The organism is Chitinophaga sp. HK235 (assembly GCF_018255755.1).
In the GTDB taxonomy this organism is placed as follows: domain Bacteria; phylum Bacteroidota; class Bacteroidia; order Chitinophagales; family Chitinophagaceae; genus Chitinophaga.
Genome location: NZ_CP073766.1, coordinates 288,358 through 519,043 on the forward strand (window position 1 = coordinate 288,358; position 230,686 = coordinate 519,043).

Sequence of the window (230,686 nt, forward strand, 5' to 3'; positions counted from 1 at the left end):
TGGGAACCAACATAGGTGTGGCAGCTGTATTCACGGGCAGGACTATCCGAAAACTGGCCGCTGTCAGCGGAGTCTCCGACAGCGTGAAGATTACAGTACCCGTCGTTACTGCTCCGGAAGAACAGTTGTTATCTTTTGCACAGGAACGCTTATGGTTTATAGAGAACTATGAAGGAGGCAGCAATGCCTACAATGTGCCACTGGTGCTGAAGTTGCAGCAACAGGTGAATATAGAAAATCTGTTGCAGGCATTGTATGCAGTAGTGCACCGCCATGAAGTGCTGAGGAGCAGGATCAGGACTACGGAAGCGGGACAGAGTTACCAGGAGATACAGGACGATACAATATATCCACTTGAAATAAACAGAAGAGAGCTGTCTTCTGAAGCTGCACTGGATGCGGAATTAGCGGCACAGTCCAATCGTATCTTTAAGTTAGAGGAAGAACTTCCGGTCAGTATAACGCTCTATACACTCAATCATACACAGCACTACCTGAGCATTGTACTGCACCATATTGCATTTGACGGATGGTCTACAGAGATTCTGCTGCGCGACTTATTGAATTACTATCACTACTACGAATACCTTGCAGCCGGCGATATTGCAGAGGCGGAAAAATATCTGCCTGCACCATTGCCTATACAGTATAAGGATTTTGCGTTGTGGCAGCGCCATTACCTGAAAGGGGCTGTGCTGGACAAACAACTGACATACTGGAAAGATAAGTTGTCCGGTTATGAAACCCTGCATCTGCCAGCAGATAAACCACGACCGGCGCAGATCAGCTATGAGGGCGCTGATGTATCCTTTGTGATAGACAAGGCCGCCAGTGAAGGTTTACGGGCTGTTTCCCGCGAGCTGGAGGTGAGCCTGTACAGCGTGTTGCTGAGTGGTTATTACCTGTTGCTGAGTGCATACAGCAACCAGCAGGATATTGTGGTTGGTAGCCCTGTTGCCAATCGACATTATGGAGAGATAGCAGACCTGATCGGTTTCTTTGTGAATACCCTGGCGCTGCGCGAAGAAATAGATCCGGAACAAGGGATAACAGACTTTATTCGCCAGGTGGGCGCCGCTGTGATGGATGCCCAGCTGCACCAGGATCTTCCCTTCGAGAAGCTGGTGGATGAACTGAATGTGGAACCGGACCTATCACGGCATCCGGTATTCCAGACGACTTTCAGCATGCAGGCGTTTGGTAGTCAGGAAGGAGCTGAACAGCTGTTCCAGCCGTATGAGCAACCAGGCCAGTACAACATCGCCAAATATGACCTGACTGTATTACTCAATGATAGTGGAGAAGAGATTTACGGCGTCTTTAACTATGCAACGGCGTTGTTTGAAGGAGCAACTATAACAGGCTTTATTACTACTTATACAACTATTCTGTCGCAGCTGTTGTCAGGAAAAGGTAGTCAGCTGAAAAAGCTGCATTACCTGGATGAATCGGGGCTTGCCACCATGCTGCGCCACAGCAGGGGAGTCGAACAGCCATTTGCTGCTGATAAGACCATCCATCAATTGTTTGAGGAGCAGGTACGCAGTACGCCTCATGCTCCTGCCGTCGTATATGAAGAAACACGGCTTACCTATGCCGAACTAAATGAAAAAGCCAACCGGCTGGCGGCGTATCTGCGTGAACGTTACGACATTCAGCCAGATGACCTGATCGCACTCGTCCTTGATCGTACAGCGGATATGCTGACGGCCATCCTTGCCGTGCTAAAGGCCGGGGCAGCCTATGTGCCGGTATCACCGGATTATCCGGACGAGCGTATCCACTACATCCTGACGGATACCCGTACCAAAGTAGTGCTGACGAACGAAGTTTATAAAGAAAGATTACAGACTGCAGCCAGTATTGAAGTAGTAGATACTGCTGTTTTATGGGAAGAAAAACTGAAAAATTATAAAACTGACAACCTTGCTCCGCTGGCGGCTTCAACAAATCTGGCCTACGTGATCTACACCAGTGGTACCACCGGTGCAGCCAAAGGTGTAATGATACAGCATCGCAGCGTGATCAACCTGATTACTGCTCTGGTACCGGCGCATACACTGGATCAGCATGAACGGGTAGGCTGTTATTCCAACTATGTATTTGATGCCTTTGTGTATGAGGCATTCCCTGCATTGGCAAACGGTAATACCTTATACCTGTACCCGGACAATATCAGAACGGCCCCGGATGCATTGCGCAGCTATATCGATAAAGAACGTATAACCGTTACATTTATTCCGCCGGTGCTGTTGCGTGAGTTCCTGTCTGCGCCTACCGGCTTATCGTTGATATTTACTGGTGGTGAACAGCTGCCGGACCTGAGTGATATACCTTTCAATGGTACTCTACTCAATGAATACGGTCCTACAGAAGCCACGGTATGTGCTACGATGCATCCTTACCATCCGGGAGACAGCACTGCCAATATCGGCCGTCCGCTGGTCAATACCACAGTGTATGTGCTGGACCAGACAGGCAGACCTGTACCGGTAGGGGCTATCGGAGAACTGTATATCGGCGGCGCTGGTGTGGCGCGTGGTTATCTGAACCAGCCATCGCTGACGGCTACACGCTTTGTTGCAGATCCGTTTGCCGGTGGTGACGCACGGCTGTACAAAACCGGTGACCTGGTAAGGCAGTTGCCCAATGGGGATCTGGAATACATCGGTCGTGCCGACTTCCAGGTGAAGATCAGAGGTTATCGTATAGAGCTGGGTGAGATAGAACACCGCATAGCCAGCTATGCTGGTGTAAAACAAGCCGTGGTGCTGGTGAAGGAACTGGCCAATGGCAACAAATACCTCGCCGGCTACTATGTGGCTGATGAGGTTTTGAATCATGCATCCATCCTGGACTACCTGGGCTCTTATCTGCCGGAATATATGCTGCCAGCGGCCCTGGTACATCTGCAGCAATTACCGTTGACCATCAACGGTAAGCTGGACCGCCGTGCCTTGCCGGAGCCTGTATTTACCGACAGTGATCATTACCGCGCCCCGCAGAATGATACAGAAGCCACGATGTGCGCCATCTATGGGCAGGTACTGGGAATATCCGCTGATAAGATAGGCGTGGATGATGACTTCTTCCGGCTGGGCGGAGATTCCATCGTGAGTATCCAGCTGGTAAGCCGTCTGCGGCAGCAGGCGGGTATTCACATCACCGTAAAAGATATCTTCCGTTATCGCACCATTGCCTCCCTGTATACGAATGTAATTGCTGCGGGTGCTATATCTGCGATACAACTGGAAACAGAACAGGGCATCCTGTCCGGGGAAGTACCGTTGCTACCAATACAGCGCTGGTTCTTTACCAATGTCTCCAATGGTCTGCTACCGAAGTACCATCACTGGAACCAGTCTTTCCTGATCAGTGTGCCAGTACTGGATCTAACAGTGCTGGAACGTACACTGACAGTATTGCTCAATTATCATGACGGACTGCGTTTACGCTATCGTCCTGACGGTACGCAATACTACAGTGAAGAAGCTACCAGCATAGACATCCACCGTCTGGATATCCGCACCCTGGATACACCTGAGGAACTACATACTTTGCTCACCTCCTGGCAGTCAGATTTTGATATCTATGGAGACCGGTTATTACAGGCCGGTTACCTGGAAGGCTACGCAGATGGGCGTGCGCGCCTCTTCCTGGCTATACATCACCTGCTGATAGACACGGTGAGCTGGCGTATGCTGGTGGCGGATATGGAGCGTATTTACAATCATCTGTCCACTGTAACCACAACGGATACACGTTCACTGACAGAATTATTAGGACCCAAAGGCAGCAGCTACCGTCAGTGGACCACGCTGGTTTCCGGCTATGAGTTATCTGTAGCAGAAAAGGAATACTGGTCAGATCTGTTACCGGGAATAAAAGCAGGTAATGCCCTGCTGGAAAGCCTGTCTACACCGGTTGTTAGCTATGCATCCCTGTTGTTGGATACAGCATGTACTGAGCGCTTGCTGCGTGAAAGTCATCATGTTTATAATACACAGATCAACGATGTTTTATTAGGCGCTTTGGGTATTGCCCTGTCTCGTATTACAGGAGAAACAAGTCATTACGTATTGCTGGAAAGCCACGGCCGTGAGGCGCTTTCAGCATCGATTGATATTACGCATACCAGTGGCTGGTTTACTACCATGTACCCTGTAGAGATCATCAGCGAAGGCAATGACTATGGTGCACAACTGGTAGCAGCCAAAGAGAGCTTACGTGCGGTGCCGGCTAACGGTATCGGCTATGGGATACTCACAGGCTACCGCCCTGAAGGTTTGCCCCGTATCAGCTTTAACTACCTCGGCCAGTTCGACGGCCAGGAAAGTATCACCAGTAATGGATGGCAGCTGACAGGAGAGGGTAGCGGCCTTCAGATAGACGCCTCCAACGGCGACCATCATCTGATCAACATCAATGGGCTGGTGATGGGCGGCCGTCTTCAGTTCAATATCTCCGGCAGCATCACTGCAGATCTGCTGACTACCCTGGCAGCACAATATCAGCAGGTATTAGAAGAGATGATTGAATGGCTGGGCCATGCATCGCGTACCTGGCTGACGGCTAGTGATACAGATAATATCGTCTCCAACGCCTGGTTATCAGCGTTACAGCTGCAACAGGAAGTGTCCGGTGTTTACCTGGCGGGCAGCCTGCAGGAAGGCTTTATCTATCATGCATTACATCAGGGAGAGGTAGATGATGCCTATCGTGTGCAGCTGTCATGGGACTATTATAACGTTATCAACCCCGCCCTGCTGCAACAGGCCTGGCAATATGCGCAGCAACGCTATAGCGTGTTGCGCCTGCGCTTTGCCTGGGAACATGAGCTGGTGCAGATCATAGACCGTCATGGACATACTGACTGGCGCTATCTGGATATCAGTGATCAGGACAAAACTTCACAGGAGGCTTACCTGAAAGAACTGATGGCAAAGGATCGTGCCTTGCCCTTTGACCTGTCTGCCGGCAACCTGTTCCGTGTCTATCTGGTGAAACGCGGAGAGCAGGAGTGGAGCAGCCTTTTCAGCAATCACCACGCTATACTGGATGGCTGGAGCATGCCATTGCTGCTCAATTATGTACATGAAGTGTATCTGAAACTGTTGCAGGGCATACCAGTAGTGGCGCGGGAAGACCAGAGTTATGCAGAGGCGCAGCGTTACCTGCAGCAACACCGTCAGGATAATGAAGCCTACTGGACTGCTGCGGTTGGTCAACTGGAAGAGCAGGAAGACCTGAGCAGCCTGCTGCCTGCGGCCCAGCGCCATATCCGGCTGTCGGCTTATCGTCATATTCTGCAGCCGGCGGAAAAGGAACTGGTCATCAGCGGTACCCGCTATGACGCGCTGAAACGCCTGTGTGCTGCCAATGGTGTAACCCTCAATGCCGTGCTGCAATATTGCTGGCACCGGCAGTTGAGCCTTTACGGTAATAGTAATACTACCGTAGTAGGCATGACCGTTTCCGGCCGTAACCTGCCCATTAACGATATAGAACAATCCGTAGGTTTATATATCAACACACTTCCGGTAATCATGGAACATGGCCCTGGCAGTGTATTATCAGCCATTAAACATTTACAGGCCCATATCGGAGAGGTGAACAGTCGCAGCGATGTGAACCTGGGCCGGCTGCAACCCGGCGCAGAACGCCTGTTCAGCAGCCTGTTTGTGTTTGAGAACTATCCTTTGCCTGCCGGAACAGATGGAGAAGAGGGCCTGTTGTCTATACAGTTCAGGAGCAGTATGGAGAAACTGGATTATCCGCTGGCAGTAGTGGCAGCAGAACGTGGTCAGGTTATTAGTCTGCAACTCAAATATGCAGCTGAACTGTTTGATGATGCTATCATTGCACAATTGCTCTCCGGTGTGGAACTGCTCCTGGAGCAACTAATCACACATCCGGATATCGCAGCATCATCGCTGGTACATCTGCGCGGAGCGCAATACCAGCAAATGATCTCCGACTGGAACAACACCGTTCGTGATTATCCTGCTGACAAAACCATCCACCAGCTATTTGAAGAACAGGTGGCGGCCACTCCTGATGCTATAGCGCTGGTATATGGAGATGTACGCCTGTCTTATGCCACACTGAATGCAAAAGCCAACCAGCTGGCTGCGTATATGCGTACCCATTATGAGCTGAAACCCGACGATCTGGTAGGTCTGTATCTGGACCGCTCAGAACAGATGGTGATAGCAATACTGGCGGTACTGAAAGCCGGCGCGGCCTATGTACCGATAGATACCGCTTATCCGGATGATAGAATAAGTTATATTTTATCGGATACAGCAACCCAGGTAGTGCTGACTAACGATGCATATCAGGAGAAACTAGCCCGGCTTACCACGGCATCCATCGCGGCAATAGATAACCATGAATGGCTGCAAATGCTGAATGGCCTTTCTACGGATAATCTGTCATCTATTAATACATCTGCCGATCTGATCTATGTGATGTATACCAGTGGTACTACCGGTATGCCCAAAGGAGTAATGGTCACCCACAACAATGTGGCCCGTCTGGTGAAAAATACAGACTATGTTCGTATTGATACCACAGACCGGATCATGGGAATATCCAATTACGCCTTTGATGGTTCTACCTTTGATATCTTCGGTGCCTTGCTCAACGGTGCATCGCTTATCCTTTCTGATAAAGATCTTTTACAGGATATCAGCAGGTTTGACAACCTGCTTCAGACAGAACAGGTTACCATCTTCTTCATCACCACGGCTTTATTTAATCTTCTTGTAGAAGAATCGCTCCCGGGATTAAAAAATCTGAGGTATATCCTGTTTGGTGGGGAACATGTTTCGTTTAAACATGTAGCCAGCTTCCTGGAAAACTACCCTTCGGTCACATTGCTGCATGTGTATGGTCCTACAGAGACCACCACTTTCGCCACTTCCTTCCGTTGCAATAACCAGGTGAAGGAAGCAGACGGTATTGTGCCCATTGGCCACCCGTTATCAAATACATCTACTTATGTACTGGACGGGAATCTCCGTCCGGTGCCAGCCGGCGCCATCGGAGAGCTATACATAGGAGGCGACGGCGTGGCGAGAGGATATCTCAACCAGCCGGCGCTTACGCAGGAACGCTTTATTAATAGTCCTTTCAGCGGACCGGAGGAAAACAGCCGTCTCTATAAAACCGGAGACCTGGTAAGATACCTGCCTGATGGCAATATCGAATACATTGGCCGTACCGATTTCCAGGTGAAGCTGCGCGGTTACCGTATGGAGTTGGGTGAGATAGAACACCGCATGACCAGCTACCCTGGTATTAAACAGGCAGTAGTGTTGTTGAAGGAGCCGGATGGTGGGAATAAATATCTGGCGGGTTATTATGTCACGGAGATAGATATCGACCATACACTTTTATTAAATTATCTGGAAGCACAGCTGCCGGAATATATGGTACCAACAGTATTGGTGCCACTGGAACAATTGCCATTAACCATTAATGGTAAACTGGACCGTCGGGCTTTACCGGATGCTGTATTTACAGATGAACGTTACTACCGTGCCCCGGAAAATGATATAGAAGCAGTATTGTGTGGTGTCTATGGTGAGGTGCTGGGCATAGCGTCAGACAAAATCGGGACAGAAGATGACTTCTTCCGTTTGGGTGGTAATAGTATCATGGCTATCCATCTGATGAACCGGATTCATACGGTAATAGATATACGAATAAATGTATCAGCGGTTTTCACTTGCCGGACTATCCGCAAACTCGCTGCTCACCTGCAAGGCAGCGGTAATGAACATGTAAGCATCACCACACCGGTCATCACTTCTGTGGAACAGCAGTTATTGTCCTTTGCCCAGGAGCGTTTATGGTTTATCGAAAATTATGAAGGCGGTAGCGGTGCCTACAATATTCCGCTGGTATTGCGATTGCAACCTGATGTGGATAAAACATGCCTGGAGCAGGCGTTACGGGCTGTTGTGCATCGTCACGAAGTGCTAAGAAGTGTAATCCGGGTAGGTAAAGACGGACAAAGTTATCAGGAGGTGATGGATGATACCGTTTACCCATTGCAGATTACAGAAAAAATATTGCATACTGAACAGGAACTGGATACTGCCCTGGCGGAGAATGCGAGTCATGTGTTCAGACTGGAAGAAGAATATCCGGTGAAGGCAGCTGTATACAATTGTCAGAATGACAGTTATCTGAGCCTGGTATTGCACCATATTGCATTTGATGGCTGGTCGGCAGATATTTTACTGCGGGAGCTATTGCAGTATTATCATTATTATACAGCACTACATGCTAATGATACTGTTAAAGCGACCGCTTTTGCAATACAGCCCTTGCCGTTACAGTATAAGGATTTTGCCTTGTGGCAGCGGCAGTACCTGAGTGGCGCTACCTTGAACAAACAGTTGTCTTACTGGAAAAATAAGCTTTCAGGTTATGAAACGCTGCAGCTTCCTACGGATGCACCCCGTCCGCCTAAAGTGAGTTATGCAGGGGCGGATATGGTGTTTAGTCTGGACAAGGCCACCAGCGATCATCTGAGGGCAGTCTCCCGGGACCTGGAAGTGAGTATGTATAGCCTGTTATTGAGTGGCTATTATCTATTGCTGGGCAGTTACAGTAGCCAGCGTGATATTGTTATAGGTAGCCCTGTAGCCAATCGTCATTACAGTGAATTGGCGGATGTTATCGGTTTCTTCGTGAATACGCTGGTATTGCGGGAAGAGATAGATCCGGAGCAAAGATTGACAGATTTTATCCGTCAGGTAGGATCTTCAGTGGTTACCGCCCAGCTGCATCAGGACCTTCCGTTTGAAAAACTGGTGGAAGAGCTGAAAGTAGCACCGGACGCTTCCCGTCATCCTATTATACAGGTAATATTTGACGGACATAACTTTAATGGACGGAATATACCCGAAGATAATCAGCTCATCTTGCCATATAGCAGGCAATCTGAGTATAGAACAGCAAAATTTGATCTTGCTGTGATGATCAGTGATAACGAGGAAGAGATCCATGGCGCATTTAACTACGCCACGAGCCTGTTTGAAGAACGAACGATAGCCGGTTATATTGATACTTATAAGGAAATTTTAAGTCAGCTGTCTACCCTTGTGAAAACCAGTGATCAACAAATAAAATCATTGCGTTACGTAGAAGCGGCGGCGTATGATAAAATCAAACATCAGCAAAACAACACAGCTAGCCTATATCCCACTACAGCTACCATCCATGGACTGTTTGAATCTCAGGCGGCGCTGATACCAGACCAGCCTGCCATCGTATGTGGTGACAACAAACTGACCTATCGTGAACTGAATGAACAGGCCAACCAGCTGGCAGCCTACCTGAAGAAAAATTTTGATGTTCAGCCGGATGATCTGATCGTACTGTGTATGGAGCGTTCAGCAGATATGCTGATAGCGGTGCTGGCTATCCTCAAGGCAGGAGCTGCCTATGTGCCGGTGGATGTTTCTCATCCTGATGACAGATTACATTATATTATCAGCGACACCCGTACCAAAGTGGTACTGAGCAACGAACAACATACGGAACGTATCAAATCACTGACTGAGGGACTCTCCTTAAAGGTACTCAATACAGGAGATATTTATTTCCAGACCGGGCTGTCAGTAAGGTATAGTGGAGAAAATGCCGGTATTGCAGTTGATCCTTCGCAGCTGGCCTATGTAATCTATACCAGTGGTACAACAGGCCGTTCCAAAGGCGTGATGGTAGAACACCGGAATGTGGTCAATTATCTGTTCAACGTACAGGATGTCTTACCGGAAGATCTAACCCGTGTTGATTTTTCCGGGAATTTATCTTTTGATCTATCGGTAACGACTACCCTGTATCCATTGTGTTTTGGTAAATGCCTGTATATTTTTGAAGGTAGTATAACCGATGTGGCAGCCTATGAGCAACACTTGATCACTCACGGTATTGAGCTGGTGAAGAGTACACCCGCGTACCTGTCGCTGCTGAATAACCCCGAAGTGCAGGTGAAGACGGCAATAGTAGGAGGTGAGAAGTTGTTGCGTCACCAGATCAGCAGAATACTTTCCAGCTTTACGACTATCATTGACGAATACGGTCCAACAGAAACCACAGTAGGAGCTACTTATTATCGTATAGACGATACTGTTACAACGTTTTCTATCGGCAAAGCTTACCATCATTACAGTATTTATGTGCTGGACGATCAGCTGAGGCCAGTACCAGCCGGGGCTATCGGAGAGCTTTACATAGGCGGAGCCGGAGTGTCGCGTGGGTATCTGAATCAGCCTGAATTGACCCGTGAACGTTTTATCGGAAATCCCTTTGGCAGTGGTTATCTGTATAAGACCGGCGATGCGGTAAGATACCTCCCTGATGGTAATCTGGAATACATTGGTCGTACGGACTTCCAGGTGAAAGTTCGTGGTTACCGTATAGAACCGGGTGAGATAGAACACCGGTTGACAGCCTATCCTGGCATTACGGATGCAGTGGTGCTGGCAAGGGAGCAGGCAGCGGGCGTTCATTACCTGGCTGGTTATTATGCATCGGCAACAATACCGGATGAACAGGCATTACGTGACTATCTGGCCAGTTATCTGCCTGAATATATGATTCCGTCTGTGCTGATGCGGCTGGATGCCTTGCCGCTGACGGCTAATGGGAAGCTGGACCGCCGTGCCTTACCAGATCCTGCGTTTGCAGGGCAGGGTGGTTATGAAGCACCGGCCAATGCGATGGAGAAACAATTGTGTGCTGTATTTGGCGAAGTCCTGGAAATGGACGCAGGCAGCATAAGCGTGACCGATGACTTCTTCCGTTTGGGCGGTAACAGTATTCTTGCCATCCGTCTGGTCAACCGGCTGAATGCCCTGTTGGGCACAAAAACAGGCGTGGCAGCAGTGTTTAACAGCCGCACCATCCGCAAACTTTCAGCAGCATTGCAGGAGGGTACCGGTGATCATGTGAAGATTACCGTCCCGGTTATTACTTCTCCCGAAGAACAATTGTTGTCTTTTGCCCAGGAGCGTTTATGGTTTATTGAGAATTATGAAGGCGGCAGCAATGCCTATAACATACCGCTGGCACTGAAGTTACAGCCACAGGTGAACACAGACAACCTGTTACAGGCGCTACGGGCAGTCATTCATCGTCATGCGGTACTAAGAAGCCTGATCAAAATGAATGCTGATGGAGAAAGTTATCAGATAACACCTGACGAAAGTCTGTATCCCGTAGAGATAGAAATGTATGCATTAAGTGATCAGGATTCACTGGATGAAATAATAAGCATCAATGCCCGCCACATTTTCAGGCTGGATGAAGAATACCCTGTAAAAATAGGATTATATGTACTCGGCACAGAAGAACGTTGCCTGAACATCGTCTTGCATCATATTGCATTTGATGGCTGGTCTACGGAAATCCTCTTGCGTGACTTATTGAATTATTATAACTATTACGAAACACTTGCGGCCGGAGAAGCTGTAGCGACAGAAAAATATCTGCCTGCACCATTGCCTTTGCAGTATAAGGATTTTGCTTTATGGCAGCGGCATTATCTGAAAGATGCAGTACTGGAGAAACAATTGTCATACTGGAGGGATAAATTATCCGGCTATGAAACGCTGCATCTGCCGACAGACAAACCCCGTCCTGCCTACATCAATTATACCGGGGCGGATATTTCCTTTACGCTGGATAAAGCCACCAGCGATGGATTACGGGTCCTCTCCCGGAACCAGGAAGTAAGTATGTACAGTGTACTGCTGAGTGGCTATTACCTGTTGCTGGGCGCTTACAGCAATCAAAGGGATATCGTATTGGGCAGCCCTGTGGCCAACCGCCACTACAGCGAAATTGCGGATGTTATCGGTTTCTTTGTCAATACACTTGCCCTGAGAGAAGAAATAGATCCTGAACAACGGATAACAGACTTCATCCGTCAGGTGAGTGAATCCGTGATAGGAGCCCAGCTGCATCAGGACCTGCCGTTTGAGAAGCTGGTGGACGAATTGCAGGTAGAGCCTGATATGTCGCGTCATCCTGTATTCCAGACAACTTTCAGTATTCAGCATTTTGGTGGTAATGGCCCTGATACGTCGGGCCTGTTTGCTCCCTACGGAGCCAGTGGCTATTATAAAGTCGCTAAATATGATCTGAGCGTTATACTGGATGATAGCAGTGAAATGATCACGGGTGCTTTTAACTACGCCCTGAGCCTTTTTGAAGCCACTACGATTGAAGGATATATTAGCACCTATAAGGAAATTTTACGTCAACTGGCGCTTGCCGGAAAAGAACTGCAGATAAAATCACTGCGTTATCAGCCGGCAACAGAACGTACGGCGATGTTGGCTGAATGGAATAACCCATTACAAACGTTCCCGGTAGACAAGCCCGTTCACCGGCTGTTTGAAGAGCAGGCTGCTGCTCATCCTGAGCGGACTGCTGTTGTTTTTGAAGATGTACAATTGTCTTATGGAGAGTTAAATACCCGTGCTGATGAACTGGCAGCATATATACGTTACCGTTATCAGCTGAAACCGGATGATCTGGTAGGTATCTGCCTGGACCGCTCCGAGCATATGCTGATAGCCATCCTCGCGGTGCTCAAGGCCGGCGCTGCCTACGTGCCCATGGACCCTGCTTATCCTGAAGAAAGAATCACCTATATCCTGTCAGATACGGGAACGAAAGTGGTGTTAACCAATGAAAAACAGGTGTCGCGGCTCTCAGCTCTGTCGGCGGAAATTACCGCTGAAGCTATTGACCATCGGCACTTTGTGTCCGAACAGCCTGTATTGCCTCCTGTGGTAACCGCACCAGAACATCTGGCTTACGTGATTTATACCAGCGGTACTACCGGTCAGCCCAAAGGTGCGATGATTGGGCATCGCAATGTTGCCCGCCTGTTCCATGCCACAGCGGCCTGGTATCATTTTGATACTACTGATGTCTGGACTTTGTTCCACTCCGTAGTATTCGACTTCAGCGTATGGGAGATATGGGGAGCTTTGTGTTACGGTGGTAAGCTGGTGGTTCCGTCAACGGAACAAACTAAAGATCCTTCCCTGTTCTACGACTTGTGTGAGCGGGAAGGCGTGACGGTGCTGAACCAGACACCGGGTGCTTTTTATCAGTTCATCGCAGCGGCACAACAGAAAGCTAGTCGCTTGACACAACTGCGATATGTGATCTTTGGTGGTGATGCACTGAACCTGGCACAGCTGAAACCCTGGTACAACCTGTATGCCGATGATGCCCCACAGCTGATCAATATGTATGGCATCACGGAAACAACGGTCCATGTGACCTGGAAGGCGCTCAGCGCAGCTGAACTGGACAAGGGCTCTCTGATCGGCCGTGTGATCCCTGATCTGCAGGCATACGTGCTGAATGAATACCTGGAGCCGCTTCCACAGGGAGCGGTAGGAGAGCTGTATGTAGGAGGTGCCGGCGTATGCCGTGGTTATTTAAACCTGCCATCGCTGACGGCTACACGCTTTATCAAGGATCCGTTTACCGGTGGTAATGCAAGGCTTTATAAAACCGGCGACCTGGTAAGGCAACTGTCTAATGGCGAACTGGAATATATCGGCCGTGCTGATTTTCAGGTGAAGATCAGAGGTTATCGTATAGAACTGGGCGAGATAGAACACCGCCTGGCCAGCTATCCCGGCGTAAAACAAGCCGTGGTGCTGGTGAAAGAACAGGTGGGCAACAAATACCTCGCCGGCTACTATGTAGCTGATGAGGCTTTGGATCATGAATCCATGCTGGAATATCTGGGTTCTTATCTGCCTGAATATATGTTGCCGGCGGCTCTGGTGCATCTGCAACAATTACCGTTGACCATCAACGGGAAGCTGGACCGTCGCGCTTTACCGGAGCCGGTATTTACCGATAGCAATCATTACCGTGCCCCGGAGAATGATACAGAAGCCACGATGTGCGCCATCTATGGCCAGGTGCTGGGTATAGCCGGAGATAAGATAGGCGTAGATGATGACTTCTTCCGGCTGGGTGGTGACTCCATTGTGAGTATCCAGCTGGTGAGCCGTCTGCGTCAACAGGCCGGTATTCATATCACCGTAAAAGACATCTTCCGTTACCGTACCATTGCCTCGCTTTATACGAATGTGATTGTCGCAGGTACTGCATCTGCAGTACAATTGGAAACAGAACAAGGCATCCTGTCCGGGGAAGTGCCACTGCTGCCAATACAGCGCTGGTTCTTTACCAATGTCTCCAGTGGCCTGCTGCCGAAGTTTCAGCACTGGAACCAGTCTTTCCTGATCAATGTACCGGTACTGGATAGGACACTGCTGGAACGCACACTGACAGTATTGCTCAATTATCATGACGGGCTGCGTTTACGCTATCGCCCTGACGGTACGCAATACTACAGTGAAGAAGCTACCAGCATAGACATCCGCCGCCTGGATATCAGTACCCTGGAGACACCTGAGGAACTGCATACTATACTGAGCTCCTGGCAGGCAGACTTTGACATCTACGGAGACCGGTTATTACAGGCCGGTTACCTGGAAGGCTACGCAGATGGGCGTGCCCGTCTTTTCCTGGCCATACATCACCTGCTGATAGACACCGTAAGCTGGCGTATGCTGATGGCAGATATGGAACGTATTTACAATCATCTGTCAACAGTAACTACAACGGATACACGTTCACTGATAGAATGGTTGGGCCCCAAAGGTAGTAGCTACCGTCAGTGGGCAACGCTGATCTCCGGCTATGAGTTGTCTGTAACAGAACAGGAATACTGGTCTGATCTGTTGCCTGGAATAAAGGCAGGTAATGCCCTGCTGGAAAGCTTGTCTACACCCAATGTAAATGCTGCGTCCCTGTTGTTGGATACAGCATATACCGGCCGTTTGCTGCGTGAAAGTCACCATGTCTACAATACACAGATTAACGATATTCTGTTAAGTGCTCTGGGTGTCGCACTCTCGCGCATTACGGGAGAAAAAAGTCATTATATATTGCTGGAAAGCCACGGCCGTGAGGCACTTTCGGCATCGATTGATATTACGCATACCAGTGGCTGGTTTACTACCATGTACCCTGTAGAAATCACCAGCGAAAGCGATGACTATGGTGCACAACTGGTAACAGCTAAAGAAACCTTGCGTGCAATACCGGCTAACGGTATCGGCTATGGGATATTGACAAACTATGATCCTGAAGGATTACCTCGCATCAGTTTCAACTACCTCGGCCAGTTCGATGGACAGGAAAGTGCCGCTGGCAGCGGATGGCAGCTGACAGGGGAAAGCAGTGGCCGCACTATAGATGCCTCCAACGGCGATCATCACCTGATCAACATCAACGGATTGGTGATAGGGGGCCGTCTTCAGTTTAATATCTCCGGCAGCATAACAGCTGATCTGCTGACTACCCTGGCAGCACAGTATCAGCAGGTATTGGAAGACGTGATTGAATGGCTGGGCCTTGCATCGCGTACCTGGCTGACGGCCAGCGATACAGATAATATCGTCTCCAACGCCTGGTTATCGGTGTTGCAATCACAGCAGGAAGTGTCCGGCGTTTACCTGGCGGGCAGCCTGCAGGAAGGCTTTATCTATCATGCGTTGCATCAGGGAGAGGTGGATGATGCCTATCGTGTGCAACTGTCATGGGACTACCATAACGCCATCAACCCGGCCTTGCTACAACAGGCCTGGCAGTACGCACAACAGCGCTACAGTGCCCTGCGTCTGCGTTTTGCCTGGGAGCATGAGCTGGTGCAGATCATAGACCGCCATGGACATACTGACTGGCGTTACCTCGATATTAGCAATCAGGACAAAACCTCACAGGAGGCTTACCTGAAAGAACTGATGGTACAGGACCGTACGTTGCCTTTCGACCTGTCAGCAGGTAACCTGTTCCGGATATACCTGGTGAAACGTGGAGAGCGTGAGTGGAGCAGTCTTTTCAGTAATCATCACGCCATACTGGATGGCTGGAGTATGCCATTGCTGCTCAACTACGTACATGTAGTATATCTGCAGTTGTTGAAAGGAGTACCAGTAGTGGTGCAGGAAGATCATAGTTATGCTGAAGCGCAGCGTTACCTACAGGAACACCGTCAGGATAATGAAGCCTACTGGACTGCTGCGGTTGGTCAACTGGAAGAGCAGGAAGACCTGAGCAACCTGCTGCGTGCAGATCAGCGCCATATCCGCTTATCGGATTATCGTCATATTCTGCAACCGGCGGAAAAGACATTGGTCATCAGCGGTGCCCGTTATGAGGCGCTGAAACGCCTGTGTGCTGCCAGTGGTATTACCCTCAATGCCGTGCTGCAATACTGCTGGCATCGTCAGCTGAGTCTTTACGGCAATACCCGTACAACTGTAGTGGGGATGACCGTCTCCGGCCGTAACCTGCCCATTAACGATATAGAACAATCCGTAGGTCTATATATCAACACACTGCCGGTAATTATGGAACACGGCGCTGGTAGCGTATTGTCGGCTATCAAACATTTACAGGCCCATATTGGTGAGGTGAACAGCCGCAGCGATGTGAACCTGGGCAGGCTGCAACCTGGCGGTGAACGCCTGTTCAGCAGTCTGTTTGTATTTGAGAACTATCCGGTACCCACAGGAACGGAGGACGACGGAAGTGGGCTGTCCATTCAGCTGACTGGCAGTGTAGAAAAACTGGACTATCCGCTGGCCGTGGTGGCTGCAGAACGTGGCCAGGTAATCAGCCTGGAACTCAAATATGCAGCAGAGCTGTTTGATGAGGCTACCATAGCACAATTGCTTTCCGGCATGGAATTGGTCCTGGAACAACTAACAGCACATCCCGATATCGCGGCATCATCGCTGGTACATCTGCGCGAAGCGCAATACCAGCAAATGATCTTCGACTGGAACAATACTGCTCATGATTATCCTGCTGACAAAACCATTCATCAGCTGTTTGAAGAACACGTGGCGTCCACTCCTGATGCCATTGCGCTGGTGTATGAAGATGTCCGTCTGTCTTATGCCGTACTGAATGCAAAAGTTAATCAGCTGGCTACGTATATGCGTACCCATTATGAGTTGAAGCCAGATGATCTGGTAGGACTATACCTCGACCGTTCGGAACAGATGGTGATAGCAATATTGGCAGTACTGAAATCCGGCGCTGCATATGTACCGATAGATATCGCTTACCCGGATGATAGAATTAGCTATGTTTTATCGGATACAGCAGCCCAACTGGTGCTGACCAATGAGGTATATCAGCATAAACTAACACAGTTTACCACGGCAGCTGTTGTAGCAATAGATAACAACCTGTTTGTGCAAACGCTGGCCACGTTTCCTGTCGACAATCTGTATCATATCAATACTGCAACCGACCTCGCTTATGTAATATACACCAGTGGTACCACAGGTATGCCCAAAGGCGTGATGATAGAGCACCATAGCGTGAACCGCCTGGTGAGGAATGTAGGTTATGTTGATTTTACAACGGAGGATCATGTTCTCACCATTGCCAATTACGCTTTTGATGGTTCTGTACTTGAGATCTTCGGTGCACTGCTCAACGGTTGTCAGCTTGTGATCGCGCCTCAGGGGGCAGCACTGGATCTGCAACAACTGGAAAAACTGATGGTGCGGAACCAGATCACCATCAGCGTTTTCACTACTTCGTTGCTTCACCGCCTGATGGATGAAAAACTATCCTCCCTGTATCAGTTGAAATATATTATTGCCGGTGGTGAACAGTTGTCCTACATCCATGCTGCGGAATTCCTGGAACAGGCCAACACTGTAAAACTGGTTAACGCTTACGGACCTACGGAAAGTACTACCATTGGAACAACCTATTTATCTAATAATTATCAGACATTATCTGCTACCATCCTGCCCATGGGTCGCCCTATGGAAAATACTGTAGCATATATACTGGATAATGAGCTGCGGCCCGTGCCTGTTGGCGTGGCGGGAGAACTGTATCTGGGTGGAGCCGGTATTGCCCGCGGTTATCTGAAACGACCTGAGCTGACAACAGAACGGTTTATCGCCAATCCTTTCTCTACAGAAAGCGAAAAACGGAAGGGAATAAATCAAAGGTTATATAAGACAGGAGACCTGGTAAAATTCCTGCCCGACGGCAATATCGAATATATTGGTCGTACGGATTTCCAGGTGAAGCTGCGCGGTTATCGTATAGAGTTGGGCGAGATAGAACATCGTATCACAGGCTATCCTGGTATTAAACAGGCCGTCGTGTTGTTGAAGGAACAGGCCGGTGGCAATAAATACCTGGTTGGTTATTATGTGGCGGAAACAAACATCGATCATACGCTTTTGTTAAGCCATCTGGAAGCACAGCTGCCGGAATATATGGTGCCCACAGTATTGATCCCGCTGGAACATTTACCATTAACCGTTAATGGAAAATTGGACCGGCGCGCTTTACCGGATGCTATATTTACAAATGAACATCACTACCGTGCCCCTGAAAATGATATAGAAGCTGCATTGTGTGGTATCTATGGCGAGGTATTGGGAATAGCGTCAGATAAAATCGGGACTGAAGATGACTTCTTCCGGCTGGGTGGTAACAGTATCATGGCCATTCGCCTGATGAACCGGCTGAATACGGAATTGAATGCACAGATAAGTATATCCGGGATATTTACCTGCCGGACTATCCGTAAGCTTGCAGGTTACATACAGCATAGTGATGCTGAGCATGTAAGCATAACCATTCCGGTTGTTACTGATGAGGAGCAGCAATTGCTGTCTTTTGCACAGGAGCGTTTATGGTTTATTGAAAATTATGAAGGGGGAAGCAATGCTTATAATATACCGGTGACGCTCCGGCTACAGGAGCATGTGAATCCGGCAACACTACTGCAGGCTATACGGGCTGTGGTCAGCAGACATGAGATACTGAGAAGTTTGATTAAGGTAAATGCTGAAGGAGACGGGTATCAGATGGTGCCTGATGAAAGTAAATATCCTGTAGCTATAGAGGAATATATGCTGAATGATCATGCTGCTCTTGCAGAAACAGTGGATATGAATGCCCATCATATATTCAGACTGGATGAAGAATATCCTGTGAGGATAAGGCTGTACACCCTTGCAACAGGAGAACGTTATCTGAACATGGTATTACATCACATTGCATTTGATGGATGGTCTACCGGTATTCTGTTGCGTGATTTGCTGAACTATTATCATTATTATGAATGCCATGAAGCCGGCGATATTATACTGGCAGAAAAATACCTGCCTGCGCCGCTACCCTTGCAGTACCGGGATTATGCCCTGTGGCAGCGTCGCTATCTGAAAGACGCGGTACTGAATAAACAGCTGGATTATTGGAAAAATAAATTATCCGGTTATGAAACCCTGCATCTGCCAACTGACAAGCAGCGTCCGGAACATATTAACTATGAAGGAGCGGATGTGGGTTTTGTAATAGATAAGGCTGTAAGTGATAGATTGAGATTGTTGTCCCGAGAGCTGGAAGTGAGTATGTACAGTGTGTTGCTGAGTGGTTATTATCTCCTGCTGAGTACATATAGCAATCAGCAAGATATTTTAGTAGGTGCCCCTGTCGCGAATCGTCATTATGGAGAAATTGCAGATCTGATTGGTTGCTTCGTCAATACAATGGTATTGCGCGAGGAGATAGATCCGGAGCAGCGAATAACAGACTTTATCCGTCAGGTAGGTACTTCGGTAGTTGCTGCACAGTCGCATCAGGACCTGCCTTTTGAGAAACTGGTAGATGAGTTGCATATAGAACCGGATACATCCCGTCATCCGCTGTTTCAAACGGCTTTCAGTTTGGAGGATTCCGATAATAATGAAGCCATTGGTAAGCTCTTCCTGCCTTATAATAATGCTGGCGGGTACAATATTGCCAAATATGACCTTACTGTTTTGCTCAAAGATAGCGGGGAAGAGATATATGGAGCATTCAACTATGCAACGTCCTTATTTGAAGGAGAAACGATAACAGGTTTTGTCAATACTTATATCACTATTCTTGAACAGCTGTCGGCCGGCGAGGATAGCCGGTTGAAGTCGCTGGTCTACTTGGACGAAGTGCAATATCAGCAGATGGTCATTGACTGGAATGATACTGTTGGTGATTATCCTGTTGATAAAACTATTCATCAGTTGTTTGAAGAACAGGTGGCGGCCAGGCCAGACGCTACAGCTTTGGTATATGAAGGCGTTCGTCTGTCCTATGCATCGCTGAATGCAAAAGCCAATCAGCTGGCTTCCTATATCCGTGACTGTTATAATTTGCAGCCTGATGATCTGGTGGTTTTATGTCTTGACCGATCAGAACACATGATAGTGGCTATACTGGCTGTGCTGAAAGCCGGAGCTGCCTATGTGCCGATAGATGCTGATTATCCAGATGACAGGATCGCTTATATTTTATCTGATACCGCCACCAAACTGGTACTGACTAATGAAGTGTATCAGCATAAACTGTCTCAGATCGCTACAGTAGCCGTTAGGTCAATAGACAGCGATGAACTGATATCGGCTATAGCTGATCTTCCGGTGGATAATCTGCTGCATATTAATACTGCTGCTGATCTGACTTATGTGATGTATACCAGTGGTACTACCGGTGTCCCCAAAGGAGTGATGATCACCCACAGGAATGTGGTACATATGGTGAAAGATGTGACTACTATCAATATTGATGAAACAGACAGGCTACTGGCAGTATCCAATTACACCTTTGATGGCTCAACCTTTGATTTCTTCAATGCACTGCTGAACGGTGCGTCACTTGTCTTGTCAGACAAGGATCTTTTGCGGGATATGGACAGGTTCGGCCATAATCTTAAGGAAGAACAGATTACTGTCTTTTTAGTGACCACTGCATTGTTTAATCTGCTGGTGGATGAATCACTGCCCGGATTAAATAATCTGAAATATATCTTATTTGGTGGGGAGCGTGGTTCGGTTAAGCATGTATCAACGTTCCTGAAAAATTATACTTCGGTGCAGCTGGTGAATGCATACGGTCCTACAGAAGCAACCGTTTATGTCACTTCTTTCCGTTGCAATAACCAGGAGCATGTAACGAATGGTGTAGTTCCCGTTGGACGCCCCTTATTGAATACATCTATCTATGTGCTGGATCGTAATCTTCGTCCTGTGCCGGTCGGTGCTGTCGGAGAATTGTATGTGGGAGGCGATGGGGTAGCCCGTGGTTATCTCAATCAGCCGGCACTTACAGAAGAACGTTTTATTAAAAGCCCTTTCAATAGGTCAGAAGAAAATATTCGCCTGTATAAAACGGGAGATCTGGTGAGATACCTGCCGGACGGTAACATCGAATACATCGGCCGCGCAGATTTTCAGGTGAAATTACGTGGTTACAGAATAGAGCTGGATGAAATAGAGCAACGTATACTTTCCTGTCCGGGTATTCGTCAGGCGGTGGTATTGGTGAAGGAACAGGAAGGGGGAAATAAATATTTGGCAGGCTATTATGCCACTGATGAAGATATAACCCAGACAACATTATCAGCTTATCTGAATAAATCGCTGCCGGAGTATATGGTGCCGGCTATCCTGGTGCCGCTGAAACAATTGCCCTTAACGGCTAATGGGAAGCTGGACCGTCGCGCATTGCCGGATCCGGTTTTCACGGAGAAACATCATTACCGGGCCCCGGAGAATGATATAGAATCGGCATTATGCAGCATCTATGCTGAAGTGTTGGGGAGAACACCGGATACAATTGGAACAGAAGATGACTTTTTCCACCTGGGAGGTAACAGTATTATGGTGATTCGCCTGGTGAACCGTATCTATAAAGTGACGGGTATACGAATAAACGTACCGGCGGTTTTCACCTTCCGGACTATCCGTAAACTCGCTGTTCACCTGCAGGATGGCGGTAGTGAACACGTAAGCTTCACGATACCGGTCATCACATCTCCGGAAGAACAGTTACTATCCTTTGCGCAGGAACGTTTATGGTTTATAGAAAATTATGAAGGTGGCAGCGGCGCCTACAATATTCCACTGGTATTGCAACTGCATGCAGATATAGATAAGGCATGCCTGGTGCAGGCGTTGAGGGCTGTTGTGCATCGTCATGAAGTATTAAGGAGTGTGATCAGGGTAGGTGTAGATGGGCAAAGTTATCAGGAGGTGATGAATGATACTGTTTATCCATTGCAGATTACAGAAAAAATATTGCATACTGAACAGGAGCTGGACAGCGCCCTGATGGAGAACGCGAGTCATGTGTTCAGACTCGAAGAAGAATATCCGGTGATAGCAGCTGTATACAGTTGTCAGAATGACAGTTATTTGAGCCTGGTATTGCACCATATTGCATTTGATGGGTGGTCGGCAGATATTTTACTGCGGGAGCTGTTGCAGTATTATCATCATTATGTCGCACTGTATGCCAACGATACTGTTAAAGCAGCCACTTTTGCCGTACAGCCCTTGCCGTTACAGTATAAGGATTTTGCCTTGTGGCAGCGGCAGCACCTGAGTGGTGCCACCTTAGACAAACAATTGTCTTACTGGAAGAATAAGCTTTCAGGTTATGAAACGCTGCAGCTGCCCACAGATGCTCCCCGTCCGCCTAAAGTGAGTTATGCAGGTGCTGATATGGTGTTTCGTCTGGACAAGGCCACCAGCAATCAGCTGAGGGTTGTCTCCCGGGAACTGGAGGTGAGTATGTACAGCCTGTTACTGAGTGGTTATTATTTGTTGCTGGGCAGTTACAGCAACCAGCGTGATATTGTTGTAGGCAGCCCTATCGCCAATCGTCACTACAGTGAACTGGCGGATGTTATCGGGTTCTTCGTGAATACACTGGTATTGCGGGAAGAGATAGTTCCCGAACAGCGACTGACAGATTTCATCCGTCAGGTAGGATCTTCAGTGGTTACCGCCCAACTGCATCAGGACCTACCATTTGAAAAACTGGTGGAAGAACTGAAAATCGCACCGGACGCTTCCCGTCATCCTATCATACAGGTGATATTTGACGGACATAACTTCGGGGGGCATAACGGAACTGAAGGAAGCCACTTGCTTAAACCGTATATCCGGCAATCTGACGATAAGGTGGCGAAATTTGATCTGGCTGTGATGATCAGCGATGGTGATGAAGAAATTCAAGGTGCCTTTAACTATGCTACCAGTTTGTTCAAAGAACATACGATAAGGGGTTATATCCATACTTATAAGGAAATTTTAAGTCAGCTGTCTACACTGGTGAAAACCAGTACAGAACAGGTTAAATCCCTGCGTTACGTGGACGAGGCACAGTATGACAGCATTATACATCGGTATAGTGATACAGCGAAGGGATATCCCACAACAGCCACGATTCATGGATTATTTGAATCTCAGGCGGCGCTGATACCCGACCAGACGGCCATCGTATGTGGTGACCGCAAGCTGAGCTATCGCGAGCTGAATGAACAGGCTAATCAGCTGGCAGCCTACCTGAAGAAAAATTTTGATGTGCAGCCGGATGACCTGATTGTACTCTGCATGGATCGTTCAGCAGATATGCTGATAGCGATGCTGGCTATACTCAAGGCAGGAGCTGCCTATGTACCGGTGGATGTTTCCCATCCTGATGACAGGTTACATTATATCATCAGCGACACCCGTACCAAAGTGGTGCTGAGCAACGAACAGCATACGGAGCGTATCAAATCGCTGACAGAGGGACTTTCCTTAAAGGTGCTCAATACGGAAGATATTTATTTCCAGACGAGTCTGTCTGTAAGGTATAGTGGAGAAAACGCCTCGATTGCAGTAGCTCCTTTGCAGCTGGCCTATGTCATCTATACCAGCGGTACTACAGGCCGTTCCAAAGGCGTGATGGTAGAGCATCGGAATGTGGTTAATTATCTGTTCAATGTGCAGGATATCTTACCGGAAGATCTTACCCGTGTTGATTTTTCAGGGAATTTATCTTTCGATCTATCGGTAACGACTACACTATATCCATTGTGTTTTGGCAAATGCCTGTATATTTTTGAAGGTAGTATAACCGATGTGGCAGCTTATGAGCATCACCTCACCACTCACGGCATAGAGCTGGTGAAGAGTACACCGGCGTACCTGTCGCTGCTGGGCAGTCGCGAAGTCCGCATCAAAACGGCGATAGTAGGAGGAGAGAAGCTGCTGCCTCACCAGATTGGGCGGATACTCTCCGGTTTCACAACGATCATCGACGAATACGGTCCAACAGAAACTACGGTAGGAGCTACTTATTATCGTATAGACGATACTGTTACCAGATTTTCCATAGGTAAGGCTTATCATCATTACAGCATTTATGTGCTGGATGATCAGCTGCGACCGGTACCAGCCGGGGCTATCGGAGAGCTTTACATCGGCGGAGCCGGAGTGTCGCGTGGGTATCTGAACCAGCCGGAGTTAACCCGTGAACGTTTTATGGAGAACCCTTTCGGACTGAAGGGGCAGCTGTACAAGACAGGTGATGCGGTAAGGTACCTTTCTGATGGGAATCTGGAATACATCGGCCGTACTGATTTTCAGGTGAAGGTCCGTGGTTACCGTATAGAACCGGGTGAGATAGAACACCAGCTGACGGCTTATCCCGGCATCACCGATGCTGTGGTGCTGGCGCGGGAGCAGGCTGATGGCATCCACTACCTGACGGGATATTATGTATGTGCTGAAATACTGGATGAACAAGTGTTACGTGACTACCTGGGCAGCTACCTGCCGGAATATATGATCCCGTCTGTGCTGATGCGGCTGGGAGCCTTGCCACTGACGGCCAATGGAAAGCTGGACCGCCGTGCTTTGCCGGATCCTGCTTTTACAGGTGAGGGCAGTTATGAGGCGCCGGCTAATGCAATGGAGAAACAATTATGCGCCGTGTTTGGTGAAGTACTGGAACTGGATGCAGGCAGCATCAGCGTGACGGACGACTTCTTCCGCCTGGGCGGTAACAGTATTCTCGCGATCCGTCTTGTAAACAGGCTGAATACCTTGCTGGGCACAAAAACAAGCGTGGCTGCAGTGTTTAACGGCCGCACCATCCGCAAACTTTCGGCAGTATTGCAGGAAGGTAGCGGTGATCATGTGAAGATTACAGTGCCGGTTATCAGCGCTCCGGAAGAGCAGTTGTTGTCCTTTGCGCAGGAACGGTTATGGTTTATTGAGAATTATGAAGGCGGTAGCAATGCTTATAATATACCACTGGTACTGAAGTTACAGTCACAGGTGCACATCGATCTCCTGTTACAGGCGCTGCGGGCTGTCATTCATCGTCATGAGATACTGAGGAGCAGGATAAAGACGACGGCAGCAGGACAGAGTTATCAGGTGGTCCAGGATGATACGATACATCCGTTTGAAATAGAAAGCCGGGAGTTATTCTCTGAAGCTGTGTTGAGGGAAGAGCTGTCTACACAGGCGAATCGTGTATTCGTACTGGATAGGGAATTCCCCATCAGGATAACATGCTATAAGTTTGAAGCAAACATTTACCTGAGTATCGTGCTGCATCATATAGCATTTGACGGCTGGTCTACGGAAATCCTGTTGCGTGACATGGTGAGTTATTATAACCATTACGAAACACTTGCGGCCGGAGAAGTGGTAGCGGCAGAAAAATATCTGCCTGCACCATTGCCCTTGCAGTACAAGGATTTTGCTTTATGGCAGCGGCATTATCTGAAAGATGCGGTGCTGGACAAACAATTGTCCTACTGGAAGGATAAATTATCGGGTTATGAAACACTGCATCTGCCAACAGACAAACCCCGTCCGGCCTATATCAATTATACCGGGGCCGATATTTCCTTTGCGCTGGATAAAGCCACCAGCGATGGATTGAGGGCTCTCTCCCGTAACCAGGAAGTAAGTATGTACAGCGTGCTGCTGAGTGCTTATTACTTGTTGCTAAGCGCTTACAGCAATCAGCGCGATATCGTATTGGGTAGTCCGGTTGCCAACCGTCACTACGGAGAGATAGCGGATCTGATCGGTTTCTTTGTGAATACACTGGCATTGCGGGAAGAAATAGATCCTGAACAACGGATAACAGACTTCATCCGTCAGGTGAGTAATTCCGTGATAGGAGCCCAGTTGCATCAGGACCTGCCGTTTGAGAAGCTGGTGGACGAATTGGAGGTAGAACCTGACATGTCGCGCCATCCTGTATTCCAGACAATTTTCAGTATTCAGCAATTTGGTGGTAATAGTGCTGACACAGTTGGTCTGTTTACTCCCTACGGAGCCACTAGCTATTATAAAGTTGCCAAGTACGACCTGAGCGTTATACTGGACGATAGCCCCGAAATGATCACGGGCGCCTTTAACTATGCCGTGGGCCTTTTTGATGCGGCTACCATCGAAGGATATATTAGCACCTATAAGGAAATTTTACGTCAACTGGCGGTTGCAGGCAAGAATCTGCAGATAAAATCACTGCATTATCAGTCGGAGATGGAACGTACGCTGATGCTGGCTCAATGGAACAATACCGTACAGACGTTCCCGGTAGACAAACCCGTTCACCGGCTGTTTGAAGAGCAAGCTGCTGCTCATCCTGAGCGTATTGCTGTTGTTTGTGGAGATGTACAGCTGTCTTATGGAGAACTGAATGACCGTGCTGATAAACTGGCAGCATATATACGTCACCGTTATCAGCTGAAGCCGGATGACCTGGTAGGCATCTGTATGGACCGCTCTGAGCATATGCTGACGGCCGTACTGGCTGTGCTCAAGGCCGGCACTGCCTATGTGCCAATAGACCCCGGCTATCCTGAAGAGAGAATCGCCTATATGCTGTCGGATACAGGTATGAAAGTGGTTTTGACCAATGAGGAATACGCAGCACGACTCTCAGTGCTGTCAGCAGCAGTAACTGCAGAGGTTATCGGCCACCGGCCTTTGGTATACGAACAGTCGGTATTACCTCCTGTGATAACTGCGCCTGAGCATCTGGCTTATGTTATTTATACCAGCGGTACAACAGGCCGTTCCAAAGGGGTGATGGTAGAGCACCGGAATGTGGTCAACTATCTGTTTAATGTACAGGATATGCTGCCGGAAGATCTTACCCGTGTTGATTTTTCAGGGAATTTATCTTTTGACCTATCGGTAACGACTACCCTGTATCCGTTGTGTTTTGGAAAATGCCTGTATATTTTTGAAGGCAGTATAACAGATGTGGAAACTTATGAGCGTCACCTGATCACCCATGGTATTGAACTGGTGAAGGGTACACCGGCGTACCTGTCGCTGCTGAATAATCCGGAAGTACGTGTGAAAACGGCTATCGTAGGAGGGGAGAAATTGTTGCGTCATCAGGTCAGCCGGATACTTTCCTGCTTTACGACTATCATTGACGAATACGGCCCGACAGAAACTACGGTAGGCGCCACTTATTATCGTATAGACGACACTGTTACTGAGTTTTCTATTGGCAAGGCCTATCATCATTACAGCGTCTACGTATTGGACGATCAGCTGCGCCCGGTGCCGGCCGGTGCTACCGGAGAACTTTATATCGGAGGAGCAGGCGTATCGCGTGGATATCTGAACCGGCCGGAACTGACCCGTGAACGTTTCATAGAAAACCCATTTGGCGGCGGCCGTCTGTATAAGACCGGCGATGCGGTAAGATACCTCCATGATGGTAACCTTGAATACATTGGTCGTACGGACTTCCAGGTGAAGGTGCGTGGTTATCGTATAGAGCCAGGTGAGATAGAACACCAGCTGGCGGCCTATCCCGGTATCACCGATGCAGTGGTGCTGGCGAGGGAGCAGGCTGACGGCCTCCATTATCTGACGGGTTATTATGTATCTGCGGAAACGCTTGACGATCAGGTTTTACGCGACTACCTGGGCAATTATCTGCCTGAATATATGATCCCGTCTGTGCTGATGCGACTGGATGCCTTGCCGTTGACGGCTAATGGAAAGCTGGATCGCCGCGCTTTACCAGAGCCGGTATTTACCGGCAGTGATCATTACCGTGCTCCGGAAAATGAGACAGAAGCAGTCATGTGCACCATCTATGGTCAGGTGCTGGGCATATCCGGCGATCAGATAAGTGTGGATGATGACTTCTTCCGGCTGGGTGGAGACTCCATTGTGAGTATCCAGCTGGTAAGCCGTCTGCGTCAACAGGCAGGTATTCATGTTACCGTAAAAGACATCTTCCGTTATCGCACCATTGCTTCTCTATATACAAACGTGATTGCTGCGGGAGCCGCATCTGCAGTACAACTGGAAACAGAACAGGGTATCCTGTCCGGAGAAGTGCCATTGCTGCCCATACAGCGCTGGTTCTTTACCAATGTCTCCAATGGCCTGCTGCCGAAGTATCATCACTGGAATCAGTCTTTCCTGATTAGTGCACCTGTACTGGATATGACGCTGCTGGAACGCACACTGACGGTACTGTTGAATTATCATGATGGGCTACGTTTACGCTACCGCCCTGATGGTACACAATATTATAGCGAGGAAGTAACCAGTGTGGACATCCGCCGTCTGGATATCCGCACGCTGGAAACACCTGAAGCCCTGCATACATTACTGAGCTCCTGGCAGGCTGATTTTGATATCTATGGAGACCGGTTATTACAGGCCGGCTACCTGGAAGGTTACGCCGATGGGCGTGCACGCCTTTTCCTGGCGGTACATCATCTGCTGATAGATACGATGAGCTGGCCTATGCTGGTGGCGGATATGGAGCGTATTTACAATCACCTGTCTTTGGTAACCACAACGGATATACGGTGGTTGGGCCCCAAAGGCAGCAGTTACCGTCAATGGGCAGCGCTGATCGCTGGCTACGAGTTGTCTGCTGCAGAACGGGAATACTGGTCTGATCTGTTGCCTGCAATAAAAGCAGATAATGCCCTGCTGGAAAGCCTGTCTGCATCAGCTGTCAGCTACGCATCCCTGTTGCTGGATACTGCAGCTACCGGGCGCCTGCTGCGTGAAAGTCATCATGTTTATAACACACAAATCAATGATATTCTATTAAGCGCCCTGGGCGTTGCCCTGTCTCGTATCACAGGAGAAAATAATCATTATATATTGCTGGAAAGCCAAGGCCGCGAGGCACTTTCGGCATCCATCGATATTACGCATACCAGTGGCTGGTTCACCACTATGTATCCTGTAGAGATCATCAGTGAAGGCGATGATTATGGCGCCCAACTGGTATCTGCCAAAGAATCCCTACGTGCGGTACCGGCTAACGGTATCGGTTATGGGATATTGACGGGCTACCGTCCTGAAGGCCTGCCTCGTATCAGCTTCAGCTACCTCGGCGGGTTTGATGGGCAGGAAAGTGCCGCGGGCAGCGGATGGCAGCTGACAGGAGAAGATAGTGGCCTTTCAATAGATGCCTCCAATGGCGATCATCAGCTGATCAATATCAATGGGCGGGTGATAGGCGGCCGTCTTCAATTCAATATCTCTGGTAGCATAGCAGCTGATCTGCTGGCCACGCTGGCAGCACAGTATCAGCAGGTGCTGGAAGAGATGATCGAATGGTTGGGGCGCGCACCGCGCACCTGGCTGACGGCCAGCGATACAGACAATATCGTCTCTGATGCCTGGTTATCGGTGTTGCAATCGCAACAGGAAGTATCCGGTGTATATCTGGCCGGCAGCCTGCAGGAAGGCTTTATCTATCATGCGTTGCATCAGGGAGATGTAGACGAAGCCTATCATGTGCAGCTGGCCTGGGACTATCACAATGCCATCAATCCCACCCTGCTGCAACAGGCCTGGCAGTACGCGCAGCAGCGCTACAGTGCCCTGCGTCTGCGTTTTGCCTGGGAACATGAACTGGTACAGATCATAGATCGTCATGGACATACTGACTGGCGTTACCTCGATATCAGCCATCAGGATAAAACCTCACAGGAGGCTTCTCTGAAGGAGCTGAGGGCACAGGACCTTATGTTGCCTTTCGACTTGTCAGCCGGTAACCTTTTCCGGGTATACCTGGTGAAGCGTGGGGATCGTGAGTGGAGCTGTCTTTTCAGCAACCACCACGCTATACTGGACGGATGGAGCATGCCGTTGCTGCTCAACTATGTACATGAAGTGTATCTGCAGCTGTTGCAGGGTATGACTGTAGTAGTGAAGCAAGACCAGCGTTATGCGGAAGCGCAACGTTATCTGCAGCAACATCGTGAGGATAATGAGTCCTACTGGACCTCAGCGGTTGATCAGCTGGAAGAGCAGGAAGACCTGAGTAGCCTGCTGCGCACAGACCAGCGCCATATCCGCTTGTCTACCTATCGTCATATTCTGCAGCCGGCAGAAAAGGATCTGGTCATCAGTGGCACCCGTTATGAAGCGTTGAAACGTCTGTGTGCTGCCAATGGTGTTACCATCAATGCTGTGTTGCAATATTGCTGGCATCGGCAGCTGAGCCTTTACGGCAACACGCGTACAACTGTGGTGGGCATGACCGTCTCCGGCCGTAACCTTCCCATCAATGATATAGAAGAATCCGTAGGTTTATATATCAACACATTACCGGTGATCATGGAACATGGGGGTGGTAGTGCATGGTCTGCCATTCAACATTTACAATCCCATATTGGAGAGGTAAACAGCCGCAGTGATGTAAACCTGGGCCGGCTGCACCCCGGCGGCGAACGCCTGTTCAGCAGCCTGTTTGTGTTTGAAAACTATCCGGTACCGGCAGGAACGGAAGGCGAAGGAGGTGAGCTGTCCATTCAGCTTACGGGTGGCGCTTCGAAACTGGACTATCCGCTGGCCGTAGCGGCTGTAGAACGTGGCCAGGTACTCAGCCTGGAACTCAGGTATGCTGCAGAACTGTTCGATGATGCTGTCATGGCACAATTACTCTCCGGCATGGAACTGCTCCTGGAACAACTAACAGCACATCCCGATATCGCAGTGTCATCGCTGGTACATCTGCGCGAAGCGCAATACCAGCAAATGATCTTTGACTGGAACAATACCGTTCGTGATTATCCTGCTGACAAAACCATTCACCAGCTGTTTGAAGAACAGGTGAAAGCCAGTCCTGACGCTATCGCGCTGGTATATGAAGATATACGCCTGTCTTATGCCACGCTGAATGCAAAAGCCAATCAGCTGGCTACGTATATGCGTACACATTATAAGCTGAAGCCCGATGACCTGGTAGGGTTGTACCTCGACCGCTCAGAACAGATGGTGATAGCAATACTGGCGGTACTGAAAGCAGGTGCTGCATATGTACCGATAGATATTGCTTACCCGGATGACAGAATAAGTTATATTTTGTCGGATACCGCCACCCAACTGGTACTGACCAACGAAGTATATCAGCAGAAACTGACCCGTCTCACCACGGCAACCATCACGGCAATAGATAATCATGAATGGGTAGAAACGCTGAATGGCCTTTCTACAGCCAATCAGCCCCATGTTAATACATCTGTCGATCTGATGTATGTGATGTATACCAGTGGTACCACCGGTATGCCCAAAGGAGTGATGATCACACACAGGAACGTAGCCCGCCTGGTGAAGAATACGGACTATGTTCGTATTGATGCCACAGACCGGATCATGGGAATATCCAATTACGCTTTTGATGGTTCTACCTTTGATATCTTCGGTGCATTGCTCAATGGTGCATCGCTTATTCTCTCTGATAAAAATCTCCTGCATGATATTGCCAGGTTCGATAATATACTTCAGACAGAGCAGGTGACCATCTTCTTTATCACCACCGCGTTATTCAACCTCCTGGTAGAAGAATCGCTTCCGGGATTAAAAAACCTCAGGTACATCCTGTTTGGAGGGGAACATGTTTCGTTTAAACATGTAAGCACCTTCCTGGATAACTACCCTTCGGTCACCTTGTTGCACGTGTACGGCCCTACGGAGACCACTACTTTTGCCACTTCTTTCCGTTGCAATAACCAGGTGAACGCAGCAGATGGTATTGTGCCCATTGGTCACCCATTATCAAACACATCTACCTATGTACTCGACAACAACCTCCGTCCGGTGCCATCCGGCGCCATCGGAGAGTTGTACATCGGCGGCGACGGCGTGGCAAGAGGATATCTCCATCAACCGGCACTCACACAGGAACGGTTTATTCACCATCCTTTCAGCAGGCCGGAAGAAAACAACCGCCTCTATAAAACAGGAGATCTGGTGAGATACCTGCCCGATGGTAACATCGAATACATTGGCCGTACCGATTTCCAGGTGAAGCTGCGCGGCTATAGAATAGAACTGGACGAGATTGCCACCGCTATCAGCAGCCATGGAGAAATAAAACAAAGTATCGTAGTAGTTAAAGAAAACACCGATGCAGAAAAAACAACGAAGTACCTGGCGGCTTACTATGTAGCAGCAACAGCTGTGGAAGATGCGGCGTTAAGAGAGCATCTGTCTGTTTCACTGCCGGATTACATGATACCGACGGCATTTATCCATATGGACAAACTACCGCTGACGGCTAATGGAAAGGTAAATCATAAAGCGTTGCCAGAGCCGGTGCTTACCAATGCAACCGAATCGGAGTCTTTACCGAAAACCGCAATGGAGGCCGTGCTTCGTGAGATATATGCTGAAGTGCTCAGAATACCGGCAGCCGGCATCAGTATCCGCGATGATTTCTTCCGCCTCGGAGGCGACAGTATCCTCGGTATCCAGTTGCAAAACAGGATCAGACAGCAGCTGGGTGTGAAGGTGAATATGAAGGATATCTTTACTTACCGCAGTATCGAACAATTGCATGATAAAGTGATTTCGAAGGCTACAGGACCAGTCAAAATAATAGCAGAACAGGGGCTGTTAAGCGGGGAGGCGGCATTGTTGCCGATACAGGAATGGTTCTTCAGCCATCCGTTAAACTATCCGCATCACTGGAATCAATCATTTGTAATACGTACCGGAGAACTGGATGTCGCTTTGTTGCAACTGGCGCTGAAAGAGCTGACTGCATTCCATGATGCCCTGCGTCTGCGGTATCAGGCAGATGAAACAGGACGATACGGGCAGTATTACCATCCGGAAGCGGAAGCGCCTGAAATGAAAGTGCTGGATATTCGTACCATTCCGCATGCTGAAGATAGTACAGCGTTTGCTGTAGAGCTGCAGCAGATACTGACAGTATACCAGCATCATTTTAATCTGAGTGAAGGACCGTTGTATAGTGTGGCTTATCTCCACGGATTTGCGGATGGTAGTACGCGGATATTCTTTGCGCTTCACCATCTCATTGTAGATGCGGTGAGCTGGCGCATTCTCCGGGATGACCTGCAAACCATTTATACGGCATTGGCTGCCGGTAGTCCTGTTACATTGGGTAATAAGGGTACCAGTTACAGGCAGTGGGCTGCCTTCTTAAAGGACTATCATCTGGAACATGCAGATGAGATCAGCTACTGGAAAAAAACGATAGACGGATACCGCAGTTCACCGGATGTCATTTCCCAACTGGCAGAAAAAGAAACTACCCAACATCATACCGTCACCAGCCTGGACAGCGCAACTACGCGATTGTTACTGACAGAAGCTGGAAAAGCCTACCATACCACGATCAATGATTTGTTGCTTGCGGCATGGGGATTAACGCTGTCGTCCATCACCGGCAACGCAGACCATTACCTGGTGATGGAAGGCCATGGTAGGGAAGAGGTAACCAATATTGATTTATCCCATACGGTTGGATGGTTTACTACTATGTATCCTGTTTGTTTGCATACTGTCCCCGGAGATGTTGGAAGCACTATTCTCAGCGTGAAGGAATATTTGAGGGCTATACCCGGTAAAGGTCTTGGGTATGGTGCATTGAACGGATATGTCAATGATGCATTGCCGCGTATCTCCTTTAACTATCTGGGCCAGTTTGACAGTAGACAGGAGGCGGAAAATAAGCTGCAGGAATGGGCGTTCACGGAGGAGCCGGCAGGAGTACCCGTCCTTGATAATATAGATCATTATCTGATTGTCGTAAACGGCATGGTGATTAACGGTAAGATGAGATTTGATATCAGGGGCAAGCTGAGCCAGACAATAATGGAGAGGCTGGCAGTCGTATTCGGCGAAATGCTGGCAGCTGTAGCTGAACATTGTCTGAACAGAGAGACGATATATTCACCAGGTGATTTTACGGAAGATTTTGACCCATTCATAAAACTCAATCCGGATACGGAAAATGGAACTATACTGTTTTTGCTGCCACCGGGAGGAGGTGGAGCAGAAAGTTATCTGGGAAACATCATCTCACAATTGAAAAACACCCGGATGGTTGCTTTCAATAACTACTATGTGCATCTCAAACAAAAACTGACGGAGGAAGAAATCCCACAGATCAGCTATGAATTCCTTGCCCGCTACTATGTAGACCTGATCAGGAAATTACAGCCATCAGGCAGGTATCATCTGTTCGGATGGAGTTTTGGAGGTACATTGGCTTTTGAGATTGCAAGGCAGTTGACAGCAAGTGGTTTGGAAGTGGAGAAACTGGTAATGGTCGATTCTTTCTTCAGGTGCCGATATGTTTCTGAATTGTATCATTCTGCAGGGCTGGGAGCAATTAACATTAATTATGACCCGCAGCTGAAAGAACAGATTGCAAGGCATATCCTGCTTTTCAAAGCCACCAAACTGGGTGAACATATACTGCAGGCTGTCACGGCAGAATATGTGGAGGTGATCCGCCATTACGTCGCATCAACAGATAACTATCTAACCGAAGTATTGCAGGGTGATCCTGCGGAGATCGTGGAGATTGACAGTGACCATGATTCATGGGTGCACGATCCTAACATCGTGAAAAAAATTGCAGGACGTTTATAGTGAAATAATCCGGTAGCAGATCTGCTACCGGATTATTTCATTAATGTTATGTTAGTACTCCGAATTTTGTTTGTTGTTTCTTTGCTGAAAGATTTTTGCAGTTGAAAGGATTATTTTTAATTTCTGTAAACATAATGTTTGCGGTGGGCTGCAGAAATCGAGGAAACCCTTTTTATAGCTGTTGTGTTGTTAAAGCAGCCATTGCCTTCTGTTTTATGGCAGATGCATACCATATATAAAAACCATTGCGAATATATTTTGAGTAACCCATTTACGTGAAACCCGAACCTTTAAATCAAGAAAACCCTTTTCACCTGAATAGATACACTCAGTTAATCCGACCTGACAGGGGTATGTCCTTGTCTTTTGTTGCCTGATATGAATTCCGGTCTTCCGGAATAAAGGATAGCCTGTGTGTGTTAATCTAAAACTATTACCCGATGGAAAAGAAGCATTTGCCAATATCTCAATATCAGAGATCTTTTTTTGTAGAATGGGCATTGGCGCCGGAAAGCAGTATATATAATGTTTCGAAAATCTACGAGATTGACGGGATGTTTGATAAAGAGGTATTCATCACTGCCTGCAGTAAACTGATAAAGGAGGATGACATATTTCATGCAACATTCAGTGAAGATGGAACTACCTGTTATTATAATAATTTCCCCACAGAAGATTTTATTGTGGAGGAAACCCCGGATGATACAAGGGATGTCCGGGGGCAGCTGCTGGATATTATCAACCGGCCCTTCGATTTGGTCAAAGGTCCTTTGCTGCGGATACATGTGCTCGATAATACCAGCCGCAACGGAAAAAGTTACATCATTTTTTGCCTGAATCATATTATAGCAGATGGTGTAGGCTTTGATAGTCTTGTCAATAGGGTAAGGCGTATCTGGAATGCGCAGATATTACACTTACCGGATGAACCGGTCGTTTTGCGTTCCCGTATCGCCTGTATTGAAAGGGAAAAGAAACTACTAACACCGGAAAATGGTGCGGCAGCCAGGCAGTTCTGGTACGATTACATTGGTGAACTTCCATTGGTAGCCGATTTTCCGGTAATGAAACATGCTGCGCCGGATGATACGGCTGGAGAGACCCTGTTCTTCGACCTGACAGGGGATACCCTCACCGCTTTACAGCGATATGCGGAGCGGCATAGAATGTCCATATTTACTATACTGGCAGCGGTATATGGTATTGTCGTGTCGCGCTATTGTAGTCAGCCTGATATTTTTATGAGTTATGCTGTGAATATGCGGCCTCCCGGATTTCCGGATATTACCGGGTCTTTTGTTAATAACCTGCCCCTGAAGATTGAAACAGATAGGTATGATACCGTAACTGCGCTGATCAAAGCGCTTGTTTCACAAAGAAAGGATGTAAGGCAGCATCAACACTATACTTTCACTGAAATTATCCATGATCAGCGGAAGATAAGGGAAGAAGACGGTACGGATTATTTTAATATAGGATTTGCAGAAACTTATATCAACAGTACGCCCATCCCACTGGAAGGGCTACACGTGGATGAAATTGATTTTCCGCTAAACAGTGAATCCATTTACTGGATTTTACTGATGTATGACCGGAGGAATAAGGATATCTTCAAATTCAGGCTGGTATATAGAAAGAACATTGTCAGTCCGTTTGTTGCAGAAGGTGTTATCCGCTCGTTCCTGGAGCTGCTGCATAAAACGGTTACAGTGGAAGATCTTCCGCTGAAAGATTACTGCCTGCTCAGTAGCAGTGATTATTCGAACGTTTTATATAACTGGAACGCAACAACGAAACCATATGCATCCGGGAAAACCATTCATCAGCTGTTTGAAGAACAGGTGGCGCTAACCCCTGATGTAACGGCACTGGTGTATGGCAACAGCCGGTTGACCTACCACGAACTCAATGAACGTGCTAACCGCCTGGCTGCTTATCTGCAGGCTACCTACGCCATCAGACCAGATGAGCTGGTAGCCCTCTGCCTCAGCAGATCAGAACACCTGGTAATTGCTGTCCTGGCAGTGCTGAAATCGGGAGCTGCCTATGTGCCTATAGATCCCGGCTTCCCTTCCGGACGTATAGCATGGATCCTCTCAGATACTGCAGCCAGAGTGGTGTTAACCAACGAATCCTATGCGGCTGCACTCAACAATGAGGTGAGTCTGACTGTTGAAAGTATTGACAGCATTGCTTTTCAGACGATGCTGGAGCAGACGTACAGTAGCGTTACTCCTGAGAATATCAGCCAGGCAGGTGACCTGGCCTATGTTATTTATACCAGCGGCACTACCGGTCAGCCCAAAGGTGTAATGGTAGAGCATAGCAGCGTGATCAACCTGATCACAGAGATGATTGAAATACATCAGTTAGATAAACACCAGAATATAGGCTGTTATTCAAATTATGTATTTGATGCCTTTGTGTATGAAGCTTTTCCGGTATTGTGCAATGGTAACTGCCTGTACCTGTACAGTGATGAAATCAGAAATGCACCGGATGAACTGGTGGCGTATGCGCATCAGCATCATATAACCGTTTCGTTTATCCCACCGGTATTGTTGCCTGCATTTGCAGCCATGGATACAGGTTTCCAGTTAATATTTACGGGGGGAGAAAAACTGCCTGACCTGAAAAAGCCCTTGCAGGCAGTACTTATCAATGAATACGGACCTACGGAAGCAACCGTATGTGCTACGTTTCATCGTTGCACGGATGATAATAACAGAATAATTGGCCGCCCTGTGGCCAATACTACCTTGTATGTGCTGGACTCTCATCTGATACCGGTGCCGGTAGGAGCCACCGGTGAGTTATACATTGGTGGGGCCGGTGTAACACGGGGATACCTGAATCAGCCAGCACTAACACAGGAGCGCTTTCTTGTCAATCCCTTCCAGACTGCTTCAGAGAAAGAAAAAAATATCAATGGCCGTATCTATAAAACCGGTGACCTCGTCAGATACCTGCCAGACGGGAACCTGGAATACATCGGTCGCAACGATTTCCAGGTGAAAATCCGCGGACACAGAATTGAGCCCGGAGAAATAGAAAACCGTTTAAGTGCTTTCCCTGAAATCAGACAGGCTGCCGTATTGGTAAAGAACAGAGCTTCCGGGAGTGGCAATTATCTCGCAGCCTATTATGTGTCGGACCATGAAATAGATCAGCAGTTGCTACTGGACTATCTGGCTGAACACCTGCCTGATTACATGGTGCCGGCTGCATTGATACACCTGGCATCCTTGCCGCTGACGGTGAATGGAAAATTGAATTATCGTGCGCTCCCTGAGCCACAGTTGCCGGACAGCGCAGCCACCCAGACAGCGGAAAATGAAACAGAGAAGGTTTTATGTGAGATTTATGCCGAAGTGCTGGGACTGAATACCACACAAGTAGGTGTTCATGATGATTTTTTCCGATTGGGAGGAGACAGTATCGTGAGCATACTGCTGGTAAGCCGATTGAGACAGCGTGCAGGCATTAACGTGAATGTGAAGGATATCTTCCGGAACAGGACCATACGGCAGTTATACATAAACAAAATATCAAAGTCAGTGGCTGCCGCTCCGGCTGTTGTCACTGAACAGGGAATACTCACCGGTAAGGCCGGCCTGTTGCCGGTACAGGCCTGGTTCTTCGATCAGGTGGCCCGCGGTACTTTCCCTGCCTTCCATCATTGGAACCAGTCTTTCCTGATTCATGTGCCTCCGCTGAATAAAGAACTGTTGGGGATGAGTATCCTGAAGCTGGTCAATTACCATGACGGGCTACGCTTTTATTATCAGGCGGAAAAGTCCACTGCTGGCGGTTATGAACAATACTACCGGGAAGAAGTAAATGCTGTCACAATCAAATATCTGGATGTATCTGCTATTGCTACAACTTCATCGCTCGATGAGGTCCTTACGGAATGGCAGGCTGGTTTCAATATCTCTGAAGGGCCGCTGTTGCAGGTGGGTTACCTGGAAGGCTTTGCTGATGGTAGCGCCAGAATATATTTTGCCGCGCATCACCTGCTGGTGGATACGGTTAGCTGGCGCATTATCAGTGAGGATATAGAAAAGATATACAACTATTTATCAGAAGCGCAGCAAAACCAGGCTGAAAGGGATTTCCTGGCCACGGTGCCGGCCACTGTAATACTGGGCTCCAAGGGAAGCAGCTATCGTCAATGGGTAAACGCTGTTGCTGCCTACACGCCGGCAGAAGGAAAAACGACTGAAGATGAACAGGCGTGGTGGTCGGCCGTCAGTGCGGGTATTCCTGCCGGCAACACCCTGCTCTCTGCTATGAGGGTGGAAACACCCGCCCGGACCACATTCTCGCTGGACCATCAACTTACGGAATGTTTGCTACGTGAAGTAGGGCATGTTTATCAAACCCAGGTGAATGATATCTTATTGAGCGCATTGGGAACTGCGCTGTCATCACTGACGGGACTTGATCATCATCATGTTTTGCTGGAAGGCCACGGGCGGGAATTTATTTCACCGTTGGTGGATGTGACCCATACTACCGGATGGTTTACAACCATGTACCCGGTGGAAATAATGACCCCGGCTGCCGATATCGCTACACAACTGGTAACCGTCAAGGAAATGCTGCGTAGCATTCCTTCCGGAGGGCTGGGCTATGGCGCATTACAAGGTTATACCGCTGCTGCATTGCCACTGATCAGTTTCAACTACCTTGGTCAGTTCGACAGGCAGCGGCCTGATGGTGCTCAAGGTTGGTATATCTCCGGAGAAAGCAGCGGGCAGTTTGTGTCTGCGGCCAATCATCCGCATACCCTGATCGATTTCCTGGGAAGGGTCGTCGATGGATGTCTTCATTTTGATATCTCCGGCAATATCCCTGCTGCGGCTTTGTCTGCGCTGGCGGAGAATTACAGGGCGGCATTGGAAACAATTGTACATTATCTGAAATCATCTCCGCGGAGTTATCTGACGGTGAGTGATATCGATCATATTATATCAGCACAATATCTTGATAAGCTACAGGCAGACCGTGAAATAACAAACGTATACCTGGCGGGCAGCCTGCAGGAGGGCTTTATATCACATGCATTGAACCAGGGTGCAGCCAATGACGCCTATGGGGTACAGCTGGTATGGGAATACCGCTGCCCTTTGCAGGAAACACTGTTGCAACAGGCCTGGCAATATGCGCCGGAGAAATTCAATGCTTTACGGCTTCGTTTCCATTGGGAGGAAGAACTGATACAGGTGATTGATAAGAAGGGAATTTTTCCATGGAGATATGAAGATATCAGCCATCTGCCGGAAAATGAACAGGATGCTTACCTGCAGCATCTGCTGGCTGAAGACAGGGCTGTGCCGTTTGAGCTATCTGCCGGTAATCTTTACAGAATATACCTGATAAAAAAACAGATAGACCGGTACACCTTTATATTCAGTAACCACCATGCTATACTGGATGGCTGGAGTATGTCGCTGCTGCTGAGTTTTGTACATGATGTTTACCGGCATTTGCAAAAAGGACAGCCTTACCATGTTGAGCCTGACCATGCTTATACCGCTGCACAACATTATCTGCAGCAGCACCGGCAACAGCATGATGCCTACTGGAATGCCCGGATGGCACAGCTTTCAACCAGAGAAGATCTGAGCAGCCTGCTCCGGCCGGAGCAACGGCACATCGTATTGTCTGATTACAGGCATGTCAGATTACATCAGGAACTGACTACAACAGTAACGGGTGAACGTTATCAGGCACTGAAAAGGTTTTGCTCCGGATATGGATTTACCCTCAATGCTGTATTGCAATATTGCTGGCACCGGTTACTGGGTATTTATGGAAACAGCAACACTACAGTAGTAGGTATGACCATGGCCGGGCGTAACCTGCCGGTGGATGATATAGAACTGTCTGTAGGCCTGTTCATCAATACCCTGCCGGTTATCATGGAACACGATGCTGGTACGGTGGTAGCTGCGATCAGTAAATTACAGGCACATATCAATGACGCCAATAGCCATACTGTTATCCAGCTTTCCCGGTTACAACAGGAAGGAAGGCGATTGTTCAATACACTGTTTGTATTCGAAAATTACCCGGTACCACTGGACCGCTCGGGAGATGAACTGCCCCTGTATTTTAAAGAAAGTACAGACCAGCTGGACTATCCGTTGGGAGTGATCCTGGTCGAACGCCCTGGAGAAGTACTACTGCGACTGAAATATGCCGGCGAGTTATTCAGCAGTGAAACAATGCATCAGCTGCTGGAAGGCGTATTTATCCTGCTGGACCAGTTGCTGGCAGATCCGCATATTGAAACCACGCAATTGACTTTCATCACCCGTGAACAGCAGCAGCTGCTGATCACAGACTGGAACAAAACAGCAGAAGATTACCCGTTAGACAAAACCATTCAGCAGCTATTTGAAGAACAGGTGCGTAAAACACCGGACCATACGGCACTGGTGTATGAAAACCAACGTCTGAGTTACCGTGAACTGAATGAAAAGGCCAACCAGGTGGCGGCTTATCTGCATGCACAATATGCTGTAAAGCCTGATGATCTGATAGGACTATACCTGGAGAGAACGGAATATATGATCATTGCTATCCTGGGTGTATTAAAATCCGGAGCAGCTTATGTACCGGTAGATCTGACATATCCTGATGACAGGGTAGCGTATATCCTCTCCGATGCAGGAGCCAGAGTGGTGCTGACAGACAGCATGAATGAGGAAAACCTGCAACGTATCATGGATAGCTTGCCGGTTATAGTGGAGATAGTAGAAGATATTTGCCATGCTAGTCCAAAATCGATATCCAGCCCAGGGCTTCAGCCCTCGGGCACATCAGCCAATATGTGTTTTGTGCTCTATACGAGTGGTACTACAGGCAATCCCAAAGGTGTGATGATAGAACACCGTAATGAGCTGAATATCATCTACGGCATCCGGGATGCTTATGAATTCAGTCATCAGGCCAGGATTGTATTGTTTGCCACTTATGTGTTTGATATGTCGGTGTCCGAAATTTTAAGCGCCCTGCTGTTCGGAAACACCTTATATGTGCTGGGAACAAAGGTGAGAACAGATGTAGCGGCTGTCAGCCAATACCTCCTGGACCACGAAATAAACTACGTATATCTGCCACCGGTAATGCTGGCCGCATTACCACGTATAGCCTATCCTCACCTGAGAGGCATTACCTATGCCGGTGAGCCCTGTGATCAGGAAACCGGCAAATACTGGGCATCGCGTCTGAGCCTGTATAACTATTACGGCCCTACGGAAACCAATATTGCTACCGGCAAACTGATCGTCGGTGGAGATACGCACCTGATCGGCCGCCCGATTGGTAATACCAGCTGTTATGTGGTGGACAGTGCCCTGCGACCTTTGCCCTTGGGAGCCATTGGTGAATTGTATATCGGCGGTGCTGCCGTAGCCCGTGGATACTTTAATCTGCCTGAATTGACCCAACAGCGGTTTATAGCCAATCCTTTCCAGTCGGAGGAAGAGAAAGAAAAAAATATCAACGGCCGCTTATACAAAACCGGTGACCTGGTAAGATATCATCCTGATGGTAATCTCGAGTATATAGGCCGGAATGATTTTCAGGTAAAAATCCGTGGATACAGGATAGAACCCGGAGAGGTGGAAAGCCGTTTGAATGCCTATCCGGCGATCAGACAGGCTGTAGTGCTGGTAAAAGAACATCCCGGCGGAGGCAAATACCTGGCCGGTTATTATGTGGCCGATGAAATGCCTGACCAGGACGCAGTAAGAAGTTATCTGGAAGCATACCTGCCCGATTATATGGTGCCTACTGTGCTGATATATATGTCGGAATTTCCGGTGACCGTCAATGGAAAGCTGGACCGTCGTGCTTTGCCAGATCCGGCCTTTACAGGAGAGGGCAGTTATGAAGCGCCCGGCAATACGATGGAGAAACAATTGTGTGTCATATTTGGAGAGGTACTGAAACTGGATGCGGGCAGTATAAGTGTGACAGATGACTTTTTCCGTTTGGGTGGTAACAGTATTTCGGCGATCCGTCTGGTGAACCGGCTGAATACCTTGCCGGGCGTAAAAACAGGCGTGGCAGCGGTGTTTAACTACCGTACCATCCGCAAACTGTCGGCTGTACTGAAGGAAGATACCGGTGATCATGTAACAATTACGGTGCCTGTTATCAGTGCTCCGGAAGAACAGTTGTTATCCTTTGCGCAGGAGCGTTTATGGTTTATAGAAAATTATGAAGGAGGCAGTAATGCCTACAATATACCACTGGTGCTGAAGTTGCAGCAACAGGTGAATACGGAAAACCTGTTACAGGCGCTGCATGCTGTTGTACGTCGTCATGAAGTACTCAGAAGCAGAATAAGAACGACGGAAGCAGGATTGAGTTACCAGGAGGTGCTGGATGACACAGCACGCGTGCTGGAAATAAACAAACGCGAATTGTCTTCTGAAACTACACTGGATGCAGAAGTAGAAGCGCATTTCAATCGCGTCTTCAGGCTGGATGAAGAACTGCCGGTTAGCGTAACGCTCTATACGCTTCCCGCGGAAGATAATTATCTGAGCATCGTGCTGCATCATATTGCATTTGACGGATGGTCTACGGAAATTCTGTTGCGTGACTTATTGAATTACTATCATCACTACGAATACCTTGCAACCGGCGATATGATACAGGCAGAAAAACATCTGCCTGCACCGCTGCCTTTGCAGTATAAGGATTTTGCGTTGTGGCAACGGAATTACCTGAAAGGTACTGTGCTGGACAGGCAGCTGTCATACTGGAAGAATAGGTTGTCCGGCTATGAGACCTTACATCTGCCAACAGATCAACCACGTCCGGCGCAGATCAGCTATGAGGGCGCCAATATATCTTTTGTTGTAGACAAGGCTATCAGTGAGGGTTTACGGGCTATCTCCCGTGAGCTGGAAGTGAGCATGTACAGTGTATTGCTGAGTGGTTATTATCTATTGCTGAGTGCTTACAGCAACCAGCGGAATATTGTGGTGGGCAGCCCTGTTTCTAACCGCCATTACGGAGAGATAGCAGACCTGATCGGTTTCTTTGTGAATACACTGGCGCTGCGGGAAGAAATAGATCCTGAACAACGGGTAACAGATTTCATCCGTCAGGTAGGAACTTCGGTGATATCAGGACAGTTGCACCAGGATCTTCCATTTGAGAAGCTGGTAGATGAGTTGCATATAGAACCGGATATGTCGCGCCATCCGGTGTTTCAGACTACTTTCAGCATTCAGCAGGTGGACAGGGGAGGTCTTGATACGCCGGGTCTGTTTGCTCCTTATGGCGACGGTAGCGCTTACAAGATTGCTAAATATGACCTGACTGCCGCACTGGATGACAGTGACGAAGAGATCTGGGGGGCCTTTAACTATGCGGTGAGCCTTTTTAATGCGGCTACGATTGAAGGATATATAACCACCTATAAAGAAATTTTAGGTCAACTGGCGTTTGCAGGAAAGGATCTGCAGATAAAATCACTGCGTTATCAGCCGGCAACGGAACGTACGACGATGCTGACCCAATGGAATAGTCCATTGCAGGCATTCCCGGTAGACAAGCCCGTTCACCGGCTGTTTGAAGAGCAGGCTGCTGCTCATCCTGAGCGTACTGCTGTTGTTTATGAAGATGTGCAGTTATCTTATGGAGAACTGAATACCCGTGCTGATGAACTGGCAGCATATATACGTCACCGTTACCAGTTGAAACCGGATGACCTGGTCGGTATCTGCCTGGACCGCTCTGAGCACATGCTGACGGCTATTCTGGCGGTATTAAAGGCTGGAGCTGCCTATGTGCCTATGGACCCAGGTTATCCTGAAGAAAGAATCGCTTATATTCTTTCGGACACAGGAATGAAGGTGGTTTTAACCAACGAAAAACATGTGACGCGACTCTCGGAATTATCGGCGGAAGTAACTGTTGAGGCGATCGATAACAGGCATTTTGTGTCTGAACAGCCGGTGTTGCCTCCTGTGGTAACGACTCCGGAGCAGCTGGCTTACGTGATTTATACCAGCGGTACTACCGGTCAACCCAAAGGAGCGATGATCGAGCACCGCAATGTATCCCGCTTGTTCCATGCCACAGCGGCCTGGTATCATTTTGATGCTACCGATGTCTGGACTTTATTTCATGCTATTGTATTCGACTTCAGCGTATGGGAGATATGGGGAGCCTTGTGTTATGGTGGCAAGCTGGTGGTCCCGTCAACAGAACAAACCCATGATCCTTCCCTGTTCTACGACCTGTGTGAGCGGGAAGGAGTGACGGTGCTGAACCAGACACCCGGTGCTTTCTATCAGTTCATTGCGACAGCACAACAGAAAGCTAGTCGCTTGACACAGCTGCGATATGTGATCTTCGGCGGTGATGCGCTGAACCTGGCACAGCTGAAACCCTGGTACAACCTGTATGCCGATGATGCCCCACAGCTGATTAATATGTATGGTATCACGGAAACAACGGTCCATGTGACCTGGAAGGCCCTGCGTGCAGCTGAACTGGACAAAGGCTCTCTGATAGGCCGTGTGATCCCTGATCTGCAGGTATATGTATTGAATGAATACCTGGAGCCACTTCCACAGGGAGCGGTAGGAGAGCTGTACGTAGGCGGTGCCGGCGTATGTCGTGGTTATTTGAATCTGCCATCGCTGACGGCTACACGTTTTATTGCAGATCCGTTTACCGACGGTGCTACGCGGTTGTACAAAACCGGAGACCTGGTAAGACAGTTACCCAATGGAGAGCTGGAATATATTGGCCGTGCCGACTTCCAGGTGAAGATCAGGGGGTATCGTATAGAACTGGGGGAGATAGAACATCGCATGGCGACCTATCCCGGCATAAAACAAGCCGTGGTGCTGGTGAAGGAGCAGGCTGGTGGCAACAAATACCTCGCCGGTTATTATGTGGCCGATGAAGCTTTGAGTCATGAGCACATATTGGAATACCTGGGCTCCTATCTGCCGGAATACATGCTGCCTGCTGCACTGGTGCATCTGCAGCAGTTACCGTTGACCATCAACGGCAAGCTGGATCGCCGCGCTTTACCAGAGCCTGTTTTTACCGACAGTGATCATTACCGTGCCCCTGAAAATGATACAGAAGCAGCCATGTGTGCCATCTATGGGCAGGTGCTGGGTATCGCCGAAGACAAGATAAGTGTGGATGATGATTTCTTCCGGATGGGCGGAGACTCCATCGTGAGTATCCAGCTGGTAAGCCGTTTGCGTCAACAGGCAGGTATTCATGTCACCGTGAAGGACATTTTCCGTTATCGTACCATTGCCTCTTTGTATACCAACGTGATTGCTGTGGGTACTGCATCTGCGGTACAACTGGAAACAGAACAGGGCATCCTCTCCGGAGAAGCGCCACTGCTGCCGATACAGCGCTGGTTCTTTACCAATGTCTCCAACGGACTGCTGCCGAAGTATCATCACTGGAATCAGTCTTTCCTGATCAGTGTGCCCGTGCTGGATATAACACTGCTGGAACGCACGCTGATCGCGCTTTTGAACTATCATGACGGACTGCGTTTACGCTATCGTCCCGATGCTACACAATATTATAGCGAAGAAGTAACCAACGTGCATATCCGCCGCCTGGATATCCGTACCCTGGAGACGCCTGAAGCCTTGCATGCTTTGCTTACTTCCTGGCAGTCAGATTTTGATATCTATGGAGACCGGTTATTGCAGGCTGGCTACCTGGAAGGTTATGCAGACGGGCGTGCACGCCTCTTCCTGGCAGCACATCACCTGCTGATAGACACGGTGAGCTGGCGTATGCTGGCGGCGGATATGGAACGTATTTACAATTATCTGTCTACAGTAACTACAACGGATATACGTTCATTGATAACATGGTTAGGCTCCAAAGGCAGCAGCTATCGTCAATGGACTACACTGATCTCCGGCTATGAGTTATCTGTGGTAGAACAGGAATACTGGTCCGGTCAGTTGCCTGGAATAAAAGCAAGCAATACGCTGTTGGAAAGCTTGTCTACGCCAACTGTTAGTTATGCATCCCTGTTATTGGATACCGCATATACCGGGCGATTACTCCGTGAAAGTCATCATGTTTATAACACGCAAATTAATGACATTCTATTAAGCGCCCTGGGGGTTGCCTTGTCGCGCATCACAGGAGAAAACAATCATTATATATTGCTGGAAAGCCACGGCCGGGAAGCGCTTTCAGCATCCATCGATGTTACACATACCAGTGGTTGGTTTACCACCATGTACCCTGTGCAGATCATTAGTGAAGGAGATGATTATGGTGCACAACTGGTATCGGTCAAAGAAACCTTACGGGCAATACCGGCTAACGGTATCGGCTATGGGATACTCACAAACTATCGTCCTGAGGACTTGCCCCGTATCAGCTTCAACTACCTCGGCCAGTTCGACGGGCAGGAAAGTGCCGCTGCCAGTGGATGGCAGCTGACTGGAGAAGACAGCGGCCGGCAGATAGATACCTCCAATGGCGATCATCACCTGATCAACATCAACGGGCTGGTGATAGGCGGCCGCCTTCAGTTCAGTATCTCTGGTAGCCTGGCAGCTGATCTGCTGACTACCCTGGCGGCACAATATCAGCGGGTATTAGAAGAGATAATTGAATGGCTGGGCCTCGCATCCCGTACCTGGCTAACAGCCAGCGATACTGACAATATCGTTTCCAACGCCTGGTTGTCAACGTTACAGTTGCAGCAGGAAGTATCCGGTGTTTACCTGGCAGGCAGCCTGCAGGAGGGCTTTATCTATCATGCGCTGCATCAGGGAGATGTAGATGATGCCTACCGTGTACAGCTGTCCTGGGATTATCACAATGCTATCGATCCGGCTCTGCTGGAGCGGGCCTGGCAATATGCGCAGCAGCGCTACAGTGCCCTTCGTCTGCGTTTTGCCTGGGAATATGAGCTGGTGCAGATCATAGACCGTCATGGGCAAACTGACTGGCACTATCTGGATATCAGTGATCAGCACAAAGCCTCACAGGAGGTTTATCTGAAAGAACTGATGGTGCAGGACCGTATGTTGCCCTTCGACCTGGCAGCCGGCAACCTGTTCCGGATATATCTGGTGAAATGCGGAGAGCATGATTGGAACTGCCTTTTCAGCAATCACCACGCTATATTGGATGGCTGGAGCATGCCGGTGCTGCTCAACTATGTACACGAAGTGTATCTGCAGTTGTTGCAGGGAGTACCTGTAGTGGTGCGGGAAGACAAGAGTTATGCGGAGGCACAACGTTACCTGCAGCAACACCGCGGGGATAATGAATCTTACTGGACCGCTGCAGTGGCCCGGCTGGAAGAACAGGAAGACCTGAGCAGCCTGTTACGTGCAGACCAGCGTCATATCCGCTTGTCGGTTTATCGTCATATTCTGCAACCAGCAGAGCAGTCCCTGTTGATCAGCGGTACACGCTATGAGGCGCTGAAACGCCTATGCGCTACTCATGGCGTTACGCTCAATGCCGTGCTGCAATACTGCTGGCACCGGCAGCTGAGCCTCTATGGCAACACGCATACCACCGTAGTGGGCATGACCGTGTCGGGCCGTAACCTGCCTGTTAACGATATAGAACAATCCGTAGGTTTATATATCAACACACTTCCGGTGATCATGGAACATGACTCTGGTAGTGTATTATCAGCCATTAAACATTTACAGGCCCATATCGGAGAGGTAAACAGCCGTAGTGATGTAAGCCTGAGGAGGCTGCAACCCGGTGGTGAACGTCTGTTCAGCAGCCTGTTTGTATTTGAGAATTATCCGTTACCAGCCGGAGAGGAAGGCCAGTTGTCTATCCGGCTCAGGAGCAGTATGGAGAAACTGGATTATCCGCTGGGAGTAGTGGCGGCAGAACAAGGCCCTGAAATCATCTTTAACATCAAATACGCAGCAGAATTATTTGATGATGCGATGATTGCACAACTGCTCTCCGGTGTGGAGCTAGTATTGGAGCAACTTACAACCCATCCGGATATCACCGTATCATCGCAGGTACATCTGCGCGAAGCGCAATACCAGCAAATAATATTTGACTGGAACAATACCAGGCGTGATTATCCTGTTGATAAAACCATCCATCAGCTGTTTGAAGAGCAGGTACGGAGTACCCCTCATGCTTTGGCAGTGGTGTATGAAGAAACACGGTTTACCTATGCCGCACTAAATGAAAAAGCCAACCGGCTGGCGGCGTATCTGCGTGAACGTTATAACATTCAGCCGGATGACCTGATCGCACTTGTTCTCGATCGTACAGCAGATATGCTGACAGCCATCCTTGCCGTGCTGAAGACCGGAGCAGCCTATGTACCAGTATCACCGGATTATCCGGATGAGCGTATCCACTACATGCTGGTGGATACCCGTACCAAAGTGGTGCTGACGAACGAAATTTATGTGGAAAGATTACAGACTTCTGCCGGTATTGAAGTGGTAGATGCCACTGTTTTATGGGAAGAAAAACTGATAGGGTATGAAGAAGAAAACCTTGCTCCGCTGGCGACTTCAACAGACCTGGCCTATGTGATCTACACCAGTGGTACCACGGGTGCTGCCAAAGGCGTGATGGTACAGCATCGCAGTGTGATCAATCTGATCAGTGCACTGGTACCGGCACATACACTGGACCGGCATGAGCGGGTGGGCTGCTATTCCAATTATGTATTTGATGCATTTGTATACGAAGTGTTCCCCGCGCTGACAAACGGTAATACTTTATACCTGTATCCGGATAGTATCAGGACGGCGCCGGATACACTGCGCAGCTATATCGACAAAGAGCGTATATCCGTTACATTTATTCCGCCCGTGTTGCTGCGTGAATTCTTGTCTGCACCGAGTGGCTTATCATTGATATTTACAGGCGGCGAACAGCTGCCGGACCTGAACGGTATCCGTTTCGATGGTACCTTGCTGAATGAATACGGTCCAACCGAAGCCACCGTATGTGCTACAATACACCCTTACCATCCTGGAGACAGTACCGCCAATATAGGTCGTCCGCTGGACAATACTATGGTCTATGTATTGGATGGAGCCGGAAAACCTGTGCCGGCGGGGGCCATCGGAGAACTGTATATTGGCGGCGCCGGTGTGGCACGAGGTTATCTGAACCAGCCATCGCTGACGGCTACACGCTTTGTTGCTGATCCATTCACTGGTGGTGATGCGCGGTTATACAAAACCGGCGACCTGGTAAGACAATTACCCAATGGTGAGTTGGAATATATCGGTCGTGCCGACTTCCAGGTGAAGATCAGGGGACATCGTATAGAACTGGGTGAGATAGAACACGGAATAGCCAGCTATCCTGGCATAAAACAGGCTGTGGTGCTGGTAAAAGAACAGGTTGGCAACAAATACCTGGCTGGTTATTATGTGTCCGATGAGGCGCTGAATCATGAGTCCATCCTGGAGTATCTGGGGTCCTATCTGCCTGAATACATGTTGCCGGCGGCCCTGGTACATCTGCAGCAATTACCGTTGACCATCAATGGTAAGCTGGATCGTCGCGCTTTACCGGAGCCTGTATTTACGGACAGCGGCCATTACCGCGCTCCGGAGAATGATAAGCAGGCAGCTATGTGTACCATCTATGGGCAGGTGTTGGGTATATCCGGTGATAAGATAGGCGTGGATGATGACTTCTTCCGACTGGGCGGAGACTCTATTGTGAGTATCCAGCTGGTAAGCCGTCTGAGGCAACAGGCGGGTATTCATGTCACCGTAAAAGATATCTTCCGTTATCGTACCATTGCCTCCCTGTATACGAACGTGATTGCCGCGGGTGCTGCATCTGCGGTACAACTGGAAACAGAACAGGGCATCCTGTCCGGAGAAGTGCCGCTGCTGCCGATACAGCGCTGGTTCTTTACCAATGTCTCCAACGGTCTGCTGCCGAAGTACCATCACTGGAATCAGTCTTTCCTGATCAGTGTGCCCGCACTGGATATGACACTGCTGGAATGTACGTTGGCGGTACTGTTGAATTACCATGACGGGCTGCGCTTACGTTACCGTCCTGATGGTACACAATATTACAGTGAAGAAGTTTCGGGCCTGGATATTCATCGTCAGCATATCCGTACGCTGGGGACACCGGAAGCCTTGCGTACTTTACTGACCTCCTGGCAGGCAGACTTTGATATCTACGGTGACCGGCTATTGCAGGCGGGCTACCTGGAAGGTTATACAGACGGGCGCGCACGCCTCTTCCTGTCCATACATCACCTGCTGATAGACACCGTGAGCTGGCGTATGCTGGTGACAGATATGGAGCGTATTTACAATTATTTGTCCACTGTAACCACAACGGATATACGTTCATTGATAGGATGGTTAGGCCCTAAAGGCAGCAGCTACCGTCAGTGGACAACACTGATCTCCGGCTACGAGTTGTCTGTAGCGGAACAGGAATACTGGTCAGATCTGTTGCCGGGAATAAAAGCAGGCAATGCATTGCTGGGAAGCCTGTCTACGTCAATTGTCAGTCATGCATCCCTGTTATTGGATGCAGCGTATACCAGTCGGTTGTTACGCGAAAGTCATCATGTTTATAACACACAGATCAATGATATTTTATTAAGCGCCCTCGGTGTCGCCCTGTCTCGTATCACAGGAGAAAAGAATCATTATATATTGCTGGAAAGCCACGGCCGTGAGGCACTTTCGGCCTCCATCGATATTACGCACACCAGCGGCTGGTTTACTACCATGTATCCTGTAGAGATCAGTAGCGAAGGCGATGATTATGGCGCACAGCTGGTAGGAGTCAAAGAGAGTTTACGTGCAGTACCAGCTAACGGTATCGGCTATGGGATATTGACAGGCTATCGTCCTGAAGGCTTGCCCCGTATCAGCTTCAACTACCTCGGCCAGTTCGATGGGCAGGAAAGTGCCGCTGCCGGCGGATGGCAGCTGACAAATGAAGACAGCGGCCGGCAGATGGATGCCTCCAACGGAGATCACCACCTGATCAACATCAACGGGCTGGTGATAGGTGGTTGTCTTCAGTTCAATATCTCCGGCAGCATAGCAGCCGATCTGTTAACTACTCTGGCAACACAGTATCAGCAGGTATTGGAAGAAATGATTGAATGGCTGGGCCAAGCATCCCGCACCTGGCTGACGGCCAGCGATGCAGATAATATTATCTCCAACGCCTGGTTATCGGCGTTGCAATCGCAACAGGAAGTATCCGGTGTTTATCTGGCAGGCAGCCTGCAGGAAGGTTTTATCTACCATGCCCTGCATCAGGGAGAGGTAGATGATGCCTACCGTGTGCAGTTTTCATGGGACTATCATAACATCATTAACCCGACCCTGCTTGAACAGGCCTGGCAGTACGCACAACAGCGCTATAGTACCCTTCGTCTGCGCTTTGCCTGGGAACATGAGCTGGTGCAGATCATAGACCGTCATGGACATACCCACTGGCACTATCTGGATATCAGCAATCATGACAAAACTTCACAGGAGGCTTATCTGGATGAACTGATGGCAAGGGACCGCGCCTTATCCTTTGACTTGTCTGCCGGTAACCTGTTCCGGATATACCTGGTGAAACGAGGAGAACATGACTGGAGCTGCCTTTTCAGCAACCACCACGCCATACTGGATGGCTGGAGCATGCCGTTGCTGCTCAATTATGTACATGAAGTGTATCTGCAGCTGTTGAAAGGGGGAACTGTAGTAGTTCGGGAAGACAAGAGTTATGCAGAAGCGCAGCGTTACCTGCAGCAACACCGTGGGGATAATGAAGCTTACTGGACCGCTGCAGTGGCCCAGCTGGAAGAGCAGGAAGACCTGAGTAGCCTGCTATGTGCAGATCAGCGCCATATCCGCTTGTCGGATTATCGTCATATCCTGCTGCCGGCAGAACAGTCCCTGTTGATCAGCGGTACACGCTATGAGGCATTGAAACGTCTGTGCGCCGCCAATGGCGTAACCCTCAATGCCGTGCTGCAGTACTGCTGGCACCGGCAGCTGAGTCTTTATGGCAACGCGCGTACTACCATAGTGGGTATGACTGTCTCCGGCCGTAACCTGCCCATTAACGATATAGAACAATCTGTAGGTTTATATATCAACACGCTTCCGGTGATCATGGAACATGAGACCGGCAGTGTATTAGCGGCCATTAAACGTTTACAGGCCCATATCGGAGAGGTGAACAGCCGCAGCGATGTGAACCTGGGAAGACTGAACCCCGGTGGCGAACGCCTGTTCAGCAGCTTGTTTGTGTTTGAGAACTATCCGTTACCAGCCGGAGAAGAGGGACTGTTGTCTATCCGGTTCAGGAGCAGCATGGAGAAGCTGGACTATCCGCTGGCCGTGGTGGTGGCAGAGCAAGGTCCTGAGATTAGCTTTAGCATCAAATATGCAGCAGAGTTATTTGATGATGCTATCATTACACAACTGCTCTCCGGTGTGGAACTGATCCTGGATCAACTTATAACCAATCCGGATATCACAGCATCCTCGCTGGTACATCTGCGCGAAGCGCAATACCAGCAAACGATCTATGAGTGGAACAATACCGTTCGTGATTATCCTGCTGACAAAACCATCCATCAGCTGTTTGAAGAGCAGGTGTGGAGTACTCCTCAGGCTCCGGCAGTGGTGTATGAAGAAACATTGCTTACTTATGCCGAACTAAATGAAAGGGCCAACCGGCTGGCTGCGTATCTGCGTGGACGTTATAACATTCAGGCGGATGATCTGATCGTACTGGTACTGGATCGTTCAGTAGACATGCTGACGGCCATCCTTGCAGTACTGAAAGCTGGAGCAGCCTATGTGCCGGTATCACCGGAATATCCGGATGAGCGTATCCATTACATTCTGGCGGATACCCGCACCAAAGTAGTGCTGACCAACGAAATTTATGTAGAAAGATTACAGACTGCTGCCAGTATTGAAGCGATAGATACTGCTGTTTTATGGGAAGAAAAGTTGAAAGGGTTTAAAGCAGAAAACCTTGCTCCGCTGGCGACTTCAACAGACCTGGCTTATGTGATCTACACCAGTGGTACCACGGGTACGGCCAAAGGTGTGATGGTACAGCATCGCAGCATGATCAATCTGATCAGTGCACTGGTGCCGGTACATACACTGGACCGCCATGAACGGGTGGGCTGCTATTCCAACTATGTATTTGATGCATTTGTATATGAGGCGTTCCCTGCATTGGCAAATGGGAATACTTTATACCTGTATCCGGATAGTATCAGAACGGCCCCGGAGGCACTGCGCAGCTATATTGCCAAAGAGCGTATATCCGTTACATTTATTCCGCCGGTGTTGCTGCGTGAGTTTCTCTCTGCGCCTACCGGCCTGTCATTGATATTTACCGGTGGTGAACAGTTGCCGGACCTGAGTGATGTACTTTTCAGCGGTACCTTACTCAATGAATACGGTCCAACCGAAGCCACCGTGTGCGCTACGATACACCCTTATCATCCGGGAGACAGCACTGCCAATATTGGCCGTCCGCTGGCTAATACTACGGTGTATGTATTGGACGGAGCCGGAAGGCCTGTGCCGGTAGGAGCTATCGGAGAATTGTATATCGGCGGTGCCGGTGTGGCACGAGGTTATCTGAACCAGCCATCGCTGACGGCTACACGTTTTATTGCAGATCCGTTTGCCGGCGGTGATGAGCGGCTGTACAAAACCGGAGACCTGGTAAGACAGTTACCCAATGGAGAGCTGGAATACATCGGCCGTGCCGACTTCCAGGTGAAGATCAGGGGACACCGAATCGAACCCGGTGAGATAGAATACCGCATGGCCGGTTATCCGGGCATAAAACAAGCGGTGGTACTGGTGAAGGAGCAGGGCGGAGGCAACAAATACCTGGCCGGTTATTATGTGTCCGATGAGGCGCTGAATCATGAGTCCGTCCTGGAGTATCTGGGGTCCTATCTGCCTGAATACATGTTGCCGGCGGTCCTGGTACATCTTGAGCAGTTACCGTTGACCATCAATGGCAAGCTGGATCGTCGTGCTTTGCCTGAACCAGCATTTACCGAAAGTGATCATTACCGTGCTCCGGAGAATGATATAGAGGCAACGATGTGTGCCATCTATGGGCAGGTGCTGGGTATACCTGAAGATAAGATAAGTGTGGATGATGACTTTTTCCGGCTGGGAGGCAACAGTATTCTTGCTATTCACCTGGTTAACCGCCTGAATGAGGTACTGGGAACGAACATAGGCGTGACGGCCATATTAGCGGGCAGGACAATCCGTAAACTAGCTGCTATCAGCGGAGCCTCCGGCAGTGTAAAGATTACAGTACCTGTTATCAACGCTCCGGAAGAACAGTTGTTATCCTTTGCCCAGGAGCGTTTATGGTTTATAGAGAACTATGAAAGTGGTAGTAATGCCTATAATATACCACTGGTGCTGAAGTTGCAGCAGCAGATGAATACGGAAAACCTGTTGCAGGCGCTGCGTGCAGTCATACATCGTCATGAAGTGCTGAGGAGCCTCATTAAAACAAATACTGCCGGAGACAGCTACCAGATAGTACCCAATGAAAGTATATATCCTGTAGTTATAGGGATACATGCTTTAAGTGATCAGGCATCACTGAATGAGGCGATAAAAGCCAATGCCAGACACATCTTCAGGCTGGATGAAGAATATCCTGTAATGATAAGGCTATATACATTGGCTACAGGAGAACGCTACCTGAACATCGTATTGCATCATATTGCATTTGATGGCTGGTCTACAGAAATTCTGTTGCGCGAAGTAGTTAATTACTATCATCATTACGAATACCTTGCTGCCGGTGATGTTGCACTGGCAGCAAGGTATCTGCCGGCTCCATTGCCTTTGCAGTACAAGGATTTTGCCTTATGGCAGCGGAATTATCTGAAAGATGCAGTGCTGGATAAGCAGTTGTCATACTGGAAAAATAAATTATCTGGTTATGAAACACTACATCTGCCAACAGATAAGCCACGCCCGGCATATATCGACTATACCGGTGCTGATATTCTTTTTGTAATTGATAGGGCCACCAGTGATGGTTTGCGGGCTATCTCGCGGGAGCTGGAGGTGAGCCTGTACAGTGTGCTGCTGAGTGGTTACTATCTGTTGCTGAGTGCTTACAGCAACCAGCGGGATATTGTACTGGGTAGCCCTGTGGCCAACCGCCATTACGGGGAGATTGCAGACCTGATCGGTTTCTTTGTGAATACCCTTGCATTGCGTGAGGAGATAGACCCTGAACAACGGGTAACAGATTTCATCCGTCAGGTAGGAGCTTCGGTGATATCAGCGCAACTGCACCAGGACCTTCCGTTTGAGAAGCTGGTGGATGAGTTACAGGTAGAACCGGATATGTCGCGCCATCCGGTGTTTCAGACCACTTTCGGTATTCAGCATTTGGGAAAAGAAGCGCTTGAAGCAGCTGGTCTGTTTGCTCCTTATGGTGATGCCGGCGATTACAATATTGCTAAATATGATCTGAGTGCCGTGCTGGATGACAGTAGCGAAGAGATCTACGGGGGCTTTAACTATGCGGTGAGCCTTTTTGATGCGGCTACCGTCGAAGGATATATAACCACCTATAAAGAAATTTTAAGTCAACTGGCGTTTGCAGGAAAGAACCTGCAGATAAAATCATTGCGTTATCAGTCGGCAGCGGAACGTACGATGTTGCTGACTCAATGGAATAACCCATTACAAACATTCCCGGTAGACAAGCCCGTTCACCGGTTGTTTGAAGAGCAGGCTGCTGCTCATCCTGATCGTACTGCTGTTGTTTTTGAAGATGTACAACTGTCTTATGGAGAATTAAATACCCGTGCTGATAAACTGGCTGCATATATACGTCACCGTTATCAACTGAAACCGGATGACCTGGTCGGTATCTGCCTGGATCGCTCTGAGCACATGCTGATAGCTATCCTCGCCGTACTCAAGGCCGGAGCTGCCTATGTGCCCATGGACCCTGCTTATCCTGAAGAAAGAATCGCTTATATTCTTTCGGATACAGGAACGAAGGTGGTTTTAACCAATGAAAAACATGTGCCGCGACTCTCAGCGCTATCAGCAGAAGCAACTGCTGAGGCGATCGATAACCGGCATTTTGGGTCTGAACAGCCTGCGTTGTCTCCTGTGGTAACCGCACCAGAACAGCTGGCTTACGTGATTTATACCAGCGGTACTACCGGTCAACCCAAAGGAGCAATGATAGAACACCGCAATGTGACCCGCTTGTTCCATGCTACGGCTGCCTGGTATCATTTTGATGCCACGGATGTCTGGACTTTGTTCCATTCCGTAGTATTTGACTTCAGCGTATGGGAAATCTGGGGTGCCTTGTGTTACGGTGGCAAGCTGGTGGTTCCGTCAATGGAACAAACCAAAGATCCTTCCCTGTTCTACGACCTGTGCGAGCAGGAAGGAGTGACGGTGCTGAACCAGACGCCGGGTGCTTTTTATCAGTTCATCGCTGCGGCACAGCAAAAGACCAGCCGCCTGACACAACTGCGGTGTGTGATTTTCGGTGGTGATGCACTGAACCTGGCACAGCTGAAGCCATGGTATGATATATATGCTGATGATGCCCCACTGCTGATCAATATGTATGGTATCACGGAAACAACGGTCCATGTGACCTGGAAGGTGCTGAGTGCATTGGAACTGGATAAGGGTTCTCTGATTGGCCATGTGATCCCTGATCTGCAGGCCTATGTACTGAATGAATACCTGGAGCCTTTGCCTCCGGGAGCAGTAGGAGAGCTGTATGTAGGTGGTGCCGGTGTATGCCGTGGTTATTTGAATCTGCCATCGCTGACGGCTACACGTTTTATCAATAACCCATTCGCCGGTAGTGATTCGCGGTTATACAAAACCGGAGACCTGGTAAGGCAGTTGCCGGATGGCGATCTGGAATACATCGGCCGTGCCGACTTCCAGGTGAAGATCAGAGGGTATCGTATAGAGCTGGGTGAGATAGAACACCGTCTGGCCAGCTATCCGGGCATAAAACAGGCGGTGGTACTGGTAAAAGAACAGGCAGGCAACAAATACCTGGCGGGCTATTATGTGGCAAATGAGGCTTTGAATCAGGAAACCGTCCTGGAATACCTGGGAGGCTCTCTACCGGATTATATGCTGCCAGCGGTATTGGTACATCTGGCGCAATTACCGCTGACCATCAACGGAAAGCTGGACCGTCGTGCCTTACCAGAGCCTGTATTTACCGACAGTGATCATTACCGCGCTCCGGAGAATGATACAGAGGCAGCCATGTGTACCATCTATGGCCAGGTGCTGGGCATATCCGGCGACAAGATAAGTGTGGATGATGACTTCTTCCGGCTGGGCGGAGACTCCATCGTGAGTATCCAGCTGGTAAGCCGTCTGCGTCAACAGGCCGGCATTCATGTCACCGTAAAAGATATCTTCCGTTATCGTACCATTGCTTCACTATATACCAACGTGATTGCTGCAGGTGCTACGTCTTCTGTACAACTGGAAACAGAACAGGGCATCCTGTCCGGAGAAGTACCGTTGCTGCCGATACAGCGCTGGTTCTTTACCAATGTCTCCAATGGCCTGCTGCCGAAGTACCATCACTGGAACCAGGCTTTCCTGATCAGCGTACCTGTACTGGATATGACACTGCTGGAACGTACACTGACGGTGCTGTTGAATTACCATGACGGGCTGCGTTTACGCTACCGCCCTGATGGTACACAGTACTACAGTAAAGAGGTAACGGGAGTGGATATACGCCGCCAAGACATCCGTACCCTGAATACAGCTGAGGCACTACATACAGTACTTACCTCCTGGCAGTCAGATTTTGATATCTATGGAGACCGGTTATTACAGGCCGGCTATCTGGATGGTTATGCAGACGGGCGTGCACGCCTCTTCCTGGCAGCACATCACCTGCTGATAGACACCGTGAGCTGGCGTATGCTGGTGGCGGATATGGAACGTATTTACAATCATCTGTCCACTGTAACCACAACGCATACACGTTCACTGACAGAATTATTAGGCTCCAAAGGCAGTAGCTACCGTCAGTGGACAACGCTGATCGCTGGCTACGAGTTGTCTGTAGCAGAACAGGAATACTGGTCAGATCTGTTGCCGGGAATAAAAGCCGGTAATGCCTTGCTGGAAAGCCTGTCTGCATCGGCTGTTAGCCATGCATCCCTGTCGTTGGATACGGCATATACCGGGCGCTTGCTGCGAGAAAGCCATCATGTTTATAACACACAGATCAACGATATTTTATTAAGCGCCCTCGGTGTTGCCCTGTCGCGCATTACGGGAGAAACAAGCCATTACATATTGCTGGAAAGCCACGGCCGTGAGGTGCTTTCAGCATCCATCGATATTACGCATACCAGTGGCTGGTTTACGACTATGTACCCTGTACGGCTCATCAGTGAAGGCGATGATTACGGCGTAAAGCTGGCATCAGCTAAAGAAACCTTGCGCGCAGTACCGGCTAACGGTATCGGCTATGGGATACTCACGGGCTACCGCCCTGAAGGCTTACCTCGTATCAGCTTTAACTACCTCGGCCAATTCGATGGGCAGGAAAATGCTGCTGCCAGTGGATGGCAGCTGACCGGAGAAGGTAGTGGTCTTTCGATAGATACCTCCAACGGCGATCATCACCTGATCAATATCAACGGGCTGGTGATAGGCGGCCGTCTTCAGTTCAATATCTTTGGCAGCCTGGCAGCTGATCTGCTAACTACCCTGGCGACACAGTATCAGCAGGCATTAGAAGAGATGATTGAGTGGCTGGGTCATGCATCCCGTACCTGGCTGACAGCCAGCGATACAGACAATATCGTCTCCAATGACTGGTTATCCGTGTTGCAATCGCAACAGGAAGTATCTGGTGTTTACCTCGCGGGCAGCCTGCAGGAAGGCTTCATCTATCATGCACTGCATCAGGGTGAGGTGGATGATGCCTACCGCGTACAGCTCTCCTGGGATTACCACAATGCCATCAACCCGGCCCTGCTGGAACAGGCCTGGCAATATGCACAGCAGCGCTACAGTGCCCTGCGTCTGCGCTTTGCTTGGGAACATGAACTGGTGCAGATCATAGACCGCCATGGACATACCGACTGGCGCTATCTTGATATCAGTGATCAGGACAAAACTTCACAGGAGGCTTACCTGAAAGAATTGATGGTAGAGGATCGTACTTTGCTCTTCGATCTGTCTGCCGGTAACCTGTTCCGGGTATATCTGGTGAAATGCGGAGAGCGCGACTGGAGCTGTCTTTTCAGCAACCACCACGCGATACTGGATGGCTGGAGTATGCCATTGCTGTTTAACTATGTACATGAAGTGTATCTGCAGCTGTTGCAGGGAGTACCTGTAGTCGTGAGGGAAGACAAGAGCTATGCGGAGGCACAGCGTTACCTGCAGCAGCACCGTCAGGATAATGAAGCCTACTGGACTGCTGCAGTGGCCCGGCTGGAAGAGCCTGAAGACCTGAGCAGCTTGTTGCGTGCAGACCAGCGCCATATCCGCTTGTCGGCTTATCGTCATGTCCTGCGGCCGGCAGAACAAGTGCTGGTCATCAGCGGTACACACTATGAAGCGCTGAAACGCCTGTGCTCTGCGAATGGTGTTACACTCAACGCCGTATTACACTACTGCTGGCACCGGCAGTTGAGTCTTTACGGCAATAGTGATACTACCGTAGTGGGCATGACTGTCTCCGGCCGTAATCTTCCCATCAACGATATAGAACAATCCGTAGGTTTATATATCAACACACTTCCGGTGATCATGGAACATGACTCCGGCAGTGTATTATCGGCCATTAAACGTTTACAGGCCCATATCGTAGAGGTGAACAGCCGCAGCGATGTGAAGCTCGGAAGGCTGTACCCCGGCGGCGAACGCCTGTTCAGCAGCCTGTTTGTGTTTGAGAACTATCCGTTACCAGCCGGAGAAGAAGGCCAGTTGTCTATCCGGTTCAGGAACAGTATGGAGAAGCTGGACTATCCGCTGTCTGTGATGGCTGCGGAGCCAGGCGCTGAGATTAGCTTTAGCGTCAAATATGCAGCAGAATTATTTGATGATGCGATCATTGCACAACTGCTCTCCGGTGTGGAGCTGATCCTGGATCAACTTACAACACATCCGGATATCACAGCATCATCGCTGGTACATCTGCGCGAAGCGCAATACCAGCAAATGATCTTTGACTGGAACAATACCGTTCGTGATTATCCTGCTGATAAAAACATCCATGGACTGTTTGAAGCCCGGGTGGCACAGATACCGGACCAGTTGGCAATTGTATGCGGAGACAACCGGCTGACCTACCACGAATTGAATGAGCAGGCCAATCGGCTGGCTGCTTACCTGAAGAAAAATTTTGATGTTCAGCCGGACGATCTGATTGTACTATGCATGGACCGTTCGGCAGATATGCTGATAGCGGTGCTGGCCATCCTCAAGGCAGGTGGTGCTTATGTGCCGGCTGATGTTTCCCATCCCGACGACAGACTACATTATATCATTAGCGATACCCGTACCAAAGTGGTACTAAGTAACGAACAGCATACAGAACGTATCAAATCACTGACAGCGGGACTTTCCTTAAAAGTGATCAATACAGAAGATATTTATTTCCAGACTGGTCTGTCTGTAAGATACAGTGGCGAAAATGCGGCGATTGCTGTAGAGCCCTCACAACTGGCCTATGTTATTTATACCAGCGGTACAACAGGCCGTTCCAAAGGAGTGATGGTAGAACACCGGAATGTGGTGAATTATCTGTTCAATGTGCAGGATATGCTGCTGGAAGATCATACCCGTGTTGATTTTTCAGGGAATTTATCTTTTGACCTATCGGTAACGACTACCCTGTATCCGTTGTGCTTTGGCAAATGCCTGTATATTTTTGAAGGCAGCATTACAGAGGTGGCGGCCTATGAGCAGCACCTGATCACACACGATATTGAACTGGTGAAGAGTACACCGGCCTACCTGTCGCTGCTGAATAATCCCGAAGTACGTGTAAAAACGGCTATCGTAGGAGGGGAGAAATTGTTGCGTCATCAGATCAGCCGGATACTTTCCTGTTTTGCGACTATCATTGACGAATACGGCCCGACAGAAACTACAGTAGGTGCTACTTATTACCGTATAGACGATACCGTTACCAAGTTTTCCATAGGCAAAGCTTATCATCATTACAGCATCTATGTGTTGGATGATCAGCTGCGTCCGGTACCAGCAGGGGCCATCGGAGAACTTTATATCGGTGGAGCAGGCCTGTCCCGCGGATATCTGAATCAGCCCGAACTGACCCGTGAACGTTTCATAGAGAATCCCTTTGGCGACGGCAGACTATATAAGACCGGTGATGCGGTGAGATACCTGCCTGATGGTAATCTGGAATACATTGGCCGTACAGACTTCCAGGTGAAGGTCCGTGGTTACCGTATAGAACCTGCTGAGATAGAGCATCAGCTGGCAGCTTACCCTGGCATTACTGATGCAGTAGTACTGGCGAGAGAACAGGCTGAGGGTATCCATTATCTGACGGGCTATTATGTATCTGCTAAAACGCTGGATGAGCAGGAGTTACGCGACTACCTGGGCAGCTACCTGCCGGAGTATATGATCCCGTCTGTGCTGATGCGGCTGGATGCCTTGCCGTTGACGGCTAATGGGAAGCTGGACCGTCGTGCCTTGCCGGATCCGGCCCTTACAGGAGAGCGTTATGAGGCGCCGGCCAATACAATGGAGAAACAATTGTGTGCCATATTTGCTGAAGTACTGGAACTGGACGCGGACCGGATAAGTGTGACAGATGATTTCTTCCGCCTGGGCGGTAACAGTATTCTGGCCATCCGCCTGGTGAACCGGCTGAATGCCTTGCCGGGCACCAAAACGAGTATGTCAGCGGTATTTAACTACCGTACTATCCGCCAACTATCGGCTGCGTTACAGGAAGATACCGGTGATCATGTAACCATTACAGTTCCTGTTATCAGCACTCCCGAAGAGCAGTTATTATCTTTTGCCCAGGAGCGCTTATGGTTCATTGAGAACTATGAAGGGGGCAGCAATGCCTACAACATACCAGTGGTGCTGAAGTTACAGGATCAGGTGAACACGGAAAACCTGTTACAGGCGCTGCGGGCTGTTGTACATCGTCATGAAGTACTGAGAAGCCTCATTAAAATAAATGCTGCCGGAGACAGCTACCAGATAGCACCTGATGAAAGTATTTATCCTGTGGCTATAGGAATACATGCTGTAAAGGATCAGCAATCACTCCATGAAACGATAAGAGCCAATGCCGGACACATATTCAGACTGGATGAAGAATATCCTCTGAAGATAGCGGTGTATACATTGGCTACAGGAGAACGTTATCTGAATATCGTATTGCATCATATTGCATTTGATGGCTGGTCAACAGAAATTCTGTTGCGTGACTTATTGAATTATTATCATCACTACGAATACCTTGCAACCGGCGATATGATACAGGCAGAAAAATATCTGCCTGCACCACTGCCTTTGCAGTATAAGGATTTTGCGTTGTGGCAACGGAATTATCTGAAAGATGCTGTACTGGAGAAGCAGTTGTCATACTGGAAAGATAAACTGTCTGGCTATGAAACATTACATCTGCCAACAGACAAGCCTCGTCCTGCATATACAGATTATACCGGTGCTGACATTGCTTTTGTAATTGATAGAGCCACCAGTGAAGGTTTACGGGCTATCTCGCGGGAGCTGGAAGTGAGTATGTACAGTGTGTTGCTGAGTGGTTACTACCTGTTGCTGAGTGCTTACAGTAATCAGCGGGATATTGTATTGGGTAGCCCTATTGCCAACCGTCATTATGGAGAGATAGCTGACTTGATCGGTTTCTTTGTCAACACCCTTGCGCTGCGTGAAGAGATAGATCCTGAACAGCGGGTGACGGACTTCATCCGCCAGGTGGGAGCTTCTGTGATATCAGCGCAGTTGCACCAGGATCTTCCATTTGAGAAATTGGTGGATGAGCTACAGGTGGAACCGGATACATCGCGCCATCCGGTGTTTCAGACTACCTTCAGTATTCAGCACAATGGCGGTGGAGGTCTTGACGCTGCTGATCTGTTTGCTCCCTATAGCGACGGAGGGTATTACAGTATTGCCAAATATGATCTGAACACCATACTGGACGATAGCAGCGAAGAAATCAATGGTCTCTTTAACTATGCGGTGAGTCTTTTTGATGCGGCTACGATCGAAGGATATATAACCACCTATAAAGAAATTTTACGTCAACTGGTGACTGCAGGAAAGGGACTGCAGATAAAATCATTGCGTTATCAGTCGGCAACGGAACGTACGATGTTGCTGACTCAATGGAATAACCCATTACAGACATTCCCAACAGACAAGCCTGTTCACCGGTTGTTTGAAGAGCAGGCTGTTGCTCATCCTGAGCGTATTGCTGTTGTTTATGAAGAGGTGCAATTATCTTATGGAGAACTGAATAGCCGTGCTGATGAACTGGCTGCATATATACGTCACCGTTATCAGCTGAAACCGGATGATCTGGTAGGCATCTGCCTGGACCGCTCTGAACACATGCTGACGGCTATTCTCGCCGTACTCAAGGCGGGAGCTGCCTATGTACCCATGAACCCCGGTTATCCTGAAGAAAGAATCGCTTTTATCCTGTCAGATACAGGAACGAAAGTGGTTTTAACCAATGAAAAGCATGTGGCGCGGCTTTCAGCCCTGTCAGTGGAAGTAACTGCCGAAGCGATCGATAACAGGCGTTTCGTATCCGAACAGCCTGCACTGCCTCCGGTAGTAACTACTCCTGAGCAGCTGGCTTATGTGATTTATACCAGTGGTACTACCGGTCAGCCAAAAGGTGCGATGATAGAGCATCGTAATGTATCCCGCCTGTTCCATGCCACAGCCGCCTGGTATCATTTTGATGCTACGGATGTCTGGACTTTGTTCCATTCCGTAGTATTCGACTTCAGCGTATGGGAGATCTGGGGTGCTTTGTGTTATGGTGGTAAGCTGTTGATCCCGTCAACAGAACAAACTCAGGACCCTTCCCTGTTCTATGACCTGTGTGAGCGTGAAGGGGTGACGGTGCTGAACCAGACGCCGGGCGCTTTCTATCAGTTCATCGCAGCGGCGCAGCAGAAAGCCAATCGCCTGACACGGTTGAGATATGTGATCTTCGGCGGTGACGCCCTGAACCTGGCACAGTTGAAACCCTGGTATGATCTATATGCTGATGATGCCCCCAGGCTGATCAATATGTATGGTATCACGGAAACAACGGTCCATGTGACCTGGAAGGAGCTGAGTGCATTGGAACTGGATAAGGGCTCTCTGATCGGCCGTGTGATCCCTGATCTGCAGGCCTATGTGCTGAATGAATACCTGGAGCCACTTCCACAGGGAGCGGTAGGGGAGCTGTATGTAGGGGGCGCTGGTGTATGCCGTGGTTATTTAAACCTACCATCGCTGACGGCTACACGATTTATTGCGGATCCGTTTACCGGCGGTGATGCACGGTTATACAAAACCGGGGACCTGGTAAGGCAATTGCCTAATGGCGATCTGGAATACATCGGCCGTGCCGACTTCCAGGTGAAGATCAGAGGTTATCGTATTGAGCTGGGCGAGATAGAACACCGTATGGCTAACTATCCCGGCATAAAACAAGCCGTGGTGCTGGTGAAGGAGCAAGCTGGTGGTGACAAATACCTCACCGGCTATTATGTGGCAGATGAGGTTTTGAATCAGGAATCCATCCAGGAATACCTGGGGGGCTATTTGCCGGAATACATGCTACCGGCTGTATTGGTACATCTGCAGCAGTTACCGTTGACCATCAACGGCAAGCTGGACCGTCGTGCCTTGCCGGAGCCGGTATTTACCGACAGCGATCATTATTGCGCTCCGGAGAATGATACAGAGGCAGCCATGTGTGCCATCTTTGGCCAGGTGCTGGGTATAGCTGAAGATAAGATAAGTATAGATGATGACTTTTTCCGGCTGGGAGGAAACAGTATTCTTGCCATTCGCCTGATTAACCGCCTGAATGCGGCGCTGGGGACCAATATAGATGTAGCAGCCGTATTCACGGGCAGGACTATACGTAAACTGGCCGCTGTCAGCGGAGTCTCCGACAATGTGAAGATTGTATCACGTGTTGTCAACGCTCCGGAAGAACAGTTGTTATCTTTTGCTCAGGAACGTTTATGGTTTATAGAGAACTATGAAGGCGGCAGTAGTGCTTTCAATGTGCCATTGGTGCTGCAGTTGCAAGAGAAGGTGAATACAGAACCCCTGTTACAGGCACTGCGGGCCGTAATACATCGTCATGAGGTGCTGAGAACCAGGATCAGAACGACCGAAGCCGGACTGAGTTACCAGGAGGTACAGGACGACACCGCACACCCGATTGAAATAAACAAGAGGGAGCTGGCTTCAGAGGCGGTACTGAATGAGGAATTGCGCACACAGTCCCATCATATCTTCAGACTGGACGAAGAACTGCCGGTCATCATCACCCTCTATACACTCCCTCATCAACGGTACCTGAGCATCGTGCTGCACCATATTGCATTTGACGGATGGTCTACAGAAATCCTGCTGCGCGACTTATTGAATTATTATCACCTTTACAAATACCTGGCCGCCGGTGATATTGTGCAGGCAGCAAAATATCTGCTTCCGGAGTTACCTGTACAGTATAAAGATTTTGCTTTGTGGCAGCGGCATTACCTGAAAGGTGTGGTGCTGAACAGACAGCTGTCTTACTGGAAGAAAAGGTTGTCCGGTTATGAAACCCTGCATTTGCCGACAGACAAACCACGTCCTGCGCAAATCAACTATGAAGGTGCAAATGTTTCCTTCGTGATAGACAAAGCGATCAGCGATGGTTTACGGCGTATCTCCCGTGAGCTGGGGGTGAGCCTGTACAGTGTGCTGCTAAGCGGTTACTATCTGCTACTCAGTGCTTACAGCAACCAAAAGGATATTATAGTGGGCACTCCTATTGCTAACCGCCATTATGGAGAGATAGCAGACCTGATCGGTTTCTTTGTGAATACCCTGGCATTGCGGGAGAAAATAGATCCGGAACAACGGATAACAGACTTTATCCGTCAGGTGGGAGCTGCTGTGATGGATGCCCAGCTGCATCAGGACCTTCCCTTCGAGAAGCTGGTAGATGAACTGCATATAGAACCGGATGTATCACGTCATCCGGTATTCCAGACGACTTTCAGTATGGAGGTGTCTGGCAGCCAGGAAGGGGCTGATCAGCTGTTCCTGCCATATCAGCAATCTGGCCAGTACAACGTTGCCAAATATGATCTGACCGTAATGCTGGATGATAACGGAGAAAAGATCTACGGCGCCTTTAACTATGCAACGGCATTGTTTGAAGCAGAAACCATCACGGGCTTTATTACTACTTATACAACTATTCTGTCGCAGATGGTGTCAGGAAAAGGTGGTCCGCTCAAATCGCTGCGCTACCTGGATGAATCGGGGCTTGTCACCATGCTGCGGCACAGTAGGGGAGTGGAACAGCCATTTGCTGCTGATAAAACCATCCATCAGTTGTTTGAAGAGCAGGTGCAGAGCACCCCTCAGGCTTTGGCCGTGGTGTATGAAGAAACACGGCTTACCTATGCCGAACTGAATGAAAAAGCCAACCGGCTGGCGGCGTATCTGCGTGAACGTTATACCATTCAGCCGGATGATTTGATCGCACTGGTACTTGATCGTACAGCAGACATGCTGACGGCCATCCTTGCCGTACTGAAGGCCGGAGCTGCTTATGTGCCGGTATCACCGGATTATCCGGATGAACGTATCCATTACATCCTGACAGATACCCGTACCAAAGTAGTGCTGACGAATGAAGTTTATAAAGAAAGATTACAGACTGTTGCCAGTATTGAAGTAGTAGATACGGCTGTTTTATGGGAAGAAAAACTGAAAAATTATAAAACTGACAACCTTGCTCCGTTGGCCGCTTCAACAGATCTGGCCTATGTGATTTACACCAGTGGTACCACTGGTGCTGCCAAAGGAGTAATGGTGCAGCATCGCAGCGTTATCAACCTGATTGCTGCTCTGGTACCGGCGCATACCCTTGACCGGCATGAACGGGTGGGCTGTTATTCCAACTATGTATTTGATGCATTTGTGTATGAGGCATTCCCTGCATTGGCAAACGGCAATACTTTATACCTGTACCCAGACAGTATCAGAACCGCGCCGGATACGCTGCGCAGTTATATTAGTAAAGAGCGTATAGCCGTTACATTTATCCCGCCGGTATTGTTGCGTGAGTTCCTGTCAGCGCCTACTGGTCTGTCGTTGATATTTACTGGTGGAGAACAATTACCGGACCTGAGTGATATACCTTTCGAGGGAACCTTGCTGAATGAATATGGTCCTACGGAAGCGACGGTGTGCGCCACGATACACCCTTACCATCCGGGAGATAGCACGGCCAATATCGGCTGTCCGCTGGCCAATACTACGGCGTATGTGCTGGACCAATTGGGTAGATCTGTACCCGTGGGTGCCATTGGAGAACTGTATATCGGTGGTGCCGGGGTAGCGCGTGGTTATCTGAACCAGCCCTCGCTGACGGCTACACGTTTTGTTGCAGATCCATTTACCGGTGGTGATGCAAGGCTGTATAAAACCGGTGACCTGGTAAGACAATTACCCAATGGGGATCTGGAATATATCGGCCGTGCCGACTTTCAGGTGAAGATTAGAGGTTATCGTATAGAGCTGGGCGAGATAGAACATCGCATGGCCGGCTACTCCGGCATAAAACAAGCCGTGGTGCTGGTGAAAGAACAGGCTGGTGGTAACAAGTACCTCGCCGGTTATTATGTATCCGATGAGTCTTTGAATCATGCATCCATCCTGGATTACCTGGGCTCGTATCTGCCAGATTATATGTTGCCGGCAGTGTTGATACATCTGGCGCAATTACCGTTGACCATCAACGGCAAGTTGGACCGTCGTGCCTTACCGGAGCCTGTATTTACCGACAGTGATCATTACCGTGCTCCGGAGAATAATACTGAAGCAACGATGTGCGCTATCTACGGTCAGGTGCTGGGTATATCCGTTGATAAGATCGGTGTGGACGATGACTTCTTCCGGTTGGGAGGAGATTCTATTGTGAGTATCCAGCTGGTAAGCCGTTTGCGGCAACAGGCCGGTATTCATGTCACCGTAAAAGATATCTTCCGTTACCGCACCATTGCCTCCTTGTATACGAACGTGATTGCTGCAGGTACTACATCTTCTGCACAATTGGAAACAGAACAAGATGTTCTTTCCGGTGAAGTACCGCTGCTGCCAATACAGCGCTGGTTCTTTACAAATGTCTCCAATGGCCTGCTGCCGAAGTACCATCACTGGAACCAATCTTTCCTGATCAGCGTACCTGTACTGGATATGGCACTGCTGGAACGTACGCTGATAGTGTTGCTTAACTATCATGACGGGCTGCGTTTACGCTATCGTCCGGATGGTACCCAGTACTACAGCGAAGAGGCTACCAGTGTGGATATCCGTCGCCTGGACATCCGTACGGTGAAAACACCGGAAGCCTTACATACTTTACTGACCTCCTGGCAGGCAGATTTTGATATCTATGGGGACCGGTTATTACAGGCAGGCTATCTGGAAGGTTATGCAGATGGGCGTGCGCGCCTTTTCCTGGCGGTCCATCACCTGTTGATAGACACGGTAAGCTGGCGTATGCTGGTGGCGGATATGGAACGTATTTACAATCATTTATCAACAGTAACTACAACGGATATACGTTCACTGATAGCATGGCTGGGCCCCAAAGGTAGCAGCTACCGTCAGTGGACAACGCTGATCTCCGGCTATGAGTTATCTGTAGCAGAACAGGAATACTGGTCAGATCTGTTGCCGGGAATAATAGCAGGTAATACCCTGCTGAAAAGCCTGTCTACACCAACCACCAGTTATGCCTCCCTGTTATTGGATACAGCATATACCGGGCGCTTGCTGCGTGAAAGTCATCATGTTTATAATACACAGATCAACGATATTCTATTAAGTGCCCTGGGTGTTGCACTTTCACGCATCACGGGAGAAACAAGCCATTACGTATTGCTGGAAAGCCACGGCCGTGAGGCACTTTCGGCCTCCATCGATATTACGCATACCAGCGGCTGGTTTACTACCATGTACCCTGTAGAGATCATCAGCGAAGGCAATGACTACGGTGCACAGCTCGTATCAGCTAAAGAAACGCTACGGGCAGTACCGGCTAACGGTATCGGCTATGGGATACTGACAGGCTATCGTCCTGAAGGCTTACCTCGTATCAGCTTCAACTACCTCGGCCAGTTCGACGGCCAGGGAAGTACCACCAGTAATGGATGGCAGCTGGCAGGAGAGGACAGTGGCCGCCCGATAGAAGCTTCCAATGGCGACCATCACCTGATCAACATCAATGGGTTGGTGATAGGAGGCCGTCTTCAGTTCAATATCTCCGGCAGCATAGCAGCTGATCTGCTGGCCACCTTGGCAGCACAGTATCAGCAGGTGCTGGAAGAGATGATTGAATGGCTGGGTCGTGCATCCCGTACCTGGCTGACAGCCAGCGATACAGATAATATCATCTCCAATGCCTGGTTATCAGATTTGCAAGCGCAGCAGGAAGTATCCGGCATTTACCTGGCGGGCAGCCTGCAGGAAGGCTTTATCTATCATGCGCTGCATCAGGGTGATGTTGATGATGCCTACCGCGTACAGCTGTCCTGGAATTATCACAATACCATCAACCCGGCCCTGCTGCAACAGGCCTGGCAGTATGCACAACAGCGCTACAGTGTACTGCGTCTGCGTTTTGCCTGGGAACATGAGCTGGTGCAAATCATAGACCGTCATGGACATACCGACTGGCGTTATCTGGATATCAGTGATCAGAACAAACCTTCACAGGAAGCTTATCTGAATGAACTGATGGCGCAGGACCGTACCTTGCCTTTTGACTTGTCTGCCGGTAACCTGTTCCGGGTATATCTGGTAAAACGCGGAGATCACGAATGGAGCAGCCTTTTCAGCAACCACCACGCGATACTGGATGGCTGGAGTATGCCATTGCTGCTCAGCTATGTACATGAAGTGTATCTGCAGCTGTTGCAAGGTAAGTCTGTAGTAGTTCGGGAAGACCAGAGTTATGCAGAAGCGCAGCGTTACCTGCAGCAACACCGCGGGGATAATGAAGCCTACTGGACTGATGCGGTGGCCCGGTTGGAAGAGCCGGAAGACCTGAGCAGTCTGCTACGCGCAAATCAGCGTCATATCCGGTTATCGGATTATCGTCATGTGCTGCAGCCGGCAGAACAGTCCCTGGTGATCAGTGGCCCCCGCTATGAAGCGCTGAAACGCCTGAGCGCCGCCAATGGCGTAACCCTCAATGCCGTGCTGCAATATTGCTGGCACCGGCAATTGAGTCTCTATGGCAACGCGCGTACTACCGTTGTGGGTATGACCGTCTCCGGCCGTAACCTGCCCATCAACGATATAGAACAATCCGTAGGTTTATATATCAACACGCTGCCGGTGATCATGGAACATGACCCAGGTAGTGTATTGTCGGCCATTAAACATTTACAGGCCCATATAGGAGAGGTGAACAGCCGCAGCGATGTGAACCTGGGAAGGCTGAATCCCGGCGCCGGACGCCTGTTCAGCAGCCTGTTTGTGTTTGAGAACTATCCGTTACCAGCCGGAGAAGAGGGGCAGTTATCTATACAATTCAGGGGTAGTATGGAGAAGCTGGACTATCCGCTGGCGGTAGTCGCATCAGAACGTGGTCAGGTAGTGAGTCTGCAGCTCAAATATGCAGCGGAATTATTTGATGACGCTATCATTGCACAACTGCTCTCCGGTGTGGAACTCATCCTGGAGCAACTAATAACACATCCGGATATCACAGTATCATCGCTGGTACATCTGCGCGAAGCGCAATATCAGCAAATAATCTTCGACTGGAACAATACCGTTCGTGATTATCCTGCTGACAAAACCATTCATCAGCTGTTTGAAGAACAGGTACGCAGTACCCCTCACGCTCCGGCGGTGGTCTATGAAGAAACACGGCTTACCTATGCCGAACTAAATGAAAAAGCCAACCGGCTGGCGGCGTATCTGCGTGAACGTTATACCATTCAGCCGGATGACCTGGTTACACTTGTACTCGATCGTACTGCAGATATACTGACGGCCATCCTTGCTGTGCTGAAGGCCGGAGCGGCCTATGTGCCGGTATCACCGGATTATCCGGATGAACGTATTCATTACATCCTGGAGGATACCCGTACCAAGGTAGTGCTGACGAACGAAATTTATATAGAAAGATTACAAACAACGGACCTTTCTGTAGGTATTGAGGCAATAGATACCGCTGTTTTATGGGAGGAAACGCTGAAGGGTTATAAAACTGAAAACCTTGTTCCGCTGGCGGCTTCAACAGATCTGGCTTATGTGATTTACACAAGCGGAACCACGGGTGCTGCCAAAGGTGTGATGATACAGCATCGCAGCGTGATCAACCTGATCAGTGCATTGGTGCCGGTGCATACACTGGACCGGCATGAACGGGTGGGCTGTTATTCCAACTATGTATTTGATGCGTTTGTATATGAGGCATTCCCTGTATTAGCCAATGGTAATACCTTATACCTGTATCCGGACAGTATCAGAACCGCCTCGGATGCGTTACGCAGCTATATCGGCAAAGAGCGTATAACCGTTACATTTATCCCGCCGGTGTTGTTACGTGAGTTCCTGTCTGCTCCTACCGGTCTGTCATTGATATTTACCGGTGGTGAACAATTGCCGGACCTGAGCGATATTCCTTTCGAGGGCACCTTGCTGAATGAATATGGTCCAACAGAAGCTACCGTGTGTGCTACGATACACCCTTATCATCCGGGCGACAGCACTGCCAATATCGGCCGTCCATTGGCTAACACGACCGTGTATGTATTGGATGGAGCCGGAAAACCTGTGCCGGTGGGCGCTATCGGAGAATTGTATATCGGTGGAGCCGGTGTGGCAAGAGGTTATTTGAATCAACCCACGCTGACGGCTACACGTTTTATCACTGATCCATTCGCTGGGGGAGATGCGCGGCTGTACAAAACCGGAGACCTGGTAAGACAGTTGCCCAATGGAGAGCTGGAATACGTTAGCCGTGCGGACTTCCAGGTGAAGATCAGGGGTTATCGTATAGAACTGGGCGAGATAGAACATCGCATGGCCGGCTATCCGGACATAAAACAGGCGGTGGTGCTGGTGAAAGAACAGTCCGGTGGTAACAAATACCTGGCTGGTTATTATGTGGCCGATGAGGTTTTAAATCATGAACACATATTGGAATACCTGGGCTCCTATCTGCCGGAATACATGTTGCCGGCGGTGTTAGTACATCTTGTACAGTTACCGTTGACGATCAACGGCAAGCTAGATCGTCGTGCTTTACCGGAACCTGTATTTACAGACGGTGATCATTACCGCGCTCCGGAGAATGATACGGAAGCAGCTATGTGCGCTATTTATGGACAGGTGTTGGGAATATCCGGCGATAAGATCGGCGTGGATGATGACTTCTTCCGGCTGGGTGGAGACTCTATTGTGAGTATCCAGCTGGTGAGCCGTCTGCGTCAACAGGCGGATATTCATGTCACCGTGAAGGATATCTTCCGTTACCGCACCATTGCCTCGTTATATACGAACGTGATTGCTGCAGGTACTACAGCTGCGGTACAACTGGAAACAGAGCAGGGCATCCTCTCCGGAGAAGTGCCGTTGCTGCCGATACAGCGCTGGTTCTTTACCAATGTTTCCACCGGACTGCTGCCGAAGTACCATCACTGGAACCAGTCATTCCTGATCAGTGTTCCCGTGTTGGATATAACACTGCTGGAACGCACACTGACAGTGTTGTTCAACTATCATGACGGGCTGCGTTTACGCTATCGTCCTGATGGTACACAATATTACAGTGAAGAAGTGACCAGCGTAGATGTTCGGCGTCTGGATATCCGCACCCTGGAAACGCCGGAAGCCCTGCATACTTTACTGACCTCCTGGCAGTCGGATTTTGATGTCTATGGAGACCGGTTATTACAAGCCGGCTACCTGGAAGGTTATGCAGACGGGCGTGCCCGCCTCTTCCTGGCGGCCCATCACTTGTTGATAGATACGGTGAGCTGGCGTATGCTGGTGGCAGATATGGAACGTATTTACAATCATTTATCAGCAGTAACTATAACGGATATACGTTCATTGATAGGATGGTTAGGCCCCAAAGGCAGCAGCTACCGTCAATGGACAACGCTGATCTCCGGCTATGAGTTGTCTGTAACAGAACAGGAATACTGGTCTGATCTGTTGCCGGGAATAAAAGCGGGTAATGCTGTTTTATCAGCGTTGGCGGTTAAAGATAAAAGTAATGCGCTGCTGACGCTGGATGCAGCGTATACCGGCCGCTTATTGCGTGAAAGTCATCATGTTTATAATACGCAAATTAATGATATGCTGTTAAGCGCCCTGGGTGTTGCACTCTCGCGTATTACAGGAGAAACAAGTCATTATATATTGCTGGAAAGCCACGGCCGTGAGGCACTTTCTTCCTCCATCGATATCACACATACCAGTGGCTGGTTTACCACTATGTACCCTGTGGAGATCATCAGCGAAGGTGATGATTATGGTATACAGCTGGTAGCAGCTAAAGAAACGCTACGTGCCGTACCAACTAACGGTATCGGCTATGGGATACTCACGGGCTACCGTCCGGAAGGTTTACCTCGTATCAGCTTCAACTACCTCGGTCAGTTCGACGGCCAGGAAAGTGCCGGCAGCAATGGATGGCAGCTGACCGGAGAAGACAGCGGCCGGCAGTTAGATGTTTCCAACGGAGATCATCACCTGATCAACATTAACGGGCTGGTGATAGGAGGCCGTCTTCAGTTCAGTATCTCCGGCAGCCTGGCAGCTGATCTGCTGACCACACTGGCAGCACAATATCAGCAGGTGCTGGAAGAGATGATCGAATGGCTGGGCCGTGCATCCCGTACCTGGCTGACGGCCAGCGATACAGATAATATCATCTCCAACGCCTGGTTGTCTGTATTGCAATCCCGGCAGGAGGTGTCCGGCGTTTATCTGGCAGGCAGTCTGCAGGAAGGTTTTATCTACCATGCCCTGCATCAGGGAGACGTAGACGACGCCTACCGCGTGCAACTGTTCTGGGATTATCACAATGCCATCAACCCGGCTCTGTTGCAACAGGCCTGGCAGTATGCGCAGCAGCGCTACAGCGCCCTGCGTCTGCGCTTTGCCTGGGAACATGAGCTGGTACAGATTATAGACCGCCATGGGCATATCGATTGGCGTTATCTGGATATCAGCAATCAGGACAAAACCTCGCAGGAGGCTTATCTGAATGAACTGATGGTACGGGATCGTACCTTGTCCTTCGATCTGTCTGCTGGTAACCTGTTCCGGGTATACCTCGTGAAATGCGGAGAGCATGACTGGAGCTGCCTTTTCAGTAATCACCACGCTATATTGGATGGCTGGAGTATGCCGTTGCTGCTCAATTACATACATGAAGTGTATCTGCAGCTGTTGCAGGGAGTGCCTGTAGTGGTGCGGGAAGACCAGAGCTATGCCGGGGCGCAGCGTTACCTGCAGCAACACCGTCAGGATAATGAGGCCTACTGGACCGCTGCAGTGGCCCGGTTGGAAGAGCAGGAAGACCTGAGCAGTCTGCTGCGTGCAGACCAGCGTCATATCCGGTTATCGGCTTATCGTCATATTCTGCAGCCGGCAGAAAAGGCCCTGCTGATTGGCGGTACACGCTATGAGGTGCTGAAACGTTTGTGTGCTGCCAATGGTGTTACGCTTAATGCCTTGCTGCAATACTGCTGGCACCGGCAGCTGAGCCTTTATGGCAACACCCGTACAACCGTAGTGGGCATGACCGTCTCCGGCCGTAACCTGCCGATCAACGATATAGAACAATCCGTAGGTCTATATATCAACACACTTCCGGTGATCATGGAACATAGTGCTGGTAGTGTGTTGACAGCCATTAAACATTTACAAGCACATATCGGAGAGGTGAACAGCCGCAGCGATGTGAACCTGGGAAGACTGAACCCTGGCGGTGATCGTCTGTTCAGCAGCCTGTTTGTATTTGAGAACTATCCGGTGCCGGCAGGGGCAAATGGAGAAGAGGGTTTGTTGTCTATCCGGTTCAGGAGCAGTATGGAGAAGCTGGACTATCCGCTGGCCGTGATGGTGGCAGAGCAAGGCCCTGAGATCAGCTTTAGCATCAAATATGCAGCAGAGTTATTTGATGATGCTGTCATCGGACAATTGCTCTCCGGTGTGGAACTGATCCTGGAGCAATTAACAAAACATCCGGATATCACAGTATCCTCGCTGGTACATCTGCGCGAAGCGCAATACCAGCAAATGATCTTCGACTGGAACAATACCGTTCGTGATTATCCTGCTGATAAAACCATCCATCAGCTGTTTGAAGAACAGGTGAAAGCGAGTCCTGATGCTATAGCGCTGGTATATGAGGATATACAGTTGTCTTATACAGCATTGAATGCTAAAGCTAACCGGCTTGCAGCGTATCTGCGTGAGCGTTATACCATTCAGCCGGATGATCTGATCGCACTTGTCCTGGATCGTACAGCAGATATGCTGCCGGCCATCCTTGCTGTGCTGAAGGCCGGAGCTGCCTATGTGCCGGTATCGCCGGATTATCCGGATGAACGTATCCACTACATCCTGGCAGATACCCGAACCAAAGTGGTGCTGGCCAACGGCATTCATGTAGAGAGATTGCAAACAACAGATCTTTCTGCTGGTATTGAAGTGATGGATTCCGCTGTTTTATGGGATGAAAAACTGAAAGGCTATGCAGCACAAAATCTTACTCCGTTGGGGTCTTCAACAGACCTGGCCTATGTGATCTACACCAGTGGTACCACCGGACAGCCTAAAGGAGTGATGATAGAGCACCATAGCGTGCTGAATACGGTCGGCAGTATCCGCGAGGCATATGATTTCACGAAAGCCTGCCGCATCGCTGCATACACAGCCTATGTGTTTGACGTATCTGTGTCAGAGTTCTTCATATCCCTGTTATATGGTAATGAATTACATCTGTTGAGTGATGAGTTGAGAACAGATGCAGATGCTATCAGTGCTTATGCACTGAAAAATGAAATCAACTACCTGTACCTGCCACCGGCCATGCTGGCCCTGTTGCCGCGTATTTCCTATCCGGCCCTGGAGGCAGTGATTTATGCGGGAGAACCCTGTGCCCCGGAAACAGGTAAATACTGGTCTGCGCACAAACGCCTGTATAACTATTACGGGCCTACGGAAACGACTATCTACGCTACCGGAAAACGGATTGAAGATGGTGATACACATCTGATCGGCCGCCCTGTGGCCAATACACAAACCTATATACTGGACCAGGAGCTTAGACCTGTACCGCCAGGAGTGGCTGGCGAATTGTATATAGGTGGCGCCGGTGTAGCACGTGGATACCTGAATCAACCGGAGCTCACACAGCAGCGGTTCATAGACAATCCTTTCAGACATCCGGCTGAAAATAACAAACTGTATAAAACCGGTGATCTGGTAAGATACCAGCCGGACGGCAATATTGAATACATCGGCCGTGTCGACTTCCAGGTGAAGATCAGGGGGTATCGTATAGAACCGGGCGAGATAGAACACTGTATGGCCAGCCATCCAGGTATAGAACAAGCAGTGGTGCTGGTGATGGAGCAAGACGGTGGTAACAGGTCTCTGGCTGGTTATTATGTGGCGAATGAGTCTTTGAATCATGAATCCATCCTGGAATACCTGGGGGCCTATCTGCCCGAATACATGCTGCCGGTAGCCCTGGTGCACCTGCAGGAGTTGCCGTTGACCATCAACGGCAAGCTGGACCGCCGCGCTCTACCCGATCCTGTATTTACCGACAGTAATTATTACCGTGCTCCGGAAAATGATACAGAAGCAGCCATGTGCGCCGTCTATGGAGAGATATTGGGAATAGCGCCGGAAAAAATCGGAACAGACGATGATTTCTTCCGATTGGGTGGTAACAGTATCATGGCTATCCGTCTGGTGAACCGGTTAAAAACCGTGATGGATATACGAACAAATATATCGGCAGTATTTACCTGCCGTACTGTCCGTAAACTGGTGGCTCACTTACACAGCGATGTTGCTGAAAACGTAAACATAACTGTACCGGTTGTCACTTCTCCGGAAGAACAATTATTATCCTTTGCCCAGGAGCGCCTGTGGTTCATCGAAAATTATGAAGGTGGTAGCAACGCCTATAACATTCCGGTGGTCATGCAGTTGCACCCTGAGGTAGAAAGAGAATGCCTGATGCAGGCATTGCGTACTATTGTACAGCGTCATGAGGTATTAAGAAGTGTAATCAGGGTGGGTAAAGATGGACATGGTTATCAGGTGGTGATGGATGATACTGCCTATCCGTTGCAGATTACTGAAAAAATATTGCTGACCAGGCAGGAACTGGACAGTGCACTGGCGGCAGACGCGAATCATGTGTTCAGACTGGAAGAAGAATATCCTGTGCGGGTAGCGATATACCATATACAGGGAGAAGATTATCTGAGCCTGGTGCTGCATCATATTGCGTTTGACGGCTGGTCGGCGGATATTCTGCAGCGTGAATTACAACAACATTATTATCATTATGTGGCACTGCAGGCAAATGATACCGCCAAAGCAGCAGCCCTGGCAATGTCTCCATTGCCTTTGCAGTATAAGGATTTTGCGCTGTGGCAACGCCGGTATCTGACCGGTGCAGCACTGGACAAACAACTATCTTACTGGAGGAATAAATTGTCTGGCTATGAAACACTGCAGCTGCCTACGGATAAGCCCCGTCCGGCAAAAGTGAGTTATGCAGGGGCAGACCTGCTGTTTAGTCTGGATAAAACTACCAGCGATAAGCTAAGGGCTGTCTCCTATGAGCTGGAAGTGAGTATGTACAGCCTGCTGCTGAGTGGTTACTACCTGTTGCTGAGTGCTTACAGCAACCAGCGGGATATTGTGCTGGGTAGCCCTACCACCAACCGGCACTACAGTGAAATTGCGGATGTTATCGGATTTTTCGTAAATACACTTGCCCTGCGGGAAGAAATAAACCCTGAACAACGGGTAACGGATTTTATCCGCCAGGTGGGAGCTTCTGTAGTGACTGCGCAGTTGTATCAGGACCTTCCTTTTGAAAAGCTGGTGGAAGAACTGAAAATAACACCGGATGCTTCCCGTCATCCTGTGGTACAGGTAATATTTGATGGACATAACTTCGGCAGACACAACACATCTGAAGACCGCAGTTTATTTAGACCATATGGCAGACAGACAGATTTTAAGGTGGCTAAATTTGATTTGTCTGTGGTGATCAGCGATAGCGGTGAGGATATCCAGGGGGCATTTAACTACGCTACCAGCTTGTTTAAGGAAAGCACAATAGCCGGTTATATTGATACCTACAAGGAAATTTTAAGTCAGCTGTCTGCCCTTGTGAAAACCAGTGATCAACAAATAAAATCATTGCGTTACGCAGATGAGGCAGCGTATGATAAAATCAAACATCAGCATAACGATACAGCGAAACTGTATCCCACAACAGCCACTATTCACGGATTATTTGAAGCTCAGGTGGCGCAGGTACCCGACCAGTTGGCAGTTGTACGTGGAGACCGGAGACTGACCTACCGTGAATTAAATGAACAGGCCAATCAGCTGGCAGCCTACCTGAAGAAAAATTTTGATGTGCAGCCGGATGACCTGATCGTACTCTGCATGGACCGTTCGGTAGATATGCTGATAGCGGTGTTGGCTATCCTCAAGGCAGGAGGGGCCTATGTTCCGGCCGATGTTGCTCATCCCGGTGACAGGCTACGTTATATCATCAGTGATACACGCACCAAAGTGGTACTGAGCAACGAACAGCATACAGAACGAATCAGGTCACTGACAGAAGGACTTTCCTTAAAGGTGCTCAATACAGAAGATATTTATTTCCAGACGAGTTTGTCTGTGAGATATAGTGGCGAAAATGCGGCGATGGCAATAGTGCCCTCACAGCTGGCCTATGTTATTTATACCAGCGGTACAACAGGCCGTTCCAAAGGCGTGATGGTAGAGCATCGGAATGTGGTCAACTATCTGTTTAATGTACAGGATATCTTGCCGGAAGATCTCACCCGTGTTGATTTTTCAGGGAATTTATCTTTCGACCTATCGGTAACGACTACCCTGTATCCGTTGTGCTTTGGCAAATGCCTGTATATTTTTGAAGGCAGCATAACAGATGTGACAGCTTATGAACAACATCTGATCACCCATGGTATCGAACTGGTGAAAAGCACACCAGCATACCTGTCGTTGCTGAACAATCCCGAAGTACATGTGAAAACGGCCATTGTAGGAGGGGAGAAATTGTTGCGTCATCAGATCAGCCGGATACTTTCCCGCTTTACAACTATCATTGACGAATACGGCCCAACAGAAACTACGGTGGGAGCTACTTATTATCGTATAGACGATACCGTTACCGAATTTTCCATCGGCAAGGCTTATCATCATTACAGCATTTATGTGCTGGATGATCAGCTGCGCCCTGTGCCAACAGGAGCTATCGGAGAGCTTTATATTGGCGGAGCAGGGGTTTCGCGTGGATATCTGAATCAGCAGGAACTGACCCGTGAACGTTTTATAGAGAATCCTTTTGGCAATGGTTATCTGTATAAAACCGGCGACGCAGTAAGATACCTTCCGGATGGTAATCTGGAATACATTGGTCGTACAGACTTCCAGGTGAAGATCCGTGGTTACCGTATAGAACCTGCTGAGATAGAACATCAGCTGGTGGCTTATCCCGGCATCACGGATGCGGTAGTGCTGGCGAGAGAGCAGGCTGAGGGTATCCATTATCTGACGGGTTATTACGTATCTGCTGCAACACCGGATGAAGAGATATTACGTGACTATCTGGGTAGTTATCTGCCTGAATATATGATCCCATCTGTGCTGATACGGCTGGATGCCTTGCCACTGACGGCTAACGGAAAGCTGGACCGTCGTGCTTTGCCGGATCCTGCTTTTACGGGAGAGGGCAGTTATGAGGCACCCGCTAATGCAATGGAGAAACAATTGTGCGCCATATTTGGTGAAGTACTGGAACTGGCCGTGGACCGAATAAGTGTCACAGATGACTTCTTCCGTCTCGGAGGTAACAGTATTATGGCGATCCGGCTGGTAAACCGGCTGAATACCTTGCCGGGCGTAAAAACAGGTGTATCAGCAGTGTTTAATTGCCGCACCATTCGCAAACTGTCGGCTGTGTTACAGGAGGATACTGGAGATCATGTAACCATTACGCCACCTGTTATCAGCAGTCCGGAAGAGCAGTTGTTATCCTTCGCCCAGGAGCGTTTATGGTTTATAGAGAACTATGAAGGTGGTAGTAATGCCTACAATGTACCACTGGTACTGAAGTTGCAGGAGCACGTGAACACGGAAAATATGTTACTGGCGCTGCGCGCCGTTATGCACCGCCATGAAGTACTGAGAAGCAGGATAAGAACGACAGAAGAAGGATTGAGTTATCAGGAGGTTCAGGACGATAGGGTGTCTCCGCTGGAAATAGGCAGGAAGGAGCTGCCTTCTGAAGCTGTGCTGCATGCGGAACTCGCGGCACAAGCCAATCGTGTATTCCGGCTGGTGGAAGAACTGCCGGTCAGCATAACGTTCTATACACTTCCAGCGGAAGTGCATTATCTGAGTATTGTGCTGCACCATATTGCATTTGACGGATGGTCTACTGAGATTCTGCTGCGCGACTTATCGGATTATTATCATCATTATGAATACCTCGCTGCCGGCGATGCTGTACAGGCAGAAAAATATCTGCCTGCGCCGCTGCCTTTGCAGTATAAGGATTTTGCGTTGTGGCAGCGCCATTACCTGAAAGGGGCTGTGCTGGACAGGCAATTGTCTTACTGGAGAGACAAGCTGTCTGGTTATGAAACGCTGCATCTGCCAACAGATAAACCTCGTCCGGGGAATATCAGCTATGAAGGAGCGAATATATCTTTTGTAGTAGATAAGGCTACCAGCGAAGGTTTACGGGTTATCTCCCGTGAACTGGAAGTGAGTATGTACAGCGTGCTGCTGAGTGGTTACTATCTGTTGCTGAGTGCTTATAGTAACCAGCAGGATATTGTGGTGGGCAGCCTTGTTGCCAACCGCCATTACGGGGAGATAGCAGACCTGATCGGTTTCTTTGTGAATACACTGGTGCTGCGGGAAGAAATAGATCCGGAACAACGGATAACAGACTTTATCCGTCAGGTAGGTACTGCTGTGATTGAAGCCCAGTTGCACCAGGACCTTCCCTTCGAGAAGCTGGTGGATGAACTGGATGTAGAGCCGGACGTATCACGTCATCCGGTATTCCAGACGACTTTCAATATGCAGGCGTTTGGTGGCCGGGAAGGAGCAGATCAGCTGTTCCAGCCTTATCAGCAACCCGGGCAGTACAACGTTGCCAAATATGATCTGACCGTAATGCTCAATGATAGCGGAGAAGAGATTTACGGCACCTTTAACTATGCAACGGCATTGTTTGAAGCGGATACCATCACGGGCTTTATTACTACTTATACAACTATTCTGTCGCAGCTGGTGTCAGGAAAAGGTGCTCAGCTGAAATCGCTGCACTACCTGGATGAATCGGGTCTTGCCACCATGCTGCGTCACAGCAGGGGAGTGGAGCAACCATTTGCTGCTGATAAAACCATCCATCAGCTGTTTGAGGAACAGGTACGCAGTAGGCCTCAGGCTCCGGCGGTGGTATATGAAGAAACACGGCTTACTTATGCTGAACTAAACGAAAGGGCTAACCGGCTGGCAGCGTATCTGCGTGAGCGTTATACTATCCGGCCAGATGACCTGATCGCACTCGTACTCGATCGTACAGCAGACATGCTGACGGCCATCCTGGCCGTGCTGAAGGCCGGAGCTGCTTATGTGCCGGTATCACCGGATTATCCGGATGAACGTATTCACTATATCCTGGCGGATACCCGTACCAAAGTAGTGCTGACGAATGAAGTTTATAAAGAAAGATTACAGACTGCTGCCAGTGTTGAAGTGGTAGGTGCTGTTTTATGGGAAGATAAATTGAAGACATATGATGCAGAAAACCTTGCTCCACTGGCGGCTTCAACAGATCTTGCCTATGTAATTTACACCAGTGGAACCACCGGAGTTGCCAAAGGTGTAATGGTGCAGCATCGCAGCGTCATCAACCTGATTACCGCACTGGTGCCGGCGCATACACTGGACCGGCATGAACGGGTGGGCTGTTATTCCAACTATGTATTTGATGCATTTGTGTATGAAGCATTTCCTGCTTTGGCAAACGGTAATACCTTATACCTGTACCCGGATAGTATCAGAACCGCCCCGGATGCACTACGTAGCTATATCAGTAAGGAGCGTATATCCGTTACATTTATTCCGCCGGTGTTGTTGCGTGAGTTCCTCTCTGTACCTACCGGTCTGTCATTGATATTTACTGGTGGTGAACAATTACCGGACCTGAGTGATATACCTTTCGAGGGTACCTTGCTCAATGAATATGGTCCTACGGAAGCAACCGTATGTGCTACAATGCATCCTTACCATCCGGGAGACAGCACAGCCAATATCGGCCGTCCGCTGGCCAATACCACGGTGTATGTGCTGGACCAATTGGGTAGATCTGTACCCGTGGGTGCTATCGGAGAACTGCATATCGGTGGGGCCGGTGTAGCACGAGGTTATTTGAACCAACCATCACTGACGGCTACACGCTTTGTGGCAGATCCATTTACCGGCGGTAATGCGAGGCTGTACAAAACCGGAGACCTGGTAAGACAGTTGCCGGATGGCAACCTGGAATATATCGGCCGTGCCGACTTTCAGGTGAAGATCAGAGGTTATCGTATAGAGCTGGGCGAGATAGAACACCGTATGGCTGGCTACGATGGCATAAAACGAGCCGTGGTGCTGGTAAAGGAACAGGCTGGAGGTAACAAATACCTGACTGGTTATTATGTGGCAGATGAAGCTTTGAATCATGCATCCATCCTGGATTACCTGGGCTCGTATCTGCCAGATTATATGTTGCCGGCATTGTTGATACATCTGGTGCAATTACCGTTGACCATCAACGGCAAGTTAGACCGCCGCGCTTTACCCGATCCGGTATTTACCGACAGTGATCATTACCGTGCTCCGGAGAATGATACAGAGGCAACGATGTGTGCCATCTATGGTCAGGTGCTGGGCATATCCGGCGATAAGATAGGCGTGGATGATGATTTCTTCCGGCTGGGTGGGGATTCCATCGTAAGTATCCAGCTGGTAAGCCGTTTGCGTCAACAGGCGGGTATTCACATCACCGTAAAAGACATCTTCCGTTATCGCACCATTGCCTCGTTGTATACGAATGTGATTGCAGCAGGTGCTACGTCTTCTGTACAACTGGAAACAGAACAGGGCATCCTGTCCGGGGAAGTACCGTTGCTACCGATACAGCGCTGGTTCTTTACCAATGTCTCCAATGGACTGCTGCCGAAGTACCATCACTGGAACCAGTCTTTCCTGATCAGCGTACCGGTACTGGATATGATACTGCTGGAACGTACACTGACAGTGTTGCTCAACTATCATGACGGGCTGCGTTTACGCTATCGTCCGGATGGTACCCAGTACTACAGTGAAGAAGCTACCAGTGTAGACATACACCGCCTGGACATCCGCACCCTGGAGACACCTGAAGCCTTGCAGGCTTTATTGACCTCCTGGCAGGCAGATTTTGATATCTACGGAGACCGGTTATTACAAGCCGGCTACCTGGAAGATGCTGCAGACGGTCGCGCACGCCTCTTCCTGGCGGTACATCACCTGTTGATAGACACGGTGAGCTGGCGTATGCTGGTGGCGGATATGGAACGTATTTACAATCATTTATCAGCAGTAACTACAACGGATACACGTTCATTGATAGCATGGTTAGGCCCCAAAGGCAGCAGCTACCGTCAGTGGACAACGCTGATCTCCGGCTACGAATTATCTGTAGCAGAACAGGAATACTGGTCAGATCTGTTACCAGGAATAAAAGCAGGTAATACTGTTTTATCTGGTCTGGCGGTTAAAGAGACCAATCATGCGCTACTGATGCTGGATACAGCGTATACCAGCCGTTTGCTGCGTGAAAGTCATCATGTTTATAATACGCAAATCAATGATATGCTGTTAGGCGCCCTGGGTGCCGCCCTGTCGCGTATCACAGGAGAGACAAGTCATTACGTATTGCTGGAAAGTCATGGTCGTGAGGCGCTTTCTCCCTCCATCGATATTACACATACCAGTGGCTGGTTTACCACGATGTACCCTGTGGAGATCATCAGTGAAGGCAATGATTACGGCGCGCAGCTGGTAGCAGCTAAAGAAACCCTACGTGCAATACCGGCTAACGGTATCGGCTATGGGATACTCACGGGCTACCGTCCTGAAGGTTTGCCTCGTATCAGCTTCAACTACCTCGGCCAGTTCGATGGGCAGGAGAGTGCCGCTGGCAGCGGATGGCAGCTGACAGGAGAAGGCAGCGGTCTTTCGATAGATGCCTCCAACGGTGATCATCACCTGATCAATATTAACGGACTGGTGATAGGCGGCCGTCTTCAGTTCAATATCACCGGCAGCATAGCAGCTGATCTGCTGACCACCCTGGCGGCACAGTACCAGCAGGTATTAGAGGAGATGATCGAATGGCTGGGCCGTGCATCCCGTAGCTGGCTGACAGCCAGCGATACAGACAATATCGTCTCCAACGCCTGGTTGTCCGTATTGCAATCGCAGCAGGAAGTGTCCGGCGTTTATCTGGCGGGCAGCCTGCAGGAAGGTTTTATCTACCATGCCCTGCATCAGGGAGAGGTGGACGATGCCTACCGCGTGCAGCTGTTCTGGGATTATCACAATGCCATTAACCCGGCGCTGCTGCAACAGGCCTGGCAGTATGCGCAACAGCGTTACAGCGTGCTGCGTCTGCGCTTTGCCTGGGAACATGAACTGGTGCAGATTATAGACCGTCATGGACATACCGACTGGCACTATCTGGATATCAGTGATCAGGACAAAGCTTCACAGGAGGCGTATCTGAATGAACTGATGGCAAAGGACCGTACCTTGTCCTTCGATCTGTCTGCCGGCAACCTGTTCCGGATACATTTGGTGAAACGCGGAGAATATGACTGGAGCTGCCTTTTCAGCAACCATCATGCTATATTGGATGGCTGGAGCATGCCGTTGCTGCTCAATTATGTACACGAAGTATATCTGCAGCTGTTGCAGGGGATGCCTGTAGTCGTAAGGGAAGACCAGAGTTATACAGAAGCGCAGCGTTACCTGCAGCAACATCGCGGGGATAATGAAGCCTACTGGATCGCTGCAGTGGCCCGGCTGGAAGAGCAGGAAGACCTGAGCAGTCTGCTACGCGCAGATCAGCGTCATATCCGGTTATCGGCTTATCGTCATATTCTGCAGCCGGCAGAAAAGGCAAAGATCATAGGCGGCACAAGCTATGAGGCGCTGAAGCGCTTGTGTGCCACTCATGGAGTTACCCTCAATGCCGTGCTGCAGTACTGCTGGCACCGGCAGCTGAGCCTCTATGGCAACACACATACCACCGTAGTGGGCATGACCGTTTCCGGCCGTAACCTGCCTGTTAACGATATAGAACAATCCGTAGGGTTATATATCAACACGCTTCCTGTGATCATGGAACATGGTGCTGGTAGTGTATTATCAGCTATTAAACATTTACAGGCCCATATCGGAGAGGTGAACAGCCGCAGCGATATAAACCTGGGTAGGCTGAACCCCGGCGGCGAACGCCTGTTTAGCAGTCTGTTTGTATTTGAGAACTATCCGGTACCGGAAGGAGCAGATGGAGAAGAGGGCTTATTGTCGATCCGGTTCAGAAGTAGTATGGAGAAGCTTGACTATCCACTGGCCGTGGTGCTGGCAGAGCGAGGTGCTGAGATTAGCTTTAGCATCAAATATGCAGCAGAATTATTTGATGATGCCATCATTGCACAATTGCTCTCCGGTATGGAACTCATCCTGGAACAGCTAATAACTCATCCGGATATCACAGTATCCTCGTTGGTGCATCTGCGCGAAGCGCAATACCAGCAAATGATCTTCGACTGGAACAATACCGTTCGTGATTATCCTGCTGACAAAACCATCCACCAGTTGTTTGAAGAACAGGTGGCAGCTATCCCTGATGCTATCGCGCTGGTATATGAAGATGTCCGTCTGTCTTATGCGCAGGTGAATGCCAAAGCCAACCAGCTGGCTGCGTATATGCGTGCCCATTATGAGTTGAAACCCGATGACCTGGTAGGTCTGTACCTCGACCGCTCAGCACAGATGGTGATTGCAATACTGGCGGTACTGAAAGCGGGAGCAGCGTATGTGCCGATAGATATTGCTTATCCGGATGACAGGATCGCATACATTTTATCTGATACCGCCGCTAAAGTGGTGCTGACTAACGAAGTATATCAGGAGAAACTGGTCCGGCTCACCACAACATCCATCACGGCAATAGATAATCCTGATTGGGCGGAAGCGTTGAATGGCTTTTCTGTGGCTAACCTCCCACATTTCAATATATCCGACGATCTGATTTATGTGATGTATACAAGCGGTACTACCGGTATGCCGAAAGGAGTAATGATCACTCACCGGAATGTGGCCCGCCTGGTGAAAAATACAGACTATATTCATATTGAGGCCACAGACAGGATAATGGGAATATCCAATTACGCCTTTGATGGTTCTACCTTTGATATTTTTGGATCACTGCTCAACGGTGCGTCGCTCATTCTTTCTGATAAAGATCTTTTGCAGGATATCAGCAGGTTCGGCAACATACTGCAGGAAGAACAGGTGACCATCTTTTTCATCACCACAGCGCTATTCAATCTACTGGTAGAAGAATCGCTTCCCGGATTAAAAAATCTGAAGTACATCCTGTTTGGTGGGGAACATGTTTCGTTTAAACATGTAGCCGCTTTCCTGGACAACTACACTTCGGTCACCTTGCTGCATGTATATGGCCCTACAGAGACTACTACTTTTGCCACTTCCTTCTGTTGCAATAACCAGGTGAAGGTGGCAGACGGTATTGTGCCTATTGGTCACCCCTTGTCCAATACTTCTACCTATGTACTGGACAGTAACCTCTATCCGGTGCCGTCCGGGGCTATCGGAGAGCTGTACATCGGCGGCGACGGTGTGGCAAGAGGATATCTCCACCAGCCGGCACTTACGCAGGAGCGCTTTATTGACAATCCTTTCAGCGGGCCGGAAGAAAACAACCGCCTCTATAAAACAGGTGATCTGGTGAGATACCTGCCCGATGGTAATATAGAATACATTGGCCGTACAGACTTCCAGGTGAAGTTACGTGGTTACAGAATAGAGCTGGACGAAATAGCTACGGCACTCAGCAGCTATGGAGAAATAAAACAAAGTATTGTAGTAGTAAAAGAAAACACCGATGCAGAAAAAACAACCAGGTACCTGGCTGCCTATTATGTAGCGGCAACAGCTGTAGAAGATGCAGCGTTAAGGGAACATCTGTCCGTTTCGCTGCCGGACTACATGATACCGACAGCATTTATCCATATGGATAAACTACCGTTGACGGCTAATGGAAAAGTAAATCTTAAAGCGTTGCCGGAGCCGGTTCTCAGTAATGCAACCGATCAGGAATCTCTACCGAAATTCATGCTGGAAGCCGTACTCCGTGAGATATATGCAGAAGTGCTTAAAATACCGGCAGCTAGTATCAGCATCCGGGATGATTTCTTCCGGTTGGGAGGAGACAGTATCCTTGGTATCCAGCTGCAAAACAGGATCAGACAGCAGTTGGGTGTGAAGGTGAATATGAAGGATATCTTTACTTACCGCAGTATCGAACAACTGCATGATAAAGTGATTGCGAAGGCCGCAGAACCGGTAAAAACAGTAGCAGAACAAGGGATTTTAAGCGGGGAGGCCGCACTGTTGCCAATACAGGAATGGTTCTTCAGCCACCCGTTAAACTATGCGCATCACTGGAATCAATCATTTACAATCCGTACCGGAGAACTGGATATCGCTTTATTACAACTGACGTTGAAAGAACTGGCTGCATTCCATGACGCCCTGCGCTTACGGTATCAGGCAGATGAAACAGGAAGATACAGGCAATATTATCATCCGGAAGCGGATGCGCCTGAAATGAAAGTACTGGATGTCCGTATGATACCGTATGATGAAGGTAGTGCGGCGTTTGCTGATGAGCTACAGCAGATACTGACAGGATACCAGCATCATTTTAATCTGAATGAAGGCCCGTTATATAGCGTGGCTTATCTCCACGGCTTTGCAGATGGCAGTACCCGGATATTCTTTGTGCTTCATCATCTCATTGTGGATACGGTGAGCTGGCGCATTCTCCGCGATGATCTGCAAACCATTTATACGGCATTGGCTGCCGGCACTGCTGTCGCATTGGGTGATAAGGGTACCAGCTACAGGCAATGGGCGACCTTTTTACAGGACTATCATCTGGAACATGCCGATGAAATCAGCTACTGGCAGAAAACGACAGAGAGCTACCACAGTTCGCCCGATATCATTTCCCAACTGGCAGAAAAAGAAACAACGCATTATCATACAGCCATTAGTCTGGACAGTGCCACCACCCGATTATTGCTGACAGAAGCCGGAAAAGCCTACCATGCTACTATCAATGATTTGTTGCTTGCGGCATGGGGATTAACGTTGTTGGCTATCACTGGCAGCGCAGATCATTACCTGGTGTTGGAAGGCCATGGCAGAGAGAAGATAACTGGTTTTGATTTATCCCGCACTGTTGGATGGTTTACAACCATGTACCCTGTTTGCCTGCATACTGTTCCGGGAGATATCGGAAATACCATTCTCAGCGTGAAGGAGTATTTGAGAGCAGTACCTGGCAACGGTCTAGGATATGGTGCATTGAACGGATATGTCAAGGGGGCATTGCCGCGTATCTTCTTTAATTATCAGGAAGAGCAGGAAGGAAAGCCCGCCCTTGATAATATAGACCATTACCGGATAGCCGCAAATGGTACGGTAATCAATGGTGAGCTTAAATTTGATATTACAGGCAAACTGGGTCAGACAATGATGGACAGGCTGGCTGTTATATTCCATGAAATGCTGGCTGCTGTAGCTGAACATTGTCAGAACAGGGAGACTACCTATTCGCCAGGTGATTTTACAGAAGATTTTGACCCATACATCAAACTCAATCCGGATAAAGAAGACAGGCCTATATTGTTTGTGTTGCCGCCGGCAGTAGGTGGGGCGGAAAGTTATCTCGGAAATATTATATCACAATTAAAAAATGTACCTATAGTTGCCTTCAATAATTACTACATGCATCTCAAGCAAAAACTGACTCAGGAAGAATTTACAGAGATCAGTTATGAGTTTCTTGCCCGCTACTATGCAGACCTGATCAGGAAATTACAGCCATCAGGCAAGTATCATCTGTTTGGATGGAGTATGGGAGGTATACTGGCTTTTGAGATTGCAAGGCAGTTGACGGCAAGTGGTTTAGAGGTGGAAAAAGTGGCAATGGTAGATTCCCTCTTCAAGTGCGGATATGTTTCTGATTTGTGTCATTCAACAATTTTGGGAAAGATTAACATGGGTTATGATCCGCAGTTGAAAGAGCGGATAGCAAAGCATGTCCTGCTTTTCAAAGCTACCAAAACAGGTGAACGCATACTGGAGACGGCTACGGAAAGTCAAATTCAGCTGGTCAACCACTACGTTGCATCGGCAGACAACTATCTGTCCGAAGTATTGCCAGGTGGGCCTGCGGAGATTGTGGAGTTTGATGGTGACCATGATACATGGGTATTCGACCATAACGTCGTGAAAAAAATAGCCGGACATTTATAGTAAAAAAGCCGGCAGCAAATCCGCTGCCGGCTTAATTTTATTAATATCATTCACAAAGTCACTGCAGCATATACGCGATATGATTTAATTGGGATAACCGGGGGTTATTGTTTATATTACTCCGATCAGTCAATCGGTACATTTCCCCGTTTCATCGATACATATGAAAAATAACCCGGCAGCCTCCCTTAATTTGTATATGTTATCCTGGAGAGCCCCTCAAATCAGCATCCACATTGTTTGCTGCCTGCTTTTTATGATATTTCCGTTGTTGTTTATGCACAACGGTAAAGGATATACTGAACTGATAGCGCCTGCCATGCATTACAGCTACTGGTTGTTCTGTAGTTGTTATATCATCCTGTTTTATTTCAACCGTTATTATCTCATGCCCAGATTTTTTATACCGGGCAGGTATGGTATTTATGTAGCAATGGCCCTGTTACTCTGTGGTGGTATATTTTTTCTGCAACCGTTTGACCGGCTGTTACAGCAAAAATGGGCTGTTCCTCCCGAAGGGGCAGATTGGGTGTATGAATCACCCGTTATCGATATTACCAGTCTCTTTATCTTCTTTATGATCATGGCGCTGGGCGCTGCCATTACTACCACGCGCCGCTGGCAGCTGACAGAACAGCGTGCCATCAGGGCTGAGCGGGAAAAAATACGGGCTGAATTATCTTTCCTGAAAGCACAGGTACATCCGCATTTTCTGTTTAACACCCTCAACAACATTTATACGCTGGCGCTTACAAAAAATAATTACACTGCGGACAGTATTCTGCGCTTGTCAAATATTATGCGGTACATTACGGATGATGTTTGTGCAGACTATGTACCCCTGCTTCAGGAAGAGGAATGTATCCGTGATTATATTGCCTTGCAGCAGCTGCGTCTGCGCCCGGGGCTGGTGGATTACAAGGTGACAGGCGAGCTGGAACGAAAGGTGATCAGCCCGCTGGTACTGATGACGTTTGTAGAGAATATGTTTAAGTACGGTGTCAGCAAACATATGCCGGCCCCGATGCTCATTCATCTGGAGATAAGCGAACATCATATTAATTTCTTCTGCCGGAACCGCATTTACCGGGAAAGGAAACCGGTACATAGCAGCGGTGTAGGCATTGCTAATACCAGGCAGCGGCTGGAACTGCTATATCCGCAAAAACATGTACTGAATATCACTACAGATAATAACCTATATACCGTCAGGCTGACATTGCAGATAGATTAACCCATGGAGACTACTTCTGTTAAACCTTTTACTTCATCCACCTATATGAAGATCAAAGCCATCGCTATAGATGATGAACCGCTTGCGCTGGAGCTTATTAAGAACTATACCGCGCAGTTCCCGGCTTTACAGCTGTTGCAGACTTTCGATGATGCGCTCTCTGGTGCTGAATTCCTTCGTTGCCGGCCGGTAGACCTGCTGTTCATTGATATCAACATGCCCGATATCACCGGCCTGGACCTTGTCCGGTCGCTGCCGGAAAAGCCCATGATCATTTTCACGACAGCGCATAAACGTTTTGCCCATGAGGGGTTTGAGCTGGAAGCACTGGACTACCTGCTGAAACCGATCAGCATCGAGCGTTTTGCCAGGACCATACAAAAAACCATAGGACAGTACCGCTACAAACATGCAGCTGTAGCGGCCCGTGAGCCTGAATCTTTTTTCGTTTATGCCGAATACAAACAGGTAAGGATATGGCTGGATGACATTGAATACATAGAAAGTCTGGAGGATTATATCCGTATTCACCTGCTGAATGCCAGACCTGTGCTGACACTTATGCCACTGAAGAAAGTGCTGGAGAAGCTTCCCCATGAACGTTTCCGGCGGATTCACCGCAGTTATATCGTAGCCATTCGCAGTATATGTTCCATCGCATACCGCAGAGTGCTGCTTTATTCCGGTGTCACCTTGCCCGTCAGTGATACTTATGCAGACGATATCAAAGAGTGGAGTGGTAAATAATACATCGGCACATCTCTCTCTTTGACCGATACTTACTTGATAAAAGAATGGTTATAGCTGAACTTTAAGCTAAACAATTCTTTATCTTATGGAAAGAAAAAATTTTCTCAGATCACTGGCGGTAACAGCCATTTCTGCACCTGTGCTCCTCGAAGCCTGTAAAAAGGATAGCGCAGAACAGGCCGCAACAGCCGCATCAACCCGTAATGCCAAAACAGAAGCGGCCTGTGTGCCTACAGATCCTGATATGGATGGCCCTTATCCGCTCTATAATAGCCGTGGATCGGTTATCAACAGGGTAAACATCACTGACAACAAACCTGGTCTTCCGCTGAACATCGACATCAAGGTGCAAAGCGTTAACAGGGGATGTGCTCCTGTAACCAATGCGCGGGTGGATATCTGGCAGTGCGACAAAGACGGCTATTATTCAGGCTATGTGAATAATGGTTACCTGGGCGTACAGAACAATGTCGGCCGCCTCTTCGGAAGAGGGTTACAGTATACTAACAGCGCCGGTATGGTACATTTCCTGTCTATCTATCCCGGTTGGTACCCTGGCCGTTGCACACACCTGCATGCTCAGGTCTTCATCGGCTCATACCTGTACCTGACCACCCAGATTGCATTCCCGGATGCGATCAATGCAGCTGTGTATAATACACCCTTGTATATTGCACACGGACAAAACCCCACTACCAACTACCTCGACACCATTATCAACGACTCACTGGCAACCGAACTGGCAACTGTAACTCCTAATTCCAATGGAGGTTATAACCTCTCTCATGTCATCAATATCTGATGATTCTTTTCAACCAATTTCTTACCAGTCGATCTAATTTATTTTTATGAAGATACAACCCGCGCAGATCACCCTGTCTTTCAGACAGGTCATAGATGCCACTTCTACAGGGGATTTTGAGAAAAAGGTTTTTGAAGATTCCTATGTAGAATTCCTCATGCAGTCGCAGGCCTATAATCCTGAAAAACAATTCCGGACCTTCAGTGAACTGAAAACCCATAATCCGAAATCCAATTCATTACATTACAAAGTGGGCTTTGCCGTCGGATTATACCTGCAGGAACTGGGAAACAGGATTCCAGGCGTGAAAGATTGCCTCGGTAGTATGCATCTGCCGTTTGAGTTGTATCACCTTGAACTGATTGAGTCTGATATCGAGGATCGCCAGCAGCATCGCGTTGCAGTTATTTACATCACACCGCCGTTCACCTTGCTGGAAATAATAGGAGACCGGCTGTTGCTGGTGTCCCCGGAGCAGACCAACAGTGCAGGCACATACGATACCTTCATGCTTTCATTCCAATCTCAGCTGTCTATCAGCAGCTATAAACCATCGGTACTGCCGCAGGATGAGCACCAGGCTGTACAGGCGTTCTAAAACAACAGAAGGCTGTCTGCTGTTTCACAGACAGCCTTTTTATTCGGGCTGGCAGCATATTAAATAATCTGATTAGTAGAAGGAGGGTTTATCTCCTTCGGTGCCTGGTTTATCAATGCCTACACTCGCTTTTACATTCTTCCGGGGATGTTGGATCAAATCAGCGATATATGCAGCAACACTCTTTCTGGAGACTTCCGTGCCTTTAAAATCTTCTCCCTTCTGCGTAAGTTCATAATCTACTTCGTCGTTATCAGTTAACCAGGCGGGCCTTACCACCGTGTAATCCAGATCGGCGGTTTCTATGATATCAGCTGCTTTTCTGTAAGGGGCCAGACTGTTGCCTATCATGGAGTCATTCCACTTCCCGAAAGGCCCCGGCACTTCATTGTAAATGCCCAGAGAAGTAACAAATATCAAACGCCTGACACCATTTTTCTCCATCGCTTCCACAATCTGTCTGGCCATTTTATCTAAGCTCCCCGCCAGGTTGGCGTACACGATATCCTGATCTTTCATGGCCTCATTCAACTGGCTACGATGCAATACATCTCCTTCCACGATGTTGATGTTGGGGCCTTTGATCCCTTTTAAATGACTTTTTTTTCTCAGGAATAGTGTAAGGTGGATGTTTTCATGATGCTGAAGAAACTGAATAACATGATGGGCAATCGCACCGCCTGCGCCCAATATCAGCACTTTTGTCTGTTTCATGTTGACTGAGTTTTATTGATGGATAAATTTGACTTATATCTCTAAAATTGCCTTACAAAATCAGGCTTTAATAAAAACAGAAAAGTGCAATATTGGTTCATCAGCCTCCTATCCGGAGGCCGCTAAAGGCAATGGATAAAATGACTACTGTGCTCTCACCGCGTAGTGCCAGCTTAGTTTTAAGGTCATGTTATTTGTAACCCAAAATCATCACTATGTTAAAACGATTCTTATCTGTAGCCGCAGTACTGGCCATATTATCAGGTAGCAGCCTTTCTGCTGCAGCGCCTGTTCAGGCAGCTTCTGTAAAACAAACCCAGGTAGACAACAGGGTCACCCTTTCCATATCTGTATTCTGGACCCGCTGGTTGCCGCTTCCGCTTACATTTATACCCTCGTCATCGCTGATCGTCAATACAACCACCGGCCAAATAGTAAGGGCAGATGCCGCCGGGCATGCCAGCATCGATGTGAAGGTGGGAGACGTGCTTAAGATAGATGAATTTGTTCAGCTGGAGCATGTAGTTACTGCCTTAGATCTGCAAGCTGGTTTTATGCTGATCAGTTTGGGAGAACTTCCCAGTTAAACTGAAGACACGGCAGATTATGATCGGTCTGCCGTGTTTTTAAAAGTGATGATGTTGTTTCGATGGAATAAAACTGATGTTGCTGTTTTTTATTTATCATCTTCGCAGTACCTTGCCCGTGCGATTTAATTTTTTCTTTGCAGCATCAATCCATTATTTATGACCATCCATGAAATCATTGATCTGATGGGGCTCAAAAGCACAACCCCGGAGATCATACAGTTGTTTGAAACCTGTGAACTGGGAAAACCGCCCAAATCCGTCAATGCCAATCAGAGCAGGAAAAGCTTTCAGGACAAGAAAAGCCAGCTGAGCTTTGGTTTTAAGTTTGATATTACCAACGAACGGTTTTATCCTCCCTTCAGTCCCAAACAGGACGACTACAACTTCGATTGTTATCTTTCTTCCGTAGTGCTTTTTTCAGGAGGCTCCGGCAAAAAAAAGACCGCCGATACCAAACCCGATGCTTTCTGGGAAGGATTTATCAGCCCCAAAAGCAGTTATGAAGAATGTCTTGCCTTCTTTGATGTAAAGGGAGAAGAGCAGGATACCATTATGCGCAAACCCCTGAATGAAGTAGCAGAAGTGGCGGTATGGTTTTCCGGCGATAAGAGCCGTATCACCGATATGGAGCTGCGTATTATAGAGACGCGTGAAATTTTTTCCATATATAATTTTGATACGCGTTATACCAGCAAAAAAGTAAAACAGGCCTATAGTCTGTTGGTGAAATGGTTGTTTGATAACAGGTACCTGATACTACCGGAACAGGCTTACCAGGAAACATTAGGCCTGGATCATGCAGCCCTGCTGGATTTTACCGGCAAATACCTGAAAAATCATATCTGGACAACCCAGTTGGTGGATGACAAATCATTAACATCCTTTCTGTACCGGATCGCCAGTAACCGGTCTATAACTATACCGGGTGGCGAAAATGTCAATGTCTACATAAAACATCTCTATATAAAAGCTTCCGGAAAATGGGACCAGCATCAGGATATCTACAACAATAGCACTATGGAGGCGCTGGACGATTTTGAAAGCAGCATTCACCTGGATGAAACACAAAGCCGGCAATTCCTTCAGACGCTGACGGATATGTTTGTGCTTTTTAAACAGGAACCAGCGGACGATTTTTTTCTGTAATAAAATCAGCAAACTCAATGAAGATACTTATCATAGGCACTACTGGTGCCATCGGGGCGAAAGTAACGGCGGCCCTCGGCGTGAACAATGAGATCATCACCGCTGGCCGCAATAGCGGCGATGTCCGGGTGGATATTACCGATGCTGCTTCCATAGTTTTGTAATGGCAGCAGCTACAGAGTTGCAGCGTGGTATCCGTATCAACGCTGTGAGCCCGGGTCAGGCCGAAGATTCTGCCGGCGCCATCAGTCACCTGTTTCCCGGTTTTAACCCGGTGCCCATGCAAAAATTGGTGAACGCTTATCGGAGAAGCGTGGAGGGAGTAGTAACAGGCAGGATTATCCGGGTACATGAATAAATTGCACTCATTCCGGCAAACTGGCACCAAATTGGCATTGAGACGTATACAAACCATATTTTTTATGAAAAAGATTGCCCTTGTGGCCTTCCTCCTGACCGCTGCCATGTGTTATACACCAGCCACCAATGCCCAGGTACGGTTTAATGTTAATGTCAATGTAGGAAACCAGCCGCAATGGGGACCGGTAGGTTACGACTATGCTGAATATTATTATCTCCCGGATATTGATGCCTACTACTATATCCCACAACGTCAGTTCATTTATTTTGACCGCGATGAAGATGAATGGGTATTCTCCAGAGCGCTGCCCGGATATTATCATTATGATCTGTACCGGGGGTACAAGGTAGTGGTCAACGATCCCCGGCCTTATATGAATGCAGACTACTACCGTTCAAAATACAGAAGATACAGGGGCTGTTATGGCAGGCAGGCCGTCATCCGCGATTGCCACGATGAGCGCTACAGAAGACATGATGATGACGATGACGATGATCAGGGCAGAGGCTGGCGTGGCCGCGGGCATAGACGTGGTGAAGATGATTAAATAACGTTAACGGTTGTAGGTCGCAGGATTTACAACCGTTTTTTATTGCCGTTTACATTCTAACGCATAAAAAAAGCCGCTGAAAGCGGCTTTTTTTATCAAGTGAAGATTATTATCAGAATCCGGAAACGATGGCATTACTGGATAAAAAATCCTCCATCATTGGAATCAGCCATTGTTGTTTGAATACAACACCTGTATGTGTAGTACCCGGCAATACGGCCAGTCTCATATTGGGAAGAGGTGCCATATCACCCATTTTGCCGCCACCGCGTAAACGCAGCATTTCTACGGCATGTTCCAGCTGCACCGCATCTGCATCACCGAAAATAAACAGGGTTTGCGAACGGATACCCTGGATGGCTGTTGCCGGCCAGTCCTGCTGGCTCATGTCCAGCTTTTTGACTTTTTCCACCATCGGCCATATGCTCATATGTGATAGGCCGGTTGATGTCTCCTGTGCGGCCATGTCCCTGTGATTCCAGGACAATCACCTTGCGGTTACGTGAAAGTACATTCATCATCTCCCTGAAAGGGCCTTCAATGTTCATGTAGGCGCCATGTAATAAAAGGAGGGGTTCTCCGCTGCCCTGTATCTCGTAATACATTTTAAGTCCGTTGACTGCCGCATACCCTTTGGCAGCAGCGGATTGAGCATGAACGGAAACATGGGATACAAACAATAAAATCAGTACAGCCAGATAGGTTTTTTTGAAGTGTGTCATTTGATCGTATGGTTTAAACGGATAAAGACAACATCAGTAACAGGAACAAAATTATAACAGCCTTCAGAAAAGGAAGAGGGGAGAACACGACAATTTAAGGGCGAATTTGTACCAATATATTGATGGGCGGAAAGACATGCTGGCTGGAAGCTGTTATCTTTATCCCGTGACTTTTAATTACTTCGAAAATAAGCCATGGACAAGCGAACCAGTTGGATAGATAATTTACGTACATTCATTACCGTATTAGTGGTGGCCCATCATTCCTCCCTGGCCTATACCACCTTTGCCTATTTTGATAGGGATGCCTATATCCGCTCTACCCACCCTGTGGTGGATGCCGCAAGAAGCCGTGGACTGGATATCTTCGAGGATTTTAATGATGTGTTTTTTATGTCGCTGATGTTTTTAATCAGTGGCATTTTTGTGTACCGGAGCCTGTTGAACAAGGGGGCTGCTGTTTTTGTGCGTGACCGGTTTTATCGGTTGTTTATTCCTTTTGTGGTAGGGGTGACTGTGTTGATGCTCTGTGCGTACTATCCGTCTTATTATCTCGCCCATGGCACACATGATCTCCAGGCATATGTGGTAGACTTTTTTACGGTAGAGGCATGGCCGGTAGGACCACCCTGGTTTATATGGGTGTTGTTTGTGTTTAACCTGGTAGTGGTCATTATCTTCCCGCTGTTAAAAGATCGTATCATACAATGGAGTGCAGGATTGGCAACGCTGAGACAACATCCGGTAAAACTGTTGTTGTATTGGTATCTCTTCACGTGGGTGCTGTATGTACCCTTGGCGTTGGTGATAGATGCCGGGTACTGGACAGGCATCGGCCCGTTTGATTTTCAGGTGGGCAGGGTCCTGTTGTATTTTGGCTATTTTTTCCTTGGCATACTCATAGGGGCGCCGGGAGTGAATAACGGATTGTTTACCGAAGGGGCAGTTTTTGTGAAGAAATGGTGGTGCTGGCTGCTGGCCGCTTTGGGAGTATATGCCGCACTCAAGTTGAGTGAGGCGCCACTGACCGGCATGTTGAAGCGGGGGGAATTAAGTCTGCAACAGGCCACACTGATATACAGATCTATCTGGACATTATCCTGCACTTTCAGTTGTATTGCCTCGCTGACTATATTTAAGCGTCTGCTGAACTATAGCGGCAGATGGTGGCAGTCACTGTCGGCCAATGCCTATGGTATCTACCTGGTGCATTACATTTTTGTGATCTGGTGTCAGTATCTTTTGCTGGGCGTGCCTTTGCCGGCATGGCCCAAATTCCTGATTACCACGCTGGTGTCGGTAATATGCAGCTGGTGTGTGACCTATATCGTCAGGAAAAATAATCTCATCGGGAAGTATCTGTAAAAACCTTCTTCCTGCTCCGGTGTTATCATTGTTGAACATCAAAGTCAACTATGCAGCACACTGTTTTAACATCCGGCCAGTGGCCGGTTATCAAATTTGAAGACTGGAAGGATACACTGGCTACTGTACATCTGTGGACACAGATAGTGGGTAAGATCCGCCTCCGGACGATGCCCTGGCTGAACCATTCCTGGCATGTCACACTTTATGTAAATCCGTATGGGCTTGGTACAGGAAGTATGCCTTACCGGGATGGTATCTTTCAGATCGATTTTGATTTTGTCCATCATCAACTGGTGATTATTACCAGCAATGGGGAACGGGAAGCCATAGGCTTAAGGCCCAGAACGGTGGCTGATTTTTATACCACTTTGTTTGAAAAGCTACAGTCGCTGAATATAGAAGTCACGATTTATCCTGTGCCCAGCGAAATACCCGACGCTATTCCGTTTAACGAAGACGAACTGCATCAGTCTTATGATCAGCATCAGATGGAGAATTTCTGGCTGGCGCTGGTCAGGATGCATAATGTGCTGACCCGTTTCCGTGCGAGTTTCACGGGTAAATGCAGTCCCGTTCATTTTTTCTGGGGTGCTTTTGATCTGGCCGTAACGCGGTTTTCAGGGAGGGATGCACCCGAGCATATGGGCGCTGCACCCAATATGCCTACTATTGTTATGCAGGAAGCGTATTCCAAAGAAGTGAGCTCCTGTGGCTTCTGGCCGGGTAATGAGCAGTATCCGCAGGCTTGTTTTTATTCCTATGCCTATCCGGCAGCTCCTGATTATGGTACACAGCCGGTACAGCCGGCAGAGGCCTTCTACAGCCTGGAGATGGGAGAGTTTATGTTGCCTTACGATGTAGTGCAGCAGGCCGATAACCCCGAAGAGACATTGATGGCCTTTTTACAGTCCACCTACGAAGCTGCCGCCAATACAAGCCACTGGGACCGTAAAGCCCTGGAATGTGATCTGTCAAGGTATGAAGAGGCTTATGGTTGTTATAAGGAGGGGTAGTGTTGGTTTCCGGAGGGTTTCGGGTTAGTGGGAAAAAGTATATCTTTTGGGAAATTATCTAGTTGTGAGAAAAATTATCAGATTATCCCTTATCCTGCTGGGCTTCCTGGGGGTCGTTTCCCTCTACGCCAATTTTTTACATCCCCTGTTTTTCTTTGGTAAAAAGCCGTTGGTAAACACCAACAGCGCCTTCCTTGCCAAAGGAAGGGACATCGCCTTCACCAGCGGAGATGTCACGCTGAAAGGCAAAATTTTTACCAAGGCCCCCCAGGGTGCGAAAGTGCCGCTGATCGTCTTTTGCGTAGGTTCCGGTCCCAATTCTTCCCATGCCACCAGCTATGCCCGCATGCTGGATACTATGTTCCTGCAAAATCTCCCGATGGATAGTATCGCGTTACTCTGTTTTGATAAACGGGGTATTGGTGAGTCGGATGGTGACTGGTACAACGCCTCCTTTGAGCAAAGAGCCGCAGATGCCAAGGCTGCAGCCGATTACGGTGCTACACTTCCTTTTGTGGACCCTAAACGTATCATTATTGTGGGGCACAGTCAGGGTGGCTGGATTGTGCAACTGGCATTAGCCCAATATCCGGAAACATTTGTGGGTGGTATTTCTATGGCTGGACCTGTATTCAGCGTACGCCGGCAACTGGTGAATGACCGTTCCAGCTCCCTCGCCTGTCATGGTATGGACACTGTATCGGCCATTAAAAAAGCGGAATGGGAGGTCAGCCGGGATATTACATTTTCAATGCTTTTCCCTTTCATGGAAAACTGGAAACAGCTTCAGGTGATCAAGGATTTTGAACCGGCACCTTATCTGAAAAAAATAAAAACGCCTATATTGTTACTTTGGGGCTCACAGGACCCGCTGGTAAGTCCGCAGTGGTGTCGGGAAGCATTAGCCGCCAATTTCCCACAGGGCCTGCCGGCCAACTTTGATACACTCACCATAACCGGCGCCAATCATGGCTTTAAAATAGCCGGATGCTGTTATGAAGGTTCTTATGCCCAGGTGCCCTATGCTGCAGCATGTAAAGTGGCTATGCTCAGCTGGATACGAAAAAAATTTTTGTGATAGAATAGTACCTTTTTGATTGTAATACGTTTTAAGGACGAGATCGGTAGATTCTCAAATAGAGAAAGAGTGCTCCGGTTAAGGCTGTCATTGACCTATAGACAGTTTTACAGAAGTTCAGATTGTAAGAATATCAACCATTAGAACGAATGTAGCAATACGATATTTTTTCCCATTCATTTTTTACCCCCAAAGACGCTGGTTTATTTCCAGTGTGATTTTCTTTTGTCCATTGTTTGTGCCTTTTATTGTTAGTTAGTCGTCGATAGGTTGTAGTCGAAACAGAGTGGATATGATTCAGCATTGTTTAATTATTAGTGTTAATGGTAGGTCGTCGATGTTTGGGGTGAGTCTTATTATCTCACATCGACGACTTTTAAAGAGTGAAAATTGTTGAAAGAGGATTTTTGGGTGTTTGATAATGACGTAGATGGTTTTGTGGGGGGATAGGGTTTTAATCGTACAAGGGTGAATTGAAATAAAAAGTCGTAAAGCTTTCTGGCATCGGAATATATTGTTTTAATTGTACAAGGATGAATTGAAATGTGGTGAATTTTCGTAGTGGAACACAATTATCCAGGCCTTAATCGTACAAGAATGAATTGAATTCTCCAGCGTCCAAGGAGTGGAATGGCTTGCCTATCTTATAAACTATACAAAACAACAGCCGATTGCTGAGTAAAATTTTTAGGGGTGGATAGTACTTTTTTATTCTGAGGACGTTAAAATGTCAAAAAAATAGATAATTCTCATGATGACTTAGTGAATATCTGAGATTCACTAAATCAGGAGAAAGAAATCCCGTCCGCTATCATATTCATATTGGCTTTGGATCATTCCGGAGACGGAATTTCCGTGCCTGTTCTCTACCATTTTCGTCATTTAATAAATCACGCATATGCGACTATTGCTACCAGTAACTAAAAGCAAAGCCACCATTTATTTTCATCAGCATCAGGTATTCCTTACCGGGGCCCTTCATAAATGGATAGGCTTTAAAAATGATGTCCATGGCCAGTTAAGCCTGCATAGCTTTTCATGGTTGCAAAATGTAGATATCACCAGAGAAGGGCTGCGGACAAGAGACGATTCCTATTTTTTTATCAATGCTTATGATACCGCCCTGATTAAAAAAATTGTGCGTGGTATTCAGGAAGATCCTACTATTTGTATAGGTGTATCCGTAACGGATATTCATATTGAAGAAACGCCCGTGTTCCCTTCTAAAAAACAGTTTTATCCGGCTAGTCCGGTATTTGTAAAGAAATACCTGGATCGCAAAAATGAGAAACATGTTATGTATACAGATCCTGAAGCTGCTACCTGCCTGACCACTGTATTACAGCGAAAGCTAAGGCAGGCAGGCTTATCCGATCAGGGAGTTTCCGTTTCTTTTGATACTACTTACCCTAAGGCCAGTACGAAATTAATTGCTTACAAAATGGTCAATAATAAGGCGAACTTATGTCCTGTAGTGGTAGAGGGTACGCCTGAACAGGTGGCATTCGCCTGGGAAGTAGGAGTGGGCAACTGTACTGGAATTGGTTTCGGAGCATTAAAATAGAGATACCATGGAAAAATATTATGTGGTCATGTATAGTGGTCCCTTTGGCTATATCAAGCCCTGGACAGCCGTTAGAGACAGTGAAACATTCAGCCAGCAGTTCTTAACCGTTTCGATAGTGGAAGGGCTGGAGAAAAAGTTGTTCCCTGAATTGTTGACAGAAACCGGCGATGTGAAAAAAATACGGCGGCATCGGATTAACTACTGTGGGATTGATATTCAGCTGGAAAGAACCTGGTCTAAGGGTGGATTTAAGTTCACGAAAGAAAAAGGAATCTATAAGACCAATCAGAGCACTTTGAAGCGAGGAGTAATGCTAATGCCGCATCTGTATCTTGCCTTTGGTGAAAGGGAGGATGCTGAAAGAGCATTCGAACAATCAATCTGTCTATGTCGTAACGAGGATTTATTGTTCCCCGGGTTTATGAAAGAGATGGAATCTGCTTCGTTTGATAGTATACCAGGTTTTGAACTACTGCCTGCAGACAGAGATACAGGTTTTAAAGTAGGGCATAATCGTTTTGCTGGTGGAGCAGAAATGTACGGAAAACTGTCTGTAACTGGTAACCCCATACGAAATGAGCAAGAATAAAAATGCCTGGCAGAACCTTCTGGCCAAAAAGAAGGTTCAACTTCACATTCATCTGGAGCAGGTCGCTTTAGCCATTGAATGCATTGCACAAAACCTTCATTACTCATTCGATAGAGGGTTGGCAAGAAAGGGAGCCGTGTTACACGACGTAGCTAAAGCCCATCCTCATTTCCAGCGGAAAATCAGAAAAAAAAGAAACACCACCTTAGTGGAAGAAGTGACCTGGGGATTTATACATCGTCATGAGTTGTCTTCATTGGCTTTTTTGCCGGCTTTTCCCCGGTCGGAATGGGACGTGTTGATCGATATGGTTGTAGCACATCACCGGTCCATTATTCATGATCCGAGAGAACAAGGTATACTGGACCTTGATAATAATGATCGCCATTGGATAGCGCTCCATCTATACGCCTGGGAAGACTGGTTCCCCTACGGCCGCAGCATACTCAATCACTTTGGGTATGACTGCCCGGAAATTTCAAAGGAAGAAGCTGGTGCTGCGATGCAGTATGCTGTGGAGTATTGCAGTAGAAAGAAAAACGGTTGGTCTCCATGGCGGGGACTGCTGATGGCGGCGGATCATTTCGCTTCTGCTTTTACCTACAACACCGGTGACCAATTGCAACATTTGTTTGTGAAACCGGATTTATCTGTGTTTCACCCTAAGGCTAAAAATCCGCTTTATCCATTGGCAGATATTCCGGCGTCTGACAACAGACAACATACATTGGTAGTATACCCTACCAGTAGCGGAAAGACATACTTTTTAATCCGGCGTTGTAAGGGCCGTATAGCGTATATGTTGCCTTACCAGGCATCCATCAATGCCATGAGTGAACGTCTCAGGGAAAAGGGACTGGAGGTCAGGATTCAGCATGGTACTTCTTCTCTGGTGGTGAATAAAAACAATGTTGCTGAGAAAATGCTGCAATCGCTGGTGGGGGCTTCTGTTAAAGTAATGACCCCACATCAGGTGGCAGGCATTATCTTCGGAACGGCCGGTTTTGAAAGCGTTATGCTGGACCTAATGGGATGCGATGTTATTTTGGATGAAATCCATACTTACGCCGGTATTTCACAATCCATGGTAGTTGAAATCGTAAAAACATTACTACGGTTACATTGCCGTATTCATATCGGTTCCGCAACAATGCCTGCCTGTCTGTACAATGCATTGCTGGAGGTATTAGGAGGCCCTGAACAGGTATATGAGGTGAAGGCCACTCCGGAAGTCCTGGATACTTACGACCGGCATATCATTTTCAAACTGGAAGATGATACCGGTGTGCCGGAGCTTTTGCAGAAAGCTATTGCTGGTAAAGAGAAGGTACTACTTGTTTTTAATACAGTGGAAAAAGCTCAGCGGGCAATGTTAAAGTATGAAAAAATGTTTCCGGCTATACCTGTTTTGCTGATACATGCCGGATTCAGCTGGATGTTCAGATACGCAGCAGAAGAACAGCTGAAACAGCTCAATAAGAAAAAAAAGTCACCCTGTATTGTTATAGCTACACAGGTGGTTGAAGTAAGTCTTGATATCAGTTTCGACCTGATGGTAACAGAATGTGCCCCACTGGAAAGCCTTATTCAGCGAATGGGTAGAATACATAGGGAACGAAAGGAACGTACCCAGGGAACCTATAAACCTATTTACGTTCTAGCGCCCAAGGGATCTCCCGCCCCTTATAAACAGGAGATTTTGGAAAAGAGTTATGCCCTGTTGCCGCCGGATGGAGAACCGTTAAGAGAGCGCGATCTGCAGGAGAAACTGGATGCTCTTTATCCAGCACTTGATTTACCGGAGATGGATATGCACCTGATTTATAGGGAAGGTCGGTATGCTATCCGCGAATTAACCAACATCCGTCAGGCTACGCTGTTAAAAATAATGGGAGCGGATAGTCTGACTTGTATCCTGAAGGAAGATGAAAAGAGCTACCTGGAAGCATCCTGGGAGGAAAGACGGAAAATGGAAATTCCTATTAGCTGGTACCAGGTTAAGATAAATAATCTGGAGTCCACGCAGCTGGATGTAGGTTCCAAACCCTTTGTTGTTAAGCAATCACGGGAATTGCATCAGAAATACGGGTTGTTTTTAAAATCAGATAATACAGATTCATCATGTACACAAGCTATATCGGCAAAAAATTCCTGAAACATTATAACCATAGGGAGAAAACGAACTTTACGGCAAAGGAATTTTTCATGCAGGAGTTTTTTGATCTCTTTTTTACCGATCACTCCCATTTAATGCATGTATCCAATTCCCCCTTCCACTATAAGCCAGGACAGGGAGCTGTAGAGATGTACGGTTCCAAGTCGCTGGCTCAGCTCAACGAGCTGAAAACTTCCATTGAGAGCAATATAGTCTATATGGGAAATTACGTTGGTGGCCCAGCAATGGATATGGATAATACCACATCCGGACAGATAACCAACATGACAGGGATTTTGCAGGAAGAGGATATTTATGCCTCCTGGATTGGCGCCGCTTTGGGCATAGGTGTAAATGGAAGCTTTGTTATGTTGATTGATGAAGAAGAATTGCTTTGGATGTTGTTTGAAGGTTGGGAATGTTACCGTAAATACCTCCATCAAACACCGGGTCTGAAAGACAAACAAATTGAAACCTGGAATGGAAACTGGATTTGTCTTCGGTTGGAAAATCCAAACGCTGCTGATGACCTGTTGCCAATTGAACCAGTGGAGGTTTTAGGAAAATTGGCTATCCCCACAGAGTCATGGGCTAAGGTGACTTTTATGTTGGCTAAATATTTCTCTCAAAAACAAATACTGACTGCGTACGCATATAATTTATCTCAAACCAATACCACACTGGGTTTTGTTAATATTTTTTTATATGAAGTGAATCGAATGTTTGAGTGGCGGGAAAATACTTTTTTAGGAGAAGACATTATACTTCAGGAGAACCAGATTACCCGGCTTCAGACATATTATAACCTAAAGACGGCCTGTAAAATGGGTGCCATCGGGCTGAAGGCATTGGAACCTAAATATCTCCGGGAATTTATGCCTAAACCAATTGGCGGAGGAAAAGACTTTGTATACTCTGCCAATACTGCTAATGATTTTCAAATCTTCAAAATATGGTTAATTGCTATGTTAAACAAAATTGAACTGCTGAATCTGGCTGATGAAGTGGCTGCAGCCCTGAAAGAATTTGCTAAAAGTGATAAGAAAGGAAGAAGTATTAAAGATCAGCTTAGTAAGGAAATACGGGAATCCCGATCACCGCTCCAGTTTATTGATAATCTCAGAGAATTGCAGGATGAAGTACCTATCCTCGCGGATACGCTCTCCATTGTAATGAAGGAAGCATTGACAATGCCGCGGGACCATTTCCCTTTGTTTTTATGCCTTATTCGTTTTCAATATTCCTATCGGTCTGCTAAAAATTAATAGTTATGAATACATCTCCATTTATTTATCTGAGAGGATTAAGACACGTATCCCATTCCGTTTTTGCTGTAAATGAAGGACAGAAATTTTATTTTGACCCCCAGTTTGGGCGACGGATGGCTTATTCCAGCGGTCAACAGGTTAAACGGGCTATCATGGAAGGGCTGAATATGCCTTTTGCAGCCATTACTTTCAACTGGGAAATTGATAAGAAAGAAAATAAGGCGAATCAGAAAGAACCTCATTCTCCTTGTGATCCTACTTATGCTGACCAGCTGTTAGGAGGTTATATGAAAGCAGGTGCTAATATTATGGCTGTTAAACGCAGGAGCCCTCTGTCCATATCTGCCATGAGACCCTTACATCCTTTGCTGGGTGGGATTGCCAGCCCTACAGAAAACATCACATTCGATCGTACACAACACACAGGGAATCATAAAGTAAAAGTATTCTGGACAAAAGGGAAAGAGCGGGGAGATGAACTCAGTACCGGGGAGCTGGAAGAATGGCTGGAGTCCAACCAGCGATCGCTTCCAAACAGAGCGTTTATCATGGATCAGACCCGGGCATCAGGATTGTTTGTATATGATATGGCCATTGATCTCCGCACACTTTTCTCTGTGTCTACAAACAAGTTTGAGCCGGAGCTTTACCCGGAAATAGAAGCTAAATTGAGAGACAACGGTTGGAAGGAAGGAAAAAACGCTTTCGGAAACTGTCTCATATGTCCAAAAGAAAAACGGGAAGAAATTATTCCTGCTTTAGCTAAGGCAATCATTAACTGGCGTATTTCCACCAATCAATCCAGGACTTATGACCCTATGGCCACTGTAGCAATAGTGATAAGCGATAATGCCAATCAGGTGGCCTATGCTATTCGTGGTGATCTGCGTGAAGATACAGAAAGGGCACAAGCCGTTCCTGTTATTGATACCACTGCTAAAGCCGATTTTTTTGTGACGCCCTTGGCCGCCAGCTACATTGTGGGAGCAACTGGCAATGCCGATGCATTGGAAAAAGCGGAGAATAAATTGATACAGCTGATGTCAGCGTTTAAATATGAATCAAATTAAATCTTTTGTCACTTTAACCTGTCGTCGATGTGGTGGATAGTTAATTTTCCTGCATCGACGACTTTTGAAAACTATAAGCTTTATAATGAACTAGTTGTATTGTTAAAGAATTGAAAATGGGCACTATTGAATATTTGAATTGGACTATAGAAGAATTGAAATGATTCCTGCTCAGGGTTATCATTCTTTTTTAGTGTATGCTTTAATCGGACCATATTAGGAATTGAAATTTAACTGAACCACCACGTTCTGGCATTGGTGTGCTTAGTTTTAATCGAACCATGTAGGAATTGAAACGAGGAAGTTTCATGTCAAAAAAAACTGAGTCGAACTGTTTAAGAATTGAAACTATACACCGCTGCTATCACCTCGTCCAACCCATTCCCATCTTCGAGCGTCCCCCAGGTGAGGTGCCCTTCTGTAGCCAGTCTTGCCTTGCAGAACAGTTCTGCGAGTGCGGGCGCGGTATGTATTAGTTCGATGGCTTGTATGGCGAGGGCCATTTTTTCGGTGATGATACGGGCTTTCAGTTCGTAGTTGGTGGGTTGGTGGAGGAGTTGCTGTAGTTTGTTGAGGTGTTGATTGAGAATGGGGTGCTGACCTTTGGCGCGTTGAAAGTATTGCATGAGGGCGTCCATACTTTGGGGTTCTTTATGCATGGCGCGGAGTACGTCGAGGGCCTGGATATTGCCGGAGCCTTCCCAGATGGCGTTGACAGGTATATCGCGGTAGAGGCGGGGGAGGATGGATTCTTCCACGTAGCCGTTGCCGCCGAGGCATTCGAGTATTTCGCCCATGGCGAGGACGGCCCTTTTGGTATTCCAGAATTTACCGATGGCGGTGGTGATGCGGGAGAAGTACAGGGCTGTTTCGTTGGTGGTAGCTTCATCGAAGCTTTGGGCGAGGCGCATGGCGAGGGTGGTGGCTGCGGCTGATTCGAGACAGAGGTCTGCCAGTACATTTTTCATGAGGGGCTGGTCTATCAGCTTGCGGCCGAAGGCGCTTCTATGGCGGCAGTGGTGGATGGCTTCTGCGAGGGCGCGTTGCAGGGTGGCGGCTGAGCCTACGGCACAGTCGAGGCGGGTATGACGTACCATTTCCATGATGTTGGCGATACCGCGGCCTTCTTCGCCGATGATCTTTCCCCAGGCTTCGTGGAACTCCACTTCACCGGAGGCGTTGGACCTGTTGCCCAGCTTGTCTTTGAGACGTTGGAAGCGGAGCTGGTTTTTGCTGCCGTCGGGGGTGAAGCGGGGAACGAGGAAACAGCTGAGACCTTTATGGGTCTGTGCCAGTACGAGGAAGGCGTCGCTCATGGGAGCGCTGCAGAACCATTTACGGCCGGTGATGCGGTAGATGCCGGGGCTCACGGCGTGGGCGTGGGTGATGTTGGCGCGTACGTCGGAGCCGCCCTGGGGCTCGGTCATGGCCATGCCGAAGGTGACACCTCTTTTGTCGTAGTAAGGGATATGCCTTTCGTCATAGGTGTTGGAAAGAACCAGGGGCAGCCATTCTTCGGCGATATCGGGAGATATTTTTAAAGAGGGCACTACTGCAAAGGTCATAGTCAACGGGCAGCTGCTCCCTTCGTCTATCTGTTGTTTGAGATAGGAGAGCACGCTATGGGCCAGGTATCCGCCCTGCGGCGCAGTCCAGGCGATGGAATGCACCTGATGTTCGATAGCAGTGGCCATCATCTGATGGTAAGCAGGGTGATAGGTGACGGTATCGAGGCGGTTGCCGAAGCGGTCGTGGGTATGTAATACCGGCGTGTATTTATTGGCCAGGGTACCGGCTTCCTGGAGTTCGTGACTGCCCATGAGCCGGCCCAGCTGTATGGCCCTTTCGGTGGCTGCGCTGCCGCCATAGGCTTGCAGTGCGTGTTGCAGATGAGGATGGGTGGAGAAGGTATTGTAGTTTTCCAGCACAGGCACCTGGTTGGTGACATGCTGAAAGTCGAAACCGGGACCAGACATAACAGAAGATTTTGTGTACTTAAATTTAAGATATTTACCTTTAGAAAACACTAACTCCGTAGCATATACGAATAATGGACGTAAAGGAAAAAATCATACACAGCTATATCCTGGCTTATAATAATATGGATGTTGACAAGATGCTGGAGAATATGGATGCTGATCATTTTCGAAAATATAACCAATGGAGTGGTGAACCTGACACTGCATGGCTTGACTGATTTCAAAAAGCAGGCAGAACAGACCTTGTCGTTTTTTACAGAAAGAAAACAAACCATTAGCGCAATAAGACAGGAAGGCGATCAGGTAACGATCGGGATCGATTATTATGCTGTGCTAGCTATAGACCTGCCCAATGGCCCTTCAAAAGGGGAGGTGCTGAACCTGAAAGGTCAGTCGGTGTTTACCTTCTCCCCGGAAAATACCATAACCAGACTAACAGACATCAGCTAAAATTATCACCTTGAAAAAAATAGGTTGCTGTCCTGTTGGCCATAGGCCCACAATGTTTCCCGGATGCCCGTGATTGAGTTATCCCGCCCTGCGCTGTTCTTCGGAAGGAGACGATGATTTGCTTGCCGCTTTTCCTTTGCCAAAACGATAACTGAAATTAACCTGCACCCCACGACTGAAAAAACGAATATACCAGTCCTGACGTAGCCGTTCGTAGTCATAATACGAAGCCTCATCTTCACTCTGTAACAAATTGGTAAATCTGACAGCTATAGATCCGGTATTACGGAACAACTGCTGCCGGATACCGGCATGGACCATATAATACCCGGTGGTGGTAGTGGAAACTACCCGTTGCCCGGATACAGCTCTGATCTGGCATTCTGCCTGTAAATGAGGCGTGAGGCGGAATTGCTGGTTACAATTGATATTCCACGAAATCAGACCGCGGCGGTAAGGCATGTCTCCGGAAAAGGATTGACTGAAGAAGGTGACGTCATAGTCTGCTGACCACCAGGAAGTCCATTGGGTGTTATAGCTGATGTTGAGGTTCCAGGCGCCGGACCGTTGTATATTGACGGGAGTTCTTGTGATGGTTTTCTGATTGTCATCCAGAAAGGGCAGGGTGGCAATATAATGACGGTAAAAGTCATATCCTGCTGTGATAAATAGTGTTTGACGCCAGCCATAGGTAAGGGCGGCATTGTAGGCCATTTGCGGTTGTAATTGCGGATTGCCTGTAAAATACAGCTTGGGGGAAAGTGGGTAACGGAAAGGGTTCAACTGTGTATAGGATGGACGATCAGTCCGGCTATTGCACTTGAGTTGCAGGGTGTGTTGCGGATGGAAGTTGTACGTTATAAAGAAGGAGGGGAATAATTGCAGATAACGGCTGTTGAGCAGTATGCCTGCCGGATGCTGCTCACTGTGGTTTTGAGTATACTCTGTACGGATGCCGGCCTGTAGTTTTACAGCGGTATAGTTTTTACTAAACTGAAGGTACCCTGCTGTAATAGTTTCGCTGTTGCTGATGATATCAGGGTGGAGGGTGTCTGGCCGTTGGTAACTGTTGTTATTGCTGATAGCGACACTACTATATTTGAAGCCTGCTGTAACGGTAGTCTGGTGTGCTAACGGTAACGTATAATCGGCCTTGACGGCATAGATGTGCAACTTTCGTTCCTGTGTCAGATGCTCATCGTTAATGGAGGCATACTGATGGGAGCTGCTGTTATAAATGGAATAGTCCGCGGCGACCGTCAGCTGTTGCCCGTTGCTGTCCAGCTGCTGCTGCCATTGCAGGCCGGTAATATAATGATAAGGCTTGCTCTCAACCTGGTTGCCGGTAACGAGGCTATCTGCGTCTGACCAAAGTAGAGACTGCACCCGGCTACGGCTCTGTAGATAACTCCCCATAGCGGAGAAGGAGAGTGTAGCCCTGGGGGATAGATATATATCGGCACTCAGGGCCGGACTAAGATTGTTGCCCTGCCTACGGAGACGGTTATACGTTTGTTGTCTGCTCATCAGGCGATGGTCAGGATATAGGATATCAGTATTGATCGCTGTGGTGTAAAAATTAGTGGTATGTTGTGCACCGAGGTCGAAGGTGAGATTATACGATTGGTTTTTGTAACCAAGATTGATGCTGGTGTTGTATTTAGGGTACCATGCCTGCCCATATCCTGCGCTGATACTGCCGTTTAGGTTTTCCTGCCGGTTGGTTTTCCGGATGATGTTGATGATGCCTCCATTGCCTGCTGCATCATAGGCAGCTCCGGGATGGGTGATGATCTCTATTTTCCGGACCTGAGAAGCCGGCATGCTCCTGAGCAGGTTTTGAAGGTCTTCAGCTGTCAACGCCACATTTTTACCATCTATCAAAATTGTCATTCCCGGACGGCCATTCACGGAGAGCTGGCCACCTTGTCCTACCTGCACGCCGGGCAGCTTTTCCATTACCTCCAGTAAACTGGCCCCTGCAGCAGCAATGGTGTTTTCTATTTGTACAATTGTTTTATCAGATTTTCTTTCTACCAGTGGCCGCCAGCCCTGGATGGAGACTTCCTTCAGCTGCTGCTTTGTCCGGCTGGTATCCTGTGCTGTGGCCATATCGGTGGCTAGCAGCAGGGCACATAAAATGTATTTCATACTATACAGGTTTGCTGCGAATGTCGGCAGCTATGAGCTCCGGTTTTTAAGCCGTCGACAGACAGGGAAACAGCAGGGTAATACGCAAACCCATATATGTTATAATCATTTCAGGCGGTGATTTTGCCTGTCGGGCAGGTGATACCGGCTATTGGTGGAATAGGATAGATTTTCCAGGGAATTAATAGTACATTGTTGCATTATGAATCTGCTGGAAAACATCAACAAGTTTCATAAAGAACATCGGATACCGGCCCACTTGTTCTTCTGGCTGGGCGTATTACTGCTTTCTACCGGAGAAAGAAATTATTATTACCGGGAAGACTGGTTCTCTCTGCAAACCTATGCCTACAACGGACTTACCCTGCTCACACAGGCGCTTACTTCCTATCTGCTGGCTTATCTTGTGATACCGCTTTTTTTTAGGAAAAAACAATACCTGACTGCAGTACTCTTGTTATTATCGGGCATGTACGCGATCTGTATTTTATCAAGAATCATCACGGTGTATCTACAGGAACCGTTGTCGGGCACACTTCCCAAGGCAGGAGAAACACTACTGGAAATTGTCACCAATGTCTCCAAATTATGGCATGTTTATTTTTTCCGGAACTTTTCTGTAGCGGTGGTTTTTCTTTTTTTAAAACTGCTGAAAGACCAGCAGTTCCTGCAACAACGGTCTCTCCTGATGGAGAAAGGCAAAGCTGCTGCGGAACTGCAACTACTGCGGAACCAGCTGCAACCGCATTTCCTGTTCAATACGCTGAACAATATCTACGCGCTGTCTTTTATTGATAATGCCGGTACATCGGAGTCCATAGGGCGGCTGTCGGATATGCTCGATTATATTTTATACCGCTGCAATCAGCCTTTTGTAAAGTTATCGGAGGAAGTCGACCTGCTGCATAACTATATTGCACTGCAAGCATTACGGTATGATAAAAGGCTGCAGGTGGGCTTTACGGCCAGTGGCCATGAAACAGCACTGGTGGCGCCGTTATTGCTGCTTACCCTGGTGGAAAATGCATTTAAACACGGCGTCACAGATAATGCGGGACATAAAAAGATTGATATTGTTATTACAGTAGCTGCTTCACAGTTGCATTGCCAGGTGCAAAATACCTGTGCCGTTGCAGCCCATAACGGCGGAAAGATAGGATTACACAATCTGCGTCAGCAGCTGGAGCTGATATACCCGGAAAAACATAACTTAGCCATAACAACCACAGAAGGTCTTTTTACGGTCACGCTGACGATTCAGTTATGAAAACAAAATGTTTACTCGTTGATGATGAACCACTGGCTATTTCATTGCTGCAACGGCATCTGGAAAAACTGGATTCTTTTGAAGTGGTGGCTACCTGTGATAACGCTGTCAGGGCGCTGGAACTGTTGCAATCGCAACCTGTTGATCTGATATTCCTGGACATTGAAATGCCGCAGCTTTCAGGACTTACCCTGTTGAAGACCCTGAAAAATGCCCCCGCTGTGATCATTACTACGGCCTACCGGGAATTTGCAGTGGAGGTTTATGATCTTGATGTGATAGACTATCTGCTGAAGCCTGTCACGTTTGACCGCTTTCTGCGGGCAATAGAGCGTTATCTGCGGACTACGGATAAACCGTTGGCTGAGGTATTATCTTCTACAGAAAAAAAATATATCTATCTCAAATCTGCTCATAAGTTCATCAAACTGCATACGGATGAGATCCTCTATATAGAGAGTCAAAAAGACTATATCATCGTGTATACCAGAGAAAAGAAGATCATGGCCAAATACCGCATCGGAGATATGGAGCAGGAATTAAAGGAAAAAGGTTTCCTGCGGGTGCACCGTTCGTTTATGGTCAATGTGGTTAATATTACCGCCTTCACGGCTGCCGACGTGGAAATCGGCACGGTGCTGGTGCCTATCGGCAGCAGCTACAAGGAATACATTTTCAGGGCCCTGAATGCCGACCGTTATTCCGGATAAAAATCAGGGCCGATCATTTGATCAGCCCTGATGCAAGTTTATTGCAGCAGTGATGCCAGTTTTTTCTCCAGTGCTTCGGCACGGAGATTTTTAGCGACTATTTTCCCATCGGGGCCGATAAGGAAATTGGCCGGAATGCCCTGTACACCGTACATTTTAGCAGCTTCATTTTTCCAGCCTTTCAGGTCTGATACCTGTGTCCATTGCAGTCCATCATCATGGATAGCCTGCATCCAGAAAGATTTACCATTTTCATTGTCGAGGGATACGCCCAGGATGGTGAAATTTTTATCTTTAAACTGTTGGAAGGCGGCTACCACATTAGGGTTTTCCTTGCGGCAGGGACCGCACCAGCTGGCCCAGAAGTCCACCAGTACATATTTACCTCTGAAGTCCTTCAGGGACACAGGATTGCCCAGCGTATCATTCTGAGTGAATACCGGTGCCATAACGCCAATAGCTGTTTTACGCTGTGTTTCCAGATGGTCGGCAAATTGTTTGCCGGCTTTGCTACCCCGGATATCAGATGACAACAGGTTGAACACTGGCGTTACTTTCTCCGGGTCCGGATCGTAGCCAGCCCATTCGGTGATGGCATCGAGGCTCACGCTGGTGTTGGGATGGGCTTTTACAAAAGTCGCCAGCACTTTCTGCTGTGCCTGGTCTATGGCTTTATTCTCTGCCTGGTACTGCTTTTTAAAGGCTTCCTGCTCTCTTTCTGCAGGCTTCATGGCATAGTATTTCTGGCTCAGCTCATCCGATTTTTTGTTGACATCCTGAGATGCTTTTTTATACTGCTGATGAACAGTATTGGCCGCGCCACCTTTGATAGTGGCATTCAGGATGGAATCGGCACTGTTAATAAGGATAGTACCTTTTTCCAGATAAAACACCAGACGGTTGGCGGTATAAGAGCTGGCAAGGGTATTACCGGTAAACAGAAAAGCCCTGGAGGCAATATCCGTTTTGCCGGTAAAAGTGAAGCTGCCATTGCTGATCACTGCGGAATCAATGATTCTTCCTTTGCTGTTGCTGCTGTACAGATAGGCTTTTTGGTAGATGTTGTCTTTACCTACAGTACCATTGATGGTGTAAGAGCCTTCCTGGGCCACTGCCATCAGTGGCAGAATACAGGCTGCTGCGAGCGTTACTTTTTTCATATTGTCAGTTGGTTTTCTATCCTAAAATGTCTTTGTTTCTAATTGCCCAGTCTCTGGCGGTAATAGTTACCGCTCTTCTGGATGTCCCAGCCGTAGCTGTTGAAGAACTTAATGATCACTTCATATTTTCTGGCGCGGGCAGGGCTGTTGTCCAGATATTTTGTTTTGATGTTATCGTAAGATTCGGTGGCGAGTAGTTTCATCCATTCGCCGAAGTCTACATCGAAGTTGGTACTACCGCCGATGGTGATAAAGCCGCCGTTGCGGGCTACTTCATCACGGGACTTGTCAAGGGCATCCTGATCTCTGTCTTTTTCGTATTGTTTGAAGATCTTGTCCAGGGCTTCGCCATTATCATATGCTTTGCCCGCCAATACAAATTCGGAGATGGGAGTTGCCATTCTGCCGGCTACCATGGGGCCCAGCGCACCCCATATAGCACGGGTCAGCGTAGAGTCCATATAGTAATGGTTAACAGGATCCGTTATCGGTAAGGCGCCTATCAGATGATTGGGCCAGCATACAATCAGCCTGCTGCGACCGAAATTGATAAGGTCTGCGGCCCAGAAACTGCCTCTGTAAGTCTTCACAAAAAATATTTCCATCGGGAAAAAGGTCTTTGCAAATTTCTCCGACACATTGGATAATAACGCCTGTGAATACATAATGGCGCTGCTTCGCTGGTCATCATCAATTTTACCCGCACCCCAGCGATTGATGGGATCAGTACCCAGGACACCGTTGGTGACTTCCTTCCAGTCATTGAAGTCCATGCGTATCCAGACATCGTAACGCTTAAACATATCTTTTACCTCAGCAGGTGCATCTGCAGGGGGCGTATAGCTTTTTGCAATACCCAGATCGGCTGTGAACCCGGGCTGGGGTTCTTTGGAGCAGCCTGCTCCGAAGAGGGCTGCCAGTACTAACAGGGAAGCATATATTGGTTTCATCATGTTTGATTTTGATTAATATCAGGGATTAGGCTGCATTTCAGGGCTGTTGTTCAGTTCAGACAGCGGTATCTGTAGCAGATAGCGGTTGTCGTTCTGTTTCAGCTGATAGAGCTGTCCGTTTTTGTACACATGTGTCAGCGCTGGTTTACCCAGTCTTCTCAGGTCCATCCAGCGGAGACCTGCATCAAAGGCCAGCTCTACACGGCGTTCTTCCAGGATACGCTGCAACAGGCTTTCATCTGTAAAGTCGGCTGCCTGTAATGGTACAAACTCACCCCTTTTGATACGGCGTGTCAGCAGATTGTTAAGGTCGGTGATGGCTTTGTCTTTCTGTTTCAGCCGTGCATAGGCTTCTGCACGGATAACATGTGCTTCACTGACTTTAAGTCCGATATAGTAGCTTGGATTTTCCTGCTTGGCGTACATGTTGTATAGGGTAGGCCCATACTGCTTGCCGTCCGGAGTGGTAGGATCATAGAAGGTGGCGAATATATACCGGCGGTAGTCGCTGCCTCCGTTGGGACGCGTACAGAGGGCCAGCAGCTCCGGAGTAGGCTTAAACATATTCATGGTATGGTAGTAGATGTTGAGGTTGGCACTGCCTCCGGTAAAAAACAGTACTTCATTTTTGTAGTCACCGTCTATTACACCTACGTTGCCCGTGAAAGCGGTGGCGTTACTCTTTTCATCGATGCGCGCCTGCATGCTGTTCATGTCCGAGAGGGGTTTGGTCACGATCACATCTGTGGCAGCAGCAATGGCCTTTTCATATTCGCCCATGAAGAGCAGCACCCGGGCACGCAAGGCCTGTACGGCGCTGAGATCAAACCTGAATTTATTGATGCTCTTTTTACCTGCCAGCAGTGTGGATGCCTGGTCCATATCGGCCAGTATCTGTTTGTATACTTTTTCCAATGGCTCCCGCACATTGTTTTGTGTATTTTGATGTACATTTTTTGCACTTAGTGGCATGGGCACGCCCGGAGCCTTCAGAGTGGCCTGGCTGTAGGGTTCTGCATAATAATTGACCAGATAGAAGTAAGCATAGGCCCGCAGGGCATAGGCTTCTCCCTTTACGGTTTCGTAGAGTGCTGTTTCATCACTGGCTGGCTTGCGCTCGTTGAAATTGTCCAGCACGGTGTTGGCATAAAAGATGGACGAGTAGAGCTGACCCCAGTAAGGATCGTTCTCCTGGCCGTCCGGCACTTTGGAAGGAGCCCAGGTAAACCATTGTTCCAGCTCTTTCTGCGGACTGGTAGTAGTGGCCAGGTTGGCATATACGTTGTCTGTCATCAACTCTGTTTTGATGAAGAAGTCAGCGCGGGGATAGCCACCCAGCAGCACAGACTCATAGTCGGCAATGCTCACCGGCACCATCCGGTTCACCGGTTTAATATCCAGCAGTTTGTTGCAACTGGCAAGGATAAACGAAAACAGCAGTAATGGTGTGAGATATCTATATTTCATCATACATCTGTTTAAAACTGTAAGGAAAAGGAGAATGAATAGGAGCGTGGCAGCGGCAGGTAAGTATTACCAAATGATACATTGGCTGATCTGGTGTCGCTGTACCGCATCACGGAACCGGTGGCTTCCGGGTCCTGCCCTTTGAGGGCGCTGTTTTTCCATACATGCAGGTTGTTACCTTGCAGCATGAACCGCATATTCTGAATGCCGCTTTTACGCAGACGGGGACTGTACAGATCGTAGCTGAGAGAGAGGTTCTGCAGACGCACAAAATCTCCCTTTACTGTTCTGAGGTCGCTGTTGTCATACATTTCTCCGTTGTAAGGCCGTGAATCGGAGAGGCCGGTGATGTTGGTCTCTGATTCCAGGCGGGGAATGTTGGTTTTAAGTTCATCACCCGGCTGCTGCCATCTGTTGGCCCATTCGGCAGACAGGTTCTGGGAAGCTTCAGGATAATTGAAGAGCACACCGGTAGAGAGGTTGCGCAAACGGATGACGTTGCCGAAACTGCCGATGAACAGCGCTGATAAAGTGAATTTTTTATAAGAGAAAGTATTGGTGAAACCGCCCTGTACTAATGGCATGGTGGTGCCGGAATATACCAGCCCGTCGAGGTTACGCATGCCGTTGGACACGGTTTCTCCGGGTTTGTTGGTATAGAAGGTGGCATGTCCGTCTTTATTGAGGCCCGCAAAACGATAAGACCACAACCCGTTGATGGGCTTGCCTATCACAGCGGCATCGCCGTAGTTGCTTCTTTGTGCATTGGTCAGGCTATACACGGTAGGCAGGGAGTATACGTCCAGTACTTCGTTTTTATTATAACCTGCATTGAGGTTGGTAGACCAGCGGAAGTTTTTGCTGTCGATGTTGATGGTATTGAAAGTCACTTCCACACCGCTGTTTTTCATAGAAGCCCAGTTCACCTGAATGGTGTTGAAGCCGGATACCTGTGATACGCGTTTGTTGCCGAGCAGATCTACACCTTTTTTGTTATAGTATTCCAAAGTCACCATGAAACGGCGTTTCCAGAGACCCAGTTCCAGAGCCAGGTTGGTGGTATAGTTTTTCTCCCATTTCAGGTTGGGGTTCTTAGGCGCATTGATCACGAGGAAATTGTCCTTGTTGGCCTGATCGGGCTTACCTACAGTGGCCACGATGTCGGAGTAGGCCTGTGCGGCCACGTTACCCTGGCTGCCATAGGAAGCGCGGACGGTGAGATAACTCAGCCAGTCCTTATTAGCAAAGAAAGGTTCTTCTTTCAGCTGGTAGTTGGCTCCTACGGCCCACAGTGGCTGGAACAGCTGGTTGGTTTTGAGACCAAAGCGGTTGGAACCGTCTGTACGGGCGTTGAAACTCACGGTATATCTGTTTTTGAAGGTATATCCTGTTGTACCGTAATAAGACACAGACGCCTGCTGATTGAGGTTTTCGGTCCAGTAGGGGACACCCAGTTTCTGCATCAGCGCAAACTGCGGCATCTGCTGCCTTCCGCGTTCATGCACATAACCGTAGATCTCCGTTGCTTCTTCTTCATATTTGGAAGTCCTGATTTCCTGTCCGGCCATCACATCAAAACGGTGATTGGCATTGAGTACCGGCATATAGGATACCTGGTTGCGAAGCGTGATGGAGTTGTTGTTATTGTTTTTGCCTTTACGGTAACCGCCTTCATTCCACAGCTGAACACCCACGTAATCGATGATGGTGTAAACATCCTGCCGTCTTCTTTTTACGAAGTAGCTGTTTTCGGTGGCGATATCTTCATCAGTAGTGTTCTGGTTGGCAAAGGAAAAGAGGCTGCTGAAGATCAGCGGATTCAGTGGCTTCCACTCCAGGTCTACTGTACCTCTGATGCCGAAGTTTTTGGAATTACGCCAGCCATAGTCACGGTTTTCCATGAAGTTGTATTTGATGCCGTTGTAATACAGGTAGTTGTAGTTACCGTTTTCATCATAGGCATTCTGGGCACGGGTGGTGTAGATGGCCCATTCGTAAGGGTTTTCACGGGAGTCGGCGGCAAAAAAGCTGCTGTTATCACGACGGTTAAAGTCCAGCATACCGCCCACACGCAGCGTAGGATGCAGTTTGGTATATACTTTCAGAGAGGCGGTATAGGTTTTCATACCTGTCTGCTTTGCAGTGGCTTGTTCATCCATATAGCTGCCGGAGAGGTAGAAAGTGGTTTTTTCATTACCGCCGGAGATATTAAGGTTCTGGCGATGGGTGAAAGCATTGCGGAAGAGGTATTGGAACCAGTCGGTGTTTACCTGTTCCAGCTGATTGACTTTTTTCTCGAAGTCGGCCCAGCTGAGTTTACGGTCATGCACGTCTATGAGATAACGTTCAAAGTCGGTAGCAGTGCCGTATTCACCGGTGCGGGGGGAGCTGGCGGTGAGCACGCCCCGGCGTACCATTTCCAGGTCTACACCGATTCTCTCCTGAGAATTCATCATATAGGCGTCTTCGATACGGGGACGCATATTGGCAGTTACAAAACTGGAGTAGTTAATCCTTGTTTTACCAGCCTGGCCTTTTTTGGAGGTGAGCACGATGACGCCGTTAGCTGCTTTGGTGCCGTAGATGGCGGTGGCAGCCGCATCTTTCAGCACGTTGATAGACTCGATATCTTCTACGTTGATACCACCGATACCGGAGGCAATCAGGTTGCGGTTGGTCATAATATCGTCTACGGAAGCGTTAATGGGATCGTCAAGGATGATACCGTCTATTACCCATAAAGGCTGCGTGTTTCCACTGATGGTGGATGTTCCGCGGATACGGATCTGCGGTACTGCTCCCGGTGCACCGGAAGTGCTCATCACTACCATACCGGGTACCTGTCCCTGCAGCAGTTTGTCGATGCTGGGCTGGTTGATGGTTTTGAGATTTTCTGTTTTGAGAGAAGTGATGGAAGAGGTGAGTGAGCGCCGTTCTACCTTCTGGTAGCCGGTTACCACTACTTCGCTCATGGTTTTATCTTCCTGTTTCAACACTACATGCATGTTGCTTCTGCCCTTGATAGGCTCTTCATGGTTCATATAACCGATGAAGGAAAATACAAGCACAGTGGTGTTGTCTGGTGCCTGCAGCGACCAGTAGCCCTGTTCGTTGGTGATGGCACCTGCAGCGGAACCTTTTGCTTTTACGGTTACCCCGATGAGCGGTTGTCCTTTGCTGTCTGTTACTGTTCCGCTGAGGGCGATAAGGGCAGGGGCTGTCACAGCAGCCACCGGCTTAGGTTTGATCAGAATGGTATTGTTGTCTTCAATGCTGTAGGTGATAGGCTGGTTACTGGTAATATGGTCCAGCGCTTCTTTCAGCGGCACGTCCGTTAGTTGTGCGGAAACAGTATGTGTGTTTTTAAGTGTTTCATTGCTGTAAAGAAATAGGAACCCTGTTTGCTGGCGAATACTACTGAATATTTGCTGTACCGGAACATTGCGCTCCGTGAGTGTCACCTTCTGGGAATAGACCCTGGCACTTACCTGCAGGCATAGGGCGAGCAGGAGCACTCCTGTAAGTTTCATCATGAGTAAAACTTTTTTTAGATATCGCTTGTCAGACAGGCTGGTGGTGGGATCTGACAGAGATCTGGTTGTTGGTACTGGTATACATAGGGGCAATAATCCCCCTTGGGAGAATAAACTTTCTCTCATATCTTCGTGTCGTTTGGATTTACGATGATGGTTTGTAATAAACTATTATCATACCTGGTTCCGGAATGCAAGCCTGGTCCAGGTTTGGTTGATCCTTCATGTACCGGGAACGCGCCAACGTTTCCGGTTTTTTAATGGTGGATGTCGTCTAGCTGTAATCGTATTAATTTAATATCATGGTGTGGCCCTCCTTGCCGTTTTATTGTAGGATGATGATCATATCTTTTGTTTGATGTCCCTGTCCGGCCCTGATCAGGCGGAACCGGGCGCTGCCGGTTTGTTCCAGCATAGCGATTACTTTGGACAGTGGCTGGTTTCTGGAGATCTGTCCGGTGTAGTGTATATCCGGTGTGACTTCATATTTTACGGCGACATCATACCAGCGCTCCAGGCAACGCATGACAGTTTCCAGGCTGGCATTGTCAAACAGGAAAAGTCCGTTTTTCCAGGCGATGGCGTCTGCGGCGTTGGTACTACTCACAGCAATGCGGGTATCGTTGTGGGCGGTGATAGCCTGCTGGCCGGGTGTCAACACCACCCCTTCAGGAGTGCCCGGAGCAGTGGCTTTTACGCGGCCTGTCACCAGCGTGGTGATGGTATAGTCCTCATTCGTATAGGCATTCATGTTAAAGCTGGTGCCCAGCACCTGTATTTCCTGTCCGGCTGTTTTTACCCGGAAGGGCAGGGAAGGGTTGGCAGCTACTTCAAAATAGGCTTCGCCCTGCAGCTCTACGGTCCTGTTTGTGCCGGTAAAAGCAGTCGGATAACGCAGGGAGGAAGCGGTATTCAGCCATACAGTGGTGCCGTCCGGCAGTATCACCCTGAACTGTCCGCCATAGGGCGTAGTCAGGGTATTATAACCGGTGCTGGCAGCAGGGTGCAGTACGGTGTATTGCAGCTGTCCACCGGACTGCCGGATGGCTGTTTGCTGCTGACCGATGACCTGATGGCCGCTGCTGTCCAGCTGTATGGTGGTACCATCGGCGAGGGTCAGCACAGCTTTGTCGGTGCCAGGTGCTTTGTCGGCCAGCGGTACCGTTGTAGTTTTCGGTGATTTCAGCAGGTACAGACTGCAGCCCAGTAATACAATGACGGCTGCAGCTGCCCACCAGTTGCGGAGATAACGCACAATGGATGAAGGAGCATGTTTCCCGGTAATATGTTGCAGCGTTGACTGGATAGCACGCTCCGGCATGGAAGCGCTTCCACTGGCGTTATACAGTAATCGGTCAATATTTTCTTTTAAGGCTGTTTCATTGTCTGGTAATTGCACCATGGCATCAAATTCCCTGAGTTCTTCGGGCGTGGCATAGCCGGCAGTATACCTGCTGAATAAATATTCCAGTCGATTTTGGTCCATATAAGCTGTTGACGGGCATAAAATGGTTGGTGGTATTTTGCCCGTTACAATAAAGATCCAGGTGACGGAAGTTTTGGGGGGTGTCTTTTAAAAAAAAAATTAATTGAGGGAATGAATGCTCCAGAGGAAGATGACTTCTGCGCCTATCAGTAAGGCGTCTTGTGTTTCCAGAAATTGACGGATATTTTTAACGGCAAGGGTCAGGTGTTCCTTTACCGTGTCGGGCCGGATCTGCATACGGCTGGCTATTTCCTCGCGTTTGAGACCTTCTTCACGGCTAAGGCGCCAGGCCATCTGCTGACGGGCAGGAAGCTGGCTCACCGCTTTGTTTACCAGTTCGTGGTAGTTGCGGTAAATAATCTGCTCGTCTGTTTCATTAGATACAGGTAGCGGCCAGTCCAGCGTTTCCAGAACCACCTTCAGACGGGTGCTGCGCCGCAACGCCTTGTAGGCATCATTGCGGGCAATGATAAACAGCCAGGATGGAATGTCCATGATAGCGGGCAGCTGTTCCTGCTGCTTCCATACTTTCAGAAAAACATCCTGCACCAGCTCTTCCGCAACGGATTCCGTTTGCGTCAGCATCAGTCCTACTTCGTAAATTTTCTGGTAATGATGGCGAAAAAAGACAGCAAATGCAGATTCATCACCTTTGGCTATACGGGCAACGATCTCCCTTTCATTATATTGACTGCCCTTCATCAGATAAAGTATATCCCCCTGCTCACAATATGGTTTGGCTGGTTTGTCGGCGCTAAAGTATCAAAATCTTTTTAAAAACGCAAGCCCCCGGCGCCTGCACTGCAATTGATAAAGATTATTTAGCTTTATCTGCAAACATAGCCTATGGATCACACTTTTGTACAGGAAATCAATGGCAGAAGCATGGAAGCAGGCGACCTGCCGCTGATGATGGCATTATCATACGGACATTTTACGTCCATGCAGATACGAAACCGGCAGGTAAAAGGTCTCCGCCTGCACCTCGAAAGGCTGCGGAAAAGCAGTGATAAGCTGTTTGGTTGTCATCTCCCGGATGATAAAATCATGGCTTATATGAGAAACATCATCGGGGAAAATGAATCCTGCACTATCCGTATCAATATTTTTACACCCGACTATCAACGGCCCGGCATATACGAAAATGACCTGTACGTGCTCATCACCAAAAAACCGCCGGTACAGCCGGCAGCAGCTCCGCTGCAGGTGATGACAGCCCGTTTCCAGCGCCTGATGCCGGATGTGAAATACAGCGGGATCTTGTCCGGTATACTGGCTTACCAGCGCGAAGCCCGCGCGGCAGGCTATGATGACGTATTATATGTCAACCAGCACCAGCACATTTCGGAAGGGTCTGTCTGGAACATCGGCTTTTATGACGGGCATTCCGTGATACTGCCCGCTGCGCCTGCTTTACCCGGCATCATGATCCAGCTGCTCACCGAAGGCCTCTGGAATACAGGCGTGCCCGTTATCCATCGGAATATATCACTGTCACAGCTCAACGAATACAAGGCTGCTTTTTATACCAATTCTATCAATCACAGGGGAATCATCACCCGGATCAACCAGCATCAGTTTGACAAAGACCCGTCAGCGCTCAGTTCCCTGCTGGACCGCACCTATGATGCCATTCCCTGGGACCAGCTATAAACGATACATCATGAAAGAGAATAAATACGATGATCCCGGCTTTTTTGCAAACTACAGCCGTATGCTGCGCTCTGTAGAAGGACTGAGTGCGGCAGGGGAATGGGAGGCTTTCAGTAAACTGTTGCCATCCTTACAAAACAAACGGGTGCTCGATCTGGGCTGCGGCTTCGGCTGGCACTGCCGTTATGTAATGGAGCAACACGCTGCCAGTGTCACTGGTGTTGATATCTCTGAGAAAATGCTGGAAAAGGCACAGGAGCTGAATAGCGGGCCTGGTATTGTTTACCGGCAGCAAGCTATTGAAGACATCACATTTGAAGATAGTGCATTTGATGTGGTGATCAGTTCACTCGCACTCCACTACGTGGAACATTATGATGTTGTTTGCCGCAAAGTGTTTAACTGTCTGGCTGCAGGTGGTAGTTTTGTTTTCTCCACCGAACATCCTGTATTTACTGCAAGAGCGGCACAGGACTGGTACTATGATGCAGCGGGTAATCGCCTGCACTGGCCGGTAGATCATTACCAGGAGGAAGGCCGTCGGGTGACAAGGTTCCTCGACAACGATGTTGTTAAATATCATCGTACAGTGGCGACATTACTAAACGGCTTGCTGGCTGCAGGTTTTCGTATCACCCAGGTGGAAGAGCCACCACCTTCTCCATCAGTCCTCGAAAAATACCCGGAAATGAAAGATGAGTTACGCAGGCCAATCTTCCTGCTGATAGCGGCAGTAAAACCATAACTGTTGTTTAATCGTACAGGCCACAGCGTTAGTGATTAAAAGTATAACCGCCGGGCACACCGGCTTTAGACAACACAATCTGCCAGAGCTGGCTGTGCCGGGCACGGAAGGAACCGGCGCAAGACATGAGATAATACTTCCACATGCGGAAAAAAGTCTGGTCGTACCTGCTTTTTAGTTTGTCCCAGTTGGCACTGACATTTTCATACCAGGCCATCAGTGTTTTATCATAATTGACACTGAAATTTTCCCAATGCTCCAGCACAAAGAGGCCTTCAATGGCTTGTCCTATCTGACGGATAGTAGGAATCGCTGCCCCTGGAAAAATGTATTTATTCAGCCACTGATCTGTAAAGGCGGATGTTTTATTGCCGCCGATGGTATGCAGCAGAAATAATCCCTCATCTTTCAGGCAGCGGTCGGCAACCCTCATATATTCAGGGTAATTGTGTGCTCCTACATGTTCGAACATGCCCAGCGAAACGACGGCATCAAATTTTTCATTCACCATGCGGTAGTCCTGCAGACGAATGGTGACGGGCAGTCCGGCACAACGTTCCTGCGCCAGGGCTGCCTGCTCTTTGGAAATAGTGACGCCGGTAACAGCCACCCCATATTTTTCGGCAGCATAACGGGCAAAACTTCCCCATCCGCAACCAATGTCCAGTACATGCATACCGGGCTGCAGCTGTAGTTTACGGCAGGAGAGGTCCAGCTTGTTTTCCTGGGCTTCATCGAGATTGTGGGCATTGTCCCAGAAAGCACAGGTATACGTAAGCCTTTTGTCCAGCATATGGAGAAAAAGGTCGTTGCCGGTATCATAATGCCGCTGCCCATTGCGGATGGCTCTGGCCGGCCGCTGGAAATTAAATATCCTGGCAAGCAGGATATCCATTTTTAATTGCAGACTCCTGTGAATGCTTTTGTCCAGGTTGGCCCGCAACAACTTATAGAAGAAGTCATCCAGCTGCACACAGTCCCAGTAGCCTTCCATATAGGATTCACCGAGTCCCAGGGAGCCGCCCTGTAATACGCGGGTATAAAAATGATCGTTGAAAACGCTGATGTCCCAGGGCTTATTCCCATTTACTGTAATACCCGCTGAGGATAAAAGCCGGGTGACAATACGTTTGGGTTTATCGTTGTTCATGGCTGTATAACAGGTTAACAGACCAGGGAATGTATTTGTTTAGGGCAGTGGCGTTCCGGTATGCTCCATGAGCAAATTTAACCCATCCCTGGCTATTCTGCAGGGAAAATAGACCCACTATTTCCGTCAGCAAATCAGAAAAGTTTTTAAATTTTGAACAATGTTCAATATATTTGCACTATTAAAAAATATTAATAGGAATATAAAATGAAGAACAAAGCTATTCAGGAGCAGCGTATCAGAGGATATTTTATTGATGCCACCAAAGAGATCCTGAAGAGTGAAGGATTAAAAAGTGTCAGTGTCCGCAATATCGCGGAAAGGGCAGGCTATTCCTTTGCCACGCTGTACAACTATTTCAAGGATGTGAAAGACCTGGTATTCCTTTGTGTACAGGATTTTCAGGAAGAATGCAGTGCCTATGTGGCGGAACGCAGCAGCAAGGCGCCCAGAGGGGAGAAAAGGCTGAAAGCCATTCTGTTGGCTTATCTCGAATACTTTGTACAGTACTCCGGCATATTTGAACTCTTTTTTGTGGAGAAGCTGTCAGACCTCAACAGGCAACCAGACACAGCTCCGCTGATCACCGGTTTTCTGGACAGCCTCTGTGAGGAAGAATGGAAATACCTCATCGCGCTGAAAAGCCTCACTCCGGCTGCGGCCAGCCATAAAAAGGCAGCCCTGCTGTATGGAACAACCGGCCTGTTGCTCCTCTACATCAACCGGCAGATGCCTGTCGGTTATCCTGCTTTCCTCAAGGCAGCCAATGCTTTTATTGATAATCAGTTAAAAGACCTGCACGCATGAAATCAAAAAAAGAACTAAAGGAAGCCTACCGTCAGATGACCTTCCGCATGGGCGTCTATCAGATTCGGAATATTGTGAGTAACAAAATATGGATACACTATAGCGCTGATCTCGACAGAGCCTGGAATTCTCCACGCATGCAGCTTTTGGCCAACACCCATCCCAATGAGGAGCTGCAGTCCGACTGGAATACGCTGGGGGAAAAGTGTTTCGCTTATGAGATCGTTGAAGAACTGGATGATACTACTGACCCCACTGTAGATTATAAAAAAGAAGTACAGGCCCTGTATAAAATGTGTCTGGACGAACTGCAACCATATGGAGAAAAAGGATATCATCAGCAGAAATGAATATTTATATAACAAATATTTTCTTATATATTTGCGCCCGCAATAGACTGTAGTTTAGTTGGAAAAACTCCTGCCTTGCACGCCTGAGACGTGAGTTCGATTCTCACCGGTCTTATTGCACTTCCGGGGGATAATTTAATGGAAAAATACCTGCTTGCTAAGCAGGAGATGTAGGTTCGATTCCTGACTCCTCCACTAATTTTTTGCCACAATACCCTTTATCAATCCTACTTACGGCTACGTATATACGCAATAAAAAAGGCTGCCCGAAAGCAGCCCCTGAAATTAACGGGTAAATTTTTTATCTTAGCGCTTGTAATAAGCCGTAGCTTAGTGGAAGAGCACCTACACCAAATGGGGAGCGTGAGTTCGAGTCTCACCGGCTTTATTACACTTTCCCTCCCTTTTAGCGATATACGCTTTTAATAGCTTTACTGTCAGGATGAGTATAGTCGGCTTGTGCCGGAAAATCTTTCATAGGTGTAAGATGTACCGGTATATTGGCTTTACCATTCAATGCCCTGGTAGAAGCAGCATAACCCAGGTCTATCCATTTGAGATAGGGGTGGGTGCTGAGCAGGTCGTGCAACAGCTGCATGCCGCCGGCTTCAATACCACAGCTGGACAGGCCAAGCTGTTCAAGGGTGGTGTTCTGCCGCAGCCCGCGTACAAGATAGGAAACACCTTTGTCTCCGATGTTGTTGACGCTGAGGAATAATGATGTCAGGTGTTTGTTGACTTTCAGCATTTCGCTCAGTGGTTCCATCATATCGGCAGTCAGGTAGTTGCCGCTCAGATACAACCGCTCCACCGTAGTATTGGTTTTCAGATATTCGAACAGGGTGAGGAAACCATCGCCGGCGCAGGTGTTTACCAGATCAAGGGTGCGAAGGTGATTGTTTTGCTGCAGCAGCTGGATGATATTTTCCATGCTGTTACTGCCGATAGGGTTTCTTTTGAGCCAGATGCTTTTGACAGACTGGTTGGTGGCCAGGGCTTCGCAGATGGCTTGGGCGCCTGCCTGTTCGATATAATTACAGCCAAGATATACGGTCTCGATGGTATTGTTGACGGCCACCAGGTCGGCAACGGCCTGGGCGCCCGGGTTACCGAAGGCATTGGTGCCCATCAGTATATGTTTGATCTGTGTGTTGTATTGCAGGGCGTTGGTCACCAGCTGCATACCAGCTACGCCCAGTTGTTGTTTACACATGTCCAGCCTTCCATCCGCCGTGATGGTACCTACCGGGAAAACCAGATCGCTGGCGGGCAGGGGCTGATTGTTGCTTAGATACTGCAACACCGGGTCCAGCTCGGTCGGGTTAAACGGGAAGTTGTTTTTTACATAATCTACGGGACATACAACGGTATTATTCTGCATATGCAAATATTTTTTTCTTATCTTGATTAAATTCAGTTACCAGGCATAAGGCTGGTAGTCTTTCAGGAAATGCCCGAATAAAGGGATGTCTTCACTGGCAAGACCGGATACGATAGGATCGTAGATACGGGCCATGCCGTCGGTTTCGTCCAGCGGTGGTACAAATCCTTCTTCTGCGTATAGCCGTTCCTTTTTGGGATGCGGATTTTCCTGTGTGATCCATCCGGTATCCACGCTGTTCATGAAGATGCTGTCCAGTGCATAGTCCTGCGCGGCGGTGCGGGTCATCATGTTGAGGGCTGCTTTGGCCATATTGGTATGCGCATGGAACGGTGTTTTGGAAGCCCGGTTAAACTGCCCTTCCATGGCGGATACATTGATAATGAATTTCCGGGAGAAGGGGGATTGTTTGAGCAGTGCTTTCAGTTTGCTGTTGAGCATAAAAGGAGCGGTGACATTCACCAGCTGTGTCTCCAGCATCTCTACAGGTGGCACTTCGTCCAGCCGCATGGTCCAGCTGTTGCTGCTGCGGAGGTCTACCTGCTGCCTGTCTTTGTCGTACTGACCAGCTGGGAAACACTGGTGGATCTCGGCGGGCAACAGCTGTTGTTCCCAGGTGTCGCCCAGGTAGCGGAAAGGGGCTCCCGCCACAATACAGGAGCGCACGGCTTCGGGCAGTGCGGTGGCCGGGCCTTCTTCCACGGCAAACAGATGCTGATAAAAAGCTGCAGGCCGTTTGATGGTCTGGGCGGCATTATGTATCAGGATGTCCAGGTGGGTTTCTTCTGCATAGAGCTGCTGGATGAACTGGTTCACCTGTCCCAGGTTGCGTAGGTCAAGCGCCACGATCTTCAGGCGATGGCTCCACTCGGCAAAATCCTTTTCTTCACTGAAACGAAGGGCGCAGTCTTTGGCAAAGCGGGTGGTAACCCACACGCGGGCCCCGTCCCGCAACATCCGCAGGGCGGTAAGATAGCCGATTTTGATCCTGCCGCCGGTGATAACGGCCACGCGCCCACGCAGATCGGCACGCTGCATACGTTTGTTGAAATTTAGCTCTGCACAGTCAGGGCAAAGCATATGGTAAAAAAAATGTACCTGCTTGTAATGGCAGCTGCACGTATAACATCGCTGAGTGGAAGCCAGTGTCAGCGTTTCAGGCGGGTGGATATAGGTGCCGGTATCGGGCAACTGATACTTACTGAACATGGCTGTCTGGGAAAGTACCAGCTTTTTATCATATTGCTTCAGGATGTCCTGGTTGCGGGAAATCGCCTGTAACCGCTGAAGGGTAAGCTTCTCCGGCGCTATTTTATTGATGGCCTCCACTGCTGCCGCAGCTTTGTTTTCTTTTTTTGCACGCTTGTATAATTTGGTTACCAGACCTTTTAATACCATGTTGTCCGGCGATTGGTCCGGGTCTCTCGATAATACCTGTAATACCCTGATACAGGTATCCCATTCCTCTCTCGTAAATTCGTTCTCCATCTCCTCACTGCGGTTTAAATAAAATAAATAGAATAACTAAAGATATATCTTATTATTTTAAGTTTATATATTTGCGATAGTAGCACAATAACACAACGATGATGATTTCACCTGTATTAATACGCCTGTCCCGGACTTTAATGCTCCTGCTCACGGCCTCCCTGCTGATGACAGGGTGTAAAAAGGAATACTCCCAGGAAACGACCACGCCTGTCAATACAACGCCGGCACCTTCCGATGGTATGGCCGTATATGCACTGGTACAACAGGGCAACAGCTGCTCCGACGCTACGGTGAGAGGTACCTATAAAACAGGTGCCCCAACCGGTGACGATGCAAAAATACAGATAACCGTTAACGTTACCACACCCGGATTCTGGGCGATGAGCACCGAAACTGTCAACGGACTGCGTTTTACCGGCTCCGGTAATTTTACCAATACCGGCAGACAGCGTATTACCCTGCAGGCTTCGGGAATACCCGTACAGGCAGGTGCCTTTATCTTCCCTATACAGGCTTATACTTCTACCTGTAGTGTAGCCCTCACCATTACCGGGGATTCGCCGGTACCCACATCGGAATACTACTACAAAATGACGGTCAACGGGAAAGACTATACGCAGGAAGCAACGGACAATAACAACTACATGGCCACCGCCGAAGTAATCGGTGACGTGGATGTGCTGCTGGGCGCAGGTATCACCTGGAACGCCAACATTCCGCTGCCCGCGGGCAAAACTGAACTGCTCATCTCTAAAGGGATCTACAAAAACTACCGCAATACTTCCCAACAGGATTTCAAAAACTTCTTCAAGCCCGGCGACTATACCTACGCTACGATTAACGGTCAGGTATATACGGATGGTATTATCATCAACTGGACAGATGAAAATGGCAAGACCTGGGACAGCTTCAACGGCACCACCGGTCAGCCGGAGGGTACCTTTACCATCGTCAGCGCAGAAGAAGTACTTAATATGAATGACTATTACATTAAAGTGAAAATGCGCTTCAGCTGCAAACTCTATAACCACGCTACCGGAGACGTGATCAACGTTACCAATGGGGAGATGGTCAGCTCTTTCATAAAAAAATAATCTTATAGAGAATCTCTATTACGTTGCCTTGGTAGATTGTCCTACATTTACGGACGGATCGCAGACGATCCGTCCGTAAATTTTTTTATCATGGGAATGACGGCTTCACCAACAGGCTACACAAGGAAACAGGAAATCGTAAATGGACTGATACATGCGATTGGTATTGTATTTGGCATCAGTGGCCTTCCGGTATTGACTAGCATTGCTGCCACACATGGCAACACACCTGGCATCGTAGGTGCAGGTATTTACAGCTTCTGTTTTATTCTGCTTTTTACCTGCTCGACCATCTATCATATCTCGCAGGAGTCGGCCGTCAAAAAAACATTCCTCATCTTCGATCATATCAGTATTTATTTTCTCATCGCCGGTACCTATACACCTTTCCTGCTCGTATACATGAACAATGCGTTCGGGATATCCCTGTTGTCGGTATTATGGGGGCTCACGGCCGTAGGCATTGTTTTTAAAGTGTTTTTCACCGGCCGCTTCGACATCGTTTCCACACTGATCTACCTGGTCATGGGTTGGATACTCGCAGTGGGCGGCAAACGTTTTTTCACCGAGCTGCCTATGCCCGTAATCGTATTGTTATGTGTAGGTGGAGGACTGTATACCATCGGCGTTATTTTTTACCTTTGGGATAAACATAAGTATACCCATGCAGTATGGCATCTGCTGGTGCTTTCAGCCGCTATTTGCCATTACGTTGCTATATTGTTATCCATGTAAATGAATTTGTCTTGACAACAGAAAAGTACAAGGAGTTAATCCATAAGTTTGACCTGGCCGGCGTAGAAGAATATATCCTCTCCAATACCCGGCCGCTTATTACACTGACCCTGGCGCAACAGGAGAACTATCAGCATACCGGTAACACAAGAGTGGCGGGAGATCCCGATCTACCCGCCCATATTGCCTGGCCACTCACCGCCAACGGAACACCGATGACCTTTATCGCGCAGCTTGACCTCTCTGTCATTAGCCGGCAGGATGTTCAACAACTGTTGCCCGATACCGGTGTACTGTATTTTTTTATGGGAGATGTTGACAAGGCTTATCATATCGAGCATAAAGTGATTTATGTGGAGGATAAAACAGGTTTAAAAAGAACACCGGCTCCCGCTGCCACTGTGCTGGAGAAAGAGGAGCAGTTTACCAGCTATCAGCTGCAGGCTGCGCCTTCTCTCATGCCGCCCAATTATGCCTACGCAGATTATGATGAGCTCTCTGAAGAGGAATCAGATGGACTGGATGATCTCTGTATGCATCTCACAGAAGGCATCGGTATGATAGGAGGTTACCCTGACGGGCAACATGATGATCATCATATAGAGGCAGCCATGTACCTGGTAGCAAAACAGAAATATGATTACCTGCCCTCCAACGCCCGTAAAACACTGCTGCAACATTTTAATGGAAACCAGCAACAGGTGGATGACACACTCAGCGATATGACCATGCTGCTGCAGCTGGATTCCGACCGGCACGTGGGCTTCACCTGGTGGGATGCCGGTTGTATTCACTTCTTCATACAGAAAAAGGACCTGCTCAGCAAACAATTCGATAATACCTATCTATCGCTCTACAGTTCCTGATATATGAGCAACAACAATAACAACATAAAAGCAAAATAATATATATCGCATCTGTATTGTATCTTCCGGATTGCGGCTCCGGTAGCGTATCTTTGCGTTCATAAAAAACTATAATACTCGCATATCAGGAGAATAAATATCATCATGTCCACCACAGTCTATTTCAAAGAGTTGCTCGATCTGATGAAGATGGAGCGGGAGGAAGACAGGCAGTCATATCTGAAGATGACAGAATCAAGCACTGTGGCAGAACGCAGGGCTAATGGTCTTACCTGGTACCCCATAGCGATCAGAGGCTCGGAAATGAGCCGCGGCGACTATCTCACCGTGGAAGTGGAACGCACTACCCATCAGGATATCGCGCACCAGCTTCGTTTTGGGGTGTCAGCGATGTTTTTCTCCAACCACGATCCTCAGAAAGACAGGGTGGAAGGGACCGTCACCTACCAGGGTGGCAACCGGCTGAAGCTTATGCTCCGCACAGATGAACTGCCGGAATGGGCCGATAACGGTAAACTGGGAATAGACCTGTTGTTCGATGATAACAGTTATGATGAAATGCAACAGGCCCTGAAACAGGCGTCAGCCCTGGCAGAGAAAGCCTCTGAAGGTCACCTGGTGCAGATCCTTACCGGTCAGAAAAAACCTTCTTTCGATACAACCCGCCAGCCGCTGGTGATTCCACGGCTCAATACTATACAGCAGGAAGCGGTCAACAAAATCCTGTCGGCTAATGAACTGGCCATTGTACACGGTCCTCCGGGCACCGGTAAAACCACCACACTGGTACAGGCCATTAAAGCCCTCGTAAAACAGGACCAGCAAAAGATCCTGGTAGTGGCCCCCAGCAACGCTGCGGTAGACCTCCTCAGCGAAAAACTGGCTGATGAAGGCCTGAATGTATTGCGCGTCGGCAACCCTGCCCGCGTCTCCGAAAGGCTCATGTCGCTTACGCTCGATAGCAAAATGGCAGAACATGCCACCATGAAGGAAGTTAAACGCCTGAAAAAACAAGCCGGCGAATACAAAAACATGGCGCATAAATACAAGCGCAACTTTGGCAAGGCCGAAAGAGAACAACGCAAAGCCCTCTTTGATGAAGCACATAAGATCATGAAAGAGGTCGATAAAACCGAACAATACATCACCGACGACCTGATCGCTAAAGCACAGGTAATAACGGCCACCCTCGTAGGTGCCAACCATTATACCGTGCGCAATGTCCGCTACCATACCGTTGTGATAGATGAAGCCGGCCAGGCACTGGAACCTGCCTGCTGGATACCCTTGATTAAAGCAAATAAGGTTGTTTTCGCAGGAGACCATTGCCAGCTGCCGCCTACCATCAAGTCAAACGAAGCTGCCCGCAAAGGACTCAGCAACACCCTGCTGGAGAAATGTGTAGCACTCCATCCAGAAACAGTAGTGCTGCTGGAAGAACAGTATCGCATGAACGAAATGATCATGGGGTATTCTTCTGCTGTATTTTATCAGGACAAACTCAAAGCACATCATACCGTGGCTGATCACCGGCTTTTCCCGCAGGATGTGCCGCTTTCCTTTGTGGATACTGCCGGTTGCGGTTTCGATGAAAAACAGGAAGGTACCAGCACCACCAATCCGGAAGAAGCTTCGTTCCTGTTTAAACACCTGTCGCAGTTAGTTGCAGCCTGGCAGGCGCAATCCTCCTCATCTGCATTCCCGGAAATCGCCATCATCTCTCCCTATAAACAACAGGTATACCTGCTGCAGGAACAGCTGCAACATGCACCCGAACTGCTCCCGCATACAGCTAACATATCCGTGAACACAATAGACAGTTTTCAGGGCCAGGAGCGTGATGTCGTTTATATCAGTATGACCCGCAGCAACGCAGACAACAACATCGGTTTTCTGGCGGATATCCGGCGTATGAACGTCGCCATGACCAGGGCAAAGAAAAAACTGGTAGTGGTAGGGGATAGCGGTACTCTGTCGCAACTGCCTTTTTATGCAGATTTTATCGCCTACGCAGAAGCCAGGAATGCCTACCAGAGCGCCTGGGAATTTATGGACCTCTAAAATAATAAAATAACAAAATAAAAAAATAATCTATGATCTCTGCCAGCCTCCAACGTTGGGAGTATCTTTGTAATACCATCCCTCCATTACTGACCGCTATCAGCGAAGAAGATTTTTCTTTTAAACCGCTGCCATCCAAATGGAGTAAAAAAGAAATCCTGGGCCACCTGATCGACAGCGCTGCCAATAATCACCAGCGTTTTGTAAGGATACAGTTTGAAGAAACACCCACTATTACCTATAACCAGAATGAATGGAATAAACACAGCTACCATCAGCAGGCACACAGCAAGCAGCTGATCGATAGCTGGACTGCCTTCAACCGGCTGTTGCTGGGTATTGCACAGCATATACCGGAACAGCTGCTGCAGCGCACCTGTAATACCGGTAAACCCGAACCCGTTACCCTGGCCTACCTGATCAATGATTATGTTGTTCACCTGGAACATCACTTACGGCAACTGGTATCTTATCACTAGATAAATAACTAAATAGCTAAATAAGTAAATAGATAAATAAAAAGGCCGCTATGATGCAACCTCATAGCGGCCTTTGTGTCTTTAGAAAAAACGGGCGGGTGCCGGTTTAATAAGGTCGTATAAATAAAAAGTAAAAATGTTTTGTTTTTCCTACATTCGTTTATCCGGGAAACCCTCTGACCGGAAAAGATCAACTAACAATCAACCGCGTATGAAGAAAAGTCAATTGCTGATGTTGGCCTGCTTATGGGGTGTACATGCCAGCGCACAACAAGTTAATGCCAGCTTATTCCGGTATCCGGACGTATCCCAGACACAGATTGCTTTCAGTTATGCCAACGATATCTGGCTCGTACCTAAAGAAGGAGGCACTGCGATCAGAATTACCTCACCTTCCGGCGTGGAAGTATTCCCGCGTTTCTCTCCCGATGGTCGTAAACTGGCTTTCACCGGCAATTACGACGGTAACAGTGATGTATATGTAATGCCGGTAAGCGGCGGTGTGCCGTTAAGGCTCACCCAGCACGGGTATACAGACCGTGTTATAGATTGGACTCCTGATGGTAAACAGGTATTGTTTGCTTCTACAAGAGAAAGTACCAAAGAACGTTTCAATCAGTTTTATACCATTCCGGAAACCGGCGGCCCCGCAAGTAAATTGCCACTGGCGTATGCCGAATTCGGCAGCTATTCTCCCGATGGAAAAAGCATGGCACTCACCACACGTACGCAGAGTTTCCGTAACTGGAAACGTTACCGCGGTGGGATGAAAGCCGATATTCATATTTTCCGTTTTGATACCCGGCAGTCAGAAAACATTTCAGCTAAAAGTGAAGCTGGGGACGAGTTCCCGATGTGGTATAAAAACCATATATACCTGTTGTCCGACCGTGGTCAGGAAAAAAGGATGAACCTCTGGCGGTATAATGTAGATACCAAAAATTTTGAACAGGTAACTCACTATACCGACTATGATGTACATACCCCGGCTATGGGACCTGCAGATATTGTATACGAAGCAGGTGGCAAACTGTATACACTCTCCCTCGAAACCCAACAATCCAGGGAAGTGAAAATAAATATCACTACAGATGTGTCTACCCTGAAACCACGTACCATTGTGGCAGACAAGGATATCCTGTATGCAGATATCAGCCCTGATGGTAAACGTGCATTGATCGGTGCAAGGGGAGATGTATTTTCCCTGCCCGCTGAAAACGGCTTCGTAAAAGACCTGACCCGTACCAGCGGTGTGGCTGAACGTGATGCGGCCTGGTCACCCAACGGCAAATACATTGCCTGGTGGAGTGATAAGTCCGGTGAATATGAGTTGTGGCTGGCGGAAGCCGGCAAGGAGGACGCCGCCAAACAGGTAACTCACCTGGGCGCTGGTTTCCGTTACCATGTGTACTGGTCTCCCGACAATAAAAAAATCGCCTGCATCGACCAGACGATGAAAATAAATATCATAGAAGTAGCTACCGGCAAAGTGACCAATGTAGACAAGGCGCTGCGTTATGAAGACGGAGCTTGCCACAACTGGAAATGCAGCTGGTCTTCCGATAGCCGCTGGCTGGCATATAGCCGCGATCATTACAACGGACATAATACTGCTTTCGTTTACAACGTAGCCACCAACCAACGCCATCAGGTGACTAGTGATTACTACGACACATCAGATCCGGTGTTCGATCCGGAAGGTAAATACCTCTTCGTCTTTACCAACAGAACATTTACACCCATCTACAGCGATGTGGAAAATTCCTTCATCTATGCCAATACGACTAAAGTGGCCGCCATCAGCCTGCGGAAAGACGTTCCACCGGTGATGTCTACACGTAATGATGTAGTGGAAGCAGGTAAAGACACAGAAGTGGCATCACCCAAAAAGGACGAAAAGAAGAAAGAAGCTGAACCCGCTAAAGCCCCTGGCAATGAAGTAAAAATCGATCTGGATAATATAGAAACCAGGCTGTATCTGTTGCCCGTTCCGGCAGGTAACTATTCCCGCCTCAATGCTGTAAAAGGTAAAGTGCTGTACATCAACGCACCTAATACCGGCTCCGGTGATAAAGAGGCAACCCTGAAATATTTCGATCTCGGAAAAAGAGAAGAAAAAGAAATCATCAAAAATCCGGGAGCATACCAGCTGTCAGCCAATGGTGAAAAAATTCTCATAGCCGGTGATCGTTATGCTATCATCGATGTAGAAGAAAACCAAAAGGCAAACAAAACCCTTCGTATCAATGAAATGATCATGCAGCTGGACCCCGTACAGGAATGGAAACAGCTGTTCACTGACGCCTGGCGCATAGAACGCGATTTCTTCTATGATCCGGGTATGCATGGTGTCAACTGGAACGAAGTAAAGGAAAAATACGGTCGTATCCTCGAAGGTGCCCGCACCCGCGAAGAAGTGAATTTTGTGCTGGGTGAGATGATCGCTGAACTGAATGCTTCTCATACCTACAACAGCGGTGGTGATCTGGAAAACGCCCGCCAGGTGAACGTTGGATACCTGGGTGTGGATTGGGAGGCTGACGGCAATTTCTACAAGATCAAACGTATCATCCGCGGTGCGGACTGGGACGCTGAAGCCCGCTCCCCACTCGATGAACCAGGTGTAAACATACCCGAAGGCAGTTATATCCTGGCCGTAAACGGAGTGCCGCTGACAACCACCGCAGAGCCGTTTAGTGCTTTCCAGGGGCTCGCAGATAAAGCAGTGGAAATCACCTATAACGCCCGTCCTTCTCTGGAAGGTGCTAAAACAGCCGTGGTAAAAACACTCAGAAGTGATTACCGCCTGCGCCACCTGGCATGGATTGAAAGCAACCGCAAACACATTGCAGATGCCACCGACAATCAGGTAGGATATATCTATGTACCCAGCACCGGCCTCGATGGCCAGGATGAACTGGTACGTCAGTTCAGTGCCCAGTGGAACAAAGCAGCCCTGATCATCGATGAACGTTTTAACAACGGTGGCCAGATCCCGGATCGTTTCATTGAACTGCTCAACCGCAAACCATGGGCTTTCTGGGCTACCCGCGATGGAGCACCCGTATCAGCACCGATGGTGGGCAACTTTGGCCCTAAAGTAATGCTGATCAACGGCTGGAGCGGTTCCGGTGGTGATGCCTTCCCCGACTACTTCCGCAAGGCAGGCCTCGGCCCCCTGATCGGTAGCCGTACCTGGGGTGGCCTGATCGGTATCTCCGGAGCACCTTCCCTGGTGGATGGTGGAGAAGTGACCGCACCTAACTTCCGCATGTACAACCCCGATGGGACCTGGTTTCGTGAAGGCCATGGCGTAGACCCGGATATCGCAGTAGATGAAAACCTGGCCGATATGGCCAAAGGCATCGATCCTCAGATAGAACGTGCCATCATCGAAATAAAATCACTACTTAAAACCAAAAGCTACAAAAACCCGGAACCACCGGCATATGAAAAACGCTGATCCATATCAACCACAATAATACTGTAAGCCCGTTTGGTCATGGTACCAGACGGGCTATTACTTTTTAAACCGCCCTGTATGAACACAACCACTCCTAACAGAATCTCTTCTATTGACGTGCTGCGTGGACTCGTGATGGTGATCATGGCGTTGGACCATGCCCGTGATTATTTCCACATTACTGCTATGACGGCAGATCCGATGGACCCGGCCACTACCACCGTTGCCGCGTATTTCACCCGCTGGATCACCCATTTCTGTGCACCCACTTTTGTGCTGCTGTCCGGCATCTCCGCTTTTCTCGCAGCCCGGAAGAAAACAAAGTCTGCTGCCAGTATTTTCCTGATTAAACGAGGACTATGGCTGGTGGTGGCCGAACTCACCATAGTGAACTTCGCGCTGACCTATAACCCCTTCTTTAACTTTATCTTCCTGCAGGTGATATGGGCTATCGGCTGGAGCATGATAATATTGGGACTGCTCAGCCTCTGGTCCCGGAAAGTTGTGCTGATAGTGGGACTGCTGCTGTTTTTGGGCCATAACGTGGTCGACTATATGAACTTTCCTAAAGAAGGAGTGGCATCGGTGCTGTGGCAGGTGCTGCTCACCTCCAGGCCTATGATTCTGCCACTGGATGCTACTCATGTTGTGGGTGTGTTTTATGCTGTGCTGCCATGGACAGGCATCATGCTGATGGGGTATTCTATAGGCGAATGGTTTACCAGCGATTTTCCGGCGGCACAAAGAAAACAACGGCTGCTGCTGACAGGCTGGGGACTGGTGGTTCTATTTATATTGCTCCGTTTTATCAACCAGTATGGTAATCCGATGCCATGGGTTCATCAGCCTGACTTTCTGCGTAATGTGCTGGCATTCCTGAACACCAGCAAATATCCGCCTTCCCTGCAGTATGCCGGTATGACACTGGGCCCTGCAATACTGGCCCTGGCTGTTTTTGAGCAGGTCAAAAACAAATGGTCGGATGTGTTGTCAGTATATGGCCGGGTACCTTTTTTCTATTACCTCTTACATTTTTATCTGCTGCATGCCTTGCTGGTAGTGGTCTTTTTCCTTACCGGACATCAGACTACTGAAATCATGGATCTGCGGGTACCATTTCAATTCCGGCCTATGAATTTCGGATATTCGTTGCCGGTAGTATACCTGATCTGGATAGCTGTGGTAGCAGTGTTGTACCGGCCATGCCGCTGGTACAATCAATACCGGGCAACGCATCAGCAGTGGTGGCTGAAGTATTTGTAAAAAATACGCGTTGTTATTTATCGTCCTGCCGTAGGGTAAAAGCAGTGATCAACGGTAACAGCAGTAACAGTAACAGAAACCCCACCGGCTTGTGGTGATACAGTCCCTGTATCAGCCGGGCTATACCTATCAGCAGGCAGCCGGCATTGAGTTGCCGGGCGAAGGCTGGCTGCCGCTGCCACGTGAGCAGGATATTAGCCCCGGTAGCTATTATCAGCAGGATGTAAAAAACAAGGAACTGCGGACCTGTCAGCATAAAGGGATTCCATCGCTGATAATAAAAATGGAGGAAAAGGAGTATGGAAAGGCCACAGCCTGCAGCGATGCAGTAACCGGACCATGGGGATGAAGTACGCATGTTGATTGGATTGTAAGGTTATTTAATCACCACCTCCGCCACCGCAACCGCCACAACCACCACCACAACCACCGCCGCTGCTACAGGAACTCCCGGAACTGCAGGAGCTGCCACAACTGCTGCCGCTGGTGCAGTCGGAGCTTGTGTCGGAGTTGTCTTTTTTACTTTTTCTCGCGTTATGGTAGATAATTATAGCGAGTGGAAGGAGGCTGAAGGCGATTCCGCCGGCAGTACATCCGGTCAGAAATACGCTGGTCAGTAGCAGGAAAGGAAACAGCGAGCGCAGGTGAAAGATTCGGGAAACAATTCGTGGAAACAGGCGGAAAGGAGGAGGGGAATCATGCCAGATATCAGCGGGTGGGCTTTCTCCGAAAACAGCCTGGTACAGCTCCAGGGTTTGGTCTTGCCATGTATCATGTCTGGCTTTCTCGGGTGGCCCGCCTTTGGAAGGATGATGGTGTAGTTTGATGCCCAGTGTTTTGTCACAGAATTCCTCCCAGTAGTTCTGCGTATACAGCAGATGCAAATGCCATACCTGGTCAGTAATGTAGGAAGGAGAAGCGCCGGTAGGAGAGATACAACAGAGGTAAATGAACCGGCGGTATTCGTTGATAGCCCTGTGTGTAAAGGCCGGGTCCCATTTGTTTTCCCGGGCCAGCTTGCGGGAGAAGGGCAGGGCTGCTGCAGGATCGTCAAAGCGGAAAGCGGCTATCTTTTGCCATAGGCTGTCCTGATGGTAAGTGGTCCCCTCACGGATACGCGGTGTGTAGTGTGTGTTTGTTTTCATGATATTTTATGTTTTATTGTTGTTGATGGAAAGTTGAAATTTTCCGGTAATACCCGAATCTTCTGATTATCTTACAGTGTCTTATTACCGTCTTAAAATCGTCTTATTATGACAAGGGAAGAGCTGGTCAACCTCGAACGTTTGATGAATTATATTTCCTGGCAATTTCTTCGTAAAAAAGAATGGAAAGACGTGTCAAAAATAGAATGGGCACATGTTTCCGCTGAGTTTAATACACTGTTGGAGAAACAACGGAAAAAAGGGAAAGTGCCAACAGCCCTGTTATCTTTCGGAGATAACTATTTTTATGAGCACCTGGTGATCAAAAAACTCAAGCCCTGGAAAAACCGGACCGCGGTAGCCACTATCAGTACCCCCAGTTTCTCCCGATTAAATACCATCGCTAACGTACTGGGATATACGAATTATATCGATTTTATCAATACCGCCTCAGAAGGATTTCCTTTTCATGAACTGAAAATCGGTATACCGCTGGCACCAGTCAATCATAAACTGCTGGAGCATCTGGTAGGTTACTGGTACTGTTATAACCGCAACCTGCCCATGCGGGGCGAAAAGGAAGAAGACCGTATCTGGCGTTCCTCCCTGGAGATATACCGCTCCGGAGATGAATACCTGGTGGAGCGTACCGGCAGAGACAATCACATGTACTATGGGAAAATCACGTCCTACGCCAACTACCTTTTTATCATCATGAACAGCACCACCTTCATCCGGCAACGGCACTTCGTCGGACGCTTGAAAGATGTGGAAGAGAAAATGAAACAGCCCGGTTTTCAGATCAACGAGCTGTCCTTTATCAGCACCTGTGTCAGCTTCTCAGAAGAGCCCATCGCACTTTATGAAATATTCGACAGGGTGCCCAACCTGAAAAATTTTCAGAAAACCTCTGTTGATCTGCCATTCGACAGTCCGCTCTTACCACCGAGCATCATGGCGCATCTGAAGGATGTCCGTGAAAACCGTATCATGGAGCATTAGCACCATGTCCGGAAATGAACAGGGTCTGTTTTGAAATCGCACATTTCTCTGAAAAGATGAATTTTAAAAAGCTGATTTTCATTAGCTTGTATTATGGCATTATCTTTTTTATGGTATGATCCGCGCACCCGTCATCATTTTTAATGACAGGTATAAATCAACCAGTAAATGATCAGGAACTATTTTAAAATAGCAGTAAGGAACCTTTGGAGAAACAAGGGTTTTTCCGCCATCAACATCTTCGGTCTGGCGATAGGACTGGCCACTTGTCTGCTGATAACATTGTTTATCATTGATGAGCTGAGCTACGACCGGTCCAATAAAAAGGCAGATCGTATTTACCGCGTAAACGCAGATTTTCTCCTTAACGGAAATGCTTTCCGCGAAAGATACACGCCTGCCCAGCTGGGGGCCACTATGAAAAAAGATTTTCCGGGTATAGAAAACTATGTGCGCCTGCGGGGCTTCGGCGACCGCAGCATCCTCATCAAAAAAGGCAATGAAACACAGATGGAGAAAAATGCCGGATTTGCAGACTCCACCATCTTCGATGTTTTTACCCTCCCGCTGATCGCAGGTGATGCTAAAACAGCACTTGCACGTCCCTTTACAATGGTCATCTCCAAAAAAATGGCCATGAAGTATTTTGGTACTACCAGTGCTGTGGGACAAATACTGCATGTGGACAATACAGATGATTATCAGGTAACGGGGGTAATGGAAGATATGCCGGCCGCTTCGCATATGCATTTTGATTTTATCAAAGCGATGGCAGGTTTGCCGGACAGTCGCAATACCAGCTGGATGGCGGATAACTACGATACCTATCTGCTGGTACGGCCTGATATCAGCGAGGCTACTATCAATAGTTACCTGAAAACACTCACACAAAACTATATGGATGGCCCGCTCAGGAAAATGACGGGTAGCAGTATTGCTGAGGTAGAACGCAGTGGTGGCCACTTCCGCTATGATGTGTTTCCGCTCACTAAAATCCACCTGTATTCTCCTTTCACGAATGAAGTGGAGCCTACCGGTAACATCCAGTATATATACATCTTTGGGGTGGTGGCTGTGTTTATTCTGCTTATGGCCTGCGTCAATTTCATGAACCTGTCTACTGCCCGTTCTGCCGGCCGTTCCAAAGAGGTAGGTGTGCGAAAGGTACTCGGTTCACAGCGCAGGAACCTGGTTACCCAGTTTCTGACTGAGTCAGTGCTCACAAGTATGATTGCACTGCTGTTTGCAATAGGGCTGGCCTGGGCGTTGCTGCCTTACCTCAATCAGGTGGCAGGCAAAACGATTACTGTAGCATTGTTATTCAACAGGTGGTTGTTACCGGGTATGTTGCTAACCATCGTTATAGTTGGGCTGCTCGCAGGTTCTTATCCGGCGCTCTTTCTTTCTTCCTTCGAACCGGTGAAGGTGCTGAAAGGAAAGTTGTCAACAGGATTCAGAGGAGGCTGGCTCCGCAACAGTCTGCTGGTATTCCAGTTTTCTACCGCGGTAGTCCTCATTGTGGGCACGTTGGTGATCTACAGCCAGCTGAATTATATCCGCAACAAAAAACTGGGCTATAGCCGGGAGCAGGTGGTGGTGCTGCAAAATACCCAATCACTCTGGGTGCATGCCGCGGCTTTTAAACAGGAAATACTGCAGCTGCCAGGCGTAAAAGCCGGTACTATGGCTGATGTGCTGCCTGTTTCATCTATTATGAACACCAGCATCTATTCCAGAGATGCGGCTGGTAGCGCCGGTCAGGTGCTGGGTCTTTTTGAATGGAACGTAGATGCCGATTATATCAATACGCTGGGCATGCAGATTGCAAAGGGCCGGAACTTTTCGCCGGATATGCCATCAGACAGCAATGCGCTCCTGGTCAATGAAACAGCCGCCAGATTGCTGGGCTTCACCGACCTCGAAAACCGTTTCCTCTATCCCAACTACGACGGATATAAACCACTGAAAGTGATCGGTATCATCCGGGATTTTAACAGTGGTTCGTTACGCAAGAAAATACCACCGATTGTGATGAGGCTGGCTCACCGGCCCAACTGCATGGCTTTCCGCATCAGTACAGATAATATTACAGCACTGATGAGCAAAGTGGAAAATAAGTTCCATAACATGCCAGGCATGGATGGACAGCCTTTCCGGTATACTTTCCTGGATGACGATTTTAACCGCTTGTATCAGGCAGAGCAACGCACCGGTAAAATATTTGTTTCCTTTACCTGTTTCGCTATCCTGATCTCCTGTCTGGGGCTGTTTGGGCTGGTAACCTACGCAGTTGAACAACGTACCCGGGAAATCAGTATCCGCAAGGTACTGGGTGCCAGTGTAACCGGTATTGTAGCCCTGCTCTCCAAAGACTTCCTGAAACTGGTGGTGGTAGCTATCGTAGTAGCGTCTCCGTTAGCCTGGTTTATAATGGACCGCTGGCTGCAGGACTTCGCCTACCGTATCCACATTGGCTGGTGGGTATTCGTGATCACCGCTGTACTGGCTGTACTGATCACTATTCTGACGATCTGCCTGCAGGCGATAAAGGCTGCCAGGGCTAATCCGGCGGTAACACTGCGCTGAGATTGTTTTTGTATATTTAGCTTATGACGCTAATACTCAGATGGACGGGTTGTCTTTTTTTATTGCTGATGACAACCCGTAGCTATGCACAACCTGTTACGCCGGAAGACTATAACCTTAAAGCCTGTACGCTGCATCATCCTTCGTTGGGGGATATCCGTTATTATATCACCACCAGGGAGCTGCAAACCCGAAAGCCATTACTCATATTGCTGGAAGGCTCCGGCCACTTTCCACTGGCCGTTCTGGTAAAGGAGACGCACCGGATGGAAGTGATGAACACCTTTGACCAGGATATGCTGAAGATGGCCGATCACTTTCATGTGGTGATGATTGGTAAACCTGGCATCCCTTTCTGTGACACAATACAGGTTAACGGGGATACTGCCGGCCTGGAAATAATAGACAGTCTGTTGCCGATGCCGGCCACATACCGTCAACGCAGTAGCCTGACCTGGCGGGCGCAGGCTGCATCCGCTGTCATAGATGCCGTTTGTGCCAGGTTTCTGGTCAACCAGGCGCAGATCGTGGTATATGGATACTCTGAAGGAGCACAGGTAGCACCCAAAGTAGCCGTCATCAATAAAAAGGTAACACATTGCGCCAGTGTTTTTGGCGCGGGGCTCAACCAACTATACGACTTTATAATCGATGCCCGCCTGGAGGCGCTAAAAGGTCATATTACCTATGCTGCGGCGCAACAACGGGTTGATTCGCTCATGCAGGTGTTTGCCGATATCTATCGGCACCCGGGTGATACCCGGAAAGAGTGGGAGGGGCATACTTACCAAAGATGGGCCGGTTATGGTACTGAGCTGCCTCTGCACAATTTCTCCAGGCTATCTATCCCGCTTTTTATCGCTGCCGGTATGCATGACCGGAATTCACTGGTCTATGGCCTGGATTATGTGCCGCTGGAATTTTTGCGCCTGGGAAAAACTAACCTGACCTATAAAGTATACCCTACGGATCATTTCTTCCGGAATACGATGGATTCCCAAGATACCATCCATTACAAACAGCAGATGTTGCAGGATCTGCTACAGTGGCTTAAAATGCCATCATCTCACTAATGACAAAATTATCAAGCGGCAAAAAAATCCCTGAAAATTATAAATAAGCGAATATTCACTTATTTTTGAATTACCAAACGTTGTAAAAAAATATGCGGACCCGGAATGCGGAAAAAGAGGAACTCGTCAAGAAAATGACGGTGCAGATGATCGTTGCCAATGGCGTCGAAAAATTTTCAGTCAACAGCCTCGCCAAGGCATGCGGGATCTCCGTTGCCACCTTGTATATCTATTACAAGGACAAAGACGACCTGATCGTTCAGGTGGCAATAGAAGAGGGGACACGTTTGATTGATGCGGCATTAAAAGATTTTGATCCGGAGCAGTCTTTTGAAACCGGCTTACGCAAACAATGGAAGAACAGGGCTGGTTATCTGATGGCTAATCCACTTTCTACACAGTTCATGGAAAAACTGCATATGTCCAGTTATGCGGAAAAGATATCAGCACACCTTGATGGACGGATTACGCATATTATGAAGCGGTTTGTAGAAAATGCGTTGGCACGAAAAGAAATGAAACCCATGCCCATTGAGACTTGGTGGTCGATCGCCTTTGGACCGCTTTATTCTTTGCTCCGTTTTCATCATCAGGGAAGCTTTATAGCAGGGAAGCCATTCTCCCTGAACGAGGAAATTCTTTGGCAAACGTTTGATGCCGTTATAAAAGCACTAAAACCTTAGATTAACATCCCTTATTCAACTATTGATTTACCATGCAAACAGATACTACCAAGGTGCCCTTTACGGGGTATCAGAAATTCGTCGTGTTCATACTGGCGATCACCCAGTTTACTGTGATCCTCGACTTTATGGTCATGTCGCCACTGGGTGACCTGCTGATGAAGTCCATGGACCTGAGTCCCAAACAGTTTGGTCTGGCTGTTTCGGCCTATGCTTTCAGCGCAGGAGCTTCCGGGCTGCTGACAGCGGGCTTTGCAGACCGTTTTGACCGTAAAAAACTGCTCACCTTTTTTTATGGTGGCTTTATCCTCGGTACTATTTTTTGTGGTATGGCTCATACGTATCCCTTACTGGTGGCCGCGCGTATCATCACCGGCCTTTTCGGCGGTGTGATCAGTTCCATCTCCATGGCCATCATCACCGACCTGTTTGATATTCATCACCGCGGTCGTGTGATGGGCTTTATCTCTATGGGATTTGGGGCCAGTCAGGTATTGGGTATTCCTATCAGTCTCTACTTCGCCAATCACTGGGGCTGGCAGCTGCCATTCTTGTTGGTGGCCGGCCTGGCACTGCTGGTGATGGTATTGATACAGGTGAAACTACAACCGGTAACACAGCACCTGCTCAACCAGCAAAAGACTTCTGTTTTTTCCCATCTGATAAAGACTTTTGTCAACAAGGAATATCGCATCGGATTTACCTGCACGGCCTTGTTGTCTATTGGCGGCTTCATGATGATGCCCTTCGGCAGTGCCTTTGCTGTCAATAACCTGGGCATGACCCAGGAACAGCTGCCACTGCTGTTTATGGTGTCCGGCATCACAGCCCTGATACTGTTGCCATTCGTGGGCAAGCTGTCCGACAGAATTGATAAGTTCATGGTATTTGCCGTGGCTGCAGTATGGATGATCTTCATTGCGCTGATCTATACCAATCTGGGACAAACCCCTTTGTGGCTGATCATCCTGCTGAATGTGCTGCTGATGATCGGTATCCTGAGCCGTACGGTTCCCTGCAACGCACTCACCAGTGCGGTGCCCCATATGGCCGACAGAGGCGCGTTTATGAGCATCAACTCATCCCTGCAGCAAATTGCAGGTGGTATCGCTGCCACCGTCGCAGGATTCATCGTGGTGCAGAAAAACAAACACAGTCCCCTCGAACACTATAACACCATTGGTTATCTGATGACAGTCCTGACGCTCATCAGTATCTGGATGGTATACCGTGTAAGCGAACTGGTGAAATCCAGGCTGCGCGCAGTAAAAGCTTAAATGAAAAACGGGTGCTCCGGCAAGGGGCACCCGTTTTCGTATATGGGGAATAGTTAGTAGATAAGTGTAAGTAATAGAGCCGCTAAGTATAACCCTATCCCATATACGGTATGGGCCATCAGGCTACGCATTCTGGCTACACCCGGTTTGGGTGTTTTGGATGCAGCAATACCAAGCCCCATGCCCGGCTGCATCAGGAAAAAAGGCGCTACCGTTGTTCCTATCCCAATAATTAATGCCGGCCCGATAGTAGGAGATACGGTCCATTGCTCGCCCCAGATCAGCACCAGCAGGATTGAAAAGGTAATACCGATCATATAATGCGCCATCCATCCGATGGCTGTTTCTCCCGGTACAGGCGTCGCTATCGCGATATTCTTGTGCATGTATTTCCCTTTGGCAAAATGTCCGATCCAGCGGCCCACGAAAGAAAAGTTGAGGGACGGTATGTTAAAAAATGTCTTCAGAAAGATAGCCCACAGGTCCATGATGATAGTTGCGCCAATGCCTATCAGAATAGCTTTAATAATCATTTCCATTTGTTGGTATTTTTAAAATAAAGTATTAAAAAGTTTCACCGGTTAATTCTCCGTTGATGGCAAATCCTGCCATGGAACCGGAATACACGGCAGTGGCAATAGAACGGAACGAAGAATTGTCGCCACAGGCAAAAACACCCGGCACACTGGTCCTACGCGATGCGTCTACTTTTATCAGGCCCTGTGGTATCAGTTCACACCCTAGCTGTTGATGAATATCAGCATGCTGTATAGCTTTAGGTCTGGTGTACGCCACCTGCAACGGATACCTGCTGCCGTCGGCCAGATACAACGCCTTTAACTGTCCACCCTGATGCTCAATCTGCGAGATGGTAGTTTCTACAATGCTGATCTGATTTTTTTGTATCCGCTGTAGCTGTTCGGCCGTCAGGGTGGATTTGCCATGAGTGAATACCGTGAGTTGTTTGCTCCAGTTGGATACCAGCTGCGCCAGCTCAAAGGCGGTGTCCCCATTGGCGATGATTCCCGTAGGCTGGTGACCGTATTCATATCCATGACAATAAGGACAGTGAATAATAGAAGTTCCCCAGCATGCCGAAAATCCTGCTATGTCCGGCAATACATCCTTAACACCGCTGGCCAGCAAAAGTTTTTTACCGGTAAATTGATGTCCTTGTTGTGTTTGAATGACGAAACCATTACTGGTGGCGCTGCCGCTGATAGCCAGGCCATCATAAAAAGTAACGTTTTTGTAGGCTGCTACCTGCTGTCTGGCTTTGTTAAGGATTACTGCCGGCTTTTCTCCATCCTGTGTGAGGAAGTTATGAGATGCCGGCGCCTGTTTGTTGCAGGGTTGACCACTGTCAATCACCAACACTTTCCGGAAGGCCCGTCCCAGGGTCAGTGCGGCCGACAGTCCTGCATAACTGCCGCCAATGATAATGGTATCAAAAACTGCTGTTTCCGGTTTAGTTCCGGCCGGAGCAAATGATACCAGGGCGCCAGGCAGGGCTGATAAAGAAAGCAGTATGCCACTCTGTGAAATAAACTTTCGTCTTGTAATCATAATATTGTATTTCGAACACTGATATTAGTTCCGAACGGTGTTCGGTTTTTTGAGACAAAAAAATGGAATATTCTTCCATTAAATCAGGTCAGCTATGGTGGCCGGATACCATAAAAAAATAGCTCCGGTGACCACCCGTTGGATTCCCGCTAAAAAATTGTATTACTTGTGTTTGGCATGGATAATCGCAGCCATCGCATGCTCAAGTATCTTGTGGTTGACCTCCTTGCCCAGCTTTTCATTGACAATGTTGATGGATACAAGGCCATGTACAGTAGCCCACAGTGCATAGTATTTATTGACTACGGCCTCATCGCTGGCAGCAGAGCCGGGGATCAGGCCGGTAATGGCCGCTGTAAACAGCTGACGGGGAAGGTCTATATTCCTGATTTCGCCCTCCGGCTTTGGGCAGCTCACCTGTATGCCATACATCAGTTTGTACAGCTCTTTATGCCGGAATGCGAAGTTCCAGTAGGCCAGCCACATGGCGTTCACTTTTTCAGCCGCTGCAGTATGGCTGGCTCCGGCTTTTTTAACGGCATTGGCCAGCAGGGTATAACCTTGCCCTGTCAACTCCGCCAGGATGGTATCTTTGTTGGCAAAGTATTCGTAGATAGTGGCGGCAGCATATTCAATACGGTCTGCTATTTTGCGCATGCTCAGCGCCAGACAGCCCTCTTCAATGATAATTTCCAGCGCCGCATCCAGGATGTTCTTTCTAACCTGCTCTTTCTCCCTTGCAATCCTTTCTTTACTACCCATGATGAAAAATTTAAAACTGTCGTTTGATTTTCGAACAGTGTTCGGCAAATTTAGTGCGGAAATAACAAACAGACAATATTTTTTATTATTTCAGGTCGCCGGCAGGCTGCCGGTCCTGTGCATCATTATAGATAATTTTCCCGTTACGGATGGTATAGGCCACCTGATCAAAATACCGGCTGTCTGCATGGGGATCTGCTTTCAGTAAAACGATATCCGCGTCCATGCCTTTTGCGATACGGCCACTGTGTTGTTCCATCCCAAAACGTTTAGCCGGCGCCGTAGTCAGCGAACGGAGTATCTGATCAAAGCTCATCCCGGCTGAAGACAGAAAGGCAAATTCTTCAGCGGTATCATAATCGGAGATATAACCTACATCTGTACCGAAAAGCACTTCCCCGCCTGCTTTGGCGAAGGCGCCCAGCTGTTGCAGGGCTGTCTTCATCAGCGGGTTATCCTTGGCAGGAATGCCTTTTCGCTCCAGCTCCCACTTGTAGAGTTTTAGCGTAGGAGTAATGGCCACATGATGTTGCAACAGCTGATCTGTCTCTGCCTGGCTCCAGTTGCGGTAACCATCTGGTGCCACATGGGCCAGGATGTCCACATTGCCGGCAATGGCGAGGTTCATACCGGTATCGGAGGTAGGATGCGCAAAGACAGGTTTGTTAAACTTATGTGCGGTTTGAGTAGCAGCCTTGATGACATCCAGGGGCATCGGTACTACCTGATGACCGTCCGGAGAGGCGGACCATATCTTGATTCCATCAGCACCTGCGGCGATCTGTTGTTGTACAAATGCCTCGGCTTCTTTAGGATCACCGATCTCCGGGAGCTTCAGGGGCTTTATATAAAAAGGGCTGCCATTGGGAGGTGTAAAAGGGACACCTACTGTCAGGATAGCGGGACCGTTCACTTCACCGGATAGTACTCTCGCTTTCAGCGCCAGCAGATTAGGATAGTCCAGCGTAGCAATATCAAAGACATGCGTAAATCCATGACTATTGATCATGCTGTTCATTTGCCGGGTGAGTTGTGCTGCCGGCAGGCTGTTGGCCGGTTCCCATTTCGGTTCCATAAAATGTACATGACTGTTCCAGAATCCGGCCATCATTACAAGACCTTTACAATCCAGTACTTTTACAGATGCTGGTACCTTTACCCGTTTCGCATCACCTACGGCTTCAATTTTTCCATTTTTGATAATTACAATACCATTTTCAATGGGAGCAACGCCGGGCGATGTATATATCCTGGCGCCCACCAGTGCCATGTCATGGTCTGTAACAGATTGGGCATAAAAATAAAGTGGGAGTGTGAGCAGTATCAAGGAGAGGATTGTTCTCATACAACTATTGTATTGTTACTGTAAGTTAACGATCCCTTTTACTGGTTATTGTTTTTCAGGTAGATGACCAACAATGAATTATTAATAATCTGGTAACACGTTTCATTATTAAATCCTCATTCTCCTTTCTAGTTTTACAACGTGACCACAAACCTGCTTATGTAATGGAGAAAAACGCTGCGGTGAGTTCGCACCAGCAAAGTGGAAATTTATGTATATCATCCTTCAGGCAAAATTTTTACACCAGTATCAGCCGAAAAGCCTTATAGATGAACGATTCCACGAAATTAAAAAAGTCATTTGAATTCCTTCATGGGTACACACAGGTATCCGGTATTTAATCATCATTACCTAAAGCTAAATTTAAAGCACACATTTTATGAACAAATGCTATTTCAGTAGCCAACTGCTGAATTTTTATGTAAAGGTATGTTATGCCTTTACGGCTGTGGTCATTTGCCTCTGCCTGCTGTCGCAGCATGCAATAGCCCAGGGAAAATTCAGTGTCCAGGGTAAAATCACCGATGAAAAAAAACAACCGCTTCCGGGTGTCAGCGTCTCTGAAGCAGGTACTAAAACAGGTGTTGTAACAAACATCGACGGCGTTTTTAAGCTGGAGGTGAGCAATGCCAACGCCACGCTGCATATCGCTTTCCTCGGTTACGACAGTAAAGAGGTAGCGATAGGAGGGCAGCATACGCTCAGCATTTCCTTGTCTCCGCAGCTGCGTCAGCTCAACGATGTGGTGATTACCGGTTATGGTAAAACCAGCAAAAAAAATGTGATCGGTTCCATCAGTTCACTGAATGCCGGTGAATTCACACAGGGCGTAATCGGTAGCCCGGCAATGTTGCTGCAGGGCAAAGTACCCGGCCTTACAGTTACCAAAAGCGGGAATCCCAACCAAACGCCAACGGTTATACTGAGAGGTCCTTCTACTTTGCGCTCCGGTGCACAGGAGCCTTTTTACGTGATCGATGGGGTACCTGGTGTACCCATAGATATGGTACCACCGGATGATATTGCTACGATTGATGTACTGAAAGATGGTGCATCTACGGCTATCTATGGTGCCAGGGCTGCCAATGGTGTAATCATGGTTACCACACGCCGTCCTAAAACAGACCAGCTCCGCATTGCCTACAACGCCTATGCCGGCATCGAAAAAGTGGCCAAACGCCTGGAAGTACTCACCGGCGATGAACTGCGTAAATACCTGGCAGATAATGGTCAGGTGCTCGCTCCCGCCAACAACGATACTATTCCTGGTACGCAGAATCTGGTCAACACCGACTGGCAGAAAGAAGTACAACGCACCGGTGTTTCCCAGAACCATAACTTATCACTGATGGGCGGCTCCAAAGCCACTACCTATGGCTTCAGTGTCAACTACTTCGATAACCCCGGTATCATCAAAGGTTCTGCGCTCAACAGACTCGGTATACGCGCCAACGTAGGCCAGCGTGCTTTCAACGATCGTCTCCGCCTCGATTTCTCGGTGTTTAATACCTCCACCAAACAGGATAATGTACCGGATGCGGTATTGTACAACATGCTCAACTACCTGCCTACGGTAGCGGTTACACGCCCCGATGGCAGCTTCACCGAAGACTTTGCCGGCAACATTCGCGGCAGCAGCAACCCCGTAGCATTGATCGCCAACAATAAAGATCAGACCAAATCATCGAAGTTTCTGGCCACCGGTCTCGCAGAAGTAAAAATACTGCCCGGACTTACCTATACCGCCAGTCTCACTACCCAAAAGGAACAGTACAACCGCAACGTATATTACAACAGCCTCTCCACACTGGCCAAGGGTAATGGCGGTAAAGCCAACCGGGTATCGTGGATGAATACACGTAATATCATCGAGTCCTATTTCAACTATGATAAAACATTTGGAAAACACAACATTAAAGTGCTGGCAGGATACTCCTGGCAGGAAGACCGCAGCGGCGACGGATTTGGTGTGACCACCCAGGGCTTCGGCAGCGACGCACTTACCTGGAACAACCTGGCTCTCAGCAACCCGCCCTCCGGTACGATCGTGTTCGATAACTCCGGTCAGACAACACTCACCACACTCCGCCTCATTTCCTACTACGGCAGGGTCAATTACCAGTACGCCGATAAATACTATTTCCAGGCTTCACTCCGTAATGATGGTTCTTCTGCCTTCGGTAAAAACAACCGCTGGGGTTATTTCCCGGCTGCCTCACTGGGATGGCGCCTCAGCCAGGAGTCTTTCCTGAAAACAGTCCGCGCACTCGATGACCTTAAACTCAGGGTCAGCTACGGTATCTCTGGTAACTCACTGGGCTTCGATCCGCTCACAGCCCAGTTGCAATACAGCACCGTAGGACGCTACTATGATAACGGCCAGCTGATCAACGGTATCGCTCCCGTACAGAATGCCAACCCCGACCTGAAATGGGAACGCACAGCTATGTTCAACACCGGGATCGACTTCAGCATCCTCAAAGGAAGACTGACCGGCGCCATTGATTACTACGACAAACAAACCTCCGATCTTATCTGGAACTATCCCGTATCTACCACCCAATACATCACTACTACCTTGCTGGCCAACGTAGGAAAAGTAAGCAACAAGGGTGTGGAAATAGTACTGAATGCAGATGTGATCAGATCTAAAGACTTTACCTGGAGAACAACCATCAACGCTTCCCACAATACCAACAAAATCAGTTCCCTGGCCAATGACCGCTTTACACTGAAGGACATTCCTACCGCCATACTCGGTGGTAAAGGACAGTCCGGCAACTGGAGCCAGAAAGTACTGGAAGGACAGCCTATCGGTACCTTTACCTTGTTCCATTACATGGGTAAAGACAAGGACGGGGTGTCTACCTATCAGAAAGCAGATGGTACCGTTACTACCTCGCCCAACACAGCAGACCTGATGGTAGCCGGCAATGCACAGCCTAAGATCACCTATGGCTGGAGCAATACCTTCCTCTACAAAGGTTTCGATCTGAGCATCTTTATGCGCGGTGTAGCAGGCAACAAAATCCTGAACGCCACACTGGCCGCCATCAATACACCTACCGATGCCAAGATGACCAATATCTCTAAATTCACCCTCGGGGAATCCTATAATGATAAAAACTCTTTCATGGTCTCCGACAGGTTCCTGGAAAGCGGTTCCTACCTCAGAATGGAAAACGTTACCCTGGGATATACCATTAAAACAAAAAGCCCTTACATCAGCGCATTACGTGTATACGGCAACGTTACCAACGTGTTTACGATCACGAAGTATACCGGCATCGATCCGGAGATCGATCTGGGTGGCCTTACACCCGGCATCGATGTACGTAACTACTATCCTAAAACACGGTCTTTCATCTTCGGTGTGAATGCTACTTTTTAATCACTAACATTAATCCTACTGATCGATATGAAACGATATAAATTGCTGAGTATGGCCCTGGCGGCCGTGGTGGCCCTGGCAGGATGCCGCAAGCTGGATGTGGACGTAGAGTCCCGTTATACGCCGGGCAACTTCCCGACCAACAGTGCTTCCTATGCGGCTGCCATTGGCTCCGTATATGCGCAGCTGGCCAACTCCAAATCAGGCGATGCTACCTACTTTATGAACGGCACCGGCTTCAGTTACGCTACTGACTACTGGATGCTGCAGGAGTTGTGTACCGATGAAGCCATTATACCCGCCCGCGATGGTAACTGGGATGACGGCGGAAAATACCGTTTCCTCCATCTGCATACCTGGACAGGCAACCTGCCTTTTGTAATCAGCTCCTGGCAATGGGGCTTCGGCGGTATTAACATTACCAATAATGCGATGAACCTCGCGAAAGGGCTGCCGGAAGGTACATCCAGAAACACGGCGGTGGCTGAACTGAAAACCATGCGCTCCCTGTTTTATTTCTTTATGATGGACTCCTATGGCAACGTACCCATTCTGGACGCTTATCCGGTGCCTTCTCCGCCGGAAACCAAACCCAGAAAAGAAGTGTTTGCTTTCATCGAAAATACCCTGAAGGCTGCACTGCCCGACCTGCCGGCTAAAGTAGACGGTTCTACCTACGGCCGTGCCACCAAATGGATGGCTTATGCGCTGCTGGAAAAAATGTACCTCAACGCCGAATACTACACCGGAACACCTCGCTATACCGATGCAGTGGCCATGGCAGACAGCATCCTCACCAACGCACCTTATACGCTGGACGCTGATTATTCCTCCATCTTCAAACCGGAAAACGGCCCGCAGATAAAGGAAACCATCTTCGCCATTCCTTATGATGCCAACCTGATACCCGGCTGCCACTTTACCCGTTTTGGACTGCATCCTTTCCTGAAAGCCAAATTCGACCTGCCGGATGGTTTCGGTCCCAGCATAGCACTGAGTACCATCGCCGATTTCTACGCTTTCTTTAACCAGCCTAACGATGTGCGCAACAACACCTGGCTGGCCGGTAAACAAACCAACAAAGATGGTTCTCCGAACATTGTCCGCACCAGCACCAAAACCCTGGACGCTTCCTATGCCGGCCCCGACCAGCCTATTGACTGGGAAGTGACGATCACACCGGAAATGAAACTTAAACCCGGCGGTGAAGGAAAGCTGGATGTAGGAAATGATCTCCTTGCTCAGCTGAAAGGTGTACGTTCGATTAAATTTTATCCCGACAAAAACATCAATACTTCTACCCGCTTTCAAAATAACGATGTGCCCGTGTTCCGTTTGGCAGACGTGCTGATGATGAAGGCAGAAGCCATTCTGCGGGGTGCAGTGCCTACTACCGTCAAAGGGGAACTGCAGACAGCAGATGTGCTGGTGAATAAAATCCGTAGTAGGGCCGGTACTACACCGGTTGCCGGTATCACCCTCGATGATCTGCTGGTGGAACGCGCCCGCGAATTTGCCTGGGAAGGATGGAGAAGAAATGACCTGATCCGCTTCGGTAAATTCGAAGGTAAATGGGGCTTTAAAGCACAGGATAATGATGTGTTCCGTCGTGTATTCCCGATACCGGAAATAGAACTGGCGCTGAACCCCAAACTGCTGCGCAATCCTGGATATTAATCGATACACTGGTATAAAACAGGAAGGGTGTCTCAATAATTTTGAGATACCCTTCTGTTTTATAAAATGCTGCAGGGCGCTTATTTACATTACCTTTGAGACTGTGAAGAGAGAAAGAATCATAATAATAGACGCACAGAAGGATTTTGTCAATCCTGAAGGGGCCTATGCCCAAAAACATCCGGGAATCACTCAGATACTAGACGCAAAAAACAGGATAAATAATTTACTGGAATCACTGGACAAAGAACTGTTTGTGATAATTCGTGCCGACTACAAGCCGGACCAGTTCGAAAACGGTGTGTCAATGTGTATCCCCAATACACCCGGTCATGAGATAGACATCAAGGCGGATGAGTGTTTTAACATGTTCACAAAAACAGAACATAGTGCTTTCTCTTCGGAAGCGTTTAAGGAATACGCTGGAGCCAATGAAATTGAAACACTGATACTAACCGGATTTTTAGCCGAGTATTGTGTGAAACAAACTGCGCTGGATGCATTGAATGCAGGCTACCATGTTTATCTGTTGGAAGATTGTATTGGAACCGGAGATGATGTTCAGATAAGAAAGGAACTTACCCTGTCAGAATTGGAGCAGAAAGGTGCAAAAATTCTGAATAGCAGGGAGCTCCTTCGTATCATAAAATAATTCCTCAGGCTTTTTTCTTCGCTTTACCCAATCCGATGTTATACTTGTCCGGAGTGCCGGAAATACGCAGATGCATAAAACGGCCTTTTTTGCCTTTTTCCACGTTTTCGATGGCATCTACCTGCTGAGGATCCACTTCTTCCTGTTTACGGCCAAATAACGCCTGAAAACCCACTGAAGTGACCATCCGCATGGGAACACGCAGGTAATAGTTCATCTGCATGTCCAGTGACTGATTGCCGGACACCTCAATATAACCGATGGAAGAATTGATATTCATGTTGGGAATGTCCAATACGCCGTTTTTAAAAGTCAGTTTGTTACGCAGGGTGTCAAAGCGTACCATACGCAGGTTCTTATCCTTAAAGTAAGCCGACATGGCCTGCATAGGCCCGAAGTCTATAAGCGTGCCGTTGTGGATCTCAATATCCATTTTGGCGGTGGTCTCACTCAGCACCGGTGTAAGATCGGGATGCAGCCGCACATTACTTCTGATATGCCCGGTCAGTTTACCTTTCAGATTGTTGTTGAGCACAAAGTCCTGACCGAAGTTGTCAAACTTCATCAGCATCTTCGTCATGTCCACGGTATCCAGCCGTATGCCGCTTCTGAAATAAAGTTTGTTGGGGTCCTGCGCATTGAAGGTGCCGCGCATGCCAATATGCCCGCCTGCCATCCGTACAGAGATCGTATCTACCCGGATACGCTGGTCTTTCTGCATATGTACCGAAGCCACCACTTCTTTCAACCACAGCTTGCGGTAACGGATCTTGCCGATGTTGACCTGTGCATCAAAGTCGGTGAAAGGTGTTTTAAAGATATTGTAGCCTGCTGCATGCAGGGAGTCATTTTCACGGACGGTAGTAGCTTTTTGGGGAGCGGCAGCCGGTGTATGGTCGGTAAAATCATAATTCATCAGCTCATCCACATGGAGGAATTTGGAATTGAAGCTGAAGAAGTTGCTGCGCGGATTTCCTTTCTTGTCGGGGCCTGCATACAGTTTCAGGTTCATGTCAAAGTCGCTGCTGCCGATTTTGCCGGTGAGGGTGTCCACTACCAGGTAACGGTTGGTGCCATACCGTATTCTTCCCTTGATATTCTCCAGCTGTATAGGGTGTTGCTTCAGCGTGCCGGATATATTGGCAATATGTGCGTCCACTCTTTTAAACACGGTATCATAACGCATGTTCAGTTTGGCGCGCAACCACAGTTTGCCGGCTTCTTCATACCAGTAGCCCTGTGGGATAAACTGCCTGCCACGTGGGCCTATCAGGTCGTTGACGGCAATACGGTCCGACTGCAGGTCGAAAGCCAGTTCTGTTCTGCCCTTTTTGATTTTGGTAAACCAAAGCGGATAATTGTTGAGCCTTCCCTTAAAAACAAAACCACTGCTGTCGATATTTCCGGAGAAGTTACGTACCCGCAGGCTGGTATCATTGATCATGATGTCTGCGCTGAAATCATGCAGGGCATGCGGATATTGTTTAAAACCTGCATTCAGATGAGTGAGCTTGAAAGTGCCTCTGGGCAAAGGATTAGGATGAAGCAGTTCCTGTACCGAAGTTTCCAGCGCCAGCCCGATATTAAAACCGGAGATCACTTCCTGGCGCAGTACCTGGTGGGTGCTGTCGGCCAGCAACAGCTCTCCCGGACGGATCATATTGCTGCTGGCTTTAAAGGTAACAGCCACCGGCTTCTGTTGTTTGTGGAAGATGGCCGGCAGATCACTGATAGATCCGCTGGCGCTTATATCGGAATTGCCTATACGAAAAGCAACAGAGTCCAGCTGCAGGCTGCCGTTTTTTAACTGCGCATGCAGGTTCATTTTACGCACAGGCAGGGGATAGTTGGGGATGCGGAACTCCAGGTTGCTGACCGTTAGTTCACTTTGTACACCTTCTTTTAATTTGGCCAGCTGTTGCTCCGGCAGGTGAATGTCTACCAGCTCCTTGAAGTTCATGTTAAGTGCTATCTGGCCCTGAATCTGTTCCAGGTCTTTGATACCCAGGAACTCACCAACAAAACGAAGGTCCAGTTCAGAATATATCTGCATCACAATTTGCGGGTCGGTAAAATCCTTCATCACAAAATTGCCCCTGAATACACCCTTGCCGGGTTTGGCGTTGATGTTGAGCAAATGCAGTTCAGAAGTCTTCAGGGAATGTTCGTTGCCATTGGTATAGTATCCGCGGAACCCCAATGAATCCAGCTTGCGGTCTATATGTTTATTCTGGAACCATACGTTTTCACAGCCAAAATTGACAGATATGGCTGGCATTTCATTTCTACCCACTTTACCTTTTACAGCACCGTCGAAGAAAATACGGCCGTCACGGTGGTATTTTTCCAGCATGGCCGCAATGTCATTGGGCACCAGGGCAAAAAGCAGGTTGAGGTCGGGCCGGTCACCTTTTAACTTGAGGTCTACATAATTTTCTTTATCAAGGATAACACTGCCCTGCAGGGAAAGACTGGCATTTTCCAGTTTGATATTACTGGGGGAGATGTTGATCTGGTTTTTACTGGGGAGATAGTCGCCCTGCAGATCCATGGCTACTTTCCGGTGGCGGAACAATACGGTGTCCGTTTTGCTGGTGATATCCAGCTGCAGCTGTCCGTCTGTCTGTATCGCCATGCGGTCTCCTTCCATCTTGAAGGAAGTTTTGATCTTGTCGATATGAGACACCACGTTCCAACCTGAAACCGCATCCAGGTAAGTAATGTCAATATTTTTAAGGATTACTTTTTTCAGGTCCAGGCTAAGCCCTTTGCTGCTGTCGGCAGGAGTGGGGGTGGCATCTGTCTTGAAGGCATGTGCCTTGATCAGGTCTACCTCTCCGTCGACGGCCCTGGCAATATGTACGTTACCGTTAGACAACACTACAATCCGCACCTGGTAATGCTGTTGCAGAATATCAATTAAACTGAAGCCGGCATACAGCTTCTCTACCTGGTACAGGGGCTTCCCATCCATTTTTTTATTGGCATAAAAACGGACTTTATGTAGGGCTATAGATACATAAGGAAAGTTGCTGAAAGGCGAAATGCTGCTTTTTTCCAGCACCAGCTCACCGGCAAATCGTTTGTTCAGCTCGGCTATTGCCAGTTGGGTTAGCCGCTGTTGCTGACTGTACAGAATACCGGCTGCAATACCGGTCAATAACAGCAATCCTGTCAGGGAGATCAGCACCACTCTGATAAATTTTTTTCCTGCTTTCATGTATTAGGCCATTCGAACCCGTAAAAGTATTAAAAAATAAAAATGTGTGTATTTCGGCCCATGTTGAGAATGTGTTAAAGTTTTACTGGAGAAGTAAAAACGTTTTTATTATTTTTCTGGCATAACAAAATCGTTTTTGCAAATGAATACAAAACCCTTGCTCATCACCGCTATGATGCTGACACAGGTGGTATATGCCCAGGAAAAGCCACAGCCGCCTGCCCGCATAGCACAGCAGTCCCGTCGTGCAGGCAATCCCGTTTTTCCGGGATGGTATGCAGATCCGGAAGGAGTGGTATTCGGAAAAACATACTGGATATTCCCCACCTTCTCTGCTCCGTATAACCAGCAGGTTTATTTTGATGCTTTTTCCTCCACTGATCTGATCAACTGGAAAAAACATCCGCGGATACTGGACACCACTGCGGTGAAATGGGCCAGACGGGCTATGTGGGCACCGGCAGTGATTCAAAAGGGACAGCAATACTTTTTTTTCTTCGGGGCCAATGATATCCAGCGGAATGGAGAGCCAGGTGGAATAGGCGTAGCTGTGGCAGATAAACCGGAAGGCCCTTACCGCGATTACCTGGGAAAACCGCTCATCGATAGTTTTTATAACAAAGCCCAGCCAATAGACCAATACGTATTTCAGGATAAAGACGGTGCCTTTTACCTGATGTATGGCGGCTGGGGCCATTGTAATATTGCCCGGCTGAAAGATGATTTCACTGGTTTCGTTCCTTTCCCCGATGGCAATGTTTTCCGGGATATAACACCAGAGAAATACGTGGAAGGACCTACGATGTTTATGCGAAACGGGAAGTACTATTTTATGTGGTCAGAAGGTGGATGGACCGGGCCCGACTACAGCGTGGCCTATGCCATAGCAGACACGCCCACAGGGCCTTTCCGGCGGATAGGTAAAATACTGCAGCAGGATCCGGCCATCGCTACAGGTGCAGGCCATCACTCTATTATCCATGCTGCCTCACAAAACAAATGGTTTATCGTATATCACCGACGTCCCTTGGGGCTGAAAGATGCCAATGCACGGGAAACCTGTATCGATGAAATGTTTTTTAATGAAGATGGAACCATCAAACCCGTCATCATGACAAAAGAAGGAGTGAAGCAACTGAAGCTATAATCATATCACTTTACGCAATTCCCCGAGGCGGAGGCCTCGGGGAATATATGTCTTGCACTAACAGTCCTAATCCTGGGCTTTCCATTTCCATTGCTGGCGGCTGTTTTTCCCGGCCGGAAGTACTGCTGTCTGATTGATTTTTCTGCGATGATTTACAAATACAACAGTGGCGGCCACACCGGCCAGCCCTGCGATGCATACGGTCAAACGAGGCCCTATCCAATGTGCCAGCAGGCCGGTAAGCAGACTGCCAATGGGTATCATGCCCTGGTAGGCCATGATGTAGTAGCTGATAGCCCGCGCACGCATATCAGGAATGGCATGGGTCTGTAAATAGATATTGATGGCAGATGTCTGCGCCATCATACCAACACCGGAAATCATCATAAACAACAGTGCCAGCGGCAGCCAGCCGGAATAGGAGAGTAATATCAGGCTCAGGCCAAATATCAGGCTGGAAGTGATCATGATCCTGACCATATCTTTACCGCCCTTCAGCTGTGCCATATAAATGGCTGACAGAATAGAACCCAGGCCGGCTGCACTCTCAAACCAGCTAAACGTTTTGGCGTTACCGTTAAAAATATCTTTCGCAAAGATCGGCATCAGCGTGTTGAAGGGCATCACCAGCAGGCTGCTGGCAGTCAGCATCAGCAGGAGGGAGGAGAGGTCTTTGTCATGAGAAATATAGTCCCATCCTTCTCTCAGCTCCGCCCATATACTGCGTTCGGATTTCACCACTGGCGGCAACTGCATCTTCATCATAAAAAGAGAAGCCAGTACCGGCACATAACTCAGGAAGTTGCCCACAAAACAAATGTCTTCGCCGAAAGTACTCAATACAATACCTGCCAGTGCGGGTCCGGCAATCCTGGCGAAGTTGGCCATGGTGGAGTTCAACGCGATGGCGTTGGGCAGGTCTTCCTTGTTTTCCACCATCTCTGCCATCAGCGACTGCCGGCAGGTAACGTCAAAAGCATTGATAATACCCTGTACCAGCGAAAGTAAAATAATGCCGGGTATGTTGTAAATGCGCAGCAGGATCATCAGCGCCAGCGCGCCGGCCTGAAGCATGGAGATTACCTGCGTGACGATCATCAGCCGGTAACGGTTGTGGCGGTCGATATAACTGCCTGCATAGGGAGATAAAAACAGAGAGGGAATAAGGCTCACAAAACTGACAACGCCTAACAATACGGCGGAATTGGTTAACCGGTATACCAACCAGCAAACGGCTGTTTTCTGCATCCAGGTACCTATCAGGGATACTGACTGTCCGTAGAAAAAGAGCCGGTAATTGCGTGATTTTAAAGAACGAAAAACATCCATTTAATAATTTATTTATGTAGCGGGAATGATGACATTCCTTTTAAGAATCAATTGATGCAAATTTCGCTCACATTGATATATTTGTAAAATAGATTGTTTTAATGATATCCATTAGTAAAACCGATTGATGTATGGAGCTTCGTCAACTGGCTTATTTTGTGAAAGCCGCAGAAACAGCGCATTTTACAGCCGCCGCCGCGGCTATGTATATTACCCAGTCTACCCTGTCACAGCAGATCAAAGCACTGGAAACAGAATTGGGCATGCCCCTGTTTGACCGGGTGGGCAAGCATGTACAACTGACGGAAGCAGGCAGTGTATTCCTCCTGCATGCCCGCCAGGTATTGCTGGATGTGGAGAAAGGGAAACAGGCCATAGAAGACCTGCAGAACCTGTTGACAGGCGACCTGCGCATCGGCGCCACCTACGCATTCACTTCGCTGCTGCTGCCGGCACTCACGTCCTTTCCCGGTAAATACCCGGGCATTCGCATCTTCGTGGACTATGGCAATACGGAAGAGCTGGAGCGGAAGCTTCGTTCCTCAGAACTGGATTTTATACTGGCCTTTCACCAGCTGAAGCCGGGTAAGGAATTCGAGTACCAGGAAATGTTCACTTCCAAAATAGTCATGGCTGTATCCAAAAAACATCCGATGGCGCAGCTGAAGGAAATCGATCTCAAAAGTCTCGATGGCATGGAGCTGATCCTGGCATCCAAAGGCTTTAGTTCCCGTGATTTTTTGAGTGAAGTGCTGGAAAAACACAAAGTATACCCTGCTGTAAAAATAGAGCTGAACGATGTGCATGCCATACTCTCGCTGCTGGAAAGCGGTCACTGGGTAACCCTGCTGAATGAGCGGGCGCTCAATGGCTGGAAAAATCTCGTGGCTGTGCCTATTGCCGGTAAGGCGCTGCTGCGCAGGGCTTATATCCTCTGGCAGAAAGGGACTTACCGGAAAAAGGCAGCAGATCTGTTTGTAAAAGAGTTACTGAAGACAGAAGTCAGGTAATAGTTACTGTGCATCCATTACCTGTAATGCCCCGCATTTGTAATATTTTTCGAAGGTGGTCAGGAAGCAGGGCAGCGCTGTAAAGCCCAGCCGGTCCATGATATAAGACACCGGTGTATTGCGGGTGCTCAGCAGCTCAAAGGCGAGGGCCATTTTTTCCTGCAGTATCAGCTCCGGAATGGTAAGGTGAAACTCCTGTTCAAAAGGTCTGCGCAGCAACGCTTCTTCCACACCGAATTTTTGCTCCAGTGTTTTATAGGTAAGACTTTCATGCAGATGATTGAGGATATAGCTGAAGATATCATGCAGTAGCTGGCGTTTTTCCTGGTTCATCATGATAGGGGGCGGAGCAATCAGCCGCCGGGTATAGTTGCCGTAAAAATCGGCGGCATTACGGCGGAAGAAGCTATAGGCACTGTTGCCGATATGTTTGGCGCTGAGCATGCGGTCACGTATCAGGCGGCTTACAGCGTTGAGTTGAAAAGGTGCTTTATGCAGCGGTCCGGTAACATTGGAAACAGGAATGGCTGCCAGTGAATGGAGCAACGGAAACTCTCTGGCCAGCTCCCGCAGAGAGTCCGGTTCAATGTTGATATGAAAGCTGTGTGGCTGTTGTGTACCGGGAAGAACCGGTTCTTCAGAGGCCATCATATTAAACAGACATACTTCCTTTTCCAGCGGTAGCTGATTACCGGGGGTGCCTGTGTTCATGTCATCATAAGCATGCAGGGTGATCACCTGGTACTGGGTGCAGGGACGTACTTCCACGCCGGGCCGCATATGAATGTGGTGTGCCCAGATGGAGAATTCCCCGGCACGGATGTTCTGGTCGAGAATACAACCATCATTGTCTTCTTGAAAATAAAACCGTGCATACGGGATCAGCTGGTCCCTGAAGGCGGTAGGGATGTTCTGATGAGGCGTAAACGCCTGGTCCTCCCTTTCAATGTACAGGATTTTGGTAGCTTTCATCTGGTAGTGGTTTTTGATCAGGTGCTATTGCAGCAACCGGGCGCTGTCATCCTGATGGAGGGGCGCCGGCAGCAGCATTCCGGCTGGGAGTTTGTCCCCGCCGTTGCTTTCAGTGAATACGCGCTGGGCGGCCGGAAAGGTATCGATGACACCATGGCGGCCATAGCGGCGAAATGCAACTGTTTTCAGTCCGGCAAGGGTTACGCTCGAAAAATAGTACTGCTTTCTGTGCCAGGCAGCGGCCTCGTTTGCCTCACAGGGTTGCACCTTGAAGCTGCGGGTATTTTCGCTGTAGATAGCCTGCTGGCCTGGTTTGAGCAGCACATTCTGCCGCCCTGCCATCATACGGAGGGCACCATCGGTAAGGGATACACAAATATTGTTACGGTCATAGGCATTCACATTAAAACTGGTGCCCAGTACCTGTATGGTACTATTGGGCAGATGTAGCAAAAAAGGCTGCCGGGCATTGGCAGCGATCTTAAAGTAAGCCTCCCCGTAAAGGCTGATCTCCCGGGTACCATCATTAAAAGCAAAAGGAAACTGTATCTGGGAAGCTGAATTAACCCATATCTCTGAGCCGTCGGACAAGACAACCTTATAGTGGTTGCCGTTGGGTATGCAGAGGGTATTGACGCCGGAAGGCAGGTTGTTGGCTGATTCCAGCGATAAGGTACCAGGTTGCAGGGACAATTTTTGTTCTCCGATATAAATGGCAGTGGTGTTATCAGTCAGGCTGCGGATACTGCCATCGGCCAGTTCAAGCGCTATGGCAGGTGATACATTGATAGGGTGCATGAAGACAATATTGCTGTCCGACTTATGTATCAGGTACCAGCCGGCGGTAGCCAGCGATAGTATCAGCCCTATGGCAATGCCCCATTGAAGGGATTTCTTTTTTTCCTGAGGATCAACGATGCTATAGGTATTCCGCCAGGGCATATTACCGGTCAACTGCTTGCCGGATTCAATGACTTCCCACATCTCTCGTACCTGCGGCACTTCTTCCATATAAGCCTCCAATAACGCTTCGTCAGAGGCGGAAATAATGCCGGCTTTCTTTTCCGTCATCAGCTGATATATGTTCACCAGATTCTTCATCAATCATAATAACAGAAATTTTATCGGGGCGGGGTATTTCAGAAACGTATTTTTTCCAGGAGCTGACGAAGCGTCTTTAAAGCGGTAGCTACATGCTTTTTTACAGTCTCCTCGCTGATTTCCAGCACCGCGGCAATCTCTTTTCTTGTCTTGTGCTCCTGGTAAGCCAGCCGGAAAACCTGTGATTGTTTCTGGGGCAACAGACTGATGGCGCCTTCCAGCTGTGCATACAGTTCATTATTTTCAAGCCGGGAGTCAGGTGTTACATAGAGAGGGTTCTGCAGCCAGGACAGCCGCTTTTTACGTGTTTCATCCTTGGAAATCTTATTGAGGCAACGGTTCTTGATACTAACAAAAAGAAAATTCTTTAATGTAGTGATATTACTCAGATCTATCCGTTTATACAATGCATGCTGCCAGAAGTCTATAAAAAACTCCTGTACCAGCTCCTGCGACTCATCTTCATCCTGCAGTATAGTCATGGCCGTTATCAACAGCCATTGCCGGTAAAGATGGTAGAAGTGGTCAAACGCCGTAACATTGCCGGCCTTTAGTGCTGCCAGTAATTCAATATCATTATTAATGGCACTCATGCGTATTTCATTTCCTCCATAGTTCAATTAAAATCGCTGAAACGTAGGGTTTAATATGGAATTGCTGCTCTCTGGATAGACCAAGTTGATTTGGTGTATATTCGATGACCACCCGGTAGGTGGATTTTATGGAAGATACTGAATTTGTTAATAATTAGTTAATCGCTTTTGAACGCCACGCAACGGTAACAAATGCTTAACAAAAAATCAATTGACTGATTATGAAATTAATACATGCATGGGGCTGGTAAAATCAGTCTCTGAGAAGGGGGAGTAACATGGTGTCCTAACAAAAAAAATCCCCGCATCCATAGGAGCGGGGATCAATAGTGACTATCTTTTCTTTGGCTTGCGTTTTTTCGGTTTACCGTATTTCAGCATCATCTTATCCTTATGGCTGATCTTGCGGTTGGTCTTCATATTCTTGGCCAGCTTCTGATGGAAGGCCGGACCAGCCTCTGTTCTGGCAGGTGCTTTCACCAGCGTATTCCGCATAAACACCTTGGGTTTTTCATCCTCTGTCAGTACTTCAGAGATCTCCAGCTCTTCCGGCAAAGGTCTTTCCGGAATACTATAATTCATCAGCTCTTCTATAGCTGTCAGTGCTTCGGATTCCTGCTCTTTGCTAAACAGGATAGCAATACCTTTCCTGTCGGCCCTGCCCGTTCTTCCAATACGATGGATATAGTTTTCCGGTACATCCGGCGTGTCGAAGTTGATCACATGGGTCACTTCCGAAATATCCAGTCCTCGCGCAATAATATCAGTGGCAATCAGGAAACGGTAGTTGCCGGCCTGGAACTGATTGACAGTATTGAAACGATGGTTCTGTTCCTTATTGGAATGGATAACACCCACTTTCTCCGGGAACTTGACACTGAGCTGTTCGTACAGGTCATCGGCCAGCTGTTTGGTACCGGCAAAAATGAGGGTCTTGGTCATGCTCTCATCTTTTGTCATCAACAGCTCCAGCAGGTTTACCTTGGTATAAAAGTTAGGTACACGGTACAGTACCTGTTCAATGTTTTCCAGCGGGGTACCGGTAGGTGCGGCCTCTATCCTTATCGGGTTGTCGAAGTGCGTACCGATGATCGCTTCCACATCTTCAGTAATGGTAGCGGAAAACATCAGGTTCTGCCTTTTCTGCGGGAGCAGGTCCATGATATTCTTCAACTGCGTACGGAAGCCCAGGTTCAGCATCTCGTCCACCTCATCGATAATGAGTTTTTTGATGGATTTCACCTTCAGCGCGCCGCTGAGGATTACATCGTACAGGCGGCCGGGAGTGGCTACCAGCACGTCTACCTTGTTTTGCACGGCTGCCATCTGCGGGTTCATGTTCACGCCGCCGTAAATACCCAACACTTCCACGCTCATATAAGTGGTCAGCTTTTGAACGGCTTCCACCACCTGTACCACCAATTCCCGGGTAGGCACCATAATCAGTATCTGCGGATGTTTCTCTTTGGAAAACTTAAACATACGGAGGGTAGGCAGCAGATAGGCAAAGGTTTTACCGGTACCGGTCTGTGCTATACCGCATACGTCATGGCCAGACATGATGACTGAAAATGCCCGCTGTTGTATGGTAGTAGGCTGTTTAAAGCCCAGTTCGTCGAGTGCATTCCGAAGAGAGGTGTTCAGATTTAAATCTGCAAATGTCATGTTACTACTAAAATATGAACGGCGAAGGTAACTAATATTTTTGGCCCGTAGCCCGGAAAAGCCTTACTGATCCAATCCTGCCAGCTTTTTATTACATTTAGGCAGTAAAAACGGAAGTTATGAAAGACATACACATACAGGCTATCAGGGTACATGCTTATGGCGGATCAGACCAGCTGAAACTCGAAGAAATACCAGCACCGGTGCCAGGTCCGGGTGAAGTGCTGATCGATATAGTGGCCAGCGGCGTAAATCCAGTGGACTGGAAAATCAGGGAAGGAATGATGCAAAGGCCTTTGCCCTATATCCCCGGCGTAGAAGCATCGGGCGTGGTGGTTGCCCTCGGTGAAGGTGTCACTGACAAAAAAGTAGGGCAGGCTGTATACGGTGCAGTAGATGGTTCTTACACAGCCTGTGCCGTGGCGCCATCAGCGCAGCTTTTCCCCAAGCCGTCCCATCTTTCCTTTGAGGAAGCTGCTGCCTGTGGTGGTGCTAAAACCGCCTGGGGCGCGCTTTTCGAGGTGGGTAAGCTGACCAAGGGACAACGGGTGTTCATACACGCCGGCGCAGGAGGGGTAGGGCATTTCGCGGTTCAGCTGGCTTTCCATGCCGGCGCTTATGTCATTGCGACTGCTTCCGGCGAGAATCTCGAATTTGTAAAATCACTCGGTGCTGCTGAGGTGATAGATTATAAAACCATCCCCTTCGAAACAGATACCGATCCGGTAGATGTGTTACTCGATACCGTAGGCGGCGATACGTTGGACCGTTCCTATCAACTCGTAAAACCCGGAGGCATTCTTTTGTGCCTGGTACAACCACCTTCTCCGGAGAAGACCGCTGCTGCCGGTATCCGCGCCGAATGGGCCGGTACCAAAACCCTCCACGCCATGCAGGAAGTAGCTAAGCTGCTGGACAAAGACCTTATCCGGCCTTATATCAGAAAAGTATTTGCACCATTGTCCAAAGCTGCGGCTGCACAGGACTACAGCCAGCTGGGCGGCCCCGGCAGAGGCAAAGTGGTACTGAAGATCGAAGAATAATATCAGTCCTGGTCCTGAGTGCCAAAGATGGTCTTGCGATGCTGGCTACCCCAGGTATATAAAGCCTCTATCACCGGATTAAGTGTGGCGGCATAAGGCGTCAGCGTATATTCTACAGTCACCGGCTGACTGTCGTATACGCTGCGTTTTAACAGCTTGTGCGCTTCCAGGTCCTTTAACTCCTTGGACAACACTTTGGACGTGATCTTTGGAATATTCCTCTCAATGTCGCGGAACCGCTTATGCCCGCGGGAGATAGCAATGATAATAGGCAGCTTCCATTTGCCGTTAATCACGTCCAGCGCGTCTCTCACGGGCATGATCACTTCATGACAGTCTTTATGCTCGCCAGACCCCATACATTTCTCCTGCACTGTTAAAGGGGCTGTCTCTATAGTATTCATATTTTCACATTTAATATTTTGACATTTCAATATTTAAATATCTAAATATCTAAATATCCAAATATCTAAATATCTAAATATTGTCTGGTTACCTCTTGTAAAGCACTTACCTTAGGGAAACTGCTTACTTTTGGAAAGCAAATATATTAACTTTGCCAGCATTATTGACAAGAAAGATGAAAAAGATGAAAGTAGAAATATGGTCGGACATCATGTGTCCGTTTTGTTATATCGGTAAACGCAAGTTTGAAGCGGCATTGGACAAATTTCCGGAGAAAGATAAAATACAGGTGGAATGGAAAAGTTTTCAGCTCAACCCTGATCTGAAGTCTATGCCAGGCACCAGTGTTTACGATCATCTGGCCGAAATCAAGGGAATGTCCAGAGAACGCTCTGTTCAGCTGCATGAACAAGTCACCGGTTCTGCCAAAGAAGTAGGGCTTACCTACAACTTCGATAAAGCAGTTATTGCCAACTCATTTGATGCCCACCGGCTGATACAGCTGGCTAAAATACAGCAATTGGGCGATGCGGCAGAAGAAAGGCTTTTTATTGCCTACTTCACTGAAGGAAAAGATATCAGCGATCACGAAACACTGATAGCCATCGGACAGGAGATAGGTCTCAACCCTAAGGTGGTGGCCGATATGCTGGCCTCCAATGATTTCTCGGGAGAAGTAAACCTCGATGTGAGAGAAGCCCAGCAGCTGGGTGCACGCGGTGTACCGTTTTTTGTGCTGGACCGTAAATATGGCGTAGCTGGTGCTCAACCAGTGGAAGCCTTTACCCAGGCCCTGACCCAGGCTTTTGATGAATGGCGCAAAGCCCAACCACTCACTGCACTGGAAACAATAGAAGGACCTGTTTGTTCTACAGATGGGAGTTGTAGCTAAGAACTGCGGGAGGATGACATTATCTTTTTAGCTTTGTTGTTCAAACTATCTGTTATATGTCGCTCCTAAAAAGGATCAACCCGTTTTCAAAATTAAATGACGATACTGGCTTCGGTACCAATCCCAGTGGGTACGGAGGCCGGTTTATCAACCGCGATGGCTCTTTTAACATTCGCAGAGAAGGCCGCCCCTTCTGGGACCGTTTCAGCGTTTACTACATGTTGCTTAACCTCTCTGCCTGGAAATTCATCTGTGTAATCCTGTTGTTTTATTTTACCATCAACCTGTTTTATACAGGTGTTTATTGGATGATCGGCACAGACCAGCTGCAGGGCATCATCGGCGCAACAAAGTGGGCGCGCTTCAAGGAAGTATTTTTCTTCAGCACAGAAACTTTTACCACCGTGGGTTATGGCCGCATAAATCCTATTGGTGATGGTGCAAATATTGTGGCTGCCATCGAGGCTATGTCTGGCTTCTTGTCTTTTGCTGTGGCCACAGGTTTGATGTATGGCCGTTTTTCGAGGCCAAGGGCTCACCTGGTGTTCAGCGAAAATGCGCTGGTATGTCCCTACAGGGATTCGACCGGCCTGATGTTCCGCTTCGCTTCCTATAAGGAGAACCAGACACTGACTAATGTAGATGTGACTGTGACCATGGGTTTACAGATAGTGGAAGATGGCACGCCGGTCTACAAATTTTATAACCTGACACTGGAAAGAGCAAAAATCGATAGTCTTTCCATGAACTGGACCGTTGTACACCCCATCGATGAAAACAGCCCGTTGCTGGGGTTTAATGCAGATGACATGCGGAATTCAGACGTGGAAATTTATGTGTTGGTGAAAGGATTTAATGACATATATGCCAATACGGTATTGCAACGCACTTCCTACACCTACCAGGAAATTCTGTTCAACCGCAAATTTGTATCTATGTACCGGGAGAGTGATAACGGGAGGACTACTATTCTCGAACTACATCACCTCAATAAGTCAAGGGATATTGATGAATAAACCATAAAAAAGCGGCGGAGCATATTGCTCCGCCGCTTTTTTATGAAATAAGGTAGCTATTTATTAATCGTTTTTCTTTGAAATCAACAGCAGACCAATATAGGTAAACAGACCGTTGATGATCAGCAGCTCCAGGCCTATCTGGAACTGACCAAACAGTACAGACTGATAGTTGTCTACCAGGAAACAAAGGATGGGAGCCACGATACAAACAATAGGTACCAGCCGGTCGTTGACAACCCTTTTGGTGAGAATACCAAATGCAAACAGCCCCAGCAGCGGCCCATATGTATAGGTGGCCACTTTCAGGATAACCCCGATCATGCTCTTGTTATTCACCCACTCAAACACCATCACAAACAACAGGAAGATAAAGGCCATCATCAGGTGGATGCGCTGACGGTATTTTTTCTTCTGAGCCTCTGTCCAGTCGGTACGGCGCTGCATATCGAGGATGTCGATACAGAGGGAAGAGGTGAGGGCAGTCATCGCACCATCTGCACTGGGAAACAGGGCGGATATCAGAGCGATGATAAAGATCACGGAAATAACCGGTGGCATATGATGCAGGGCCAGGGCCGGAAACAGGGCATCGCCGGTAGCAGTCACCTGGTTTTGTGCTCCATACAGGTGTAACAAGCCGCCTAGGAACAGAAACAGGCCTATAACAATCAGCATGATAAAGGCCAGGGATACCATGTTTTTCTTGGAGTCGGCCAGGGTTTTTACAGAGATGTTTTTCTGCATCATTTCCTGGTCTAAACCTGTCATGGTAATCGTAATGAAGGCACCGGCCAGTATCTGCTTCACAAAAAAGAGCTTGCTGTTGGGATCAAATTCAAAGATCCTGGTCAGCCCTTTTTCCTGCATGGCAGCAATACTCTGGACCAGGTTCATGTCCATGGCATGAAGGATATAAAATACGCAGATGATCAAACCAGCCAGCATACAGGTGGTCTGCAGCGTGTCGGTATAAACGATCGTTTTTACACCGCCCTCATAGGTGTACACCAGGATCATGAAAAGAATGATGAGGGTAGTGACCCAGAAAGGCACCCCGAAGCTGGAGAGGATGGCATCTTGCAGGATACGTACCACCAGGTACAAGCGGGCGGTGGCGCCCAGTGTACGGGAGAGGATAAAGAAGGAGGCTCCCGTTTTGTAGGAAAGCACCCCGAAACGGCTGCTCAGGTAATTGTAGATAGACGTAAGCTGCAGCCGGTAATAAAGTGGAATCAGTACATACGCAATGGTGATATAACCAATAAAATACCCCAGCGTGATCTGAAAATAGGTAAAGGCGTCTTTGCCCACTGCCCCCGGTACACTCACAAAGGTAACCCCGCTCAGGGAAGTACCGATCATACCAAATGCTACCAGCATCCAGTTACTGTTACGGTTTCCGATGAAAAAGGATTCATTGTTGGAACCCCGGCCGGTATACCAGGCAACGATCAATAAAATGACAAAGTAGGCAATGACAAATGAGAATAATAATCCTGGCGACATAAATCTGTTTTAATCAAGACGGCACGGTTGAAAAGTGCTAAATCACAAATATAACATCTTAGACTATTAAGTGTACCCCCATTGCAGGGGTGTTTTTTACGTCTTTTTTGCTATAGGTTGATTTTTTACAGGAGATGACTGACACGTATAATTGCAAAAAAGGAGGACCTGGATAGGCTGAAAAATAGTTGACTTAGTCAAATTAAATAGTTGACATTGTCAACTATTTTCGTAATTTAGCCTGACAAACAATTTTCTATGTCATCCAATGCATCACTGGTGGCAGATATCCGCCACTTCAACCGCTTTTATACCGGGGTAATAGGACTGCTGGACCAGCATATCCTGGAAAGTAATTATTCTCTGTCTGAAGTGAGGGTATTGTACGAACTGGCACAAACCGAAAAATGTACAGCAGGGCATCTGACCAGCCTCATGAAAATAGATGGTGGATACCTGAGCCGCATGCTAAAAAAGTTTGAGACCAACGGCCTGGTGTCCCGGCATAAGTCATCTGCCGACGGCCGTAGTTATCTGTTGCAGCTCACAGCCAAAGGCAAAAAACTGATGGCTGCCCTGGACGAAAAATCTTCCGGTCAGATCGGAGATATATTGGCTCCGTTGCCGGAGCAGCAGCAACAAGCGGTGGCAGGTGCCATGAAAACGATCGAAGCTGTACTGGCAGGTGAGGCCTTTCCGGCTGCATCTTCGGATATACATTTCCGTTATGATCTGCAACCGGGTGATATCGGTTATCTTATTTACCTGCACGGGGAGCTGTATGCCAAAGAATATGGCTACAACCTGGAATTTGAAGCCTATGTATGCAAAACCTTCCAGGATTTTCTGGCCACCTATAACAACAATAAAGACCGGGTATTTCTGGCGATAGCAGACAATAAGATCGTTGGTGCCGTGGCTATCCTGGGATCATCCCGTTACCTGGCGCAGCTGCGTTGGTTTGTGGTGCATCCCGACTACCGGGGGAAAGGACTGGGAAAAAGACTGCTGAATGAAGCGATCAGCTTTTGCCGGGAAAAAAATTATCAGACCATCTATCTGATGACCACCAGTATCCATACCACCGCGATTGACATGTACAAAAGGGTGGGCTTCCGTAAAACCGGCGAGAAATTTCTCCAGCTTTGGGGAATGCAATTATATGAACAACGTTATGATATGAGCCTGATTTAGGATTTAGATATTTATGGATTTAAGTGAATACTTCGCTTAAAAATCCCTAAATGTCTAAATATCTAAATGTCTAAATGTCTAAATGTCTCAAAGGTATTTCTGCAGCATCACGATCTGGCCCAGATGGTAGGCATCATGTTCAGCCAGTCCCTGCAGGTAGTAGATGGCTTTTTTATCAGTACCGGGAAAGGTGTCAAACAATTCTTCTTCCGGAAATTTGCGGATGCTGGCAGCTATCTGCTGGAAGGAATGTTCCAGACGGTGGATGGTAGCCTGCCAGTTTTCCTCCCCATGATTTTCCGGTGAATAAAAATCGGGCAGGTCTCCGTCTTTTTCTGGGGGCTCATTATGCATATAACGTTCAACACGCTGGTGCCAGAAGATGACATGGTTCACAATCTGCCAGATATTGTTGGACCCCTGAAGGCTTTTTACAGCCTGCCTGGCATCCACACGGGAAAGATGTTCCCTGAAAGTGACGTCCAGCCAGGGTTTGCCGTTGTATAACGCCTCAATGGAAGAGGCAAGGTGTTCTGTAAGCTCCATAATTCGTAATTTAACTTATTTGTCGGTATTTTTAAAGTAAAACCCAAACGTTATGAATCAAGTGGATCTGGAAACAAATAAGAATGAAGATGCCATGAGACTGGCTATTAGCACCATGAAAAATCGCATGGGAATTATTGAACAGGGCGGAGGTAAAAAAAGCCTGGAGAAAGTACGCCAACGGGGTAAGCTCACTGCCAGGGAACGTATTCAGTACCTGATCGATAAGGACACTCCTTTTACAGAGATAGGAGCCTTTGCCGCCTATGAAATGTATCCGGAATACGGTGGATGCCCCGCTGCCGGCACCATCGGCGGGATCGGCTATGTAAGCGGCCGTCAGTGTATGATCGTTGCCAACGATATGACTGTAAAAGCCGGCGCCTGGTTTCCGATGACTGGCAAAAAAAATCTGCGCCTGCAGGAGATCGCCATGGAAAACCATCTCCCCGTGATCTATCTGGTAGACAGTGCCGGTGTATTTTTACCTATGCAGGATGAAATTTTCCCTGACAAGGAACACTTCGGCCGTATCTTCCGCAACAATGCCCGCATGAGCGCCATGGGTATCACCCAGATCGCTGCCGTAATGGGTAGCTGCGTAGCCGGCGGTGCCTACCTTCCCATCATGAGCGATGAAGTACTGATGGTGGAAGGCAACGGTTCTATCTTTCTGGCCGGTCCTTACCTCGTAAAAGCAGCTATCGGAGAAGACGTAGATGCGGAAACGTTAGGTGGTGCCGTTACCCATACTGAAATATCCGGTATCGCCGACTATAAATTTAAAACAGATGAAGAATGCCTCGACCAGGTAAAGCGCATCGTGAGCAAAATAGGCCATGGCACCACAGCTGGCTTTGATCGCATTACGCCTGTACCGCCAGCCCTGCCGGAAGAAGATCTCAACGGAATCCTGCCCGCAGACAGCACCCGCCCTTATGATATGCTCGAAATCATCTCCCGTCTGGTAGACGATTCTGCTTTCGACCAGTACAAACAGGACTATGGCAAAAGTATTATCTGTGGCTACGCCCGCATCGATGGCTGGGCGGTAGGCATTGTAGCTAATCAGCGTAAAATTGTGAAAAGCCGTAAAGGCGAAATGCAGATGGGCGGCGTAATCTACAACGACAGCGCCGACAAGGCCGCCAGGTTTATCATGAACTGTAACCAGAAAAAAATCCCGCTGGTATTCCTGCAGGACGTAACCGGTTTTATGGTGGGCAGCCGCAGCGAACATGCCGGCATCATCAAAGACGGTGCAAAGCTGGTAAACGCAGTAGCCAATTCCGTGGTACCCAAAATCACGATTATTATTGGCAACTCTTATGGCGCAGGTAACTATGCCATGTGCGGAAAAGCCTATGATCCCCGTTTTATCTATGCATGGCCTTCCGCCAAAATAGCCGTGATGGGAGGAGAACAGGCCGCCAAAACATTATTGCAGATACAGGTGGCTTCCCTCAAAGCCAAAGGACAGGAAATCACCCCTGATGAAGAAGCCCGCCTGCTCAAGGAAATTACAGATAAATATACCAGTCAGACTACCCCTTATTATGCAGCTGCCCGCCTCTGGGTGGATGAGATCATTGAGCCTACCGAAACACGTCAACGGATTTCAGAAGGTATCAAAGCCGCTGACAATGCCCCACTGGAACATCCTTTCAACGTAGGCGTGTTCCAGGTATAAGGAAGTTATACAGATGGTTATTTGGATATTTTACAAAACAAAATCTGCCTGCATCAACAAAATATCCAAATAACCAAATCTGTAAATATTCAAATGAACGTTATATTTGCCGCTGCTATGGCTGAATTGCAAATATATACTGATGGCGCATCCCGTGGTAATCCCGGACCGGGAGGGTATGGCGTAGTACTGTTATGGGGTAGTGTGCGTAAAGAACTGTCGCAGGGGTATCGTAAAACGACCAACAACCGCATGGAACTACTGGCGGTCATCACCGGCCTGGAAGCGTTAAAAAAAGACGGACAGGAACTGACCATTTTTACGGACAGTAAATATGTGGTAGATAGTATCGAAAAAGGATGGATCTGGGGTTGGGTAAGAACCAACTTCAAAGACAAAAAAAATAAAGACCTCTGGCTGCGCTTTATCCCGCTCTACAGAAAACATAAAGTAAGAATGCAATGGGTGAAAGGTCACGCCAGCAACCCTTTGAACAACCGCTGTGATGAACTGGCCACTCAGGCAGCAGACAGCGGCAACTGGCTGATAGACCACGGCTTCGAAAGCGGTAACTGATCACCGAACCAACAGACAAGCCGGATTGTAATATAAACGGAAAATCTTCGTTTATGCTTACCTGGCTGTTTGAAACACTACAGAAATACCCGGAAATTGCGGTCATGCTAACCCTGCTCATCGGCTTCCTGCTGGGTAGGGTCCGTATTAAAGGTTTTACGCTGGGAACAGTGACTGGCGTGTTGCTGGTAGGCATCATCATTGGCGGAATACATATACAGATTCCAGGTGCCGCTAAATCAGTCTTCTTTCTCCTGTTCCTGTTCTGTACCGGCTACAGCATAGGACCACAGTTTTTTCAGGGATTAAAAAAAGATGGGTTGCCCATCGCTATTTTCTCTTTTATCGTTTGTTGCAGCAGTCTCTTTTTCTGCTGGGCCATCGCTTCAATACTTCGTTTCGATACGGGTACCACGGCCGGACTGATGTCGGGTGCCAACACCTGTTCAGCTATCATTGGTGTGTCCTCCAATACCATCAATGAACTGGATATCAGTATAGCTGATAAGGAACGACTGATTAACCAGATACCTGTTGCGTATGCTGTCACCTATATTTTCGGCACTGCCGGTACCAGCTGGTTTCTCTCTGTGATCGGGCCCTGGTTTATGTCGGGAAGCCGCGAAAAACTGATTGAAGAAACAAAGGCGCTGGAAGCCACCCTTGCCGACACCGCTGCAGATGAAGATGGTGGTATCAAATATGCCTACGACCATGTGGCTTTTCGGGCTTACCTGGTAAACCCTGAACTGGTGGGTGAAGCAGGCAAATCAGTAGGAGAGCTGGAAACTTCTTTCCGTCGTAAAAAAAGATTGCTGTATGTGTTGCGTGTAAGACGGCAGGGGGAAATAATGGCGACACCACAGGATTTCGTAGTACGTACAGGTGATATCATTGCCCTGGGAGGACAGCGTTCGGCGGCTATTGCATCTGAATCGATGCTGGGCAAGGAAGTGGCAGATGCAGATCTCTTGACTTTTCCTGTACAGACTTACAATGTGGTGATCAGTTGTAAAACGGCCATCAATAAGCCTATCAAAGTATTGCTGCGTCATCCGCAACTGCATGGTATCAGTGTCCGTAAAATTACCCGCGCAGGAATTGAAATACCGTTGGAAGCCAATACCATTGTGCAGAAAGGGGATGTGGCCGAATTGGTAGGCATACAGGAAGAACTGGATCTGGCGGTGACCATCCTGGGCTTTAAAGAAAGGGTAGGAGTGGAAACAGATATTCCCTATCTGGCCGGCGGTATTGTGCTGGGTACGCTGATCGGAGCTATGAGCGTACATATTGGTAATGTGCCGGTAGAACTGAGTACCAGCGGAGGTGCGCTATTGGCGGGCCTTTTCTTTGGATGGCTGCGGAGTGTAAATCCACGTCTGGGTTATATCCCACCTGCTTCGCAATGGGTGCTTACCAAGTTGGGACTGCATGTGTTTATTGCTATAGTGGGTCTTTCTGCCAGTGAAGGTTTTTTACTGGGATTAAAACAGGAAGGGCTTACCTTGTTTTTGGCAGGGATGGTATTGAGTCTGCTGCCAATGGTAGTGGCCCTCTTTCTTTCCAAATACGTTTTTAAATTTCATCCGGCAATAGGATTGGGTGCCTGCGCAGGCGCACATGACGAGTCTGCCCCGCTGCTGGCTGTCCAGGATGCCCTCAACAGCAAAGTGCCTGCATTAGGCTATACCGTTGCATATGCAGTGGCTAACATCACACTCACTACTTCCGGCGTGATCATCGTCCTCCTGATGCACAAAAGGTAATCCTTCATTATCCCACCATATCTCTGGTTGATCATCTCCCCATCAGCATTTATCATCCTCCGTCACAGTTATTTTTCAACTTTTTTAACATTTCTTTTGTTGATAAGGAACAAACACCCTAGCTTTGCATCCCATTAGTCTATAGGATACGTAGAGTAATAAATAATCAAACACTAAATAATAAAGGGAACCGATTATGGAACAGAAGAACCAGCCTGTTTATGGCATCAATCAAAGTTGTTGTTGCTGTAGTTAAAACCAAATAATCCTCTGCACAACAGATCTTCCGAAATACCAGGTTACAGCAACATTTACTGCTTCCGGAAGATAGCTGTCACTGTATCAAACACAATGGGAAACATCGCTACAATATCTGTTTACAGCAGATGCGGCTTTCTATTGTCATTCGTCTCCAAATCAACTACCATAGGCTTATGTTACAACGATTATTAATTTTTTTATTGCTGCTGGGGCCACTGGCAGCCTTTTCACAGGTCCGTACAGTTACCGGTATTGTCCTGTCGGCAAAAGACAAAGAACCACTTCCGGGTGCCACCATCGTCATCAAAGGAACGACGAAAGGTGTACTGTCAGGACCTGATGGTTCCTTCCGCCTGGAGGTTACTGATCCTGCAGCCACTACACTGGTCATCAGCTATGTAGGCATGGTACCGCAGGAAGTGCCTGTCAGTACATCACCGATTCAGATATCACTGCAGTCGGCCGGTAAAAATATCGATGAAGTGGTGATTGTGGCTTATGGTACCGCTAAAAAGAGTTCCTATACCGGTTCGGTATCACAGATAAAAGGCGCCGAGCTGCAAAACAGACAGGTGTCCAGCGTCACTAAAGCATTACAGGGGCTGGCTCCGGGCGTGCAAAGCGCTTCCCAGAGCGGCCAGCCTGGTTCAGACGCTACCATCCGTATCCGCGGAGTAGGCTCTATCAACGCTTCTGCAGATCCGCTGTATGTGGTAGATGGAGTGCCTTATGGTGGTAATCTCAGCGCTATCAATCCTTTCGATATTGAATCCATCAGTGTCCTGAAAGATGCTGCTTCCAGCGCTCTTTATGGTTCCCGTGGTGCTAATGGTGTGATCATCATCACAACTAAAAAAGGAAGAGCAAAAGGTGCCAGTATAGACCTTCGCGTTAGTCAGGGTTACTCTAAAAGAGCAGTGAGTGACTATAACAGGGTATCTACCGATCAGTATTTCCCAATGTACTGGCGTGCACTTTTCAACGAAAACCTGGGCAGCCAGGATTCCGCTACTGCCGCCAGAAATGCCAGCCGTGACCTGGTTGGAGAACTGGGCATCAATCCTTACGGCAGCGCCTATCCGCAGCCGGTAGGTACCGATGGTAAACTGGTAGCCGGCGCTAAACCCCTCTGGAACGACGACTGGGTTAAAGGTATGCAACGCACCGGACACCGTACGGAAGCTAACCTGAGCATCAGCGGCGCTACCGATAAAACCAGATACTTTATCTCCGGCGGTTACCTCGATGACCAGGGTATTTACCTGGGCTCCGGTTTCAAACGTTACAACGTCCGCTCCAACCTCGATATCGACGCCCGCAAATGGCTGAAAGTAGGGCTAAACCTCAGCGCTGCCCATTCCGACCAGCAGGCGCCTCCCACAGAAGACAGCCGGAGCGACAACTATGTCAACTACGGCCGCCTCATGGGCCCCATGTATCCAATCTATCAGCGCGACCCCAATACCGGCGCCTATTTACTGGATGCCAAGGGTAACAGAATATTCGATTTCGGTTCTTACCGCCCTGACCCGGCTAATCCAAGAACTAACCTGATACAGACTTCCGGCATCGACAAACACGATACCATCCGCGACGACGTGTCTGTTCGTGTATACGGCGAAGCCACCCTCTGGAAAGGACTGAAGTTTAAAACCAGCTACAACGCAGATTATTCTTCCCGTGTAGGACACGACTATACCAACCCTACCCTCGGTTTCGATGCCGAAGTAGGCGGTACCGTAGTAAAAGGTAACTATCGCACTTTCAGCTGGACCTTCAACAATATCCTGACCTACGAAAACACTTTCAATGAAAAACATCACCTGAACCTGCTTGCAGGACAGGAAGCCTATAAATTCACCTATACCTTTGTGGAAGGTTCCAAATCCGGATTCTCCGTACCAGGTATCGATGAACCTGCTGATGCGGCGCTGATCACCGGCTTGACCGGTTATTCCGATAATTATAGCCTGTCCAGTTACCTGGGAAGAGCAGAATATGACTACGCCGGTAAATACTTCTTCTCCGCTTCGCTTCGTGGTGATGGTTCTTCCCGCTTTGCACCCAAGGTGCGCTGGGGTACCTTCTGGTCTTTAGGCGCTTCCTGGAAAGCTTCTGAAGAAACATTCCTGAAAGATAAATCCTGGCTCAACCTCCTCTCATTCCGTGTCAGCTACGGCGGACAGGGTAACGATAACCTGGGGCCAGCCCGTTATTACAACTACCTGCCATTATATGCTATTAACAGTAACCTTGGTATGGGAGGCACTTATCGTCAGAGCCTCTTCAACGACAAGTTGAAATGGGAAACTAATCTCAACCTCAATGCAGGGGTAGACTGGAGTATGTTCGAAAACCGCTTTGGTGGTAGTGCGGAATTCTTTATCCGCCGCTCCCAGGACCTGCTCTACTCCAGACCTAAACCACTTTCTATCGGATATGCATCTGTAGATGAAAACATAGGTGCCCTGAAGAATACCGGTATAGATATCAACCTGCATGGTACACCAATAAGAACTAAAGATTTCAGCTGGAACGTGGACCTCAACATGACCCACTACCGGAATAAGGTCACCAGTCTGCCACAGAAAGAGATCATCTCCGGCACCAAAAAGCTGATGGTAGGCAAGTCTATTTATGACTTCTATCTTCGTCAGTGGTCTGGCGTGGATCCCAACACTGGTCAGCCGCTCTGGAAGTTTACCAATCCTGACGGATCTATTAAAGACACCAGCAACTACAGCCAGGCAACCCAGTACTACTCCGGCTCTTCATTGCCAGACCTGTACGGCGGCCTGACCAATACCTTCACCTACAAAAACTTTTCGTTCTCCTTCCTGATTACGTATAGTTTTGGAGGTAAGGTGCTGGATAATGACTACACTTTCCTGATGGGATTGGGCTCGTCTGCCGGCCGTGCATGGTCTACCGAAATGCTCAACGCCTGGACACCTACCAACCGTAATACAGATGTACCACAGTTGAATACTGTGGCGCCTTCCTGGACTGCAGCATCTACCCGCTTTTTATATGATGCTACCTATGCCAGGCTGAAAAGCGTGAACCTCAGTTATTCATTGCCCAGAACATTGATGGAAAGAGCGCACCTTAACAACGTGACTGTTTATCTCCAGGGTGAAAACCTGATCACGCTCTACAACCACCAGGGCATGGATCCTGAACAAACTGTAGGCGGCACCACCTACTATCGTTATCCGGCTGTGAAAACACTTTCTGCCGGTATTAATCTGAGTTTCTAAAAACAGCATCATGAAAAAGCACCGTCTTTTATTTATCATCATATTCTCCATATCCGCCCTGACAGCCTGCCATAAAGACTTTCTGGACACGAAGCCTACCAATGCAGTGCCGGATGACCAGGTGTTTAATTCGGTAGATAATGCCGAAACAGCTTTGACAGGGATATGGGCCTACATGTTCGAAACCTATTTCACCTTTGCCGTGCCGGGTATTAAATCATTGGACCTTACCAGTGATGCAATGGGCAGCGATGTGGCTGTAACCACTGCCTATGGTTTCAGGGACGCCTATACGTTCAATGAAATGGCCGATAACACCAAAAACAGGGTGAGCGCCTACTGGACCATCCTCTACAAGGTGATCGACAACTGTAACAATTTCCTGTCTAAAATAGACCAGGTACCTGGAGATGACGCCAAGCGTAAAATTCTGAAAGGACAGGCTTCCGCACTGCGTGGTTACTGCTACCTTACCCTTGCGGAATTTTATTCCTTTGGAGTGACCAACAATGCTGCTGCAAAGTCAGTTCCCATCTATACTACACCTGCTGATCCCAGCACACCCGGCAAACCCAGAGCTACTGTAACACAGGTGTATCAGCAGGCCATCAGTGACCTGGAAGCAGCTGTTCCATTGTTGTCCGGCTATACCCGCGATGCCACCCAGAAATTTAAAATAAATGGCAACGTAGTGAATGGTTTGCTGGCCAGGGCGTATCTCTACAGCAACCAGCCGGCTAAAGCGATCGATGCAGCCGTAGCGGCACGTAAAGGCTACACATTGATGTCAGGAGACGACTATAACAAAGGCTTTAATGATGTGAGCAATGTGGAATGGATCTGGGGCCAGCCGCAGACACCTAACCAGAATGTAGCGGCTTCTACTTTTACCTTTCTGGATGTGTCTACGCCGGTATCCTACTATAAAAGCTTTAAAGCTGATCCTTATTTTCAGGGCCATTTTGACAGCACTGACGTTCGTTTCCGTTTGTTCCAATGGAATACTACCGGTCCGGGTGCGCTGTTGTACAAGAAGTTCCGTTTCCGTGATCCGGGTGCGCTGGTAGCAGATGTGGTGCTGATGCGTTCTGCCGAGATGTACCTGATTGAGGCGGAAGCACATGCCCGTACAGGTAATACCGCCAAAGCAGCCGATGCGCTCAACGTGCTGAGAGCTGCCAGGAACGCAGCAGCATTTAATCCTGCCGGCACCGGTACCGTGCTGGACAGTATCCTGCTGGAAAGAAGAAAGGAACTGTGGGGAGAAGGATTCTCGCTGGTGGATATTATTCGTACAGGCGGCACCGTAGTAAGGAAAGCGTTTAAGTCCGTCAACGGAGGCGACAGCATTATCAACGTTATACAGCCGGATGGCTCTGTTGTAGCGGTACATGGGGTAGGGCACCGTACCCTGAATTTACCGGATAAAAGTCCGTTTAAGGCCAACAGCCCTTATTACCTGTTTGCCATACCGCTAAGTGAAGTGCAGAATAATCCGAATCTAAACAACTAGTTTTTTTAGCCTTCATAAATGAAAGCCTTTGGAGATCGCTCCAAGGGCTTTTTTATTATTGAATAGGACACTTAATAAATCCACGGAATAATCCTGCTGGTATGTTTCATATAGTCGCTGTATTCCGCGCCAAACTGCTCTGTCAGCACTTTTTCTTCAATATCCATCCGGTAAATAAATGCCGCCAGTACCGGTATAAAGATGACAACCAGACTTATCCAGTTATTCAGCGACAGGCCAAAGCCCAGAAATGATAACAGGGAGCCGGCATAGGAAGGATGCCGGAGAACAGCGTAGATACCATCTTTCTTTACATGATGGTCTTTACGTATCGTGACTACCACCGTAAAAAGCCTGCCCAACGAGGCAATAGCATAGAAACGCAGCAGCATGCCCAACAGTATGATGGAGAGCCCGATATAGGTCATATTACCGCCATCCTGCCGGATAGGAAAATGTGTTTTAAAGGAAATGTATACAGCCGCGTTGATACAGATCAGTATGATGATCCAGATATAGGCCAGACTGCCCTTGTCCTTACTCTTTTTGTCCTCGGCGGCTCCGCCTCTCAGTATACGATGCAGCAATATTTCTGACAGAAACCAAACCATGTAGATTATAGAAGATAACGTGTTCATCAATGGTGGATATTGGGATCAGACATATATACCTAATATATGAAATATTTTCAAGTCTTTAAAAAATAACTATTTTGCGCGGAGACTAAACATGTGTGCTATGGAAAACCTGCAAACGATCCTCCAATCCGCTACCCCCGTGCTGATTGACTGTTTTGCTACCTGGTGCGGTCCCTGTAAAATGGTACCACCCATTCTCAAAGAAGTAAAGGATAAATTCGGGGATACACTCCGGATTATTAAAATAGACATTGACAAAAACCAGCAACTGGCTGCCCAGTGGCAGATCAGCAGTGTGCCCACCCTGCTGCTTTTTAAGGAGGGGAAATTAGCCTGGCGGCAAAGCGGGGTAGTACCGGCACATCAGTTGATACCGTTGTTACAGCCCCACCTGTAACTGTGATGGATATGATTTTTCTGATGCTCCTGATGAGCGAAGATTACATTATTTGATAGATTTCTGAAAGAAGGATAAAGAGAAGCCCCCATTGATTTTTATGTCAATGGGGGCTTCTCTTTTATCTTATATATTGATCTTCGCTTATCAGGAGCATCAGCATCATCACAGTTATATTCTGCTATAAAAATTCCTTAAATCCCTTTCCAGCTGGTCGTAGATAGGACGGGTGAATTCAATGAACAGGTCTTGCGGGGGAGGGGGAAGTTCGTCTCTGCCGCCGATCTGTTTTTTGTCTTCTTCACTTAAGGCGCGTTGATCGCCTCTGTAGGTACCAAACTGGTTGAGCCAGGTATAGCTGCCGGGGATGCGGTCTGTCCGCAGTATTTTTCCGTTGTAGGTATCGGTGATCTGATAGTCCAGCAGTCCTTTGGACACGACTGTTTTTTTGGTGATGAAGAGCGTAGCTTTGACGGTAGTGTAGAGATTGATCACTTTACCGCTGGTATCTTTGGTGGTGCCGGTAACGATGTCTTTCTGGACATCGCGTTGCAGGCGGTCTACGAAGGTCTGGCCTACTACAAAGTCCATGAACCGCAGGGAGATGTATTCATCCGGCTGTATGTTTTCGTTGCGGGCATAACGTTCATCATGGAAGACCACAAAGCGGTTGATGGAGCGCTGTTGCAGGGTACGTACAAGGTAATCCCTGAACTGATCGGCGCTGAACTGGAAGTAAGGGGAGCGCACATCAATCTCGCTTACTACCACGTGGACCACACCGGCCTGAAAGGCTTCTTCCATCATTTCTTTGGCATCACGGTAGTTACTGACCAGCTTAAGGGCGGCCCCGAATTCTTCATAAGCCTGTCGGGCGCTGGCCTTATCGCCTTTATTCATCAGTGCAATGCCTCTGTCGTAGCGGATTTCAGCGGCATTCTCCAGTGCGCCGGTAATGGCATCCCGGTAATCTTTGGGTGTTACCACCTGTAGTGCTGCAGGAGCGCTGTGAATGAGATCGTACAACCTTTGCATGGCGCGGTACTCGTTGCGAACAAATTCCCATTTCAACTGATTGTTGGAACGGAGGTACCCGTTGACACGGTCTTCGTGCAGGCGTTGAGATTGCAGGTAAGCTTCCGGAAGGAGCCGCAGGGCAGTGGCATCGTTGGGCCTGCGCTGAAGTTTTTTGACAAAGGCAGCTACTGCATCGTCGTATTTGCCTTTGTTATAAAGTTTTTCGCCGGATCTGCAGGAAGACATCCATAGGCAGCACAGCAGTGACAGCACGCATAGCAGTGTGGTAGCGCGGATAGGTGTACTTGTCGTTTTCAAGGGACTGAATTTAAGCAGTGACGTTGCTTGCGGCGGTAGTTATTTGATCAGACGGCGTAAATCCCTGTCAGACTCCCGCTGTTTGATAGACTCGCGTTTGTCGTACAGCTTTTTACCTTTACCAAGACCAATTTCCAGTTTGGCAAGACCTTTATCAGATAGGAACATACGAAGGGGAATTATCGTATAACCCCGTTCTTTTATCTTGTTTTCGAGTTTTTTCAGTTCCCGTTTGGTCAGCAGCAGTTTTCTTTCACGCAGGGGATCATGGTTGGCGCTGGTACCGTGAGAATATTCGGCGATGTGTAAACTTTTAACAAACAGTTCTCCTTTGGAAAAGTAACAGAAGGAGTCATTAAAACTGACCCTGTTGGCACGGATAGACTTAATCTCTGTTCCTGTCAATACCATTCCCGCAATAAATTTTTCTTCTATTGCGTACTCAAAATATGCTGATCTGTTCTTTAATTCGGCCATGGGGTGAAGATATTTTGGGATTTAGATATTTTGGGATTTAGATATTTAAAATGTTATGTTAGGGTAATCTCCGCTGCATTTTAAATATCTAAATCCCAAAATATCTAAATCCCAAAATGAATATCTAGTTTTTAAAGAGGCTAAGCACATTGCTAAGCCTTGTTTTTAATTCTTTTCTATCCATGATGAAGTCCAGGAAACCGTGTTCCAGCAGGAACTCAGCGCTCTGGAAGCCAGCAGGGAGGTCTTTTTTGATAGTTTCCTTGATGATCCTCGGACCGGCAAAACCGATCAGGGCACCTGGCTCAGCGATGTTAAAGTCGCCCAGCATAGCGTAGGAGGCTGTTACACCACCAGTGGTAGGATCGGTCATCAGGGAGATATACGGCAGTCTTGCGTTGGCCAGCTGTGTCAGTTTGGCGGATGTTTTAGCCATCTGCATCAGGGAGAAGGCACTCTCCATCATGCGGGCGCCACCAGACTTGGAGATGATCATCAACGGCATTTTGTGCACGATACAATAATCAATGGCACGGGAAATCTTTTCTCCCACTACAGAACCCATGGAGCCCCCGATGAAGTTAAAATCCATACAGGCAACCACGAGGTCATAACTGTTTACTTTACCCACGCCTACGGTCATGGCGTCTTTCAGGCCTGACTTTTTCTGAGCATCTTTCAACCTGTCAGAATAAGGTTTAAGATCTTTAAAGCCCAGGTAATCGGTTGGATAGATATTGGAGAACAGTTCCTCGAACTGATTGTTGTCAAATATGATCTCAAAATACTCACCGGAGTTGATACGGTTGTGATAGTTGCACTTGTCACAAACATAAAAATGCTCCTTCAGATCCTTAACAGTGGTGGTTTTTTTACAGTTAGGACATTTGTGCCACAACCCATCCGGAGCTTCTTTCTTCTCACTGGTGGTGGTGGAGATGCCTTGTTTAATTCGCTTAAACCAGCTAGACATATTTTACTATTAGATTAGAAAATAGTGGTGCAAGATACGAATTAATGAATAAAACCCAACAGCATTTAGCGCACCGACCATGACTATGAATAAAATAGGTGAAAAATTATTCTATTTTAACCATTAATAATGAAGCGGAAACAAAAGCGATTATTTTAATATGAATTCGCTTTGTTTCCGCTTCAACGGTTACCGGGGTATCCGGTTATTTATTTCTGTTGATACAGTTCAGATCCTGGAACGCTTCTTCAAGGCGTTTTACAAAGGTTTCTTCCCCTTTGCGCAGCCATACGCGTGGATCATAGTATTTTTTGTTGGGTTTGTCTGCACCTTCAGGGTTACCCAGCTGGGCCTGCAGGTAGTCTTTCTTGGCTTCATAGAAATCATGTACACCTTCCCAGAATGCCCACTGCATATCTGTATCGATGTTCATTTTGATCACGCCATAACCCAGTGCTTCAGCAATCTGGTGTTTCGGAGAACCGCTACCGCCATGGAACACATAGTAAACCGGTTTAGCTTTGGTACCGAATTTTTGCTGGATATATTCCTGGCTGTTATGCAGGATCACAGGACGCAGCTCCACGTTACCCGGGCTGTAAACACCGTGTACGTTACCAAATGCAGCAGCAACGGTAAAGCGGCTGCCTACTTTGGATAATACTTCGTAAGCATAAGCCACATCTTCAGGCTGGGTATACAGCTTGGAGTTGTCTACACCGGAATTGTCCACGCCATCTTCCTCACCACCAGTCACACCCAGCTCGATTTCGATAGACATGCCCAGTTTGTTCATGCGCTCGAAGTATTTATGGGAAATCTCAATGTTTTCCTGAATAGGCTCTTCAGACAGGTCCAGCATGTGGGAGCTGTAGAGCGGCTGGCCATGCAGTTTGAAATGCTCTTCACCCGCAGTCAGCAGTCCGTCGATCCAGGGCAACCATTTTTTGGCAGCATGGTCTGTATGGAGCACTACCGGAACGCCATAATATTTAGCTACTTCATGAACGTGTTTTGCACCGGAGATACCACCTGCAATGTTGGCCTGCAGCTTATCGTTAGGCATGCCTTTACCAGCGAAAAACTGGGCGCCGCCATTGGAAAACTGTATAATTACCGGTGAATTTACTTTGGCAGCTGTTTCCAGTACCGCATTAACTGAGTTGGTTCCTACTACGTTTACGGCAGGCATAGCAAATCCGTTGTCCTTGGCATCGTTATACAGCGCATCCAGCTCTTCGCCGAATAATACGCCAGCTCTGTATTTTCCCATACTTTAAAATGTATTTGTTTTTTAGGAAAGCAAATATACAGCGTAAAAAACAAGATTTATAGCGAAATGTATTTCCCCGGCAAGGAAAAATACCCCGCAAAAACCGTATTTTACCCAGCCATTCCACTTTGCCATGAAAAAAATCAGCTATCTTATACTGTGTTTGCTCTCCTTTGAAACATCGTCTGCTGGCTCGCCAGGACGGAATGCAAACGATTCCATAAGTTACTACAACTCCTTCGACGGCACCCGTATTCATTATACCATCAGGGGAAAAGGTGACCCGGTCATCCTCGTACATGGCTTCATCACCAACGGTGACTCATGGCCTTTCACACCATTGTACGACTCATTGTTACAACACGGCTATAAAGTAATCACACTCGACCTGCGCGGCAACGGCGCCTCTGGCCATCCGCATGACAGCCTTGCCTACATGAACGACGCGGAAGCAAAAGATATCATCGGCCTCGCCGCCTGGCTGAAACTACCTTCGTATAAAGTAGTAGGTTACTCCCGCGGTGCTATCATCACCGCCCGCCTGCTGGTAAAAGATCCGCATGTGAAATGCGCTGTACTTGGCGGCATTGGCACCGGTTTTACAGATCCCGCATGGCCCCGCCGCCTGAAATTCTATGATGCTCTCTCTGGTAAAGAGGTGCCGGAACTGACAGCCATGGTTAAAAACGTACAGGCTAAAGGGTTAGACCAGCGGGCACTGGCCCTGATGCAGTTCGGCCAGCCAGCTACTACACCAGCGGAACTGGCCGGCATACAGCAACCGGTGCTGGTGATCGGTGGAGATAAAGATGAAGATAATGATACCGGCGGCTCCCTCGCCGCTATGATGCCACGCGGCATGCACGGTACTGTAACCGGCGATCATAACAGCGCGCTGCGTTCTCCTTTCTTCGCCAGCTGGGTGCTCGATTTCCTGAAGAAACACTGATTGCCTGAAAGGTTGGGACTACCGACAGTAAAAGGTACAGCAGGTACAGCAGTGCTTAGCGCAGTACCTCCACCTGTTGAAGAATAGATTGGAAATATGCCGGTGCTTTCAGCAAACGGCTGCCGTACCAGGAAAACAGCTCCCCATCTACCAGCAGTACAAGCGCTTCCGGTAGCATGGCCTGGATTTCGGCTATATGTTTTTCTCTGAAAGGATAGGGCTCAGAGGAGAGCAGTACCAGTCTGCATGGGCTGGCAGCGAGCATGTCCGCATCTACAACCGGATAACGCGGCGTATCGGCAAAAATATTCTGTAACCCGCAATAGTGCAGCATCTGGTGGATAAAAGTATCTCCGCCCGCAGCCATCCACGGATCACGCCAGATAAGATAAGCAGTAGGAACAGGCGCTGCCGGAGGCTCCAGTGCCGCAAAACGCTGCCGGACTTCCTGCACCAGTTGTGAAGCAGCCGTTGTTCTGCGGGTAATGGCACCAATCCCGGTCATCATATCACAAGCATCTTCCAATGTCTGTACATTACTGACCCATACCGGATATTCTTCCATCAGCGCTTTGACATCATCGGCTGTATTTTCCTCTTTGTTGGCAATGATAAGGTCGGGCGAAAGCTGCCGGATCACATCTGCATTTATTTTTTTGGTACCGCCTACCCGTGTTTTGGTGCGAAACCAGCTGTCGGGATGAATACAGAATTTGGTGATGCCTACCACTTCCTTGTCCAGTCCCAGCGTGTACAACAACTCCGTTTGCGAAGGTACCAGTGAGATAATCCTTTCTGGTGCCTTCGCAAGCGTGATAGTACGATGGAGTTGATCTACGAACATAGTTAACGGCCCAGGGCTTGAATGATGTCGTACTTCGTTACAATATGATGATCGCCGCTTTCGTCTTTGGTCATCACCGCGCCGTTTTCACGGTTGATATACACCGACAGTTTTTCTATCGGGGTATCCTGATTCACCATCGGGAAAGGAGCATGCATTACTTCCTGTATGGTGGCGTCTTTCAGATGTGGTGTGTCGATCAGTTTGTTGAAAAGACCACTTTCGGATACAGCGCCGATAATATCATTTCCATTGGTAACAGGAATATGTTCGATATCGTATTTCCGCATTTTGGTAATGGCATCGCTTACTTTTTCTTCGGCGCTAACGGTTACCAGTGGCATATTACGGCGGGCATTCACGATATCCTTCACGGTTTTAACGTCGAGGAAACCGCGTTCCATCATCCATTGGTCATTATACACTTTACCTACATAACGGCTGCCATGGTCGTGGAAGATTACTACCACCACATCATCGGGCTTCAGCGTGTCTTTCAGCTGCATCAGGCCTGCTATGGCAGAACCGGCAGAGTAACCTACGAAAATACCTTCTTCTTTGGTGATGCGGCGGGCCATGACGGCGCCGTCTTTATCGGTTACTTTAGTAAAGGCATCAATCACGCCCATATCATAGTTCTGCGGCACAAAGTCTTCCCCGATACCTTCCGTGATATAAGGGTATACCTCATTCATATCGATCTCGCCGGTTTCAAAATATTTTTTCAGCAGAGAGCCATAACTATCGATCGCCCATACTTTGATGTTGGGATTTTTTTCCTTGAGGAACTTGCCGGTGCCGGTGATGGTACCACCGGTGCCTGTAGCTACTACGAGGTGAGTGACTTTACCATCGGTCTGTTCCCAGATCTCAGGGCCTGTCTGTTCATAATGGGCGTCGCGGTTGGCGAGGTTGTCGTACTGGTTTACATAAAAAGAGTTGGGTATCTCTGTAGCCAGCCTTTTGGACACGGAATAATAGGAGCGGGGATCCTCCGGTTCTACGTTGGTAGGGCATACAATCACTTCAGCGCCTACTGCTTTCAGGATGTCTACCTTTTCCTTGGACTGTTTGTCGGTAGTGGTGAATATACATTTATATCCTTTGATGACTGCGGCCAGGGCGAGGCCCATGCCGGTATTGCCGGAGGTACCTTCGATAATGGTGCCGCCAGGTTTCAGCAGACCTTTCTGTTCTGCCACTTCGACCATTTTAACAGCCATTCTGTCTTTAATGGAGTTGCCGGGATTAAAGAATTCTACTTTAGCAAACACGGGACATGGTAGGGAGGCGGTTACGCGGTTCAATTTTACCAGCGGGGTGTGTCCTATCGTTTCAAGAATGTTTTCTGCATATTTCATCATAAATGAAGTTGGGTACAAATGTAAATTACGAATTACAGCTAATAATAACGGTGTTGTCTTTCCGCTGTTTTTTGCTCCGGATTAGCCTGATTCTATTGATTTCCTGTATTTCCTTTTATTTTTTGGTGAATGATTTAAGTAGATGGAATTTTTTTAATAATTGCTGAAAAAAGATGAAAATCATTCAACTTTAAAAAATGTTAAAAATCAGATCCGGTGATGATTCCAGCCTGACTGCGTCAGGAATAGCAGTGGCCGGGAAAGGGCGGAATCCGTAATTCATCACTGCAATTCCCGATTCCTCCGTTATATTTGCCGTAGATGAATCGAATATTTATTACTGGTATAGGTACTGGTGTAGGAAAAACCATCGTATCCGCCTGTGTGACCGCTGCCTTACAGGCAGATTACTGGAAACCCGTTCAATCCGGGTCAGAAGAGGGCACTGACACACAGACAGTGCGATCTCTGGTGCCGGAGGGTATCACAGTCTGCCACCAGGAAGCTTATGTATTGAAGGAGCCAGCCTCACCTCATCTGGCTGCCCGCCTGGAACACGTTACCATACAAACTACTGAGATCATACGGCAGGCCAACCAGATACAACCTGCTAACCGGCCACTGGTGATAGAAGGTGCCGGAGGGCTGCTGGTTCCGCTAACGGATGACGTATTGACACTGGACCTTATCCAGGACCTCCATGCCGGTGTGATCATCGCTGCACAGAATTACCTGGGAAGCATCAACCATAGTCTGCTCACAGCCAGCGTGCTGCAGCATGCAGGCGTTCCCGTTATAGGATGGATTTTCGGAGGGGATTACCATACAAATGAAGAGGATGTCGTGCGACTGAGCGGATACCCGATGATAGGCCGTATTCCGTTTGCTCGGGAGGTGAACAGGGCCTTTGTGCAACAACAGGCACAACTTTTGACAGCTCCACTTAAGGCACTACTGGCATGATCACCAAAAAGGATATACGAAAATATTCTCTGGAACAACGGTTAAACCTTTCGGATGTTATTGCGGAAGACTTCAACGGGCGCCTGTTGGATAATGCCTGCAGACTGAACTACGAGGGAGTCCGCCGCTTACATATCTTTCTGCCCATCTCGGAAAAAAAGGAGGTCGATACCTGGCCCCTTGCTCACTGGCTGAGGCAGCAGCACCCGGAAATACAACTGGTACTATCCAAAGCAGATATGAAAACCGGCGATATGTATCACTACGCCTGGAATGTCAATACCATACTGGTAAAGAACCGGTTTGGTATCCCGGAGCCGCAGGGAGGAACGGAAGTGGCCCCGGCAGAGCTGGATCTGGTGTTCGTACCTTTACTGGCTTTTGACCGGCAGGGCCATCGGGTAGGCTACGGTAAGGGAATGTACGACCGTTTTCTGCATCAGTGTCGCCAGGATGTGCGTACGGTAGGCCTTTCCCTGTTTGGACCAGTAGACCAGATCACCGACACCGATACCTGGGATATCCCGCTGCAAACAGTAGTAACCCCGGATCTTATTTATCAATTTAAACAACCTTGACAGTGCTCAAATACCTGAAAATACCATTATATCCCTTATCCCTCCTGTATGGTCTGGTCATGTGGATACGCAACCGTTTTTATGATAAAGGACTCCTGACGGCCGTAGAATTTGACATACCAGTGATCGCTGCCGGCAACCTGTCTGTAGGCGGTACAGGTAAGACACCACATGTGGAGTACATGATCCGGTTGCTCAAAGACCAGTTTAAAACCGCCACGCTCAGCCGTGGTTATAACCGGCGTAGCAGCGGTTATCTGCTGGCTGATGAGCATAGCACCGCCGCCGATATCGGGGATGAACCCATGCAGTTTCATGCCAAATACCCGGATATCAAGGTATGTGTAGGAGAGGAGCGGATGCTGGCCATTCCTCAGTTGCTGGGGGATGAACCGGAAACGGAAGTGATATTGCTGGACGATGCTTTCCAGCACCGCTCTGTCAAACCGGGCATGAACATTATGATTACAGAGTACAACCGCTTGTTCACCCGTGATCATGTGGTGCCTTTTGGTCGGCTGCGGGAAGGTCGTAGCGGTTATAAGCGGGCCAACTGTATCATCGTATCCAAATGTCCGCCCGATATGAGCCTGGCCGAAAAAGCAGCACTGGAAAAAGAAATCAACCCATTGCCATATCAGCGGCTCTTTTTTACTACCTTGCAGTACGGGACCTTGTTTGATATGACTACCGGGCAGCCTGTAAATGTTTCCCCTTCAGCTACTGTGCTGCTGGCCTGTGGTATCGCCAGACCGGAACCTTTGCTGGAGAAGTTGCAGCAACAGTTCTCAAAGGTATATCTGCTGGCTTTCCCTGATCATTACTATTATTCAGAAAAAGATCTTGCAAAAATCAAAAAAGAACGTGACGACCTGCCTGGCACGGAAAAGATTGTCATCACTACAGAAAAAGATGCAGTGAGACTGCATCTCCTCAAAAAAGAACTGGCAGAACAAAACCTGCAGATAGCTGTTATGCCAGTGGAAATTTCGTTCCTCTTCGGAGAAGCGGATTCATTTAATAACTTTATTTTTGACTATGTGGCCCGGCATCAGCCCGCCTTTGGTCAATAATACTTGCAACTAAACATGAGTAAGAAAAAGAAAGATAAAAAACACCACCCCGTTCAGAAGAAAACCTTCAAAGGGGTAGTGGAACTGACAAGGTCTGGTATGGCCTTCGTAATTGTACCTGGTCTTGCCAAAGACATCATGGTAAAGCAGAAAAACCTACACACTGCACTCGATAAAGATGAAGTACTGGTAGACGTTATTAAACAAGGCCGCGGCGATGGCCGCATGGAAGGCATTATAACGGACGTCCTTAAACGTAATAAAACAGAATTTACCGGCTCCCTGCAGGTCAGCAAAAGCTTTGGCTTCCTGATCACAGAAAAGGGTATGTTTATGCCGGACATTTATATCCCCGCTAACTCCCTGAAAAATGGGAAATCCGGAGACAAAGCTGTAGTGAAGATCGTGGCCTGGGGCGAAAAATCCCGTAAGCCCGTAGGTGAAGTCATCGAAATACTCGATGCCAGCGATACCAACGACCTGGCCATGAAGGAAATCCTCATTGAAGCAGGATTCCCGCTCAGCTTCCCTTCAGAAGTAATGACAGAACTGGCTGGACTGAAGGAGGTAATAACGGAAACGGAAGTACGTAAACGTAAGGATTGCAGAAATATTCTCACCTTCACCATCGACCCGATCGATGCAAAAGACTTTGACGACGCTATCTCCATACGCCTGCTGAAAAGCGGTTTGTATGAGATCGGTGTGCATATTGCCGACGTCAGCCACTATGTGATTCCAGGCACCGAGCTGGATAAGGAAGCCGATAAACGGGCTACTTCCGTATATCTGCCTGACCGCGTACTGCCCATGCTCCCGGAAAAAATCTCCAACGAACTGTGCTCCCTGCGCCCGCATGAAGATAAACTGACCTTCTCCGCCATCTTCCAGATGAATGAAAAAGGTGAGGTGAAACAACACTGGATAGGAAGGACCATTATCCATTCCAATCATCGGTTTACCTATGAAGACGCCCAGGAGATCATTGAGAAGAAGGAAGGCCCTTATGAAAAAGAGGTACTGCTGCTCAACAAAATAGCACAGAAGCTGCGTCAGGAGAGATTTACCCGTGGTGCTATCAACTTCTCCTCCCAGGAGGTGCGGTTTAAGCTCGATGAAAAAGGTAAGCCCATTGGTATTGTGATCAAGGAAAGCAAGGAAGCACACCAGCTGATCGAAGAGTTTATGTTGCTGGCCAACAGAACGATCGCCGGTTATGTGTCTAAAATACGGATCAATAAACAACCGGTTCCTTTCCCGTACCGTGTGCACGATACCCCCGACACCGACAAACTGAAGGTATTTACCTCCTTTGCCGGTAAGTTCGGTTATAAGTTTGACACGAGCAGTCCGGAAAGTATTGCCCGCTCTTTCAATAAGATGTTGCAGCTGGTTCAGGGTAAACCAGAACAGCATGTACTGGAAACACTGGGCATCCGTACCATGGCTAAAGCCGTATATACGGTAGATAATATCGGGCACTATGGCCTTGGCTTTGAAGATTACTGTCACTTTACCTCTCCGATACGCCGTTATCCGGACGTACTCGTACACCGCGTAGTGGCGGAATGCCTGGCCGGCGATATCCATCCCGACAAACAGATGGAGAAAAAGTGCAAGCATGATTCAGACATGGAAAGAAAGGCCATGGAGGCGGAAAGAGCTGCCAACAAGTACAAACAGGTGGAGTACATGCAGCAATACATCGGTCATACATTTGAAGGTGTGATCAGTGGTGTGGCACACTTCGGCTTCTGGGTGGAGACCGTAGATACCAAGTGTGAAGGCCTGGTGAGCGTGCATAACCTCAACCGTAAAGAAGAATATGTGTTCAACGAAGCGGAATACGCCCTGGTAGGACAAGCCAGCGGCCGTAAGTTCCGGATCGGTGAAAAAATAAACATCCGTGTGGTAGCTGCCAACCTGGCCAAACGCCAGCTGGACTATGATCTGGATGGTGAACTGGCTGCAGCTGGCGGCCGTGAATTCAGGCCTGGCCGTAGAGAAGACGGCCGTGACCACAAGAAGAAAAAACAAAAACACGGACAACAACAGCCATGGCAGCCCAGAGAGAAAAAGCCATTCACTCCACCGGTAGCAGTACCGGCCGTCTCTCTGGAAATACCGGAAGAACCAGTAGTAGACCAGGTGATCGCCGAAACACATGTGGTGGATATTGCCACTCCACCTCCGGTAGCACCCGTAACCACACCTGAACAGGAAACTCCACTGGTGAAAAAGACGAAGAAAAAATCTGGTGCTAAAAACGGGGAGCCTGTTACCACTACACCTGTGCAGGAGGAGACAAAAGCTACACCTGCAGCAGAAAAACCAGCTGAAAAAGCACCGGCTGCTGAAAAGAAAACAGCCGGGAAGCCTGTCACTAAAGCCAACGCAGCTAAAAAGTCAACTGTAGCTGAAGCGCCCGTCGCTAAAGCAGCAGAAGAGAAAGTGCCGGCAGAACCAGCAGGTAAAGCGCCGGCTAAAAAAGCCGCGGCTAAGAAGGCTGCGGTAGCCAAAGCGCCTGCTAAAACGGCTGCCGTTAAAAAAGCTCCAGCTGCCAAAGCTCCAGCCAAAAAAGCGGCTGCTAAAAAAGCAACAGCCACCAAAGCCCCTGCTAAAAAGGCTGCCCCTAAGAAGGCTGCAGTAACTAAGGCACCGGCAAAAAAAGCAGCGGCTAAAAAAGCTCCAGTGACCAAGGCTCCTGCTAAAAAGGCTCCTGCTAAAAAAGCAGCCGTAGCTAAAACACCGGCCCCAAAAGCTGCCGCCAAAAAAGCAACGGTAACCAAGGCTCCAGCTAAAAAAGCTGTCGCCAAAAAAGCTGCCGTAGCTAAAGCACCGGCCAAAAAAGCAGCTGCTAAAAAAGCAACAGTAACCAAAGCTCCTGCTAAAAAAGCTGTCACTGGGAAATCAACACCGGCAAAAAAGAAAACAAAGAATAAATAATAAAACACCGTCTATTTGAGATGCATTCATTTAAAGAGTTAATAGCGCAGTTCAGCCAGCAGTTTGATCAATGGCATTTCCCGGGAGAACCAAAAAATCTGTACAATGCAGCGTCCCATATTCTGGGCATAGGCGGAAAAAGAATACGCCCTGTATTGTGTCTGATGGGGAATGAACTGTTTGAGGACCTGCACCAGGATGCCTTTCATGTAGGTAATGCGGTAGAGCTGTTCCATAACTTTACCCTCATCCACGACGATATCATGGATAAGGCGCCAATCAGACGCGGCCAGCCTACCGTACATATGGTTTACGGTGATACAGCCGCTATCCTGGCCGGTGACGTGATGTTGATCAATGTATATGAACATCTCAACAAAGTACAGGCCCGCTACAAACAAAAAATCATTTCTGTGTTTAATAAAGCTGCCATTGAAGTATGCGAAGGGCAGCAGATAGACATGGACTTTGAAAAGATGGAACCGGAGCAGGTACAATACGATGACTACGTACGGATGATAGGCCTGAAAACCTCCGTGCTTCTGGCTGCCAGCCTTCAGCTGGGTGCCATCATCGGTGGTGGTAGTGAAGGAAACCAGGACCATATCTATTCATTCGGTAAAAATATCGGCATCGCTTTCCAGATCCAGGACGATTTCCTCGATGCCTTCGGAGACCCCGACAAATTCGGAAAACAACAGGGCGGGGATATCCTGGTCAACAAAAAAACATTCCTGTTGCTGAAAGCCCTCGAGCTGTGTAATGCAGCCCAGCGAGCAGAACTGAAAAAGCTGATGGAAACATCTCCTGACGATAAGGTAAACCGCGTACTGGACCTCTTCCGCACCTGTAAGGTGGACGAATGGGCCGAAAAAGAAAAGGAACGTTTTCAGCAAAAAGCTTTCGCCAGTCTGGAAGACATCGCTGTACTGTCGGCCCGTAAAAAACCATTGATGGAGTTGGCCGACTTCCTTTTAAACCGTCAGCAATAATTTTTTTATTTAAAATCGCATTATATTCGCGTCTTTCTCAGGATCGGCCTGAAAAAAATGAGTAAATGATTATTTTTTAATATAATAATCCTATATTCATTTTTCGGGCCCCCTGGGCAAGATTTTTTTATTTAAAGACACCTTAAAACAACGTAATTCCTTCGCCAATGTCTAACTCGCTGTTTCGAAAAAAGTCCCTGTCCACGATTATTAAAGATGCCAATGAAGGAATGACTGATGGTATCGAAACAGGAGCGGGCATGAATAAAGTGCTGAAAGTTAAAGACCTGACAGCCATGGGAATTGCGGCAGTCATTGGTGCAGGTATCTTCTCTACCATCGGGGAGGCCTCTTATCATGGTGGTCCGGGCGTGTCGTTGCTTTTTGTGATCACAGCCATCACTTGTGGCTTTTCTGCACTTTGTTATGCTGAATTCGCTTCCCGCGTACCGGTATCCGGTAGTGCTTATACTTATTCATATGTGACTTTCGGTGAACTGGCGGCCTGGGTGATAGGATGGGCCCTGATCCTGGAATATGCCATTGGCAATATTGCCGTGGCCATCTCCTGGAGCGGTTATTTCAACAATCTCCTCCGCGGTATTGGTCTTGGCCTGCCAGACTGGTTGTCCAGCAATTACGACAGTGCTACAAAGGCTACCATAGATGCGGCTCCGCATATTTTTGGTGTGCCTTTTATTGTCAATCTGCCGGCATTTATGATCGTAGTGCTGATTACCTATCTCGCCTATGTAGGCATCCGGGAAAGTAAAAAGAGCGCCAACTTTATGGTGGGCCTCAAGATCCTGGTTATCCTTTTTGTGATCGTATTGGGCTTCTTTTATGTGAATACTGCCAACTGGCAGCCTTTTATGCCTAATGGTTTCTCCGGGGTGTTAAAAGGTGTGTCTGCCGTATTTTTTGCCTATATCGGCTTCGATGCAGTTAGTACTACGGCAGAAGAATGTGCCAATCCGCAGCGCGATCTGCCTAAAGGCATGATTTATTCGCTGATAATCTGTACTGTCCTGTATGTGCTCATTTCTTTTGTGCTTACTGGTATGGTACCGTACTACAAGCTGAAAGTAGAAGATCCACTGGCTTTTGTTTTTAATGAAGTGAACCTGCGTGGTGTTGGTTACATCATCTCTGTTAGTGCAGTAGTGGCCACCACCAGCGTATTGCTGGTATTCCAGATCGGACAGCCCCGTATCTGGATGAGCATGAGCCGTGATGGCCTGTTACCTAAAAAATTCAGTAAAATACATCCGCGTTTTAAAACGCCTTCTTTCGCCACCATCATTACCGGTGTCATAGTAGGTGTGCCGGCCCTGTTTCTCAACCTGACCATCGTGACAGACCTGACCAGCATCGGGACCCTGTTTGCCTTCATCCTCGTATGTGGCGGAGTGCTTATGCTGCCTCCACAGGAGAAAACAGCCGAAAAACGCTTCCGTCTGCCTTATATCAGCGGACAAATCATTGTGCCGGTAATAGTAGTCGTGCTGATCGTGCTTTTCCGGGACGAAATTGCCCGGAAATTGTCTTTCGCTGAAGGCTGGGAAGTATGGAAACATAATATACCCTTCTTTTTCTTCACCATCGTGACCATCCTGATCACATGGTTCTCCATCGTACGCAAACTATCGCTGATACCGGTGCTCGGGCTCCTCAGCTGTTTTTACCTGATGACGGAAATCGCACTCAAAAACTGGATCGTATTTTCGATCTGGCTGGTCATCGGACTCAGCATTTACTTCCTGTATAGCTATCGTAACAGTAAGCTGCGGTAGGCCAAATCCGGCTTATTTTTCGTAACTTAATAGCAGTTCTTTAAAATCATATTTTATGAACATGCTACAAAGAGTTGTGAGATGGGGTGAAACACATTACCCCTTATGGTTGAACGTAGTACGTATCATGCTGGGCCTGTTCCTCATGTGGGTGGGCGTGTTATTTGTCATGAACAGAGATGCGCTGGACGCCCTGATCAAACAAAGCCCTGCATTGGTCACTTTCGCCTTCTTCGTTGCACACTACATTGTTTTTGTGCATACAGTAGGTGGACTGTTCATAGCCATGGGCCTGGAAACCAGGTTTTGTGCACTGCTAAACATCCCGATCCTGCTGGGAGCAGTACTGTTCGTACATTCAGGTACGGGCTTGTTCCAGGTGTATCCGGTATTGGGGCTGTCTTTGCTGGTGCTGGTCCTGCTGATCGTTTTTGCCATTGCAGGCAGCGGGCGTATCTCTGTGGATGAGTTTATGCGGCGGCACCCGGAAAGGCACCGTAAGCATACCTACATCGACTTCTAAGCCCTGAATTTAATATAGTCGTACCTGTGAGTACACCATTTTAATGGCGCAGGTAACTATTTGTCTTCTCCAAAACATAAATCTTCCGCCCTCTTCCGCTCAATTCCCCGCCAAATTTCTATTTTTGTGCCAGAAGAATGCAATTATGAAATACCAAACAGGAGACAAGATATTACTGTTGAGCTCAAAAGAAGAAGGTACAGTCGTCGATATTGTCAATGACAATATGGTGATGATTGAAGTGAAAGGCACTACTTTTCCGGTGTATCTGGACCAGATAGATTTTCCTTATTTCCATCGTTTTACTCAGCAAAAACTGGTGAAGGAAAAACCGAAGCTGATCCCGGGAGATGAAATCAAGGTAGACAGAAGCAAATACGAAGTATTCAAGACAGATAAGGGCATGTTCCTGTCTATCTTGCCGGTATACCAGTTTGATGGCTATGATGAAACCGTGAAGCTGATGAAGTTTCACCTTTTCAATGACACGCCGTATGCCATGCGCTTTTATTTCCAGATCTGGCTCAACAACCAGATGGACCTGGAGATAAAGAATGAAATACAGCCGTACAACCACTTCTATCTGTCAGATCTGATTTTCGAATCGCTGAATGATAATCCGCGGTTTGAGTTTACTTTCTTTTTGAAAGAGCCACAGCCTAAACTGGCTGCTTCCGTGAAAAAAACCTGGAAGATCAAGCCTAAACAGATGTTTACGCAACTGGAAGAACTGCGTACCAAGGCGGAAGCCACGCTCACCTATACGCTGTTTGACAAGTTTCCGGAGAAAGAGCCTGAACCACCGGCTCCGGTAGAAGCGCCTGTCAGCAAAAAGAAACCGGTTGCCAGCATCGGATCCGGCAACTTCGCCAGTCTGCTCAGTAAAATACAATTACAGCCAGAAACAACGCTGGAGCCGAAACAGGAAGTAGACCTGCATATAGAAGCCCTCGAAAAAAACTGGAAAGGGCTGAGCAATATTGCCATCCTGGCTATCCAGCTCAATGCTTTCCAGCGTTACCTGGACCTGGCCATCAGCCACCATCAGCATAACATAATCGTTATTCATGGTGTAGGCAAAGGCAAGCTGAAAGATGAAATCCACCAGATCCTCCGTCAGATACCGGAAGTAGCTTCTTTTGTGAACCAATACCACGGCAAATATGGTTATGGCGCTACAGAAATAACCTTCAGATAATTACGCTGATTTATTTTAATCCCAGGGCTAAAGCCCTGGGCTATATTTGTTTTACGATCAACCAGGTGGAAAAGAATGCTATCCCGTAGCTGGAGTTTCCTAAGCTAAAGCTAACATAGCCTTGGGCTTTAGTGAGCTTTTGCGGCGGGCACTCAGGCAAGTTACACCTGCTGAAACTAACATAGCCCAGGGCTTCAGCCCTGGGAGCTAAAATAATTAGCAAAAAGTGTTAAAATCAGTATAATACTGCTTACCTTTGCGCTCCAACTACAAACCGTGCTATCGTTCCTTTGGCTTGTCTGAAGGGAAGGAAAGTCCGGACAGCGTAGAGCAACACACCACCTAACGGGTGGGCTCCGGCTTGCCGGAGACAGAGAGTGCCACAGAAAATTACCGCCCTGTTTCGGCGGGGTAAGGGTGAAAATGTGGGGTAAGAGCCCACGGTGCAGGCAGGTAACTGTTTGTGCGGGTAAACCTTGTGTGCTGAAATGCCATGTATACGGACGCTTGAGGGCTGCTCGCCCGATGTCCGAGGGTAGGCAGATACAGGGGGCGTGTGAACGTCACCGCAGATAAATGATAGCAGCCCTGGCTTTGCCAGGGAACAGAATCCGGCTTACAGGTTTGTAGTTTTTTTCTTCTCCTCTGCTTTGATATTACAAAATAAGCATCTATCTTCTCATTCTTATTTAATCCTATTTTTTATGACGCAACGAGACGAACGTAACTGGGGCACCTTTGTACACCTGGGTGGCATTGTAGGCTCAGTTATTTATAATGCTGCCGGAAATATCATTCTTGTACTGATATTATGGCTTATCAAACGTGATCAGTCCAAATTTGTGGATGATCAGGGTAAAGAAGCCATCAACTTTCAGATAACCATTAGTTTGCTGGGAGTCCTGATTAGTGTATTGGGTGGTATTTTCGACGGATTATGGTCACTGGGAAATCTGATCCTCCAGGCCCGCGGGGATATGTTCCATTCAGGCTGGAGCTGGTATAAACTTCACGGCATCTTATGGGTGGTGAATGTTATCTTCAGTATTATAGCGGCGGTGAAAGCTAATGAAGGTGTTTCCTACAAATATCCGTTTTCACTGAGACTGGTAAAATAAATGGTCTTTACTTGATTTTTTGCCGGTGTTTTAATCCCCAGTCTACCAGACTGTCGTTTACTGTAAAAACACTTAGCCCGTAGGAAGTGATGGCATAACTCACACTTACCGGTTTGGTGTCTCTGACAGTCCGGGTGATGAGCAGGTTAATTTCAAGGTCCTGCAATTCTTTTGTTAGCATTTTTGCAGAGATACCTTCTATCTCCCTTTGAATTTTTTTGAAAGTGTTGACTTCATCAACATGGTTGTTGAGATGGCGCATGATCCTTAACTTCCATTTGCCACCCAGGACTTCCAGGCTATCGCGAATAGCCGCCAGCTCTTGTTCACAAGTAGCATTTTGTTTATCAGACTGTTTCATATTTCAAGTGTAAGATAGTTAACCAGAGGTAACCGGTTACCTCTGGTTAACTCATGCCGAAAATAAACTATTGCTGTCTAATTTTGAAATCCTAACAGATGCTTAAACAATGAAACAGCTTGATTATTACGTATTGGATGTATTTACTGACCAGAAATACAAAGGCAACCAACTTTCAGTCGTTTGTATAGACCAAGAACTTGATATGGATCAGTATTATGACATATCAAGAGAGTTTGGATACTCGGAAACATCTTTCGTGCATTATTCTGAAGAAGAAAAGGTATTTAAAGTACGATCTTTTACACCCGCTAAATTTGAAGTGGCTGGCGCCGGACATAACCTGTTGGGAGCAGTTTGTTTGGCACTGATAAAAAAATGGAACGTTTTCAGCCATCAGGGCGACTCACCGTGGGTGAAGGTAAAGGATATACCAGTAGCGCTACGAATAACAGAGAAGAACGGATTACCTTATGTTGGCATGAAGCAAAAACCAGCTGTTATGGTAGGAGCGGTGCCAGATAATATTATTTCAGAAGCGATTGGATTAAGTAGTGCTGATCTTGTATTGAATGGCTGGCCGGTGCAAATTGTTAAAACTGAAGTAGCGCATCTCATGGTACCAGTTTGCAATGCAGCAGTGCTTGAAAGTGCTATCGTTAATAAACGACTTTTAAAAGCAGCATCACAAAAATATGGTTTCGAGGGTTGTTATTTATTTACCACCAATGACCTGGAGGACGGTATGGCAGCGGAATCAAGGTTTTTTAACCCAGGGATCGGAATAGATGAGGACCCGGCCACTGGTACAGCTGCCGGACCGCTTGCCGGCTATCTTCAAAAGCTGGGCTATATAGAGAAAAATAAGGACTATCTTTTTTTGCAGGGTAAATTTGTAGCACAGCCATCAACCATATCTGTATCCGTTGAGGAAGATGGAATATGGGTGAGTGGTTCATCAACGGTAGTAATGGAAGGAAAACTCTTTTTATAAATAACGTTATTGGTAAGCGCCATAAAAAAGCCGCCTCATATGAGACGGCCTTTTTATATCTTATTTTACAGCCTCGCTGTGATTACATTTTTTTCACCGGCTTCATCTTGGCTTTAAGCTTTTTCTTCACGTTTTCACCTTTGATGGTGCCCGCAAGTTTCAGTGCTTCATAAGCGTTAACGATACCACCGCTTACAGACAGATCTGAAAAAGCGATTTTTTCATCCTGAGTACCGGGCTTGTTGACTTCTGTAGTGCCGTCAGGTAGAGGAGTGGCGCTCTTTTCCAGGATATATTTCAGCTGGCGAGCGCTCAGATCGGGGTAGTAGGAGAGTACCAGCGCTGCTACACCGGCTACTACCGGAGCTGCCATACTGGTACCGCTGGCGCTGCCGTATTTGTTACCGCCAGGAACGGTAGAGTAGATCTGTACACCTGGCGCGAAGACATCCACATTCTTTTTACCGTAGTTGGAGAAGGGAGCTACTTTATCAGGTGAAAGTCCATGGCTGATGGCGCCCACTGTGATGTAGTTGTTGGCACGGGTGCCATCTGCAAATTCCGGATTAGGGTAGTTGGGAACGGAGTCGTTGTTGCTGCCATCATTGCCAGCGGCATGTACCAGTAACACGCCTTTTTTCTCTGCGTATTTCACTGCTTCATCTATCCAGTCTTTATGCGGAGAGTAAGGTTTACCAAAGCTCATATTGATGATCTGTGCACCGTTGTCCACTGCATAGCGGATAGCCAGGGCTACGTCCTTATCTCTTTCATCTCCGTCAGGTACCGCTTTGATAGCCATGATGCGAACATTTTCGGCCACACCGTCCATACCTACGCCGTTGTGACGGAGGGCGCCGATGATACCACTTACGTGAGTGCCGTGAAAGGCGAATTTACCCATCACATCGTTATTGCCGTATTTATTATCGCGGATATCTTCGAAGTTGTCGCCCACAATCTTTTCGCGGTTCTGGTTGGGGGGTACTTCTGTGCTTTCTGCCTTTCTTTTCAGTTCGCTCATATATCCCTCAAATTCCATTTTAAACTCACCGAAAGAGGTAGGCTCGTCGCCGGTACTTTTCAGCAGGCGGGTCATGAAATTGCGGGCCAGCAGCACGTCCTGGTTAGTGGTTTGGATACTGTCCAGTTGCGCTACGGTAAAATCATCCTTGTTCAGGTATGTTTTCAGGATATTTTCGCATTTGTTGACGTTCTCCTGAAGTTTGGCCATGGTTTTATACTGAAGTTTGGTCTGAGAGCTTGGTTTCTCGATTTTCTGCTTCAGGTTTTGCCAGATGGCGTATTCTTTGGATTTGGAATCCAGTGCGGAATCGGGATTGTTGTATTTGTTCTTGTAGCGATAATATTCGCGGGTAGCTTCATCAGAGTCTTCCTTGAGACTGCTTCCGTCTTTGCCGCCCAGGAAGTTCCAGCCATGAATATCATCCACATAACCATTACCATCGTCATCTTTGCCGTTGCCGGGAATTTCGCCGGGATTGGTCCATAACAGACCTTTCAGGTCTTCATGGGTGGTATCAATGCCGGAGTCAATCACAGCCACTATTACAGGGGTGCTTTTTCGTCCTTTCAGTATCTCCTTGTAGGCTTTTTCGGTGGCGGTACCATAAACACTGTCGGTGTCATAGCTCAACAACTGCCAGTTCCTGGGTACCGGGGTTTTACTTTGTGCAACTGTTCTGGTAGTAAAAGCAGTCATCAATGCAACACATGCCAAGACTGCAACCTCTCGACTAAACAATTTCATGTTCAATAATTATAAATTAAAATATCATGATGGGAATAAAGGTAGACAAAAACCGGTACAACAGACGGATATTAATGATAAGCGCACTATTTGTTGGTTAACTGGGAGAAAATTGTACAGATCGCCATTCTTATCAGGTTTACTGCCTTGAACATTCTTGTCGTCCATCTATCACAATGCTGCGATTATTTTGCGGAGAAAACCTATCTTTAGGGCGGTTCCTTTTTTTCCTCTTCAACGTTTTTCTTCCTCAGTTCCCTTTCTCCCGGCAAGTCTTCGATTTCCGGTGTTCCTGGCTATTGTATTGTATTAACTCACATTAAAAACTATCGTCATGCTGAAAACTGCTATTTTAGCCACGATGCTGGCTGCTGGTCTGTCTTCTTTTGCTACCGGCCCGGAAAAAGTAACCACGATTATTTTTGTTAACGCTGCGGAAGAAGAAGTCTCTCCATCAGCCGGCCTCAGCCCCGAAGGGCAGGATCAGGCCAGAGAATTTACAGATGCTTTGCGGCATATAGATGTGGCAGCCATCTATACGATTTATGTCAACAAAGCGGTACAAACCGTTACTCCGCTTTCCCAATTAAGGCAATTAAACCCGGTTTATTACTGGGTAACCAAAGACCATGAGACTGCAGACTGTGTTTTGGACTGTATTGTAAGGCAAAATAAGGGCAAAACCATTGTTATTTGTGGCAATCCGGAAAATATTCCACTGATGGCCCGTTGTCTGGGAGTGAAAGGAAAAACAGTCAAAACCCTTTATGATAAAGGGTCAGGCCGTTTTTTGATTGTCAAGGTCATGGGAAATAATACTGCCGTAGCACAAAAGTTGAATATGAATATTCAAAAAAAAGTCTAATATTTATATCCGGAAGAATATTTAATGGCTTCCCGCTATTGGATATTTTTCTCATAAGCATGGTTTCCGTTTAACGAAAAGCGGGGTTCTCTAGCCTCGCTACTATTTTTACCTTTAAAAAGTTGAAAATTTTTTAAAAGTGAAAAATCAGAGACCATGAACGTCGATGTATGTAGAAAGAGGATCTGGAAAAGTTTGATGCCTACGCAATAACGATTTTCCAGACACATTTTATCAACCGCTTTTAAAAATCTGATCAGGGGAGCACATCCTGACATGAAATTAAAAGCTCCGAGGCCTGGCCTCGGAGCTGCAAAGCACACTGGTTCGAAATAAAATCTGATTGAAGCAATTGTAGAATAAAAGGGGATGTATCTGTAAACAGGTACATCCCTTGTTTTTAGACATTACCTGTTGTTGTTATAAGGGACAAAAGAGAAGTGTTCTTATGGTCTAAAAAATCAACAATGGGTAACACAGTCACTACAAATCAATCCCTCTGTAACCGGATCACTGGACAACGGATCCGTTTTTTAACTGGTTTTACAGCTCCGCACGATTGGCTGGAAATGGAGGCCATCTGGCCACCAGCATCTAAAGAACCTCCATTGCACTATCATCCTTATCAGGAAGAAATTTTTGAGATATTGGAAGGAGAGCTTAGTATCCGCCTGCCGGGCGGTGTGAGGGTATACCCCAAAGGTGCAGTCATCCGTATTGCGCCAGGTACGCCACATAGCATGTGGAATGCCGGTGCCAGTGAAGTGTCTGTAAACTGGAAGGTATGGCCTGCACTGGAGACAGCCGGCTTGCTGTACAACTTGTACGGACGGGTCAATGACGGGCTGCCGTCTCACCAAAAGGAGCTTTCGCTGCCAGTGATAATCTATTTGTTGATAAAGTATGATCGTTGTTTGCGGCTGGCAAAACCACCGGTGTGGGTGATATATTTTCTTTACTACTTATTCCAACCATTTTACCTGGTGATGAATTACCGGAAACGTTTTTACAGACTGTGACGGGAGGCTAAAAAGCAGTGGCGGCCACTGTTTGAGAGTGGCCGCCACTTAGCATTATTTTATCCGGTAGGCGCTTACAGATCAAATTTGATGCCTTGTGCGAGCGGTAATTTATCGGAGAAGTTGATGGTGTTGGTCTGACGGCGCATATAAGCTTTCCATGCGTCAGAGCCACTTTCACGTCCACCACCGGTTTCTTTTTCACCACCGAAGGCGCCGCCTATTTCAGCACCGGAAGTACCGATGTTGACATTGGCAATACCGCAATCAGAGCCTGCTGCTGACAGGAACTGTTCTGCCTCGCGGAGGTTCAGCGTCATGATAGCAGAGGAAAGGCCCTGTGGTACATCATTCTGTATAGCGATGGCTTCGGGGAGTGTCTGGTACTTCATCACATAAAGGATGGGAGCGAACGTTTCGTGCTGTACAATATCGTAGCTGTTTTGTACCGCTGCGATACATGGTTTTACGTAACAGCCGGATTCAAAGCCCGGACCTTCCAGCACACCACCTTCCACGAGGAAGGTACCACCTTGTTGTTTTACCTGTTCGATGCTGCTGAGGTAAGCATTTACCGCGTCTCTATCGATCAGCGGGCCTACGTGGTTCTTTTCATCGAGCGGGTTGCCAATGCGGAGCTGGGCGTATGCTTTCACCAGTTTGGCCGTGAAGGCGTCATAAACGCTTTCGTGGATGATCAGGCGGCGGGTGGAGGTACAGCGTTGTCCGGCGGTACCTACGGCGCCAAATACGGCCCCTATGAGGGTCATATCCAGGTCTGCGTCTTTAGACACGATGATGGCGTTGTTGCCACCCAGTTCGAGCAGGGCACGGCCCAGGCGGGCGCCTACAGCGGCACCTACGCTCTTGCCCATACGGGTGGAGCCGGTAGCTGAAACCAGCGGAATACGGTGGTCGTTAGACATCCATTCGCCTACTTCGCGGCCGCCGGTAACGAGGCAACAAACACCTTCAGGGACGTTGTTGGCAGCGAATACGGTTTCGACTATACGTTGACAGGCTAATGCTGTAACCGGTGTTTTTTCGGAAGGCTTCCATATACAAACGTTGCCGCAAACCCATGCCAGCATGGAGTTCCAACTCCATACGGCTACCGGGAAGTTAAAAGCGGAAATGATACCTGTAATACCCAGCGGATGCCATTGTTCATACATACGGTGTCCCGGACGTTCGGAGTGCATACTGAGGCCATAGAGCTGGCGGGAAAGACCTACTGCAAAATCGCAGATATCGATCATTTCCTGTACTTCTCCGTAACCTTCCTGCAGGCTTTTACCCATTTCATAGGAAACGAGCCTGCCCAGGTGCTCTTTATGGGCACGCAGGGCTTCGCCGATCTGGCGCACTATTTCTCCTCTTCTGGGGGCAGGCCACTGACGCCACTCCCGGAATGCCTCCTGTGCTACGGCAATCACTGCATCGTAATTGCTGCGGTCTGCACTTTTAACAGTAGCAATGGTTTTATTGTCAACCGGAGATACAGACACGATGTCTGCTCCGCTGGCATTCAGCCAGTGTTTGCCGGTGCTTACCCCGCTTTGTTGTGCGCTGATGCCGAAAGCTTGTAAAGTATCTTGTGCCATGATAGGTTTATTAATGAACTAAATTAGGAACTTTTTTTTGTTTGAGCCGAGTAGGTGCTTTCAAAGATCTTGTCTGCATTGCCAGCTTCAAAGCCTTCCCGGCGGTGTTCCCGGCGGATTTCCGCAGCAGACAGGGTGGCAAACTGCTGTAAAACCCTTCTCTCTGCAAATTCTACATAAGAACCGGCAATTTTGGTGGTTTCCCCGCCTGCAAAGGTGGCTTCTATCATGCCCGCCACTGTGGCGCTTTGCAACAGATTACCGTCGGGGCTGGTTTTAATCTTGCCGCCGGCATCATTGAGGACAAAGCTGTTCTTTTCGAGGAAGCTGTTAAACTCTGCTATAGTATTATATCCGGGAGGCAGGTTATGTACACTTACCGTAAAATGGTTCAGGTAATAGCGATTATAGATCACCCAGGCGGCATATTCGCTTTCAGCAGCCAGTGCCTGGAAGTCGGCCAGGATAGGGGTACGCCAGAGCCCACTGTGCAGGAAGGTGTCTACTGCTTTGCTGTCATCCAGATTGAGCTGGGTTACCGGATCTACCGTTACTTCGTTGGTATAACTGGTAATGATGTCCTGTGCCTGCTGGCTCAGGTCTTTTACCCGCAGCTCGCTGATAAAGATGCGCGGATACCTGGGTGATGGTGGTGCATACCACCAGGCATCCAGCTTCTTGGACGCAAAATAGTAATGTTCCATTTTCGTATAGCCGTAATGGAGAAAGATTTTCTCCAGCGACTGTACCCCGAGTTGTGGTACTCCCATAGTACGGAAAGCGATATGGTCGTTTTCGATATCGTCCGCTTTTTCGATTAATCCGTCCCGGATCATGGCAGCAATTACTGCTGACACGTCTGGTACCCGCTCCTGGTAACGGCTCATCAGGCCGTTTAATACTTCTTGTAACATGACGTTTGTTTGAGCTTCCAGCTACCAGCCTGTGGCTGGCTGCTAATTATAAAATTGTGCAAACCTGTTATTGATCAGGTCCTTGAAATTCACATCTTCCTGTTTTACAAATCCGTTGGCAGGCAACAATCCTTTTGCATGCAGGTCTATGACTGCACAGGCAGCACCGGCGGTGGTGAGCTGAATAGCAGTAAAGTCCTGTCCGCCAACTTCCTGGTTGTATATCTTACGCGAATATGAGCGTTGTACCGAGCGGCCGTTGATGGTACCGGACACAGACACAAACACCAGCACTACGTCCTGCTGCGTGAAAGGTATACTATCTTCCATAATCTCCTTCAGCATTTCCCGTTTTTTATTCAGTTTGAGCTCGCTGAGCAATATTTTCATCAGGTGGCAATGGCCGGGATATCTGACAGTTTTATAATCCAGATTATATACTTTTCCATCCAGTATTTCCGCCAGGGCAGAGAGTCCGCCGGAGGTGTTGAAGGCTTCGTATTCCACGCCGTCGAGGGCAAAACGTTCGTAGCCTTCCATAGGCATTACCTGCTTTCGTTCTCCTTCGTAGATGGCATCACAGGGATTGCAGTATTCGTTGATCAGTCCGTCGGTGCTCCAGGTGAGGTTGTACATCAGGCTGTTGGTAGGGAACTGAGGCAGCGCACCTACGCGCAGTCTTACGGAGTCGAGGGTATCAAACTGCTTAGCGATATCATAAGCAGCGATACTGATGAAACCCGGTGCCAGTCCACATTGTGGCATAAAGCTCACTTTCGCGTTCTGTGCGATGTCACGGATAGCGTTGGTGGTGGCCACATCTTCGGTCAGGTCGAAGTAGTGGGTATTGGCTTTGGCAGCGGCGGCCGCGATTTTTACGTTCAGGAAAAACGGGCAGGCGCTCAGAACGATGTCCTGAGCTTCCAGAGCTGTTTCCAGGGCGGCAGCATCATTCACATCCAGTTTGGCCTTGTGGATGTTGCTGTCAGTACATTTGTCGAGCAGGGCCTGGTTGCTGTCTGCCAGTGTTACCTGGTAGTCGCCGGATTGTTGTAACAGGAATGCTGCTGTTTCGCCGATCTTGCCGGCGCCGATGATCATTACACGTTTCATAAACTATTGGAATTATTGGTGAATAAGCAGAAGCTGGCCGAAACGTAAGCACAGTATGCCCTCTCCATATAAGAGTACCCTGCATGGCAAAATTTACCAAGCAGGAAGGCATAACATCGGTATTAATAAAATAAATACCAGTGCGTCCGTTACAGCGCATTAATTTTCCCTAACAGGAAGGGACCCACGAAATAAATCAGGAAGATGGTGTTACCTGCTCTTTCGAACTCAAGGCACGTGGGAGCAGGTGCTCCGCAGATAGGAGAGAAGAGAGAGTTGTATGTTTAGCAGGTAATTCATTTACAATTATAAAAAGCTAATATAGGGAAAAATTACGAAACGCGAAAAATAAAAGAGGCGCTGCAAGCTTATCTGCAGCGCCTCTTCTGATATATGCGTATTAATATTGTTCTTTTTCATTCGGGAAGTCCTGCGACTTAACATCGCTGATATAGGCCTGTGTGGCGTCATATATCTGAGAGTATAGATCGAGGTAGCGGCGCAGGAAGCGGGGTTTGAACTCTTTGTTGATGCCCAGCATATCATGCATCACCAGTACCTGTCCGTCTACATTGCCAGCACCGATGCCGATGATGGGAATATGTACTGCAGCAGCTACTTCTTTTGCCAGCGCAGCCGGAATCTTTTCGAGTACAATGGCGAAGCAGCCTGCATCCTGCAGGAGTTTGGCGTCGCTGATGAGTTTTTGTGCCTCTGCATCTTCAGTGGCTCTCACTGCGTAGGTGCCAAATTTGTAGATAGACTGTGGTGTGAGGCCCAGGTGTCCCATCACTGGTACGCCGGCAGAGATAATCCTTTTTACAGACTCGATGATTTCTTCACCGCCTTCTATTTTGATACCATGTGCACCGGTTTCTTTCATGATGCGGATGGCAGAATTGAGTGCTTCCTTGGAGTTGCCCTGATAAGAGCCGAAGGGCAGGTCTACCACAACAAAACAACGTTTGATCGCTCTGATGACAGAGGAGGCGTGGTAGATCATCTGGTCGAGTGTGATAGGCAGGGTGGTTTCATGGCCGGCCATTACATTGGACGCAGAATCACCTACCAGTATTACATCGATGCCGGCATCATCAAAGATCCTGGCCATGGAATAGTCATAGGCGGTGATCATGGAGATTTTTTCCCCGTCTAATTTCATCTTCTGCAGAACATGCGTGGTCACACGCTTGATATCTTTATGCACAGACATAGTCATGTAGTTTTATACCAAAAAATCCCTCAAAGGTTATGATATAAAAAGAAATAAGGAAAATTTTTTTATATATGGTTATTGGAATACATTGGCCGGGACGGCGATTTCCCTGTACAGCGCTTGTATGAGACCGTCTGCCAGACCGATTTTGGGAACGAATATCTCGTTGGCCCCGGCCCAGCGCATGGCGTTGATATAGATCTGCAGGGCGGGCACAATCACGTCGGCACGGTCTTCCCGCAGGTTGTACATATGTATGCGTTCTTCAATGGAGAAGTTGCTGAATTCCTTGTAATAATCCTTGAGTGTGTCCAGCGAAAGTGGTTTACCTTCCTTGCGTTTGGACATGGAAAACACCTTGTTGATGTTGCCTCCGGAGCCAATGGCGGTAACTGGTCCGATGGATTTAAGCTGTTGTTTGAGGAAGTCTTTCATCTGCTGCCAGGAGCTGTCAGCGACCTGCTGGTGCAGCAGCCGGATGGTACCGATGTTGAAAGATTCCTTGAAAACCAGGCGGGTACCGCTGAAAAGTGTCAGTTCCGTACTGCCGCCGCCAACGTCGATGTAGAGGTAAGACCTGCTTTTATCGAGGTTTTCTGCGATATGGTTTTCATAAATAAAAGAAGCTTCTTCCTGACCGGAAATGATTCTGATATCGATACCGGTCTGTGTTTTTACCTCCTGCAGGATTACCGCACCATTGCTGGCATCGCGCATGGCAGAGGTAGCACAGGCTTTCAGGTATTTTACTTCATATACGTCCAGTAATAATTTGTAGGCCTTGATCGTGTCTATCAGATGACAGGCCCTTTTTTCAGAGATCGAACCATTGTCGAATACGTCGAAACCCAGCCGCAGCGGGACTCTAACCAGGTTCACTTTGGTAAAATCCATTGCGCCCGAACTGCTGGGAGATGCCTCCGAGATCAGCAGTCTCGCCGCATTGGAACCAATATCAATCGCAGCTAGTTTCATCTGTTACAAGTCTGTTTTGAGACACAAAAATAAGGCATTTCATTTAGGGATTTTTTCATTTAGGGATTTTTTGATTTGAAGAGGTTCCAAATCCCTGAATTTCCAAATTCCTAAATTTCAATGGTATTGTTTTTCTCGCAGATATTTATAAATTTCTATCTGCGTACGGATTTTTTTATCGCCGTCTTTTTTGTACTGATTGGTCTGCTGATTGTCCAGTATACGGGCTTTTACATTGCCGCTGAGCTGGATGTTCATGATATCGGCCAGCTCTTTACGTATAGCCGGGTCCGTTATAGGCACTGCTGCTTCCACGCGGTGGTCCAGGTTGCGCACCATCCAGTCGCAGGAGGCGATGAATACTTTTTCTGCGCCTCCATGGTGGAAAATAAACACACGGGCATGTTCCAGGTATTCATCCACGATGCTGACAGCTGTGATGTCCTTTTTCCATTTTTTGTTTTCTGTATAGGCGCAGCAGATGCCTCTGATCACCATTTTGATGTCTACACCAGCTTTGGCAGCTTCGTAGAGTTTGGTGATCAGGATAGGGTCGGAGAGGGAGTTCATTTTGAGCACCATCCCGGCCTTCTTTTTATTTTTGGCGTTTTTGATTTCCCGGTCTATGAGGCGCAGGTAGGTATCGCGCATATTGAGCGGACTTACCGGCAGTGTTTTGCAGCCTTCCAGAATTTTGACATCATGACGCGTATTTTCCAGGTAGGAGAAGACGCGGTTGATGTCGGCTATCACGGAGCGGTTGGCAGTGAGCAGGCAATGGTCGCCATATACCTCGGCTGTTCTTTCATTGAGGTTGCCGGTGCTTACAAAACCACATTGTACGGTCTTGTTGCCGATCCGTTTTTTGATCACGCACAGTTTGGCATGCACTTTCATGTCAGGAACACCCAGAAATACTTTTACGCCTTCATCTTCCAGTCTCGACTTCCAGTCGATGTTGGCAGCTTCATCAAAGCGGGCGCGCAGTTCCAGTACTACGGTCACATGTTTACCGTTGCGGGCGGCATTGACCAGCGCATTCACGATCTTCGAATTACGGGCAAGCCTATACGCAGTGATTTTGATGGAAGAAACATTCGGATCGATGGCTGCTTCCCTTAACAGATCGATGATGGTATCAAATGAGTGGTAGGGGAAGTGCAGCATTACATCCTGCCGCTGTATGACATGCATCACGCTGGGAGCATCGTTGAACAGCGGGTGGATGAAGGTTTTACGATGTGAATGCGGTGGAAAGATCGAATCAGGAAAATCCATAAAGTCCTTGAAATTATGGATACGGGCGCCGGGAATGAGATTGTCCTTGCCGGAGAGCCCCAGGCGTCGGATCAGGTATTCCAGCAGCAGCGGATCGATGTCCTTGTCGTATACAAACCTCACAGGTTTACCCTTGCGCCGGTCTTTAAGCCCTTTCTCGATCTGATGGATCAGGCTGTCGGAGATATCGTTGTCGATATCGAGTTCGGCATCACGGGTTACTTTGATGATATGGGAAGAAAATTTATCATACCCGAAGTAGGAGAATACATGCGGTAAACAGAAGCGTATCAGGTCTTCCAGCAGGATGATATCATGTTCGCCTTCTTTGGAAGGGAGGATGATAAAACGCGGCAGCACGTTGGATGGTATTTCAATGAGGGCAAACTTCTGTCGTACGGAGTTGTCCTGCCGGGCCAGTACTACGGCCAGATAGATGGACTTGTCGCGCAGGATAGGGAACTGTTGTATGCTTTCGATCATCAGGGGGATGATGTTGGTGCGTACCTGTTCGTTGAAGTAGTTGAGTACAAACTTCTGTTGCTCTTTATTGAGATGTTTTTCTGTGCGCAGGAAAATATGCTGGGCTTCCAGTTCGTGTGCGATATCCTTCCAGATACGGTCAAATTCGCGTTGCTGGTCTATTACGTTGGTTTGTATCTGGTCCACGATTTTACCCGGATTTTCTTCCAGGTGCATTTTAGTGGCTTTGTTGATCGACATCATTCGTTTCAACGTGGCTACTCTGACGCGGAAAAATTCGTCGAGATTATTGGAGAAGATGCCGAGGAACCGGATACGTTCCCGCAGGGGAACACTGGGATCGGCGGCTTCCTGCAGCACTCTGGCATTAAAGGACAACCAGCTGATATCCCTGGCGATCATCTTTTTTGCCAGCACCGGCGGTTTGGCGGGTGTTTTTTTGGAAGGGGTTTTTTTACTGATATTTTTTTTCGGTGAAACTATAGTTGGTGTTGTCATAATATCCAGGTTCTCCGTATGTGGCATCCTCATACAAACAATTTTACATTCAAAAAATTCACTTCATTTAAGTTGCGATAATACAGCTTTCAATGAAGTTATGCCATTAAATTAAAGTTAAGAAAAAGCAGGCAGATGGCCACTTGTTCCTGAGCATAACAGAACGAACCGCTGTTGTGGCAAGGGATAACAGGTATACGGCGCCTGCGTTTACGGGCGGATGTTAAATTGTTGCTAAAAAAGAGGATCAGGATTGAGCCTGAGAAGCCGATTGTTTTTTATTGATGATAGGGAGGGCTATCAGGCTGAGGAAGCCAACGAATACCACCAGGAGGGTTTGTACCACCCAGATGATCCAGCCGAAGGCATAACCGATTACATAGCTGATGCCATACAGCTCGAGGGCTTTCTGTACGAGTGCCTGGTAGGCGCCGATACCGCCGGGAGTAACGATCATGCCTATGCTGCCGATCATCAGTACGGCGAAGGCGGCGCTGATGCCCAGGTGAGTGGTTTCCTGGAGGCAATAGAAGCCGATATATACCTGGGAAAGGTAGCAGCCCCATATGAGTATGCTCTGGAGGATAAACCAGCCTTTGTTTTCCATTTTACCGATGGAGAAGATGCCTTCCATAACCCCTTTGGCGAGTGCTTTGATGGTGATGGCGGCTTTGGAGCGGGCAAAGCGGCGCAGGAGCCAGAGCAGTGCCAGCACGGCTATGATACCGGCAACGGCGAGCAACAACAGCTGCATGCCATTGGCACTGGAAATTTTCCGGGCCAGGGGCAGGTAGATATCATGATGTACATAGGCTCCCAGCACATCTATCTGTGTGAGGATGGTGATAGCGATCAGCAGTACGAGGCAAAGCATGTCTACGGCTCTTTCCGCGATCATGGTGCCTACGAGTTTGTCGGCCGGTATTTTTTCATATTGTGCGAGGATACCGCAGCGGGTTACTTCTCCGAGCCTGGGAACGGCCAGGTTGGCGAGGTATCCGACCATTACGGCAAAGAAGGTGTTGAGGGTAGTAGGCTGGTACCCCAGTGGTTTCATGAGGAGTTTCCAGCGGGTGGCGCGCAGCCAGTGGCTGAGGAGTCCCATGATGATAGCGGGTATGGCCAGCCAGTAGTTGGCCTTACGCAAGGCTGCGTTGATCTGATCCCATTGCTCGGGTGTAAGGTCTTTAGTAACCAGCCATATCAGCAGCACCCCGATGCCAAAAAAACAAATAAACTTGATGACGTTCTTTAGTGTTTTGGGCATCGTCCAAAGAGGTTTTAGGGTGTTTAGCTAATCAGTGTTACGGGACTATAATTTATTTCCTTCTTTCGGGAAAACGGCAATAGGTGTATATTTTTTCGCTTCTTCGAAGTCCATGGTGGCATAGGAAATAATAATCACGATATCACCTGGGGCAACAAGACGAGCGGCCGGGCCATTCATACAGATTACACCGGAACCTCTTTTACCTTTGATCACGTAAGTCTCCAGTCTTTCGCCGTTATTGACGTTTACCACCTGCACTTTTTCGTATTCAATCAGGCCGGCAGCGTCCATCAGGTCTTCATCTATTGTTATGCTTCCAACATATTGCAGGTTAGCTTCTGTAACAACCGCGCGGTGGATCTTACACTTTAATATTTCTATTTGCATGATTATTCTGAACTATATTGCTAATAAGCAGTCTGCAAAGCTATGTAAAAAAAGGATTCGGGCAAAGGATTCCCGCAAAGGTGCCAGGTACCGGAGGTATCAAAGGATTATTTTAAGTTTTTTTTAACAGGGTATGCTGTCATGAATCCTTTTGATTTTCGTTTAGCCCTGAAGGGTGGACAAATTTTTTGGTCCGGTGGTCTGGTGTCTTTGCGGGAGTTATCGGTGTTTAGTTCTTTTGTGAGAGGGAACCCCGGAGGACCATATTGTCGATGAGCCTTATTTCTCCGAGCCAGGCGGCGATGGCGGCTACGACGGTATGATCACCGGGAGGTTCGGAGATATGCCGGAGCTGGCCATCATTGAGGATGAGGATGTCTACGTATTCGGGTTCGAAGCCTTGTTTTTTGAGTTCGTCGAAGGCTTCGTGGGCGGCTTCGAGGAGGAAGAGGCCTTTACCAAATTCGGTACGTAGTTTTTCGAGCGCTTCGTAGATGGCGACGGCTTTTTTTCTGGCGGCGGGGGAGAGGCGCTGGTTGCGGCTACTCATGGCGAGGCCGGATGTTTCGCGGAGGGTGGGGCACACGACCAGTTCCACATTGGATTTAGTGATTTGCAGCAGTTTACGTATAATTAAACATTGTTGCAGATCTTTTTGCCCCATAAAAAGCTTGTGAGGCTGAACAATATCCAGTAATTTGTGTACGATACGACCAACACCCTGGAAGTGGCCGGGACGGAATTTGCCTTCGAGAATGGTTTCGAGGTCGCCGAAGTCGTAATGCTCGCCTTCAGTCAGCCCTTCCGGATACATCTCTTCGACAGATGGTAAAAAAAGTATATCTGTAGATGCATCATTTAATTTTTTTATATCCTCTTCAATAGTAATGGGATATTTTTCGAAATCTTTTGGGTCATTGAATTGTGTCGGATTGACAAAGATGCTGCAAACGACGACATCATTCTCATTCCTGGCAGCCTGAATAAGTGACAGGTGCCCGTTGTGCAGGGCGCCCATAGTTGGCACAAAACCAATGCTTTTGTTGCTTTTTCTTACCAGGTCCAGGTGCTTCTTCAGGTCATTGCGGCGCTTAAATAGATACATAAAACATTGCTTAAAAGGATGTTAAAACTGACAGATTGGCCAATATTCCGTAAAAAATCCGTAATTTTGCAAGCCAAATTAAAAATTACTGCATTAATAATCAGCGTTAAATGTCCACAAAGAAAAGAATTCTTTTTATTGCCCAAGAGATGTCGCCTTACCTGGAACTGAGTGATTACGCGGCAATGGTCAATAAAATGGCAATTAAGTCCAATGAGGCCGGCCTGGAAGTGAGAGTGATCATGCCAAGATTTGGAATTATTAATGAGAGAAGACACCGCTTGCATGAGGTGGTAAGATTGTCTGGTATCAACATCGTGATTGACGGGGATGATTACCCGCTTATCATTAAAGTGGCCTCTCTGCCGAATGCCCGTTTGCAGGTATATTTCCTGGATAACGAGGATTATTTTAAGCGGAAGACCGTATTTGCTGATGAAAACGAAGAGTTTTTTGATGATAATGCGGCGCGTTCAGTATTCTTCTGTAAGGGAGCCCTGGAAACCGTTAAGAAATTCGGATGGCCTCCCGACATCATTCATTGCAGTGGCTGGATGACCTCCCTTATTCCTATGTACCTGAAAACCGCTTATAAGAAGGAGCCGGTTTTCGCCCATTCTAAAATCGTATATTCTTTATCCCCTAATAGCTTTAAGGAAAAACTGGGTGCTTCCTTTATCAAGAAGGCGACCATCAGCAACCAGATCAAGGAAAAAGACCTGGAACTCTTTAAAGAAGGCACTAATACCGCGTTGAACAGAGGAGCCGGAAAGTATGCGGACGCTGTAGTGCTGGCTGGCGAGAAGGTGGAGAAAAAAGTTGTAGATGAACTAAAGGCTGAAAAAGGTAAAATCATCGTTCCATATAAAAAAGAGAATGAGGATCTTGCTGATTACCTGGCACTTTATAATCAATTGCTTGGCAAATAACTATATTTGGAGAATTTTCGCCAACTTCATTATAACTAACAACAATAACGCGTGAAGATTAATTTCAGGAACCTTAGCTTTGTAGCCGCCTCTTTTGCACTGTTGTATGGCGCCTCCGGTTGCAACGAGTCTACCATCCTCGGAAAGGGATTGATCCCTCCGGGCGACTTCGTGAATGCCCAGGACACTACTATCAATGGCATCATTGCCAATAATATTCTCCGGTACGACTCCTCCCTGATCAACGGTTTCAACCGTTATGAAAAAGCCCTTGGCTCGATCACTACTGACCCCGTTTTCGGTAAAACACACGCTTTTGTATTCATGCAGGTAGGTCTGCCTACCAGCGCGTTTACCTTCGCCGGTACCGGACAGACGCTCGACTCCGTAGTGTTGTCGCTCGACTATCTGGGCTTCAAGGGAGATTCCACCACCAGTCAAACCTTCCGCGTATACAGAATGGCGGAGCGGGGATTTACAAGGGATTCCAACTACGCCTATAACAAACCGCTGGCTTACAACCCGGGTGAACTGCTGGGTACTGCCACGATAACGCCTATAGCTCTCCGTGATTCTGTATCTGTTTATGGCACTAAAGAAACACCGCAGTTACGTATCAAACTCAGTAACACGTTTGGTAACGATCTGCTGCAGCAAAAGTCTGACGGCGCTTTTGCCAACGACTCTTCTTTCCGTGCCTACCTCAAAGGATTCGCATTGGTGCCTGATACCACCTCCGGTACTAACAGGAACATGCTGTACTTTGACATGAATAACGCCAACACCAAGTTGACTGTGTTTTATAAAAACAGCACCCAGGACTCGCTCCGTGCTACTTTTGCATTTAACAACAGCAGCAGCGGGCATTCCAATTTTATTGCACGCAACTACAACGGTTCGGAAGCCAGCAGATTTATCAACACCGGTAACGCGAGTGGAGACAGTATCCTGTTTCTGCAAAGCACCCCCGGCCTGTTTACCAACCTGCTGATACCTAACCTGGAAAACTTCCCCAATGTGATCATCAACAAGGCAGAACTGGTCATCACCCAGATTACCGTTGGTTCGGCTGATATGAACAATATCTTTACTGAACCGGCCAACCTGAGCCTGGTGCAGTATACCGGCAGCGGGGACTCTCTCAAAAACGTGATCGACTTTAACATGGGAGCTCAATATTTTGGCGGTGGTAAACAAACCATCACTAATTTTGGTGGTGTACGGGTGTCCCAGTATGCTTTTAACATCGGCCGCTTCATGCAGATGCTGATCAAGAAACAGGAAAGTAATACCGGTTTTAAATTGCGGGTAGTTCCTACTACCTTTGCAGATGTTGACCGTCTTAAAGCGGGAGGTACTAAATTATCACAGTATAATATTAAATTGCGAATCATTTATACCAAACCATAAAATCAGCTAATTCTTTTTATTATGCCTTATCTTTTTACGTCTGAATCTGTTTCAGAAGGACACCCCGATAAAGTAGCCGATCAGATTTCTGATGCACTGATCGATCATTTTCTGGCATATGATCCATCATCCAAAGTAGCTTGTGAAACCCTTGTAACTACCGGACAGGTTGTACTGGCAGGTGAAGTTAAATCAGAGGCTTACCTGGACGTACAGGACATCGCCCGCGAAGTAATTCGCAAAATTGGATATACCAAGAGTGAATATATGTTTGAAGCCAATTCCTGTGGTATCTTTTCTGCTATCCATGAGCAGTCTCCGGATATCAATCAGGGAGTTGAGCGTAAAGCACCTGAAGAGCAGGGCGCCGGCGACCAGGGTATGATGTTTGGTTACGCTACCCGCGAAACTGACAACTATATGCCGCTGGCACTGGACCTCGCACACAAACTGTTGCTGGAACTGGCTGCACTGCGCAGAGAAAACAAAGATATTACCTATCTGCGTCCTGATGCAAAATCACAGGTAACCATCGAATACTCTGATGACAACAAACCTGTAAGGATTGATACCATCGTGATCTCCACTCAGCACGACGACTTCGGTCCTGATGATGAAATGCTGGCGAAGATTAAAGCCGATATGATCAATATCCTGATCCCTCGCGTAAAAGCCAAGCTGAAACCAGAGCTGCAGCAACTGTTTGACGGATACGATATCCAGCATCATATCAACCCAACCGGTAAATTTGTGATCGGTGGTCCTCACGGTGATACCGGCCTCACTGGTCGTAAAATCATCGTAGATACCTACGGTGGTAAAGGTGCTCACGGTGGTGGTGCTTTCTCCGGTAAAGATCCTTCCAAAGTAGACCGTTCTGCTGCCTATGCTACCCGTCATATCGCCAAAAACCTGGTAGCTGCAGGTGTTTGCGACGAAGTACTGGTACAGGTGTCTTACGCAATCGGTGTTGCCAAACCATGCGGTGTTTACGTTAATACCTATGGCACTGGCAAAGTAAAAATGAAGGATGGTGAGATTGCGAAAAAAGTAGAAGAAATCTTTGATCTGCGTCCTTACGCTATCGAGCAAAGACTGAAACTGCGCAATCCTATCTACAGTGATACTGCTGCCTATGGCCACATGGGCCGCGAACCTAAAGTGGTGACCAAAGTCTTCAACAAAGGAAAGAAAAACGAGAAATCCGTAGAGGTAGAACTGTTTACCTGGGAAAAACTCGACTACGTAGATAAAGTAAAAGCTGCTTTCGGACTTTAATTCGTTCGCAGTTAAGTTTATAGCATAGTTTGTATCAAAAAGCCCTGCTTCTCCGGAAGCAGGGCTTTTTGCTTTATTTTTAAAAGTGGTTACTGTAACTTACACCCCCGAAGAAAGATCCCCCATCATGCATATTGCCAAGAAAATTTTCTACCAGACAATTCGGTTGGCCAACTTATCCCTGTTAAAAAAAAGTAGCGGCAACCGGTTATTGTTACCCTATCACCACCTGGTAAGCGATGAACAGGTACCACATGTCAAACACCTGTATCCCTATAAAGGCATAAAAGCCTTTCAGGAAGATCTTGACTACCTGCTGCGTCACTTTCGTCCTGTTGGCCTGCAGGAGGTGCTGAAAAGTATACAAGAACAGCAACCCCTTCCCTCCAATGCTTTCCTGCTTACCTTTGATGATGGACTGAAAGAAGTATCGGAAGTGATTGCCCCGCTGTTGTTGCGTAAGGGGATACCGGCCGTTTTTTTTCTGAACACGGCATTTCTGGATAACCAGGAACTCTTCTACCGGTTTAAAATCAGTCTGATTATTGACGCATTGTTTCAACAGCCCCACAGCGGTGCATTGCAAGCCGAAATGGCGCGCATCCTGGCTTTACCATCCACACCAGACCTGCAACAGCTGGTCCAGGCAGTGAAGGGGATCACTTACAAAAAACGAAACCTCACTGATGAGCTGGGGACAGCCATGGATCTCTCTTTCGATACCTACCTGCGCAAACAGCAGCCGTTTATGAGTACCGCCCAGGTGCAACAGCTGGTGGAACAAGGTTTCGCTATCGGAGGGCATAGTATCGATCATCCTTATTACAAAGAGTTGTCACTGGAGGAAATGCTACACCAGACGACAGCATCGGTGAACGTACTGGCGGAGCGGTTTAAGTTGCCCTATAAAGTATTTGCGTTCCCGCATTCAGATGCCGGTATTCCCGCGGTGTTTTTTGACAGGCTGCTGAAAGGTCCTCAGCCCGCGCTGGACCTTATTTTTGGTACCAACAACCAACGAACAGACATATACCCTGAAATATTACACCGTTTTAATTGTGAGCGTCCGGAAATAAGTATAACTGCAGCAGTGAAAGGTATCCTGTTTTACAACTACTGGCAGCGGAGAAAAGGAAAGGCTGCAATACACCGGCAGCAAGTATGATAAATATCTATATGTAAATATCAAAATAAGTTTCAACATGAGTTGAATTTTTTATTTGGAATTAATGAATTTATATATTATATTTATTTATGAATTATATAGGAATTTATATGTGTTTTTTGTTGAAAATGCAACCATTCGATGCATTTAAACATTAAATTTGCCGGTATTGAGAGAGAATCAGAATGGCTGCGGAATAGGATAGGTGTATTATCTGAAAAGCAAAAAAATAACCCTTAGTGAAAAACCGAACTAATCTTAAGACGTTCTCTGGGATCATACTGGCATTATTTATCCTTATACCATTTGTATGTTGGGCCCAGGGTGACCAGACAGCCATTAAAGTAAAAGTTACGCCTTCCGGAATGACTACCAACGCCTGGCTTCATCTGCCAGATGATTACTCCACCACCAATACAAATTATCCCCTGATTATTTTCCTGCACGGACTGGGGGAAGGAGGAACGGACATCAATGCGGTATTGGGGCAGGGGCTTCCCAAAGCCATTGCCAACGGGGCTAAAATGAATTTTACAGTAGGCGGAAAATCGTACAAGTTTATCGTGGTGTCGCCACAGATAGAAGGCGGCTGGGCCAAAGACTTTATGGTACAGGCTGTGCTGGAAGATATAAAAGCGAGGTATCGTGTTGATGTCTCCAGGGTTTATCTTACCGGCTTAAGTGCCGGCGGCTATGGCACCTGGAACTATGTAACCAGCAGTAAGGCTTATGCAGACAACATTGCAGCTATCGTTCCGGTATCTCCGGCGGCTATCTCCGCCGAACAGGCCAACAGCCTTTGCAATACCATTGTGGCAGCTGGTGTGCCGGTATGGTCTTTTGCCGGCAGTGGCAGCAGTGATGCCGCATTTTTATCCAATATGCAGTCTTATGAACAGAAATACAACAGCTGTAACCCTGATGTAAAGGCTGTTTCCAGGATTGTTTATGGTAGTGGCCACGATGCCGGTACCTGGGATAAAGTATACAATCCCGGTCACACCTACCAGCAGCCCAACATCTACGAATGGATGCTGCAATTCACCAATAAAAGCGTTACACAACCTGTCAATCATCCTCCGGTAATAGTACTCGCCAAGAGCAGCATCAGCGTGAAAACGCCTGTAAGTACCATACTGCTCGACGGAACGGCATCCTATGCGCCTAACAGCAGGATCACCAAATACCGCTGGGAAAAGATATCAGGACCTTCGCAAGGAGTGTTGATCTCTCCGGATGCGGCCTCCGTAACGCTGAGCAGCCCGGTAGTAGGTAGTTATGTGCTAAGTCTCACCGTTACCAACGCACAGGGTGTATCCAGCACCGCCAACGCCACTGTAACGGTAAATGCCACCGGTTCTTCTGTAGGCTGCAACTGTAAACATGTGATCCAGCCCGGCCCGGGAGGAGGTATCTACAGCGATGGGAACCAACGGAATGTACAACCCGGTGATACCATCTGTATACCTGCAGGTAACTATCCCTACATACAGTTCTTTAATTATAAAGGCTCTCCCGAAAAACCGCTGGTATTCATCAATTGCGGAGGACAGGTAAGGGTGGGGGACGGGGGGAATTACGGATTGATCTTTAACCATTCGCAGTATTTTAAAGTAACCGGTTCCGGCAGCGACGATAAGTACGGTTTTTATATCGACGGTGTAGGAAAACTCCTCAGTAGCGGACTGGCCATGGGCAAAGGATGTACCGACTATGAAGCAGAAAGGATTGAAGTAGCCAGAGCATCTGCCGGCGTCCTCGCCAAAATCAACCCCGATTGTGACCCTATCAACCAATACCCCAACTTCGCTATCCGCAACCTCAGTTTTCACGATCTTTATGTACATGATATAGGTGGAGAAGGTCTCTATATAGGACATACACTTCCCAACGGCATAGATGTTACCTGCAGCGATGGCAGCGTTATTCATGTCCTGCCTCCCCGTATCTATAATCTGAAAATATATAACGTCACCACCCGGAATACAGGATGGGACGGGATTCAGGTGGCCTCCGCGCCGGAAGGCGTGGAAATATTCAACAACGAAGTATACAATTTCGGGACAGAAAATAAGGGCAGCCAGCAAGCTGGTATCATTATGGGTGGAGAATCCCGTGGTGTGATCTATGATAACAAGGTGATCAAAGGAACCGGTAATGCCATTGAAGTATTTGGTACCGGCCTGACTAAAGTCTACAACAACATCATCAGCGATTGCGGCTGGGACGGCACTGCCACCGGGCAGGACGCCATTTTTGTGGATGACAGGCCTACCCGTAATAATTACAAACCCCTGCAGGTATATCTGTTGAATAATACTGTTGTCAACTCCAGACGAAGCGGTATTATGATATTAAGTACCTACGGTACTGTAGGCACAGACAACCTCCTGTATAATAATCTGATCGTGGGTGGTGGCTCTTCTGTTAGTGGTGACAGAGGATTTGTCAATATTATGAAAGGGATAGAGTACAAATCGTCCAACAATCTTTACCTGGCCAATGCAGGAGTCGCTGGCTTCAGAGATGCGCCGGAAAAGGATTTTCACCTGGTGGCAGGATCCCCGGCCGTTGATAAAGGAATGGACCTGACCAGCTATGGTATTACTTCAGACTTCGACGGGGATGTAAGGCCCTACAACAGAATATTTGATGTGGGCGCAGATGAATATAGCGGAGAAACACCAGGCAACAGGCCACCAGTGGCCAGAGCCGGCAACAATATTTCCATCACCCTGCCGGTAAATGCTGTACAGCTGGATGGTTCAGCTTCTTCAGACCCGGATGGTATCATTATCTCCTATCAATGGGAAAAGGCAGGTGGCCCTGCTGCTACGATCGAATCACCCGCCAGTGCGAGAACAACGGTTAGTGGTCTGGTGGTGGGGAGTTATACCTTTGAACTGACAGTTACAGACAATAAAGGGATAACAGCCAAAGATCGTGTAACCGTTACCGTATATCCCGAAGGACATAAATCACCCGTGGCCAATGCGGGCAGAAGTATGACCATCACCTTGCCGGCAAGCGCTGTAAAACTGGATGGATCTGCATCCTATAGCCCTGATGGACAGCTGGTAAAATATTTCTGGCAGCGTATTTTCGGAGATGTAGCTGCACAGATTATCTCTGCTGATAAGGACATTGCCTTTGTAACAGGGTTAGTAAAAGGAATATATGAATTTATGTTGACCGTAACGGACGACAAAGGGGAAAACGCTACCGCCACCGTAACGCTTACGGTGCTGGATGATAATGACCATAGTTCACGAAGGATCGTGTTATTCCCCAATCCCTCTTCTGATTTCCTGCAGCTTAGGTTAGACGAAGTCCTCACAGATAATATCTCGGTACATATTTACAGTATTACCGGTCAGCTGATCCAAACGTATACCTTTAAGCAGGGCACAACGGTACAGGAACAACTCGATATCCGTAAGCTTGTTCAAGGCATATACATGCTGCAGATCACCAATGGAAAAGATTTTAATGAAACAATCAAATTTGTAAAATCCTGAATACTGTAGCTTTTATATTCTTGTTTTCACCAGTGCATATTTCTGCTTCATACTCAGGAAGCGCTTCTCATACCATTCATAGCTGAAATAGGCGATAATACAGGTGATCATCACACAGGCTACCGGATATAACAACTCATAAATCAGAACAGATTTTTGCGCCCCGAAAATCCGCTGAAACCCCATCATCAGCAATTGACAGATAGGTGTATGGAACATATAGATGCCATAGGAGATTTTACCCAGTGTTTTGAACACCGGCTGCTCCAGGTTTAAGATACTGTTCTCCGAAACTGCGGCCAGCATGAGATATCCGAATAGTGCGGCGTGGATGAAATGATCAAAATAGTATTTGCTCACCACCGGTATTTTTAAAACAGAAAATGCCACCAGCACTGTGATGATGAGCATCAACCACTGAAGGGATTTGCTGAAGCCCTTGCGCAGAAAATTCGTATATGCTTCCCGGTGAAATAAGATATAAGCTGCCAGCATACCGGTACCAAAAAGCTCCAGTTTGTCGAACAGCAGCAGATAACTTGTTTCCAGCAGATGAGTGGTGGATACGTTGTAATATAAAGGCACTATCACACAAAACAATTTGCTGATAAAACCCAGGCCTATCAGAATAATAAATAATGTTTTGAGCCGCTTGCGGAAAAATATCAGCAGCAGTGGCCAGAGCAGATAAAACTGTTCTTCTATACAAACAGACCAGGTTATTTCCACAATACCATTGTTGTAGGGAAAAAAGGCCAGCTGTATATTGACCGCAAAGAGCAGCAGGAAAAAGAGATTGGTCCCTATCACCAGCCAGTCAGTAGTCGCAGGGAGATGCAGCGCCTTAAACATAAAGGGCGCGATCAGGGTCAGTCCTATGCCGTAGGCCAGGTAGAGCGGCCATATACGGAGTATCCTGCGGACATAGAAGTTTTTAAAATTAATAGTGCCTGTTTGCGCCTGTTCACTCAACAGCAGATAACTGATCAGGAACCCGCTTAATACAAAGAAGAGATTTACACCTATCCGCCCGGTGCTTACGAAAGCCTCGTTGAGAAAGGGAAACGCATCTACCTTAAAATGCGATTTAAAAAATTGTGCATGGTGCAGAATAACCAGCAGTGCTGCTATAAACCTGATGCCATCCAGATTTTTAAAGTAAATTTTCATTCTATCGTATTAAACAGGAGTATAGGGATAATAGTGTATTAAGATCGTTTGTATTGCAGCATCCACGAATAAATGTTCATGCCGTTCTCCTTATAGCGGGGATCATAAAAATCCTTAAAGCAGCAATGTTTGTTCTGATGGATGGTGAGTTTGGTGAGCCCGGGTTTGTACTGGTTGGTACTGTCGATATAGGACTGTACGGCTTCCAGAAAATGGGGCTCTTTGGTACCTGCAAAATACCAGCAGTGCAGGCCGGCATTTGCTACCAGTTTAAACTGTTTCGTGTTTTTGTCATCCAGTGAAGTAGGAGACATGGCCACCACCGCTGCAATACGTTTGGTGATAGCAGGACTTTCTGTAACAGCCATCATTGCAGCCCAGCCGCCGGCGCTATATCCGGTCAGATAAACACGGGAAGTGTCTATACGGTAGGTTTGCAACAGGTCGTCCAGAACGGCCATGATTTCTTTGGGTTTCAGTCCGAAGCTGGGTGCCTGGGGCATCACCACAATGAACTTGTATTTTTGTTTGTCCACGGGATTGACCGCTTCGAGTTTTACGCCCTTGTCCAGCCAGAAGGGGATACCTTCCAGTGCCAGTTTGCTCAGATCATTGCCCGATTTGCTTTTCCCATGAAGGAAGATGATAATCG

General features: G+C 48.1%; 120 protein-coding genes, 3 tRNA genes and 1 other RNA gene (2 of these 124 running past the window's edge). 75 read left to right on the plus strand and 49 right to left on the minus strand.

Annotated features, from left to right (window positions below; genetic code table 11):
- From KD145_RS00805 to KD145_RS00830, 6 genes are all read left to right on the plus strand, one after another.
- Window positions 1-34,850 carry the 3' portion of a non-ribosomal peptide synthase/polyketide synthase gene (locus KD145_RS00805; protein WP_212004035.1) on the plus strand. Its footprint begins 9,646 nt before the window's first position, so the window shows 34,850 of its 44,496 coding nt (coding positions 9,647-44,496); the start codon falls outside the window, past its left edge; the stop codon is at window positions 34,848-34,850.
- Between the two features lie 440 nt (window positions 34,851-35,290).
- Entirely contained in the window at window positions 35,291-91,138 is a 55,848-nt protein-coding gene (locus tag KD145_RS00810) for a non-ribosomal peptide synthase/polyketide synthase (protein ID WP_212004036.1), read from the plus strand.
- A gap of 163 nt (window positions 91,139-91,301) precedes the next feature.
- Window positions 91,302-92,372 carry a sensor histidine kinase gene (locus KD145_RS00815; RefSeq protein WP_212004037.1) on the plus strand — a complete coding sequence of 357 codons (1,071 nt, stop codon included), beginning with the start codon at window positions 91,302-91,304 and terminating at the stop codon, window positions 92,370-92,372.
- Between the two features lie 3 nt (window positions 92,373-92,375).
- Window positions 92,376-93,119: a LytTR family DNA-binding domain-containing protein gene (locus KD145_RS00820; protein ID WP_249219696.1), complete on the plus strand. Its 744-nt coding sequence runs from the start codon at window positions 92,376-92,378 to the stop codon at window positions 93,117-93,119.
- 88 nt (window positions 93,120-93,207) lie between these two features.
- A complete protein-coding gene (locus KD145_RS00825) occupies window positions 93,208-93,924 on the plus strand; it encodes a hypothetical protein (RefSeq protein WP_212004038.1) in 717 nt (238 codons plus the stop codon).
- A 46-nt stretch (window positions 93,925-93,970) separates the two neighbouring features.
- Window positions 93,971-94,522, plus strand: coding sequence for a hypothetical protein (locus KD145_RS00830; protein WP_212004039.1), 552 nt, complete (start codon window positions 93,971-93,973; stop codon window positions 94,520-94,522).
- Window positions 94,523-94,594: 72 nt separating this feature from the next.
- On the opposite strand, the gene KD145_RS00835 is transcribed toward KD145_RS00830, so the two are convergent.
- Window positions 94,595-95,236 (minus strand): SDR family oxidoreductase, encoded by a 642-nt coding sequence (locus tag KD145_RS00835; RefSeq protein ID WP_212004040.1) that lies wholly within the window; start codon window positions 95,234-95,236, stop codon window positions 94,595-94,597.
- Between the two features lie 215 nt (window positions 95,237-95,451).
- Here KD145_RS00835 and KD145_RS00840 point away from each other — a divergent pair, with 215 nt between their 5' ends.
- The 5 genes from KD145_RS00840 (at window position 95,452) to KD145_RS00855 (ending at window position 97,880) form a co-directional block, all read left to right on the plus strand.
- Window positions 95,452-95,823, plus strand: a complete 372-nt coding sequence (locus KD145_RS00840; protein WP_212004041.1) for a hypothetical protein — start codon at window positions 95,452-95,454, stop codon at window positions 95,821-95,823.
- A 159-nt stretch (window positions 95,824-95,982) separates the two neighbouring features.
- On the plus strand, window positions 95,983-96,972 hold the full coding sequence (locus tag KD145_RS00845) for a hypothetical protein (protein ID WP_212004042.1): 990 nt from the start codon (window positions 95,983-95,985) through the stop codon (window positions 96,970-96,972).
- A gap of 17 nt (window positions 96,973-96,989) precedes the next feature.
- Window positions 96,990-97,136 carry a hypothetical protein gene (locus KD145_RS32205; protein ID WP_249219697.1) on the plus strand — a complete coding sequence of 49 codons (147 nt, stop codon included), beginning with the start codon at window positions 96,990-96,992 and terminating at the stop codon, window positions 97,134-97,136.
- Window positions 97,136-97,330 carry a hypothetical protein gene (locus KD145_RS32210; RefSeq protein ID WP_249219698.1) on the plus strand — a complete coding sequence of 65 codons (195 nt, stop codon included), beginning with the start codon at window positions 97,136-97,138 and terminating at the stop codon, window positions 97,328-97,330. The genes KD145_RS32205 and KD145_RS32210 overlap by 1 nt, the downstream gene beginning before the upstream one ends.
- A 64-nt stretch (window positions 97,331-97,394) precedes the next feature.
- Window positions 97,395-97,880 (plus strand): hypothetical protein, encoded by a 486-nt coding sequence (locus KD145_RS00855; RefSeq protein ID WP_212004043.1) that lies wholly within the window; start codon window positions 97,395-97,397, stop codon window positions 97,878-97,880.
- A gap of 115 nt (window positions 97,881-97,995) precedes the next feature.
- Here the strand turns inward: KD145_RS00855 and KD145_RS00860 are convergent, their stop codons facing one another.
- The gene (locus KD145_RS00860) at window positions 97,996-98,271 is read right to left on the minus strand and encodes a hypothetical protein (RefSeq protein ID WP_212004044.1); all 276 of its coding nucleotides are present in this window, start codon (window positions 98,269-98,271) and stop codon (window positions 97,996-97,998) included.
- On the minus strand, window positions 98,201-98,605 hold the full coding sequence (locus KD145_RS00865) for an alpha/beta fold hydrolase (RefSeq protein ID WP_212004045.1): 405 nt from the start codon (window positions 98,603-98,605) through the stop codon (window positions 98,201-98,203). Before KD145_RS00865 ends, KD145_RS00860 begins: the two co-directional genes overlap by 71 nt.
- A 195-nt stretch (window positions 98,606-98,800) precedes the next feature.
- Here KD145_RS00865 and KD145_RS00870 point away from each other — a divergent pair, with 195 nt between their 5' ends.
- The 8 genes from KD145_RS00870 to KD145_RS00905 all read left to right on the plus strand — a co-directional run bounded on the left by KD145_RS00870 (window position 98,801) and on the right by KD145_RS00905 (window position 108,713).
- On the plus strand, window positions 98,801-99,970 hold the full coding sequence (locus KD145_RS00870) for an acyltransferase family protein (RefSeq protein WP_212004046.1): 1,170 nt from the start codon (window positions 98,801-98,803) through the stop codon (window positions 99,968-99,970).
- A 50-nt stretch (window positions 99,971-100,020) separates the two neighbouring features.
- Window positions 100,021-100,986: a DUF5996 family protein gene (locus tag KD145_RS00875; protein ID WP_212004047.1), complete on the plus strand. Its 966-nt coding sequence runs from the start codon at window positions 100,021-100,023 to the stop codon at window positions 100,984-100,986.
- Window positions 100,987-101,050: 64 nt separating this feature from the next.
- Window positions 101,051-102,064, plus strand: coding sequence for a S9 family peptidase (locus KD145_RS00880; RefSeq protein ID WP_212004048.1), 1,014 nt, complete (start codon window positions 101,051-101,053; stop codon window positions 102,062-102,064).
- 898 nt (window positions 102,065-102,962) lie between these two features.
- Window positions 102,963-103,628, plus strand: a complete 666-nt coding sequence (gene cas6, locus KD145_RS00885; protein ID WP_212004049.1) for a CRISPR-associated endoribonuclease Cas6 — start codon at window positions 102,963-102,965, stop codon at window positions 103,626-103,628.
- 7 nt (window positions 103,629-103,635) lie between these two features.
- Window positions 103,636-104,220: a hypothetical protein gene (locus KD145_RS00890; RefSeq protein WP_212004050.1), complete on the plus strand. Its 585-nt coding sequence runs from the start codon at window positions 103,636-103,638 to the stop codon at window positions 104,218-104,220.
- Window positions 104,207-106,375, plus strand: a complete 2,169-nt coding sequence (cas3, locus tag KD145_RS00895) for a CRISPR-associated helicase Cas3' (RefSeq protein ID WP_212004051.1) — start codon at window positions 104,207-104,209, stop codon at window positions 106,373-106,375. Before KD145_RS00890 ends, cas3 begins: the two co-directional genes overlap by 14 nt.
- Window positions 106,342-107,640 (plus strand): hypothetical protein, encoded by a 1,299-nt coding sequence (locus tag KD145_RS00900; protein WP_212004052.1) that lies wholly within the window; start codon window positions 106,342-106,344, stop codon window positions 107,638-107,640. The genes cas3 and KD145_RS00900 overlap by 34 nt, the downstream gene beginning before the upstream one ends.
- Before the next feature lie 5 nt (window positions 107,641-107,645).
- Window positions 107,646-108,713, plus strand: coding sequence for a hypothetical protein (locus KD145_RS00905; protein WP_212004053.1), 1,068 nt, complete (start codon window positions 107,646-107,648; stop codon window positions 108,711-108,713).
- A gap of 335 nt (window positions 108,714-109,048) precedes the next feature.
- Here KD145_RS00905 and KD145_RS00910 read toward each other — a convergent pair whose 3' ends face one another.
- Complete coding sequence (locus KD145_RS00910) at window positions 109,049-110,689, minus strand: acyl-CoA dehydrogenase family protein (RefSeq protein ID WP_212004054.1); 1,641 nt, start codon at window positions 110,687-110,689, stop codon at window positions 109,049-109,051.
- A gap of 129 nt (window positions 110,690-110,818) precedes the next feature.
- Between KD145_RS00910 and KD145_RS00915 the strand changes: the two genes are divergently transcribed.
- Window positions 110,819-111,142, plus strand: a complete 324-nt coding sequence (locus tag KD145_RS00915; protein WP_212004055.1) for a hypothetical protein — start codon at window positions 110,819-110,821, stop codon at window positions 111,140-111,142.
- 78 nt (window positions 111,143-111,220) lie between these two features.
- Here the strand turns inward: KD145_RS00915 and KD145_RS00920 are convergent, their stop codons facing one another.
- A complete protein-coding gene (locus KD145_RS00920) occupies window positions 111,221-113,293 on the minus strand; it encodes an outer membrane beta-barrel protein (protein WP_212004056.1) in 2,073 nt (690 codons plus the stop codon).
- A 202-nt stretch (window positions 113,294-113,495) separates the two neighbouring features.
- Here KD145_RS00920 and KD145_RS00925 point away from each other — a divergent pair, with 202 nt between their 5' ends.
- Both KD145_RS00925 and KD145_RS00930 read left to right on the plus strand, forming a co-directional pair.
- Window positions 113,496-114,560 carry a sensor histidine kinase gene (locus KD145_RS00925; RefSeq protein WP_212004057.1) on the plus strand — a complete coding sequence of 355 codons (1,065 nt, stop codon included), beginning with the start codon at window positions 113,496-113,498 and terminating at the stop codon, window positions 114,558-114,560.
- Window positions 114,557-115,270, plus strand: a complete 714-nt coding sequence (locus KD145_RS00930; RefSeq protein ID WP_212004058.1) for a LytTR family DNA-binding domain-containing protein — start codon at window positions 114,557-114,559, stop codon at window positions 115,268-115,270. The genes KD145_RS00925 and KD145_RS00930 overlap by 4 nt, the downstream gene beginning before the upstream one ends.
- A gap of 38 nt (window positions 115,271-115,308) precedes the next feature.
- On the opposite strand, the gene KD145_RS00935 is transcribed toward KD145_RS00930, so the two are convergent.
- The 6 genes from KD145_RS00935 to KD145_RS00960 form a co-directional block, all read right to left on the minus strand.
- Window positions 115,309-116,430, minus strand: a complete 1,122-nt coding sequence (locus KD145_RS00935; protein WP_212004059.1) for a TlpA disulfide reductase family protein — start codon at window positions 116,428-116,430, stop codon at window positions 115,309-115,311.
- A 38-nt stretch (window positions 116,431-116,468) separates the two neighbouring features.
- On the minus strand, window positions 116,469-117,383 hold the full coding sequence (locus tag KD145_RS00940; RefSeq protein ID WP_212004060.1) for a hypothetical protein: 915 nt from the start codon (window positions 117,381-117,383) through the stop codon (window positions 116,469-116,471).
- A gap of 18 nt (window positions 117,384-117,401) precedes the next feature.
- Window positions 117,402-118,853 (minus strand): RagB/SusD family nutrient uptake outer membrane protein, encoded by a 1,452-nt coding sequence (locus KD145_RS00945; protein ID WP_212004061.1) that lies wholly within the window; start codon window positions 118,851-118,853, stop codon window positions 117,402-117,404.
- 8 nt (window positions 118,854-118,861) lie between these two features.
- The gene (locus tag KD145_RS00950; RefSeq protein WP_212004062.1) at window positions 118,862-122,383 is read right to left on the minus strand and encodes a SusC/RagA family TonB-linked outer membrane protein; all 3,522 of its coding nucleotides are present in this window, start codon (window positions 122,381-122,383) and stop codon (window positions 118,862-118,864) included.
- Between the two features lie 325 nt (window positions 122,384-122,708).
- Complete coding sequence (locus KD145_RS00955) at window positions 122,709-123,869, minus strand: FecR family protein (protein WP_212004063.1); 1,161 nt, start codon at window positions 123,867-123,869, stop codon at window positions 122,709-122,711.
- Between the two features lie 99 nt (window positions 123,870-123,968).
- A complete protein-coding gene (locus tag KD145_RS00960) occupies window positions 123,969-124,571 on the minus strand; it encodes an RNA polymerase sigma factor (protein WP_212004064.1) in 603 nt (200 codons plus the stop codon).
- A gap of 144 nt (window positions 124,572-124,715) precedes the next feature.
- On the opposite strand from KD145_RS00960, the gene KD145_RS00965 reads away from it, so the two are divergent.
- A complete protein-coding gene (locus KD145_RS00965; protein ID WP_212004065.1) occupies window positions 124,716-125,522 on the plus strand; it encodes an aminotransferase class IV in 807 nt (268 codons plus the stop codon).
- A 10-nt stretch (window positions 125,523-125,532) separates the two neighbouring features.
- Window positions 125,533-126,267: a bifunctional 2-polyprenyl-6-hydroxyphenol methylase/3-demethylubiquinol 3-O-methyltransferase UbiG gene (locus KD145_RS00970; RefSeq protein ID WP_212004066.1), complete on the plus strand. Its 735-nt coding sequence runs from the start codon at window positions 125,533-125,535 to the stop codon at window positions 126,265-126,267.
- Window positions 126,268-126,295: 28 nt separating this feature from the next.
- Here KD145_RS00970 and cfa read toward each other — a convergent pair whose 3' ends face one another.
- Window positions 126,296-127,417, minus strand: coding sequence for a cyclopropane fatty acyl phospholipid synthase (gene cfa, locus KD145_RS00975; protein ID WP_212004067.1), 1,122 nt, complete (start codon window positions 127,415-127,417; stop codon window positions 126,296-126,298).
- 207 nt (window positions 127,418-127,624) lie between these two features.
- On the opposite strand from cfa, the gene KD145_RS00980 reads away from it, so the two are divergent.
- The 5 genes from KD145_RS00980 (at window position 127,625) to KD145_RS01000 (ending at window position 128,962) form a co-directional block, all read left to right on the plus strand.
- On the plus strand, window positions 127,625-128,224 hold the full coding sequence (locus KD145_RS00980) for a TetR/AcrR family transcriptional regulator (RefSeq protein ID WP_212004068.1): 600 nt from the start codon (window positions 127,625-127,627) through the stop codon (window positions 128,222-128,224).
- A complete protein-coding gene (locus KD145_RS00985) occupies window positions 128,221-128,574 on the plus strand; it encodes a GIY-YIG nuclease family protein (RefSeq protein WP_212004069.1) in 354 nt (117 codons plus the stop codon). The genes KD145_RS00980 and KD145_RS00985 overlap by 4 nt, the downstream gene beginning before the upstream one ends.
- A gap of 44 nt (window positions 128,575-128,618) precedes the next feature.
- Window positions 128,619-128,689 (plus strand) — tRNA-Ala (locus KD145_RS00990).
- 9 nt (window positions 128,690-128,698) lie between these two features.
- Window positions 128,699-128,770 (plus strand) — tRNA-Ser (locus KD145_RS00995).
- A 124-nt stretch (window positions 128,771-128,894) separates the two neighbouring features.
- Window positions 128,895-128,962: transfer RNA gene (locus KD145_RS01000), tRNA-OTHER, on the plus strand.
- A gap of 18 nt (window positions 128,963-128,980) precedes the next feature.
- Here KD145_RS01000 and KD145_RS01005 read toward each other — a convergent pair.
- Together KD145_RS01005 and KD145_RS01010 are read right to left on the minus strand one after the other, a co-directional pair.
- The gene (locus KD145_RS01005) at window positions 128,981-129,955 is read right to left on the minus strand and encodes a hypothetical protein (RefSeq protein WP_212004070.1); all 975 of its coding nucleotides are present in this window, start codon (window positions 129,953-129,955) and stop codon (window positions 128,981-128,983) included.
- 36 nt (window positions 129,956-129,991) lie between these two features.
- Window positions 129,992-131,443 (minus strand): SDR family NAD(P)-dependent oxidoreductase, encoded by a 1,452-nt coding sequence (locus KD145_RS01010; RefSeq protein WP_212004071.1) that lies wholly within the window; start codon window positions 131,441-131,443, stop codon window positions 129,992-129,994.
- A 98-nt stretch (window positions 131,444-131,541) separates the two neighbouring features.
- On the opposite strand from KD145_RS01010, the gene KD145_RS01015 reads away from it, so the two are divergent.
- The 7 genes from KD145_RS01015 (at window position 131,542) to KD145_RS01045 (ending at window position 141,407) form a co-directional block, all read left to right on the plus strand.
- On the plus strand, window positions 131,542-132,540 hold the full coding sequence (locus KD145_RS01015; RefSeq protein WP_212004072.1) for a hypothetical protein: 999 nt from the start codon (window positions 131,542-131,544) through the stop codon (window positions 132,538-132,540).
- Window positions 132,541-132,630: 90 nt separating this feature from the next.
- Complete coding sequence (locus KD145_RS01020) at window positions 132,631-133,275, plus strand: hemolysin III family protein (protein ID WP_212004073.1); 645 nt, start codon at window positions 132,631-132,633, stop codon at window positions 133,273-133,275.
- An 11-nt stretch (window positions 133,276-133,286) separates the two neighbouring features.
- Entirely contained in the window at window positions 133,287-134,141 is an 855-nt protein-coding gene (locus KD145_RS01025) for a DUF1963 domain-containing protein (protein ID WP_212004074.1), read from the plus strand.
- A gap of 144 nt (window positions 134,142-134,285) precedes the next feature.
- Window positions 134,286-136,202, plus strand: a complete 1,917-nt coding sequence (locus KD145_RS01030; RefSeq protein ID WP_212004075.1) for an AAA domain-containing protein — start codon at window positions 134,286-134,288, stop codon at window positions 136,200-136,202.
- A gap of 32 nt (window positions 136,203-136,234) precedes the next feature.
- On the plus strand, window positions 136,235-136,681 hold the full coding sequence (locus KD145_RS01035) for a DinB family protein (protein WP_212004076.1): 447 nt from the start codon (window positions 136,235-136,237) through the stop codon (window positions 136,679-136,681).
- Window positions 136,682-136,892: 211 nt separating this feature from the next.
- Window positions 136,893-140,144 (plus strand): S41 family peptidase, encoded by a 3,252-nt coding sequence (locus tag KD145_RS01040; protein ID WP_212004077.1) that lies wholly within the window; start codon window positions 136,893-136,895, stop codon window positions 140,142-140,144.
- Window positions 140,145-140,222: 78 nt separating this feature from the next.
- Entirely contained in the window at window positions 140,223-141,407 is a 1,185-nt protein-coding gene (locus KD145_RS01045; protein WP_212004078.1) for a DUF1624 domain-containing protein, read from the plus strand.
- A 13-nt stretch (window positions 141,408-141,420) separates the two neighbouring features.
- Here KD145_RS01045 and KD145_RS01050 read toward each other — a convergent pair whose 3' ends face one another.
- Window positions 141,421-141,765 carry a hypothetical protein gene (locus KD145_RS01050; RefSeq protein ID WP_212004079.1) on the minus strand — a complete coding sequence of 115 codons (345 nt, stop codon included), beginning with the start codon at window positions 141,763-141,765 and terminating at the stop codon, window positions 141,421-141,423.
- Between the two features lie 22 nt (window positions 141,766-141,787).
- Window positions 141,788-142,552, minus strand: a complete 765-nt coding sequence (locus KD145_RS01055) for a hypothetical protein (RefSeq protein WP_212004080.1) — start codon at window positions 142,550-142,552, stop codon at window positions 141,788-141,790.
- Window positions 142,553-142,660: 108 nt separating this feature from the next.
- Between KD145_RS01055 and KD145_RS01060 the strand changes: the two genes are divergently transcribed.
- The 5 genes from KD145_RS01060 to KD145_RS01080 all read left to right on the plus strand — a co-directional run bounded on the left by KD145_RS01060 (window position 142,661) and on the right by KD145_RS01080 (window position 149,173).
- Window positions 142,661-143,554, plus strand: coding sequence for a hypothetical protein (locus KD145_RS01060; protein ID WP_212004081.1), 894 nt, complete (start codon window positions 142,661-142,663; stop codon window positions 143,552-143,554).
- Between the two features lie 168 nt (window positions 143,555-143,722).
- Window positions 143,723-146,140 carry an ABC transporter permease gene (locus KD145_RS01065; RefSeq protein WP_212004082.1) on the plus strand — a complete coding sequence of 806 codons (2,418 nt, stop codon included), beginning with the start codon at window positions 143,723-143,725 and terminating at the stop codon, window positions 146,138-146,140.
- 23 nt (window positions 146,141-146,163) lie between these two features.
- Window positions 146,164-147,213 carry a hypothetical protein gene (locus tag KD145_RS01070; protein ID WP_212004083.1) on the plus strand — a complete coding sequence of 350 codons (1,050 nt, stop codon included), beginning with the start codon at window positions 146,164-146,166 and terminating at the stop codon, window positions 147,211-147,213.
- A 92-nt stretch (window positions 147,214-147,305) separates the two neighbouring features.
- Window positions 147,306-147,896: a TetR/AcrR family transcriptional regulator gene (locus tag KD145_RS01075; RefSeq protein ID WP_212004084.1), complete on the plus strand. Its 591-nt coding sequence runs from the start codon at window positions 147,306-147,308 to the stop codon at window positions 147,894-147,896.
- Window positions 147,897-147,928: 32 nt separating this feature from the next.
- Window positions 147,929-149,173, plus strand: coding sequence for an MFS transporter (locus KD145_RS01080; RefSeq protein ID WP_212004085.1), 1,245 nt, complete (start codon window positions 147,929-147,931; stop codon window positions 149,171-149,173).
- Window positions 149,174-149,226: 53 nt separating this feature from the next.
- Here the strand turns inward: KD145_RS01080 and KD145_RS01085 are convergent, their stop codons facing one another.
- From KD145_RS01085 to KD145_RS01100, 4 genes are all read right to left on the minus strand, one after another.
- Window positions 149,227-149,712, minus strand: a complete 486-nt coding sequence (locus KD145_RS01085; RefSeq protein ID WP_212004086.1) for a DUF2938 domain-containing protein — start codon at window positions 149,710-149,712, stop codon at window positions 149,227-149,229.
- A gap of 25 nt (window positions 149,713-149,737) precedes the next feature.
- Window positions 149,738-150,739, minus strand: coding sequence for an NAD(P)/FAD-dependent oxidoreductase (locus tag KD145_RS01090; RefSeq protein WP_212004087.1), 1,002 nt, complete (start codon window positions 150,737-150,739; stop codon window positions 149,738-149,740).
- Between the two features lie 162 nt (window positions 150,740-150,901).
- The gene (locus tag KD145_RS01095) at window positions 150,902-151,501 is read right to left on the minus strand and encodes a TetR/AcrR family transcriptional regulator (protein WP_212004088.1); all 600 of its coding nucleotides are present in this window, start codon (window positions 151,499-151,501) and stop codon (window positions 150,902-150,904) included.
- 85 nt (window positions 151,502-151,586) lie between these two features.
- Window positions 151,587-152,846 (minus strand): amidohydrolase family protein, encoded by a 1,260-nt coding sequence (locus tag KD145_RS01100; protein WP_212004089.1) that lies wholly within the window; start codon window positions 152,844-152,846, stop codon window positions 151,587-151,589.
- A gap of 379 nt (window positions 152,847-153,225) precedes the next feature.
- Between KD145_RS01100 and KD145_RS01105 the strand changes: the two genes are divergently transcribed.
- From KD145_RS01105 to KD145_RS01115, 3 genes are all read left to right on the plus strand, one after another.
- Window positions 153,226-156,237: a TonB-dependent receptor gene (locus KD145_RS01105; RefSeq protein ID WP_212004090.1), complete on the plus strand. Its 3,012-nt coding sequence runs from the start codon at window positions 153,226-153,228 to the stop codon at window positions 156,235-156,237.
- Window positions 156,238-156,264: 27 nt separating this feature from the next.
- Window positions 156,265-157,914, plus strand: a complete 1,650-nt coding sequence (locus KD145_RS01110; protein WP_212004091.1) for a RagB/SusD family nutrient uptake outer membrane protein — start codon at window positions 156,265-156,267, stop codon at window positions 157,912-157,914.
- Between the two features lie 103 nt (window positions 157,915-158,017).
- On the plus strand, window positions 158,018-158,566 hold the full coding sequence (locus KD145_RS01115) for a cysteine hydrolase family protein (protein ID WP_212004092.1): 549 nt from the start codon (window positions 158,018-158,020) through the stop codon (window positions 158,564-158,566).
- A 4-nt stretch (window positions 158,567-158,570) separates the two neighbouring features.
- Here the strand turns inward: KD145_RS01115 and KD145_RS01120 are convergent, their stop codons facing one another.
- Complete coding sequence (locus KD145_RS01120; RefSeq protein ID WP_212004093.1) at window positions 158,571-161,786, minus strand: AsmA-like C-terminal region-containing protein; 3,216 nt, start codon at window positions 161,784-161,786, stop codon at window positions 158,571-158,573.
- Window positions 161,787-161,928: 142 nt separating this feature from the next.
- Here KD145_RS01120 and KD145_RS01125 point away from each other — a divergent pair, with 142 nt between their 5' ends.
- The gene (locus KD145_RS01125) at window positions 161,929-162,933 is read left to right on the plus strand and encodes a glycoside hydrolase family 43 protein (protein WP_249219699.1); all 1,005 of its coding nucleotides are present in this window, start codon (window positions 161,929-161,931) and stop codon (window positions 162,931-162,933) included.
- Window positions 162,934-162,999: 66 nt separating this feature from the next.
- On the opposite strand, the gene KD145_RS01130 is transcribed toward KD145_RS01125, so the two are convergent.
- The gene (locus KD145_RS01130; RefSeq protein ID WP_212004094.1) at window positions 163,000-164,262 is read right to left on the minus strand and encodes an MFS transporter; all 1,263 of its coding nucleotides are present in this window, start codon (window positions 164,260-164,262) and stop codon (window positions 163,000-163,002) included.
- A 131-nt stretch (window positions 164,263-164,393) separates the two neighbouring features.
- Here KD145_RS01130 and KD145_RS01135 point away from each other — a divergent pair, with 131 nt between their 5' ends.
- Window positions 164,394-165,272 (plus strand): LysR substrate-binding domain-containing protein, encoded by an 879-nt coding sequence (locus KD145_RS01135; protein ID WP_212004095.1) that lies wholly within the window; start codon window positions 164,394-164,396, stop codon window positions 165,270-165,272.
- A gap of 3 nt (window positions 165,273-165,275) precedes the next feature.
- On the opposite strand, the gene KD145_RS01140 is transcribed toward KD145_RS01135, so the two are convergent.
- From KD145_RS01140 to KD145_RS01155, 4 genes are all read right to left on the minus strand, one after another.
- Window positions 165,276-166,244: an AraC family transcriptional regulator gene (locus KD145_RS01140; protein WP_212004096.1), complete on the minus strand. Its 969-nt coding sequence runs from the start codon at window positions 166,242-166,244 to the stop codon at window positions 165,276-165,278.
- A gap of 24 nt (window positions 166,245-166,268) precedes the next feature.
- Entirely contained in the window at window positions 166,269-167,345 is a 1,077-nt protein-coding gene (locus tag KD145_RS01145) for a FecR family protein (RefSeq protein WP_249219865.1), read from the minus strand.
- Between the two features lie 38 nt (window positions 167,346-167,383).
- Window positions 167,384-167,938 carry an RNA polymerase sigma factor gene (locus KD145_RS01150; protein ID WP_212004098.1) on the minus strand — a complete coding sequence of 185 codons (555 nt, stop codon included), beginning with the start codon at window positions 167,936-167,938 and terminating at the stop codon, window positions 167,384-167,386.
- 333 nt (window positions 167,939-168,271) lie between these two features.
- Window positions 168,272-169,603 carry a DEAD/DEAH box helicase gene (locus KD145_RS01155; RefSeq protein ID WP_212004099.1) on the minus strand — a complete coding sequence of 444 codons (1,332 nt, stop codon included), beginning with the start codon at window positions 169,601-169,603 and terminating at the stop codon, window positions 168,272-168,274.
- A 119-nt stretch (window positions 169,604-169,722) separates the two neighbouring features.
- On the opposite strand from KD145_RS01155, the gene KD145_RS01160 reads away from it, so the two are divergent.
- The gene (locus KD145_RS01160) at window positions 169,723-170,646 is read left to right on the plus strand and encodes an NADP-dependent oxidoreductase (RefSeq protein WP_212004100.1); all 924 of its coding nucleotides are present in this window, start codon (window positions 169,723-169,725) and stop codon (window positions 170,644-170,646) included.
- Window positions 170,647-170,648: 2 nt separating this feature from the next.
- On the opposite strand, the gene KD145_RS01165 is transcribed toward KD145_RS01160, so the two are convergent.
- Window positions 170,649-171,050 carry a helix-turn-helix domain-containing protein gene (locus KD145_RS01165; protein WP_249219700.1) on the minus strand — a complete coding sequence of 134 codons (402 nt, stop codon included), beginning with the start codon at window positions 171,048-171,050 and terminating at the stop codon, window positions 170,649-170,651.
- A gap of 176 nt (window positions 171,051-171,226) precedes the next feature.
- Here KD145_RS01165 and KD145_RS01170 point away from each other — a divergent pair, with 176 nt between their 5' ends.
- Window positions 171,227-171,943 carry a DsbA family protein gene (locus KD145_RS01170; protein WP_249219701.1) on the plus strand — a complete coding sequence of 239 codons (717 nt, stop codon included), beginning with the start codon at window positions 171,227-171,229 and terminating at the stop codon, window positions 171,941-171,943.
- Between the two features lie 56 nt (window positions 171,944-171,999).
- On the plus strand, window positions 172,000-172,959 hold the full coding sequence (locus KD145_RS01175) for an ion channel (protein WP_212004101.1): 960 nt from the start codon (window positions 172,000-172,002) through the stop codon (window positions 172,957-172,959).
- 63 nt (window positions 172,960-173,022) lie between these two features.
- On the opposite strand, the gene KD145_RS01180 is transcribed toward KD145_RS01175, so the two are convergent.
- Window positions 173,023-174,468 carry a sodium:solute symporter gene (locus KD145_RS01180; protein WP_212004102.1) on the minus strand — a complete coding sequence of 482 codons (1,446 nt, stop codon included), beginning with the start codon at window positions 174,466-174,468 and terminating at the stop codon, window positions 173,023-173,025.
- Between the two features lie 258 nt (window positions 174,469-174,726).
- Between KD145_RS01180 and KD145_RS01185 the strand changes: the two genes are divergently transcribed.
- The gene (locus KD145_RS01185; protein WP_212004103.1) at window positions 174,727-175,662 is read left to right on the plus strand and encodes a helix-turn-helix domain-containing GNAT family N-acetyltransferase; all 936 of its coding nucleotides are present in this window, start codon (window positions 174,727-174,729) and stop codon (window positions 175,660-175,662) included.
- A gap of 87 nt (window positions 175,663-175,749) precedes the next feature.
- Here the strand turns inward: KD145_RS01185 and KD145_RS01190 are convergent, their stop codons facing one another.
- Entirely contained in the window at window positions 175,750-176,208 is a 459-nt protein-coding gene (locus tag KD145_RS01190; RefSeq protein WP_212004104.1) for a DinB family protein, read from the minus strand.
- A 52-nt stretch (window positions 176,209-176,260) separates the two neighbouring features.
- On the opposite strand from KD145_RS01190, the gene KD145_RS01195 reads away from it, so the two are divergent.
- The 5 genes from KD145_RS01195 to KD145_RS01215 all read left to right on the plus strand — a co-directional run bounded on the left by KD145_RS01195 (window position 176,261) and on the right by KD145_RS01215 (window position 185,277).
- Window positions 176,261-177,898 (plus strand): acyl-CoA carboxylase subunit beta, encoded by a 1,638-nt coding sequence (locus KD145_RS01195; RefSeq protein WP_212004105.1) that lies wholly within the window; start codon window positions 176,261-176,263, stop codon window positions 177,896-177,898.
- Window positions 177,899-178,015: 117 nt separating this feature from the next.
- Entirely contained in the window at window positions 178,016-178,474 is a 459-nt protein-coding gene (gene rnhA, locus KD145_RS01200) for a ribonuclease HI (protein ID WP_212006684.1), read from the plus strand.
- A gap of 53 nt (window positions 178,475-178,527) precedes the next feature.
- On the plus strand, window positions 178,528-180,243 hold the full coding sequence (gene aspT, locus KD145_RS01205) for an aspartate-alanine antiporter (protein ID WP_212004106.1): 1,716 nt from the start codon (window positions 178,528-178,530) through the stop codon (window positions 180,241-180,243).
- Between the two features lie 434 nt (window positions 180,244-180,677).
- Window positions 180,678-183,764 (plus strand): TonB-dependent receptor, encoded by a 3,087-nt coding sequence (locus tag KD145_RS01210; protein WP_212004107.1) that lies wholly within the window; start codon window positions 180,678-180,680, stop codon window positions 183,762-183,764.
- 10 nt (window positions 183,765-183,774) lie between these two features.
- Window positions 183,775-185,277, plus strand: coding sequence for a RagB/SusD family nutrient uptake outer membrane protein (locus KD145_RS01215; protein WP_212004108.1), 1,503 nt, complete (start codon window positions 183,775-183,777; stop codon window positions 185,275-185,277).
- 71 nt (window positions 185,278-185,348) lie between these two features.
- On the opposite strand, the gene KD145_RS01220 is transcribed toward KD145_RS01215, so the two are convergent.
- The gene (locus KD145_RS01220; protein ID WP_212004109.1) at window positions 185,349-185,915 is read right to left on the minus strand and encodes an isoprenylcysteine carboxylmethyltransferase family protein; all 567 of its coding nucleotides are present in this window, start codon (window positions 185,913-185,915) and stop codon (window positions 185,349-185,351) included.
- 100 nt (window positions 185,916-186,015) lie between these two features.
- Here KD145_RS01220 and trxA point away from each other — a divergent pair, with 100 nt between their 5' ends.
- Window positions 186,016-186,312 carry a thioredoxin gene (trxA, locus tag KD145_RS01225; protein ID WP_212004110.1) on the plus strand — a complete coding sequence of 99 codons (297 nt, stop codon included), beginning with the start codon at window positions 186,016-186,018 and terminating at the stop codon, window positions 186,310-186,312.
- 171 nt (window positions 186,313-186,483) lie between these two features.
- Here trxA and KD145_RS01230 read toward each other — a convergent pair whose 3' ends face one another.
- From KD145_RS01230 to fbaA, 4 genes are all read right to left on the minus strand, one after another.
- Complete coding sequence (locus KD145_RS01230) at window positions 186,484-187,647, minus strand: lipopolysaccharide assembly protein LapB (protein WP_212004111.1); 1,164 nt, start codon at window positions 187,645-187,647, stop codon at window positions 186,484-186,486.
- Window positions 187,648-187,686: 39 nt separating this feature from the next.
- Window positions 187,687-188,124, minus strand: coding sequence for an SsrA-binding protein SmpB (smpB, locus tag KD145_RS01235; RefSeq protein ID WP_212004112.1), 438 nt, complete (start codon window positions 188,122-188,124; stop codon window positions 187,687-187,689).
- 124 nt (window positions 188,125-188,248) lie between these two features.
- On the minus strand, window positions 188,249-189,097 hold the full coding sequence (gene accD, locus KD145_RS01240) for an acetyl-CoA carboxylase, carboxyltransferase subunit beta (protein WP_212004113.1): 849 nt from the start codon (window positions 189,095-189,097) through the stop codon (window positions 188,249-188,251).
- Window positions 189,098-189,302: 205 nt separating this feature from the next.
- Window positions 189,303-190,370, minus strand: a complete 1,068-nt coding sequence (gene fbaA, locus KD145_RS01245) for a class II fructose-bisphosphate aldolase (protein ID WP_212004114.1) — start codon at window positions 190,368-190,370, stop codon at window positions 189,303-189,305.
- A gap of 133 nt (window positions 190,371-190,503) precedes the next feature.
- On the opposite strand from fbaA, the gene KD145_RS01250 reads away from it, so the two are divergent.
- Entirely contained in the window at window positions 190,504-191,319 is an 816-nt protein-coding gene (locus KD145_RS01250) for an alpha/beta fold hydrolase (RefSeq protein WP_212004115.1), read from the plus strand.
- Between the two features lie 55 nt (window positions 191,320-191,374).
- On the opposite strand, the gene KD145_RS01255 is transcribed toward KD145_RS01250, so the two are convergent.
- Window positions 191,375-192,163, minus strand: coding sequence for a helical backbone metal receptor (locus KD145_RS01255; protein WP_212004116.1), 789 nt, complete (start codon window positions 192,161-192,163; stop codon window positions 191,375-191,377).
- 2 nt (window positions 192,164-192,165) lie between these two features.
- A complete protein-coding gene (locus KD145_RS01260) occupies window positions 192,166-193,527 on the minus strand; it encodes a pyridoxal-phosphate dependent enzyme (RefSeq protein WP_249219703.1) in 1,362 nt (453 codons plus the stop codon).
- A gap of 321 nt (window positions 193,528-193,848) precedes the next feature.
- Between KD145_RS01260 and bioD the strand changes: the two genes are divergently transcribed.
- The 10 genes from bioD (at window position 193,849) to KD145_RS01310 (ending at window position 204,711) form a co-directional block, all read left to right on the plus strand.
- Window positions 193,849-194,490, plus strand: a complete 642-nt coding sequence (gene bioD / locus KD145_RS01265) for a dethiobiotin synthase (RefSeq protein WP_212004117.1) — start codon at window positions 193,849-193,851, stop codon at window positions 194,488-194,490.
- Window positions 194,487-195,068: a 5-formyltetrahydrofolate cyclo-ligase gene (locus tag KD145_RS01270; RefSeq protein WP_212004118.1), complete on the plus strand. Its 582-nt coding sequence runs from the start codon at window positions 194,487-194,489 to the stop codon at window positions 195,066-195,068. The genes bioD and KD145_RS01270 overlap by 4 nt, the downstream gene beginning before the upstream one ends.
- Window positions 195,069-195,070: 2 nt before the next feature.
- Window positions 195,071-196,141: a tetraacyldisaccharide 4'-kinase gene (gene lpxK, locus KD145_RS01275; RefSeq protein ID WP_212004119.1), complete on the plus strand. Its 1,071-nt coding sequence runs from the start codon at window positions 195,071-195,073 to the stop codon at window positions 196,139-196,141.
- A gap of 15 nt (window positions 196,142-196,156) precedes the next feature.
- Window positions 196,157-199,087 (plus strand): ribonuclease R, encoded by a 2,931-nt coding sequence (gene rnr / locus KD145_RS01280; RefSeq protein WP_212004120.1) that lies wholly within the window; start codon window positions 196,157-196,159, stop codon window positions 199,085-199,087.
- Between the two features lie 20 nt (window positions 199,088-199,107).
- Entirely contained in the window at window positions 199,108-200,079 is a 972-nt protein-coding gene (locus tag KD145_RS01285) for a polyprenyl synthetase family protein (RefSeq protein ID WP_212004121.1), read from the plus strand.
- Between the two features lie 167 nt (window positions 200,080-200,246).
- Window positions 200,247-201,872 carry an amino acid permease gene (locus KD145_RS01290; protein ID WP_212004122.1) on the plus strand — a complete coding sequence of 542 codons (1,626 nt, stop codon included), beginning with the start codon at window positions 200,247-200,249 and terminating at the stop codon, window positions 201,870-201,872.
- 55 nt (window positions 201,873-201,927) lie between these two features.
- Entirely contained in the window at window positions 201,928-202,395 is a 468-nt protein-coding gene (locus KD145_RS01295) for a DoxX family protein (RefSeq protein ID WP_212004123.1), read from the plus strand.
- A 145-nt stretch (window positions 202,396-202,540) separates the two neighbouring features.
- Window positions 202,541-203,593: a Smr/MutS family protein gene (locus tag KD145_RS01300; protein ID WP_212004124.1), complete on the plus strand. Its 1,053-nt coding sequence runs from the start codon at window positions 202,541-202,543 to the stop codon at window positions 203,591-203,593.
- A gap of 266 nt (window positions 203,594-203,859) precedes the next feature.
- Window positions 203,860-204,228: RNase P RNA component class A (rnpB, locus tag KD145_RS01305), an RNA gene on the plus strand.
- A gap of 69 nt (window positions 204,229-204,297) precedes the next feature.
- A complete protein-coding gene (locus KD145_RS01310) occupies window positions 204,298-204,711 on the plus strand; it encodes a DUF4870 domain-containing protein (RefSeq protein WP_113619868.1) in 414 nt (137 codons plus the stop codon).
- 7 nt (window positions 204,712-204,718) lie between these two features.
- Here KD145_RS01310 and KD145_RS01315 read toward each other — a convergent pair whose 3' ends face one another.
- Window positions 204,719-205,072, minus strand: coding sequence for a helix-turn-helix domain-containing protein (locus KD145_RS01315; RefSeq protein WP_212004125.1), 354 nt, complete (start codon window positions 205,070-205,072; stop codon window positions 204,719-204,721).
- A gap of 109 nt (window positions 205,073-205,181) precedes the next feature.
- Between KD145_RS01315 and KD145_RS01320 the strand changes: the two genes are divergently transcribed.
- Window positions 205,182-206,066 carry a PhzF family phenazine biosynthesis protein gene (locus KD145_RS01320; RefSeq protein WP_212004126.1) on the plus strand — a complete coding sequence of 295 codons (885 nt, stop codon included), beginning with the start codon at window positions 205,182-205,184 and terminating at the stop codon, window positions 206,064-206,066.
- Between the two features lie 82 nt (window positions 206,067-206,148).
- Here the strand turns inward: KD145_RS01320 and KD145_RS01325 are convergent, their stop codons facing one another.
- Window positions 206,149-207,837 carry a S8 family peptidase gene (locus tag KD145_RS01325; RefSeq protein ID WP_212004127.1) on the minus strand — a complete coding sequence of 563 codons (1,689 nt, stop codon included), beginning with the start codon at window positions 207,835-207,837 and terminating at the stop codon, window positions 206,149-206,151.
- Between the two features lie 334 nt (window positions 207,838-208,171).
- Here KD145_RS01325 and KD145_RS01330 point away from each other — a divergent pair, with 334 nt between their 5' ends.
- Window positions 208,172-208,702 carry a hypothetical protein gene (locus tag KD145_RS01330; protein WP_212004128.1) on the plus strand — a complete coding sequence of 177 codons (531 nt, stop codon included), beginning with the start codon at window positions 208,172-208,174 and terminating at the stop codon, window positions 208,700-208,702.
- A gap of 467 nt (window positions 208,703-209,169) precedes the next feature.
- On the plus strand, window positions 209,170-209,721 hold the full coding sequence (locus tag KD145_RS01335) for a cupin domain-containing protein (protein WP_212004129.1): 552 nt from the start codon (window positions 209,170-209,172) through the stop codon (window positions 209,719-209,721).
- Window positions 209,722-209,795: 74 nt separating this feature from the next.
- Here the strand turns inward: KD145_RS01335 and KD145_RS01340 are convergent, their stop codons facing one another.
- The 9 genes from KD145_RS01340 to panC form a co-directional block, all read right to left on the minus strand.
- A complete protein-coding gene (locus tag KD145_RS01340) occupies window positions 209,796-211,325 on the minus strand; it encodes an aldehyde dehydrogenase family protein (protein WP_212004130.1) in 1,530 nt (509 codons plus the stop codon).
- 23 nt (window positions 211,326-211,348) lie between these two features.
- Window positions 211,349-212,239 (minus strand): DUF1338 domain-containing protein, encoded by an 891-nt coding sequence (locus tag KD145_RS01345; RefSeq protein ID WP_212004131.1) that lies wholly within the window; start codon window positions 212,237-212,239, stop codon window positions 211,349-211,351.
- Between the two features lie 42 nt (window positions 212,240-212,281).
- Window positions 212,282-213,352, minus strand: a complete 1,071-nt coding sequence (locus KD145_RS01350; protein ID WP_212004132.1) for a saccharopine dehydrogenase family protein — start codon at window positions 213,350-213,352, stop codon at window positions 212,282-212,284.
- A 400-nt stretch (window positions 213,353-213,752) separates the two neighbouring features.
- A complete protein-coding gene (panB, locus tag KD145_RS01355; RefSeq protein ID WP_212004133.1) occupies window positions 213,753-214,565 on the minus strand; it encodes a 3-methyl-2-oxobutanoate hydroxymethyltransferase in 813 nt (270 codons plus the stop codon).
- Between the two features lie 78 nt (window positions 214,566-214,643).
- Complete coding sequence (locus KD145_RS01360; RefSeq protein WP_212004134.1) at window positions 214,644-215,543, minus strand: exopolyphosphatase; 900 nt, start codon at window positions 215,541-215,543, stop codon at window positions 214,644-214,646.
- 117 nt (window positions 215,544-215,660) lie between these two features.
- A complete protein-coding gene (gene ppk1 / locus KD145_RS01365) occupies window positions 215,661-217,835 on the minus strand; it encodes a polyphosphate kinase 1 (RefSeq protein ID WP_249219704.1) in 2,175 nt (724 codons plus the stop codon).
- Window positions 217,836-218,049: 214 nt separating this feature from the next.
- Window positions 218,050-219,069 carry a lysylphosphatidylglycerol synthase transmembrane domain-containing protein gene (locus tag KD145_RS01370; RefSeq protein ID WP_212004135.1) on the minus strand — a complete coding sequence of 340 codons (1,020 nt, stop codon included), beginning with the start codon at window positions 219,067-219,069 and terminating at the stop codon, window positions 218,050-218,052.
- A 45-nt stretch (window positions 219,070-219,114) separates the two neighbouring features.
- Window positions 219,115-219,459 (minus strand): aspartate 1-decarboxylase, encoded by a 345-nt coding sequence (panD, locus tag KD145_RS01375; protein ID WP_113619856.1) that lies wholly within the window; start codon window positions 219,457-219,459, stop codon window positions 219,115-219,117.
- Window positions 219,460-219,688: 229 nt separating this feature from the next.
- Complete coding sequence (gene panC, locus KD145_RS01380; protein WP_212004136.1) at window positions 219,689-220,564, minus strand: pantoate--beta-alanine ligase; 876 nt, start codon at window positions 220,562-220,564, stop codon at window positions 219,689-219,691.
- 110 nt (window positions 220,565-220,674) lie between these two features.
- Here panC and KD145_RS01385 point away from each other — a divergent pair, with 110 nt between their 5' ends.
- The 5 genes from KD145_RS01385 (at window position 220,675) to KD145_RS01405 (ending at window position 228,864) form a co-directional block, all read left to right on the plus strand.
- The gene (locus tag KD145_RS01385; RefSeq protein ID WP_212004137.1) at window positions 220,675-221,493 is read left to right on the plus strand and encodes a glycogen/starch synthase; all 819 of its coding nucleotides are present in this window, start codon (window positions 220,675-220,677) and stop codon (window positions 221,491-221,493) included.
- Between the two features lie 51 nt (window positions 221,494-221,544).
- Window positions 221,545-222,903, plus strand: a complete 1,359-nt coding sequence (locus KD145_RS01390) for a DUF4270 family protein (RefSeq protein WP_212004138.1) — start codon at window positions 221,545-221,547, stop codon at window positions 222,901-222,903.
- Between the two features lie 21 nt (window positions 222,904-222,924).
- On the plus strand, window positions 222,925-224,181 hold the full coding sequence (metK, locus tag KD145_RS01395; RefSeq protein ID WP_212004139.1) for a methionine adenosyltransferase: 1,257 nt from the start codon (window positions 222,925-222,927) through the stop codon (window positions 224,179-224,181).
- 127 nt (window positions 224,182-224,308) lie between these two features.
- Window positions 224,309-225,346 (plus strand): polysaccharide deacetylase family protein, encoded by a 1,038-nt coding sequence (locus tag KD145_RS01400; RefSeq protein WP_212004140.1) that lies wholly within the window; start codon window positions 224,309-224,311, stop codon window positions 225,344-225,346.
- A gap of 239 nt (window positions 225,347-225,585) precedes the next feature.
- A complete protein-coding gene (locus KD145_RS01405; RefSeq protein ID WP_212004141.1) occupies window positions 225,586-228,864 on the plus strand; it encodes a PKD domain-containing protein in 3,279 nt (1,092 codons plus the stop codon).
- A 12-nt stretch (window positions 228,865-228,876) separates the two neighbouring features.
- Here the strand turns inward: KD145_RS01405 and KD145_RS01410 are convergent, their stop codons facing one another.
- Together KD145_RS01410 and KD145_RS01415 are read right to left on the minus strand one after the other, a co-directional pair.
- Window positions 228,877-230,034 (minus strand): acyltransferase, encoded by a 1,158-nt coding sequence (locus tag KD145_RS01410; protein ID WP_212004142.1) that lies wholly within the window; start codon window positions 230,032-230,034, stop codon window positions 228,877-228,879.
- A gap of 38 nt (window positions 230,035-230,072) precedes the next feature.
- On the minus strand, window positions 230,073-230,686 hold the 3' portion of the coding sequence (locus tag KD145_RS01415) for a prolyl oligopeptidase family serine peptidase (protein WP_212004143.1). It continues 172 nt past the right edge of the window; 614 of the gene's 786 nt are visible here — the last part of the coding sequence; the start codon falls outside the window, past its right edge; its stop codon occupies window positions 230,073-230,075.

Coding starts and splice junctions, on each gene's coding strand:
- KD145_RS00810 (WP_212004036.1), top strand. CDS start 35,291: ATGGAAAAGAAGCATTTGCCAATATCTCAATATCAGAGATCTTTTTTT.
- KD145_RS00815 (WP_212004037.1), top strand. CDS start 91,302: ATGAAAAATAACCCGGCAGCCTCCCTTAATTTGTATATGTTATCCTGG.
- KD145_RS00820 (WP_249219696.1), top strand. CDS start 92,376: ATGGAGACTACTTCTGTTAAACCTTTTACTTCATCCACCTATATGAAG.
- KD145_RS00825 (WP_212004038.1), top strand. CDS start 93,208: ATGGAAAGAAAAAATTTTCTCAGATCACTGGCGGTAACAGCCATTTCT.
- KD145_RS00830 (WP_212004039.1), top strand. CDS start 93,971: ATGAAGATACAACCCGCGCAGATCACCCTGTCTTTCAGACAGGTCATA.
- KD145_RS00835 (WP_212004040.1), bottom strand. CDS start 95,236: ATGAAACAGACAAAAGTGCTGATATTGGGCGCAGGCGGTGCGATTGCC.
- KD145_RS00840 (WP_212004041.1), top strand. CDS start 95,452: ATGTTAAAACGATTCTTATCTGTAGCCGCAGTACTGGCCATATTATCA.
- KD145_RS00845 (WP_212004042.1), top strand. CDS start 95,983: ATGACCATCCATGAAATCATTGATCTGATGGGGCTCAAAAGCACAACC.
- KD145_RS32205 (WP_249219697.1), top strand. CDS start 96,990: ATGAAGATACTTATCATAGGCACTACTGGTGCCATCGGGGCGAAAGTA.
- KD145_RS32210 (WP_249219698.1), top strand. CDS start 97,136: ATGGCAGCAGCTACAGAGTTGCAGCGTGGTATCCGTATCAACGCTGTG.
- KD145_RS00855 (WP_212004043.1), top strand. CDS start 97,395: ATGAAAAAGATTGCCCTTGTGGCCTTCCTCCTGACCGCTGCCATGTGT.
- KD145_RS00860 (WP_212004044.1), bottom strand. CDS start 98,271: ATGAGCCAGCAGGACTGGCCGGCAACAGCCATCCAGGGTATCCGTTCG.
- KD145_RS00865 (WP_212004045.1), bottom strand. CDS start 98,605: ATGACACACTTCAAAAAAACCTATCTGGCTGTACTGATTTTATTGTTT.
- KD145_RS00870 (WP_212004046.1), top strand. CDS start 98,801: ATGGACAAGCGAACCAGTTGGATAGATAATTTACGTACATTCATTACC.
- KD145_RS00875 (WP_212004047.1), top strand. CDS start 100,021: ATGCAGCACACTGTTTTAACATCCGGCCAGTGGCCGGTTATCAAATTT.
- cas6 (WP_212004049.1), top strand. CDS start 102,963: ATGCGACTATTGCTACCAGTAACTAAAAGCAAAGCCACCATTTATTTT.
- KD145_RS00890 (WP_212004050.1), top strand. CDS start 103,636: ATGGAAAAATATTATGTGGTCATGTATAGTGGTCCCTTTGGCTATATC.
- cas3 (WP_212004051.1), top strand. CDS start 104,207: ATGAGCAAGAATAAAAATGCCTGGCAGAACCTTCTGGCCAAAAAGAAG.
- KD145_RS00900 (WP_212004052.1), top strand. CDS start 106,342: ATGTACACAAGCTATATCGGCAAAAAATTCCTGAAACATTATAACCAT.
- KD145_RS00905 (WP_212004053.1), top strand. CDS start 107,646: ATGAATACATCTCCATTTATTTATCTGAGAGGATTAAGACACGTATCC.
- KD145_RS00910 (WP_212004054.1), bottom strand. CDS start 110,689: ATGTCTGGTCCCGGTTTCGACTTTCAGCATGTCACCAACCAGGTGCCT.
- KD145_RS00915 (WP_212004055.1), top strand. CDS start 110,819: ATGTTGACAAGATGCTGGAGAATATGGATGCTGATCATTTTCGAAAAT.
- KD145_RS00920 (WP_212004056.1), bottom strand. CDS start 113,293: ATGAAATACATTTTATGTGCCCTGCTGCTAGCCACCGATATGGCCACA.
- KD145_RS00925 (WP_212004057.1), top strand. CDS start 113,496: ATGAATCTGCTGGAAAACATCAACAAGTTTCATAAAGAACATCGGATA.
- KD145_RS00930 (WP_212004058.1), top strand. CDS start 114,557: ATGAAAACAAAATGTTTACTCGTTGATGATGAACCACTGGCTATTTCA.
- KD145_RS00935 (WP_212004059.1), bottom strand. CDS start 116,430: ATGAAAAAAGTAACGCTCGCAGCAGCCTGTATTCTGCCACTGATGGCA.
- KD145_RS00940 (WP_212004060.1), bottom strand. CDS start 117,383: ATGATGAAACCAATATATGCTTCCCTGTTAGTACTGGCAGCCCTCTTC.
- KD145_RS00945 (WP_212004061.1), bottom strand. CDS start 118,853: ATGATGAAATATAGATATCTCACACCATTACTGCTGTTTTCGTTTATC.
- KD145_RS00950 (WP_212004062.1), bottom strand. CDS start 122,383: ATGATGAAACTTACAGGAGTGCTCCTGCTCGCCCTATGCCTGCAGGTA.
- KD145_RS00955 (WP_212004063.1), bottom strand. CDS start 123,869: ATGGACCAAAATCGACTGGAATATTTATTCAGCAGGTATACTGCCGGC.
- KD145_RS00960 (WP_212004064.1), bottom strand. CDS start 124,571: ATGAAGGGCAGTCAATATAATGAAAGGGAGATCGTTGCCCGTATAGCC.
- KD145_RS00965 (WP_212004065.1), top strand. CDS start 124,716: ATGGATCACACTTTTGTACAGGAAATCAATGGCAGAAGCATGGAAGCA.
- KD145_RS00970 (WP_212004066.1), top strand. CDS start 125,533: ATGAAAGAGAATAAATACGATGATCCCGGCTTTTTTGCAAACTACAGC.
- cfa (WP_212004067.1), bottom strand. CDS start 127,417: ATGAACAACGATAAACCCAAACGTATTGTCACCCGGCTTTTATCCTCA.
- KD145_RS00980 (WP_212004068.1), top strand. CDS start 127,625: ATGAAGAACAAAGCTATTCAGGAGCAGCGTATCAGAGGATATTTTATT.
- KD145_RS00985 (WP_212004069.1), top strand. CDS start 128,221: ATGAAATCAAAAAAAGAACTAAAGGAAGCCTACCGTCAGATGACCTTC.
- KD145_RS01005 (WP_212004070.1), bottom strand. CDS start 129,955: ATGCAGAATAATACCGTTGTATGTCCCGTAGATTATGTAAAAAACAAC.
- KD145_RS01010 (WP_212004071.1), bottom strand. CDS start 131,443: ATGGAGAACGAATTTACGAGAGAGGAATGGGATACCTGTATCAGGGTA.
- KD145_RS01015 (WP_212004072.1), top strand. CDS start 131,542: ATGATGATTTCACCTGTATTAATACGCCTGTCCCGGACTTTAATGCTC.
- KD145_RS01020 (WP_212004073.1), top strand. CDS start 132,631: ATGGGAATGACGGCTTCACCAACAGGCTACACAAGGAAACAGGAAATC.
- KD145_RS01030 (WP_212004075.1), top strand. CDS start 134,286: ATGTCCACCACAGTCTATTTCAAAGAGTTGCTCGATCTGATGAAGATG.
- KD145_RS01035 (WP_212004076.1), top strand. CDS start 136,235: ATGATCTCTGCCAGCCTCCAACGTTGGGAGTATCTTTGTAATACCATC.
- KD145_RS01040 (WP_212004077.1), top strand. CDS start 136,893: ATGAAGAAAAGTCAATTGCTGATGTTGGCCTGCTTATGGGGTGTACAT.
- KD145_RS01045 (WP_212004078.1), top strand. CDS start 140,223: ATGAACACAACCACTCCTAACAGAATCTCTTCTATTGACGTGCTGCGT.
- KD145_RS01050 (WP_212004079.1), bottom strand. CDS start 141,765: ATGCGTACTTCATCCCCATGGTCCGGTTACTGCATCGCTGCAGGCTGT.
- KD145_RS01055 (WP_212004080.1), bottom strand. CDS start 142,552: ATGAAAACAAACACACACTACACACCGCGTATCCGTGAGGGGACCACT.
- KD145_RS01060 (WP_212004081.1), top strand. CDS start 142,661: ATGACAAGGGAAGAGCTGGTCAACCTCGAACGTTTGATGAATTATATT.
- KD145_RS01065 (WP_212004082.1), top strand. CDS start 143,723: ATGATCAGGAACTATTTTAAAATAGCAGTAAGGAACCTTTGGAGAAAC.
- KD145_RS01070 (WP_212004083.1), top strand. CDS start 146,164: ATGACGCTAATACTCAGATGGACGGGTTGTCTTTTTTTATTGCTGATG.
- KD145_RS01075 (WP_212004084.1), top strand. CDS start 147,306: ATGCGGACCCGGAATGCGGAAAAAGAGGAACTCGTCAAGAAAATGACG.
- KD145_RS01080 (WP_212004085.1), top strand. CDS start 147,929: ATGCAAACAGATACTACCAAGGTGCCCTTTACGGGGTATCAGAAATTC.
- KD145_RS01085 (WP_212004086.1), bottom strand. CDS start 149,712: ATGGAAATGATTATTAAAGCTATTCTGATAGGCATTGGCGCAACTATC.
- KD145_RS01090 (WP_212004087.1), bottom strand. CDS start 150,739: ATGATTACAAGACGAAAGTTTATTTCACAGAGTGGCATACTGCTTTCT.
- KD145_RS01095 (WP_212004088.1), bottom strand. CDS start 151,501: ATGGGTAGTAAAGAAAGGATTGCAAGGGAGAAAGAGCAGGTTAGAAAG.
- KD145_RS01100 (WP_212004089.1), bottom strand. CDS start 152,846: ATGAGAACAATCCTCTCCTTGATACTGCTCACACTCCCACTTTATTTT.
- KD145_RS01105 (WP_212004090.1), top strand. CDS start 153,226: ATGAACAAATGCTATTTCAGTAGCCAACTGCTGAATTTTTATGTAAAG.
- KD145_RS01110 (WP_212004091.1), top strand. CDS start 156,265: ATGAAACGATATAAATTGCTGAGTATGGCCCTGGCGGCCGTGGTGGCC.
- KD145_RS01120 (WP_212004093.1), bottom strand. CDS start 161,786: ATGAAAGCAGGAAAAAAATTTATCAGAGTGGTGCTGATCTCCCTGACA.
- KD145_RS01125 (WP_249219699.1), top strand. CDS start 161,929: ATGAATACAAAACCCTTGCTCATCACCGCTATGATGCTGACACAGGTG.
- KD145_RS01130 (WP_212004094.1), bottom strand. CDS start 164,262: ATGGATGTTTTTCGTTCTTTAAAATCACGCAATTACCGGCTCTTTTTC.
- KD145_RS01135 (WP_212004095.1), top strand. CDS start 164,394: ATGGAGCTTCGTCAACTGGCTTATTTTGTGAAAGCCGCAGAAACAGCG.
- KD145_RS01140 (WP_212004096.1), bottom strand. CDS start 166,244: ATGAAAGCTACCAAAATCCTGTACATTGAAAGGGAGGACCAGGCGTTT.
- KD145_RS01145 (WP_249219865.1), bottom strand. CDS start 167,345: ATGAAGAATCTGGTGAACATATATCAGCTGATGACGGAAAAGAAAGCC.
- KD145_RS01150 (WP_212004098.1), bottom strand. CDS start 167,938: ATGAGTGCCATTAATAATGATATTGAATTACTGGCAGCACTAAAGGCC.
- KD145_RS01155 (WP_212004099.1), bottom strand. CDS start 169,603: ATGACATTTGCAGATTTAAATCTGAACACCTCTCTTCGGAATGCACTC.
- KD145_RS01160 (WP_212004100.1), top strand. CDS start 169,723: ATGAAAGACATACACATACAGGCTATCAGGGTACATGCTTATGGCGGA.
- KD145_RS01165 (WP_249219700.1), bottom strand. CDS start 171,050: ATGAATACTATAGAGACAGCCCCTTTAACAGTGCAGGAGAAATGTATG.
- KD145_RS01170 (WP_249219701.1), top strand. CDS start 171,227: ATGAAAAAGATGAAAGTAGAAATATGGTCGGACATCATGTGTCCGTTT.
- KD145_RS01175 (WP_212004101.1), top strand. CDS start 172,000: ATGTCGCTCCTAAAAAGGATCAACCCGTTTTCAAAATTAAATGACGAT.
- KD145_RS01180 (WP_212004102.1), bottom strand. CDS start 174,468: ATGTCGCCAGGATTATTATTCTCATTTGTCATTGCCTACTTTGTCATT.
- KD145_RS01185 (WP_212004103.1), top strand. CDS start 174,727: ATGTCATCCAATGCATCACTGGTGGCAGATATCCGCCACTTCAACCGC.
- KD145_RS01190 (WP_212004104.1), bottom strand. CDS start 176,208: ATGGAGCTTACAGAACACCTTGCCTCTTCCATTGAGGCGTTATACAAC.
- KD145_RS01195 (WP_212004105.1), top strand. CDS start 176,261: ATGAATCAAGTGGATCTGGAAACAAATAAGAATGAAGATGCCATGAGA.
- rnhA (WP_212006684.1), top strand. CDS start 178,016: ATGGCTGAATTGCAAATATATACTGATGGCGCATCCCGTGGTAATCCC.
- aspT (WP_212004106.1), top strand. CDS start 178,528: ATGCTTACCTGGCTGTTTGAAACACTACAGAAATACCCGGAAATTGCG.
- KD145_RS01210 (WP_212004107.1), top strand. CDS start 180,678: ATGTTACAACGATTATTAATTTTTTTATTGCTGCTGGGGCCACTGGCA.
- KD145_RS01215 (WP_212004108.1), top strand. CDS start 183,775: ATGAAAAAGCACCGTCTTTTATTTATCATCATATTCTCCATATCCGCC.
- KD145_RS01220 (WP_212004109.1), bottom strand. CDS start 185,915: ATGAACACGTTATCTTCTATAATCTACATGGTTTGGTTTCTGTCAGAA.
- trxA (WP_212004110.1), top strand. CDS start 186,016: ATGGAAAACCTGCAAACGATCCTCCAATCCGCTACCCCCGTGCTGATT.
- smpB (WP_212004112.1), bottom strand. CDS start 188,124: ATGGCCGAATTAAAGAACAGATCAGCATATTTTGAGTACGCAATAGAA.
- accD (WP_212004113.1), bottom strand. CDS start 189,097: ATGTCTAGCTGGTTTAAGCGAATTAAACAAGGCATCTCCACCACCACC.
- fbaA (WP_212004114.1), bottom strand. CDS start 190,370: ATGGGAAAATACAGAGCTGGCGTATTATTCGGCGAAGAGCTGGATGCG.
- KD145_RS01250 (WP_212004115.1), top strand. CDS start 190,504: ATGAAAAAAATCAGCTATCTTATACTGTGTTTGCTCTCCTTTGAAACA.
- KD145_RS01255 (WP_212004116.1), bottom strand. CDS start 192,163: ATGTTCGTAGATCAACTCCATCGTACTATCACGCTTGCGAAGGCACCA.
- KD145_RS01260 (WP_249219703.1), bottom strand. CDS start 193,527: ATGATGAAATATGCAGAAAACATTCTTGAAACGATAGGACACACCCCG.
- bioD (WP_212004117.1), top strand. CDS start 193,849: ATGAATCGAATATTTATTACTGGTATAGGTACTGGTGTAGGAAAAACC.
- KD145_RS01270 (WP_212004118.1), top strand. CDS start 194,487: ATGATCACCAAAAAGGATATACGAAAATATTCTCTGGAACAACGGTTA.
- rnr (WP_212004120.1), top strand. CDS start 196,157: ATGAGTAAGAAAAAGAAAGATAAAAAACACCACCCCGTTCAGAAGAAA.
- KD145_RS01285 (WP_212004121.1), top strand. CDS start 199,108: ATGCATTCATTTAAAGAGTTAATAGCGCAGTTCAGCCAGCAGTTTGAT.
- KD145_RS01290 (WP_212004122.1), top strand. CDS start 200,247: ATGTCTAACTCGCTGTTTCGAAAAAAGTCCCTGTCCACGATTATTAAA.
- KD145_RS01295 (WP_212004123.1), top strand. CDS start 201,928: ATGAACATGCTACAAAGAGTTGTGAGATGGGGTGAAACACATTACCCC.
- KD145_RS01300 (WP_212004124.1), top strand. CDS start 202,541: ATGAAATACCAAACAGGAGACAAGATATTACTGTTGAGCTCAAAAGAA.
- KD145_RS01310 (WP_113619868.1), top strand. CDS start 204,298: ATGACGCAACGAGACGAACGTAACTGGGGCACCTTTGTACACCTGGGT.
- KD145_RS01315 (WP_212004125.1), bottom strand. CDS start 205,072: ATGAAACAGTCTGATAAACAAAATGCTACTTGTGAACAAGAGCTGGCG.
- KD145_RS01320 (WP_212004126.1), top strand. CDS start 205,182: ATGAAACAGCTTGATTATTACGTATTGGATGTATTTACTGACCAGAAA.
- KD145_RS01325 (WP_212004127.1), bottom strand. CDS start 207,837: ATGAAATTGTTTAGTCGAGAGGTTGCAGTCTTGGCATGTGTTGCATTG.
- KD145_RS01330 (WP_212004128.1), top strand. CDS start 208,172: ATGCTGAAAACTGCTATTTTAGCCACGATGCTGGCTGCTGGTCTGTCT.
- KD145_RS01335 (WP_212004129.1), top strand. CDS start 209,170: ATGGGTAACACAGTCACTACAAATCAATCCCTCTGTAACCGGATCACT.
- KD145_RS01340 (WP_212004130.1), bottom strand. CDS start 211,325: ATGGCACAAGATACTTTACAAGCTTTCGGCATCAGCGCACAACAAAGC.
- KD145_RS01345 (WP_212004131.1), bottom strand. CDS start 212,239: ATGTTACAAGAAGTATTAAACGGCCTGATGAGCCGTTACCAGGAGCGG.
- KD145_RS01350 (WP_212004132.1), bottom strand. CDS start 213,352: ATGAAACGTGTAATGATCATCGGCGCCGGCAAGATCGGCGAAACAGCA.
- panB (WP_212004133.1), bottom strand. CDS start 214,565: ATGTCTGTGCATAAAGATATCAAGCGTGTGACCACGCATGTTCTGCAG.
- KD145_RS01360 (WP_212004134.1), bottom strand. CDS start 215,543: ATGAAACTAGCTGCGATTGATATTGGTTCCAATGCGGCGAGACTGCTG.
- ppk1 (WP_249219704.1), bottom strand. CDS start 217,835: ATGAGGATGCCACATACGGAGAACCTGGATATTATGACAACACCAACT.
- KD145_RS01370 (WP_212004135.1), bottom strand. CDS start 219,069: ATGCCCAAAACACTAAAGAACGTCATCAAGTTTATTTGTTTTTTTGGC.
- panD (WP_113619856.1), bottom strand. CDS start 219,459: ATGCAAATAGAAATATTAAAGTGTAAGATCCACCGCGCGGTTGTTACA.
- panC (WP_212004136.1), bottom strand. CDS start 220,564: ATGTATCTATTTAAGCGCCGCAATGACCTGAAGAAGCACCTGGACCTG.
- KD145_RS01385 (WP_212004137.1), top strand. CDS start 220,675: ATGTCCACAAAGAAAAGAATTCTTTTTATTGCCCAAGAGATGTCGCCT.
- metK (WP_212004139.1), top strand. CDS start 222,925: ATGCCTTATCTTTTTACGTCTGAATCTGTTTCAGAAGGACACCCCGAT.
- KD145_RS01400 (WP_212004140.1), top strand. CDS start 224,309: ATGCATATTGCCAAGAAAATTTTCTACCAGACAATTCGGTTGGCCAAC.
- KD145_RS01410 (WP_212004142.1), bottom strand. CDS start 230,034: ATGAAAATTTACTTTAAAAATCTGGATGGCATCAGGTTTATAGCAGCA.